Annotated in this window: 209 protein-coding genes, 1 tRNA gene, 5 pseudogenes and 3 riboswitches (2 of these 218 cut by a window edge); of the genes and pseudogenes, 119 read left to right on the top strand and 96 right to left on the bottom strand. The window is 75.1% G+C overall.

The genetic code is table 11. The features are described 5' to 3' along the window. Window positions 1–174, bottom strand: partial view of an ECF transporter S component gene (locus BJP59_RS07590; protein WP_194522610.1) — the start only. The gene continues 531 nt to the left of window position 1, outside the view; only the first 174 of its 705 coding nucleotides appear in the window; its start codon is at window positions 172–174; its stop codon lies off the left edge, out of view. Between the two features lie 105 nt (window positions 175–279). Beyond that, a riboswitch (TPP riboswitch) is annotated at window positions 280–399 on the bottom strand. Window positions 400–544: 145 nt separating this feature from the next. Here BJP59_RS07590 and BJP59_RS07595 point away from each other — a divergent pair. Both BJP59_RS07595 and BJP59_RS07600 read left to right on the top strand, forming a co-directional pair. After that, complete coding sequence (locus tag BJP59_RS07595) at window positions 545–982, top strand: hypothetical protein (RefSeq protein WP_021483697.1); 438 nt, start codon at window positions 545–547, stop codon at window positions 980–982. Window positions 983–1,025: 43 nt separating this feature from the next. Continuing rightward, a complete protein-coding gene (locus BJP59_RS07600; RefSeq protein WP_194522611.1) occupies window positions 1,026–2,681 on the top strand; it encodes an Rv2578c family radical SAM protein in 1,656 nt (551 codons plus the stop codon). A 6-nt stretch (window positions 2,682–2,687) separates the two neighbouring features. On the opposite strand, the gene BJP59_RS07605 is transcribed toward BJP59_RS07600, so the two are convergent. Then, window positions 2,688–3,155 carry a PPOX class F420-dependent oxidoreductase gene (locus BJP59_RS07605; RefSeq protein WP_043660852.1) on the bottom strand — a complete coding sequence of 156 codons (468 nt, stop codon included), beginning with the start codon at window positions 3,153–3,155 and terminating at the stop codon, window positions 2,688–2,690. Window positions 3,156–3,435: 280 nt separating this feature from the next. Between BJP59_RS07605 and aspS the strand changes: the two genes are divergently transcribed. The 3 genes from aspS (at window position 3,436) to BJP59_RS07620 (ending at window position 7,355) form a co-directional block, all read left to right on the top strand. Beyond that, window positions 3,436–5,259 carry an aspartate--tRNA ligase gene (gene aspS, locus BJP59_RS07610; protein WP_194522612.1) on the top strand — a complete coding sequence of 608 codons (1,824 nt, stop codon included), beginning with the start codon at window positions 3,436–3,438 and terminating at the stop codon, window positions 5,257–5,259. Between the two features lie 246 nt (window positions 5,260–5,505). Further along, window positions 5,506–6,966: a glycosyltransferase family 2 protein gene (locus BJP59_RS07615; RefSeq protein ID WP_076404905.1), complete on the top strand. Its 1,461-nt coding sequence runs from the start codon at window positions 5,506–5,508 to the stop codon at window positions 6,964–6,966. Beyond that, window positions 6,963–7,355, top strand: coding sequence for a hypothetical protein (locus tag BJP59_RS07620; protein ID WP_061267266.1), 393 nt, complete (start codon window positions 6,963–6,965; stop codon window positions 7,353–7,355). The genes BJP59_RS07615 and BJP59_RS07620 overlap by 4 nt, the downstream gene beginning before the upstream one ends. Here BJP59_RS07620 and BJP59_RS07625 read toward each other — a convergent pair. Continuing rightward, window positions 7,331–8,089 (bottom strand): response regulator transcription factor, encoded by a 759-nt coding sequence (locus BJP59_RS07625; RefSeq protein ID WP_061267267.1) that lies wholly within the window; start codon window positions 8,087–8,089, stop codon window positions 7,331–7,333. The genes BJP59_RS07620 and BJP59_RS07625 overlap by 25 nt on opposite strands. 90 nt (window positions 8,090–8,179) lie before the next feature. Continuing rightward, a complete protein-coding gene (locus BJP59_RS07630; RefSeq protein ID WP_336244616.1) occupies window positions 8,180–10,426 on the bottom strand; it encodes an MMPL family transporter in 2,247 nt (748 codons plus the stop codon). Window positions 10,427–10,547: 121 nt separating this feature from the next. Between BJP59_RS07630 and BJP59_RS07635 the strand changes: the two genes are divergently transcribed. The 9 genes from BJP59_RS07635 to BJP59_RS07675 all read left to right on the top strand — a co-directional run bounded on the left by BJP59_RS07635 (window position 10,548) and on the right by BJP59_RS07675 (window position 19,683). After that, window positions 10,548–12,041, top strand: coding sequence for a replication-associated recombination protein A (locus tag BJP59_RS07635; RefSeq protein WP_194522614.1), 1,494 nt, complete (start codon window positions 10,548–10,550; stop codon window positions 12,039–12,041). Window positions 12,042–12,238: 197 nt separating this feature from the next. After that, the gene (gene rpsD, locus BJP59_RS07640) at window positions 12,239–12,865 is read left to right on the top strand and encodes a 30S ribosomal protein S4 (protein ID WP_021483439.1); all 627 of its coding nucleotides are present in this window, start codon (window positions 12,239–12,241) and stop codon (window positions 12,863–12,865) included. 247 nt (window positions 12,866–13,112) lie between these two features. Next, on the top strand, window positions 13,113–13,511 hold the full coding sequence (locus BJP59_RS07645) for a DUF948 domain-containing protein (protein ID WP_034650677.1): 399 nt from the start codon (window positions 13,113–13,115) through the stop codon (window positions 13,509–13,511). Then, window positions 13,511–13,870 carry a hypothetical protein gene (locus tag BJP59_RS07650; protein ID WP_086150367.1) on the top strand — a complete coding sequence of 120 codons (360 nt, stop codon included), beginning with the start codon at window positions 13,511–13,513 and terminating at the stop codon, window positions 13,868–13,870. The genes BJP59_RS07645 and BJP59_RS07650 overlap by 1 nt, the downstream gene beginning before the upstream one ends. 66 nt (window positions 13,871–13,936) lie before the next feature. Further along, a complete protein-coding gene (gene alaS / locus BJP59_RS07655) occupies window positions 13,937–16,624 on the top strand; it encodes an alanine--tRNA ligase (protein WP_194522615.1) in 2,688 nt (895 codons plus the stop codon). Continuing rightward, the gene (gene ruvX, locus BJP59_RS07660; RefSeq protein WP_228485331.1) at window positions 16,621–17,157 is read left to right on the top strand and encodes a Holliday junction resolvase RuvX; all 537 of its coding nucleotides are present in this window, start codon (window positions 16,621–16,623) and stop codon (window positions 17,155–17,157) included. Before alaS ends, ruvX begins: the two co-directional genes overlap by 4 nt. After that, on the top strand, window positions 17,154–18,308 hold the full coding sequence (mltG, locus tag BJP59_RS07665) for an endolytic transglycosylase MltG (RefSeq protein WP_021483079.1): 1,155 nt from the start codon (window positions 17,154–17,156) through the stop codon (window positions 18,306–18,308). The genes ruvX and mltG overlap by 4 nt, the downstream gene beginning before the upstream one ends. Further along, a complete protein-coding gene (locus tag BJP59_RS07670) occupies window positions 18,305–19,183 on the top strand; it encodes a shikimate dehydrogenase (protein WP_194522616.1) in 879 nt (292 codons plus the stop codon). The genes mltG and BJP59_RS07670 overlap by 4 nt, the downstream gene beginning before the upstream one ends. 119 nt (window positions 19,184–19,302) lie before the next feature. Further along, window positions 19,303–19,683: a peptidoglycan-binding domain-containing protein gene (locus BJP59_RS07675; protein WP_228485411.1), complete on the top strand. Its 381-nt coding sequence runs from the start codon at window positions 19,303–19,305 to the stop codon at window positions 19,681–19,683. Between the two features lie 151 nt (window positions 19,684–19,834). Here the strand turns inward: BJP59_RS07675 and BJP59_RS07680 are convergent, their stop codons facing one another. Then, window positions 19,835–20,443, bottom strand: a complete 609-nt coding sequence (locus tag BJP59_RS07680) for a prepilin peptidase (RefSeq protein WP_194522618.1) — start codon at window positions 20,441–20,443, stop codon at window positions 19,835–19,837. A gap of 268 nt (window positions 20,444–20,711) precedes the next feature. On the opposite strand from BJP59_RS07680, the gene aroC reads away from it, so the two are divergent. From aroC to aroB, 3 genes are read left to right on the top strand one after another with little or no spacing between them, the layout of a single operon-like run. Then, window positions 20,712–21,929, top strand: a complete 1,218-nt coding sequence (gene aroC, locus BJP59_RS07685) for a chorismate synthase (protein ID WP_076405042.1) — start codon at window positions 20,712–20,714, stop codon at window positions 21,927–21,929. Beyond that, complete coding sequence (locus tag BJP59_RS07690) at window positions 21,929–22,555, top strand: shikimate kinase (RefSeq protein WP_061267277.1); 627 nt, start codon at window positions 21,929–21,931, stop codon at window positions 22,553–22,555. The genes aroC and BJP59_RS07690 overlap by 1 nt, the downstream gene beginning before the upstream one ends. Continuing rightward, the gene (gene aroB, locus BJP59_RS07695; protein ID WP_061267278.1) at window positions 22,552–23,727 is read left to right on the top strand and encodes a 3-dehydroquinate synthase; all 1,176 of its coding nucleotides are present in this window, start codon (window positions 22,552–22,554) and stop codon (window positions 23,725–23,727) included. The genes BJP59_RS07690 and aroB overlap by 4 nt, the downstream gene beginning before the upstream one ends. A 16-nt stretch (window positions 23,728–23,743) precedes the next feature. Here the strand turns inward: aroB and BJP59_RS07700 are convergent, their stop codons facing one another. Continuing rightward, entirely contained in the window at window positions 23,744–24,511 is a 768-nt protein-coding gene (locus tag BJP59_RS07700; protein ID WP_061267279.1) for a glycerophosphodiester phosphodiesterase family protein, read from the bottom strand. A 197-nt stretch (window positions 24,512–24,708) separates the two neighbouring features. Here BJP59_RS07700 and BJP59_RS07705 point away from each other — a divergent pair, with 197 nt between their 5' ends. From BJP59_RS07705 to BJP59_RS07825, 25 genes and pseudogenes are all read left to right on the top strand, one after another. After that, window positions 24,709–25,164, top strand: coding sequence for a type II 3-dehydroquinate dehydratase (locus BJP59_RS07705; RefSeq protein WP_061267280.1), 456 nt, complete (start codon window positions 24,709–24,711; stop codon window positions 25,162–25,164). Between the two features lie 60 nt (window positions 25,165–25,224). Then, on the top strand, window positions 25,225–25,863 hold the full coding sequence (locus tag BJP59_RS07710) for a hypothetical protein (RefSeq protein ID WP_061267281.1): 639 nt from the start codon (window positions 25,225–25,227) through the stop codon (window positions 25,861–25,863). A 184-nt stretch (window positions 25,864–26,047) separates the two neighbouring features. Then, window positions 26,048–26,341, top strand: coding sequence for a hypothetical protein (locus tag BJP59_RS19745; RefSeq protein ID WP_051028383.1), 294 nt, complete (start codon window positions 26,048–26,050; stop codon window positions 26,339–26,341). A gap of 107 nt (window positions 26,342–26,448) precedes the next feature. Continuing rightward, window positions 26,449–27,012 carry an elongation factor P gene (efp, locus tag BJP59_RS07720; protein WP_021482610.1) on the top strand — a complete coding sequence of 188 codons (564 nt, stop codon included), beginning with the start codon at window positions 26,449–26,451 and terminating at the stop codon, window positions 27,010–27,012. Between the two features lie 33 nt (window positions 27,013–27,045). After that, window positions 27,046–27,465 carry a transcription antitermination factor NusB gene (gene nusB, locus BJP59_RS07725; protein WP_021482611.1) on the top strand — a complete coding sequence of 140 codons (420 nt, stop codon included), beginning with the start codon at window positions 27,046–27,048 and terminating at the stop codon, window positions 27,463–27,465. A 180-nt stretch (window positions 27,466–27,645) separates the two neighbouring features. After that, on the top strand, window positions 27,646–28,329 hold the full coding sequence (gene pyrR / locus BJP59_RS07730; protein ID WP_061267282.1) for a bifunctional pyr operon transcriptional regulator/uracil phosphoribosyltransferase PyrR: 684 nt from the start codon (window positions 27,646–27,648) through the stop codon (window positions 28,327–28,329). After that, entirely contained in the window at window positions 28,326–29,417 is a 1,092-nt protein-coding gene (locus BJP59_RS07735; RefSeq protein WP_194522619.1) for an aspartate carbamoyltransferase catalytic subunit, read from the top strand. Before pyrR ends, BJP59_RS07735 begins: the two co-directional genes overlap by 4 nt. Then, a pseudogene (locus BJP59_RS07740) lies at window positions 29,414–30,754 on the top strand (dihydroorotase); the annotation flags it as partial. The gene BJP59_RS07735 and the pseudogene BJP59_RS07740, both read left to right, overlap by 4 nt. A 16-nt stretch (window positions 30,755–30,770) precedes the next feature. Further along, on the top strand, window positions 30,771–31,469 hold the full coding sequence (locus BJP59_RS07745) for a PH-like domain-containing protein (RefSeq protein ID WP_194523161.1): 699 nt from the start codon (window positions 30,771–30,773) through the stop codon (window positions 31,467–31,469). Between the two features lie 44 nt (window positions 31,470–31,513). Further along, window positions 31,514–32,752: a glutamine-hydrolyzing carbamoyl-phosphate synthase small subunit gene (gene carA, locus BJP59_RS07750; protein WP_228485412.1), complete on the top strand. Its 1,239-nt coding sequence runs from the start codon at window positions 31,514–31,516 to the stop codon at window positions 32,750–32,752. Between the two features lie 2 nt (window positions 32,753–32,754). Beyond that, a complete protein-coding gene (carB, locus tag BJP59_RS07755; RefSeq protein ID WP_194522620.1) occupies window positions 32,755–36,126 on the top strand; it encodes a carbamoyl-phosphate synthase large subunit in 3,372 nt (1,123 codons plus the stop codon). Then, complete coding sequence (pyrF, locus tag BJP59_RS07760; protein WP_085387981.1) at window positions 36,123–36,992, top strand: orotidine-5'-phosphate decarboxylase; 870 nt, start codon at window positions 36,123–36,125, stop codon at window positions 36,990–36,992. Before carB ends, pyrF begins: the two co-directional genes overlap by 4 nt. A gap of 89 nt (window positions 36,993–37,081) precedes the next feature. Further along, window positions 37,082–37,957, top strand: a complete 876-nt coding sequence (locus BJP59_RS07765; protein WP_194522621.1) for a tyrosine-protein phosphatase — start codon at window positions 37,082–37,084, stop codon at window positions 37,955–37,957. Window positions 37,958–38,223: 266 nt separating this feature from the next. After that, on the top strand, window positions 38,224–38,535 hold the full coding sequence (mihF, locus tag BJP59_RS07770) for an integration host factor, actinobacterial type (protein WP_194522622.1): 312 nt from the start codon (window positions 38,224–38,226) through the stop codon (window positions 38,533–38,535). 103 nt (window positions 38,536–38,638) lie between these two features. Beyond that, complete coding sequence (gmk, locus tag BJP59_RS07775; protein ID WP_198163233.1) at window positions 38,639–39,250, top strand: guanylate kinase; 612 nt, start codon at window positions 38,639–38,641, stop codon at window positions 39,248–39,250. 175 nt (window positions 39,251–39,425) lie between these two features. Continuing rightward, on the top strand, window positions 39,426–39,704 hold the full coding sequence (rpoZ, locus tag BJP59_RS07780; RefSeq protein WP_031316460.1) for a DNA-directed RNA polymerase subunit omega: 279 nt from the start codon (window positions 39,426–39,428) through the stop codon (window positions 39,702–39,704). 122 nt (window positions 39,705–39,826) lie between these two features. Beyond that, on the top strand, window positions 39,827–41,140 hold the full coding sequence (locus BJP59_RS07785; protein WP_194522623.1) for a bifunctional phosphopantothenoylcysteine decarboxylase/phosphopantothenate synthase: 1,314 nt from the start codon (window positions 39,827–39,829) through the stop codon (window positions 41,138–41,140). A 63-nt stretch (window positions 41,141–41,203) separates the two neighbouring features. Then, a complete protein-coding gene (metK, locus tag BJP59_RS07790; RefSeq protein ID WP_034653075.1) occupies window positions 41,204–42,400 on the top strand; it encodes a methionine adenosyltransferase in 1,197 nt (398 codons plus the stop codon). A gap of 145 nt (window positions 42,401–42,545) precedes the next feature. After that, window positions 42,546–44,909, top strand: coding sequence for a primosomal protein N' (locus BJP59_RS07795; protein ID WP_194522624.1), 2,364 nt, complete (start codon window positions 42,546–42,548; stop codon window positions 44,907–44,909). Next, window positions 44,906–45,640, top strand: a complete 735-nt coding sequence (locus BJP59_RS07800) for an HAD family hydrolase (RefSeq protein ID WP_336244617.1) — start codon at window positions 44,906–44,908, stop codon at window positions 45,638–45,640. Before BJP59_RS07795 ends, BJP59_RS07800 begins: the two co-directional genes overlap by 4 nt. 45 nt (window positions 45,641–45,685) lie before the next feature. After that, on the top strand, window positions 45,686–46,045 hold the full coding sequence (locus tag BJP59_RS07805) for a hypothetical protein (RefSeq protein WP_194522625.1): 360 nt from the start codon (window positions 45,686–45,688) through the stop codon (window positions 46,043–46,045). Window positions 46,046–46,147: 102 nt separating this feature from the next. Then, window positions 46,148–47,101 (top strand): methionyl-tRNA formyltransferase, encoded by a 954-nt coding sequence (fmt, locus tag BJP59_RS07810; RefSeq protein ID WP_194522626.1) that lies wholly within the window; start codon window positions 46,148–46,150, stop codon window positions 47,099–47,101. After that, complete coding sequence (locus BJP59_RS07815) at window positions 47,098–48,780, top strand: transcription antitermination factor NusB (protein ID WP_194522627.1); 1,683 nt, start codon at window positions 47,098–47,100, stop codon at window positions 48,778–48,780. The genes fmt and BJP59_RS07815 overlap by 4 nt, the downstream gene beginning before the upstream one ends. Before the next feature lie 131 nt (window positions 48,781–48,911). Continuing rightward, entirely contained in the window at window positions 48,912–49,139 is a 228-nt protein-coding gene (locus BJP59_RS07820; protein WP_031316417.1) for a helix-turn-helix domain-containing protein, read from the top strand. Continuing rightward, window positions 49,136–50,422 carry a type II toxin-antitoxin system HipA family toxin gene (locus tag BJP59_RS07825; RefSeq protein WP_194522628.1) on the top strand — a complete coding sequence of 429 codons (1,287 nt, stop codon included), beginning with the start codon at window positions 49,136–49,138 and terminating at the stop codon, window positions 50,420–50,422. The genes BJP59_RS07820 and BJP59_RS07825 overlap by 4 nt, the downstream gene beginning before the upstream one ends. Window positions 50,423–50,524: 102 nt before the next feature. Here the strand turns inward: BJP59_RS07825 and BJP59_RS07830 are convergent, their stop codons facing one another. Then, window positions 50,525–51,145 carry a GNAT family N-acetyltransferase gene (locus BJP59_RS07830; protein ID WP_228485333.1) on the bottom strand — a complete coding sequence of 207 codons (621 nt, stop codon included), beginning with the start codon at window positions 51,143–51,145 and terminating at the stop codon, window positions 50,525–50,527. Between the two features lie 51 nt (window positions 51,146–51,196). Here BJP59_RS07830 and rpe point away from each other — a divergent pair, with 51 nt between their 5' ends. From rpe to BJP59_RS07870, 8 genes are all read left to right on the top strand, one after another. Continuing rightward, window positions 51,197–51,865: a ribulose-phosphate 3-epimerase gene (rpe, locus tag BJP59_RS07835; RefSeq protein ID WP_009863278.1), complete on the top strand. Its 669-nt coding sequence runs from the start codon at window positions 51,197–51,199 to the stop codon at window positions 51,863–51,865. A gap of 284 nt (window positions 51,866–52,149) precedes the next feature. Then, a riboswitch (FMN riboswitch) is annotated at window positions 52,150–52,275 on the top strand. 158 nt (window positions 52,276–52,433) lie between these two features. After that, entirely contained in the window at window positions 52,434–53,579 is a 1,146-nt protein-coding gene (gene ribD, locus BJP59_RS07840) for a bifunctional diaminohydroxyphosphoribosylaminopyrimidine deaminase/5-amino-6-(5-phosphoribosylamino)uracil reductase RibD (protein ID WP_228485334.1), read from the top strand. Next, window positions 53,579–54,202 carry a riboflavin synthase gene (locus BJP59_RS07845; RefSeq protein WP_194522629.1) on the top strand — a complete coding sequence of 208 codons (624 nt, stop codon included), beginning with the start codon at window positions 53,579–53,581 and terminating at the stop codon, window positions 54,200–54,202. The genes ribD and BJP59_RS07845 overlap by 1 nt, the downstream gene beginning before the upstream one ends. Further along, a complete protein-coding gene (gene ribB / locus BJP59_RS07850; protein ID WP_228485335.1) occupies window positions 54,199–55,626 on the top strand; it encodes a 3,4-dihydroxy-2-butanone-4-phosphate synthase in 1,428 nt (475 codons plus the stop codon). The genes BJP59_RS07845 and ribB overlap by 4 nt, the downstream gene beginning before the upstream one ends. Further along, window positions 55,623–56,090, top strand: coding sequence for a 6,7-dimethyl-8-ribityllumazine synthase (gene ribH, locus BJP59_RS07855; protein ID WP_047234219.1), 468 nt, complete (start codon window positions 55,623–55,625; stop codon window positions 56,088–56,090). Before ribB ends, ribH begins: the two co-directional genes overlap by 4 nt. A gap of 73 nt (window positions 56,091–56,163) precedes the next feature. Further along, on the top strand, window positions 56,164–56,427 hold the full coding sequence (locus BJP59_RS07860; RefSeq protein ID WP_024839663.1) for a phosphoribosyl-ATP diphosphatase: 264 nt from the start codon (window positions 56,164–56,166) through the stop codon (window positions 56,425–56,427). A gap of 109 nt (window positions 56,428–56,536) precedes the next feature. Then, window positions 56,537–57,391 carry an ATP phosphoribosyltransferase gene (gene hisG, locus BJP59_RS07865; RefSeq protein WP_009865157.1) on the top strand — a complete coding sequence of 285 codons (855 nt, stop codon included), beginning with the start codon at window positions 56,537–56,539 and terminating at the stop codon, window positions 57,389–57,391. 46 nt (window positions 57,392–57,437) lie between these two features. After that, a complete protein-coding gene (locus tag BJP59_RS07870) occupies window positions 57,438–57,920 on the top strand; it encodes a PH domain-containing protein (protein WP_194522630.1) in 483 nt (160 codons plus the stop codon). A gap of 143 nt (window positions 57,921–58,063) precedes the next feature. Here the strand turns inward: BJP59_RS07870 and BJP59_RS07875 are convergent, their stop codons facing one another. Next, window positions 58,064–59,965 (bottom strand): DEAD/DEAH box helicase, encoded by a 1,902-nt coding sequence (locus BJP59_RS07875; RefSeq protein WP_194522631.1) that lies wholly within the window; start codon window positions 59,963–59,965, stop codon window positions 58,064–58,066. Window positions 59,966–60,374: 409 nt separating this feature from the next. Here BJP59_RS07875 and BJP59_RS07880 point away from each other — a divergent pair, with 409 nt between their 5' ends. From BJP59_RS07880 to BJP59_RS07925, 10 genes are all read left to right on the top strand, one after another. Continuing rightward, window positions 60,375–60,995 (top strand): CDP-alcohol phosphatidyltransferase family protein, encoded by a 621-nt coding sequence (locus tag BJP59_RS07880; protein ID WP_194522985.1) that lies wholly within the window; start codon window positions 60,375–60,377, stop codon window positions 60,993–60,995. After that, window positions 60,992–61,960 (top strand): DUF881 domain-containing protein, encoded by a 969-nt coding sequence (locus tag BJP59_RS07885; RefSeq protein ID WP_228485336.1) that lies wholly within the window; start codon window positions 60,992–60,994, stop codon window positions 61,958–61,960. The genes BJP59_RS07880 and BJP59_RS07885 overlap by 4 nt, the downstream gene beginning before the upstream one ends. Then, the gene (locus BJP59_RS07890; RefSeq protein ID WP_021483549.1) at window positions 61,957–62,289 is read left to right on the top strand and encodes a small basic family protein; all 333 of its coding nucleotides are present in this window, start codon (window positions 61,957–61,959) and stop codon (window positions 62,287–62,289) included. Before BJP59_RS07885 ends, BJP59_RS07890 begins: the two co-directional genes overlap by 4 nt. Before the next feature lie 2 nt (window positions 62,290–62,291). Next, entirely contained in the window at window positions 62,292–63,728 is a 1,437-nt protein-coding gene (locus tag BJP59_RS07895) for a DUF881 domain-containing protein (protein ID WP_194522632.1), read from the top strand. A gap of 176 nt (window positions 63,729–63,904) precedes the next feature. Then, a complete protein-coding gene (locus tag BJP59_RS07900; protein ID WP_021483194.1) occupies window positions 63,905–64,387 on the top strand; it encodes an FHA domain-containing protein in 483 nt (160 codons plus the stop codon). A 2-nt stretch (window positions 64,388–64,389) separates the two neighbouring features. Then, window positions 64,390–65,145: a transcriptional regulator FtsR gene (gene ftsR / locus BJP59_RS07905; RefSeq protein WP_194522987.1), complete on the top strand. Its 756-nt coding sequence runs from the start codon at window positions 64,390–64,392 to the stop codon at window positions 65,143–65,145. Window positions 65,146–65,269: 124 nt separating this feature from the next. Further along, window positions 65,270–65,743 carry a bifunctional nuclease family protein gene (locus BJP59_RS07910; RefSeq protein WP_024839673.1) on the top strand — a complete coding sequence of 158 codons (474 nt, stop codon included), beginning with the start codon at window positions 65,270–65,272 and terminating at the stop codon, window positions 65,741–65,743. Between the two features lie 212 nt (window positions 65,744–65,955). Then, window positions 65,956–66,546, top strand: a complete 591-nt coding sequence (locus BJP59_RS07915; RefSeq protein WP_021482353.1) for a MerR family transcriptional regulator — start codon at window positions 65,956–65,958, stop codon at window positions 66,544–66,546. A gap of 187 nt (window positions 66,547–66,733) precedes the next feature. Then, window positions 66,734–70,132 carry a pyruvate carboxylase gene (locus BJP59_RS07920; protein WP_194522633.1) on the top strand — a complete coding sequence of 1,133 codons (3,399 nt, stop codon included), beginning with the start codon at window positions 66,734–66,736 and terminating at the stop codon, window positions 70,130–70,132. A 51-nt stretch (window positions 70,133–70,183) separates the two neighbouring features. Next, window positions 70,184–71,026: an MBL fold metallo-hydrolase gene (locus BJP59_RS07925; protein ID WP_076404879.1), complete on the top strand. Its 843-nt coding sequence runs from the start codon at window positions 70,184–70,186 to the stop codon at window positions 71,024–71,026. 57 nt (window positions 71,027–71,083) lie between these two features. Here the strand turns inward: BJP59_RS07925 and BJP59_RS07930 are convergent, their stop codons facing one another. The 6 genes from BJP59_RS07930 to BJP59_RS07955 form a co-directional block, all read right to left on the bottom strand. Beyond that, the gene (locus BJP59_RS07930) at window positions 71,084–72,331 is read right to left on the bottom strand and encodes a phospholipase D-like domain-containing protein (protein WP_206154171.1); all 1,248 of its coding nucleotides are present in this window, start codon (window positions 72,329–72,331) and stop codon (window positions 71,084–71,086) included. 129 nt (window positions 72,332–72,460) lie between these two features. Beyond that, entirely contained in the window at window positions 72,461–72,730 is a 270-nt protein-coding gene (locus BJP59_RS07935; RefSeq protein ID WP_034656177.1) for a DUF7218 family protein, read from the bottom strand. Beyond that, on the bottom strand, window positions 72,717–74,345 hold the full coding sequence (locus BJP59_RS07940) for a PQQ-binding-like beta-propeller repeat protein (RefSeq protein ID WP_194522634.1): 1,629 nt from the start codon (window positions 74,343–74,345) through the stop codon (window positions 72,717–72,719). Before BJP59_RS07940 ends, BJP59_RS07935 begins: the two co-directional genes overlap by 14 nt. A 70-nt stretch (window positions 74,346–74,415) precedes the next feature. Then, a complete protein-coding gene (locus BJP59_RS07945) occupies window positions 74,416–75,477 on the bottom strand; it encodes a tyrosine-type recombinase/integrase (protein WP_194522635.1) in 1,062 nt (353 codons plus the stop codon). Between the two features lie 103 nt (window positions 75,478–75,580). Further along, window positions 75,581–76,288: a histidine phosphatase family protein gene (locus tag BJP59_RS07950; protein ID WP_228485337.1), complete on the bottom strand. Its 708-nt coding sequence runs from the start codon at window positions 76,286–76,288 to the stop codon at window positions 75,581–75,583. A 243-nt stretch (window positions 76,289–76,531) separates the two neighbouring features. Next, window positions 76,532–77,011 (bottom strand): hypothetical protein, encoded by a 480-nt coding sequence (locus BJP59_RS07955; protein ID WP_194522636.1) that lies wholly within the window; start codon window positions 77,009–77,011, stop codon window positions 76,532–76,534. A 174-nt stretch (window positions 77,012–77,185) separates the two neighbouring features. Between BJP59_RS07955 and BJP59_RS07960 the strand changes: the two genes are divergently transcribed. Further along, on the top strand, window positions 77,186–77,578 hold the full coding sequence (locus BJP59_RS07960; protein ID WP_194522637.1) for a DUF7660 family protein: 393 nt from the start codon (window positions 77,186–77,188) through the stop codon (window positions 77,576–77,578). 278 nt (window positions 77,579–77,856) lie between these two features. Continuing rightward, entirely contained in the window at window positions 77,857–78,279 is a 423-nt protein-coding gene (locus BJP59_RS07965) for a hypothetical protein (protein WP_194522638.1), read from the top strand. 46 nt (window positions 78,280–78,325) lie between these two features. On the opposite strand, the gene BJP59_RS07970 is transcribed toward BJP59_RS07965, so the two are convergent. After that, window positions 78,326–78,850, bottom strand: coding sequence for a putative immunity protein (locus tag BJP59_RS07970; protein ID WP_194522639.1), 525 nt, complete (start codon window positions 78,848–78,850; stop codon window positions 78,326–78,328). A 262-nt stretch (window positions 78,851–79,112) separates the two neighbouring features. Between BJP59_RS07970 and BJP59_RS07975 the strand changes: the two genes are divergently transcribed. After that, window positions 79,113–79,871 (top strand): DinB family protein, encoded by a 759-nt coding sequence (locus BJP59_RS07975; protein ID WP_194522640.1) that lies wholly within the window; start codon window positions 79,113–79,115, stop codon window positions 79,869–79,871. Between the two features lie 30 nt (window positions 79,872–79,901). On the opposite strand, the gene BJP59_RS07980 is transcribed toward BJP59_RS07975, so the two are convergent. Then, window positions 79,902–80,375, bottom strand: coding sequence for a hypothetical protein (locus tag BJP59_RS07980; protein WP_194522641.1), 474 nt, complete (start codon window positions 80,373–80,375; stop codon window positions 79,902–79,904). 58 nt (window positions 80,376–80,433) lie between these two features. Next, window positions 80,434–80,898, bottom strand: a pseudogene (locus BJP59_RS07985) (class I SAM-dependent DNA methyltransferase); the annotation flags it as partial. 110 nt (window positions 80,899–81,008) lie between these two features. Here BJP59_RS07985 and BJP59_RS07990 point away from each other — a divergent pair. After that, window positions 81,009–81,449 carry a pyridoxamine 5'-phosphate oxidase family protein gene (locus BJP59_RS07990; RefSeq protein WP_228485338.1) on the top strand — a complete coding sequence of 147 codons (441 nt, stop codon included), beginning with the start codon at window positions 81,009–81,011 and terminating at the stop codon, window positions 81,447–81,449. Between the two features lie 26 nt (window positions 81,450–81,475). Here the strand turns inward: BJP59_RS07990 and BJP59_RS07995 are convergent, their stop codons facing one another. The 3 genes from BJP59_RS07995 to BJP59_RS08005 form a co-directional block, all read right to left on the bottom strand. Continuing rightward, window positions 81,476–82,219, bottom strand: coding sequence for a hypothetical protein (locus tag BJP59_RS07995; RefSeq protein ID WP_194522643.1), 744 nt, complete (start codon window positions 82,217–82,219; stop codon window positions 81,476–81,478). 153 nt (window positions 82,220–82,372) lie between these two features. Continuing rightward, window positions 82,373–83,011, bottom strand: a complete 639-nt coding sequence (locus tag BJP59_RS08000) for an FMN reductase (RefSeq protein ID WP_043651674.1) — start codon at window positions 83,009–83,011, stop codon at window positions 82,373–82,375. A 150-nt stretch (window positions 83,012–83,161) separates the two neighbouring features. Further along, entirely contained in the window at window positions 83,162–84,349 is a 1,188-nt protein-coding gene (locus BJP59_RS08005; protein ID WP_034656123.1) for an LLM class flavin-dependent oxidoreductase, read from the bottom strand. Between the two features lie 365 nt (window positions 84,350–84,714). Here BJP59_RS08005 and BJP59_RS08010 point away from each other — a divergent pair, with 365 nt between their 5' ends. Continuing rightward, on the top strand, window positions 84,715–85,059 hold the full coding sequence (locus tag BJP59_RS08010) for an RNA polymerase-binding protein RbpA (protein ID WP_021483180.1): 345 nt from the start codon (window positions 84,715–84,717) through the stop codon (window positions 85,057–85,059). Between the two features lie 103 nt (window positions 85,060–85,162). On the opposite strand, the gene BJP59_RS08015 is transcribed toward BJP59_RS08010, so the two are convergent. The 10 genes from BJP59_RS08015 to BJP59_RS08060 form a co-directional block, all read right to left on the bottom strand. Then, window positions 85,163–85,978: a polyprenol monophosphomannose synthase gene (locus BJP59_RS08015; protein ID WP_194522644.1), complete on the bottom strand. Its 816-nt coding sequence runs from the start codon at window positions 85,976–85,978 to the stop codon at window positions 85,163–85,165. Next, window positions 85,975–87,747: an apolipoprotein N-acyltransferase gene (gene lnt / locus BJP59_RS08020; protein ID WP_336244618.1), complete on the bottom strand. Its 1,773-nt coding sequence runs from the start codon at window positions 87,745–87,747 to the stop codon at window positions 85,975–85,977. The genes BJP59_RS08015 and lnt overlap by 4 nt, the downstream gene beginning before the upstream one ends. Before the next feature lie 284 nt (window positions 87,748–88,031). Next, window positions 88,032–89,672 (bottom strand): amidohydrolase, encoded by a 1,641-nt coding sequence (locus BJP59_RS08025; RefSeq protein ID WP_194522645.1) that lies wholly within the window; start codon window positions 89,670–89,672, stop codon window positions 88,032–88,034. Window positions 89,673–89,849: 177 nt separating this feature from the next. Further along, window positions 89,850–92,822: a DEAD/DEAH box helicase gene (locus tag BJP59_RS08030; protein WP_194522646.1), complete on the bottom strand. Its 2,973-nt coding sequence runs from the start codon at window positions 92,820–92,822 to the stop codon at window positions 89,850–89,852. A gap of 50 nt (window positions 92,823–92,872) precedes the next feature. Beyond that, entirely contained in the window at window positions 92,873–93,937 is a 1,065-nt protein-coding gene (locus BJP59_RS08035) for a diacylglycerol/lipid kinase family protein (RefSeq protein ID WP_194522647.1), read from the bottom strand. A 43-nt stretch (window positions 93,938–93,980) separates the two neighbouring features. After that, window positions 93,981–94,724, bottom strand: a complete 744-nt coding sequence (tatC, locus tag BJP59_RS08040; RefSeq protein ID WP_074806442.1) for a twin-arginine translocase subunit TatC — start codon at window positions 94,722–94,724, stop codon at window positions 93,981–93,983. Window positions 94,725–94,760: 36 nt separating this feature from the next. After that, window positions 94,761–95,054 (bottom strand): Sec-independent protein translocase subunit TatA, encoded by a 294-nt coding sequence (gene tatA / locus BJP59_RS08045; protein ID WP_043660072.1) that lies wholly within the window; start codon window positions 95,052–95,054, stop codon window positions 94,761–94,763. Window positions 95,055–95,181: 127 nt separating this feature from the next. Next, a complete protein-coding gene (locus tag BJP59_RS08050; RefSeq protein ID WP_076405032.1) occupies window positions 95,182–95,508 on the bottom strand; it encodes a hypothetical protein in 327 nt (108 codons plus the stop codon). Window positions 95,509–95,518: 10 nt separating this feature from the next. Then, on the bottom strand, window positions 95,519–96,526 hold the full coding sequence (locus BJP59_RS08055) for a helix-turn-helix transcriptional regulator (protein ID WP_194522648.1): 1,008 nt from the start codon (window positions 96,524–96,526) through the stop codon (window positions 95,519–95,521). Further along, window positions 96,519–97,592 (bottom strand): helix-turn-helix transcriptional regulator, encoded by a 1,074-nt coding sequence (locus BJP59_RS08060; RefSeq protein ID WP_194522649.1) that lies wholly within the window; start codon window positions 97,590–97,592, stop codon window positions 96,519–96,521. The genes BJP59_RS08055 and BJP59_RS08060 overlap by 8 nt, the downstream gene beginning before the upstream one ends. 35 nt (window positions 97,593–97,627) lie before the next feature. Between BJP59_RS08060 and BJP59_RS08065 the strand changes: the two genes are divergently transcribed. The 10 genes from BJP59_RS08065 to BJP59_RS08115 all read left to right on the top strand — a co-directional run bounded on the left by BJP59_RS08065 (window position 97,628) and on the right by BJP59_RS08115 (window position 107,263). Beyond that, the gene (locus BJP59_RS08065) at window positions 97,628–98,797 is read left to right on the top strand and encodes a DUF3866 family protein (RefSeq protein ID WP_194522650.1); all 1,170 of its coding nucleotides are present in this window, start codon (window positions 97,628–97,630) and stop codon (window positions 98,795–98,797) included. Further along, window positions 98,794–99,561 (top strand): DUF4129 domain-containing protein, encoded by a 768-nt coding sequence (locus BJP59_RS08070; protein WP_194522651.1) that lies wholly within the window; start codon window positions 98,794–98,796, stop codon window positions 99,559–99,561. The genes BJP59_RS08065 and BJP59_RS08070 overlap by 4 nt, the downstream gene beginning before the upstream one ends. Beyond that, window positions 99,558–100,094 (top strand): hypothetical protein, encoded by a 537-nt coding sequence (locus tag BJP59_RS08075; protein ID WP_194522652.1) that lies wholly within the window; start codon window positions 99,558–99,560, stop codon window positions 100,092–100,094. The genes BJP59_RS08070 and BJP59_RS08075 overlap by 4 nt, the downstream gene beginning before the upstream one ends. Further along, window positions 100,091–101,089 carry an AAA family ATPase gene (locus BJP59_RS08080; RefSeq protein ID WP_194522653.1) on the top strand — a complete coding sequence of 333 codons (999 nt, stop codon included), beginning with the start codon at window positions 100,091–100,093 and terminating at the stop codon, window positions 101,087–101,089. Before BJP59_RS08075 ends, BJP59_RS08080 begins: the two co-directional genes overlap by 4 nt. Beyond that, on the top strand, window positions 101,086–102,435 hold the full coding sequence (locus tag BJP59_RS08085; RefSeq protein WP_194522654.1) for a DUF58 domain-containing protein: 1,350 nt from the start codon (window positions 101,086–101,088) through the stop codon (window positions 102,433–102,435). The genes BJP59_RS08080 and BJP59_RS08085 overlap by 4 nt, the downstream gene beginning before the upstream one ends. After that, complete coding sequence (locus BJP59_RS08090; RefSeq protein ID WP_194522655.1) at window positions 102,432–102,986, top strand: hypothetical protein; 555 nt, start codon at window positions 102,432–102,434, stop codon at window positions 102,984–102,986. The genes BJP59_RS08085 and BJP59_RS08090 overlap by 4 nt, the downstream gene beginning before the upstream one ends. 112 nt (window positions 102,987–103,098) lie before the next feature. Further along, complete coding sequence (locus BJP59_RS08095; RefSeq protein ID WP_021483850.1) at window positions 103,099–103,677, top strand: Dps family protein; 579 nt, start codon at window positions 103,099–103,101, stop codon at window positions 103,675–103,677. Between the two features lie 169 nt (window positions 103,678–103,846). Continuing rightward, window positions 103,847–104,335 (top strand): VOC family protein, encoded by a 489-nt coding sequence (locus BJP59_RS08100; RefSeq protein WP_194522656.1) that lies wholly within the window; start codon window positions 103,847–103,849, stop codon window positions 104,333–104,335. A gap of 754 nt (window positions 104,336–105,089) precedes the next feature. After that, complete coding sequence (gene argG / locus BJP59_RS08110; protein WP_085387943.1) at window positions 105,090–106,535, top strand: argininosuccinate synthase; 1,446 nt, start codon at window positions 105,090–105,092, stop codon at window positions 106,533–106,535. 71 nt (window positions 106,536–106,606) lie between these two features. After that, window positions 106,607–107,263, top strand: a complete 657-nt coding sequence (locus tag BJP59_RS08115) for a YigZ family protein (protein ID WP_076404856.1) — start codon at window positions 106,607–106,609, stop codon at window positions 107,261–107,263. A gap of 423 nt (window positions 107,264–107,686) precedes the next feature. Here the strand turns inward: BJP59_RS08115 and BJP59_RS08120 are convergent, their stop codons facing one another. Then, a complete protein-coding gene (locus tag BJP59_RS08120; protein ID WP_194522657.1) occupies window positions 107,687–109,108 on the bottom strand; it encodes a UTP--glucose-1-phosphate uridylyltransferase in 1,422 nt (473 codons plus the stop codon). A 92-nt stretch (window positions 109,109–109,200) separates the two neighbouring features. Here BJP59_RS08120 and BJP59_RS08125 point away from each other — a divergent pair, with 92 nt between their 5' ends. Continuing rightward, window positions 109,201–110,742: a lipase maturation factor family protein gene (locus BJP59_RS08125; RefSeq protein WP_194522658.1), complete on the top strand. Its 1,542-nt coding sequence runs from the start codon at window positions 109,201–109,203 to the stop codon at window positions 110,740–110,742. Window positions 110,743–110,799: 57 nt separating this feature from the next. Here the strand turns inward: BJP59_RS08125 and BJP59_RS08130 are convergent, their stop codons facing one another. After that, window positions 110,800–111,420, bottom strand: coding sequence for an L-threonylcarbamoyladenylate synthase (locus BJP59_RS08130; RefSeq protein WP_061268434.1), 621 nt, complete (start codon window positions 111,418–111,420; stop codon window positions 110,800–110,802). 73 nt (window positions 111,421–111,493) lie between these two features. After that, window positions 111,494–112,474, bottom strand: a complete 981-nt coding sequence (locus BJP59_RS08135; RefSeq protein WP_194522659.1) for a threonine ammonia-lyase — start codon at window positions 112,472–112,474, stop codon at window positions 111,494–111,496. 94 nt (window positions 112,475–112,568) lie between these two features. Between BJP59_RS08135 and BJP59_RS08140 the strand changes: the two genes are divergently transcribed. After that, entirely contained in the window at window positions 112,569–113,492 is a 924-nt protein-coding gene (locus tag BJP59_RS08140; protein WP_228485339.1) for a LysR family transcriptional regulator, read from the top strand. A gap of 6 nt (window positions 113,493–113,498) precedes the next feature. Here the strand turns inward: BJP59_RS08140 and BJP59_RS08145 are convergent, their stop codons facing one another. Then, the gene (locus BJP59_RS08145) at window positions 113,499–114,353 is read right to left on the bottom strand and encodes a UbiA family prenyltransferase (RefSeq protein WP_194522661.1); all 855 of its coding nucleotides are present in this window, start codon (window positions 114,351–114,353) and stop codon (window positions 113,499–113,501) included. A 108-nt stretch (window positions 114,354–114,461) separates the two neighbouring features. On the opposite strand from BJP59_RS08145, the gene BJP59_RS08150 reads away from it, so the two are divergent. The 5 genes from BJP59_RS08150 to BJP59_RS08170 all read left to right on the top strand — a co-directional run bounded on the left by BJP59_RS08150 (window position 114,462) and on the right by BJP59_RS08170 (window position 118,340). Beyond that, the gene (locus BJP59_RS08150; protein WP_194522662.1) at window positions 114,462–115,640 is read left to right on the top strand and encodes a type III polyketide synthase; all 1,179 of its coding nucleotides are present in this window, start codon (window positions 114,462–114,464) and stop codon (window positions 115,638–115,640) included. Then, window positions 115,637–116,188 carry an isoprenylcysteine carboxyl methyltransferase family protein gene (locus tag BJP59_RS08155; protein ID WP_061268437.1) on the top strand — a complete coding sequence of 184 codons (552 nt, stop codon included), beginning with the start codon at window positions 115,637–115,639 and terminating at the stop codon, window positions 116,186–116,188. The genes BJP59_RS08150 and BJP59_RS08155 overlap by 4 nt, the downstream gene beginning before the upstream one ends. Next, window positions 116,185–117,315: an NAD(P)/FAD-dependent oxidoreductase gene (locus BJP59_RS08160; protein WP_194522663.1), complete on the top strand. Its 1,131-nt coding sequence runs from the start codon at window positions 116,185–116,187 to the stop codon at window positions 117,313–117,315. The genes BJP59_RS08155 and BJP59_RS08160 overlap by 4 nt, the downstream gene beginning before the upstream one ends. Before the next feature lie 101 nt (window positions 117,316–117,416). After that, window positions 117,417–117,779 carry an ACT domain-containing protein gene (locus tag BJP59_RS08165; protein ID WP_034652603.1) on the top strand — a complete coding sequence of 121 codons (363 nt, stop codon included), beginning with the start codon at window positions 117,417–117,419 and terminating at the stop codon, window positions 117,777–117,779. 54 nt (window positions 117,780–117,833) lie between these two features. Then, window positions 117,834–118,340, top strand: a complete 507-nt coding sequence (locus BJP59_RS08170) for a hypothetical protein (RefSeq protein ID WP_194522664.1) — start codon at window positions 117,834–117,836, stop codon at window positions 118,338–118,340. A 66-nt stretch (window positions 118,341–118,406) separates the two neighbouring features. Here the strand turns inward: BJP59_RS08170 and BJP59_RS08175 are convergent, their stop codons facing one another. From BJP59_RS08175 to BJP59_RS08195, 5 genes are read right to left on the bottom strand one after another with little or no spacing between them, the layout of a single operon-like run. Beyond that, window positions 118,407–119,042 (bottom strand): GNAT family N-acetyltransferase, encoded by a 636-nt coding sequence (locus BJP59_RS08175; RefSeq protein ID WP_194522665.1) that lies wholly within the window; start codon window positions 119,040–119,042, stop codon window positions 118,407–118,409. Beyond that, complete coding sequence (locus tag BJP59_RS08180; protein WP_228485340.1) at window positions 119,039–121,255, bottom strand: penicillin acylase family protein; 2,217 nt, start codon at window positions 121,253–121,255, stop codon at window positions 119,039–119,041. Before BJP59_RS08180 ends, BJP59_RS08175 begins: the two co-directional genes overlap by 4 nt. A 1-nt stretch (window position 121,256) precedes the next feature. Then, window positions 121,257–123,806: a GNAT family N-acetyltransferase gene (locus BJP59_RS08185; protein WP_194522666.1), complete on the bottom strand. Its 2,550-nt coding sequence runs from the start codon at window positions 123,804–123,806 to the stop codon at window positions 121,257–121,259. Then, a complete protein-coding gene (locus BJP59_RS08190; RefSeq protein WP_194522667.1) occupies window positions 123,803–125,365 on the bottom strand; it encodes a lysine N(6)-hydroxylase/L-ornithine N(5)-oxygenase family protein in 1,563 nt (520 codons plus the stop codon). Before BJP59_RS08190 ends, BJP59_RS08185 begins: the two co-directional genes overlap by 4 nt. Next, on the bottom strand, window positions 125,362–126,927 hold the full coding sequence (locus tag BJP59_RS08195) for a pyridoxal phosphate-dependent decarboxylase family protein (protein WP_194522668.1): 1,566 nt from the start codon (window positions 126,925–126,927) through the stop codon (window positions 125,362–125,364). The genes BJP59_RS08190 and BJP59_RS08195 overlap by 4 nt, the downstream gene beginning before the upstream one ends. Before the next feature lie 183 nt (window positions 126,928–127,110). Here BJP59_RS08195 and BJP59_RS08200 point away from each other — a divergent pair, with 183 nt between their 5' ends. The 5 genes from BJP59_RS08200 to BJP59_RS08220 all read left to right on the top strand — a co-directional run bounded on the left by BJP59_RS08200 (window position 127,111) and on the right by BJP59_RS08220 (window position 133,864). Beyond that, complete coding sequence (locus tag BJP59_RS08200) at window positions 127,111–128,787, top strand: FAD-dependent oxidoreductase (RefSeq protein WP_228485341.1); 1,677 nt, start codon at window positions 127,111–127,113, stop codon at window positions 128,785–128,787. 83 nt (window positions 128,788–128,870) lie between these two features. Continuing rightward, window positions 128,871–130,457 carry an ATP-binding protein gene (locus BJP59_RS08205; protein WP_228485342.1) on the top strand — a complete coding sequence of 529 codons (1,587 nt, stop codon included), beginning with the start codon at window positions 128,871–128,873 and terminating at the stop codon, window positions 130,455–130,457. After that, window positions 130,454–131,782 carry a low temperature requirement protein A gene (locus BJP59_RS08210; protein ID WP_194522670.1) on the top strand — a complete coding sequence of 443 codons (1,329 nt, stop codon included), beginning with the start codon at window positions 130,454–130,456 and terminating at the stop codon, window positions 131,780–131,782. The genes BJP59_RS08205 and BJP59_RS08210 overlap by 4 nt, the downstream gene beginning before the upstream one ends. Window positions 131,783–132,055: 273 nt before the next feature. Further along, the gene (locus BJP59_RS08215) at window positions 132,056–132,529 is read left to right on the top strand and encodes an HNH endonuclease (protein WP_194522671.1); all 474 of its coding nucleotides are present in this window, start codon (window positions 132,056–132,058) and stop codon (window positions 132,527–132,529) included. Window positions 132,530–132,727: 198 nt separating this feature from the next. Then, on the top strand, window positions 132,728–133,864 hold the full coding sequence (locus BJP59_RS08220; protein WP_194522672.1) for an endonuclease/exonuclease/phosphatase family protein: 1,137 nt from the start codon (window positions 132,728–132,730) through the stop codon (window positions 133,862–133,864). A gap of 45 nt (window positions 133,865–133,909) precedes the next feature. Here BJP59_RS08220 and BJP59_RS08225 read toward each other — a convergent pair whose 3' ends face one another. After that, on the bottom strand, window positions 133,910–134,935 hold the full coding sequence (locus BJP59_RS08225; protein WP_194522673.1) for a hypothetical protein: 1,026 nt from the start codon (window positions 134,933–134,935) through the stop codon (window positions 133,910–133,912). A gap of 209 nt (window positions 134,936–135,144) precedes the next feature. On the opposite strand from BJP59_RS08225, the gene BJP59_RS08230 reads away from it, so the two are divergent. Next, window positions 135,145–135,702 carry a dihydrofolate reductase family protein gene (locus BJP59_RS08230; RefSeq protein WP_194522674.1) on the top strand — a complete coding sequence of 186 codons (558 nt, stop codon included), beginning with the start codon at window positions 135,145–135,147 and terminating at the stop codon, window positions 135,700–135,702. A 6-nt stretch (window positions 135,703–135,708) separates the two neighbouring features. On the opposite strand, the gene BJP59_RS08235 is transcribed toward BJP59_RS08230, so the two are convergent. Then, window positions 135,709–136,509, bottom strand: a complete 801-nt coding sequence (locus BJP59_RS08235) for a helix-turn-helix domain-containing protein (RefSeq protein WP_194522675.1) — start codon at window positions 136,507–136,509, stop codon at window positions 135,709–135,711. A 234-nt stretch (window positions 136,510–136,743) separates the two neighbouring features. Between BJP59_RS08235 and BJP59_RS08240 the strand changes: the two genes are divergently transcribed. Both BJP59_RS08240 and BJP59_RS08245 read left to right on the top strand, forming a co-directional pair. Continuing rightward, window positions 136,744–137,778 (top strand): ABC transporter substrate-binding protein, encoded by a 1,035-nt coding sequence (locus BJP59_RS08240; RefSeq protein ID WP_194522676.1) that lies wholly within the window; start codon window positions 136,744–136,746, stop codon window positions 137,776–137,778. After that, a complete protein-coding gene (locus BJP59_RS08245; protein WP_194522677.1) occupies window positions 137,778–139,622 on the top strand; it encodes a siderophore-interacting protein in 1,845 nt (614 codons plus the stop codon). The genes BJP59_RS08240 and BJP59_RS08245 overlap by 1 nt, the downstream gene beginning before the upstream one ends. A gap of 45 nt (window positions 139,623–139,667) precedes the next feature. On the opposite strand, the gene BJP59_RS08250 is transcribed toward BJP59_RS08245, so the two are convergent. After that, window positions 139,668–140,942, bottom strand: a complete 1,275-nt coding sequence (locus tag BJP59_RS08250; protein WP_194522678.1) for an MFS transporter — start codon at window positions 140,940–140,942, stop codon at window positions 139,668–139,670. A 95-nt stretch (window positions 140,943–141,037) separates the two neighbouring features. On the opposite strand from BJP59_RS08250, the gene BJP59_RS08255 reads away from it, so the two are divergent. From BJP59_RS08255 to BJP59_RS08265, 3 genes are all read left to right on the top strand, one after another. Beyond that, window positions 141,038–141,940, top strand: a complete 903-nt coding sequence (locus BJP59_RS08255; RefSeq protein ID WP_076404835.1) for a LysR family transcriptional regulator — start codon at window positions 141,038–141,040, stop codon at window positions 141,938–141,940. A 319-nt stretch (window positions 141,941–142,259) separates the two neighbouring features. Further along, the gene (locus tag BJP59_RS08260) at window positions 142,260–143,885 is read left to right on the top strand and encodes an ABC-F family ATP-binding cassette domain-containing protein (protein WP_194522679.1); all 1,626 of its coding nucleotides are present in this window, start codon (window positions 142,260–142,262) and stop codon (window positions 143,883–143,885) included. An 81-nt stretch (window positions 143,886–143,966) separates the two neighbouring features. Continuing rightward, window positions 143,967–144,776, top strand: a complete 810-nt coding sequence (locus BJP59_RS08265) for a hypothetical protein (RefSeq protein WP_194522680.1) — start codon at window positions 143,967–143,969, stop codon at window positions 144,774–144,776. Window positions 144,777–144,786: 10 nt separating this feature from the next. On the opposite strand, the gene BJP59_RS08270 is transcribed toward BJP59_RS08265, so the two are convergent. Then, window positions 144,787–145,326, bottom strand: coding sequence for a hypothetical protein (locus tag BJP59_RS08270; RefSeq protein WP_194522681.1), 540 nt, complete (start codon window positions 145,324–145,326; stop codon window positions 144,787–144,789). A gap of 131 nt (window positions 145,327–145,457) precedes the next feature. On the opposite strand from BJP59_RS08270, the gene BJP59_RS08275 reads away from it, so the two are divergent. The 5 genes from BJP59_RS08275 (at window position 145,458) to BJP59_RS08295 (ending at window position 148,965) form a co-directional block, all read left to right on the top strand. Beyond that, on the top strand, window positions 145,458–146,054 hold the full coding sequence (locus BJP59_RS08275; RefSeq protein ID WP_194522682.1) for a GNAT family N-acetyltransferase: 597 nt from the start codon (window positions 145,458–145,460) through the stop codon (window positions 146,052–146,054). Window positions 146,055–146,087: 33 nt separating this feature from the next. After that, the gene (locus BJP59_RS08280; protein ID WP_194522683.1) at window positions 146,088–146,594 is read left to right on the top strand and encodes a VOC family protein; all 507 of its coding nucleotides are present in this window, start codon (window positions 146,088–146,090) and stop codon (window positions 146,592–146,594) included. 32 nt (window positions 146,595–146,626) lie between these two features. After that, a complete protein-coding gene (locus tag BJP59_RS08285) occupies window positions 146,627–147,442 on the top strand; it encodes a MerR family transcriptional regulator (protein ID WP_194522684.1) in 816 nt (271 codons plus the stop codon). Window positions 147,443–147,625: 183 nt separating this feature from the next. Continuing rightward, window positions 147,626–148,231, top strand: coding sequence for a hypothetical protein (locus BJP59_RS08290; RefSeq protein WP_228485343.1), 606 nt, complete (start codon window positions 147,626–147,628; stop codon window positions 148,229–148,231). Next, a complete protein-coding gene (locus tag BJP59_RS08295) occupies window positions 148,228–148,965 on the top strand; it encodes a glycosyltransferase family 2 protein (protein WP_194522685.1) in 738 nt (245 codons plus the stop codon). The genes BJP59_RS08290 and BJP59_RS08295 overlap by 4 nt, the downstream gene beginning before the upstream one ends. Window positions 148,966–149,047: 82 nt before the next feature. Here the strand turns inward: BJP59_RS08295 and BJP59_RS08300 are convergent, their stop codons facing one another. The 3 genes from BJP59_RS08300 to BJP59_RS08310 form a co-directional block, all read right to left on the bottom strand. Beyond that, the gene (locus BJP59_RS08300) at window positions 149,048–150,049 is read right to left on the bottom strand and encodes an MvdC/MvdD family ATP grasp protein (RefSeq protein ID WP_061268456.1); all 1,002 of its coding nucleotides are present in this window, start codon (window positions 150,047–150,049) and stop codon (window positions 149,048–149,050) included. A gap of 40 nt (window positions 150,050–150,089) precedes the next feature. Continuing rightward, on the bottom strand, window positions 150,090–151,571 hold the full coding sequence (locus BJP59_RS08305) for a trypsin-like serine peptidase (RefSeq protein ID WP_194522686.1): 1,482 nt from the start codon (window positions 151,569–151,571) through the stop codon (window positions 150,090–150,092). Between the two features lie 172 nt (window positions 151,572–151,743). After that, window positions 151,744–152,160, bottom strand: coding sequence for a VOC family protein (locus tag BJP59_RS08310; RefSeq protein ID WP_194522687.1), 417 nt, complete (start codon window positions 152,158–152,160; stop codon window positions 151,744–151,746). A gap of 135 nt (window positions 152,161–152,295) precedes the next feature. On the opposite strand from BJP59_RS08310, the gene BJP59_RS08315 reads away from it, so the two are divergent. Then, window positions 152,296–153,414 carry a helix-turn-helix transcriptional regulator gene (locus BJP59_RS08315; protein WP_194522688.1) on the top strand — a complete coding sequence of 373 codons (1,119 nt, stop codon included), beginning with the start codon at window positions 152,296–152,298 and terminating at the stop codon, window positions 153,412–153,414. Window positions 153,415–153,417: 3 nt separating this feature from the next. Here the strand turns inward: BJP59_RS08315 and BJP59_RS08320 are convergent, their stop codons facing one another. Continuing rightward, complete coding sequence (locus BJP59_RS08320; protein WP_194522689.1) at window positions 153,418–154,227, bottom strand: SDR family NAD(P)-dependent oxidoreductase; 810 nt, start codon at window positions 154,225–154,227, stop codon at window positions 153,418–153,420. Between the two features lie 196 nt (window positions 154,228–154,423). On the opposite strand from BJP59_RS08320, the gene BJP59_RS08325 reads away from it, so the two are divergent. After that, window positions 154,424–155,617, top strand: a complete 1,194-nt coding sequence (locus BJP59_RS08325; RefSeq protein ID WP_194522690.1) for an NAD(P)/FAD-dependent oxidoreductase — start codon at window positions 154,424–154,426, stop codon at window positions 155,615–155,617. On the opposite strand, the gene BJP59_RS08330 is transcribed toward BJP59_RS08325, so the two are convergent. Beyond that, window positions 155,581–156,186 carry a DUF4334 domain-containing protein gene (locus BJP59_RS08330; RefSeq protein WP_194522691.1) on the bottom strand — a complete coding sequence of 202 codons (606 nt, stop codon included), beginning with the start codon at window positions 156,184–156,186 and terminating at the stop codon, window positions 155,581–155,583. The genes BJP59_RS08325 and BJP59_RS08330 overlap by 37 nt on opposite strands. 102 nt (window positions 156,187–156,288) lie before the next feature. Between BJP59_RS08330 and BJP59_RS08335 the strand changes: the two genes are divergently transcribed. Next, window positions 156,289–156,666 carry a hypothetical protein gene (locus tag BJP59_RS08335; protein ID WP_194522692.1) on the top strand — a complete coding sequence of 126 codons (378 nt, stop codon included), beginning with the start codon at window positions 156,289–156,291 and terminating at the stop codon, window positions 156,664–156,666. Between the two features lie 19 nt (window positions 156,667–156,685). Here BJP59_RS08335 and BJP59_RS08340 read toward each other — a convergent pair whose 3' ends face one another. After that, window positions 156,686–157,945, bottom strand: coding sequence for an AI-2E family transporter (locus tag BJP59_RS08340; protein WP_194522693.1), 1,260 nt, complete (start codon window positions 157,943–157,945; stop codon window positions 156,686–156,688). A 96-nt stretch (window positions 157,946–158,041) separates the two neighbouring features. On the opposite strand from BJP59_RS08340, the gene BJP59_RS08345 reads away from it, so the two are divergent. Further along, entirely contained in the window at window positions 158,042–158,419 is a 378-nt protein-coding gene (locus BJP59_RS08345) for a VOC family protein (RefSeq protein ID WP_194522694.1), read from the top strand. 4 nt (window positions 158,420–158,423) lie between these two features. Here BJP59_RS08345 and BJP59_RS08350 read toward each other — a convergent pair whose 3' ends face one another. After that, the gene (locus tag BJP59_RS08350) at window positions 158,424–159,287 is read right to left on the bottom strand and encodes a helix-turn-helix transcriptional regulator (RefSeq protein WP_194522695.1); all 864 of its coding nucleotides are present in this window, start codon (window positions 159,285–159,287) and stop codon (window positions 158,424–158,426) included. Between the two features lie 100 nt (window positions 159,288–159,387). On the opposite strand from BJP59_RS08350, the gene BJP59_RS08355 reads away from it, so the two are divergent. Beyond that, complete coding sequence (locus BJP59_RS08355; RefSeq protein ID WP_194522696.1) at window positions 159,388–160,152, top strand: SDR family oxidoreductase; 765 nt, start codon at window positions 159,388–159,390, stop codon at window positions 160,150–160,152. A gap of 85 nt (window positions 160,153–160,237) precedes the next feature. Here the strand turns inward: BJP59_RS08355 and BJP59_RS08360 are convergent, their stop codons facing one another. The 12 genes from BJP59_RS08360 to BJP59_RS08415 form a co-directional block, all read right to left on the bottom strand. Then, on the bottom strand, window positions 160,238–160,603 hold the full coding sequence (locus BJP59_RS08360; protein WP_194522697.1) for a nuclear transport factor 2 family protein: 366 nt from the start codon (window positions 160,601–160,603) through the stop codon (window positions 160,238–160,240). A 77-nt stretch (window positions 160,604–160,680) separates the two neighbouring features. Continuing rightward, complete coding sequence (locus tag BJP59_RS08365; RefSeq protein ID WP_194522698.1) at window positions 160,681–161,457, bottom strand: SCO1664 family protein; 777 nt, start codon at window positions 161,455–161,457, stop codon at window positions 160,681–160,683. Further along, a complete protein-coding gene (locus BJP59_RS08370) occupies window positions 161,454–162,002 on the bottom strand; it encodes a DUF3090 domain-containing protein (protein ID WP_163187561.1) in 549 nt (182 codons plus the stop codon). The genes BJP59_RS08365 and BJP59_RS08370 overlap by 4 nt, the downstream gene beginning before the upstream one ends. Before the next feature lie 64 nt (window positions 162,003–162,066). Continuing rightward, the gene (locus BJP59_RS08375; RefSeq protein ID WP_076404816.1) at window positions 162,067–162,771 is read right to left on the bottom strand and encodes a histidine phosphatase family protein; all 705 of its coding nucleotides are present in this window, start codon (window positions 162,769–162,771) and stop codon (window positions 162,067–162,069) included. 24 nt (window positions 162,772–162,795) lie between these two features. After that, complete coding sequence (locus tag BJP59_RS08380; protein ID WP_228485344.1) at window positions 162,796–163,239, bottom strand: hypothetical protein; 444 nt, start codon at window positions 163,237–163,239, stop codon at window positions 162,796–162,798. 199 nt (window positions 163,240–163,438) lie between these two features. Continuing rightward, window positions 163,439–164,239 (bottom strand): C40 family peptidase, encoded by an 801-nt coding sequence (locus BJP59_RS08385; protein ID WP_194522699.1) that lies wholly within the window; start codon window positions 164,237–164,239, stop codon window positions 163,439–163,441. Beyond that, a riboswitch (cyclic di-AMP (ydaO/yuaA leader) is annotated at window positions 164,239–164,397 on the bottom strand. (Overlaps the previous gene by 1 nt.) Before the next feature lie 74 nt (window positions 164,398–164,471). Next, window positions 164,472–165,413 (bottom strand): F510_1955 family glycosylhydrolase, encoded by a 942-nt coding sequence (locus BJP59_RS08390; protein WP_194522700.1) that lies wholly within the window; start codon window positions 165,411–165,413, stop codon window positions 164,472–164,474. An 82-nt stretch (window positions 165,414–165,495) separates the two neighbouring features. Then, a complete protein-coding gene (locus BJP59_RS08395; protein ID WP_194522701.1) occupies window positions 165,496–166,125 on the bottom strand; it encodes a DUF305 domain-containing protein in 630 nt (209 codons plus the stop codon). Between the two features lie 93 nt (window positions 166,126–166,218). Next, window positions 166,219–166,632, bottom strand: a complete 414-nt coding sequence (locus BJP59_RS08400; RefSeq protein ID WP_194522702.1) for a DUF6153 family protein — start codon at window positions 166,630–166,632, stop codon at window positions 166,219–166,221. A gap of 96 nt (window positions 166,633–166,728) precedes the next feature. Continuing rightward, window positions 166,729–166,802: transfer RNA gene (locus BJP59_RS08405), tRNA-Pro, on the bottom strand. A 57-nt stretch (window positions 166,803–166,859) separates the two neighbouring features. After that, window positions 166,860–168,212, bottom strand: a complete 1,353-nt coding sequence (locus BJP59_RS08410; protein ID WP_228485345.1) for an MFS transporter — start codon at window positions 168,210–168,212, stop codon at window positions 166,860–166,862. Beyond that, window positions 168,209–168,853: a GntR family transcriptional regulator gene (locus BJP59_RS08415; protein WP_086150464.1), complete on the bottom strand. Its 645-nt coding sequence runs from the start codon at window positions 168,851–168,853 to the stop codon at window positions 168,209–168,211. Before BJP59_RS08415 ends, BJP59_RS08410 begins: the two co-directional genes overlap by 4 nt. A gap of 151 nt (window positions 168,854–169,004) precedes the next feature. Here BJP59_RS08415 and BJP59_RS08420 point away from each other — a divergent pair, with 151 nt between their 5' ends. Beyond that, on the top strand, window positions 169,005–170,225 hold the full coding sequence (locus BJP59_RS08420) for a Fic family protein (RefSeq protein WP_194522703.1): 1,221 nt from the start codon (window positions 169,005–169,007) through the stop codon (window positions 170,223–170,225). 29 nt (window positions 170,226–170,254) lie between these two features. On the opposite strand, the gene BJP59_RS08425 is transcribed toward BJP59_RS08420, so the two are convergent. Both BJP59_RS08425 and BJP59_RS08430 read right to left on the bottom strand, forming a co-directional pair. Further along, window positions 170,255–170,839: a putative immunity protein gene (locus tag BJP59_RS08425; protein ID WP_194522704.1), complete on the bottom strand. Its 585-nt coding sequence runs from the start codon at window positions 170,837–170,839 to the stop codon at window positions 170,255–170,257. Between the two features lie 124 nt (window positions 170,840–170,963). Next, window positions 170,964–171,800 carry an alpha/beta fold hydrolase gene (locus BJP59_RS08430; RefSeq protein WP_194522705.1) on the bottom strand — a complete coding sequence of 279 codons (837 nt, stop codon included), beginning with the start codon at window positions 171,798–171,800 and terminating at the stop codon, window positions 170,964–170,966. Between the two features lie 196 nt (window positions 171,801–171,996). Here BJP59_RS08430 and BJP59_RS08435 point away from each other — a divergent pair, with 196 nt between their 5' ends. From BJP59_RS08435 to BJP59_RS08445, 3 genes are all read left to right on the top strand, one after another. Further along, on the top strand, window positions 171,997–173,514 hold the full coding sequence (locus BJP59_RS08435; protein ID WP_083711810.1) for an MFS transporter: 1,518 nt from the start codon (window positions 171,997–171,999) through the stop codon (window positions 173,512–173,514). 172 nt (window positions 173,515–173,686) lie between these two features. Further along, window positions 173,687–174,436 carry a cohesin domain-containing protein gene (locus BJP59_RS08440; RefSeq protein WP_194522706.1) on the top strand — a complete coding sequence of 250 codons (750 nt, stop codon included), beginning with the start codon at window positions 173,687–173,689 and terminating at the stop codon, window positions 174,434–174,436. A 68-nt stretch (window positions 174,437–174,504) separates the two neighbouring features. Beyond that, on the top strand, window positions 174,505–176,361 hold the full coding sequence (locus BJP59_RS08445) for an amidase family protein (protein ID WP_228485346.1): 1,857 nt from the start codon (window positions 174,505–174,507) through the stop codon (window positions 176,359–176,361). 93 nt (window positions 176,362–176,454) lie between these two features. On the opposite strand, the gene BJP59_RS08450 is transcribed toward BJP59_RS08445, so the two are convergent. The 13 genes and pseudogenes from BJP59_RS08450 to BJP59_RS08510 form a co-directional block, all read right to left on the bottom strand. Continuing rightward, complete coding sequence (locus BJP59_RS08450; protein WP_194522708.1) at window positions 176,455–177,522, bottom strand: hypothetical protein; 1,068 nt, start codon at window positions 177,520–177,522, stop codon at window positions 176,455–176,457. Further along, window positions 177,519–179,054, bottom strand: a complete 1,536-nt coding sequence (der, locus tag BJP59_RS08455) for a ribosome biogenesis GTPase Der (RefSeq protein WP_194522709.1) — start codon at window positions 179,052–179,054, stop codon at window positions 177,519–177,521. The genes BJP59_RS08450 and der overlap by 4 nt, the downstream gene beginning before the upstream one ends. Before the next feature lie 75 nt (window positions 179,055–179,129). Then, complete coding sequence (locus BJP59_RS08460) at window positions 179,130–179,501, bottom strand: iron chaperone (protein WP_043656988.1); 372 nt, start codon at window positions 179,499–179,501, stop codon at window positions 179,130–179,132. Between the two features lie 69 nt (window positions 179,502–179,570). Next, window positions 179,571–180,491 carry a DMT family transporter gene (locus BJP59_RS08465; protein WP_228485348.1) on the bottom strand — a complete coding sequence of 307 codons (921 nt, stop codon included), beginning with the start codon at window positions 180,489–180,491 and terminating at the stop codon, window positions 179,571–179,573. 14 nt (window positions 180,492–180,505) lie between these two features. Further along, window positions 180,506–181,204, bottom strand: a complete 699-nt coding sequence (locus tag BJP59_RS08470; RefSeq protein ID WP_194522710.1) for a lysophospholipid acyltransferase family protein — start codon at window positions 181,202–181,204, stop codon at window positions 180,506–180,508. Further along, window positions 181,201–181,965, bottom strand: coding sequence for a (d)CMP kinase (gene cmk / locus BJP59_RS08475; RefSeq protein WP_228485349.1), 765 nt, complete (start codon window positions 181,963–181,965; stop codon window positions 181,201–181,203). Before cmk ends, BJP59_RS08470 begins: the two co-directional genes overlap by 4 nt. After that, the gene (aroH, locus tag BJP59_RS08480) at window positions 181,962–182,324 is read right to left on the bottom strand and encodes a chorismate mutase (protein WP_043660429.1); all 363 of its coding nucleotides are present in this window, start codon (window positions 182,322–182,324) and stop codon (window positions 181,962–181,964) included. The genes cmk and aroH overlap by 4 nt, the downstream gene beginning before the upstream one ends. A 73-nt stretch (window positions 182,325–182,397) precedes the next feature. After that, window positions 182,398–183,516 (bottom strand): pseudouridine synthase, encoded by a 1,119-nt coding sequence (locus tag BJP59_RS08485; protein ID WP_194522711.1) that lies wholly within the window; start codon window positions 183,514–183,516, stop codon window positions 182,398–182,400. A 164-nt stretch (window positions 183,517–183,680) separates the two neighbouring features. Further along, window positions 183,681–184,289, bottom strand: a pseudogene (scpB, locus tag BJP59_RS08490) (SMC-Scp complex subunit ScpB); the annotation flags it as partial. After that, entirely contained in the window at window positions 184,286–185,215 is a 930-nt protein-coding gene (locus BJP59_RS08495; RefSeq protein ID WP_194522712.1) for a segregation and condensation protein A, read from the bottom strand. The gene BJP59_RS08495 and the pseudogene scpB, both read right to left, overlap by 4 nt. Continuing rightward, entirely contained in the window at window positions 185,199–186,014 is an 816-nt protein-coding gene (locus tag BJP59_RS08500; RefSeq protein ID WP_051028084.1) for a ParA family protein, read from the bottom strand. The genes BJP59_RS08495 and BJP59_RS08500 overlap by 17 nt, the downstream gene beginning before the upstream one ends. 351 nt (window positions 186,015–186,365) lie before the next feature. Further along, window positions 186,366–187,319, bottom strand: coding sequence for a site-specific tyrosine recombinase XerD (gene xerD / locus BJP59_RS08505; RefSeq protein ID WP_074806651.1), 954 nt, complete (start codon window positions 187,317–187,319; stop codon window positions 186,366–186,368). A 30-nt stretch (window positions 187,320–187,349) separates the two neighbouring features. Further along, on the bottom strand, window positions 187,350–188,378 hold the full coding sequence (locus tag BJP59_RS08510; RefSeq protein WP_228485351.1) for a heme o synthase: 1,029 nt from the start codon (window positions 188,376–188,378) through the stop codon (window positions 187,350–187,352). A gap of 353 nt (window positions 188,379–188,731) precedes the next feature. On the opposite strand from BJP59_RS08510, the gene tkt reads away from it, so the two are divergent. From tkt to BJP59_RS08540, 6 genes and pseudogenes are all read left to right on the top strand, one after another. Further along, window positions 188,732–190,894 (top strand): transketolase, encoded by a 2,163-nt coding sequence (gene tkt, locus BJP59_RS08515; RefSeq protein ID WP_194522713.1) that lies wholly within the window; start codon window positions 188,732–188,734, stop codon window positions 190,892–190,894. A gap of 121 nt (window positions 190,895–191,015) precedes the next feature. Then, window positions 191,016–192,155 carry a transaldolase gene (tal, locus tag BJP59_RS08520; protein ID WP_194522714.1) on the top strand — a complete coding sequence of 380 codons (1,140 nt, stop codon included), beginning with the start codon at window positions 191,016–191,018 and terminating at the stop codon, window positions 192,153–192,155. Between the two features lie 144 nt (window positions 192,156–192,299). After that, a pseudogene (gene zwf, locus BJP59_RS08525) lies at window positions 192,300–193,840 on the top strand (glucose-6-phosphate dehydrogenase). A gap of 103 nt (window positions 193,841–193,943) precedes the next feature. Next, entirely contained in the window at window positions 193,944–194,861 is a 918-nt protein-coding gene (opcA, locus tag BJP59_RS08530) for a glucose-6-phosphate dehydrogenase assembly protein OpcA (RefSeq protein ID WP_034655766.1), read from the top strand. An 86-nt stretch (window positions 194,862–194,947) separates the two neighbouring features. Continuing rightward, window positions 194,948–195,511 (top strand): annotated as a pseudogene (gene pgl, locus BJP59_RS08535) (6-phosphogluconolactonase); the annotation flags it as partial. Window positions 195,512–195,647: 136 nt separating this feature from the next. Further along, the gene (locus BJP59_RS08540) at window positions 195,648–196,340 is read left to right on the top strand and encodes an O-methyltransferase (RefSeq protein WP_194522715.1); all 693 of its coding nucleotides are present in this window, start codon (window positions 195,648–195,650) and stop codon (window positions 196,338–196,340) included. A gap of 28 nt (window positions 196,341–196,368) precedes the next feature. Here the strand turns inward: BJP59_RS08540 and BJP59_RS08545 are convergent, their stop codons facing one another. The 9 genes from BJP59_RS08545 to uvrC form a co-directional block, all read right to left on the bottom strand. Beyond that, a complete protein-coding gene (locus tag BJP59_RS08545; protein WP_021481809.1) occupies window positions 196,369–196,716 on the bottom strand; it encodes an RNA polymerase-binding protein RbpA in 348 nt (115 codons plus the stop codon). Window positions 196,717–196,846: 130 nt separating this feature from the next. Further along, window positions 196,847–197,089 carry a preprotein translocase subunit SecG gene (gene secG, locus BJP59_RS08550; RefSeq protein WP_021481808.1) on the bottom strand — a complete coding sequence of 81 codons (243 nt, stop codon included), beginning with the start codon at window positions 197,087–197,089 and terminating at the stop codon, window positions 196,847–196,849. Between the two features lie 208 nt (window positions 197,090–197,297). Beyond that, window positions 197,298–198,095: a triose-phosphate isomerase gene (tpiA, locus tag BJP59_RS08555; RefSeq protein ID WP_021481807.1), complete on the bottom strand. Its 798-nt coding sequence runs from the start codon at window positions 198,093–198,095 to the stop codon at window positions 197,298–197,300. 71 nt (window positions 198,096–198,166) lie between these two features. Continuing rightward, window positions 198,167–199,366 (bottom strand): phosphoglycerate kinase, encoded by a 1,200-nt coding sequence (locus BJP59_RS08560; RefSeq protein WP_194522716.1) that lies wholly within the window; start codon window positions 199,364–199,366, stop codon window positions 198,167–198,169. Window positions 199,367–199,523: 157 nt separating this feature from the next. Beyond that, window positions 199,524–200,528, bottom strand: coding sequence for a type I glyceraldehyde-3-phosphate dehydrogenase (gene gap / locus BJP59_RS08565; protein WP_021481805.1), 1,005 nt, complete (start codon window positions 200,526–200,528; stop codon window positions 199,524–199,526). A gap of 362 nt (window positions 200,529–200,890) precedes the next feature. Then, a complete protein-coding gene (gene whiA / locus BJP59_RS08570; protein WP_034655142.1) occupies window positions 200,891–201,871 on the bottom strand; it encodes a DNA-binding protein WhiA in 981 nt (326 codons plus the stop codon). A 139-nt stretch (window positions 201,872–202,010) separates the two neighbouring features. Continuing rightward, entirely contained in the window at window positions 202,011–202,976 is a 966-nt protein-coding gene (locus BJP59_RS08575) for a gluconeogenesis factor YvcK family protein (protein ID WP_228485352.1), read from the bottom strand. A gap of 8 nt (window positions 202,977–202,984) precedes the next feature. Then, on the bottom strand, window positions 202,985–203,971 hold the full coding sequence (gene rapZ, locus BJP59_RS08580) for an RNase adapter RapZ (RefSeq protein WP_194522718.1): 987 nt from the start codon (window positions 203,969–203,971) through the stop codon (window positions 202,985–202,987). Window positions 203,972–203,990: 19 nt separating this feature from the next. Next, window positions 203,991–206,105 carry an excinuclease ABC subunit UvrC gene (gene uvrC, locus BJP59_RS08585; RefSeq protein ID WP_194522719.1) on the bottom strand — a complete coding sequence of 705 codons (2,115 nt, stop codon included), beginning with the start codon at window positions 206,103–206,105 and terminating at the stop codon, window positions 203,991–203,993. 191 nt (window positions 206,106–206,296) lie between these two features. Here uvrC and BJP59_RS08590 point away from each other — a divergent pair, with 191 nt between their 5' ends. Then, the gene (locus BJP59_RS08590; protein ID WP_194522720.1) at window positions 206,297–206,782 is read left to right on the top strand and encodes an OsmC family protein; all 486 of its coding nucleotides are present in this window, start codon (window positions 206,297–206,299) and stop codon (window positions 206,780–206,782) included. Between the two features lie 96 nt (window positions 206,783–206,878). On the opposite strand, the gene uvrA is transcribed toward BJP59_RS08590, so the two are convergent. After that, window positions 206,879–209,875, bottom strand: a complete 2,997-nt coding sequence (uvrA, locus tag BJP59_RS08595; RefSeq protein WP_051027439.1) for an excinuclease ABC subunit UvrA — start codon at window positions 209,873–209,875, stop codon at window positions 206,879–206,881. A 175-nt stretch (window positions 209,876–210,050) separates the two neighbouring features. Here uvrA and BJP59_RS08600 point away from each other — a divergent pair, with 175 nt between their 5' ends. Beyond that, complete coding sequence (locus tag BJP59_RS08600; RefSeq protein WP_194522721.1) at window positions 210,051–210,758, top strand: MBL fold metallo-hydrolase; 708 nt, start codon at window positions 210,051–210,053, stop codon at window positions 210,756–210,758. 121 nt (window positions 210,759–210,879) lie between these two features. Next, window positions 210,880–211,179, top strand: coding sequence for a YciI family protein (locus BJP59_RS08605; RefSeq protein ID WP_194522722.1), 300 nt, complete (start codon window positions 210,880–210,882; stop codon window positions 211,177–211,179). A gap of 13 nt (window positions 211,180–211,192) precedes the next feature. Here the strand turns inward: BJP59_RS08605 and BJP59_RS08610 are convergent, their stop codons facing one another. The 3 genes from BJP59_RS08610 to uvrB form a co-directional block, all read right to left on the bottom strand. Then, the gene (locus BJP59_RS08610; protein WP_194522723.1) at window positions 211,193–212,329 is read right to left on the bottom strand and encodes a TerC family protein; all 1,137 of its coding nucleotides are present in this window, start codon (window positions 212,327–212,329) and stop codon (window positions 211,193–211,195) included. A 6-nt stretch (window positions 212,330–212,335) separates the two neighbouring features. Continuing rightward, window positions 212,336–213,334: a TerC family protein gene (locus BJP59_RS08615; RefSeq protein WP_021481347.1), complete on the bottom strand. Its 999-nt coding sequence runs from the start codon at window positions 213,332–213,334 to the stop codon at window positions 212,336–212,338. Between the two features lie 277 nt (window positions 213,335–213,611). Beyond that, window positions 213,612–215,720 (bottom strand): excinuclease ABC subunit UvrB, encoded by a 2,109-nt coding sequence (gene uvrB / locus BJP59_RS08620; RefSeq protein WP_031315536.1) that lies wholly within the window; start codon window positions 215,718–215,720, stop codon window positions 213,612–213,614. A gap of 241 nt (window positions 215,721–215,961) precedes the next feature. Here uvrB and BJP59_RS08625 point away from each other — a divergent pair, with 241 nt between their 5' ends. Further along, window positions 215,962–217,314 carry a choice-of-anchor A family protein gene (locus BJP59_RS08625; RefSeq protein WP_194522724.1) on the top strand — a complete coding sequence of 451 codons (1,353 nt, stop codon included), beginning with the start codon at window positions 215,962–215,964 and terminating at the stop codon, window positions 217,312–217,314. A gap of 52 nt (window positions 217,315–217,366) precedes the next feature. Here BJP59_RS08625 and BJP59_RS08630 read toward each other — a convergent pair whose 3' ends face one another. The 3 genes from BJP59_RS08630 to BJP59_RS08640 form a co-directional block, all read right to left on the bottom strand. Next, complete coding sequence (locus tag BJP59_RS08630) at window positions 217,367–217,984, bottom strand: pyroglutamyl-peptidase I (RefSeq protein ID WP_194522725.1); 618 nt, start codon at window positions 217,982–217,984, stop codon at window positions 217,367–217,369. Beyond that, window positions 217,981–218,622, bottom strand: a complete 642-nt coding sequence (coaE, locus tag BJP59_RS08635) for a dephospho-CoA kinase (protein WP_194522726.1) — start codon at window positions 218,620–218,622, stop codon at window positions 217,981–217,983. Before coaE ends, BJP59_RS08630 begins: the two co-directional genes overlap by 4 nt. A 69-nt stretch (window positions 218,623–218,691) precedes the next feature. Then, window positions 218,692–219,225 carry a MarR family winged helix-turn-helix transcriptional regulator gene (locus tag BJP59_RS08640; RefSeq protein WP_083711769.1) on the bottom strand — a complete coding sequence of 178 codons (534 nt, stop codon included), beginning with the start codon at window positions 219,223–219,225 and terminating at the stop codon, window positions 218,692–218,694. Between the two features lie 154 nt (window positions 219,226–219,379). Between BJP59_RS08640 and BJP59_RS08645 the strand changes: the two genes are divergently transcribed. Further along, a complete protein-coding gene (locus tag BJP59_RS08645; protein ID WP_194522727.1) occupies window positions 219,380–221,335 on the top strand; it encodes an ABC transporter ATP-binding protein in 1,956 nt (651 codons plus the stop codon). Between the two features lie 200 nt (window positions 221,336–221,535). On the opposite strand, the gene rpsA is transcribed toward BJP59_RS08645, so the two are convergent. After that, window positions 221,536–223,026, bottom strand: coding sequence for a 30S ribosomal protein S1 (gene rpsA / locus BJP59_RS08650; RefSeq protein WP_194522996.1), 1,491 nt, complete (start codon window positions 223,024–223,026; stop codon window positions 221,536–221,538). 207 nt (window positions 223,027–223,233) lie between these two features. After that, the gene (locus tag BJP59_RS08655; RefSeq protein WP_034651013.1) at window positions 223,234–224,259 is read right to left on the bottom strand and encodes a 6-phosphofructokinase; all 1,026 of its coding nucleotides are present in this window, start codon (window positions 224,257–224,259) and stop codon (window positions 223,234–223,236) included. A 205-nt stretch (window positions 224,260–224,464) separates the two neighbouring features. Here BJP59_RS08655 and BJP59_RS08660 point away from each other — a divergent pair, with 205 nt between their 5' ends. After that, entirely contained in the window at window positions 224,465–225,322 is an 858-nt protein-coding gene (locus tag BJP59_RS08660; RefSeq protein ID WP_194522728.1) for a class I SAM-dependent methyltransferase, read from the top strand. Between the two features lie 10 nt (window positions 225,323–225,332). Here BJP59_RS08660 and polA read toward each other — a convergent pair whose 3' ends face one another. Next, on the bottom strand, window positions 225,333–226,394 hold the 3' portion of the coding sequence (gene polA / locus BJP59_RS08665; protein WP_194522729.1) for a DNA polymerase I. It continues 1,644 nt past the right edge of the window; 1,062 of the gene's 2,706 nt are visible here — the last part of the coding sequence; its start codon lies off the right edge, out of view; it ends in the stop codon at window positions 225,333–225,335.

Consider the following 226,394-nt stretch of genomic DNA (forward strand, 5'->3'; position numbering starts at 1 on the left):
CACGGCGACGAGGACGGTCTCGTGGAGGGTGAGGCCGCGGCGTCGGGCACGGCTCGGGGGAGTGGCGACGGCGCGGTCCCGAGGGGCGGGCGTGGGACCCACGCCGTCGGGTCGGTCGTCGGGCGTGGCGGTGGGCGGGGTCGCCCGGGGCGGCGTGGTGCGGGGCTCGGTCATGCGCTTCCCTCCGTCGGGCCCCCGGGGCGAGGGGTGCACGACGGCGCGCCACCGCCGCCCCCGCGCGGACGGCACGCGCGGGGCACGGGCACGAGCGCGCAGGGGACGGTGACGTCCGCCCTGCTCCCTTCGCTGGTACGAACCAGATCAGGTTCCACGGGTCTGCAGGAGGGACGGGTGTCCGGCCTGCACTCTCAGCGCTCGTGCGCTCCCCGGGGGCGTTCGGCCCGACCCTAGGGCCTGGACGCCCGCCGGACAATCCCGGCGTCTCACCCACCGGGACGCCCGGCCGCCGTGAGAAGGTGACGGCGACGAGGCGCCCGCGCGGACCCGGGTACGGGCTCCGACTACGAGGAACGAGGCAGTGCGCATGACCCGAGACAACGACCCCGCCGCGGTCGCCGAGCTGGACCGCCTCGACGAGGCCGTGCGGAGCGCGCCCGCGGGCGACACGTCGGCCCAGATCGCGCTGTGGCGGCAGACGGTGCACCTCGGCACGTGGTTCTTCATCGCGCGGGGGTCCGAGGACCAGCCGCGTCCGTACGCCGTCGCTGCGGACCAGGGGCCCATGATCTGCCTCTACAGCAGCGCCGCGCGCGCGGACGAGGCGGCCCGGGCGCTCGGTCTGGCGGACGACGAGACAGGCGCCGTGCCGTTGCTCGGGGTACCCGTGCCGGCGGCGATCGACTACGTCGCGTCCTTCGGCGCGGCCGGGGTCGTCGGTGTCGCGCTGGACCATCCGCGCATCGGCCACCACATCCCCCTCGGGAACCTGGCGCTGCTCAAGGCGTGGTCCGCCGACGAATGACCCGCCCTTGACAGCTCGTTCGAACGTTTGTTCGAATAGCGCGATGCGGTGGGACGGACAGGCGCTCGGCGCGGACGACGGCGCGCTCCCCGGGCTGGAGCGGGTCGGCCTCGTCCGCAGCGTGCGCACGCCCGAGTTCGCGGGCATCACGTTCCACGAGGTCACCGCCAAGAGCGCGCTGTCCAAGGTGCCGGCGATGTCGCGCATGCCGTTCCGGTGGACCGTCAACCCCTACCGCGGGTGCAGCCACGCGTGCTCCTACTGCCTCGCGCCCGCCACCCCGGTGCTGCTGGCCGACGGCACGCAACGGCCGATCGGCGAGCTGCGTGTCGGCGACGAGATCGTCGGCACCGCCCCGCACGGCGCGTACCGGCGCTACGTGCGCACCCGGGTGCTCGACCGCTGGACCACCCGCAAGCGCGCCTACCGCGTGACCCTCGCCGACGGCACGCGCCTCGTGGCGAGCGGCGACCACCGGTTCCTCACCGAGCGCGGGTGGCGGCACGTCGTCGGCGGTGCCGGGCACCGTGCCCGCCTGGCGCTCGGCGACGTGCTCGTCGGGCCGGGCGCCGCGGCGCTCGCGGACGGGCGGCCCGTCCTCGACGGCCAGGACGTCACCGGCGGCGAGGCGCTGCGCGTCGACTCGCTGGAAGCACTCGACGGGCCGGGGGAGACGACGGAGCTGGTCGACATCACGACCGGCACGCGCGACTTCGTCGCCGCGGGGGTCGTGAGCCACAACTGCTTCGCCCGCCCCACGCACCAGTACCTCGACCTCGACGCGGGCGAGGACTTCGACCGGGAGGTCGTGGTCAAGGTCAACGTCGACGACGTGCTGCGGGCCGAGCTCGCCCGCCCGTCCTGGGCGCGCGAGGCCGTCGCGCTCGGCACCAACACCGACCCGTACCAGCGCGCCGAGGGGCGCTACCGCCTCATGCCCGGCATCATCGACGCGCTCGCAGGGTCGGGCACGCCGCTGTCCGTGCTGACCAAGGGCACGCTCCTGCGCCGCGACCTGCCCCTGCTCGTCGACGCGGCCTCGCGCGTCGAGGTCGGGATCGGCGTGTCCCTCGCGCTTCTGGACCCCGAGCTCCAGGCGAGCGTCGAGCCGGGTACACCCTCGCCGCGCGCGCGGCTCGACCTCGTCCGCACGGTCCGGGAGGCCGGTCTACCGTGCGGCGTCATGGTCGCCCCCGTGCTGCCGTGGCTCACCGACTCGACCCGCGCGCTCACCGAGCTGCTCGACGCCGTCAAGGACGCGGGCGCGACGGGCGTCACGGTGCTGCCGCTGCACCTCAAGCCCGGCACTCGCGAGTGGTACATGGGCTGGCTCGCGCGCGAGCACCCGCGCCTCGTCCCCGGGTACGAGCGCGTGTACGCCCGCGGCACGTACGCCTCGACGGCGTACCGGTCCTGGCTGTGGGACCGGGTGCGGCCGATGCTCGAGGCACGCGGGTTCGGGGTCGCGGGCCACCGCGGCCCCGCGGGCGTCGAGGGCCGGTTCCGCCGCGGCGAGCCCGGCGACCGGCACCGCCGGCCAGGGCCGCCGACGGACGGCGCCTACCCGGCCGGCAGCCTCGCCGTCGACCCGACGCCGCAGGACGCGCGCGACATCCACGGCGGGGCGCTCGCGGGCATGCCGGTGGACGGCGGCGGGCTCGACGTCGTCGGCGGGGGAGTGGAGCAGGTCCTGTTCTGACCTGTCTCAGGCGTCGGCGAGGCGCGCCGGGAAGCCGCCCGTCGCCACCGGTCCCCAGCGCGTGATCGTCAGCCGCACGAGCGACTTGCCCTGGGTGACCATCGCCGCGCGGTACTCGTCCCAGTCCGGGTGCTCGCCGCCGACGGCGCGGTAGTAGTCGACGAGCGGCTCGACCGACTCGGGCAGGTCGATCACCTCCGCCTCGCCATCGACCTGCACCCACGGGTCGGAGAACCGCTCGCCCAGGGACAGCAGCGACGCGCGCGGGTCGCGGCGCACGTTGACCGCCTTGGCGCGCTCCGGGTACGTCGACACGACGACCCGACCTGCGTCGTCGACCCCGTACGTGACCGGGCTGAGCTGGGGACGGCCGTCGGCGCGGGTGGTGACGAGGACGCCGTCGTGCCGGGAGCGCAGGAACTCCTCGAGCTCGTCGCGCTCGACGCGCCGGTTCGTCGCGATGGTGCGTGCCACGGGTGACCCTCCTTCGTGCGGGCGGCGGGCCGGACGGCCCTGCCGCGGCCGGTCGGCCCGTGCGCCCGCGGGCGCGGCGCCGGTCCCGGCGGTGCCGCCACGGGACGTCGCGGCGGCACCGCCACGGTATCCGGTCGCCCCGCCGGTCGAGAGCGGACCGTCGACCGCCTCCGGTCGGAGGTATCCGGTCGAGCCGCCCGCCCGCCCGCACTAGACTTCAGTGGACGCGCCCCCGCTCCGGGAGCGCGACCCCCCACCGCCCACCTGGAAGGAACCCTCCGTGCTGCGCACCCGAACGGCCGGCTCACTGCGGGCCGAGCACACCGGTCAGACCGTCACCCTCACGGGCTGGGTCGACCGTCGGCGCGATCACGGCGGCGTCGCCTTCATCGACCTGCGCGACGCCTCCGGCATCGCCCAGGTCGTCATCCGCGACGAGGCCGTCGCGCACCCGCTGCGCAACGAGTTCGTCCTCCAGGTCACGGGCGAGGTCTCGCGCCGCCCCGACGGGAACGAGAACCCGTCGCTGCCCACGGGCGAGATCGAGGTCGTCGCGACCGACGTCGTCGTGCTCAACACCTCCGAGGCCCTGCCGTTCCAGGTGTCGACGGCGCTCGCGGACACCGAGACGATCGGTGAGGAGGCGCGCCTCAAGCACCGCTACCTCGACCTGCGCCGGCCCGCCCCCGCGCACGCCCTGCGCCTGCGCGCCAAGGCGAACCAGGCCGCACGCCGCGTGCTCGACGCCGAGGAGTTCGTCGAGATCGAGACGCCGACGCTCACCCGCTCGACGCCCGAGGGTGCGCGCGACTTCCTCGTGCCCGCGCGCCTCGCGCCCGGCTCCTGGTACGCGCTGCCGCAGTCGCCCCAGCTGTTCAAGCAGCTCCTCATGGTCGCGGGCATGGAGCGCTACTACCAGATCGCGCGCTGCTACCGCGACGAGGACTTCCGTGCGGACCGCCAGCCGGAGTTCACGCAGCTCGACGTCGAGATGAGCTTCGTCGAGCAGGACGACGTCATCGCGCTCGCCGAGAAGATCCTCGTCGCGCTGTGGGAGCTCATCGGGTACACGATCCCGACGCCCATCCCGCGCATGACCTTCCACGACGCCATGCGGCTCTACGGGTCCGACAAGCCCGACCTGCGGTTCGGCAACCCCCTCGTGGAGCTCACGGACTACTTCCGGGACACCCCGTTCCGCGTGTTCCAGGCCGAGTACGTCGGCGCCGTCGTCATGGCGGGCGGGGCCTCGCAGCCGCGCCGCCAGTTCGACGCGTGGCAGGAGTGGGCCAAGCAGCGCGGCGCTCGCGGCCTCGCGTACGTGACGTTCGGCGAGGACGGCACGCTCGGCGGCCCCGTGGCCAAGAACCTGTCCGACGCCGAGCGCGAGGGCCTGCGCGACGCGACCGGCGCGCAGCCGGGGGACGCCGTGTTCTTCGCCGCGGGCAAGACGTCGGACTCGCGTGCCCTGCTCGGCGCCGCGCGCCAGGAGATCGCGAAGCGGACGGGTCAGATCGACGAGGACGCGTGGGAGTTCGTCTGGATCGTCGACGCGCCGCTGTTCAAGCCGACCGGCGAGGACGACGACGTCGACCTGGGCCACTCGGCCTGGACCGCCGTGCACCACGCGTTCACGTCGCCCACGCCCGACTGGGTCGACACGTTCGAGCAGAACCCGGGCGAGGCGCTCGCCTACGCCTACGACATCGTGTGCAACGGCAACGAGATCGGCGGCGGGTCCATCCGTATCCACCGTCGCGACGTGCAGGAGCGCGTCTTCGACGTCATGGGGATCGGGCCCGAGGAGGCACAGGAGAAGTTCGGCTTCCTGCTCGACGCCTTCAAGTTCGGCGCGCCCCCGCACGGCGGGATCGCGTTCGGCTGGGACCGCATCGTCGCGCTGCTGACGAAGTCGGACTCCATCCGCGACGTCATCGCGTTCCCCAAGTCGGGCGGCGGGTACGACCCGCTGACGCAGGCACCCGCCCCGATCACGCCCGAGCAGCGCAAGGAGGCGGGCGTCGACGCGAAGCCCGCCGCCCCGTCGCGCGACGGCGGCACCGAGGGCGGCGCGGACGGCGAGAGCGGGCGCACGGACGCCTGACCCCAGCACGCTCGACGCCGAGGGCGCGCCACCCCGCCGGGTGGCGCGCCCTCCGCGCGTCCGGGCCACGGGGACCGCTGCCGCGGTGCGGCACGAGGCCCGGACCCGGCGAGGACGAAGGCCTGAGCACGTCCCGCGCCCGGATCTTGAGCAGATCCTGAGGTTTCGCTGCGCCGACTCGGCGGGTGCCTCGCGCCGGGTCGCGCAGGATCGTGCTCGTTGAACCCCACGACGAACGAGGCACTCATGACCGCCCTGCTCACCGACCGCGACCCGGTCGACGTCGACGAGCCCGCGCCCTTCGGTACGGAGCTCGACCGCTACCAGTTCACGCCCGACGAGGTCGTGGTCCAGGAACCCGCCCGTCGTGCGACGATCGGCGCGATCATCCCTGCCTACAACGAGGGCTCGACGATCAAGTCCGTGCTCAAGGGCATCTTGCGGCAGACCCGCCTGCCGGACGTCGTGCACGTCGTGGTCAACAACACCAGCGACCGCACGTTCGCCAAGGCGTCCAAGCTCGCCGGCGAGCACACGACGCGCCGCCGCGGCGTCGAGCAGACCACGCGCGTGTACGTCCACGACCTGGGCGCCCTCGCGGACAAGAAGGTCGGCGCGCTCAACTACGGGTACCGCCTTGTGCGCGGCGCCGACTACCTCCTCGGCGTGGACGGCGACACCGTGCTGGCCAAGGACGCCGTGGAGCGGCTCGAGGCCGAGATGTCGTCCGACCCGCGCATCGGCGGGATCTCCGCGATCTACACGGTCGACAACGGCTCCCCGCGCGGACCCCTCGGCGGGTTCCTCCTCACCGGCCAGCGCGCCCAGTTCGCCGCGTTCAACATGCAGAACCTCCTGCGCGGGCGGAACATGGCCGTCCTCGGCGGCCAGGCCTCGCTGTTCCGGATGTCGGCGCTCGAGGCCGTCATGCTCGCGCACCACCAGCGCGACCCGTGGGTCTCCGACTCCGAGGTCGAGGACTCCCTCCTCAGCCTGCAGATCAAGTCGCTCGGCTACTCGACCAAGATCTCCGCGACCGCGCGCGCGACGGTCGGCGGCATGACGACGCTGCGTGCGCTCGACGGCCAGCAGGTCAAGTGGAACTACGGTGCGATCGACCTCATGTGGCCGGGTCAGCGTGGTGACACGCGAGGCCAGCCGTTCCACCCCAACCTACGGCTGCGCTGGATGGAGAACGTGAGCATGCTCGTCAACGCCGCCACGCGCATCCTGTTCGGGCTGCTCGTCGCCGGCGCGCTGAGCCTTCACGCGTTCCGCTTCTCGCCCGTCTGGCTCGTGCCGCCCGCCGTCGCGGTCGCGCTCAACCTCCGGACGGCGCTCTCCATCAAGAGCCGTACCTGGCGCGACGTGCTCTTCGCCGCGACCCTCGTCCCGGCCGAGGCCTACATGTGGATCCGCATCGGGCACTTCGTGCGCGCGTGGTCCAAGTTCCTCTCCCGCTCGCGCACCGACAACTGGGCTGCGCAGGCCAAGGCCGAGCGGGGCACCGGATGGGCCTACCTCAGCCCGCTCCTCGTCGCTCTGGTCGCTCTCGCCGCCGTGGTGTGGGCATGGACGACGATGACGCCGGGAGCCCAGTCCGCCGTCCTGTCCCTCGGGTGGCCGGTGCTCGGCGTGGTGACGATCCTCCAGACGTTCTTCATGCTGCGCCGGCTCGTGCGCCGCCACCACGGCCTCCGCGCGTGAGAGAGGACCTGCGCCGGGCGTGGACGGCGCTCGAGGACGACCTGGACGGTGACGTGCAGGCCGTCCGGCGCTTCTTCGTCGCGTACCGGGACCTCGTCGTCCCACGCGTCGACGCGGCGGCGGTCGCGCTCGCCCGGGGCGACGACGAGGAGGCGCGCAGCACGCTGCTCACCGTGCGGTCGACGTCGCTCATGGTCGGGGCCGCGGAGGTCGGGGACGCCGCCTCCGCGCTGCTCGACCGGCATTTCGCCTCGCACCGTACGACCGCGGACGAGGCGCGCGCGCTCGGGACGCTGCGGGCCGTCGCGCGCAGCGCGTGCGACGAGGTGGCGCTGCTGCTCGGCGACCCGCCGCCCGCCGCCGGTCAGCCCGTGGGGTCGAACCGGTAGCCGACGCCGCGCACGGTGCGGATCCACCGGGGCGACGACGGACCGTCGCCGAGCTTGCGGCGCAGGTTCGCGATGTGCACCTCCACGCTGCGCCGGTCCGCGTCCGTGACATACGTGCCGGCGTCGTACTCCTCGCCCCACAGGACGCGGACGAGCTCGTTGCGGCTGACGACGCGACCCGCTGCCTCGACGAGCGCTCCCAGGAGGTCGTACTCGCTGCGCGTGAGGTGGACGGCCTCGCCGTCGACCGTGGCGGTGCGGCGCGGGACGTCCAGCAGGAGCCCGTCCGACCCCACGAGGGTCGGCTCGTGGTCCGCCGGGGCGGGCCGGGCGGCGTCGGCGCCGTCCGACGGCAGGCCGCGTCGCGGGCGCCGCAGGAGAGCCTCGATGCGGGCGCGCAGCTCGCGCGGACGGAACGGCTTCGTCTGGTAGTCGTCGGCACCGGCGTCCAGGCCCATGAGGGTGTCGATCTCGTCGGTGCGCGCGGTGAGCATCACGATGTAGGTGTCGGAGATCTGACGGATGCGCCGGCACACCTCGAACCCGTCGATGTCGGGCAGGCTCACGTCGAGGGTCGTCACGACCGGGTCGGTCCGCCGGACGAGCTCCACGCCCTCGACGCCGGTCGCGGCCGCCTCGGTGACGAAGCCTGCCTGACCGAGCACCGTCTGCAGGAGATCACGGATCTCCGCGTCGTCCTCGACGATGACTGCGGTGCGTGTGTTGTCCGCCATCCGTCTCCCCCCGTGCGACTGAGTCTGCCGCCTACCGTAGCCGCCCGCGGGAGTGCCCGCGCACGAACCGTCCTCGCCGGCCGGAGCGTCTCAGTGGGTGATCGCGAGCCGACGGTGCACCCGGCGCAGCGGCCCGGGTGCCCACCAGTTGTACCGCCCGAGCAGCGTCATCGTCGCGGGGACCAGCAGGAGGCGCACGATCGTCGCGTCGATGAGGACGGCGACGGCGAGCGCGAACCCGACCTCCTTGATGACGAGCAGGTCGCCGAAGACGAAGCCCGCGAACACGACGACGATGATCGCCGCCGCCGACGTGATGATCCGCCCGGAGCGCTGCAGGCCGAGGCGGACCGCCTCGTCGTTGGAGAGCCCGGCGTCGTACAGCTCCTTGATGCGCGCGAGCAGGAACACCTCGTAGTCCATGGCGAGACCGAACGCGAACGCGACGACGAGCGCGACGACGTACGTCTCGATCCCGCCCACGGACGAGAAGTTCAGGAGCCCTTCGAGGTGGCCGTCCTGGAAGGCCCACACAAGGACCCCGAGCGAGGCGGCGAGCGACAGCGCGTTCGTCAGGAGCGCCTTCACCGGCACGACGACGGAGCCGGTCATGAGGAACAGCAGCACGAGCGTCGCGCCGACGACGATCCCCACGGCCCACCACACGCGCTCGCCGAGCGCATCGAGGAAGTCGACCTGTCCCGCCGCCTGACCGGTGACCCACACGTCGAAGCCCGGGTCCGTCGCACGGACCTCCCGCACGACCGACACGGCCTCCGGGCCACCGGCGTCGTCGGTGTCGACGTGCACGCCCACGACGGCGTACGACCCCAGCGGGGCCGCCGGGTCGACGCTCTCGACCCCGTCGAGCGCCGCCACGTCGTCGGCCCACGCCTGGGCGTCCTCGACGCTCGCGTCCAGGACGGCGACGACCTGGGCGCCCGCACTGGACGGGTACTGCGCGGCGAGCTCGTCCACGAACTCGCGCTGGGGAGAGCCCTGGGGGAGCAGCTCGATCCCGGAGTTCCGCAGCTGCAGCCCGAGCACCGGCAGCGCGAGGACCACGAGGAGCGCCGCGGTGGTGAGCAGCACCCACAGCGGGTGCCGCTGGACGCGCCCGGCGAGACGGGAGAACGCGCCCTCGTTCGACTGCACGTCCGCGGTCCGGGCGAGGACGCGGCGCAGGCCCGGGACCCGGCCGAGCAGCCCCGGGCGGGCGAGGCGGCGGCCCGAGTACGCGAGCAGCGCCGGGACGAGGGTGAGCGCCGTCGCGACGGCCACGAGCACGACGCCGAGCCCGGCCGCCCCGACCGCGCGCAGGATGTCCGGGCGGAACACCATGAGCCCCGCGATGGAGATCGCGACCGTCAGCGCCGAGAACGCGACCGTGCGGCCCGCGGTCTCCATGGTGCGCACGAGCGCCGCGTGCACCACGCCGTCGCCGCGCCGCCGGCGCAGCGACGGGTCGTCGCCCGCCTCGATCAGCCGGTGCAGCTCCTCCCGGAACCGCGACACCACGAGCAGCCCGTAGTCGATGGACAGGCCCAGGCCGAGCAGGGTGACGACGTTGACGATGGAGGCGTCGACGTCGAGCACGTACGTCAGGCCCAGCAGCACCCCGAGACCGGCACCGATCGACGCGACGGCCCCGGCCATCGGCATGGCCGCGGCGAGGAAGCCGCCGAAGACGAGCACCATGATGAGCAGCGCCACGGGGAGGGCGACGGCCTCTCCCGTCGTGAGGTCCTCCTTCACCTGGCTCGTGATCGCCTCGACGATGAGCCCGTTCGACCCCACGAGGCCTGTCGCGTCGCCCGCCGCCTCCGGGGCGGCGTCCGCGAGCACGCCCGGCACGGCCTCGAGCTGCTCGACGACGCGGTCCGCGACCGCGTCGGTGCGCTCGGCGTCGAGGTCGGTGCGCAGCGTCACGACCGAGAGGAAGCCGCGCCCGTCCTGCGCGACGAGCGACTGCGCCGCCGGGTCCTCCACGCCGCCCGGGATCACGTACGGGTCGATGACCGTGTCCACGCCCTCGACGGCGACGAGGTCGGCATCGACCCCCGTCATCGCCTCCACGACCTGCGGGTCCGCCGGGTCGACGCCGGACACCAGGAGCGTGATCTCCGTCCCGCCCTCGTCGTTCTCCGCGAGGACCTGCGACGCCCGCTCGCTGTCCGAGCCCGGGATCGTCGGCGCGCCCGTCGTCACACGGTCGAACACGCTCTCCCCGTGGACGCCGAACAGCGCCAGCGCGAAGCCGAGCGCTGTCAGCAGGACCCACACGACGACGGTGAGACGCGGGTGGCGGGCGACACGACGACCGAGGCTCGAGAACACGAGCGCCAGCATCCCACCCGCCCGCGCCGCGTGTCAGATCCCCCGCGCCCCGGGGCCGGACGTTCACCCGACCTCCTCGACCCGGCACCGCCGCGTGGGCGGCGGTGCGTAGGCTCGAGCCATGTCCACCGGTGATCTCTTCGGCGGCGACCTCTTCGGTGCCGCCACGTCCGGCGCGCAGGGCACGCCGCGACCCGGACCGGGGGCCCCGCTCGCCGTGCGCATGCGCCCCGCCACCCTCGACGAGGTCGCGGGCCAGTCCCACCTCCTCGTGCCCGGCTCGCCCCTGCGGCGGCTCATCCGGTCCGGCAGCGAGAGCGACGCGTCCGGCGGCCGCGCCGCGCCCGGCTCCGTCATCCTCTGGGGCCCGCCCGGCACCGGGAAGACGACGCTCGCCTACCTCATCGCGACCGCCTCCGGCCGCCGCTTCGTCGAGCTCTCCGCCGTCACCGCGGGCGTCAAGGACGTGCGCACCGTCGTCGAGGACGCCCGGCGCCGCCTCGCCACCGGCGGCGAGGAGACCGTCCTCTTCATCGACGAGGTGCACCGCTTCTCCAAGTCCCAGCAGGACGCGCTCCTGCCCAGCGTCGAGAACCGTTGGGTCACGCTCGTCGCGGCGACCACGGAGAACCCGAGCTTCTCCGTGAACTCACCCCTGCTCTCCCGCTCGCTCCTGCTCACGCTCCAGCCTCTCGGGGACGACGACGTCCGCGCCCTCGTGCGGCGCGCCGTCGCCGACGAGCGAGGGCTGGGCGGCCTCGTCGCGCTCACCGACGAGGCCGAGGACCACCTCGTGCGCCTCGCGGGCGGCGACGCGCGCAAGGCGCTTACCGTGCTCGAGGCCGCCGCGGGCGCCGCGCTGTCCGACGCCCCGGTGCCCGTGCCCGCGACGGCCGTCCCGGCCGGCGACGACGCCGCGCTCCCGGAGGGTGCGGGGAGCGGAACGCCCGACGCCGGCCTCCCGCCGGTGCCCGTCGACCTCGACGCGGTCGAGCGCGCCGTCGACGTCGCCGCCGTGCGGTACGACCGCGACGGCGACCAGCACTACGACGTCGTGTCCGCGTTCATCAAGTCGATGCGCGGCTCCGACGTCGACGCCTCGCTGCACTACCTCGCCCGCATGATCGCGGCAGGGGAGGACCCGCGCTTCATCGCCCGCCGCATCGTCATCGCCGCCGCGGAGGACGTCGGCATGGCCGACCCCTCGGCGCTCCAGACCGCCGTCGCCGCCGCCCAGGCCGTCCAGCTCATCGGCATGCCCGAGGGACGCATCGTCCTCGCCGAGGCCGTCGTGCACCTCGCGACCGCGCCCAAGTCGAACGCCGCCTACCTCGGGATCGACGCAGCGCTCGCGGACGTGCGGGCCGGTCGGGCGGGGTCCGTCCCGCCGCACCTGCGTGACGCGCACTACCCGGGCGCCAAGCAGCTGGGGCACGGCGCGGGCTACCGGTACGCGCACGACGCGCCGCACGGTGTCGCGGCGCAGCAGTACCTGCCGGATTCTCTCGTGGGGTCGCGGTACTACACGCCGACGGACCGCGGGTACGAGCGGCAGGTCACGGAGCGCCTCGGGCGCATCCGCGACATCCTCGACCAGGACGGCCCCGCGCGCTGACGGGGCGGGGACCACGGCGCCCCGCGTGCGGTAGACTGCTCAGGTTGCCTTCGCGGCGACCACCTGGGACCTCGGCCCCGACCCCTCGCTCCTCCTCGCGGTGGAGCGTGCGGTCCATCGGCTGGTCCCGCACCCGGACCCGGTTCTCGGGACCAGGTGTGACGTCAGAACCCGAACGACAGGAATGAGATACCGCTGTGACGTCTGTCAAGCGCTCGCGCCGCCAGGTCCGCCTGAGCCGCGCCCTGGGCATCGCCCTCACCCCGAAGGCCGTCAAGCACTTCGAGAAGCGCCCGTACCCCCCGGGTGAGCACGGCCGCGCCCGCCGCCGCACCGAGTCGGACTACGCGGTCCGTCTCCGCGAGAAGCAGCGTCTGCGCGCCCAGTACATGCTCCGCGAGAAGCAGCTCGCGCGTGCGTACGAGGACGCCCGCAAGGACAAGGGCCTGACCGGTGAGGCGCTCGTCGAGAACCTCGAGATGCGTCTCGACGCCCTCGTGCTCCGCGCCGGCTTCGCCCGCACCATCCTGCAGGCGCGCCAGGCGGTCACGCACCGCCACATCCTCGTCGACGGCAAGATCGTGGACCGCCCGTCGTTCCGCGTGAAGCCCGGCCAGACCCTCCAGGTCAAGCCGAAGAGCCAGGCGACGACGCCGTTCCAGGTCGCGGCCGCGGGTGCGCACCGCGACGTGCTGCCGGCCGTCCCGGGCTACCTGGACGTCCAGCTCGAGAAGCTCAGCGCGGTGCTCACGCGTCGCCCGAAGCGCGCCGAGGTCCCCGTGCAGTGCGAGGTCCAGCTCGTCGTCGAGTACTACGCTCGCTGATTTCTGCCCCGGACGCCTCGCTCACCGCTTCGTCGGCGAGCGGGGCGTTCGTGCGTCCGGGCCGGTGCGTCGGCCCGTCCCCGCGAGGGCGCCGTCGCGCCGTGCCCGACGACGGTCCCCGCCCTGGTGCGGGTAGTGTTTCGCGGAGCCGTGGGTACGTCCGCGAGGAGCCCGCGGCGACGACCGTCCCGCGCGCACGGCGCGCGGGTGCCGCGCCTGCGGCACCGTGACTGGCACTGGAGGAAGAATGTCCCTGGGAGATGTGGCCGGCCTCATCGCAGCCGTCGCGTTCGTGCTGCTCGTCGGCCTGCTCGCGGTGCCGCTCCTCAAGCTCGGCCGCGTGCTCGACGAGGCGCGCGCGAGCATCAAGGAGGTCACCGACCACTCGGTGCCGATCCTTGACGAGGCCGCGACGACCGTCGCCACGACGAACAGCCAGCTCGTCAAGGTCGACACCATCACCACGTCGGCCGCCCAGGTGAGCGAGAACGTCTCCGCGCTCACGGGCCTGTACGCCGCCACGTTCGGTGCGCCGCTGGTCAAGGTCGCGGCGTTCACGTACGGCGTGCGCCAGGCTGCCGCGCGCTCGTTCGGCGGCCGGCGGTCGTCGGGCAGCTCCGCGAGCCGCGCCGAGGGGTCGCGCTGATGCGCCGGGTCTTCTGGATCGGCGTCGGGGTCGCGATCACGGTCGTGGTCGTCGTGCGCGGCAAGAAGGTCCTCGCGCGTTACGCGCCGGCGTCGCTCGTGGACCAGGCGACGGAGCAGGTGAACGGCCTCGGCGAGAAGGTCGTCGAGATCGCCCGCGACTTCCGCACGGAGTTCGCGCTCGCGCGCGACGCGCGCGAGCAGGAGCTCATGGCGGCGCTGCTCGCCGAGGGCCAGGAGGACCCGGACGCCGTCCGCGCGCGTCGCGCGGCCGGACGCCACGCGCGCCCCGCCGGCGCCGACCGTGACGCCTTCGACGACGCGGACGACGTCGAGGACCTGCTCGGTTACTCCTTCTAGGACGCCGAGCCCGCGGCGCCCACCGCACCACCCCGCACGACCACCGACCTCTTTCCGAAGGACATCATGCGCACCGCCGAGATCCGCAAGCGCTGGCTCGACTACTTCGCCGACCGCGACCACACCGTCGTGCCGTCGGCGTCGCTCGTCTCCCCGGACCCGTCCACGCTGTTCACCATCGCGGGCATGGTCCCGTTCATCCCGTACATGACGGGGGAGCAGACCCCGCCGTGGGACCGCGCGACGAGCGTCCAGAAGTGCGTGCGCACCCTCGACATCGACGAGGTCGGCAAGACGACGCGCCACGGCACGTTCTTCCAGATGAACGGCAACTTCTCGTTCGGGGACTACTTCAAGGAAGGCGCGATCACCTACGCCTGGGACCTGGTCACGGGCTCGCGCGACGAGGGCAAGTACGGGTTCGACCCGGAGACCGTCTGGGTCACCGTCTACCACGACGACGACGAGGCGCGGCAGCTCTGGAAGCGCATCGCCGGCCTGCCGGACGAGCGCATCCAGGCCCGCGGCAAGAAGGACAACTACTGGTCCACGGGCCAGCCCGGCCCCGCGGGCCCGTGCTCGGAGATCTACATCGACCGCGGTCCGGAGTTCGGCCAGGAGGGTGGCCCCGTCGTCGACGAGGACCGCTACCTGGAGATCTGGAACCTCGTCTTCATGCAGTACGCGATCGACGACGTGAAGTCCAAGGAGGAGTTCCGGATCGTCTCGGAGCTCGCGCGCAAGAACATCGACACGGGCATGGGCCTGGAGCGCGTCGCCTACCTGCTCCAGGGCAAGGACAACCTCTACGAGATCGACGAGGTGTTCCCCGTCATCACCGCGGCCGAGGCGCTCTCGGGCAAGCGCTACGGCGCGAACCACGAGGACGACGTCCGCATGCGCGTCGTGGCCGACCACGTCCGTTCGGCCCTCATGATCATGAGCGACGGCGTGCGCCCGTCCAACGAGGGCCGCGGCTACGTGCTGCGCCGTCTGCTGCGCCGCTCGGTGCGCGCGATGCGCCTGCTCGGCGTCGAGGACCGCGCCATGCCCGCGCTGCTCCCGGTGAGCCGCGACGCGATGGCGCCGTCGTACCCGGAGGTCGCGACGGACTTCGCGCGCATCTCCGACGTCGCGTACACCGAGGAGGACGCGTTCCGTCGCACGCTCACGGCCGGCACGACGATCCTCGACACCGCCGTGTCGCGGGCGAAGGCCGCGGCCGGCTCGGGCGGGACGCCGCTGCTCGGCGGCGACCAGGCGTTCGCGCTGCACGACACGTACGGCTTCCCGATCGACCTCACGCTCGAGATGGCCGCCGAGCAGGGCGTCCAGGTCGACGAGAAGGCGTTCCGCGCGCTCATGACCGAGCAGCGCCAGCGCGCGCGCGCCGACGCGCTCGCGAAGCGCTCCGGCGGCGTCGACACGGCCGCGTACGAGTCGCTCGCGTCCGAGCTCGCGGCACCCGTGGAGTTCCTCGGGTACACCGAGTCGTCCGCGGCGGTGCGCGTCGCCGGCCTGCTGGTCGACGGCGTCCCCGCCCCGGCCGCGACGGCCCCGGCGGACGTCGAGGTCGTGCTCGACCGCACCCCGTTCTACGCGGAGGCCGGTGGCCAGCTCGCCGACCACGGCACGATCGTGCTCGACGGCGGCGCGACCATCGAGGTCGACGACGTGCAGCGCCCGATCAAGGGCCTGTCGGTGCACCGCGGCCGCCTGGTCGAGGGCACCGCGGCGCTCGGCGACCCGGGCACCGCGACGATCGACCGCGACCGCCGCAAGGCGATCAGCCGTGCCCACTCGGCGACGCACATGATCCACAAGGCGCTCCAGGAGTCGCTCGGCAAGGACGCGACGCAGGCCGGGTCGGAGAACGCGCCCAGCCGCATCCGCTTCGACTTCCGCCGCTCGTCCGCCGTGCCCTCGGGCGCGCTCTCGGAGATCGAGGAGCGGGTCAACACGCAGCTCCAGGAGAACCTCGAGGTCACGGACCAGCTCATGCCGATCACCGAGGCGCGCGCCCTGGGGGCGATGGCGCTGTTCGGCGAGAAGTACGGCGACACCGTGCGCGTCGTCTCCATCGGCGGCGACTGGTCGCGCGAGCTCTGCGCCGGGACGCACGTGCAGCGCACGGGCCAGCTCGGTCTCGTCACGCTGCTCGGCGAGTCGTCGATCGGCTCGGGCGTGCGGCGCGTCGACGCGCTCGTCGGGAACGGCGCGTACGGGTTCCAGGCGAAGGAGCACGCGCTCGTGGGCCAGCTCACGGGTCTGCTCAACGTGCGCACGGAGGAGCTGCCCGACCGGGTGAGCACGCTCGTGTCGCGCCTGCGCGACGCCGAGAAGGAGCTCGCCCAGCTTCGGCAGGCGCAGCTCCTCGCGGCGGCCGGCACGCTCGCCGCCGGGGCGGAGCTCGTGGGCGGCACGCGCGTCGTCGTGCACGACGCCGGCGAGGTCGCGTCGGCGGACGACCTGCGCGCGCTGGCGCTCGACGTGCGCGGCCGGATCGGCGAGGCGGAGCCTGCGGTCGTCGCCGTCGGCGGCGTCTCCAAGGGCCGCCCGCAGGTCGTCGTCGTGACGAACGCCTCCGCGCGCGCGGCCGGGCTGCGCGCCGGCGTGCTCGCCAAGGCCGCGGCCCAGACGCTCGGTGGCGGTGGTGGCGGCAAGGACGACATGGCCCAGGGCGGCGGCACGGACGTGTCCGCCCTGCCCGCCGCCCTCCGGGGCGTGCGCGACGGCGCCGCGGCGGGCGCGTGACCGGCCTGCCCGTGCAGCCCGCCGACGACGGGCGCGCCCCCCTCCCGCGGGGGGCGCGCCTCGGCGTCGACGTGGGCAGCGTCCGCGTCGGCCTGGCTGCGAGCGACCCCGACGGGCTCGTCGCGACCCCCGTCGAGACCCTCGCGCGCGACACCCGCGGCGGCGCGGCGGTCCCCGCCGACGTCGCCCGCATCGCGGCCGAGGTCGAGGAGCGCAACGCCCAGGTCGTGTACGTGGGCCTGCCGCGTCACCTCTCGGGCGGGGAGGGCGCCGCCGCCCAGGGCGCGCGGGCGTACGCTGGTGCGGTGGCTCGCGTCGTCGCACCGGTGCCGGTGCACCTCGTCGACGAGCGGATGACGACCGTCAGCGCCCACCAGGCGCTGCACGCGTCGGGACGCGCCGGTCGCAAGCACCGGAGCGTCGTCGACCAGGCCGCCGCCGTTATCATTCTGCAATCCGCTCTCGAGGCCGAGCGGGGCGCGGGGGTGCGCGCCGGAGAACCTGTAGACCCGACAGGAGACCACCGACCGTGACCGACCTGTTCGAACGGCCCGCAGTCCAGGGCGAGCAGCAGCCCGCGCGCTCCTCGCGCGCCGAGCAGCGCGCGCGCCGGGCCGCGAAGAAGCGACGCCAGCGCCGCCGCCGCCGGGCCCTCGTGGTCCTGCTCGTCTCGCTCCTCGTGGTGGGCGGAGCGGGCTATCTCCTGCTCAACAACGCCTCCGACCTGTTCGGGTTCGCGAACCCGCTCGAGGCGAAGGACTTCGACGGCCCGGGGACCGAGCCCGTCGACGTCGTGATCGAGCCGGGGTCCACGGGCCGCGACATGGGGGCCGTGCTCACCGAGGCGGGCGTCGTCGCGAGCTCAGCGGCGTTCGCGAACGCGTTCGAGGAGAACCCGAACGCCGGCAAGATCCAGCCGGGCACGCACACGCTGCTGCTCGGCATGTCGGCGAAGGACGCCGTCGCGCGTCTCGTGGCGAACGACTCGCGAGTCGAGACGAAGATCACGATCCCCGAGGGCTACACCGTCAAGCAGATCCTCGAGCGGTCGTCCTCCGTCACCGGGATCCCTGTCGCGGAGTTCGAGGCGGCCATGGCCGACACCGCCGCCACGGGCCTGCCCGCTGAGGCGAACGGCAACTACGAGGGCTGGCTCTACCCGACGACGTACGTCCTCGAGCCGGGTGACGTGAGCCCGCAGTCAGTGATCCAGCAGATGGTCTCGCAGACCGTGATGAAGCTGGACGAGCTGGGGGTTGCCCCTGAGGATCGGGAGACCGTCCTGAACAAGGCCTCTCTGATCGAGCGGGAGGCGAAGTACGCCCCCGACCGACCAAAGATGGCCCGCGCGATCGAGAACCGCCTGGCCATCAACATGGCGCTCGAGATCGACGCGGCGGTCGCCTACGGCCTCGACAAGCCGGGTACCGAGCTCACGCGCGAGGACACCCGGAACCCCGACAACCCGTTCAACACCTACGCCCACAAGGGTCTGCCCCCGACTCCGATCGCGAGCCCAGGCGCCGACTCGCTGGCGGCCGTGGTGAGTCCGGAACCAGGCGACTGGATCTTCTGGACCGCGGTCAACCTGGAGACTGGCGAGACCAAGTTCGCGGTGACGTGGGACGAGCACCAGAAGAACGTGGCCGAGCTGCGTCGGTGGCAGGCGGAGAACGGCGGGTGAGCACCAAGCGCCCGCCGCGACGTGCGGCCGTCCTCGGCCACCCCGTCGCGCACTCGCTGTCCCCGGTGCTGCACCGTGCCGCGTACGACGCGCTCGGGCTGGACGGGTGGTCGTACGAGGCGATCGACACCACCGAGGAGGAGCTCCCGGCCTTCGTCAACGGCCTCGACGCCTCGTGGGCGGGTCTGAGCCTCACCATGCCGCTCAAGCACGCGGTGATCTCTCTGCTGGACCATGTCGACCCGCTCGCGAACGTCGTCGGGGCGGTCAACACGCTCGTGGTGCAGCCCACGGGCGGGACGCGACCGACGTTCGTCGGGACGAACACCGACGTGCACGGCCTCGTGGCGGCGCTTCGCGAAGGGCTGGGGGAGCGGGAGGTGCGCTCCGCCGTCGTGCTGGGCGCCGGGGCGACCGCCGCCTCGACGCTCGCCGCGCTCGCGCAGCTGGGCTGCGCGGCGCCGACCGTCCTCGTGCGCTCGCTCGGGCGCACGGGCAGCCTCCAGCGCGCCGCGCACCGGATGGGCGTCGAGCCGCGGTTCGAGGTGCTGGACCCGGCGTCGCCCGCGCTCGTCGACCGCCTCGCGCGCACGGACGCCGTCGTGGCCACCCTGCCGTCGCGTGCCGCCGACCCGGTGGCGGACGCGCTGTCCCGGGCCGGGGCGACGCCCGGCGGGGTCCTCCTCGACGTCGTCTACGACCCCCGGCCCACCGCGCTGTCCGTCGCCTGGACCGCGGGCGGCGGCACCGTCGTCGGCGGCGAGCGCATGCTCCTGCACCAGGCGGCCGAGCAGGTGCGGCTCATGACGGGCAAGGCAGCCCCGCTCCCCGCGATGGATCAGGCGCTGGCGTCCGCGCTGGGTGTCCCCGCCTGACGCGTCCTCGTTGCCTGCATAGTTGCGCGGCGATGGGCCCTGGTCTATGTTCGCCCGCGACACTGTTGTCTGTTTAGGGGGGATTTATGAGAATCGTACGACGACTGCTCGCTGTGACGATGACTGCCGGACTGCTCGTCAGTGGCGGCGTCCTCACCGCCACGTCTGCCGCTGCCGCTTACCCGACGTGCAACACGATCGGCATTCGCAACGGCATCGCCACTCCCTACGCCTCAGCCGCGGGGACCTATACGTGCAACCTGCGGTATCTCAACACTGGTGCCGGGGTGCGTGCGCTTCAGGACTCGCTGAACGAATGCCACGGCTTCAATCTTGTCCTCGATGGCTCTTACGGTCGGGCTACGCAGGCCGCGGTTCTGAAGTTCCAGAAAGACCGCGGTCTGGAGGCCGATGCCGTCTACGGGCCTCAGACGCGCAACGCGATCAAGTGGGTGTTCTGGAGCAACGGAACGCCCCGGCCGTCCTGCCACTCGTACTGACCGTCCTGCCACTCGTACTGACCAGCAACGCCGGCGCGGCGTGGCCCGAGTCCGCTCGAGTCACGCCGCGTTGCCCCGTGGTGTCGAGGAAGACGTGCCAACCCTGAGGTAGCGGTGCGGAACTCGTCGCATGCTGACGGAAATGGTCTCTCTACCCACCGATCCGCGTCACATCGGTGCACGCCAATACCGCGCCGAGCACCATGAACGGGCCGAAGGCTATCGCGGTGCCACGGCGTGCTCGCCGTGAGACCACCAGGCCGAGCGCCCACGCCCCGCCGAGCAGGAACGGCAGGAGGAGCCCGGCGACGAGCTCTCCCCACCCCAGCCACGCGAGCGGGGTGCCGAGCGTGCCGGCGAGCTTCACGTCGCCGAACCCCAGCCCGGGCGGGTGCACGAGCCGCAGCGCGGCGTAGGAGCAGAAGCCCGCGGCGCCCCCGGCGAGCGCGCGGGCGAGCAACTCCCCGTCGCCCGCCGCGAGCGACGCGAGCACGAGCAGCACGACGACCGCGACCCCCGTCGGGAGCACGATCACGTCCGGCAGGCGGTGGGTGCGCGCGTCGACCACGGCGAGCAGCGCACCGGCCGCGGCGACGACCACGACGGCGGGCGTCGCCCACGACGGGCCCGACCACCACGCCGCGGCCAGCGCCGCGAGCAGCGCGAGCGCCCCACCCGCCCGGCCCGCGACCCGGAGCTCCCGGGCGAGGTCGGCGCCACGGCGTCGTCCCCACGACCTCGGCGCGCCCGCGGTGACCACGGCCCTCCGTGCCTCGTCCGGTTCGTCGTCACCCGACCCGCGGAGCGATGCTGCGGCGTGCCTCGTCCCGTCCCCCTGCTGGACCATGCGCGGCACCGTAGCGCGCCCGCGGTGGCGTGGGACGTCGTCGTCCACAGACCGCCACGTCGGCGGGCACGGCGCGGCCCGCGGCGTCCCCTCAGGACCCCTCGACCCGTCGTCGCGCGCCGTCGGTCCGTACTGCGGGCGCCCACCGGGACGGGCGCGCCGACGTGGGAGGATGGCGATCATGCTGCGTTGGTTGACATCGGGTGAGTCGCACGGCGAGGCGCTGGTCGGGATCCTCGACGGGCTGCCCGCGGGCGTCGAGCTCACGACGGACGACGTGCGCGCCGCGCTCGCGCGCCGCCGCCTCGGGTACGGCCGCGGTTCGCGGCAGAAGTTCGAGCAGGACGAGCTGCGCGTCCTCGGCGGCCTGCGCCACGGGGTGACCCAGGGCGGGCCGCTGGCCATCGAGATCGCGAACTCCGAGTGGCCCAAGTGGGTCGACGTCATGTCGTCGGACCCGGTGCCGCCCGAGGCCCTGCTCGTCGACGCCGGGACGGGCGACGTCCGGGAGATCGCGCGCAACCGCCCGCTCACCCGGCCCCGCCCGGGGCACGCCGACCTCGTCGGCATGCGAAAGTACGGCTTCGAGGACGCGCGCCCCGTGCTCGAGCGCGCCTCGGCACGCGAGACGGCGACGCGCGTCGCGCTCGGCACGGCCGCGGCGAAGTTCCTCGAGCAGGCGCTCGGCGTCCGGCTCGTGTCGCACGTCGTCGCCATCGGGCCGGTCGAGGTCCCCGAGGACGCGCCGGTGCCCGGCCCCGACGACGTCACGGCGCTCGACGCGGACCCGGTGCGCTGCTTCGACCCGGACGCCTCCGCGGCCATGGTCGCGGAGATCGACGAGTGCCAGAAGGCGGGCGACACCCTCGGCGGCGTCGTCGAGGTGCTCGCGTACGGGGTCCCCTCCGGCCTGGGCACCTACGCGCAGAGCGACCGTCGCCTCGACGCGCGCCTCGCCGCCGTCCTGATGGGGATCCAGGCGATCAAGGGCGTCGAGGTCGGCGACGGCTTCCGCACCGCGCGCCGCCGCGGGTCCGCCGCGCACGACGAGATCGAGCGCGGCGCCGACGGCCGCATCCACCGTCGCAGCAACCGCGCCGGCGGCGTCGAGGGCGGCATGTCGAACGGCGAGGTGGTGCGCGTGCGCGCCGCCATGAAGCCGATCTCGACGGTGCCGCGCGCGCTCGCGACGGTCGACGTCGTCACCGGCGACGTCGCCAAGGCCCAGCACCAGCGCTCCGACGTGTGCGCGGTCCCGCCCGCGGCGGTCGTCGCCGAGGCGATGGTCGCGCTCGTGCTCGCCGAGCAGGCGCTCGAGAAGTTCGGCGGCGACTCCGTCGCGGAGGTCCGCCGGAACGCCGAGGCGTACCTCGCCGCGATCCCCGAGCTGCAGCGCTGATGACGCCCGTCGCCCCGGGGACCCGCCCGGTCGTCGTGCTGGTCGGCCCGCCCGGCAGCGGGAAGTCGACCGTCGCGCGCCACCTGGCCGAGCTGCTCGGCCTCGCGCAGCGCGACACGGACGTCGACGTCGAGACCACGGCCGGGAAGCCGGTCGCGGACATCTTCGTCGACCACGGCGAGCCGCACTTCCGCGAGCTCGAGCGCGAGGCGGTGACGACCGCGCTCGCCACGCACGACGGCGTCCTCGCCCTGGGCGGCGGCGCGGTGCTCGACGAGCACACGCAGACCGCGCTCGCGGCGTACGTCGCCGCGGGCGGGACGGTCGTGTTCCTCGACGTGAGCCTCGCGCACGCCGCGCCGCGCGTCGGCCTCAACCAGGCGCGCCCGCTCCTGCTCGGCAACCCGCGGGCGCGCTGGGCCGCCCTCATGGAGGCGCGTCGCCCCGTCTACGAGCGGGTCTCGACGCTGCACGTCGTCACCGACGCGCGCACGCCCGCCCAGGTCGCGCGCGAGATCCGCGGGCACCTCGCGGGCGACGTCGCGCCCGGCACCCCGGGGCGCACGACGCCCGCACCCGCGCCGGCCGACCCCGCCGGCACCCCGGTCGAACAGGAGAACGCGTGACCCCCGACGCCACCACCCCCGCCCAGGACCCGGCCGCCGCCGCGCCGACGCGCGTGCGGGTCGCGGGCGAGCAGCCGTACGACGTCGTCGTGGGGCGCCACCTGCTCGGCGAGCTGCCCGCGATGCTCGGCGGCTCGGTGCGCCGGGTGCTCGTCGTGCACCCCGCGGCCCTCGCCGCGACGGCCGAGGTCGTCCACGAGGACCTCAAGGCGTCGGGCTACGAGGCGTACGTCGCGGAGGTGCCGGACGCCGAGGAGGCCAAGACCGCTCAGGTCGCCGCATTCCTGTGGGGCGTGCTCGGGCAGCTGGACTTCACGCGCACGGACGCGGTCGTCACGGTCGGCGGCGGCGCGACGACGGACCTCGGCGGCTTCGTCGCCGCGACCTGGCTGCGCGGCATCCGCGTGGTGCACGTGCCGACGACGCTCCTCGCGATGGTCGACGCTGCGGTCGGGGGCAAGACCGGCATCAACACCGCCGAGGGCAAGAACCTCGTCGGCGCGTTCCACCCGCCGGCCGGCGTCCTGTGCGACCTCGCGGCCCTGGAGTCGCTCGGGCGCTGGGACTTCGTCGCGGGGCTCGCGGAGGTCGTCAAGACGGGGTTCATCGCGGACGAGCGCATCCTCGAGCTCGTCGAGGCGCACGCCGACGCGCTCGCCGCGTGGGGCACCCGGCCGACGACGGACGAGACCTGGGCCGTCGTCGCCGAGCTCGTCGAGCGCTCGGTCGCGGTCAAGGCGCGCGTCGTGGGGGAGGACCTCAAGGAGGCCGGGCTGCGCGAGATCCTCAACTACGGCCACACGCTGGGCCACGCCGTCGAGCTCACCGAGCGCTACCAGTGGCGCCACGGAGCGGCCGTCTCCGTCGGCATGGTGTTCGCCGCCGAGCTCTCGCGCCTCGCCGGGAAGCTGGACGACGCCGTCGTCGACCGCCACCGCGCGATCCTCGGCTCGCTCGGGCTGCCCCTCACCTACCGGGGCGACCGGTGGGAGCAGCTGCTGTCCGCCATGCGCCGCGACAAGAAGTCGCGCGGCGACCTCCTGCGCTTCGTGGTGCTCGACGACGTCGCCCGCCCGACGCGCCTCGAGGGCCCGGACCCGACGCTCCTCGCCGCGGCCTACGCCGAGATCGCGGCGGACGCCCCGGTGGGCCGCGGGCCGATCGCCCTCTGACGGATCCCCGGCAGGGTCAGGCCCAGAGCCCTCGTCCGCGGAGCACGTCGCGCAGCACGTCCGAGCGGTCGGTGACGATGCCGTCGACCCCGAGGTCGAGCAGCCGGTGCATCGTCGGCGCGTCGTTGACCGTCCAGGCGTGCACCGCGACGCCGGCCCGGTGCGCGGCCCGCACGAACGCCGAGTCCACGACCCGGACCCAGCCCTCGCGCACCGGGACCTGGAGGCAGTCGACCGAGCGGGCCGCGAGGCGGGCGAGCGCGTCCGCCCGCGCCCGCCCCGCGAGCAGCATGCCCACCACCGCGCCTCGCGCGCCGGACACGGTCACGGGGCGCGAGAGCCGCGCCACGGTCGCCTCCCGCCGCGACGCGGCGAACGACGCGACGCACACGCGGTCGTGCGCGCGCGTGCGCTCGATCGCGCGCGCGACGGGCTCGGCCGCCGCGGCCGACTTGACGTCGACGTTCACGCGGAGGTCCGGCCACGTCCCGAGGACGTCCTCCAGCGACGGCACCGGCTCCCGGCCGCCGATCCGGGCGGTGCGCACCGTGCGCCACGGGAGGTCGGCCACCAGGCCGCGCGCGTCGGTCGTCCGGTCCAGCGAGGCGTCGTGGAGCGCCACGGCGACGCCGTCCGACGTCGCGTGGGCGTCCGTCTCGACGTACCGGAGCCCCAGCTCGCGGGCCGCCGCGAACGCCGCCATCGAGTTCTCGAGACCGTCGCGCGAGAAGCCGCGGTGCGCGAGCGCCGCGAACGGGGCGTCGAGGTAGCGCGTCGCGCTCATGCTGCTGTCCGCGGACGCGCGCCGGACGATGCGGGGACGGGCGCGGAGCGCAGGTGCGGGTGCCGTGCCGGAGGTCGGGGACGGGCAGCGCTGAGGGTCACCCCGCCAGCCTGCCCGAGGCCGTGGTCCGTCGCCCGTCGGGAGCGGCCCCGGACGTGTCGCCGTCGCTCGCTCCGGCACGGCTAGGCTCGGGCGCCATGGAACGCGTGCTCGTCCTCAACGGACCCAACCTCGGCCGGCTCGGCGTGCGCGAGCCGGAGATCTACGGCTCGGCCTCGATGGCGGACCTCCGCGAGTCGGCGACGACGTGGGGGAGCGCGCTCGACCTCGCGGTCGACGTGCGGCAGACCGACGACGAGTCCGAGCTCGTCGGCTGGCTGCACGAGGCCGTCGACGCGCGGGCCCACGTGGTGCTCAACCCGGCCGCGTTCACGCACTACTCCTACGCGGTGCGCGACGCCGCCGCGCAGGTCACGACGTCCGGCCTGCTGCTGGTCGAGGTCCACCTCAGCAACCCGGCGGCGCGCGAGGCGTTCCGCAGCCACTCCGTCGTGGGGGCGGTCGCGACCGGCACGGTCGCGGGCTTCGGCTTCGACTCCTACCGGCTCGCGCTCGAGGCCGTCGCCGCGCGCCTGCGCGGGACCCGGGCTTGATCTGCCCTGATCAAGCCTGAGGGATTGATGGTCGACAAACAAGGGTCTAGCCTTGATGTCATGTACGTGCTGACCGTCGACCAGCGGGGGAGCACCGGTCGTCCCGACCGCGTCCCCGAGGTGCTCGCGCGGCTCGACGAGATGCTGGCGGGCCGCGGCGGCGTCGTCGTCCCGTTCGCCCGAACGGTCGGCGACGAGGTCCAGGGCGTCCTCGACGACCCGGAGGCCGTCGTCGAGGTCGTGCTCGACCTCCTGCGCGACGGCGGCTGGAGCGTCGGCCTCGGCGTCGGGCCGGTCGACGAGCCGCTGCCCGCGGTCTCGCGCGAGGCGTCGGGCACGGCGTTCGTGCGCGCCCGCGAGGCGGTCGAGCAGGCGAAGTCGCGCGCGGCGACCGCGCCCGTGGCCGTCCGTGGGGAGCCCGCGGCGCGCGCCGCGGAGGTCGAGGCGCTCCTGCGCCTCCTCGCGGCGGTCGTGGACCGGCGCACCGCGCCCGGGTGGGAGGCCGTCGACGCGCTGGCGCGTGTGGGAGGTACCCAGAAGGATGTGGCTCGCGCGCTCGGCGTGTCCGAGCAGGCGGTCAGCCAGCGGCTGCGCACCGCGCTGTGGCCCGAGGAGGCGGCGGCGCGGCCCGTGGTCGCGAGGCTGCTGGGCGAGCTCCACGAGGGGCCGCCGGTGGATCGGCAGGAGGAGAAGGCGTGACGGACCCGGTGACGGTCGTGCTCGTGGTGCTCGTCTGGGTGGTCGCGCTCGCCGCGAGCGTCCTCGGCGGCGGCCCCGTGACCCAGGGGTCCTGCGCGCGGCGGCGCGCGCGGGCGGCTCCGCCGCCCCGGGTCGCGCCGGCCGGCCGCGGCGCGGTGCCCCGGCGGACCCGGCGGCCGTCCCGGTGCCCCCGCCGCCCCCTCCGACGACGGGGCCGATCGGGACGGAGGCCGTCAAGGCCCTGCGCGGCGGGACGTGGATCGGGATCCTCGAGCGGTTCGCGATCACGGGCTGCCTCCTCGCGGGCGAGCCGGGCGGCATCGCCTTCGTCGTCGCGATCAAGGGCCTCGGCCGCTACCCCGAGCTGCGCGAGCACCCCGTCGCGTCGGAGCGCTTCGTCATCGGGACGCTCGCCTCGATGTGCTGGGCGGCGACCCTGGGCGTCGTGGCGAACGCGGTCCTCGCCGCGCTCCGGTAAGATCGTCAAGGCCCATTTCCGCATCCCGCTCTCGTGGCCCCGTCGTGCCGTCCCGGCACGCGGCAGCGCGTCGACGGGACCGCTGACCCTCCGACAGGAAGACGAACGTGGCGACCACCAACGACATCAAGAACGGCACCGTGCTGCGACTCGACGGCCAGCTGTGGACCGTGATCGAGTTCCAGCACGTCAAGCCCGGCAAGGGTGGCGCGTTCGTCCGCACCAAGATCAAGAACGTCATGACGGGCAAGACGATCGACAAGACGTTCAACGCCGGCCTCAAGATCGAGACCGCCAACGTCGACCGCCGTGACTTCCAGTACCTGTACCAGGACGGCGCGGACTACGTGTTCATGGACACCTCGACGTACGACCAGATCACGGTAGGTGCCGAGATCGTGGGCGACGCCAAGGACTACATGCTCGAGAACCAGAACGTGCTCATCGCGTCGAACGACGGCCAGCCGCTCTACATCGAGCTGCCCGCCTCGGTCGTCCTCGAGATCACGTACACCGAGCCGGGCCTGCAGGGCGACCGCTCGACGGGCGGCACCAAGCCCGCGACGCTCGAGACGGGCGCGCAGATCCAGGTCCCGCTCTTCCTCGAGCAGGGCACCAAGGTCAAGGTCGACACGCGTGACGGGTCGTACCTCGGCCGCGTGAACGACTGACCGCCGGCACCGACGGACAGACGACGGACTGACATGGCCGCACGCACCAAGGCGCGCAAGCGCGCGCTCGACGTCCTCTTCGAGGCGGAGCAGCGTCACGTGGACCCGACGACCCTCCTCGCGGAGCGCGTCGCCGACCCCGGGACGGCGCAGACCGCGCTGCCGCAGTACGCGGTCGACATCGTCGAGGGTGTGCTCGCCCACCGCGAGCGCATCGACGAGCTGCTCGAGACGTACTCCCACGGGTGGACGCTCGAGCGCATGCCCGCCGTCGACCGGGCGCTGCTGCGCATCGGCGGCTGGGAGATCCTCTTCAACGACGACGTCCCCGACGTCGTCGCGATCGACGAGGCCGTCGACCTCGCGCGCTCCCTGTCGACCGACGACTCGCCGTCGTTCGTCAACGGGCTGCTCGCGCGCATCGTCGAGATGAAGCCGACGATCACGGCCTGACCGCGGCGCCCGGCCCCGGCCGGGACGACGCCTCGCGCGGCGTCGGTCACGGGTGTGACCGACGCCGCGTCCCACCGGGCGGGACGCGCACCCGGCCGCCGGACCACCGGCGGTAGGGTGGGTGACCGTCAGACATCCTTTAAGGCCCGTCCTGTGAGGCGGGGAAGGAGGTCGCCGGACATGAGCTCTGGCGCTGCTGTGCCCACACCATCCGTACCTCGGCCGGGGTCCGACCCCGAGACGGGGCCGACCGCCGGGACCGTCGTCCTCACGGCGGCGGACATCTCCCGCGCGCTGACGCGCATCGCCCACGAGATCGTGGAGCGCAACAAGGGAGCCCACGACCTCGTCCTCCTCGGCATCCCGACGCGCGGCGTCCCGCTCGCGGCCCGGCTCGCCGAGCGCCTCGCCGCGATCGAGGCAGACGGCGCGCCCGACCCGCACGCGATCGTCGGCGAGCTCGACGTGACGATGTACCGCGACGACCTGCACCGCCACCCGACGCGCACGATCGGCGCGACGCGCCTTCCCGCGTCGGGGATCGACGGCAAGGTCGTGGTCCTCGTCGACGACGTCCTGTACTCCGGCCGCACGATCCGGGCCGCGCTCGACGCGATCAGCGACCTCGGCCGCCCGCGCGCGGTGCAGCTCGCGGCGCTCGTCGACCGCGGCCACCGGGAGCTGCCGATCCGCCCCGACTTCGTGGGCAAGAACCTGCCCACGTCGACGTCCGAGCGCGTGAGCGTGCGCCTCGCCGAGATCGACGGCGCTCCCGCGGCGGGCGACGCGTCCGCCGACGCGGTGGTCATCCGGCCCGCTGCTGCACAGCCGGGCTCCTCCGAGGACGGGGAGGCCCGCGCATGAGGCACCTGCTCTCGACCCAGGACCTCGGGCGTGCCGACGCGATCCGCATCCTCGACACGTCCGCCCAGATGGCCGCGACGCAGTCCCGCGAGATCAAGAAGCTCCCGACGCTGCGCGGTCGCACGGTCGTCAACCTCTTCTACGAGGACTCCACCCGCACGCGCATCTCCTTCGAGACCGCCGCGAAGCGGCTGTCCGCGGACGTCATCAACTTCTCGGCCAAGGGGTCGAGCGTGTCCAAGGGCGAGTCGCTCAAGGACACCGCGCTGACGCTCCAGGCGATGGGCGCGGACGCGGTCGTCGTGCGGCACCAGGCGTCGGGCGCCCCGCACCTGCTCGCGCACGCGGGCTGGCTCGACGCGGCCGTGGTCAACGCGGGCGACGGCATGCACCAGCACCCGACGCAGGCGCTCCTCGACGCGTACACGCTGCGCCGCCACCTCACCGGGACGGGACTGACGTCGCCGGGGGCGAGCGGTCCCGACGACGCCGCGGCGCGCGGCGCGGGCCTCGACGGGCGCCACGTCGCGATCGTCGGCGACGTGCTGCACTCGCGGGTCGCGCGCTCGAACGTCCACCTGCTGCACACGCTCGGGGCCCGCGTGACGCTCGTCGCGCCGCCCACGCTCCTGCCGGTCGGCGTCCAGACGTGGCCGTGCGAGGTCTCCTACGACCTGGACGCGGCCCTCGCTGGAGACACGGCGCACGGCGGCCCCGACGCCGTGATGATGCTGCGCGTGCAGCGCGAGCGCATGAGCGGCGCCGGCGCGGGGGGCGGGGCCTTCTTCCCGAACCCGCTCGAGTACAGCCGCAAGTACGGGCTCGACGCCCGGCGCCTCGGGCTCCTCGCCGAGCACGCCGTCGTCCTGCACCCCGGCCCCATGAACCGCGGCCTCGAGATCTCCGCGCAGGCGGCGGACTCGCCGCGCGCGGTGATCGTCGAGCAGGTCGCGAACGGCGTCGCCGTGCGCATGGCCGTGCTCTACCTCCTCCTCGCGGGCAGCGACGAGGCCGACGCCGCGGCGTCGGCCGCGGCCCTGCCCTCCGCCCAGCCCGTCCCCGCCGTCGAAAGGGTCTCCGCCTCGTGAGCAGCGCCGCAACCACCACGTACGTCCTGCGCGGCGCGCGCCCGCTGGGCGGCGACCCCGTCGACCTCGTCCTCGCGGACGGCGTGGTCGCCGAGCTCGCCCCGGTCGGCGCCGCGCGCGCCGCGGACGACGACGGCACCGTCGTCGTCGACGCGACGGGCCTCGTCGCCCTGCCCGGGCTGGTCGACCTGCACACCCACCTGCGCGAGCCGGGGCGCGAGGACGCCGAGACGATCGCGTCCGGCACCCGCGCCGCGGCGGCGGGCGGCTTCACGGCCGTGCACGCGATGGCGAACACGACCCCGGTCGCGGACACCGCGGGCGTCGTCGAGCAGGTGTGGCGTCTCGGGCGCGACGCGGGCTGGGTCGACGTGCACCCCGTGGGCGCCGTCTCCGTCGGGCTCGCGGGCGAGCAGCTCGCCGAGCTCGGCGCGATGGCCGACTCCGCGGCCCGCGTGCGGGTGTTCTCGGACGACGGGAAGTGCGTCGACGACCCGATCCTCATGCGCCGCGCCCTCGAGTACGTCAAGGCGTTCGACGGCGTCGTCGCCCAGCACGCGCAGGAGCCTCGCCTCACCGAGGGCGCCCAGATGAACGAGGGCGTCGTGTCGGCGGAGCTCGGCCTGGCGGGCTGGCCCGCGGTCGCCGAGGAGGCGATCATCGCGCGCGACGTGCTCCTCGCGGAGCACGTGGGCTCGCGCCTGCACGTGTGCCACCTCTCGACCGCCGGCTCGGTCGAGATCGTCCGCTGGGCCAAGGGCCGCGGGATCGACGTCACGGCCGAGGTCACGCCGCACCACCTCGTGCTCACCGACGACCTGGCGCGCGGCTACGACCCGACGTTCAAGGTCAACCCGCCGCTGCGCACGGCCGCGGACGTCGAGGCGGTGCGCGAGGGCCTCGCCGACGGCACGATCGACATCGTCGCGACCGACCACGCGCCGCACGCGCGCGAGGACAAGGACTGCGAGTGGGCCGCGGCCGCGTTCGGCATGACGGGCCTCGAGACGGCGCTGAGCGTCGTGCAGCAGACCATGGTCGACACGGGTCGCATGACGTGGGCCGACGTCGCGCGCGTGCTGTCGAGCGCGCCCGCGCGCATCGGCCGCATCGACTCGGGGGAGCGCGCCCAGGGCCGCCCGCTCGAGGTCGGCGAGCCCGCGAACGTCACGCTCGTCGACCCGGCCGCGCGGCGCGTGGTCGACGGCGCAGGGCAGGCCACCGCGAGCACCAACACGCCCTTCCAGGGCCGCGAGCTGCCCGGTGCGGTCGTCGCGACGTTCCTGCGGGGCCGGGCCACCGTGCTCGACGGCGCGCCCGTCGAGGCGGTCGCGGCCGGTCGGGGGTGGGGGCGTGAACCTGCCGCAGCCCGTCGCGGCCGGGATCTGGATCGTGCTCGGCGTCGTCCTGCTGACGCTCGTGCTCGTCGGCCGTCGCCGGCTCGTGCGCCGCTCCGCGGGCTTCGTCCCGACGCCGCCCGTCGTGCCGGCGGAGGCCGCGCGCGGCGGCGTCGTGCTCGGCCCGCTCGACGCGCTGTACGTGTCGAGCACGCTCGCGGGCGACTGGCTCGCGCGCGTCGGCGCCCACGGCCTCGGCGACCGGGCGCAGGCCCAGGTCACCGTGTACGACGCCGGCCTGCACGTCGCGCGCCGCGGCGCCGACGACGTGTGGGTCCCCGCGGCGGCCGTCGAGGACGTCGCCCTCACCCCGGGCATGGCGGGGAAGTTCGTCGGGAAGGAAGCCATCGTCGTCGTGACGTGGTCCGTCCCGGCCGAGCCGGTCCCCGCCGACGCCCCCGAGGTCCCGGCGCACCCCGAGGTCCGGCTGGACACCGGCCTCATGCCGCGCCACGACCACGACGTCCCGCGTCTCCTGGAGGCCGTGCGCGACCTCGCCGGCCGCCCCCGGGACGCGGGCGCCGACGGCACCCGCGAACGACGAACCGGGGCGCCGAGCAGCGCCACCGACGCACCCACCGACCAGGACGGCCCGGCGCCGACGCGCGAGAGCGCGGCACCCGGCACCGACGAGAACGACGAGGAAGCACCTTGACCGCCTCAGCGAACGCAGTGAGCTCACCGACCGCAGTCACCTCGGTGACCGGCGCACCCGCCCCCGACCGGGCCCTGATCGTCCTCGAGGACGGCACGGTGCAGCCCGGCCGCGCGTACGGCGCGCGCGGCACGACCGTCGGCGAGATCGTCTTCAACACCGGCATGACCGGCTACCAGGAGACCCTCACCGACCCCTCCTACCACCGGCAGATCGTCGTCATGACGGCCCCCCACATCGGGAACACGGGCGTCAACGACGAGGACCCGGAGTCCGGCAAGATCTGGGTCGCCGGGTACGTCGTGCGCGACGCGGCCCGTCGCGCGTCGAGCTGGCGCGCGCAGCGCACCCTCGACGAGGAGCTCGCGGCCCAGGGCGTCGTCGGCATCAGCGACGTCGACACGCGCGCCCTCACGCGCCACCTGCGCGAGCTCGGCGTGATGCGCGCGGGCATCTTCTCCGGCGACGCGCTCGTGCGCGACGGCTACCCGCGCACCGTGGAGGACCTCGTGGCCGAGGTGAAGGCGGCGCCCGCGATGGCCGGCGCCGACCTCGCCCGCGAGGTGAGCACGGACACGGCGTACGTCGTCGAGCCCTTCGAGGGCACGACGCCGGACGGCGAGCCCGTCGCCACCGTCGTCGCCGTGGACCTCGGCATCAAGTCGATGACGCCCCAGCGCCTCGCCCAGCGCGGCGTGCGCGTGCACGTGGTGCCCGCGGCCTCGACGATCGCGGACATCGAGGCGTACTCGCCCGACGGCGTGTTCTTCTCGAACGGCCCGGGCGACCCGAGCGCCGCGACCCACGAGGTCGAGCTGCTGCGCGGCGTCCTCGACCGCGGCACGCCGTTCTTCGGCATCTGCTTCGGCAACCAGATCCTCGGGCGCGCGCTCGGCTACGGCACGTACAAGCTCGCGTACGGCCACCGCGGCATCAACCAGCCCGTCATGGACCGCCGCACCGGCAAGGTGGAGGTCACGGCGCACAACCACGGGTTCGCGGTCGACGCGCCGCTCGACGGCGAGTCCGTCGCCCCGCACGACCGCGGCCGCTACGGGCGTGTCGTCGTGTCCCACGTCGGGCTCAACGACCAGGTGGTCGAGGGGCTCGAGTGCCTCGACCTGCCCGCCTTCTCCGTCCAGTACCACCCCGAGGCCGCGGCCGGCCCCCACGACGCCGCGTACCTCTTCGACCGCTTCGTCGAGCTCATGACGTCGCGTCGCGCCGCCGGCGCGGCGGGCGCGGGCTCCGACGCCGTCGAGCAGACCACCAAGGAGAGCTGACCGTGCCTCGCAGAACCGACATCTCCAGCGTCCTGGTCATCGGGTCCGGCCCGATCGTCATCGGCCAGGCGTGCGAGTTCGACTACTCCGGCACCCAGGCGTGCCGCGTGCTCAAGGAGGAGGGCCTGCGGGTCGTCCTCGTGAACTCGAACCCGGCGACGATCATGACCGACCCCGAGTTCGCCGACGCGACCTACGTCGAGCCGATCACGACCGAGGTCCTCACGTCGATCATCGCCAAGGAGCGCCCCGACGCGCTGCTGCCGACGCTCGGCGGTCAGACGGCGCTCAACGCGGCGATCGCGCTCGACGAGGCGGGCGTCCTCGCCGAGTACGGCGTCGAGCTCATCGGCGCGAACATCGCGGCGATCCAGAAGGGCGAGGACCGTCAGCAGTTCAAGGACGTCGTCGAGACGTGCGGCGGCAAGTCCGCGCGCTCCGTCATCGTCCACACGGTCGACGAGGCGATCGCGGCCGCGGGCGACCTCGGCTACCCGATGGTCGTGCGCCCGTCGTTCACGATGGGCGGCCTCGGCTCGGGCTTCGCGTACGACGAGGACGAGCTGCGCCGCATCGTCGGCCAGGGCCTGCACTACTCCCCGGTGACGGAGGTGCTCCTCGAGGAGTCGATCCTCGGCTGGAAGGAGTACGAGCTCGAGCTCATGCGCGACAAGAACGACAACGTCGTGGTCGTGTGCTCGATCGAGAACGTCGACCCCGTCGGCGTGCACACGGGCGACTCGATCACGGTCGCGCCCGCGCTCACGCTCACCGACCGCGAGTACCAGAAGCTGCGCGACATCGGCATCGCCGTCATCCGCGAGGTCGGCGTCGACACGGGCGGCTGCAACATCCAGTTCGCCGTCGACCCGGACACGGGCCGCGTCATCGTCATCGAGATGAACCCGCGCGTCTCGCGGTCGTCCGCGCTCGCGTCCAAGGCGACCGGGTTCCCCATCGCGAAGATCGCGGCGAAGCTCGCCGTCGGCTACACGCTCGACGAGATCCCCAACGACATCACGCAGGTCACGCCGGCCTCGTTCGAGCCGACGCTCGACTACGTGGTCGTCAAGGTGCCGCGGTTCGCGTTCGAGAAGTTCCCGGCCGCGGACCCGACGCTCACGACGACCATGAAGTCGGTCGGCGAGGCGATGGCGCTCGGGCGCAACTTCACCGAGGCGCTCGGCAAGGCGCTGCGCTCGATCGACAAGGGCGGCTCGGTCTTCCACTGGGACGGCGAGCCCGTCTCCGGCGCGGAGCTCGACGAGCTGCTCGTGCGCATCGCGCGCCCCACGGAGAACCGGATCATCGGCGTCCAGCAGGCGCTGCGCGCCGGGGCGAGCGTGGAGCAGGTGTTCGAGGCCACGAAGATCGACCCGTGGTACCTCGACCAGATCCAGCTGGTCAACGAGGTCGCGGCGGCCGTCGCCGACGCGCCCGCGCTCACGGAGGACGTGCTGCGCGAGGCGAAGAAGCACGGCCTGTCCGACGCGCAGGTCGCGCGCCTGCGCGGCATGGGCCCGGCGGGCGAGGCGACCGTGCGCGAGGTCCGCTACGCGCTCGGCGTCCGGCCCGTCTACAAGACGGTCGACACGTGCGCGGCCGAGTTCGCCGCCCGCACGCCGTACCACTACTCGTCGTACGACCTCGAGACCGAGGTCGCCCCGCGCGAGCGCGAGGCCGTGATCATCCTCGGCTCGGGCCCGAACCGCATCGGCCAGGGCATCGAGTTCGACTACTCGTGCGTGCACGCGGCCCTCACGCTGCGCGAGCGCTACGAGACGGTCATGGTCAACTGCAACCCGGAGACGGTCTCGACCGACTACGACACGTCCGACCGCCTCTACTTCGAGCCGCTGACGTTCGAGGACGTGCTCGAGGTCTACCAGGCGGAGCTCGCCGCGGGACCGGTCAAGGGCATCATCGTCCAGCTCGGCGGCCAGACCCCGCTCGCGCTCGCGCAGCGCCTCGCCGACGCGGGCCTGCCGATCCTCGGCACGAGCCCCGAGGCGATCGACGCCGCGGAGGACCGCGGCGAGTTCGGCCGCGTGCTCGTCGAGGCGGGCCTGCCCGCCCCGGCGTTCGGCACGGCGCGCTCGCTGGACGAGGCGAAGGACGTCGCGGCCGGCATCGGGTACCCGGTGCTCGTGCGCCCGTCCTACGTGCTCGGCGGGCGCGGCATGGAGATCGTGTACTCGGCCGAGCAGCTCACGGGCTACGTCGAGCGCGCCCTCGTGGCGGCCGCGGCGGAGGACCGCACGGCCGGGACGCTGCCCGCGCCGCTGCTCATCGACCGGTTCCTGGACGACGCCATGGAGATCGACGTCGACGCGCTCTACGACGGCACCGAGCTCTTCCTCGGCGGCGTGATGGAGCACATCGAGGAGGCGGGCATCCACTCGGGCGACTCGGCGTGCGTCCTGCCGCCCGTGTCGCTCTCGGAGCAGGAGATCGAGCGCATCCGCCGCTCGACCGAGGCCATCGCGAAGGGCGTCGGCGTGCGCGGCCTGCTCAACGTGCAGTACGCGCTCGTCTCCGACGTGCTCTACGTCCTGGAGGCCAACCCCCGCGCGTCGCGCACGGTGCCGTTCGTCTCGAAGGCGACGGGCACGTCGCTCGCGAAGGCCGCGGCGCGCGTCATGGCGGGCGAGTCGATCGCGGAGCTGCGCGCCGCGGGCGTGCTGCCCGCCGAGGGCGACGGCGGCACGCTCCCGCTCGACGCGCCGATCGCGGTCAAGGAGGCGGTCCTGCCGTTCAAGCGCTTCCGCACCGCGGACGGCGTCGTGGTCGACACGGTGCTCGGCCCCGAGATGCGCTCGACGGGCGAGGTCATGGGCTTCGACCGCGACTTCCCGCACGCGTTCGCCAAGTCGCAGGCCGCCGCGTTCGGCGGGCTGCCGACGTCGGGCCGCGTGTTCGTCTCGGTCGCGGACCGCGACAAGCGCTCGATCGTCTTCCCGGTCAAGCGCCTCGCGGAGCTCGGCTTCGAGATCCTCGCGACGGACGGCACGTCGAGCGTGCTGCGCCGCAACGGCATCGCGTCGCGCGTGGTGCGCAAGTTCTCCGCGGGCCGCGGGGCGGACGGCGAGCCGACGATCGTCGACCTCATCACGGCCGGCGAGGTGGACATGGTCATCAACACGCCGTCCGGGCAGGGCGCGCGGGCCGACGGCTACGAGATCCGCGCGGCCACGACGGCGGCCGACAAGCCGATCGCGACGACGGTCGACCAGCTCGCCGCCGCGGTGCAGGGCATCGAGGCCGTCCTCGCCGGGCCGTTCGCGGTCGCGAGCCTCCAGGAGCACATGGCGGGCGAGGGCCTGACCGACGGCGTCGAGCTGCCCGCTCCCGCCGCGGAGCGGGTGGGCGCGTGAGCGCGGGCTTCGGCGCGCGCCTCGCGGCGGCGACGGCGGACCACGGGCCGCTGTGCGTGGGCATCGACCCGCACCCGGGCCTGCTCGCGGACTGGGGCCTGCCCGACGACGCCTCCGGGCTGCGCGAGTTCGGCCTGCGGGTCGTCGAGGCGGTCGGGGGCCGCGTCGCCGCGGTCAAGCCGCAGTCGGCGTTCTTCGAGCGCCACGGGTCGCGCGGCGTCGCAGCGCTGGAGGAGGTCCTCGCGGCGGCCCGCGCCGCCGGGACGCTGACGATCATGGACGCCAAGCGCGGCGACATCGGCTCGACCATGGCCGCGTACGCCGACGCGTACCTGCGCGACGGGTCGCCGCTCGCGGCGGACGCGCTGACCGTGTCCCCGTACCTGGGGTTCGGGTCGCTGCAGCCCGCGGTGGACGCGGCGCTGGAGACGGGGCGCGGCCTGTTCGTGCTGTGTCTGACGTCGAACCCCGAGGGCGCCGAGGTGCAGCACGCGCGCCGGGGCGCCGGGGCGGGCGTGGAGTCCGTCGCGGCGCACGTCGCGCGCGAGGCGGCGCAGGTGAACGCCCCGGTCGTCGCCGCGGGCGACGCGCTCGGGCCGGTCGGGCTCGTGGTGGGCGCGACGATCGCGGACGCCGCGGCGCGCACGGGGACCGACCTCGCGGCCGTGCGCGGGCCGCTCCTCGCGCCCGGCGTGGGCGCGCAGGGCGCGGGCGCGGCCGAGCTCGCCGCCGTCTTCGGCGACGCGCGGCGCCAGGTGCTCGCGTCGTCGTCGCGCGGGGTGCTGCGCGCCGGGCCGGACGCGGACGCGCTGCGCGCGGCGGCCCGCGCCGCCACGGACGAGGCGGCGCAGGCCCTGCGCGGTTGAGACCCCCACCTCGCGGGACCGGGCCGGCACCCTCGCGGGTGCTGGCCCGGTCGCCGTCGTGCCCCGCGGTCCCGTGCCAGACTGCGCCCATGACCTCCCGCGACGAGACGACCGACCCCGCCCCGACCGCTGCCGGTACGCCTCCGGAGCTGCCCCCGCCGGGCGCCGTGCCGGGCGCCCTGGACGTGCCGGGCACGTGGAACGCGCGCGACGTGGGCGGTCGGGCGGTGCCGGCCGGTCACGACGAGCCGCTGCGGACGGGCGTGCTGCTGCGCACGGCGAGCCTGTCCCGGCTCACCCCCGCGGGCCAGGCCGCGCTCGTCGACCTGGACGTCCGGACGGTCGTCGACCTGCGCGGCGGGGACGAGCTCGCGCGCGACGGCGCGGACGCCGTCCCGGGCGGCGTGCGCGTGCTGCGCCGGGGCATGGACCCGACGCCGGGCCTGGTCGACGGGGGAGCGGGCGCGGGCGCCTCGGCGGACCCGGCGGAGCTCGTCGCGGGCCTGCTCGCGGCCGACGACCCGGCCGCGGTCGCGCGGCGCCTCATGCACGGCGTGTACGCGACGTTCGTCACGGACCCGGGCATCCGGGAGACGGTCGGCCGTGTCCTGGCGGACGTCGCCGCGGCCGACGGCGCGAGCGTCGTGCACTGCTCGGCGGGCAAGGACCGCACGGGCTGGGTCGTGGCGCTCGTGCAGTACGTCGCGGGGGTCCCGGAGGAGGAGCGCATGGCCGAGTACCTCGCGAGCGCGGCCGTGGCCGAGGGGCTCGCCGCGCTCGTGCCCCCGCTGCCGGGGCTGTCGCCCGAGGCGCTGGCGCCGGTCCTCACCGTCGAGCCCGCGTACCTGGAGGGCGCGTGGGAGCTGGCGGTGCGCGAGCACGGGAGCATCGACGACTACCTCGTGGCGTGCGGCGTGACGACGGCGGTGCGCGACGCGCTCGTGGCGCGCCTCGTGGCGTCCTGAGCCGCCCCCGATCCGCGTCCCGCCCTCGTTTCCGCCGTCGTTCCCGGCCCGCTGCCGGGGCCGTGACGGAGACCGACCCGGTACGGCCGCGGACGACGCGCCATGCCCAGTCGTTGCCCGATCGCCCGAGGCTCGCTACTTTCGAGGGGTCGGCTCCGTGCGTCGGCGCAGGTCGCCCGGGTGATCCACCCGGGCGGGGCTCCACCTGCGGGCACGCCGGGACGACTGAGTGGGCCCATCCGCCTGACGACGAGTAGGTGACTTGCGTGGCACTTCCACCCCTGACCCCAGAACAGCGCGCGGCGGCGCTCGAGAAGGCCGCGGAGGCACGACGCGTGCGCGCCGAGGTGAAGAACCGGCTCAAGTACTCCCAGGGCTCCCTGAAGGAGGTCATCGAGCGCGGCCAGACGGACGACATGATCGGCAAGCTCAAGGTCGTCTCGTTGCTGGAGTCCCTGCCCGGCGTGGGTAAGGTGAAGGCTCGGGCGATCATGGACGAGATCGGGATCGCCGAGACACGTCGTGTCCGCGGCCTCGGCCCCCACCAGTCCGCGGCCCTCATCGAGAGGTTTGGCTGACATTTCCGCGCACCCGTCCGAGCCGACGCCGTCCGTCCCCGCCGGGGAGACCACGGAGTCGGCGTCGCCGCCCGTCGTCCCCGGCCCCGCCCGCCTGACCGTCCTGGCCGGCCCGACCGCCGTCGGGAAGGGCACGGTGTCGGCCGACATCCGGGCCCGCTACCCAGAGGTGTGGCTGTCCGTGTCGGCGACGACGCGCGACCCGCGGCCGGGCGAGGTGGACGGCGTGCACTACCTGTTCGTCGGCCCGGACGAGTTCGCGCGCATGGTCGCGGACCGTGAGCTGCTGGAGTGGGCCGTCGTGCACGGGCGCAACAGCTACGGCACGCCCCGGCGCGCGGTCGAGGAGAAGCTCGCCGCGGGCGTGCCGGCGCTCCTGGAGATCGACCTCCAGGGTGCGCGGCAGGTCCGGGCGTCGATGCCCGAGGCCCGGTTCGTGTTCCTGGCGCCGCCGAGCTGGGACGAGCTCGTGCGTCGCCTGGTCGGCCGCGGCACGGAGGACGCGGAGGAGCGGGAGCGCCGGCTGACGACGGCCCGGGTCGAGCTCGCGGCGGAGTCGGAGTTCGACCACGTCATCGTCAACGACGAGGTGCACCGCGCGACGGACGAGCTGGTGCGCGTCATGGGGCTCGAGCCCCGTCCCGTCCCGGCGGAGGGCTCGTCCCCGGCGTCGTCCCCCGTGCCGTCCGGGCACGGCGAGGGGCACAGCGAGTAGACTGTCCTGCGGTGCCCGTGCGCGGGCGTTCCCCCGTGGGCCCGAGGCCCGGTCGGCGGCCCGTCCTGCGACGTGGTGCCGCGGCCGCCCGGTCCCGGACGGGGGCGCCGTGCGCGCCGCCGCCATCGACCAGCTGCAGCGCCCGCTGCAGACCCTTGAACCCACGGAGCGAACTGTGTCCGGAACCGTCGCCGCCCCCGAGGGCATCACCGACCCGCCCATCGACGACCTGCTCGAGCACGTCGACTCGAAGTACGCGCTGGTCATCTACTCGGCCAAGCGCGCGCGCCAGATCAACGCGTACTACTCGCAGCTCAGCGAGGGCCTGCTGGAGAACGTCGGGCCGCTGCTCGAGACGCGCAACCAGGAGAAGCCGCTCTCGATCGCGATGCGCGAGATCAACGCGGGCCTGCTGACGATCGAGGCCGAGCCCGACGAGGCCCCCGAGGCCTGAGCCCGCACGCCGCGCACCTCCACCGGAGGGCGCGGCGTTCGTGCGTCCGCGCCCGGGTGCGCGGGCCCCCTGTCCCGCCGCGTTCGGCGACGGGTCTGAGCCGGACCTCCAGGAGGAACGACATGCGGATCGTGCTCGGCGTGAGCGGCGGGGTCGCGGCGTACAAGGCCGTGCTGCTGCTGCGGCTGCTGCGGGAGCAGGGCCATCGGGTGCGGGTGGTGCCGACGGCGTCCGCCCTGCGCTTCGTGGGCGCGCCCACGTGGGAGGCGCTGTCGGGCGAGCCGGCCACGGACCAGGTGTTCGAGGACGTCGAGCACGTGCCGCACGTCGCCCTGGGGCAGGGCGCCGACCTCGTGGTCGTGGCGCCCGCCACGGCGGACCTGCTCGCGCGCGCGGCGGCCGGGCGCGCGGACGACCTGCTGACCTCGACGCTGCTCACCGCGCGCTGCCCGGTGGTCATGGCGCCCGCGATGCACACGGAGATGTGGGAGCACCCGGCGACGGTCGCGAACGTGGCGACGCTGCGGGCGCGGGGCGTGCACGTGATCGAGCCGGCGTCCGGCCGCCTCACGGGGGCGGACACCGGGCCGGGGCGCCTGCCCGAGCCGGACGAGATCGCGCGCGTCGCGCTCGCCGTCGTGGAGGACGCGTCCCGCGCGAACGCCGCCGACGCGGGCGCGGAGCCCGGCCACGGGCCCGGCAGCGGGCCCGCGCAGGATCTCGCGGGCCGGCGCGTCGTGGTGTCGGCGGGCGGCACGCGCGAGCCCATCGACCCGGTGCGGTTCATCGGCAACCGGTCGAGCGGGCGTCAGGGCGTCGAGCTCGCGCGTGCGGCGGCGGCGCGCGGCGCGCACGTCACGCTCGTGGCGGCGAACCTCTCCCCGGACGTGGCGGCGCTCGTGCGCGTGCCCGGGGGCGTGCCCGACGCCGTGGTGGAGGTCGAGACGACGGCGCAGCTGCGCGACGCGGTGCGGTCGGCGGCGGCCGGGGCGGACGTCGTGGTCATGGCGGCGGCCGTCGCGGACTTCCGCCCGGCCCATGCGCCCGACGCGAAGATCAAGAAGGTGCCGGGCCAGGGGCCCGAGCCGATCGCGCTCGTGGAGAACCCGGACGTGCTCGCCGAGCTCGCCCGCGACCGGCTGCGCCCGGGCCAGGTGGTGGTCGGCTTCGCGGCGGAGACCGGTGACGCGCACGGGTCCGTGCTCGACCACGGCCGGGCCAAGGCGCGGCGCAAGGGCGCGGACCTGCTCGTGGTCAACGCCGTGGGCGAGGGTCGCGGGTTCGCGGTCGACGCGAACGACGTGACCGTGGTCGACGGCGCGGGGGACGTCGTCGCGACGGCGAGCGGGTCGAAGGGCGAGGTCGCGGACGCGGTGTGGGACGTCGTCGTGCCGCGCGTGGCGCCGTCGGACGAGCGGGCCGGGGCCGACGAGTGACCCGCGTCTCGTCTCGCCTGCCGGATATGCTCGCCCACCTTTCGGGACAGTAGGCTGTGCGCCATGGCTGAGCTGCGTCTCTTCACGTCCGAGTCCGTCACCGAGGGGCACCCGGACAAGGTCTGCGACCAGATCTCCGACGCGATCCTCGACGCGCTCCTCGCGCAGGACCCGACGTCCCGCGTGGCGGTGGAGACGATGGTCACCACGGGCCTGGTGCACGTCGCCGGCGAGGTGACGACCGACGCGTACGTCGAGATCCCGCAGATCGTGCGCGACGTCGTGCGCCGGATCGGGTACACGTCGTCGGTGATCGGCTTCGACGCGGACTCGTGCGGCATCTCGGTGTCGATCGGCCAGCAGTCGCCGGACATCGCGCAGGGCGTCGACAAGAGCCTCGAGGAGCGCGACGACCAGGGCGACCACGACCCCCTCGACGCGCAGGGCGCGGGCGACCAGGGCCTGATGTTCGGGTACGCGAGCGACGACACGCCGAGCCTCATGCCCCTGCCGGTGTGGCTCGCGCACCGTCTCGCCGAGCGCCTGGCGGCGGTGCGCCGGGACGGCACGGTGCCGGGCCTGCGCCCGGACGGCAAGACGCAGGTCACCGTCGGGTACGACGGCGACCGCGCGGTCAGCCTCGACACGGTGGTCCTCTCGACGCAGCACGACCCGGACGTCCGTCAGGACGAGCTGCACCGGCAGGTCGCGGCGCAGGTCGTGGCCCCCGTGCTGGACGCCGCGGGCCTCGACCTCGACGTGCGCGCGACGCGCCTGTTCGTCAACCCCACCGGCACGTTCGTCGTGGGCGGCCCGCAGGGCGACGCGGGCCTGACGGGCCGCAAGATCATCGTCGACACGTACGGCGGCATGGCCCGCCACGGCGGGGGCGCGTTCTCCGGCAAGGACCCGTCGAAGGTGGACCGCTCGGCCGCGTACGCGACGCGCTGGGTCGCGAAGAACGTCGTCGCCGCGGGTCTGGCGCGGCGCTGCGAGGTGCAGGTCGCGTACGCGATCGGCAAGGCGCACCCCGTCGGCCTGTACGTGGAGACGTTCGGCACGGAGAAGGTCCCGGTCGAGCGCATCACGGCCGCGATCCGCGAGGTGTTCGACCTGCGCCCGGCGGCGATCATCCGCGACCTGGACCTGCTGCGTCCCATCTACGCCCCGACGGCGGCCTACGGGCACTTCGGGCGCGAGCTCGAGCAGTTCACGTGGGAGCGCACGGACCGCGTCGCGGACCTGCAGTCCCAGGTGTGAGGAGCGTCGTCGCGCCGGTCGCGGGCGACGGCCGCGTACCCGGGCGGCACGGCACCGCGGGTGCCGGGCGCACTGCCCGGCGCACCGTCGTGAGCGAGGTCGTGAGCGCGCCGGTCGTGACGGCGGCGCGTGGTTCGATGGCGTCGTGAGCGAGCCGGAGGACACGTCGCGGGCGGTGCAGGACACCCTGCTCACCGTCGCGCCCGCCGCGCCGCGCCGGGGGCCCGCGCCGCCGGCGTCGCACCAGATCGCCGCGCACCTGCCGGTGGCGCGCCTCGCGCTCGACCTCGCGCCCCCGCACCTGGACCGCCCCTTCGACTACCTCGTGCCCGCCACGATGTCCGACGACGCGCGCCCGGGGGTGCGGGTCAAGGTGCGGTTCGCGGGCCGGGACGTCGACGGGTACGTGCTGGAGCGCGTCGACCGCTCGGACCACGACGGGCGCCTGCTGCCGCTGCGGCGCGTCGTGTCGGCCGAGCCCGTGCTCGCACCCGCCGTCGCCCGGCTCGCGCGCACGGTCGCCGACCACTACGCGGGCACGCTCTCGGACGTGCTGCGCCTCGCCGTGCCGCCGCGGCACGCGCGCGCCGAGCAGTCCTTCGCGGCACGGTCCGCCCCCGGCGCGGTGCCCGCGCCGGGATCGTCCCCGGCCGGGGACGCCCCGGTCGCCTCGAGCGAGGGCGCCGTCGCCGCCGAGGCGGCTCCTGCGGGTCCTCCCGTCGACGAGCCCGTTCCCGCGCCTGCCGAGCCCGTTCCCGGGTCGCTGCCCGCCCCGGCGCGGGCGCCGCACCAGGAGTCCGTGTGGGCCCCGTACCGGGCCGGCGCCGCGTTCCTCGCGCACGTCGCGGGCGGCGGGGCGCCCCGGGCCGTGTGGACCGCGCTCCCCGGTCTCGCGCCCCCGGCACCCGAGACGGTCCCCGAGGGTCGGCGCGGCGCGGGCCGCTCCCGCAAGGAGCCCGACGCGCTGCCCGTCACGCACTGGGCGGCCGCGGTCGCCGAGGCGGTGCGCGCGGCCCGCTCGGGCGGGCGGGGCGCGCTCGTCGTCGTGCCGGACGCGCGCGACGTCGACCAGGTGTGCGCCGCGCTCGCGGCCGCCGGGCTGCCCGCGTGGGACGCGGCGACCGGGGGCGAGGTGGTGCGGCTGACGGCCGACGAGGGGCCCGCGCCGCGCTACCGCGCGTTCCTCGCCGTCCTGCACGGTGACGCGCGCGTCGTCGTGGGGACCCGTGCGGCGGCGTTCGCACCCGTGGTCGACCTCGGGCTGGTGGTCTGCTGGAACGACGGCGAGGACACGCTCGCGGAACCGCGCGCCCCGTACCCGCACGCGCGCGAGGTGCTCGCGCTGCGCAGCGACCAGGAGGGCGCGGCGTTCCTGCTGGGGTCGCACGGGCGCACGGTCGCGGCGCACGCGCTCGTCGTACGGGGCTGGGCGCACGAGCTCGCGGCGCCGCGCGACGTCGTGCGGGCCCGGGCGCCGCGCGTGCGGGCGCTGACCTCGGTCGAGCTGGCGGCGGAGGGACCGGGCGCCGCGGCGCGCATCCCGACGGCCGCGTGGCGCACGGCGCGCGCGGCGCTGGAGCAAGGGCCGGTGCTGGTGCAGGTGCCGCGGTCGGGGTACGTGCCGGTCGTGGCGTGCGGCCGGTGCCGCACGCCCGCGCGCTGCACGGTGTGCCACGGGCCGCTCGCGCTGTCCGGCCCCCAGGCGACGCCCCAGTGCGCGTGGTGCGGGGCGCTCGCGGGCGGGTGGTCGTGCGCGGAGTGCCACTGGACGGGGCTGCGGTCGGTGCGCGTGGGGTCCCAGCGCACCGCGGAGGAGCTGGGCCGTGCGTTCGCGGGGGTCCCGGTGCAGGTGTCGGGTGCCGCGGCGGCGGGCGGGGTGCTGGGGGCGGTGTCCGCGCGTCCTGCGCTCGTGGTCGCGACGCCGGGCGCCGAGCCGGTCGCCGAGGGCGGGTACGCGGCGGCGCTGCTGCTGGACGCGGCGGTGAGCACGGCGCACGTCGGGCTGGACGTGGCGCAGGACGCGCTGGCGCGCTGGCTCGCCGCGGCGGCGCTCGTGCGGCCCGCGACGGCGGGCGGGCAGGTGCTGCTCGTGGGCGACGCCGCGCCCGCGCCGACGAACGCCCTCGTGCGCTGGGACCCGGCGCTCCTCGCGGACCGGGAGCTGGACGAGCGGGTGGAGCTGTCGCTGCCGCCGGCGGTCCGGGTGGCGGCGGTGACGGGCGACCGTCCCGCGGTGGCGGCGGTGCTGGGCCGGGTGGCGCTCGCGGGCCCGGAGACGGTGCTGGGTCCGGTGGAGGTGGCGGCGTCGCCGCGCGGGCGGGGTGCCGACGGGGCGGACGGCGCGGCGCCCGGGCTGGTGGACGCCCCGCCCGTGCGGGCGGTGGTGCGGGTCCCGGTGCGCGACGGCCGCCGGCTGGCGCGCGAGCTCGGTGCGTCCGTCGCGGTCCGGTCCGCGCGGCGGGAGCCGGGTAGCGTGCGGGTGGAGCTCGACCCGAAGGAGATCCTGTGACGCACCGCCCTGTGACGCACCGCCCCGTGCCCGCCGTCCCGACCGTCGCCCCCGTCACCGAGGCGTCCGCCGACGAGACCCCCGACCGCGACCTGGCACCCGCCGCCCGCGAGATCGACGCCGTGCTGTACGACTTCGGCAACGTCCTGGTGGGCTGGGACCCGTACGGTGCGTACGACGGCGTCGACCGGCGGGACGTGGACGCGTTCTTCGCCGACGTGGACTTCCGGGTGCTCAACCACGAGCGGGACGCCGGTGCGACGTGGCAGGACGCGCGCGACCGCGTGGCGGCGACCCACCCGCACCACGTCGCGCTCCTGGACCGGTACGTCGAGCGGTTCCCCGCGACGCTCACCGGCCCGGTCGAGGGCTCCGAGGAGCTCGTGCGCGAGCTGCGGGACCTGGGCCTGCGGCTGTACGGGCTGACGAACTGGTCCGCGGAGCTCTTCGCGCACGCCGCGCCGGCCGCTCCGGCCACGGCCCTCATGGAGGACGTGCTGGTCTCCGGTCGCGAGGGCCTGGCCAAGCCCGACCCGGCGATCTTCGCGCTCGCGGTCGAGCGGTTCGGTCTCGACCCGGCCCGGACGCTGTTCACCGACGACAGCCCCGCCAACGTCGACGCCGCGAGACGCCTCGGGCTGCGCACCCACCTGTTCGAGGGCACGGCGGGCCTGCGCGCGGCGCTGCGCGACCTGGGCGTGCCGGTCGGCCCCGAGGGCGCCGGGTCGTGATGGGCGCTGGGTCGTGACGGGCGCCGCGTCGTGACGGGTGCCGGGGTGCCGCGCGCGCTCACGGCCCTCGAGCGCGACGTGCTCGTCTGGATGCTCCGCCACGGGTGCCGCGGCGAGGCGGTCGCGCCCGACCGGGACGCGGCCGACCGTCGGCGCTGGCTCGCCCAGGTCGACGCGGTGCGCGTGCGCGGCGGGTGCGCGTGCGGGTCCTGCCCGACGATCGACCTGGGCGGCGACGACGGTCCCGTCCCCGCGCAGGGCCCGCGCGTCGTGCTGGAGGCGGGCACGGACCGCTTCCTCCTGCTGCTGTTCGTCGACGACGACCGGCTGAGCTGCCTCGAGCTCGCTCCCGTGGACGACGAGGCGTTCCCCGCCTTCCCGCCGGTCGCCACGCTGGCGACCTGACCTCCGGGCCCGTACCGGGCGCCTGCGCATACCGGGCGACCGACCCGTGCACGGGGACGCTCCCGGGTCTGCCGCCCTGCCCGGCCACCTAGAATCGGGCCCATGCGCCTGCTGTTCGCGGGGACCCCGGATACCGCGGTCCCGTCCCTCGACGCCCTCCTCGACTCCCGCCACGAGGTGGTCGCCGTGCTCACGCGCGCCGACGCGCCGTCGGGCCGCGGACGGCGCCTGACCCCCAGCCCCGTCCGCGTGCGTGCCGAGGAGGCGGGGATCCCCGTCCTCACGGACCGGCCCCGTGGCGAGGAGTTCCTCGCGCGCCTCGCCGCGCTCGACGTCGACGCGGCGCCCGTCGTCGCGTACGGGGAGATCCTGCGCCCCGACGTGCTCGCCGTGCCGCGGCACGGGTGGGTCAACCTGCACTTCTCCGTCCTGCCCGCCTGGCGCGGCGCGGCGCCCGTGCAGCGCGCGATCATCGCGGGCGACGAGGTGACCGGGGCGACGACGTTCCTCATCGAGGAAGGGCTGGACTCGGGGCCCACGCTCGGCACCGCGACGGAGACGATCCGGCCCCGGGACACCGCGGGCGACCTCCTCGGCCGTCTCGCCGTCTCCGGTGCGGGCCTCCTCGTCGCCACCCTCGACGCCCTCGAGGACGGCACCCTGCGCCCGCAGCCCCAGCCCGCCGACGGCGTCTCGCACGCCGCCAAGCTCACGACCGCCGACGCGGAGGTCCGCTGGGACCACCCGGCGCTCGCGGTCGACCGTCTCGTGCGTGGCTGCACCCCGGCACCCGGGGCGTGGACGACCCTGCCCGGCGCCGACGGCACGCCCACGCGCCTGGGGCTCGGCCCGGTCACCCTGCGACCCGACGTCGTCGACCTCGCCCCCGGGCGCGTGCGCGCCGGGAAGAAGGAGGTGCTCGTCGGGACCGCGACCCACGCCGTCCAGCTGGGGGAGGTGGCGCCCGTGGGCAAGAAGCACATGGCCGCCGCGGACTGGGCGCGCGGCGCCCGGCTCGACGACGCCACGGTCCTCGGTGCGGAGACCGCCCGATGAGCGCCGAGCGCCGCGACCGCGACGGTTCGAACGCACGTTCGAACAGGAGCGGGCGACCGCAGCGCCGGGAGGGCGCCGCGTCGAACAGGCATTCGAGCGATGGCGCCCCGGGTGGGGCCGACAACTCGAACGCACGTTCGAATGTTGGTGCCGCGCCGGCCGGCGGGGGAGACGAGCGCCGCGACGCCCGAGGGCGCCAGCGCGGCGCCGCCCGCTCCCGCGGAGAGGTGCACCGCGGCTCCGCAGCACCCTCCCAGCGCCGCAAGGGCACCGACCCCGCACGGGCCGTCGCGTACGACGTCCTGCGCCAGGTCGACGGCTCCGACGCCTACGCCAACCTCGTCCTGCCGCCCCTGCTGCGCGAGCGCGGCATCCGCGGACGCGACGCCGGCTTCGCGACCGAGCTCGCCTACGGCACCCTGCGCCTGCGCGGCCGCTACGACGCGATCCTCGCGCACTGCCTCGACCGCCCCCTCGACCGCCTCGACCCGCCCGTGCTCGACGTCCTGCGCCTCGGCACCCACCAGCTCCTCGCCATGCGCGTCCCGCAGCACGCCGCCGTCTCCGAGACCGTCGGCCTCGCCCGCGAGCGCACCGGCGCCGGCAGCGCCCAGCTCGTCAACGCCGTCCTGCGCCGCGTCGCCCGCACCCCCCTCGACGACTGGCTCACGACCCTCGCCGACGACGCCCCCGACCCCCTCGCGGCGCTCGCGGCCACCCAGAGCCACCCCGTCTGGATCGCCCGCGCCCTGCGCGACGCCCTCGCCGGCAACGGACGCCCCGTCGACGAGCTCGACGCCCTCCTCGCCGCCGACAACGACGCCCCCCGCGTCACGCTCGTCGCGCGCCCCGGCCTCGCCGACCCCCACGAGCTCGCCGACGGCGACGGCCGCGTCACCCCCGCCCGCTGGGCACCCACCGCGCTCACCCTCGACGGCGGCGACCCCGCCGCGTTCGGCGCCGTGCGCGACGGCCGCGCCGGCGTCCAGGACGAGGGCAGCCAGCTCGTCGCCCTCGCGCTCGCCGCCGCACCGCTCACCGGACCGCAGCCCGGCTCCACCGGCGACGACGCGCGCTGGCTCGACCTGTGCGCCGGACCCGGCGGCAAGGCCGCGCTCCTCGCGGCGCTCGCGGCCGAGCGCGGGGCGCGCCTCGTCGCCAACGAGGTCCAGCCGCACCGCGCACGCCTCGTGGAGAAGGCGCTCGCCGCCGTGCCCGCGGACGCCGTGGAGGCCGTGCGCACGGGTTGCGGGCGCGCCGTCGGGCAGGACGAGCCGGGCGCGTACGACCGCGTGCTCCTCGACGCCCCCTGCACGGGCCTCGGGGCCCTGCGCCGTCGGCCCGAGTCGCGGTGGCGCCGCACCCCGGCGGACCTCGCGACCCTCACCGGGCTCCAGCGCGAGCTCCTCGACTCCGCGCTCGACGCCGTCCGGCCCGGGGGAGTGGTCGGGTACGTCACGTGCTCGCCCCACCTCGCCGAGACCCAGGTCGTCGTCGCCGACGTGCTGCGCCGTCGCGACGACGTCGAGGTCCTCGACGCCCCGGCCGTCGTGCGCGACGTCGTGCGCCCCGAGGTGCGCGACACCGTCGAGCTCGGGGACCGTCAGGACGTCCAGCTCTGGCCGCACGTCCACGGCACCGACGCCATGCACCTCACGCTCTTGCGCCGCACGGTGTGAGCGCCGCGCCCCGCGTCGCGATGTCGTCATATCTCGACAACGCGGGGGTGTCAGAGTAACCTGACACCGTGTCGTGTCAGGGAATCCCGACGCGGCAGCACGTCAGGGCACCCCACGGCAGGAGAGCGAGCATGGCCGACACCTGGACCACCCCCCGCAGCCCCCGCGACCTCGGCGCCTACCTCAGCCGCGTCCGCCGAACCCGCGGACTCACCCAGGCCCAGGTCGCCGACGAGCTCGGCATCACCCGCCAGTACCTCTCCGAGCTCGAGAACGGCGTCGAGAACCTCTGGGTCCAACGACTCTTCGAGCTCCTCGACACCCTCGACGTCGACCTGCGACTCCAGGAACGCCGATGACCACCCTCACCGCCTGGCTCTACGGCACCCCCGTCGCCACCCTCGCACCCACCGGCCTGCGCACCACCGACGGCACACCCCGCGTCACCCTCACCTGGACCACCGACGCCCTCGACCGCTGGGGGCACGACGCCCGCGTCCTGTCCCACCTGCTCCCCATCACCCCACCCGACGAACCCCCGCCCCACCCCGCGCGCGTCGCCGCCTGGCTCGACGGACTCCTCCCCGAGGGCCGCACCCGCGACGCCATGGCCATCGACGCCGGCATCGACCCCGACGACGCCCTCGCCTTCCTTGTCCACTACGGCCACGACACCGCCGGCGCCGTCCTCCTCGCACCCGAAGGACGACCCCTCCCCACCCCCCGCACCCCCGAACGCCTCGACGACGCCGCCGTCGCACGACTCCTGCGCGCCGCCGTCGCACGCAGCGGGGGAGAAGGCCGCGCCGACCACCTCACCAGCTCCCTGCCCGGCATGGAACCCAAGATCACCCTCCTCCACGACGAGCACGGCTGGGCCCGACCCCACGGCACCGCACCGACCACCCACATCCTCAAGGTCGCCCGCCCCTCCGACTCACCCACCGCCGACCTCGTCAACACCGAGGCCGCCGCCCTCGACCTCGCCCGCCGCATCGGCCTCACCACCGTCGACGCCCACGTCACCGAGCTCGACGGCGAACGCGCCATCGTCGTCACCCGCTACGACCGCGTCCCCGACCCCACCGACCCCACCGGCACCGCACGCCTCCACCAGGAGGACGCCGCCCAGGCCCTCGGCATCAACACCCGCGACCCCGAACGCAAGTTCCAGCACGGCCGCCGCTTCCCCTCCCTCGCCGCCATCGCCCGCACCCTGCGCGACGACGGCACCCGCCCCGACCCCCTCCTCGCCCTCACCACCCTCAACCTCGCCCTCGGCAACACCGACGCCCACGCCAAGAACATCTCCGTCCTGCGCCACGCCGACGGCACCGTCCGCCTCGCCCCCGCCTACGACATCGCCATGCACCTCCACCACGACCACGCCTCCCGCGTCTTCGCCATGGACGTCGCCGGCGAACGCGACATGGACCGCCTCACCGCCGACCACCTCGTCACCGAGGGCACCACCTGGGGACTGCCCCGCCGACGCGCCCAGCGCGCCGTCGCCCAGACCCTCGACGGACTCCTCGCGGCGCTCGCGGACATCGACCGCGACGCCCACCCCGGCGTGAGCCGTCACGCCTGGCGCACGGTCGAGCGCCGTACCACCGACCTCCGCCGCGGCCTGGTCGTCTAACGGTCCCCTTCTCACGCCGAGCAGGTGGTCGTGGCGGGTCCGGGCGCCCTCAACCACCGGGGCCGCCTGCTCGCCCCGCCGGGTCGGGGCGCCCCAGGGTGCTCAGAGGGTGCGCTGGAGCAGGATCGTGTCGACCCAGCGGCCGTGCTTGAACCCGACGGCGGTGAGGCGGCCGGCCTCGACGAAGCCGAAGCGGCGGTGCAGCGGGAGCGACCCGGCGGCCTCGGGGACGTCGGCGACGACGGAGACGACCTGGCGGACCCCCGCGGCGGCGAGCGCCTCCAGGAGCGCGGCGAGCAGCGCGGTGCCCACCCCGCGCCCGGCGTGCTCCGGGTCGAGGTAGATCGTGTCCTCGGCGGTGTGCCGGTAGGCGGGCTTGGGGCGCCAGGCCGACGCGTACGCGTAGCCCGCGACGACGGCGCCGGTCGGGGAGCCCGGCCCGCCCGGGGCGTCGACCTCGGCGACGAGGAACGGCAGGCCGCGCGCGGTGACGTCGTCGAGCTTGCGGTGCCACGCCGGGACGTCCCAGACCTCCTCCTCGAACGTCACGCACGTGTCGCGCACGAACGGGGCGGCGATCTCCGCGACCCGCGGCAGGTCGTGCACCGTGGCCGGGCGCACCGTCACGGCGGGCGCGGAGGCGTGCGGGTGCCCGGGGCGGTGCGGCGTGCCGCAAACGGAGGAAGGGGGCGAGCCGGGGGAGGGGGAGGAGAGGTCGCTCACGCGACGAGGGTACGAGCACCGGGCTCCGGCACGCGCCCCTAGGCTGGGCCCATGGCAGCCCTCATCGCACCGAGCATCCTGTCCGCCGACTTCGCGAACCTCGAGCGCGACCTGAACGCGATCGCCACGGCGGACTACGCGCACGTCGACGTCATGGACAACCACTTCGTGCCGAACCTCACGCTCGGGCTGCCGGTGTTCGAGCGCCTGGCGCAGGTGTCGCCCGTCCCGATCGACGCCCACCTCATGATCGAGGACCCTGACCGCTGGGCGCCGGCCTACGCGGAGGCGGGCGCGGCGTCGGTCACGTTCCACGCCGAGGCCGCTGCTGCCCCTGTGCGGCTCGCTCGCGAGCTCCGCCGCCTGGGAGCCCGCGCAGGCGTCGCGCTGCGCCCTGCGACGCCGGTGGAGCCCTTCCTGGACCTGCTGACCGAGGTGGACATGATCCTCGTCATGACGGTCGAGCCGGGCTTCGGCGGGCAGTCCTTCATCGAGGGGACGCTGCCGAAGATCCGGCGGGCGCGCGAAGCCGTGAGCGAGTCGGGCCTCGACGTGTGGATCCAGGTCGACGGGGGAGTGTCCCGCTCGACGATCGAGCGAGCCGCGGACGCGGGGGCGAACGTCTTCGTCGCCGGGTCGGCGGTCTACGGGGCGGAGAACGTGCCCGAGGAGATCCAGGCGCTGCGCGAGCTGGCGGAGGCGTCGGCGCACGCCCACTGACGTCAGGGCGGGAAGGGGCCCTCTTCGGGCCCCTTCTTCGTTTCACATAAAATAGTGTGCCAAGCGCACATCTTTCCTCGACGGGACCGCGAGAACCTCACCACCAAGCACGGAGAAGGGGGTCGGGGCCAGCCGTCGGACGGCGAAGCTCGACGCCTCGGGGGGAGGCGGTGCTCCCGAGCGGCGACCTCGACGGGAGCGGGCGAGGTCGCGCCGGACCGCCGGTCGCACCCGCGCGGGGCGCACCCGGAGTAACATCGGCGGTTGCAGTACGCAGTACGCACGAACGTGCTCCGGGGTCGGTGCAATTCCGAGCCGGCGGTGACAGTCCGCGACCCGCGCCCACGCGCGGTTGACCTGGTGGAACTCCAGGACCGACGGTGAAAGTCCGGATGGGAGGAAGCACGTGCGGCGTGGCCACGCCTCCGCGCGTGGTGCTCCGGCGACCCGCCGGCGCACCCGTCCGGGACGGTGACGGTCTCGCCGTGGTGAGCGACGCCGTCGAGCCCTCGTGGCTCGACCCGCCGCCCGCCCTCACCCCGGAGCGCCCGTGCCCGGGAGGAGGACGATGGGCGAGCACCCCCGCACCCTGACGGTCGACGCCGCGATGACGCGCGCGCTCGAGCTGGCGGCCCGAGGGCCGGCACACGGGCCGAACCCGCGCGTCGGGTGCGTCCTGCTGGGCCCTCCGCCCGGCGCGACCCTGCCCGACGGCGCCGCGCCCGGCTCGCTCGACCCGCACCCGCGGCCCGTGCTCGCCGAGGGGTGGCACCGTGGCGCGGGGACGCCGCACGCCGAGGCGGCGGCCCTCGCGGACGCCCGGGCGCGCGGCGTCGACGTCGCCGGAGCGACGGCGGTCGTGACGCTCGAGCCGTGCGCCCACACCGGTCGCACCGGCCCGTGCGCCGACGCCCTCGTCGCCGCGGGCGTGGCGGAGGTCGTGCTCGCCGTCGACGACCCGAACCCCGTCGCCACGGGCGGCGCGCACCGGCTGCGGGCCGCGGGGGTCCGCGTCGTGCGCGGCCTGCGCGCCGCCGAGGGCGAGGAGCTCCTGCGGGTGTGGCTCGCGGCCGTCCGGCGCGGCACGCCGTACGTGACGCTCAAGACGGCCACGACGCTCGACGGCTACGTCGCCGCGGAGGACGGGACGAGCCGGTGGATCACCGGGCCGGCGGCGCGCGAGCACGCGCACCGCGTGCGGGCGGAGGTGGACGCGATCGTCGTCGGCACGGGCACGCTCCTGGCCGACGACCCCGAGCTCACCGCGCGGGTGCGCGGTCACGGCCCCTCCCACGTCGCTGCGCACGACGCCGCGAGCGCCGCGCGTCTGGCGGAGCACCAGCCGTTGCGGGTGGTCGTGGGGTTGCGGGGTGTCCCGCCGACGGCGCGGGTCCACGGGGAGGGTGGCGAGCTGGTGCACGTGCTGACGCGGGACGTCGGTGAGGTGCTGGAGCGGCTCGCGGAGCGCGAGGTGCGGCACGTGCTGGTGGAGGGCGGTCCGACGCTGGCGACGGCGTTCCTGGCCGCGGGCGCGGTGGACGAGCTGCACGCGTACGTGGCCCCGGTGCTGCTGGGGGGCGGGCGGCGAGCGGTGGACGGGTTGGGTGTGGCGACGATCGCCGACGCGCACCGGTTTCGCACGGTGGAGGTGAGGCGTGTCGGGGACGACGCGCTGGTGGTGTCCAGGAAGAGCACGGAAGGACGGGTGGGTTGATGTTCACGGGGATCGTGGAGGAGATCGGCAGGGTCCGGGGGATCGGGTTCCCGGGGGGCGCGGGGGAGGACGCGGTGCTCACGGTCGAGGGGCCGCTCGCGGCGTCGGACGCGGCGCTCGGTGACTCGATCGCGGTGAACGGGGTGTGCCTGACGGTCACGAGCCTCGGGGGCGACGGGTCGTTCACGGCGGACGTGATGCCGGAGTCGTTGCGTCGGACTGCGCTGGGTGACCTCGTGGCGGGGTCGCCGGTGAACCTGGAGCGGGCCGTCCGGGCGGACGCGCGGCTGGGCGGTCATGTGGTGCAGGGCCACGTGGACGGTGTGGGCGTTCTCGTGAGCCGCGCGCCGGGGGAGCGGTGGGACGACCTGGTGCTCTCCGCGCCTGGGGGTCTGACGCGGTACGTGGCGGAGAAGGGCTCGATCGCGGTGAGCGGGGTGTCGTTGACGGTGACGCACGTGGACGACGAGACGTTCGGCGTCTCGCTGATCCCGACGACGCTCGAGGCGACGATCCTCGGGCGACTGGTGCCGGGCGACCGGGTGAACCTCGAGGTGGACGTGCTCGCGAAGTACGTCGAACGCCTGCTGGTGTCCGGCGTGGTCCCCGGGAGCGCGTCGTGACGGGCGCGGGGTCCGCGAGCGCCGCGGTGCCGGAGGGGTCGGGGGGCGTGCGGCTGGGGTCGGTCGAGGAGGCGTTGGCGGCGATCCGGGCGGGGCGTCCGGTGCTGGTGGCGGACTCGCCGGACCGGGAGAACGAGGCGGACGTGGTGTTCGCGGCGCAGGGGGTGTCGGCGGAGTGGGTGGCGTGGACGATCCGGCACTCGTCGGGGTACCTGTGCGCGCCGATGCCGGCGGCGCGGGCGGACGCGTTGGAGCTGCCGTTGATGGTGCCGCACAGTCAGGATCCGCGGCGGACGGCGTACACGGTGACGGTGGACGCGGCGACGGGGGTGTCGACGGGGATCTCGGCGGGGGACCGGGCGCGGACGTTGCGGGTGCTGGCGGACCCGGCGTCGGGTGCGGGAGATCTGATCCGGCCGGGTCATGTGCTGCCGTTGCGGGCGGTGCCGGGGGGTGTGCTGCATCGTGCGGGGCACACGGAGGCTGCGGTGGACCTGGTGCGTCTGGCGGGGAGGGGTGAGGTCGGGGGTATCGCGGAGCTGGTGCACGACGACGGGACGATGATGCGTCTGGGGGACGCGGCGGCGTTGGCGGAGCGTGACGGGCTGGTGCTGATCACGATCGCGGACCTGGTGGCGTGGCGGCGGGTGCACGACCCGGCGCCCGCGGTGGCCGCCGAGGTGCCGGATCGGGAGGCGGTGGCGCGGCGGGTGCACCGCACGTCGTCGGCGGAGCTCCCGACGGCGCACGGCCGGTTCCGGGTGGTGGGATACCGGGACCTGCGTACGGGGGCGGAGCACGTGGCCCTGGTCCCTGCGGTCGCCCCTGCTGGTGCCTCGGGTCGGGGTGAGGCTGGTGCGGAGGCCGCGAGCGCCGTCGGGACGGAGGTGGTGCCGGTGGTGCGGGTGCACTCGGAGTGCTTGACGGGGGACGCGTTCGGGTCGTTGCGGTGCGACTGCGGTCCGCAGCTGCAGGCGGCGTTGGGGCGGGTCGCGGCGGAGGGGGGTGCGGTGGTGTACCTGCGGGGGCACGAGGGTCGCGGCATCGGGCTGCTGGCGAAGATCGGGGCGTACGAGCTGCAGGACGCTGGTCTGGACACGGTGCAGGCGAACCTGGAGCTGGGGTGGCCGGTGGACCGTCGGGAGTACGGGGCGGCGGCGGCGATCCTGGCGGACCTCGGGTTGTCGCGGGTGCGGTTGCTGACGAACAACCCGGCGAAGGTGACGGGTCTGGTGGCGTCGGGCATCGACGTGGTGGGGGCGGAGCGGATCGAGGTGGGTCACGGTGAGCACAACCGGGCGTACCTGGTGACGAAGAAGGTGGCGATGGGTCATCTGCTGGACACGGTGGCGGTCCCGGACGGGGCTGTCCTGGTGGAGCCGGGCGACGAGCCGGGTACGGAGACGAAGGAGGACGAGGGATGAGCGGGGCAGGTGCGCCGACGGTGAGCGTGGACGGGTCGGGGCTGCGGGTGACGGTGGTCGCGGCGAGCTGGCACACGGAGGTGATGGACGGGTTGCTGGCGGGCGCGCGGCGGGCGTTGGCGGCGGCGAACGTGTCGCACGTGAGCGTGGTGCGGGTGCCGGGGTCGTTCGAGCTGCCGGTGGCGGCGGCACGCGCGGTGGAGCACGGCGCGGACGCGGTGGTGGCGCTGGGGGTGGTGATCCGTGGGGGGACGCCGCACTTCGAGTACGTGTGCCAGGCGGCGACGTCGGGTCTGACGGACGTGAGCGTGCGCACGGGGGTGCCGGTGGGGTTCGGTGTGCTGACGTGCGACGACGAGCAGCAGGCCCTGGACCGGGCGGGCCTGGAGGGGTCGCGGGAGGACAAGGGTGCGGAGGCCGCGGAGGCGGCGGTCGCGACGGTCGTGGCGCTGCGCGACCTGTGACGGGGGCGGTCGGGGCGTGCCCGCTGGGCGGACACGCCCCGGCCGGGTCCGGGTGGCGGATACCCTGGAGCCCGTGAAGACGTTCGAGTCCCTGTTCGCGGAGCTGTCCGAGAAGGCCACGACGCGACCTGCCGGTTCCGGCACGGTCGCGGAGCTGGACGCCGGCGTGCACGCGATCGGGAAGAAGGTGGTCGAGGAGGCCGCCGAGGTGTGGATGGCCGCCGAGTACGAGGGCGACGTGAAGACGGCGGAGGAGATCTCCCAGCTCCTCTACCACCTGCAGGTCCTCATGCTGGCGAAGGGTCTGAGCCTGCAGGACGTGTACGAGCATCTGTGAGCGGCCGCGCCGGTGAGCGTCCCCGCTCCCGGCCGCGAGCGCCGCTCGCCCCTCGCTCGTCCCTGCTGTTCCCCTCTTCCTGCCCGATCCCCTGAACGAAGGTCCTGTCATGCTGCGTATCGCCGTCCCCAACAAGGGGTCCCTGTCCGAGCCCGCCGTCGAGATGCTGCGCGAGGCGGGGTACCGCCAGCGCCGTGACCCGCGCGAGCTGGTGCTGGCGGACCCGGACAACGATGCCGAGTTCTTCTTCCTGCGCCCGCGCGACATCGCGGTGTACGTGGGGTCGGGCACGGTCGACGTCGGGGTGACGGGTCGGGACCTGCTGCTGGACTCGGGCGCGGACGCGGTGGAGCACATGCAGCTCGGGTTCGGGGGGTCGACGTTCCGGTACGCGGCGCCGGCGGGGACGATCACGTCGTTGGAGCAGGTGCAGGGGCTGCGGGTCGCGACGTCGTACGAGGTCCTCGTGGAGGGGCACCTGCGGGCGCACGGGGTGGACGCGACGGTGGTGCACCTGGACGGTGCGGTCGAGTCGGCGGTGCAGCTCGGGGTGGCGGACGTGGTCGCGGACGTGGTCTCGACGGGCACGACGCTGCGGGGCGCCGGCCTGGAGGTGTTCGGCGACCCGATCCTGGTGTCGGAGGCGGTGCTGATCCGGCCGCGCAAGGTTGCGGAGGCGGACGTCCCGGCGGGGGTGGAGGTGCTGTCCCGTCGCCTGCAGGGGGTGCTGACGGCGCACGAGTACGTCCTCATGGACTACGACGTGCCGGTGTCGCTCGTGGACCGTGCGGTCGCGATCACGCCGGGCCTGGAGTCGCCCACGGTGTCCCCGCTGCACGACCGGGACTGGGCGGCGGTGCGGGCGATGGTGCGCCGCGACCGCACGAACCAGGTCATGGACGCCCTGTACGACGTGGGTGCGCGCGCGATCCTCGTGACCCGGATCCACGCCTCGCGCCTCTGACCTCGTGCCGCCGGTGGGTGGTCGGCGGGTGTGAGACGGTGGCGGCATGAGCACCGACCCGTTCCCCGATCCCGGCCTGCCGGGCGACCGCGACGACGACCCGTACCGCACGTTCCGGCCCCGGTTCGGCCTGGTGTCGGCCTGGGCGACGGGCGTGGTCGTCGTCGGCGGGTGCGTCGTGGTGGGGCTGTCCGCGACGGGGCCGCTCGGCACGTCGTGGGTGAACCGGCTGTCCATCGCGGCGTTCGCGCTGTTCGCGGCGTGGCTGCTGTGGCGCCTGGGCGGCGTGCACGCCGTCCCGACGCGCGAGGGCCTGCGGGTGCGCAACGTCATCTACACGCGCCGCCTCGCCTGGCCCCAGATCGTGTCGGTCCGCTTCGGCTCCGGAGACGCGTGGGTGCGTCTCGACCTCGCGGACGGGTCCACCCTCGCCGTCATGGGCATCCAACGGGCCGACGGCGCCCGGGGCGAGGCGGAGGCGCGTCGCCTCGCCGCCCTGGTGAAGGCGCACGGCGAGGCCGACGAGTAAGAACCGCAGGCTGGCGGCCCCCGTGCCCGCGCCCCCGTCACCCCGTACTGACGACGACGGCCCCCGGATCGAGAAGATCCGGGGGCCGTCGTCGTGCGCCGGCGGGGGCTGCCGCCGACGGAGCGGTCAGAACGCGGCGCGGGTCAGAACGCGGCGCGGTGGCGCGGCTTGCGCTCGCCCCGGTCGTCGGCACGGTCGAACCGGTCACGACGCTCGTCACGACGACCCGACGGGCCGTGCCCGGCACGCGGGCCCCGGGACGCGGGCGCGCCCTCGTCGAGACGGATGCGCAGCGCCTTGCCCGCGACCCGCGCCCGCGAGATGCGGTCCATCGTGTCCGCGTCGAGCGGGGCGGTGATGTCCACGAGCGAGAACGACGGGAAGATGTCGATCTTGCCGACGTCCGACCCGGCCAGACCCGCCTCGTTCGTCAGCGCGCCCACGATCCCGCCCGGCATCACGCCGTCCTTGTGCCCCACCGACAGGCGGTAGCGCGTCCCGACGGCGTCGCGGCGGATACCGCGCGTCCCGTCGCCCTCGCGCCGGCCCGACGCACGGTCACCGCGCGACGGACGCTCGGCCGCGCGCTCCGTACGACGCGCCTTCGACTGCTCGCGCGCCGCGGCCCGCTCCGCCTCGAACCGCTCCTGCTCCTCACGGGCACGCGGACCGTCGTCACCGACCGCGAGCGCCGCCATGGCCGCGGCGAGGTCGACCGGGTCGACGTCGTGCTCGGCGAGGAAGGTGCGCACCATGTCGGCGTACATCGACAGACGGCCCGCCTCCTGGCGGGCGGGGACCTGCCCGAGCAGCGCCCGCACCTTGTGCGCGGACACGTCCGCGGGGGAGGGGATCTCGATCTCCTGCAGCGGGGTGCGGGTCGTGCGCTCGATCGCGCGCAGGCGCCCGCGCTCGTGCGGGGTGACGAAGCTCAGAGCCTCGCCGGTGCGGCCCGCGCGCCCGGTGCGGCCGATGCGGTGCACGTACGCCTCGGGCTCGCCCGGCAGGTCGAAGTTCACGACGAGACCGATGCGGTCCACGTCGAGGCCGCGCGCGGCGACGTCGGTCGCGACGAGGACGTCGAGCGCCCCGGAGCGCAGGCGCTCCACGATCCGCTCGCGCTCCTTCTGCGCGACGTCGCCCGAGATGGTCGCGGCCGAGATGCCGCGCTCGACGAGCGCGGACCCGACCTCCTCCGCGGCGCCGCGCGTGCGGGTGAACACGATCGCGGCCTCGGCGTCGGACGTGGCCAGGACGCGCACGAGGGAGCCGGTCTTGTGGCGGAACGGCACGACGGCGTACGTCTGGCGCACGCTCGTCACCGTGGAGGACTGGCGGGCGACGGCGATCTCGACCGGGTCGGTGAGGTGCTCGTTCGCGACGCGGCGGATCGGGGCGGGCATCGTCGCGGAGAACAGCGCGACCTGACGCTCGCGCGGCGCGCGGGAGAAGATCGTGTCGACGTCCTCCGCGAAGCCCATGCGCAGCATCTCGTCGGCCTCGTCGAGCACGAGGAAGCGCACGTCGTCGAGCACGAGGGTGCCGCGCTCGATGTGGTCGATGACGCGCCCCGGCGTGCCGACGACGACCTGCGCCCCGGCCGCGAGCGCCCGCTGCTGCGGCTGGTAGGGGGAGCCGCCGTACACGGCGACGACGTCGACCTTGGGCAGGTGCGCCGCGAACGACTCGACGGCGTCGGCGACCTGCATCGCGAGCTCGCGCGTCGGGGTGAGGACGACGGCCTGCACGCGCCGCAGCGTGGGGTCGATCGCGGCGAGCAGCGGGAGGCCGAACGCGGCGGTCTTGCCGGTGCCGGTCTGCGCGACGCCGGTGATGTCGCGGCCCGCGAGGAGCGCGGGGATGGCCTCGGCCTGGATCGCGGACGGGGTGACGAACCCGAGGTCGGCGACGGCGCGCTCGAGGGGCGCGGGCAGGCCGAGGTCGGAGAACACGGGGCCGGTGGGAGCGGTCTGCTCCGCGACGGCGGGGGAGGTGTCGGTGGAGTGGTCGAGGGCGTGCGAGGGCGCGACGACGTCAGCAGTCATGAAAGGGTGAGGACCGTTCGTTTCGGGGTGTGGAGTGGCGTGCGGTCACCGGGTCGGTTCTCGCAGGTCGCACTCCCGAACACACCAGGCCGGCCACCGCCACGATCGGGGAGATCAGGGGGGTCGGCCACTCTCACGGACACACGCGGGACGAGCGACGAACTCCAAAGGTCCACCCATCGTACCGGAGGGCGCGGGCGGGCCGCGGGGCCGGGCCCGGTGACGTCCCTCACCCGCACCCGCCCCGCCGGTGCCCGGCCCGCCCCGGACACCGGGCGAAGCGGGTGATTTCGGGCCCTGCGGGGCGCCGCGCCGCGAAATGAGGGCCCAGGTCACCGGGGCCGGTACGTAGGATGGTCGCGCGCGGCAGGTCGCCGCGACGGCGCGACGCGAGCACGGGGCGGTGGGTGTGACGGCAGGGCAGCAGGTCAGCTCGCGCGTCCTGACCGTCCCGAACGTCATCAGCCTCCTGCGGCTGCTCCTCGTGCCCGTGTTCGCGGTCCTCATCGTGCGCGGCGACGACGTGTGGGCCCTGGTCGTCCTCGCGGTGTCCGGGGCGTCGGACTGGCTCGACGGCGTGCTCGCACGCCGCCTGGACCAGGTGAGCCGCCTCGGGCAGATGCTCGACCCCGCCGCCGACCGCCTCTTCATCCTCGTCACCCTCCTCGGGCTCGCGTGGCGCGACGTCGTGCCCGTGTGGCTCGTCGTCGCGATCGTCGCGCGCGACGTCCTGCTCGCGGGACTGCTGCCGCTGCTCGCCCGCCACGGCTACGGGCCGCTGCCCGTGAGCTTCTCGGGCAAGGCCGGCACGTTCGCCCTGCTGTACGCGTTCCCGCTGCTGCTCCTCGCGGAGATGCCGGGCTGGCTCGGCGACGTCGCCGCCGTCACCGGGTGGGCGTTCACCTGGTGGGGCGTGGGCCTGTACTGGCTCGCGGGCGCGCAGTACGTGCTGCAGACCCGGGCGCTCGTCCTGCGCGACCGCGCCGCCCGCACCGACCGGCCCGGGACCGCGACGAAGGAGACGCCGTGACCGACACGCGACCGGACCAGCCCGCCGCCGCGCGCCGCGCACCCGTGGACGCGTCCATGACCCTCCTCAACGAGGTCATGCACCGCCCCCTCGACCCCGGGTACGCCGCCGCGGCCGCGCGCCGCGCCGCCGGCCAGACCCCGCACCGCGGGCGCACCGGCACCGTCGCGCTCGTCACCCTCGCCGTCGTCCTCGGCGTCGTCACCACCGCCGCCGCCGTGCAGCTGCGCGCCCCCCAGCCCGGCGTCATCGCCGCACGCGAGACCCTCGAGCAGGAGATCCTCGAACGCCAAACCACCGCCGAGGAGCTCTCCGCGCGCGGCGCAGAGCTGTCCGGCGAGATCGAGCAGCTCCAGGGCGCGGCCCTGAGCGGCGCGAGCGCCGACGTGCTCGACAGCCTCCAGGAGGAGGGCGCGCTCACCGGGACGCAGCCCGTCGAGGGCCAGGGCGTCGTCGTCACCCTCGACGACACCGGCGGAGGCCTGTCCTCCGGGGCCACCGACGCGAGCTCGCTCGTGCACGACTCCGACCTGCAGCGCGTCGTCAACGCCCTGTGGGCCGGCGGCGCCGAGGCCGTCGCGATCAACGACCAGCGCCTGACCGGCCTGTCCGCGATCCGCAGCGCCGGCGACGCCGTGCTCGTCGACCTGCAGCCCCTCGTCGGCCCCTACCGCGTCGAGGCGATCGGCGACCCCGACGCGATGCGCACCTCGCTCCTGCGGTCCGGCACGTCCGACTTCCTCCAGCTCCTCGGCACCCAGTACGGCATCCGCTCCGGCGTGACGACGCAGAGCCGCCTCGACCTGCCCGGCCGGTCCGCGCCCACGCTGTTCTTCGCGCACGCCCCGGAGACGACCGTAGACTCCGACGCACCCGCCGAGGAGACCGGCCCCGCGCCGGGCACGACCGACGGGTCCGGGACCCCATCCGCACCGCACGAGACAGGGCAGGAGATCGTCGAATGATCGCAGTCGTCGGACTGGTGGTGGGCATCGTCGCGGGCCTCGTCCTGCAACCCACCGTGCCCGTGTCGCTGCAGCCCTACCTGCCCATCGCCGTCGTCGCCGCCCTCGACGCCCTGTTCGGCGGCCTGCGCGCCCGGCTCGACGGCCTGTTCGACGACAAGGTCTTCCTCGTGTCGTTCCTGTCGAACGTCGTCGTCGCCGCCCTCATCGTGTTCCTCGGCGACCAGCTCGGGGTCGGCAGCCAGCTCTCGACCGCCGTCGTCGTCGTCCTCGGCATCCGCATCTTCTCCAACGCCGCCGCGATCCGGCGCCACATCTTCAAGGCGTGAGCATGAGCCGCGACCCCCGCGACCAGGCTCCGGGCGACCGGCCCGAGCACCCCACCACGCCCGCGGACGGTGACGACGCCGCCGTCGGCACCCCCGCCGTCCCCGGCACCGAGCCCGGGACCGACGACGACGCGCGCGACACGGAGCACGTCCCGCCCCGCACCGACGACTCCGACGAGGACGCCACCACCCCCGTCGAGACCGGCCCGGGCCCGGGTGCGCCGTCCGGCGCGCCCCACGACGACCCGGACGACCCCGCAGCGGTCCCCGGCGACCCCACGACGCCGAGCGACGCGCCGGCCGCCGGCGACGAGACCACGGTCACCACCGGCCACCCCGAGGACGACGGCACCACCGCGGCCCGCACGACCCCGACCGGTGCCGCACCGACCGACACGCCCGCGCCGAGCGACCCGGACACCAGCGCCCCGAGCACGACCGAGCCGAGCGACCCCGTCGTCCCGGGCGACGCCGCAGCAGCGGGGGAGCGCCCCGCACCCGACGACCGCACCGACCAGCCCGGCGACGCGCGTCCCGCCCCCACTGCGCCGGACCTCCCGACGCCGGGCGCGACGACCGACGCGACGTCGGACGCGACGACCACCCCGGAAGCCGCGGCGCGCGAGCAGGACGCCGAGACCGCGCTCACCGCCGAGCCGGACCCGGTCACCGGGGCGACGGCCGCCGTCGGGCGCCACGGCACCCCCACCCAGCCCGAGCCGCGCGGGCTGCGCGGCCTCGGTCGGGCGATGCGCCCGCGCGCGTCGCGCTCCCAGGTCATGGTCGGCGTCCTGTGCGCGCTGCTCGGCTTCGCGCTCGTCGTCCAGGTGAGCCAGACGCAGGAGGACCAGCTGTCCTCCCTGCGCCAGAGCGACCTCGTGCGCCTGCTCGACGACGTCACCCAGCGCTCCGGCGAGCTCGAGGAGCAGGTGTCCTCGCTCGAGGCCACCCGCGACGAGCTGCAGTCCGGCTCCGGCCGCGAGCGCGCCGCGCTCGAGCTCGCCGAGCAGCAGGCCGAGACGCTCGGCATCCTCTCGGGCCGGCTCCCCGCCGAGGGCCCGGGCGTCGAGATCGAGGTCGTCGAGGGTGCCGAACCGCTCAAGGCGTTCGGGCTGTTCAACGTGCTGGAGGAGCTGCGCAACGCGGGCGCCGAGGCCATGGAGGTCAACGGCGTCCGACTCGTCGCGAGCAGCTACTTCGAGGACACCTCCGACGGCGTCGTCGTCGACGGGCAGGTGATCTCGTCCCCGTACCGGTGGACCGCGATCGGCGACCCGTCGACGCTCGAGACCGCGCTCGAGATCCCGGGCGGCGCCATGGCGTCGCTGCGGGCCGACGGCGCGCGCACCACCGTCACCCAGCAGGACCGGGCCGAGGTCACCGCGACCGTCGAGCCCCGCGCACCCCGGTACGCGACCCCCGTCCCCGCCGACGAGTGAACCGGCTTCCCGCAGGCCCACGGGCCGGGGTAGGTTGGGACGACCGAGGGTCGCACGCACCGCGTGACCTGCAGGTGTAGTAGTTTTCGAGCACCAGTTTCCCGCACCCCGGGGGCTCGTCCCTCGGTGCGGTTTCCGAGCTCGAGCACGACGTGCGTGAGCCCCGAGGAGGCGTGATGAGTGTCCCAGGCGGTCCTGAGGTGCCGAACCGGGCGACCAGCGACACGACGGTCAGCTTCGGCCGGATCGAGGCCCCGATCGAGGAGGGCGTGCAGCCCGGGGGCCTGAGCCCCGAGGAGCACGCCGCCGTCGCCGCCCTGCCCCGCCACTCGGCCCTGCTCATCATGCAGCGCGGCCCCGGCCAGGGCTCGCGCTTCCTCCTCGACGCCGAACGCACCGTCGCCGGGCGCTCCGAGCACGCCGACATCTTCCTCGACGACGTCACCGTGTCGCGCAAGCACGCCGAGTTCGTGCGCGAGGGCGAGCACTTCGTCGTGCGCGACGTCGGGTCCCTCAACGGCACCTACGTGAACCGCAGCCGGATCGACGCGGTCGCGCTCGGCACGGGCGACGAGGTCCAGATCGGCAAGTACCGGCTCACGTTCCACGCCAGCCCGCACGCGGCGGCGTCGGCGGGCGGCGCGGCCTCCCCGTCGTGAACATGCCGACCGGCGCCGCGCACGCCACGGCCCCGGAGCCCACGGAGGGACCCGAACCGTGGCCCCAGGGGATCTCGCGCCGCGCGACCATGCGCATCTCCGACGTGCTGCGCGCGCTGCGGGCCGAGTTCCCCCACGTCAGCCACTCCAAGCTGCGCTTCCTTGAGGAGCAGGGCCTCATCGAGCCGGTGCGGACCGCGTCGGGCTACCGCCAGTACAGCCCCGCCGACGTCGAGCGCCTGCGCTTCGTGCTCGTCGAGCAGCGGGACCGCTACCTGCCGCTGAAGGTCATCAAGGACCGCCTCGCCGCGCTCGACGCCGGGACCGACGCCGAGACGCTCGCCCCCCGCCTCGCGACCACCGACGGCGAGCCCGGGTCGGCCGCCGTCCGCCAGCGCTACACCGTCGACGCGCTCGTCTCCGCCGCCGGGGTCGAGCGCGAGCTCGTCGAGGGCCTCATCGAGGCCGGCGTGCTCCGCCAGGCGCCGGGCGGGCAGCTCGACGCGCGCTCGCTCGACGTCGTCGTGCTCGCCGCCGGCCTCGCGGACTACGGCATCGAGCCCCGCCACCTGCGCTCCCTGCGCACCGCCGCCGACCGCCACGTGAGCCTCGTGCAGCAGGTCGTCTCGCCGTGGCGCGGCCAGCAGAGCCCGTCCGCGCGCGCCCACGCCGGCACCGTCGCGTCCGAGGTCGGCGAGCTGTGCGCGCAGCTGCACACCGTGTTCGTGCGCCAGGGCGTCGACGACCTCACGCGCTGACGCCCGCACCCATCCCGCCGCACCTCCCGCGACGCCCTCCGCGTGTCGCGCCCACGCCCGGTGCGCACCCCCTGCCGGATGCCGGGCGGAGTCGTACGGTGGTGGAGTGAGCGACGACGTCCCGATGGTCCCGGTGGAGGTGCTGGGGGTCCGTCAGCAGCAGCGCGACCAGGAGATCGTGGTGCTGCTGCTCGACGACGCGTCCGAGCTCGTGGTGCCGATCGTCATCGGCCCGCGGGAGGCGAGCGCGATCGCCATGGCGCAGGCAGGGCTGCCCACGCCGCGGCCCATGACGCACGACCTGCTGCGGGACCTGCTCGACGCGGTGGGCGTGCGGCTCGAGCGGGCGGAGATCGTCGCCCTCGACGGCGGCATCTTCTTCGCCGAGCTCGTGCTCAGCAACGGCGTGCGGCTCGACTCGCGCGCGTCGGACGCGATCGCCGTCGCGGTGCGCACCGGGAGCCCGGTGCTGTGCTCGGCGGAGGTCGTGGCGACGGCGGGCGTCGAGGTCGTCGACGTCGCGCAGCAGGAGGAGGTCGAGAAGTTCCGCGACTTCCTCGACCACGTCCAGCCCGAGGACTTCTCGGTGGACGAGTAGGAGCGGTCCCGGTGCGTGGCGGCCCGACCCTCGGGTCGCGGTCGAAGCTTCTGGACACACCGGACAAGACAGACCTTCGACCTCAGGTCGAGGGTTCAGCGGTCGACGCGACGACGTGGCGGGCGCGACACGCCCGCACGCCGAGGCGTCGGTCGTTGACGGCCCCCGACGACGCCCATAGTTTGGTCGTGACATCACCCCAGGAGGCGACAGTGAACAGCAGCGGTGAGGCGAGCGTCGGTGTCGGCGCGGCAGTTCCGCAGGGCGCGCAGGGCCTCCTCTTCGGGGAGGACATCACCGAGCAGGACACCACGACCGGCTACCGCGGCCCGACGGCGTGCCGCGCGGCAGGCATCACGTACCGCCAGCTCGACTACTGGGCCCGCACCGGTCTCGTCGAGCCCACCGTCCGCCCGGCGTCCGGGTCGGGCTCGCACCGCCTGTACAGCTTCCGCGACATCCTCGTGCTCAAGGTCGTCAAGCGCCTGCTCGACACCGGGGTGTCGCTCCAGCAGATCCGCACGGCCGTCGAGCACCTGCGCGAGCGCGGCGTGGACGACCTGGCGCAGATCACCCTCATGAGCGACGGCGCGAGCGTCTACGAGTGCACCTCGCCCGACGAGGTCGTGGACCTCGTCCAGGGCGGCCAGGGCGTGTTCGGGATCGCCGTCGGGCGCGTGTGGCGCGAGGTCGAGGGCACGCTCGCCGAGCTGCCGACCGAGTCCCTCGAGGACGAGGACGGCACCGCGACGAGCCCGCAGGACGAGCTCGCCCAGCGCCGTCAGGCCCGCACAGCGGGCTGACCCCACGCCCGGGCGGACCGCGGGCGGACCGTCCGCGAGCGCCGGCGCACCCCCGCGAGGCGTGTGGACCTCGTCACAGCGGGTGCGGTGACCCGTCCGGCGACGCCGTGGGAGGATCGCCCGGTACGCGGTGCGTGGCGCCCTCCCCGGCCCGACGACGCCGCCACGCTCGACGGATGGAGTGCCGGTGTTCTCGAAGGTCCTGGTCGCCAACCGCGCGGAGATCGCCGTCAGGGCGTTCCGCGCCGCCTACGAGCTGGGGGCCCGCACCGTCGCGGTGTTCCCGCAGGAGGACCGCAACTCCGAGCACCGGCTCAAGGCCGACGAGGCGTACCTCATCGGGGAGCCCGGCCACCCGGTGCGGGCGTACCTGGACATCGAGGAGATCGTGCGCGTCGCCCGGGAGGCGGGCGCGGACGCCGTCTACCCGGGGTACGGGTTTCTCTCGGAGAACCCCGACCTGGCGCGGGCGTGCGCGGAGGCGGGGCTGACGTTCGTCGGGCCGCCGCCGGAGGTGCTCGAGCTCGCGGGCAACAAGGTGCGGGCGCTCAAGGCGGCGCGTGAGGCGGGCCTGCCGGTGCTCGCGTCGAGCGAGCCGTCGGCGGACGTCGACGAGCTCGTCGCGGCCGCGGACGAGATCGGGTTCCCGGTGTTCGTCAAGGCCGTCGCGGGCGGTGGCGGTCGCGGGATGCGGCGCGTCGACGTGCGCGAGGACCTGCCCGAGGCGCTGGCGGCGGCGATGCGCGAGGCGGACGGCGCGTTCGGGGACCCGACGGTGTTCCTGGAGCAGGCGGTGCTGCGGCCGCGGCACATCGAGGTGCAGATCCTGGCGGACGGCGCGGGGAACGTCGTGCACCTGTACGAGCGGGACTGCTCGTTGCAGCGTCGTCACCAGAAGGTCATCGAGATCGCGCCGGCGCCGAACCTCGACCCGGCGGTCCGGGACGCGCTGTGCGCGGACGCGGTGCGGTTCGCGCGGCACATCGGCTACCAGAACGCGGGTACGGTCGAGTTCCTCGTCGACACGGTGGGCGAGCGTGCGGGGCAGCACGTGTTCATCGAGATGAACCCGCGCATCCAGGTGGAGCACACGGTGACCGAGGAGGTCACGGACGTCGACCTCGTGTCCGCGCAGATGCGGATCGCGGCGGGCGAGACGCTGGACGACCTGGGCATCCGGCAGGAGGACGTGCGCGTCAACGGCGCGGCCCTGCAGACCCGGATCACGACGGAGGACCCGGCGAACGGGTTCCGTCCCGACACGGGCCGGATCATCGCCTATCGGTCCCCGGGCGGGGCGGGCGTCCGGCTCGACGGGGCGACGGCGACGGCGGGGTCGGTCGTGTCGGGCCACTTCGACTCGATGCTGGTGAAGCTCACGTGCCGGGGGCGGGACTTCCCGACGGCGGTGCGGCGCGCGCGTCGTGCGCTGGCGGAGTTCCGCATCCGCGGGATCCGGACGAACATCCCGTTCCTGCAGGCGGTGCTCGCCGACCCGGAGTTCGTCGCGGGCAACGTGGCGACGTCGTTCATCGACGAGCGGCCCGAGCTGCTCGCCGCGCGCGAGAGCGCGGACCGGGGCACGCGCCTGCTCGCGTACGTGGGGGACACCACCGTCAACCGGCCGCACGGGGAGCCGCGGGTCACGAGCGACCCGGCGGCGAAGCTGCCGCCGTTCGACCTGACGGTCGCGCCCCCGCCCGGGTCGCGCCAGCAGCTCCTCGAGCTCGGCCCGGAGGGCTTCGCGCGGGCGCTGCGGGGCGAGCAGCGGCTGCGTGTCACGGACACGACGTTCCGCGACGCGCACCAGTCGCTGCTCGCGACGCGCGTGCGCACGCACGACCTGGCGGCCGTCGCGCCGTACGTGGCGCGGGCGACGCCGCAGCTGTGGTCGGTCGAGGCGTGGGGCGGGGCGACGTACGACGTCGCGCTGCGCTTCCTCGGGGAGGACCCGTGGGAGCGGCTCGCGACCCTGCGTGCCGCGATGCCGAACCTCGCGATCCAGATGCTGCTGCGCGGGCGCAACACGGTCGGGTACACGCCGTACCCGACGCGCGTCACCGAGGCGTTCGTCGAGGAGGCCGCGGCGACGGGCATCGACGTGTTCCGCATCTTCGACGCGCTCAACGACGTCGACCAGATGCGTCCCGCGATCGAGGCCGTGCGCGCGACCGGCACGACGGTCGCGGAGGTCGCGCTGTGCTACACGGGCAACCTGCTCGACCCGGCCGAGGACCTGTACACGCTCGACTACTACCTGCGCCTCGCGGACCGCATCGTCGACGCCGGTGCGCACGTCCTCGCGATCAAGGACATGGCCGGGCTGCTGCGCCCCGCCGCCGCGAGCCGGCTCGTGACCGCGCTGCGCGAACGGTTCGACCTGCCGGTGCACCTGCACACCCACGACACGTCCGGCGGGCAGATGGCCACGCTGCTCGCCGCCGCCGCGGCGGGCGTCGACGCGGTCGACGCCGCGAGCGCCGCGATGGCGGGGACGACGAGCCAGCCGCCGCTGTCGGCGCTGGTCGCCGCGCTGGAGCATACCGAGCGCGACACCGGGCTGTCGCTGGCGGCGGTCGCGGACCTCGAGCCGTACTGGGAGGCGGTGCGCCGCGTGTACGCGCCGTTCGAGTCGGGCCTGCCCGGGCCGACGGGGCGCGTGTACGAGCACGAGATCCCGGGCGGTCAGCTGTCGAACCTGCGTCAGCAGGCGATCGCGCTGGGCCTGGGGGACCGGTTCGAGCAGATCGAGGCGATGTACGCGGCCGCGGACCGGATCCTGGGGCGGCTGGTGAAGGTGACGCCGTCGTCGAAGGTCGTGGGCGACCTCGCGCTGCACCTCGTGGCGGCGGGCGCGGACCCGGCGGAGTTCGCGGCGGACCCGCAGTCGTTCGACATCCCGGACTCCGTGGTCGGGTTCCTGGGCGGCGAGCTGGGCGACCCGCCCGGTGGCTGGCCGGAGCCGTTCCGGTCGCGCGCGCTCGCCGGCCGTGCGGCGCGCGCCGGGGTCACGCCGCTCTCGGCCGAGGACGAGGCGGAGCTCGCGCAGGAGGGCGAGGTGCGCCGTCGTCGGCTCAACCACCTGCTCTTCGCGGGGCCGACGAGGGAGTTCGAGCAGGTGCGGCAGGCGTACGGGGACGTGTCGGTGCTCGACACCCCCACGTACCTGTACGGGCTGGAGCCGGGCCAGGAGGTCGCGGTCGCGCTCGGCAAGGGCGTGCGCCTGCTCGTGGGCCTCGAGGCGATCGGCACGCCCGACGAGCGCGGGATGCGCACGGTGATGTTCACCCTCAACGGCCAGCTGCGCCCGATCCAGGTGCGCGACCGCGCGGTGGACGTGGACGCGCGCACCGCCGAGAAGGCGGACCCGACCCAGCCCGGCCAGGTCGCGGCGCCGTTCGCGGGTGCCGTGACGCCGGTCGTCGTCGTGGGCGACGTCGTCGAGGCAGGGCAGACGGTCGCGACCGTCGAGGCGATGAAGATGGAGGCGGCGATCACGACGCCCGTCGCGGGCACGGTCCAGCGGGTCGCGATCGGCGCGGTGCAGCAGCTGGAGGGCGGCGACCTCGTCCTCGTGGTGGGCTGAGGGGCCGGTCCCGCACGGGCGGGGCGGGCAAGGACGACTCGAGGAGGTTCCATGCAGGTCACGTTCCACGGGCACGCGTGCGTCACGGTGCGCCACGGCGGTCAGGTCGTCGCCATCGACCCCGGCACGTTCAGCGACGCCGCGGCCGCGCTGGCGGACGCCGGCACGGTGCTCCTCACCCACCAGCACCCCGACCACGTGGACACCGGCGCCCTCGGTGACGCCCTCGCGGCCCGGCCGGAGCTCACGGTGTGGGCGCCCGAGGAGGTGGCCGCCGCGGTGCGTCCCGCGCTGCCCGACGGCGCGGCGTCGCGCGTGCACGTCGTCGCGCCGGGGGACGGCCTGGACCTGGGCGGTCTCGAGGTCGTGGTGGGCGGCGGCCGGCACGCGGTGATCCACCCGGACGTCCCGCGGATCGCGAACGTCACGTACCTCGTGCGCGGGGACGGAGCGACGCTCCTGCACCCGGGCGACTCGTTCGACGCCCCGGACGCGGGCGTGCTGGGCGGACGGCGGCTCGACGTGCTGCTCGCGCCCGTCTCGGCGCCGTGGCTCAAGCTCGCCGAGACGATCGACTTCGTGCGCGCGCTCGACCCGCGGGTCGTGGTCCCGGTGCACGACGCGCTGCTGTCGGACGTCGGGCACGGCCTCGTGAACCGGCTCCTGGGCGAGCAGCGCACCGGCGGGACGTACGAGTACCGGCCGTTGACGACCGGGGAGTCGATCGACGTCGCCGCGGGCGCCCTGGACGGCGCGGCGGACGCCGTCGCGCGCGAGCTGCGCGACGAGCACCCCGAGTTCGGGGAGGTCGCGCTGCTCGAGACCGACGAGACCGTGCCGCCGCGACCGGAGGAGGAGGCGGCCGACGTGCTGCGCTCCGACCCGGCCCGCTGAGCCGCGGACCCGCCCGCCGTCGTCGTCGCCCGAAGGACGGCGACGACGGCGGCGCTGCTACAGCAGCGGGCGCAGGGGAGTGAGGACGACCTCGCTGAGCTTCGCCGCCACCGAGCGCGAGTCCCACTCGTCGAGCGTCAGCTCGCGCGAGTTCGACAGGTCGACCTCGAAGACCTTCTCCATCTGCTCGGCCACCCCCGGGTCCGTGATCTCGAGGTTCACCTCGTAGTTCCCCGTGAGGGAAAGCCGGTCGATGTTCGCCGTGCCGATCGTGGTCCACGCGCCGTCGATGGTCGCGGTCTTCGCGTGCACCATGGCGTTGCGGTACAGGTGGATGCGGACCCCGCCCTTGAGCAGAGCCGTGTACAGACCGCGCGACAGCCAGTCCGCGAGCACGTGGTTCGAGCGCTCGGGCACGAGGACCCGCACGTCGACGCCGCGCGCCGCGGCCGCGAGCAGCGCGGCCAGGATCTCCCGGTCGGGGATGAAGTACGCCTGCGTGATGTAGACGTGCGAGCTCGCGCGGTCGATCGCGTCGAGGTAGATCCCGCGGATCGGGAACACCAGGTGCGCCGGCGCGTTGCGGGCCGCGCGCAGCCGCGGCTCCCAGTGCACCGATCCCGGGTCGGCGAGCAGCGGCTGGTCCGAAGCGCGGTTCGCGTTCCAGAAGTCGACGAACGCGTTGCGCAGCTCCCACGCGCTCGGCCCCACGAGGCGCACGTGCGTGTCGCGCCACTGCGTCGCGTACAGGGCGCCGATGTTGTACCCGCCGACGAACGCGATCTCGTCGTCGACGACGAGGATCTTGCGGTGGTCGCGGCCGGACTTGCGCACGTTGAGCATGAGCACGCCCGGGCGGAACACCGGGTACCGGATGACGTGGATCGGCTCGGGCAGGTCGAAGAACGCCTGGGGGACGACGAGGTTCGCGAAGCCGTCGTACACGACGAACACCTCGACGCCGCGCTCGCTCGCCTCGACGAGCGCCTGCTTGAACTCCTCGCCGAGCGCGTCGGCCTTCCAGATGTACGTCTCGAGCAGGATGCGGCGCCGTGCGCCGCGGATCGCGCCGAGCATCTCCCGGTACACGTCCTCGCCGTACGTGAAGACGGTCGTCGTGGTGCCCGCGACCTCGACGTCGGCGGGGGCCGAGCGCGGGAACGAGGCCTCGGTGGCGTTGCGGCGCTTGCGGATCGCGTCCGCGGTGACGAGCACGCCCGCGACCGTCACGGGTGCCGCGACGGCGACCACGAGCGCACGGGAGAGCAGACGGCGGGCGGTGCGCAGGGCGGAGTCGGCGGACAGGTGCACGCACTCACCGTAGCGGGCGGCACCCCGGGCGCGACCGGAAGACGGTCGCGCCGCGGGTGAGATCCCGCACGGGCCCGTCCCCGGCGCGTCCCGGCCCGTCCTCGGCCCGTCCTCGGCGCGTCCTCAGTGCGAGCGCAGCGCGCGGACCAGCTCCGCCTTGCGCATGGAGGACCGGCCCTCGATGCCGATCTCGGCGGCGCGCTTGCGCAGCTTCTCGACGGTCCAGTCCTCGTAGTCGCCGGCCTTGCCGCCCTTGCGGCCCACGCTCGAGCGCGACGAGCCCGCCGCGGCGTTCGCGATGCGGGCCGCCTTCTCCTTCGAGTCGCCCTCGTCCCGCAGCTTCTCGTACAGGTCGGGGTCCTTCACGCTCGGACCCGGGTCACGCTTCGGCACGACGGCCTCCTTCACCTCGGTCCGGCGGCCCGGACGGCAGCGCCGGTCTCCCGACAGGCTCTCGCCGCCGGCACGGTCTCGCACGCGGACGAGTCCTCCCGCGCGGACGACGCTCCAGCACGACGACGCGCGACGACCCTGCGTCCACGTGCCCCACGTACCCCGCCAGGGCGGTGAACCCCGACGGGTCGCCGTCGCCGACGACGTCCCAGCGCACGTCCCCGTCCTCGAGCGAGAGGGCGACCGTCCGCGAGCGCCGTGACGAGCCGTCGGGGACGACCAGGGCGAGCGTGGCGCCGTCGGTGAACGCGGCCGCGACGCCACGGGTGAGATCGACCCGGGCGCCCGTGGTGCCCGGGCCGTCGTCCGCCGTCGTGGCGGTGCCCGCGGGCGCCGTGCCGACGCCCGGCGCGGCAGGGCGACCGGCGGGGGAGCTGCGCGGCCACGACCACACGGGCTCGCCCGAGCGCGCGTCCAGGGCGACGACGCGCTCACCGGTGACGACGACGGCGCGGTCGGCGGCGAGCGCGACGACCTGGGCGACGGGCTGCGCGAGCCGCCACCGCTCGCGCAGCCCGTCGCCGGAGCCGTCCGCGGCCGCGAGGGCGCGCACACCGTCGGCGGTGGCGACCAGCCAGGGGGCAGCGTCGTCCTCGGGGCCGACGAGCGGCCGCAGGAGCCGACCGTCGACGGCGGCGAGCACCGCCGCGTCCGGGGCGACGAGCTCGGTCGTCGCCTCGCGCCCGGGCGGCAGCACGCGGGTGCGCAGGAACGTCCCGTCGGGCAGCGGGACGACGTCGGTCGTGACGGCCGGGCCGGGGGCGTCGATGCGGGTACCCGCGGCGGTGAGGACGGCGCTGACGCGACATCCCCGCACGACGAGCAGGCCGTCCTCGACGGTGGCGGCGGCCTGCCCGGCGACCTGGGGCCGGCACATCGGGGTGCGTTCCGCGTCGTCGGGCGGTACGTCGTGCCGCCAGCGCACGCGCGCCGTGCGGGCGTCCTGGAGCGCGAGGTGCACGACCCCTCCGGTGCGGGCCCACCGCAGCACGGTCCCGTCGGGCGCGGGGACCGCGCGGCCGAGCGTGTCGCCCAGCGGCACCGGGCCGGTCACTGGGCCGTCCGGGCCGACGACGTGCGCGACCGGGGCGAGCGCGGGTCCCGTCACGCACACGAGCGCCTCGGTCACCGGTCCCGCCGACTCGTCGGGGGTCGGTCCGCACGTGGCGGTGGCGTCGAGAGCGAGCCAGCGCCGGGCGCCCGAGGCGGCGTCGCGCCCCTCGACCCCGGCGGCGGTGACCGTGACGACCACGTCGTCGACGACGGCGACGCGCGGGGCGGCGGCGTCCGCGGACCAGGCGGGGGTCGGGGGCACGGCGAGCGAGCGGACGGCGCCGGGGTGGGAGAGGCGGGCCTGCTCCGCCGTCGAGGCGCGCCACGAGCCGATGGCGCCGAGCGCGACGGCGAGCGCGAGCAGGGGCGCTCCGACGCGCGCGAGGAGGGTGCGTCGTCGGGCAGGGGCCGCGCGCCCGGGTGCCCCCTCCGCGGGTGTGCCGCGCCCGCCCGGCGCGGGCTCGTCGTCGGGGACGAGCTCCACCCGGTGGAGCGGGGCCATGCCTGCGACGCTACGCCCCGCCCGGCCGGGTGTCAGCGCCCCCGAGGTCGCCGCCTGCGTGGTGGGCCGGTCAGGCCTCGCTGGGTTCGAGCGCCGCGGAGAGCGGGTGGGCCCGGATCGCGGCCGCCAGCTCGCCCTCGATGCGGTCGAGGTAGACGCCGGTGGTCGCGATGGACGCGTGGCCGAGGAGCTCCGCGACGACCTTGACGTCCCAGCCCTCCGCGGCGAGCAGCGTCGCGGTCGTGTGGCGCAGCGCGTGCGGGGTCGCCTCGCGACGGTACTGCGCGGGCATGCGTTCGACGCAGCGCCGCAGCAGCCCGCGCACGGCCTGGGCGTCGATCCGGCGGCCCCGCCACGACAGCAGGAGCGCGCGCTGGGCGTCCGGGTCGTCGGGCCGGCGGGCGAGGAGCGTCGGGCGCAGGCGCGCGAGGTACTCCTCGAGCGCGTCCGCGAGCGGGGGAGACAGCGTGACGGTGCGGACGTGGCCACCCTTGCCCTGGATGCGCCATCGCGTCTGGTCCGGTTCGCGGGAGAAGTCGTCGAGGTTCGCGCGCTCGAGCTCGGACACGCGCGGGCCGAGGACGAGGAGGAGCGCGACGACGAGGCGGTCACGGAGCTGGAGGTCCTGGTCGCGGCGCGAGACGGCGGGCTCCCCGGGTGCGCGGGCGGCGGACACCTCGAGCAGCGACGCCGCCGAGCCCGCGGACAGCGCGGTGCGCGCGACGCGCAGCCCGTCGCGCAGGCGGGCCGGGGGAGCGGCCCACTGCATCGGGTCGGCCTGCACCCAGCCCTCGCGCGTGGCATGCGCGAAGAAGCGCGTCACCGACTGCCGGAACCGGTTCACCGTCGCTGCCGAGCGGCCCGTGCTGCCCGGCTTGCGCGACGCGTCGGCGTACCGGCCGTCGGGCGTGGTCTGGTAACGCAGCAGCACGTCGTCGACGTCCTCGCCCGTGACGTCGTCCAGGACGCGCGCGGGTCCCGCGAGGCGCGCGAACTCCGCGACGTCCCGCTCGTAGCTGCGGCGCGTCGTGGGGGACAGGATGCCGCGCAGGGTCTGCGCGGCGACGGACGCGAGGTAGCGGTCGGCTGCCTCGGCGACGGTGATCCGCTCGAGGCGGGGCGGGGCGACCATGGTGCGGGCCTCCTGGGGGACGGGTCGCCGTCAGCCTAGGACGCGCCACCCACAGCACTGCCCGCTCGCGGCGCTCTGACCTGCGCGGACGTGCTCGTCGTCGTCAGCCGCGCGCCCCGGTGCCCGGGGCGAGGTGCGCGACGTCGCCCAGGGCGACGACGGCGCGGTTGTGGAAGTAGCCGTCCTCGCGCAGCGTCGTGATGCTGCCCGAGGGCACCGGGAAGGCGACGTGCCCCGCGGCGTCGACGGGCATGCCGATCCAGGCCGCGACGACGAACGTGGCGGCGAACCCGTGCGTCACGACGACCTGGTGGTCCACGTCCCGCCGCAGGAGGTCCGTCGTCGCCGCGTACACGCGCAGCGCGACGTCGAGGCGGGTCTCGGCGCCGGCGACACCGACGTCGTGCCGCAGGCGGTCGCCCGTGGCGGGCGGCGGGACGAACCGTGCGTCGAGCCACGCCTGGGGGCGACCGCCGGCCTCGCCGTAGGACGCCTCGCGCAGCCGCGGGTCGAGGCGCACCGCCGCGCCGAGCGCGTCGGCGACCGCGGTCGCGGTGCGGCGCGTGCGCAGGAGGTCGGACGTGACGACGTCCGTGCTCCCACCGGCCGGGACACGCGCGCGCAGCGCCGCCGCGACGAGGTGCGCCTGCCGTTGCCCGGCGGGCGTGAGGTCGGAGTCGTGCTGGCCGCCGACGAGTCCGTCGACGTGGTGCGTCGCCTCCGGGTGCGTCACGACGTGCACGGTGCGTTCGCGCACACCGACGAGGTCGGGCAGCGGGGGAGCGAGGAGCGGTCGGGGAGCGTCGGGCACCGGGACAGGGTGGCACACACGGCCGGCAGGACGGCGGTGGCGAGGGGAGCGTCGTGGTGGACGGTGTGCACCGCGGCGCACGGGGAGCCTCGCCTGGAGCGGGGGACCAATGGCTCCCGGCGCACCCGACAGCCGGAGAGCGACCCGGGAAGCGGCGGACGACCTGATGCGCGGTCACCGCGGGCACTTGTGCGTCACCATGGTGTTGACCTAAACACAATGGTTTGGGGTCTATGTCCGATTCTAGGCATCGTAGCCGATGGTGCGGTCCCGAACCACCCGGCGGCTGCCCGGCGCTGCGACGGGTTGTGGCGAGCTCGCGGACGACGGCCGGTCGGCACGCTGGTCGGCATCGTTCGTGGGCCGGGCCTGCACGGGGGACACCGTGCGCCAGGTCCACACGCCGGCCGCCGCGAGGCCGCCGATGGCGCCGACCAGCAGGAACGCCAGGACGGTCAGCACGAGCACCGGCAGCCAGGCGAGCGTCGCGCACGTCGTCAGGACGCGTCCAGACCGACGGGCGTCCGGTGCGGCGGCCGTGAACACCGAGGTCGGCGCGCCCGAAGATGCCGCGACGGATTTCGGGGGCGCCGGTGCGACGGACGCGCCGATACCGGACCGCGACGCACGATGCAGGGATCGCACGGCGCGGCGAGCCGCTCGGCGGTCGGCGTTGTGGGCGGCCGGGGCGAGAAGCTGCGGTGCGTACGTCGTCGTGCTCATGACGAAGGGGAGCCCACCAGGGCGCCTCGTGATGCGCTGGAGGACGCTTCCTTCCCGTGAAATGACATAATGTACATTATCGGCGCCGTGATGGTGAGTGTTATCCATGGATCGACAGGCTCCTGCCAGCACGGTCCGGAGCCTGTCGACGGTTTCCTCTGACATCATCGCCGCATGGAGTTCGTGTGCCGCCGGTGCCATCGAAGCGTGCGCGTCGGCGCGGCCGAGTACGAGACGTTCGAGCGGATGCACTACGTCTGCTTCCACTACGAGTTCGAGCACCAGGACTTTGACGTCGACGAAAGCTGCGGACTGGCTGGCTGCCCCTCTGAGGCGAACGGCTCCGGCCGGCGGACGGTCATCGCGACGGCCCGAGCCTTGGCGACCGCCGCAGCTGCCGACGAGCCTTGGAGCAACCGTTCCCTCCACGAGTACCTCGAGGCGCTCGCGCGCTGGCTCGAGAGCTCAGACGCGTACTACCGCAACGATGCCGACCGCAGGACCACACCTCCCAACGGGTGGGCGGTCGTCGACGATGCCCTGCGCGCTGCTGCGACGCACGAATGAAGACACGTTGCCTCACGCGCGCGCCCGGACATCCGTTTAGCCCATCGCGTTGCCGGGCGGTTCCAGGACCTCACGAACGACTTTCCCTGGCCTTGGCACGCTGCTGACCTAGACGAGCAGGTCGCCGAGGGTCGTTCCACGGGACGCAACAGGCACGTGAGGCGCGACGGTGCCAACTACTCCCCCGGCGCCCTCGTCGAGCAGAGGTGCGGCCGAGAGCCCCGAGCACCGCGACCTTTCGACGGCGTCCTGCGGGTTTTCGGGTGTGTACTGGCCCCATGGGATCCGCCGGCCTCGAACCGTCCACCCGCTGCGCGATCGACGCGGTCACCGCGCTGCGTCTCGTGCTCGACGACGTGACCCTCGGGACGCGCCGCCCGCTCGTCGGGCCGTCCGTCCTGCGCAGCCACGCGCTCTCGATGCTGTACCAGGACGTGCGCCGCGGCGCCCTCGACGAGAAGACGGCGCGCGAGCGTCTCGAGGGTGTCGCCTCCCTGCGGATCCGCCTGCTCGGTGACCGCGTCTCGCGCGCGACGGCGTTCCGCCTCGCGCGCGAGCTCGACGCCGACGACACGGCCGTCGCCGAGTACGTCGCCGTCGCGACGCTCCAGGCCGACGTCCTCGTGGCCGGTGACGAGCAGGTCGCCGCCGCGGCGGATGGTCGCATCCCCCTCGTCGCGTACGAGGACCTCCTGGGCTGAGGCGCCCGGGCGCTCGTTGGTCGCCCCGTCCGAGCCGGGCCCGGGGTCAGTCGTCGAACACGTGCCAGCAGATCGCGCTGCGACGCCGCTGGTCGTCGAGCACGAGCTCGCGCAGCCCGGCCGGGATGCGATCGCGCTGCCGATCCCGTTCCGCGAGGCGCGCCGCCTCGGCGTCCTCCCCCCGTGCTGCGGCGTCCGCGGCGGCCGCGCGGATCGCGTACGCCGCCGCGCCCAGCCCGTGGGCGGCGACGTGCGCCACGGCGACGGCCTGGCCGGCCGCGAGCGCCGCGTACTTGACGGGTGCGGCCTGGTCGCGGCCGGCGGCGTTGGCGATGAAGGCGGTGGTGTGGGCGGTCTTCATGGGGACGTCGCCGCGGATCCAGGCGCGGGCGACGTCGAGGGCGTCCCGGGGTCGGGTGTCGTCGGGTCGTGCGCGTTCGAAGATCGGCAGGACGTGCTCGGCGCAGTCGACGGCCCACCGGGCGATCTGGTGGTGGTGCTCGTCGGTGAGGGTGCCTCCGCGTCGGATCGTGACGAGGCGGGGGTCTCGTTCGGTGGGCAGGATCGGCATGGTGCGATGCTCCCCCGGCCCGGTGTCGGGGCACCAGCCCTGGGGGCGCGTGGGCCAGGTCGTGGGGCCGGTGGCCGGAGTCGCTCTGGTGGGCCGCGGGTCGGGCGGCGTACGGTGCGAACGTCCCCGTTCGTCGTCCGTCCGGGAGGTGCTGGCGCCTCTCCCCCGGGCCGGGACCCTCGTGCCGTGTCGTCGGCGCGACGGGTCCTCTCCCCCGGGTCTGGCGGGTCGTGGCGGGCGGGCCGTTCGCGAGGAGGCGCTCATGGTCCGGTTCACCCGTTCTGACGATCTGCGGGGTGCGACGTTCGAGGGTGTGGACCTGCGGGGTGCGCGGTTCGTGGAGCCGGACCTGTCCGGGGTCGTGGTGCGGGGTGCGCAGGTGGAGGGTCTGGACGTCGACGCGCCGTGGTTGTCGGACGGCGATGCTCCGGTGCTGGTGAACGGGGTGGACGTGCGGGGGTTCGTGGAGGCGGAGCTGGACCGGCGCTTCCCGGGCCGGGAGCTGCGGCGGGCGGCGGATCCGGAGGGTCTGCGGGTGGCGTGGGCGGCGCTGGAGTCCACGTGGGCGACGACGCTGGAGCGGGTGGCGGCGTTGCCCGCGAGCGCCGTGGACGTGTCGGTGGACGGTGAGTGGTCGTTCGCGCAGACGGTGCGGCACCTGGTGCTGGCGACGGACGCGTGGCTGGGGCGCGCGGTGCTGGGGGTGGAGCAGCCGTTCCATCCTCTGGGGCAGCCGGGCCCGCAGGCGGCGGAGGACGGGTTGGACCTGTCGCTGTTCGCTGTGGGGACGCCGTCGTTCGGCGACGTGCTGGAGGCGCGGGCGGGCCGGGTGGCGATGGTGCGGGACTTCCTGGCGGGGGTGACGCCGGAGTCGTTGGGGGTGGTGCGTCGCAACCCGTGGTCGCCGGAGTATCCGGAGACGACGTTGTCGTGCGTGCACGTGATCCTGGAGGAGGAGTGGGAGCACCACCGGTTCGCGGTGCGGGACCTGGCTGTGGTCGAGGCGTCGTTGGCGGGGTGAGCGCGGGCGTTCCGGCTGTGGTGCGTGGGGTCAGGTGGTGCGTGTCACCTGGGCGGCGAGGTTGGGGGTGAGCCGGGTGAGGTCGGGGTCGGTGGAGAGCCCGTCGGGGACGAGGGTGGCGGTGACGAGGGTCTGGGCGTCGCCGTACTCCAGGCGGAGGTGGCCGTCGTCGAGGTCGGTGACGAGGCCGCAGGTGGAGGCTCCGGCGTCGTCGTCCGGGGTGTCGCCGTGGACGAGGGTGACGAGGCAGACGACGTCCTGCCCGTCGCGGGTGCCCGACCCGGCGTAGAAGGTGGCGCCGTCGAGCTCGCCGAGGCGTCGCGCGGAGGTGGGGTCCATCTCGTCGGGCGTCATCGTGTCGACGAGGGCGTCGTCGGGGGTGGCTGGGTCGGCGAGGCGGGTGACGAGGTCCTGGGGTGTCACGGGCCCGGAGCAGGCGGCGAGGGCCAGGAGCGCGGCGCCGACGAGGAGCACGGGTCGGGTCCGGCGGCGGGACAGGTCCATCGAGGATGGATATCACGTCGCGAGGGCTGGTCGGGGTGGGCGCCGGTACACGGACACGTACCCAGAGCTCGACGACGAACCGACCTCCTGGGGCGAGATGACGTGCGGCGTTGCGGAAGCACTCGACCTGGGCGTCCTGGGTGAGCAGGTTGGAGATCGTGTTGTCCACGAGGTAGACGAGCGTGTGCTCCCCCGGCACCCTCGCGGTGGCCATGTCGCCGACGACGACGGGGAGGGTCGTCTCGTCGGCCTTCTCGCGCAGCCGGGCGACCATGTGCCGGGAGATCTCGATGCCGGTCACGGGCACGCCGCGCGCGGCGAGCGGGATCGCGACCCGGCCCGTGCCGACCGCGAGCTCGACCGCGCTCCCCTGGCCCGCGAGCGCCGCGAGCCGGTCCACGGCGGGGTCGAGGGTGTCGGGGGCGAACATGCCCTCGCCGGGGGTGTCGTACCGCGCGGCGGCGTCGGCGTCCCAGAGGCGTTCCTGGTCGGTGCCGGCGTGGTCGGTGCGGGAGTCCGTCATCGTGCGACGGTGTCAGGCGCTGTGCCCGGCGGTCCAGCGATTTCGGGTCGTGGGGTCTTCGGTGTCCTCGGTGTCTCTGCTCGGGCGATACCGGGCGCTACGGTGTCGGCATGGATCGTGCGGCGTTCGTCGGCTTCGTCCGTTCTCAGGGGTGGGGGGTCGTGGCGTCCCTCGGTCACGACGGTGGCCCGCAGGCGGCGTTCCTCGCGGTGGCGGCGACGGACGCGGGTGAGCTGGTGTTCGACGCGCGCGCGTCGTCCCGCAAGGTGGCGAACGTGGCCCGGGACCCGCGCGTCGCCGTGACGGTCGGCGGGACGGACGGGACGACCGTGCAGTGCGAGGGCGTCGCGGACGTCCCGTCCGGTGCGGACCGGCGGCGCTGCGCCGCGGCGTACGCGGCGGCGTACCCGCAGTTCGCGGGGTCGTTGCTGGACGACGGCATCGTGCTGCTGCGGGTGACCCTGGCCTGGGCGCGGTACGGAGACTTCCGTGACGGCCGGTCGGTGATGACGGAGGTCGACGTGTCCGGGTGGGGCCTGGCCGGGGACTGACGTAGTCCCCCGTCGGGTCGGGCCGGTCAGTCGAGAAGGGCCTGCTTGGCGCGGGCGTACTCGGTGTCGGTGAGGTCTCCGGCGCGGTGGAGGGCGGCGAGGCGTTCGAGCCGGGTGACGAGGTCCGCTCCCCTGCCGGTGGGTGCCGGGTCGGTAGTGGCGCGCCCGACGACGCGCCACAGGGCGCGGGTGAACACGCCGGGTCGGCGGGTGGTCCCGGCGTGGTCGGGGCGCAGGTGCGGGACGCGGGCGGAGGGCACGGTGCGGTCGTCGAGCTCGATGGCGCCGGGGCGGGTGGCGGCGAGCGAGCGGGCGAAGCGCGCGAACCGTGCGGAGGAGCCCTCGAGGAGGACGGCGCGCGTGGCGCGGGCGGTGGGGTGCTGGTCGTCGCGCCAGGTGACGGCCACGGTGGGGCCGTCGCCGGTGACGGTGACGACGGGCCGCCCGGCGGGTTGCAGGACGGTGTCGTCGCCGCGCACGAGGCGCAGGCGGGTGCCGTCCCACACGAGGCGACCCCCGGCGACGTGGAACATGGCGGGGTACCGGGGTGCGGCGGTGAACCGGGCGGCGTCGGGGGTGGGCTGCGGTGCCCGGACGATGCCGACGGGGCGGCGCCGGGGTGGGGCCGCGACGTCCTGGTCGGGGCGGGGCGCGTGGTCGGCGAGGGCCTCGACGACGGGGACGGCGAGGGTCTGCGGGGCGGCGGGGCGCGTGGCCGGTTCCGGGACGCCGGGTCGCGCGGCCTGGTCCTCGGTGGTGCTGCGGCTCATGGTGCTCCCCCGTCGTCGTCGGTCCCCCGATCCTGCCGCGACGGGCCTGCCGGGGGCAAGGCGGGTCGCGGTGCGGGCGGGGTGTCGTCGCAGGTCGGGCAGGGGTGCGCGCCCCGGCCGGAGCACCGGTGGCCGGGGCGCGCGGTCAGGAGGTCACAGGCCGCCGAGCAGGGCCGTGAAGTCGGGCGTCCCGGCGAACGGGTCGGCGGGGCCGGTGTTCTTGCGCAGCGCGACCTTCTCCGCGAGCTCGCGGCCCGCGCGGGCGATGCGAGCGGGCAGGCCGCCCCCGGAGTCGCCCTCGGCGGCCGCCCAGTCGTCGGTGGCGGCGAACACGGACGTCGTGGCGACGTCGGCCCGCAGGTAGGTGAACAGGGGGCGCAGCGAGTACTCGAGCGCGAGCGAGTGGCGGGCGGTGCCGCCGGTCGCGCCGAGCAGGACGGGCGTGCCGGTGAGCGAGTCCTTGTCGAGGACGTCGACGAACGACTTGAGCAGCCCGGAGTACGTGGTGGTGAACAGCGGGGTGGTCACGACGATCCCGTCGGCGGCGGTGAGGCGCTCGAGCACGCCCGCGAGGTCGCCGGTCGGGAAGCCGGTGAGCATGGCGTCGACGACGGCGTGCGCGTGGTCGCGCAGCTCGACGGTCTCGATCTCGGCGCTCACGCCGAGGCCCTGCAGCTCGCGCACCGTGGCCTCGCCGAGCCGGTCGGCGAGCAGGCGCGTGGAGGACGGCTTGGACAGCCCGGCGGACACCACGACGAGGCGGCGGTCCGGGGCGGGGGTGCTGGCGGTCATGCGGTGCTCCTGGGGTGCTGACGTGCGGTGCGGGGTGCGGCCCGTCGCGGGCCGGGTGCTGCCGTGCCCGACGGCGGCCGGTCGCGGGTGCGGGGCACTCCTCGACCGTACGCCGTCGGGCGGGTGGTCACGGCGCGGGTGTCGCCGGTGTCACAGGCCGAACGCGGCACCGGCGGTGGCGGTGCGGGTGTCGTCCTCGGCGGTGCGCCCGGTCCACAGGTCCTCGGTGCCGCCGACGTGCGCGGCGCCCTCGGTCCCGGCCGCGCGGGCGGCCGCGACGCGCTCGGCGTGGCTCGGCGGGTTCGCCGGCACGTGCGCGGGGCGGACGGCCTCCATCTCCTTGCGCAGCACGGGCACGACCTCGCCCGCGAGGAGGTCGATCTGCTCGAGCACGGTCTTGAGCGGCAGGCCCGCGTGGTCGACGAGGAACAGCTGGCGCTGGTAGTCGCCCACGTGGTCGCGCATCGCGGCGTACCGGTCGATGACCTGCTGCGGCGAGCCGACGGTGAGCGGCGTCTCGCGCGTGAAGTCCTCCATCGAGGGCCCGTGCCCGTAGACGGGCGCGTTGTCGAAGTAGGGGCGGAACTCGTCCCACGCCTTCTGGGAGTCCTTGCGCATGAACACCTGGCCGCCGAGCCCGACGATCGCGGTGTCCGCGGGCCCGTGGCCGTGGTGCTCCCAGCGCTGACGGTAGAACTGCACCATCTGCTTGGTGTGGCTCATGGGCCAGAAGATGTTGTTGTGGAAGAACCCGTCACCGTAGTACGCGGCCTGCTCGGCGATCTCGGGGCTGCGGATCGACCCGTGCCACACGAACGGCGGGACGCCGTCCAGCGGCCGCGGCGTCGAGGTGAAGCCCTGGAGCGGGGTGCGGAACTTGCCCTCCCAGTCCACGACGTCCTCGGTCCACAGCCGGCGCAGCAGCGCGTAGTTCTCGATCGCGAGCGGGATGCCCTGCCGGATGTCCTGCCCGAACCACGGGTACACCGGGCCGGTGTTGCCGCGGCCCATCATGAGGTCCATGCGGCCGTCGGAGATGACCTGGAGCATCGCGTACTCCTCCGCGAGGCGCACCGGGTCGTTCGTCGTGATGAGCGTGGTCGAGGTCGACAGGACGATGTTCTTCGTCACGCCCGTCAGGTAGCCGAGCATGGTCGTCGGCGAGGACGGGACGAACGGCGGGTTGTGGTGCTCCCCCGTGGCGAAGACGTCCAGCCCCGCCTCGTCCGCGTGCTTCGCGATCGTCAGCATGGACCGCACGCGCTCGGTGTCGTCGGGGGTCCGGCCCGTCGTGGGGTCCGTCGTGACGTCGCCGACGGTGAAGATGCCGAACTGCATGGTGTGCTCCCGTGAGTCCTAGGTCGATGCGTTTGCATGTACATGCCGCTCAACCCGGCTCCCCCCGGGTTTGTTCCCGCACCCCGGGCCGCGAGGTGTGAGCGTGCACACGTCCGGGGCCGGGCGGGGGCCGCGGAGTTGCGCGGGGCATCGAAACCCGGGAGCCTGGGACGGCGCGCCGAGGCGGGCCGGCACGACGCACCGCGGGGGCCACCAGGTCGTGAGGCCCCGCGACGTTCACCGGACCTTCACGGCGTGTCGGAACACCGACCGCACGTGAGGCGTTGCCTCTCGTAGACCGGGCCGCTGCCCGCACCCCCACCGGGCGCGCCCACCCACCCCCGAAGACCCCTCAGGAGGACACCATGGCCGACCGTTCGCTGCGCGGGATGAGCATCGGTGCGAAGAGCATGGAGTCGGACGAGGGCGTCGACTTCGCCCCCCGCTTCCAGGCGCACTACGACTGCCCCAACGGGCACACCATCATCCTGCCGTTCTCGACCGACGCCGAGGTCCCCCCGGTCTGGGAGTGCCGCTGCGGCGCCGAGGCGCTGCTGCGCGACGCGGAGCGCCCCGAGCCCAAGGCCGGCAAGCCTGCCCGCACCCACTGGGACATGCTGCTCGAGCGCCGCACCATCTCCGAGCTCGAGGAGCTCCTCGACGAGCGCCTCGGCCTGCTGCGCGCCGGCAAGCTGCGCCGCAGCGCCTGACGCCTCGCCGCACCCGTCACGAGAGGCCCGGACCCCCGCGAGGGGGTCCGGGCCTCTCTGCGTCGCGGGGATCACCGCGGGGACGTCTCACCGCGGGGACGTCTCAGCGCGTGCCGCTCCGCCCCGCGACCGACCGCGCGAGGCTCGCGAGCTGGGCCGCGCGCCGTCGGGCACCCCAGACCGTGACCTTCCACAGCGCCTCGGTGACGATCGCGCGGCTCATCTTCGACCGCCCCGCCGTGCGCTCGACGAACGTGATCGGCACCTCCGTCGCGCGGCCACCCGTCCGCACGACCCGCCACGCCATGTCGACCTGGAAGCAGTACCCGTGCGACTCCACGCTCGCGAGGTCGACGGCGCGCAGCGCGGACGCGCGGTAGGCGCGGTAGCCCGCCGTCGCGTCGCCCAGGTGCAACCCCAGCGCGAGGCGCACGTACGCGTTGCCCGCGCGCGAGAGCACCTCGCGGTGCCGCGGCCAGTTCTCCACGCGCCCGCCCGGTACCCAGCGCGACCCGATGACGAGGTCCGCGCCGTCGTGCGCGCCGTCCGCCGTGGCCGGGCCGAGGGCGGCGAGCAGGGACGGCAGCTGCTCCGGCTGGTGGGAGCCGTCGGCGTCCATCTCCACGAGCACGTCGTACCCGGCGCCCAGGCCCCACCCGAACCCCGCGACGTACGCGGCGCCCAGGCCCTCCTTCCCGGCCCGGTGCAGCACGTGCACGCCCGGGTCGACGGCGGCCGCGGCGTCGGCGAGGTCGCCCGTCCCGTCCGGGCTCGCGTCGTCCACGACGAGCACGTCAGCGTCCGGGACCGCGGCGCGCAGGCGCGCGAGCGTGCTCGGCAGTGTCAGCGCCTCGTCGTACGTGGGCACGACGACGAGCACGCGCCCGCCCGGGACGCCCTCCCCCGCGCGCCCGCTCACGGCGCCTCGTCCCCGGCCGGGACCGGGGCGGTTCGGGTGCGGCGCTCGCGGACGACGGTGACGACCCCCGCGGCGAGGAGCCCGAGGGCGAGGAGCTCGACGACGCGGCCCGGCCAGTCCCCGGCCCGCACGGCGGGCGTGAGGCTCGTGCGCAGGGGCAGGTCGGCGACCATCTGGTCGGCGGTGAACAGGCCCGTGCTCTGCAGGAGCGTGCCGTCGGGGGCGATGACGCCGCTCACGCCGACGGTCGAGACCTGCACGGTCGCGCGGCCCGTCGACACGGCGCGCAGCCGCGACATCGCGAGCTGCTGCGTCGACTCGGCGGTGTACCCGAACGAGGCGTTGTTGGTCGGCACGACGAGCAGCTCGGCGCCCGCGTCGACCGCGTCGTTGACGAGGCCGTCGTAGGCGACCTCGAAGCAGATGACGACGCCGAGCGGCACCGTGCGCCCCAGGCGGGGCGCGTCGAGGTCGACGACGCCGGTCTCGGTGCCCGCGATCATGTCGATGCTCACGCGGTCGACCTGGTCGGAGAACACGCGCAGCAGGGAGCGCAGCGGGATGTACTCGCCGAACGGCGCCGGGTGCTGCTTGGCGTAGCGGTCGACGACGCCGGTGCCCGGCTCCCACAGGAGCGACACGTTGTACCGGCCGCCGGTCTCGGGGTACTCCTGCGCGCCGACGAGGATCGGCGCGCCGACCTCCTGCGCGACGTCGTCGATGGCGCGCGCCACCTCGGGCGTGGTCTGCGGGTCGAGGTCGGACCCGTTCTCGGGCCACAGCACGACGTCGAGGTCGCCCGGCTCGACGTCGTCGAGGAGGGCGAGCGTGCCCTGCAGGTGGTTGTTCAGCACCTCGGCCCGGTTCGCGAACGACCCGAGGCCGGGCTCGCCCACGTTGCCCTGCACGGCCCCGACGGCGAGCGTGCCCGCCTCGGCGCGCGTGTCGAGCGGCACGAGCAGCGGTGCGACCACGAGCGCGGCCGCGACGGCCACGGGGACGACGGCGCCGGTCACGACGTCGCTGGTCGCGATGTCACGACGGCGCACCACGGCGAGCACGGCGACCGCGAGCAGCGACCCGGCGAGCGCGACGAGCAGCGACACGAGGACCTCTCCCCCGAGCCACGCCGCGCGACCCAGCGGGGAGTCCGCCTGGGAGAACGCGAGCCGGCCCCAGGGGAACCCGCCGAACGGCACCTCGGTGCGTGCCTGCTCGGCCCCGACGAACAGCACCGCGAACGCGACGGCCTGTCGCCCGGGGTGCCCCGTGAGCCACGACCAGCGGCGCGCCCAGACCCACGCGGCACCGAGCAGCCCGACGAAGCACGCCTCCATGACGGACAGCGCGAGCCACGGCACGGTCTCGGTCGCGTAGTTCGCCCACCACAGGTGCGGCAGGAAGAACGCCAGGCCCCACACCAGGCCCACGAGGAAGCCCCAGCGCGCGCCGTCGCGGCGCAGCGCCCAGAACAGGGCGGCCACGCCGACGAACGCGAGCGGCCACCACCCGCGGCCGGGGAACGCGGTGTCGGTGAGCAGGCCGCCCGCGAGGGCGAGCAGGAGCGTCAGGGGCCGCGACGGGACGGCGGTCGACGAACCCGCGGGGACCTCGCGCTCGGGTCGGCCGTCGGGCCGTGCGTCCCGCCCGGCGTCCGGTCCAGCGTCGGGCTGCCGGTCGTGAGGCGTGCCGGTCTCGGGCGCACGGGCGGCCGTGCCTGCGGGGCGGGATCGCCCGGCGGGAGCGGCCGGGGGCTCGGGGGCGTGCACGGGTGCACCCTACGCCACGGACCTGCACGAAGACCTGGCGGGCCGCCGCCGTCCGCGGAAGGTCGGCGGGGGTGGGAAGGGAGTGTGTGCGGGCTCGCGCGCCCTTCGGCCCGTACGACGCCGCCACCGGCGGAGCACGTTTTCTACTGAGCGCGCGAGCCCGGCCAGGTACCCGGCGCGGCACGCCGAGGGGTCGTCGTCGGTGGCTGATCCCCCTGCGGCCACGGGGGCCGGAACACCCTGTCGAAACTACTCCGGCTCACCGCCCTGTCAAGCGGGAGCGATCAGACGAAGGTGTCGAACAGGGGCACTCCGGCCCGCACGGTCTGCAGGCACCGCGGTCGCGGCACGTCCGGCCCGAGCTCGGGCAACAGCGGCTGCCCCGCGCGCGCGTCCGTGCTCCACGACGACGTCGTGCGGCCCAGCGCGCCCTGCACCACGAGGTGCTCGCCGCGCCACACCGCGAGGTGCGCGGGCGCCCCCACGCGCAGCTGCCCGGCGCCGGTGTGGTCGAGCCCGGCGATGCGCCACCCGCCGCGCGTGTGCGCACGGAACGCGGCACGGGCCGAGATCTGCTGGTCCGGGTCGACGTGCGACATCGCGGCGAGCACGCCCGCCCACGGGTCGATCCGCGTCACCGGCGCGTCCGACCCGAACGCCAGCGGCACGCCCGCACCCGCGAGGTCGGCGAAGGGGCTCAGGCCCTGCGCCCGCATCGCCCCCACGCGCGCGGCGTACATGCCGTCGGGGCCGCCCCACGCGGCGTCGAACGCGGGCTGGATGCTCAGGCTCACCCCGTACAGCAGGAGCGTGGCGAGCGCGGTCGCGTCGACGAACAGCGCGTGCTCGACCCGGTGCCGCGCCGCACGCACCGCGCTCTGCCCGTGCGCCTCGGCCGCGAGGCCGAGCCCGCGCACGAGCTCGTCCATCGCACGGTCCCCGATGACGTGGAACCCGCCCTGCGTGCCGGCCGCCGCGACCGCGGACAGGTGGTCCGCGATCTGCTCCGCCGTGAGGTACAGGTTCCCGCGGTCGCCACGGTCCGGCCCGTCCTGGTAGGGCAGCCGCATCGCCGCGGTGCGGGACCCGATCGACCCGTCGACGTTGAGGTCGCCCGCGATGCCCGCGAGGCTGGGCACGTCCGCGAGGAGCGCGCGGGCGTCGTCGGCCGTGGCGCACAGCTCGCCCCGGTACCCCACGACGTGCGGCAGGCCCGACGACGCGTCCGCCGTGAGGGCGAGGATCTCCCGCAGCCCGGCGCGCGTGTCGATGTGCGGGGCGCTCATCTCGTGCACCGACACCACGCCCTGCTCGGCCGCGGCCCGCAGCGCCGTGCGGTACAGGTCCGTGCGCCGCGCCGGGGACACCGCCCGGGCGACGTCGCGCGCGACGTGGTGCGCCTCCCCCGCGACCCAGCCCGACTCGTCCCACCCGGGCCGCGTCTCGAGCGCGCAGCGGCGCGCGAGCGTCGTGGACACCACTGCGGAGTGCACGTCGACCCGCGCCGCGTACACCGCACGGCCGCCCGCCGCGGAGTCGAGCTCCTCGCGCGTCGGGGGCCGCCCCTCGGGCCAGGACCGCTCGTCCCACCCGAACGCGAGCACGACGTCGTCCTCGTGCGCGCCGGCCGCGGCCTTCGCGACGGCGTCGAGCGCTGCCGCGAGCGACGTCACGCCGGCGCTCGCGGACAGGTCGACGCCCGCGAGGGCGAGTCCGACCTCGAACAGGTGGACGTGGGCGTCGACGAACCCGGGGGCGACGAGCGCCCCGTCGAGGTCGATGACGCGGTCGGCGCGGGCGGCGAGCCCGTCGGCCGTGTCGTCGGCGCCGATCCAGGCGATGACGCCGTCGTCGACGAGGAGCGCTTCCGCGAACGGGTCGGCCGGGGAGTGGATCACGCCGCCGCGGTACAGGGTTGAGGCCACAGTCCTTCACGATACCGCCACAACCCGTTGTGCTTCACCGCCCGGTGGCGGCGTCGGCGCAGGTCGGGGCGCGTGTCGTGCACGTCACGCCGGCCGGTCCCTGCGCCGACTCTCTGAGCCAGCCTCTGAGCCGACCCCGCGCCCCGGCGGACGGGGGTGCCGCCGGGGCGGGGGCGCTCAGACGCTGGAGTAGGCGACGACGCCGCGGCGCAGGCGGTCGATCGCCTGGCGTGCGGTGCGGCGGACCTCGGGGGTGGGGGCGGCGCCCGCGACCTGGTCGAGGACGTCGATGACCTGCTTGCACCAGCGCACGAAGTCGCCGGCCGCGATCTCGGAGCCGCGCAGCACGGCGTCGAGGCTGCGCCCGACGGCCCAGCGGTGCACGGCGGTGACGAGGCCCTCGTCGAGCGGGCCGGTCGCGTCGATGTCGTGCTCGTCCTCGAGGTCGTCGACCTCGGACCACACGCGTGTGGTGGCCTCGAGCGCGCGCGCCAGCCTGCCCTGGGGGCCGCCGGGGACGTCGGGCTCGCCGTGGTCCTCGCGGCGCCCGGCGTAGACGCATGTGGACACGACGGCGGCCAGGGCGGGGGCGTCGAGGTCCTCCCACACGCCGCGGCGCAGGCACTCGGCCAGGAGCAGGTCGTTCTCGGCGTAGAGGCGGCGCAGCCACTGCCCGTCGGGCGTGACCTGCAGCCCGGTGCGCGCGGCCTCGCGGGCGGCGCGACCGGTGGGCGGGCCGCCGGGGGTCTCCTCCTCGTCGAGGGCGTCCTCGAGCGGTGCGGCCGGGTCCTGCGCGGGCTCGGTGGGCGCGAGGTAGCCGAGCGTGACGAGGACGTCGCAGATGCGGTCGAAGACGCGCGCGATGGAGCCGGTGCGGCCCTCGACGCGCCGTACGAGCTGGTCGTGCTCCTTCTTCAGCCGCGCCCACCGCTCGGCCCAGCGGGCGTGGTCCTCCCGGTCGGGGCAGTCGTGGCACGGGTGGGCGCGCAGCTGGGCGCGCAGGCGCGCGAGCTGGGCGTCGTCGGTCGCGCCGGACCGGGTGCGGGTGGTGCGGCCGGGGCGCGTGCCCGGCTCGTCGAGCGCGCCGAGTGCGTTGCGCAGGGTGGACGCGAGGTCGCGCCGCTGGGCGGGCACGCGCGCGTTGAACGTCTTGGGGATGCGCACGCGCGCGACGGTGCGGATCCCGCCGGGTGCGTCGGCGACGGTGAGCTTCTTGACCTGGCGGTCCTGCGTCAGGACGGTGGGGCGCGGGCCGTCGAACCCGGCGCCCTCCCCCGGGTCGAGCACGACGACGTAGCCCGCGCGCCGCCCGGACGGCACCTCGACGACGTCCCCGGGCCGCAGGCGCTCGAACGCGGCGACGACCTCGGCGCGGCGCGACCGGCTCGCGGCGCGCGACAGGTCGCCCTCGCGCGCGGTGATGCGCCGCCTCAGCGCCGCGTACTCGGCGAAGTCGCCGCGGTCGCACGTCATCGCCTGCGCGTACCCGTCGAGGGCCTCGGCGTGCGCCTGCGCCTGCTTGGCCAGGCCGACGACGCCCCGGTCGGCCTGGAACTGCGCGAACGACGTCTCCAGGACCTCGCGCGCCCGGTCGCGCCCGACCTGCGCGACGAGGTTGACCGCCATGTTGTACGTGGGCCGGAAGCTCGAGCGCAGCGGGTACAGGCGCTTGGACGCCAGGCCCGCGAGGTGCACCGGGTCCAGGCCCGCGTGGTCGACGACGACGGCGTGCCCTTCGACGTCGATGCCGCGCCGCCCGGCGCGCCCGGTGAGCTGGGTGTACTCCCCCGGGGTGACGTCGACGTGCGCGGTGCCGTCCCACTTGACGAGCTTCTCCAGCGCGACGGACCGGGCGGGCATGTTGATGCCGAGCGCGAGGGTCTCGGTGGCGAACACGACCTTGATGAGGCCGCGGCTGAACAGCTCCTCGACCGTCTCCTTGAACACGGGCAGCAGGCCCGCGTGGTGGGCCGCGATGCCGCGCGCGAGGGACTCCGTCCACGTCCAGTACCCGAGGACCTCCAGGTCCTCGGTGGGGATGGTCGCGGTGCGTTCCTCCGCGACGCGCCGGATCTCGGCCTCCTCCGCGGGTGACGTCAGGCGCAGGCCGGCGGTGAGGCACTGCTGCACGGCGCCCTCGCACCCGGCGCGGGAGAAGATGAAGTAGATCGCGGGCAGCAGCCCGTCCGCGTCGAGCGCGTCCACGACGGCGAACCGGGCGGGGGTGCGTCGCCCGACGACGGACCGGTCCGGGCCCGGGCGACGCCCGCCGCGGCCGCGGTACCCGCGGTCGCCGGACCCTCGCCGTCCGCCCGGCCCGGGCCCGCCGGTGCGGGGCGCGGTGCGGAACGCGGCGAGCAGGTCGGGGTTGATGGGCGGGTTCACGCCCGGGTCGGTGGGGTCCACCGTCCCGGCGTACAGGTCGAGCAGGTCCGCGCCGGGCGCGCGCCCGCCGCCCGCGTGCGCGACCCCGGCCGTGGGGTTCGCGGACGCGACGAGGACGTGCTGCCACAGCGGCACGGGTCGGCGCTCGCTGACGACGACGGTCGTGTCGCCGCGCACCATCTCCAGCCAGTCGCCGAACTCCTCCGCGTTGGACACGGTCGCGGACAGGGACACGAGCTGCACGTCGTCGGGCAGGTGGATGATCACTTCTTCCCACACGGGCCCGCGGAACCGGTCGGCGAGGTAGTGCACCTCGTCCATGACGACGTACGCGAGCCCGTCCAGGGTGCGCGACCCCGCGTAGAGCATGTTGCGCAGCACCTCGGTCGTCATGACGACGACGGGCGCCTCCCCGTTGATCGTCGTGTCACCGGTGAGCAGGCCCACGGCGTCGGCGCCGTGGCGGCGCACGAGGTCGGCGTACTTCTGGTTGGACAGCGCCTTGATGGGGGTGGTGTAGAACGCCTTGCGCCCGCTCGCGAGGGCGAGGTGGACCGCGAACTCGCCCACGACCGTCTTCCCGGCGCCCGTGGGTGCGGCGACGAGCACGCCGCGGCCCTCCTCGAGCGCCTCGCACGCGCGCACCTGGAAGTCGTCGAGGGGGAAGTCGAGCACCTGCCGGAAGTCCGCGAGCCGCGTGCGGGACGCCGCCTGGCGGGCCCGGGACGCGGCGTAGCGGGCGGCGGGCGATTCGTCGGCCGTCATGCCGTCAGCCTACGGTCCGCCGCCCACCTCGCCGGTCGAGAGCCCCCTGCTCAGCGGGCGGCGTCGTCGAGCACGCGCAGCGCGCCGGGGACGACGTCGACGCGCAGCGGCAGCGGGCCGAGGTGCTCCCCGTCGGCGAACGCGTGCGGCGGCACGGCGCCTGCTGTGGTCGGCTCGACCGTGACCGACGTCGCGCGCACGGTCCCGACCGCGCGGTGGGCGAGGTGGCGCCCCGCGTACATGCCGGGGAAGACGCGCGCGGCGCCCCACCGCCCGAGCGGGCCCGCGACGACGACGTCCAGCAGGCCGTCGTCGGGCGTGGCGTCGGGCGCGACGCGGACACCGCCGCCGAAGCGGGGGCTGTTCGCGACGGCGACGAGCGCGCCCGGCGACTCCCACACGAACGCCCGCCCGTCCGGGCCGTCGGCCGCGTCGGGGTGCTGCGCGGCGTCGGGCGCGGGCAGCAGGGGCGCCCCGGCGAGGACGTCCGGCACGTCGTCGCCCGCGGGCACGCCGCGCACCGTGACGCGGTACCCGTAGGGCCGGTAGCGGGTGATCTCGGTCAGGGCGGAGCGCGCGTACCGGGACCGTCCGCGCGGCCAGGTCGCCGCGTTGGCGTGCGCGTTCACCGCGGCGTCGATCCCGGCGGACAGCACGCCCGCGTACCAGCGCGCGACGGGCACGTGCTCGCCCGCGACCCGGGCGGCGTCGACCACGCGCACGCGCGCCCCGGCGCTCGCGGCGGGCCCGAGCGCGCCCAGGAGGGCGTCGACGCAGCGGTCGGGGCGGCCGGTGGGCAGGTCGAGGGCGTGGGCGAAGTCGTTGCCGGTCCCCACGGCGACGATGCCGAGCGGCACGCCGGTGCCCGCGGTGGCGTTGACGCCGAGGTGCACCATGCCGTCGCCGCCGACGACGACGAGCGCGTCCACGCCCGGTGTCGCGCCGGTGCCGCGGACGGCGGCGTCGGCGGACTCCTGCGCGAGGGGCAGGCTGGGGGCGCTGAGGTCGAGGACGTCGCGCCCGGCCGCGGTGAGCGCCTCGGCGGTGCGTGCGCCTGCGGTGCGGCCCCGCCCGCGCCCGGCCGTCGGGTTGACGACGAGCGCGACCGTGCTCACGCGCGGCCCCCGCGCCCGGTGGGGCGCGGCCGGGGCGTGGTGCTCACAGGGCGAGCCGTGCGGCGTCGCGCTGGTCGACGCGCCGGTCGTGCAGGACGGAGATCCCGTAGGCGAGGAAGTACAGGGCGCAGATGGGCAGCGCGACGCAGAACATGGTCAGCACGTCGGGCGTGGGCGTCATGATCGCGGCGAACAGGAACGAGATCAGCACGGCCCAGCGCCACCCCGCGAGCCACGTCGCGGCGCGCACCACGCCCATCGTGTTAAGCGCGACCATGATCACGGGCACGAGGAAAGCGATGCCGAACGCGAGCATGAGGCGCATGACGAACCCGAGGTACATCTGGGCGTTGATGAGGTTCGCGCTGCCGTCGGGCACGAACTCGTTAAGGAGCGCGACCGCGCGCGGCAGCATCACCCACGCGAGCGCGACGCCGGCGAGGAACAGCGGGACGGCGGCGCCGATGAACCCGAACGCGTACCGCTTCTCCTTGGACGTCAGGCCGGGCGTGATGAACGCGAAGAGCTGGTACAGCCACCACGGGCTCGACAGCAGGACGCCGAGGAACAGGGAGACCTTGACCTTCATGTCGATGGCCGTGGCGACGCCCTCGAAGTTCAGTCCCGTCAGGACGTCGCGGCGCTCGGCTGCGTCGACGAGCGGCTGCTGCAGGGCCTGCAGCACCGGCTCGTACACGATCCACCCGACGACGGCACCCAGGACGATGCCGATCGCGGCGAGGAAGAGGCGCTTGCGGATCTCGACGAGATGCTCGCGCAGGGGCATGCGCCCCTCGGGGTCGCGGGGAGTGCGGGACACCGACTACGCCTTGGGGGTGTCGTCCTGCGTGGACGACGCCGTGCCCCCCGTCACGCTCGTCGCACCCGTGCCCGTCGCGCCGGTGGTGGTGCCGGTGCTCGTCGTCGCGGTGGTGCCCGACGGCGTCGTGGTCGTCGTCGTGTCGTCGTCCTCGCGCAGGTCCTTGACCTCCTTCTTGAAGATCTTCAGCGACTGGCCGACGGAGCGCGCCATGTCGGGGAGCCGCTTCGACCCGAAGAGCAGCAGGACCAGGAGGATGAGGACGACGATCGTCGCGGGGTGACGAAGGATGTTCACGGCGGGAACCTACTACCTACTCGTGGGCGGCCAGGGGCGACGTTGCTCTTCGCGCCATCATAGGTCACGGTCCCTGCGCCCCGAGGCGTCGTCCGACCGCGCCGCGCACGGTCGCGACGGGTGCGCGTCAGGCGTTGAACCGCCGCCAGCGGGACCACACCTGCTCGTCGCGGCGGCGGCGCTGCACGCGCCGCTCCTCGCGGTCCGCGCGCAGCACGTCCACCCGGGCGCGCAGCTCGACCGGGTCGTCGAACAGCGTCGGCGCGGTCGAGGGCTGCGCCTCCTGCTGGGCGCGCGCCAGCTCGTCCGCCCGCGCACCGAGGTCCGCCGCGACCTGCGACGCGCGCGACAGCTCGCGCCCCAGGCCCTTGACGGAGCGCCACAGGCGCCGCGCGAGAAAGAACGCGCCCACGAGCGTGCCCACGACGAGCAGCGTCCAGACCCAGAACCACATGCCGCCCACCCTAACCAGCAGCGCGGTCGTGGCCCGACGGGTCGCCACCCGGGACGTCGGCGGGCAGGTGGGCGTACGCGGCCAGGGCGGCGCTCGCGGCCTCGCGCACGTCCTGCGCGACGGCGGCCGGCTCGACGGCCAGGACGTGACGGGCACGCTCGGTGAGGAGCTGGCGCAGCCACACCGGGTTGGTGACGCGCAGCCGCACCTCGAACGCGCCGCCCGGCAGGTTGCGCACCGACTCCACAGGGACCTGCTCGGCCACGGCGCGCGCGGGGCTGGCGAACGTGATGGTCGCGAGGGGCGCGTCGCCGGTGGGCGTGAAGTCCACGTCGGGGTCGACGTCGTGCCCCTCGACGGCCTGGTCGAGCTCGGTCGCGGTGAGGATGCGGTCGACGCGGAACGTGCGCCGCCCCTGGGCGCGGTGGCACCACGCGAGCAGGTACGCGTGCTCGTCCTGCGTGTGCAGGGACACGGGGTCGACCTCGCGCTCGGACTCCTCGTCCGCGGCCGTGACGTACCGGATGCGCAGCCGGTGGCCCGCGACGAGCGCGCTCGTGATCGCCGCGACCACGCGCGGGTCGCCCTCGGGTGCGAGCTGCACGTCGAGCGCCGCCGCGGCCTCGCCCGTCGCGTCGGTCAGCTTGCGCAGCACCGACTCCACGACGCCTGCACGCTCCGGGTCGGCCTGCACCGCCGCCGTCTCGCGCATCGCGCGCAGCGCCGCGATGAGCGCGACCGCCTCGCGTGTGCCGAGCCGCAGCGGACGGGTCATGCCGCGGGCCTCGGTGAGGCGCACCACGCCGCGCTCGATCGAGTCCGCGTCGAAGTCGATGAGGTCGTCGGGCCAGTACCCGGGCGTGCCCGACACCCACAGGGCGTCGACGTCGTCCAGGACCTGGCGCTCGCTGACGCCGAAGTGCCTTGCGAGCTCGCCCACCGGCACCGGGCCCGCCCCGTCGAGGTACGCCACGATGCCCAGCAGGCGCACCAGCCGGTCGTCCGCGCGCTCAGCCACGCTCCACCTCCGCCTGTCCGCCGCCGTCGGCGGGGCCCGTCGCCAGTCCCGCCGCGTCGCGCAGCCGCCGCACGACCGCCTCGCGCAGGTCCGGCGGGCCCAGCACCAGCACCGCGTCCCCGTACCCCACGACCTCGTCCGCCATCGCGTACCGCACGTCGTACGCCACCTCGATCACGTCGCGGCCCGCGCCGTCGCCCGCGCGCGCGTCGGGCACCGAGCCCACGACCGTGCCGCGCGCCCGCAGCGCCCCCGCACGCTCGGGCACCACCGCGAGGCGCGCCAGCCCGCCCGCGTCGCGCGTGCCGAGCGCCGCGTCCACGTCCACGTGCGCCGGCACCTCGAACGCGTCGCGCGGCCCCGACGCCCGCACCCGACCCTCCACCCGGCTCAGCCGGTACGACCGCGGCGCGCCCCGGTCCAGGTCCAGGCCCACCAGGTACCAGCCGCCGCGCCGCGCCGCGATGCGCCACGGCTGCACCCGGCGCGGCCGCACCTCGCCCGTGCTCGCCGCCCGGTACGTGAACGACACCACGCGCCGCGCCGAGATCGCGTCCATGAGCGTCGCGTACGCGTCCCCCACCGCCCGCACCCGCGGCGCCAGACCCGCCACGACGTCCATCGCGGTCTCCCCCGCCCCGGCCGCCCGCAGCTTCGTCAGCGCCCGGGAGATGTCCGTCCGCAGCGTCTTGTCCTGCCAGAACTGCGCCGCCAGCGCCAGCACACCCAGCTCCGCCGGCGTCAGGTCCACCGCAGGCAGCGCGTACGCGTCCTGGTCGATCCGGTACCCCACCTCGTCCGCGTGCCCGCCCGCGTCCACCGTGACGATCGGGATACCGAGGTCGCGCAACGTGTCCTTGTCCCGCTCGAACATCCGTTCGAACGCGTCGGGCGAGGGGGCGTCCCCGTACCCCGCCACGCTCGACCGGATCTGCTGCTTCGTCATCGACGCGTTCGTGTTCACCAACGCGATCACCAGGTTCAGCAGACGCGCCGCAGGGTTCGTCGACGAACCCCCCGACGACGACGCGACGGAGGGCGCGGAGGCAGCAGTGGGCTCGGACATCGGCACCACGCTAGTCGGTCGATAGGGTGTGCCGCGTGATCACGTGGCGGACCGCGACCGTGGTGTCGCACGCGAAGGCCTGGACCGGAGCCCAAGAGCTCAACGTCAAGCTCCACACACCCCTGCCCGGACGGCCCGACGACCCCCACGCCACCGTGCGCGCCCTCGCCTACACCCAGCTCGTCGGCACCCCCCACCCCGGCGACCACGTCCTCCTCAACGTCTCCGCCCTCGCCCGCGGCCTCGGCACCGGCGGCTACGCCCTCGTCGTCGGCCCCGCCCAGCCCGCCACCCCCCTCCCGCCCGACCCCACACCCGGCCCCGGCCACCTCGTCAAGGCCCGCTACACCTCCCTGCAAGCCCTCGTCCTCGGCGTCGACGAGCAGGAGTCCCCCCACCACGACACCCTGCGCGACGCCGACGACCTCGCCGACACCCCCGTCGTCGTCGCCGACCTCCACTCCGCCCTGCCCGCCGTCGTCGCCGGCGCCCGCCACGCCGCGGCGCTCGCAGGCCGCCCCACCCCCCGCATCGCCTACGTCATGACCGACGGCGGCGCCCTGCCCGCCGCGTTCTCCCGCACCATCGCCACCCTGCGCGACACCGGCTGGATCGACACCTGCATCACCGTCGGCCAAGCCTTCGGCGGCGACCTCGAAGCCGTCACCGTCCACACCGGCCTCCTCGCCGCCCACCACGTCACCGGCGCCGACCTCGTCGTCGTCGCCCAAGGACCCGGCAACCTCGGCACCGGCACCCGCTGGGGCTTCTCCGGCGTCGCCGCCGGAGAAGCCCTCAACGCCGTCGCCACCCTCCGCGGCCGACCCGTCGCCTCCCTGCGCGTCTCCGGCGCCGACCCCCGAGACCGCCACCTCGGCATCTCCCACCACTCCCTCACCGCCTACGGCCGCGTCGCCCTCGCCCCCAGCGACCTCCCCCTGCCCGTCCCCACCCCCGACATCGAGAACCTCCCCGGCTGGGGCCCCGACCTCACCGCCCGCATCACCCACCAGGCCCACGCGCTCGCCGCCCCCACCGGCCGCCACCACCCCGTCCACGTCCCCGCCGGACCCGACCTCCTCCACGCCCTGCACGACACCCCCGTCCGCCTGTCCACCATGGGCCGCGGACTCGACACCGACCCCGCCGCCTTCCTCACCGCCGCCGTCGCCGGCGCCCACGCCGAGTCCCTCAGACCCGCATGACCACCACGCAGGGGGACCACGACCACCGCCGGCCCGGCCCGGCCCGCTTCACCGCCGTCACCGCCCTGGCGCTCGCGGCCGTCCTCGCCGCCGCGACCAGCGCCCCCTGGAGCTGGGACGCACCCACCTGGCTCAGCGACCTCGCCCGCGACCCCACCGGCCCGCCGCCCGAGAACGTGCCCCAGGAAGCACCCACCGCACCGCAAGAGCTCGAGATCCCCCTCGACGCGACCGGCATGTCCTTCGACACCTACCTCCTGTGGCTCCTCGGCGCCGTCGTCCTCGTGGTCCTCGCCGTCCTCGCACGCCGCCACCTCCCACGGCTCCTCGTCCGACGACGCCACCGCGACCTCCTCCTCGCCCCACCCGGCGACACCGCGCTCCTCGCGCAGGACCAGGGCGTCCCCGAGCTCCGCGACGCCGTCGACCGCGTCCGCGCCCACCTGCGAACCCCCGACGCCGACCCCCACGACGCCGTCGTCGCCGCCTGGGTCGCCCTCGAGCACGCCGCCGCCCGCGCCGGCACCCGACGCGACCCCGCCCAGACCCCCACCGAGTTCACCACCGCCGTCCTCACCAGCACACCCGCCGACCCCCACGCCGTCGCCACCCTGCGCCGCCTCTACCACCGCGCACGCTTCGGCGAGAACCCCCTCGGCACCACCGACCTCGACGCCGCCCGCCACGCCCTCACCCGCATCGCGACCGACCTCGGCGCCCCACCCGACACCGCCGCCCCCACCGACCACCGAGCACGACCGTGAACCCCCGCGCACACCGGACCCGCCTCCGCCCCACCGACCGGACCACCCTGCGCACCGCCGCCACCGTCGTCGGGCTCGGCATCCTCCTCACCACCCTCGGCGCCTCCCCCGCCCACACCCTCACCCTCACCGCCCTCGGCATCGCCGCCACCCTGCTCCGGCACCGCACCGGCTACGCCGGCGACACCGTCTGGCCCCACCTCCCCACCCTCCGACGCGACGGCAACCGACGCGACGTCTCCGACCTCGGCTGGTCCGTCCTCGGACGCGACGGACGCGTCACCCCCTCCGCAGCACGCCGCATGCGCCACCTCACCGACCAGACCCTCGACCGACACGGCACCGGACCCCTCCACGACCCCACGGCAGCACCCGACATCGCCCGCCTCCTCGGCCCCCGCGTCGCCCGCACCACCCACGACCTCACCACCACCGGACGCCTCCCCACCCCCGCCGAGCTGCGCGCCTGGCTCACCGCCCTCGACCGCCTGCCCACCACCGCGGACCGCCCCGACGAAGGGACACCCCGATGACCAGCCACCCCGGCACCACGCCGCCCGCGACCCTCGACGTCCCCACCGTCGCCGCGCACGGCCACGCCGTCCTCGACGAGGTCGCCACCGCCGTCGTCGGAGCCCGCGAACCCCTCACCCTGGCGCTCGCGGCCGTCCTCGCCGGGGGCCACGTCCTGTTCGAGGACGTGCCGGGGCTCGGCAAGACCCTCGCCGCACGCAGCCTCGCGCGCGCCCTCGGTCTCGACTTCACGCGCCTGCAGTGCACGCCCGACCTGCTGCCCTCGGACGTCACCGGCTCCTCCATGTACGACCCCGCGACCCGGACCTTCGAGTTCCGGCCCGGGCCCGTGTTCACCGGGCTCCTGCTCGCCGACGAGATCAACCGCACCGCGCCCAAGACCCAGTCCGCGCTGCTCGAGTCCATGGCCGAGCATCAGGTCACCGTCGAGGGCACCACCTACCCGCTGCCCCGGCCCTTCCACGTCGTCGCGACGTCGAACCCCGTCGAGCACGAGGGCACCTACCCGCTCCCGGAGGCCCAGCTCGACCGCTTCATGGTCCGGCTGTCCGTCGGGTACCCGGGCCGCGACGAGGAGCGCGAGGTCCTCGCTCGCCGCATCGCACGCCGGCACGACGACCCCGTCGTGCGCCAGGTGGTCGACCGCGACACCGTCCTCGCCATGCAGGCCGCCGTCGAGCAGGTCGACGTCCACCCCGACGTCCTCGCCTACTGCGTCGACCTCGCCGCCGCGACCCGCACCCACCGCGACCTCGAGGTCGGCGCGTCGCCCCGCGGTTCCCAGAACCTCGCGCTCCTCGCGCGCGGCGTCGCCGTGCTCGACGGGCGCGACGTCGTGCTCCCCGAGGACGTCAAGCGCGTCGCCGTCCCCGTCCTCGCGCACCGCCTCACCCTCACGCCCGGCGCCTGGGCCGCCGACCTGCGCCCCGAGGCGCTCGTCGACGACCTCCTGCGCACCGTCCCCGGACCCGCCACCGTCGGCCGGGCCGCATGACCGGCCCCGGGACGCCGGACCCCGACGCGCCTCCGCCGTGGCGCACCACCGTCCACCTCGGTGCCGGCCTCCTCCTGGGCACCACGCTCCTCGCGCTCGGCGTCCTCACGCGCCGACCCGACGTGGCGCTCCTCGGCGTCGCGCCCCTCCTCGCCGCGGTCTGGGGCTGGACCCACCGGCCGCGAGGGCCGGTCACGCTCCGCGTCGCCCTCGACCCCGCCGCGGTTCCCGGCACCGTCACCGCGCGCACGCACGCCCACGTCCCTCCGGGCGTCGAGCTGCTGCGCCTGCGCGGCGTCGCCCCCGGCGGCCTCGTCACCGAACGCCTCGTCGACGTCACGCGCGGCTCGCGCGACCTCGCCTGGCACGCCCCGTCGGTCCGCACCGGCCCGACCGACACCCTGCGCGTCGACCTCGCCGCCTACGGGCCCGACGGCGTCGAGGAGCAGCCTCCGCACGTCGCCGCCGGACCGCGGCGCCTCGTCCTGCCCCGCGCCACGCCGCTCGGCCGCACGCCCCTGTCCTCCCGCCTGCGCGGGCTCTCCGGCCCCCGCACCTCCCGCCGGCCCGGAGACGGCACCGAGCTCCGCGACGTCGACGCGTACCGCCCCGGCGACCGCCTGCGCCGCATCGACTGGCGCGCCACGGCCCGTCGCGCACCCGACCTCGACACCCTGTACGTCCGCCGCACCTACGGCACCGCCGAGGCCACCGTCGTCCTCGTCGTCGACTCCCGGGACGACGTCGCCCCCGACCTCGCCACCTGGAACGGCGTCGGCGAGCAGCGCCCCGACGAGCCCACGTCCCTCGACCTCGCACGGCACGCCGCCGCGTCCGTCGCGCACGCCGTCCTCGCCGACGGCGACCGAGTCGCCCTGGACGACCTCGGTCGCCTCGCCCGACCCGTCCGCGCCGGCGGCGGACGACGCCACCTGCGCCGCATCCTCCACGGGCTCGCCCTCGCCCGGCCCGTCGGCGACCCCACCGCGCGCCACCGGCCGCCCCAGGTCGCGGCCGGCGCCGCCGTCTACCTCTTCTCCACCCTCCTCGACGACGAAGCGCCCCGGCTCGCCCACCAGTGGCACGACACGGGCCACGTGGTCGTCGTCGTCGACGTCCTCCCGCCCGTGAACGCCGCCGACGTCGACGAGCACGTCGCCGTCGCCTGGCGCATCACCCGCCACGAGCGCGACGCCCGCATCCACGAGCTGCGCAGGAGGGGCGTCACCGTCGTCCGCTGGTACGACGGCACCCCCGACGCCGACGGCGCCCGCAGCGCGCTCGAGCTCGCCGCACGACGCCTCGACCGGCACCCCGCGGGCGCGACCCCGGGCGGTCGACCATGAGGATGCCCGCACGCCGCGAGACCGTCACCGCCGGGCCGCCGCCCGGGCTCGTCGTCGAGACGGGCCCCACGTTCCCCGCGTGGACGGCGCGCGCCGCCCTGCTCCTCCTCGCGACCGGGTTCGCGGCCGCCGCCCTCCAGACGACCGGGCTCGCCCCGTCCTTGGTGTGGGGCGTCGCCGTCGGCCTCGGCATCCTCACCGCGTACCTTCCCGCCCCGCCCGTGCCCCACCTCCTCGTCCTCGTCGGCGGCGTCGTGCTCCTCGTGGACGGCACCGGGCCCTTCGACCCCGCCGTCCTCGCCCTCCTCCCGCTCGGGCACCTCGTGCTCCGCGCCGCATGGTGGAGCGATCACGTACCGCCCGGAGCGCGCGCCGAGCTGCGCGCCCTCGCGCCCGACCTGCGCCGCGTCGTCGTGCTCCAGGCCGCGCTGCTCGTCGTCGCGCTCGCCGTGCGGTCGGTCGCGCTGGCCGACGTCTCGTCCGCGGTCGCGGCGGCGCTCGGCGGCCTCGCCGTGCTCGGCGTCGTCCTGCTCGTGCGACCGCGGGACTGAGCACTCGTCCTGCGAGGACCGCGCCCCGGCACCACGATGGACGCAGACGGCACCCGCGCCGTCGACCCGCCGCCCGTCCCGGCGCGCGTCACCGACCCCGAGGAGGCAACCCATGGCTGCTCGTTCCGACCTGCCGAAGTACACGGTCCCGTCGCTCACCCCTGAGGAAGGGGCCCAGGTCGCCGGGATCCTCCAGGAGCGGCTGCACGCGCTCAACGACCTGCAGCTCACGCTCAAGCACATCCACTGGAACGTCGTCGGCCCGCACTTCATCGCGGTCCACGAGATGATCGACCCGCAGGTCGACGCCGTCCGCGCGATGGTCGACGCGACCGCCGAGCGCATCGCGACCCTCGGCGTCTCCCCGCAGGGCACGCCCGGCGCGCTCGTCGCCGCCCGCACCTGGGAGGACTACTCCCTGGGCCGCGCCTCGACGATCGCGCACCTCGGCGCCCTCGACGAGGTGTACGTCGGCGTCATCACGGCCCACCGCGAGGCGGCGGCCGCGACCGAGGAGCTCGACGACGTCACGAACGACCTGCTCATCGGGCACCTGCACGACCTCGAGCTCTTCCACTGGTTCGTCCGCGCGCACCTCGAGTCGACGGGCGGCGACCTCTCCACCGAGGGCGCGCGCACCGAGGCCGGCGCCGCGCGCAAGGCCGAGGAGGCAGCGGCCGGTCAGCCCTGACTCCGCTCCCCTCCACCGCCGTCGTCCCGACGGCGACCGGGCCCCGCCACGCGAGTCGTGGCGGGGCCCTTGCTTTTCGGGGCCGGTTGGTGAGGTTTCCGCTCGGGGTGTGGATGGTATGCGTGCGCTTGGCACACTATTTATTTCGAGAGGAGCGTAGGGTCTCGGCATGACCGATCCGCACGCCGCACCGCCGCCCGTCCGCCAGCTCCGGCTCGTCGTCGAGGCGGAGGACTACGACGCCGCCCTCGCGTTCTACCGCGACGTCCTGGGCCTCCCCCAGCAGATCGCCTACGCGGACGGCGAGGACGACCGGGTGGCGATCCTCGACGTCGGGCGCGCGACGCTCGAGATCGCCTCCCCCGGGCACGTGCGGGCGATCGACGACCTGGAGGTCGGGCGTCGCGTCGCGGGGCACCTCCGCGTCGCGCTCGAGGTGGACGACGCCGAGGGCGCGACCGACCGGGCCGTCGGCGCCGGGGCGTCGCTCGTCGCCCCGCCGACGCTCACGCCCTGGGGCTCGCTCAACTCACGCCTCGACGCCCCCGCCGGCCTCCACCTCACGCTGTTCCAGGAGCTCGGCGGCGAGGAGGGCGTCCCGCCCGGCGTCGTCGCCGAGACCGGGCCCGGCGACGATCCCGCTCCCCGCCGGGGCTGACGCCTCGACCCACGCCCGCCGGACCTGCTCGAAGCGCGTCGGGAGCGGCGCCCGCACGGCCCCGTAGCGCGCGTTCGTGCGGTGCACGAACCGCCGCCACGACAGCACGAGGCCCTGCTTCGTGATGGGCAGGCCGCTGGACACCGTGACGCCGTTGTCGTGCGTGTGGTGGACCGTGAGCAGCAGCGCACGCGGCACCGACCCCTCGAGGTCCGCCGCGAGCACCTCCCGCACCGCCATCCAGCGACGCAGCACGACGACGACGCTCGCGCTCAGCACGTGCTCGCGCACCGTGCGGTGCTTGCCGTGCGTGAGCACGACCCTCCCCTCCCCCGCGCGCTCCGTCGCCGGGCCGAGGTCGATCGCGTCGACGGTGCAGCGCAGCAGGTCGCCGTAGCGCGCGCCCGTGGCGCGCGTGAGGCCGGCGATCACCGCGAGGCGCACGGTCTCCGGCTTCGCGGCCTCGACCATCGCCTCCGTCGCCAGCAGGCGCCACACCCACTCGGCCTCGTCGAGCGTGACGGTGGGGCGCGGGTATCGGGACGCGGCGCCGGTGCCGGTGCTGGCGTCGGCGGTCGCGCGGCCCGCCGTGTCCGGGCTGGTGGGTGACGTGGCGTCGTCGGGCATGGGTGGACCCTACCGCTTGGCACACTTTTTGCGTCGAGAGCGACTGGCGGGCGTGTCGCCGCCAGGCCTGCCGGGCTCCCTGACCACCGAATTGAATACGTATGCAGAATGCTGCATACTCGTGCCCATGTCCAAGGTTCTCACCTCCCTGCCCGTGGGAGAGCGCGTCGGGATCGCGTTCTCCGGGGGCCTCGACACGTCTGTCGCCGTCGCGTGGATGCGCGACAAGGGCGCGGTGCCGTGCACCTACACCGCCGACATCGGCCAGTACGACGAGCCCGACATCGGCTCCGTGCCCGGTCGCGCGACCGCCTACGGCGCCGAGATCGCGCGCCTCGTGGACTGCCGCGCCGCGCTCGTCGAGGAGGGTCTGGCCGCGCTCGCGTGCGGCGCGTTCCACATCCGCTCCGGCGGACGCGCGTACTTCAACACCACTCCCCTGGGCCGCGCGGTCACGGGCACGCTCCTCGTCCGCGCGATGCAGGAGGACGACGTCCAGATCTGGGGCGACGGGTCGACCTTCAAGGGCAACGACATCGAGCGGTTCTACCGCTACGGGCTGCTCGCCAACCCGCACCTGCGCATCTACAAGCCGTGGCTCGACGCGGACTTCGTCGCGGAGCTCGGCGGGCGCAAGGAGATGTCCGAGTGGCTGCTGGCCCACGACCTGCCGTACCGGGACAGCACCGAGAAGGCGTACTCCACGGACGCGAACATCTGGGGCGCGACGCACGAGGCGAAGACGCTCGAGCACCTCGACACCGGCATCGAGACCGTCGACCCGATCATGGGCGTGCGGTTCTGGGACCCGGCGGTCGAGATCGCGACCGAGGACGTGACGATCGGCTTCGTCCAGGGCCGTCCGGTGACGATCAACGGGGAGGAGTTCGAGTCGGCCGTCGCGCTGGTCCAGGAGGCCAACGCGATCGGCGGCCGTCACGGGCTCGGCATGTCCGACCAGATCGAGAACCGCATCATCGAGGCCAAGAGCCGCGGCATCTACGAGGCCCCCGGCATGGCGCTCCTGCACGCCGCGTACGAGCGCCTGGTCAACGCGATCCACAACGAGGACACCCTCGCGCAGTACCACACGGAGGGCCGCCGCCTCGGCCGCCTCATGTACGAGGGCCGGTGGCTCGACCCGCAGGCGCTCATGATCCGCGAGTCGCTCCAGCGCTGGGTCAGCACGGCCGTCACCGGCGAGGTCACGCTGCGCCTGCGCCGCGGCGAGGACTACTCGATCCTCGACACCACCGGGCCTGCTTTCAGCTACCACCCGGACAAGCTGTCGATGGAGCGCACCGAGGACTCCGCGTTCGGCCCGATGGACCGGATCGGCCAGCTCACCATGCGCAACCTCGACATCGCCGACTCGCGGGCCAAGCTCGAGCAGTACGCCGGCATCGGGATCGTCGGCACCACGCACGCCGCGCTCATCGGCGCCGTGCAGGCCTCCACCGAGCTCATCGGCGCGATGCCCGAGGGCGGCGCCGAGGTCATCGCGTCGCGCGGCATGGCCGAGGGCGACGACGCGCTCCTCGACCGCGCCGCGATGGAGTCCGGCACGGACTGACCGCAACGACGCCCGTCGACGGCGCCCGGGTCGACGACCGACCCGGGCGCCGTCGCGGCTAGGCTCGCAGGGTGAGCGCGGGCACCGGGGAGCTGTGGGGGACGATCGCCGGACCCGTCGACCACGAGCTGGTCGTCAAGAAGTCCCGCTTCCTCGCGCACCTCTCCCCCGTCCCGTCCGTCGCCGCAGCCGACGCCGTCGTCGCGCGCGTGCGCAAGGAGCACTGGGACGCGCGCCACCACTGCGTCGCGCTCGTCGTCGGCCCGCACGCCGACCAGCAGCGCTCCACCGACGACGGCGAGCCCTCCGGCACCGCGGGCATCCCCATGCTCGAGGTGCTGCGGCACCGGCACGTGACCGACGTCGTCGCCGTCGTCACGCGGTACTTCGGCGGCGTCCTGCTCGGCGCGGGCGGCCTCGTGCGCGCCTACTCGAGCGCGGTGAGCGAGGCGCTCGACCTCGCGCGACCCGTGCGCCGCGCCGTGCTCACCGCGGTGCACGTCGACGTCCCCCACGCCGACGCCGGGCGGCTCCACGGCGTCCTGCGCGACTGGTGCGACCACCACGACGGCACGCTCGAGGGCGTCGACTACGGCACGACGGCCGCGTTCACCGTCCTCGTCCCCCCGGCCGAGCTCGACCGGTTCGACGCCGACCTCGCCGCCGCGTCGTCCGGCGCCCTCGTCGCGCGCCGGGGCGACAGCCGCGTCGTCGACGTCCCCGCCTGACCGCGCCCGCACAGGAACCCCGCACACCGCGAGGTAGAGCCGTAGTCGCGCGAGGTAGAGCCGTGGTCGCACGAAGTAGAGGCCCGGACACGCGAAGGAGAGCCGTCGTCGCGTGACGCAGAGCTGCTCGCAGGTCGATGCTTGCTCGCTCGACCCGTCGGTGCAGGCGACCACGACAAGCCGGGCCGCCACCGCCGTCGGGCCGAGAGGCGAGGCGAGGGCAGCGCACCCGCCCGGCGCCTGCAGTGCCCGGCCGACCACGCCTCTGCCCCGGCGGACCAGGCCTCTACCTCGGCCGACTACGCCTCTACCCCGCCGGACCAGGCCTCTACTTCGGCCGACTACGCCTCTGCCCCGGCGGACCACGCCTCTACCTCGGCCGACCCGGGCTCTCCCTCGGCCGACCCGGGCTCTGCCTCCGCGTCAGGCGCTGACGCCGTCCGGGCCGACGACGGCGCCGTCGGGAACGCGGGCGGAGCCGCCCGGGTCGGCGAGCTCGGCCTCGCCGGTGACCGTGACGCCGGAGCCGAAGGTCCAGTCCCCGCGCACCGTGAGCGAGCGGGCCGCGCGCAGGGACGGGGTGCCGTCGTCGAACCGGGCGTCGAACGCGGCGATGGTCTTGTAGCGGGCCGGGTCGAGGTCCACGAACGGCGCGTCGGTGCGCGCGACGAACCGGTAGGCGTCGTCGAGGTCGTAGACGTCGGAGCGGAGCACGAGGAGGTCGTTCGTCGTCTTCACCGGCAGGAACCGGTCGCGGCCGACCTCGATCGCGACGGCGCCGTCGAACACCTCGACCGCGGCTCCCATGGCGGACTCGATCTGCACGACCTCGGGCGACGACGGGTCGGTCGGGTCGACGGTCTTGGTGTTCTTGATGAGCGGGAGCTCGAGCACCCCGCCGGTGCGGTCGAGCTCGGCCGACAGCGCCTCGAGGTCGAACCACAGGTTGTTGGTGTTGAAGTACCGGTGCCGGCCGATGTCGGCGGCGGCGTCCTGGTCGTCGGCCGGGGTCTGCGCCGTCTCGCGCAGGACGAGGCGCCCGTCGCTGCGGCGCACGACGAGGTGGCCGCCCTTGCGGTCCGCGGGAGTGCGGCGTGCGACCTCGGCGGCGAACGGCGCCCCGCTCGCGGCGAACCACCCGGCCATCGCGGCGTCGGGCGCGGCGCCGAGGTTGTCGGAGTTCGAGACGCTCGCGTAGCGGTACCCGGCGTCGAGCAGCGCGCGCAGCGCGCCGGACGCGTAGAGGGCGGTGTACAGGTCGCCGTGGCCGGGCGGGCACCACTCCAGCTCCGGGTCGGCGGGCCAGTCGACGGGCGTGAGGTCGCTCGCGAGGAGCTTGGGCTCGCGGTTCTGCAGGAAGTCGAGCGGGAGGTCGCCGACGGCGAGGTCGTCGTGCGGGGCGAGCGCGGCGAGCGTGTCGGCCTGTGTGCGGAACGAGTTCATGAGCAGCAGCGGCAGCGGCGCCCCGGTCGCGCGCCGCGCGGCGCGCACCTGCGCGACGATGACGTCGAGGAAGGTCAGCGGCCCGCCGTCGGGGTGCTGGGGGTCGGCGTCGCGCACGGTGAGGAGCGACTTGGCGCGGTCCATGCCCATCGACGTCCCGAGGCCGCCGTTGAGCTTGATGACCGCCGTGCGGCGCAGCGCCTCGCGGGCGGCGTCCTCAGGCACCTCGAGCTCGTCGCGGTGCGTGACGTCGGTGAGCGGCTCGACGTCGGCCTCGGGGATCATGCCGGTCGCGCCGGACTCGAGGAGCCGGTAGAACCGGGCGAAGACGTCGATGGCGGCGGGCGCGACGCCCGCGTCGCGCATGCGGTCGGTGGACTGGCTCAGGCCCTGGCTGCTCATGCCCCGATGGTAGGGGCGCGACGCGGTCGTGGCCCGGCGCGGGGACGGCCGGACCACGGGTGAGACAGGGCTCACAGCCCTACCGTGGGCACATGGCGGACGTCCTGCCCGACGACGTGGCGACCTGGCTCGGGTCGTGGTTCTGGGCGCCCGGCTACGACGTCGCGCGCGAGGTGCTGCAGCGCGGCACGGCGGCGGTCCTCGTCGTCGCGTTCCTCGTCGTCGTGCGGCAGTGGCGCCCGCTGCTGGGCGAGCGTGGGCTGCTGCCCGCCGCGACGTTCGTGGCGCGCACGACGTGGCGCGACGCCCCGAGCGTGCTCCGGTGGCGGTGCTCGGACCGGTTCGTGATCGCGCTCGCGTGGGGCGGGGCGGGGCTGGCGGCGCTCCTCGTCGTGGGGGTCCCGCAGCGCGGGCCGTGGTGGCTGACGACGCTCGCCTTCCTCGTGCTGTGGGCCGTCTACCTGTCGGTGGTGAACGTCGGGCAGCGGTTCTACGGGTTCGGCTGGGAGTCGCTCCTGTGCGAGCTGACGTTCCTCGTGGGGTGGCTGGGCTCGTCCGGCGAGGGCGCCCCTCCCCCGCTGCTCGTCCTGCTCCTCGCCCGCTGGTGCCTGTTCCGGGTCGAGCTCGGCGCGGGACTCATCAAGCTCCGCGGGGACCGCGCGTGGCGCGACCTCACGGCCCTGGAATACCACCACGAGACGCAGCCCCTCCCCGGCCCGTTCTCGTGGCACGCGCACCACCTGCCGCGGTGGTGGCACCGCGTCGAGGTGGCGGGCAACCACGTGACGCAGCTCGTCGTGCCGTTCGCGCTCTTCGCGCCGCAGCCGGTCGCGAGCGTCGCGGGCGGGGTCGTGGTGCTCACGCAGGCGTGGCTGCTCGTGACGGGGAACTTCGCGTGGCTGAACTGGCTGACGATCGTGCTCGGGCTCGGCGTCGTGAGCGACGGCGCGTGGGCCGCCGTCGGGTCGTGGCTCGTGCCCGCGCTCGGCCGCGGCGAGGATCCGGTGCCCGACGGCGCCGCCGCCCTGGGCGGCCCGGTCACCCTCGTCGTGGCCGTGCTCGCGGTGTCGGCGCTCCTGCTCGACCTCGGCGTGCGCCCGGCGCGGAACCTCGTCGCGCGCCGGCAGCTCATGAACGCGAGCTTCGAGCCGTTCCGCCTCGTCAACGCGTACGGCGCGTTCGGCTCGGTCTCGCGGCGCCGCGACGAGGTCGTCGTGGAGGGGACGACGGCCCGCTCCCCCGGTCCCGACGACTGGGTCGAGTACGCGTTCCGCGGCAAGCCGGGCGACGTGGCCCGCCGTCCGCCGCAGGTCGCGCCCTACCACCTGCGGCTGGACTGGCAGATGTGGTTCCTCGCGCTCGGGTCGCCCGGCACGCGGTGGTTCGAGGTGCTGCTGCTCCGGCTCCTGGAGGCCGACCGCCCGACCCTGCGCCTGCTCGCGGCGGACCCGTTCGCCGACGATCCCGACGGCCCCGCCCCGCGCTGGGTGCGGGCCCGCGTCTTCCGTTACCGGTACACGACGCGCGCCGAGCGGCGACGCACCGGCGACTGGTGGGTGCGCGAGGAGCGCGGGGCGCTCGTCGACCCGGTCGACCGCGAGCGGCTGCGGCTGCTCCTGGGCCCGCGGGCGTGAGCAACTGGTGGCGCGGCCGGACCCCGCGCGCGTCGCCCGTGGACGCCCGGCAGGGTCCTACTCGAAGCGGGACGGGTCGCCCGCGCCGACGCGCACGACCTCGGGGGCGCCGTCGGAGAAGTCGACGACCGTCGTCGGCGCGCTGCCCCGCTCGCCGCCGTCCACGACCGCGTCGACGACGTGGTCGAGCTCCTCCTTGATGGCCCAGCCGTCGGTGAGCGCCTCGGTCGAGCCCGGGAGGATGAGCGAGCTCGACAGGATCGGCTCCCCGAGCGCGGCGACGATGGCCTGGGCGACGGTGTCCTCGGGGATGCGGACGCCCACGGTCTTCTTCTTCGGGTGCGCGAGGCGGCGCGGGACCTCGGACGTCGCGCGCAGGATGAACGTGTACGGGCCCGGGGTGGCGGCCTTGATCGACCGGAACGCCGCGTTGTCGACCATGACGAAGTGGCCGAGCTGGGCGAAGTCGGCGCACACGAGCGTGAAGTGGTGCCGGTCGTCGAGGTGGCGGATGCGGCGGATGCGGTCGGCGCCCTCGCGGTCGTCCATGCGGCAGCCGAGCGCGTAGCCGGAGTCGGTCGGGTAGGCCACGAGGCCGCCGTCCTCGAGGAGGGCGACGACCTGCGCGATCGCGCGCGGCTGCGGGTTGTCGGGGTGCACGTCGAGGTAGCGGGCCATGGGGCGAGCCTAGGCCCGGGGCCGCGGTCCGGCCGCCGGGACCGCCGTCGTCGCACGCCCCGGCCCGAGGCGGCTACCGGGGCAGGTGCGCGAAGACGCGGCGCAGCTCCGCCGGGCTCGCGTTCCCGCCCGAGCAGACGACGCCGACGCGGCGCCCGGCGAACCGGGCGGGGTCGGCGAGGACGGCGGCGAGGGCGGCCGCGCCCGCGCCCTCGGCGACGCTCCGCGCCGCGGTGAGGTAGAGCGCGGCGGCGCGGTCGATCGTGTCGTCGTCGACGAGGACGAAGTCGTCGAGGTGCTCGCGCAGGACGGCCTGGGTGAGCGCGAAGCCGGTGCCGGTGGCGAGGCCCTCGGCGCGCGAGGTGTTGGGCCGGGCGACGAGGTCGCGCGCGCGCCACGAGTCGTGCGCGGCGGGCGACGCGGCGGACTGCACGGCGACCACCTCGAGCCCGGGGGCGAGCGCCTGGGCGACGAGGCAGGCCGCGGCCGCGCCGCTCCCCCCGCCCACGGGGACGACGAGCACGTCGAGGTCCGGCGCGTCGGCGAGGAGCTCGAGGTACGCCGTCGCGACCCCCGCGATGAGGAGCGGCTCGTTCGCCGCGCTGACGAGCCGGGACCCGTCCTCGGCCGCGAGCGCCGTGGCGTGCTCGCGGGCGTCGTCGAAGGTGGTGCCGGTGAGGACGAGGCGGGCGCCGAGGTCGCGGACGGCGTCGGCCTTGGTGGGGTTGGGGTGGGTGGGCATGACGATGGTGCAGGGGGTGGCGGTGGTGCGGGCTGCGTGGGCGACGGCCTGGGCGTGGTTGCCGGTGGAGAAGGCGGTGACGCCGTGGGTGCGTTCGTCGGGGGTGAGGCGCAGGAGGAGGTTGAGGGCGCCGCGGACCTTGAAGGCTCCGGTGGGCTGGTGGTTCTCGTGCTTGACGACGACGTGGGTGCCGGTGGCGCGGTCGAGCGCGGGGTAGCTGCGGGTGGGGGTGGGCTGGAGGTGGGTGGCGAGGAGGCGGCGGGCGTCGAGGACGTCGCGCATCGTGGGCGGGGCGAGGTCTGCGGGGGGCATGGGTCCACGGTGCCGCGAGGCGTCTCATCGGTCCAATGCCTGTTCTGTGGCGACCGATCGACGGGATCTATGCTTCGCGCAGGAGGGTGTGGACGTGGACCTGACGCGGTTGCGAGTGCTGGCGGCGGTGGCGCGCGAGGGCTCGGTGACGGGGGCGGCGCGTGCGCTGCACTATGCGCAGCCGTCGGTGAGCCATCATCTGGCGCGCCTGGAGGCGGAGGTGGGGGTGCCGCTGACGGAGCGGCACGGCCGGGGCGTGCGGCTGACGGCGGCGGGTCGGCTGCTCGCGGCGCGGGCGGAGGAGATCCTGGGGCGCGTGGGCGCGGCGCGCGAGGAGCTGGACGCCCTGGTGTCGTTGTCGGCGGGTCGGGTGCGTCTGGCGGCGTTCCCGTCGGCGTTGGCGACGCTGGTGCCCGACGTCGTGGGTCGCCTGGCGCGCGAGCACCCGGGTCTGGGCGTGGGGCTCGTGGAGGCGGAGCCGCCGGAGGCTCTGGACGCGGTGCGGCGCGGTGCGGTGGACGTGGCGCTGGTGTTCGAGCACGACCGGTCGCCGCTGGACGTGGAGGGGCTGCGCGTGGTGCCGGTGCTCGCGGAGGAGCTGTTCCTCGTGCGGGCGGGGTCCGGTCCGCAGCCGCGCACGGACCCCGGGAGGGACTCCGCCACGGACGAGGCCGCGGCGTCGTCAGGGGAGGTGGACCTCGCGCCGCTCGCGGACGCGGCGTGGATCGCGGGCTGCGAGCGGTGCCGGGCGGACCTGGTGGGGCGGTGCGAGCGGGCGGGGTTCACGCCGCGCGTCGCGTTCGAGACGGACGACTACGTCGCGGTGCAGGCGCTCGTGGCGTCGGGCGTGGGGGTGTCGCTGCTGCCTGCGCTGGCGCTGCGGGCGCACCGGGACCCCCGGGTGACGGTGCGGGCGCTGCCGGGGGCGGCGCGGCGCGTGCTCGCGGTCACGTACGGGGAGCGTCCGTCCCCGGGTGCGGCGGCGGTGGTGGAGGGTCTGGTGCGCGCGGCGGACTGACGCCGGTCAGCCGGGCACGACGACGGCGGGCGCCGCGAGGACGAGCAGCACGACGCACACGCCCGCGACGGCCATGGAGAGCGCGAACGGGGCGCGGCTGCGCGGGCGCACGACCCCGACGGCGCCGGCCGCGAGGGCGAGCACGAGCGCGACTGCGCCGAGGGCCCACGTCACCGGGCCGGGGGGTGTCGGGGGTGCGACCAGGACGAGCAGGGACGCCGCGGCGAGCAGCACGGGGGCGAGCACGGAGCTCGCGCGGCGCCCGAGCCGGTGCGGCAGGCCGCGCACGCCCGTGGCTGCGTCGTCCTCGAGGTCGGGCAGCGTGTTCGCGACGTGCGCGCCGACGCCGAGCAGCGCGGCGGCCGCGACGGCGCACAGGGCGGGGCGGCCCTCCCCGGGGACGGCGAGCACGACGAACACGGCGAGCAGCCCGAAGGAGACGGCGTACGGGGCCCAGGACCACCACGTCGCCTTGAGCAGCGCGTTGTACGACCACGCGACCCCGACGGCGACGACGTGCACCACCCCGGGCAGCGGCCCGGTCGCGAGGGACAGCACGACGCACGCGCCGAACGCCACGAGCGCCGCGGCACGCAGGGTGGCCGCCGTGACGAGGCCCGTCACCACGGGCTTGTCGGAGCGGCCGACGGCGACGTCGCGGCGCGCGTCGAGCCAGTCGTTGGACCAGCCGACGGAGAGCTGGCCGGTGAGGACGGCGAGCGCGACGAGCGTCGTGGTGCGGGCGCCGGCGCCGATGCCCGCGGAGAGCGCGAGGGCGAACGCGGTGACCATCACGGTGGGCGGGAAGTGACTCGCGACCACGAGGCCGCGCACGAGCCCTCGCGAGCGACCGGTCACCATGGCGGCAACCTAGCCCGCCGCCGGGCCGCGCGCCCGGCGCCCGGGCCGGTCGCCGCGGCGCACCCCTCCCCCCGCGCGGGCGGACCGGGCCGGTGGGACGATGCGGGCATGTCGCGCGTCGTCGCCGTCGGGACCTCGCTTCCCGCGCATGCGTACCGCCAGGACGAGATCTCCCGGGTCACGAGCGAGCTGCTCACCGACGACCCGGTGCGCCGCGCGCTCACGCGCCGGCTGCACGCCCACGCGGGCGTCGAGACCCGTCATCTCGCGCTGCCCCTGGAGGACTACGGCGGGCTGTCGTTCGGCTCGGCCAACGACGCCTTCCTCGCGCTCGGGACCGACCTCGCGGAGCAGGCGTGCCGCGCGGCGCTCGACGACGCGGGTCTGCGCCCGGACGAGGTCGACCACGTGGTCCTCACCACCGTCACGGGCGTGGGCGCGCCGACGCTCGACGTGCTCGTCGCGGCCCGGCTCGGCCTGCGACCGGACGTGCGCCGCACGCCGTCGTTCGGGTGGGGCTGCGCCGGGGGCGCGGCGGGCCTCGCGCGGGCGGACGACCTGCTGCGAGGGCGCCCGCGGGACGTCGCGCTCCTCGTCGCCGTCGAGCTGTGCTCCCTGACGCTGCAGCGCACCGACCCGTCGACGGCGAACATCGTGGCGTCGGGCCTGTTCGGCGACGGCGCGGGGGCGGCCGTCCTCGTCGGGGACGAGCACCGCCTCGCCCGACGCCCGGGCCCGTACGGGCGGGCGGGCGCGGGCGTGCGCGCCCGGGGCGTGCGCGTCGTCGACTCGCGCTCGCACCTGCACGCGGGCACGACGGGCGACCTGGGGTGGCGCGTCGGCGACACGGGGTTCGAGATCGTGCTGTCGGCACGCCTGCCCGAGCTCATCGGGGCGCACCTGCTGGGCGACGTCAAGGCCCTGCTCGCCGAGCACGACCTCGAGCCGGGCGACGTCGGGGCGTGGGTCGTGCACGCGGGCGGCCCCCGCGTCCTGGACGCCGTGCGCGACACCCTGGGACTCGCCGAGGAGGAGCTCGCGCTCAGCCGGGCGTCCCTGCGCGACGTGGGGAACCTGTCGTCGGCGTCGGTGCTGCACGTGCTCGGCGCGACCCTGGCCCGCACGGACGTGCCGCCCGGCGCACCGGCCGTCCTCATGGCGTTCGGGCCCGGGATGAGCACCGAGCTCGTCCTGCTGCGGCTCGACGGCCGCGGCCCCCGCCGGGCGCACGGGCCCGGTCACGCGGGCGAGCACGCGGTCGCGCGAGCCGAGGGGGTCCAGGGATGAGCCTCGCCTGGTACGTGGTGCTCGTCGGCGCCACCGCCGTCGAGCGGCTCGCCGAGCTCGTCGTCTCGGCCCGCAACGCCCGCTGGTCGTTCGCCCGGGGCGGCGTCGAGTCGGGCCGCGGCCACTTCCCCGCGATGGTCGCCCTGCACACGGGTCTGCTGCTCGCGTGCGTGGCCGAGGCGTGGCTCGCCGACCGCCCGTTCCTGCCGTGGCTCGGCTGGCCCATGCTCGTCCTCGTGCTCGCGAGCCAGGGCCTCCGCTGGTGGTGCATCGCGACCCTCGGGCCGCGGTGGAACACGCGCGTCATCGTCGTGCCGGGCCTGCCGCTCGTCGCACGCGGCCCCTACCGGTGGCTGCGCCACCCCAACTACGTCGCCGTCGTGGTCGAGGGCGTCGCGCTGCCGCTCGTGCACTCGTGCTGGATCACGGCCGTCGCGTTCACGCTGCTCAACGCCGTGCTGCTCGCCCGCTTCCGCATCCCTGCCGAGGAGCGCGCCCTCGCCCGCGCGACCGCGGGCGGCGCCGCCGCGCACCCGGCCGTGCCGTGACCCCTCCCCGGTCGACCGACCGCCGCACGACCGACCGCGACGTCGACGTGCTGGTCGTCGGCGGCGGGCCCGTCGGGCTCGCCGCCGCCCTGCACGCCCGCCGCGCCGGGCACGACGTCCTCGTGGTCGACCGCCGCCCGGGCGTCATCGACAAGGCGTGCGGCGAGGGGCTGCTCCCCGGCGCGCTCGCCGCGGTCCTCGCCCTCGGCGTCGACCCGCCGGGCCACCCGCTCGCCGGCATCAGCTACCGCGACGCCACCCGCCACGCCGACCACCCGTTCGCCGCCGGCCCGGGCCGCGGCGTGCGGCGCACCGCGCTGCACGCCGCCCTGCGCGAGCGCGCGCTCGCCGAGGGCGTCACGATCGAGCACGCCACGCTCCGGGCGCTGCGCCAGGACGCCCGCGGGGTCGACGTCGTGCTCGGCGCGGCGCGAGCGCCCGCCGGGGAGGCACCCGGGCCGGACGGCGGCGCGGACGAGGTCGTGCGGGCCGCCCGCGTGCTCGGCTGCGACGGGCTGCACTCCACCGTGCGCCGTCTGACCGGGCTCGAAGCCCCGCCGCACGGGCGCGCCCGGTTCGGCCTGCGCACCCACTACCGGCTCGCCCCGTGGAGCGACCTCGTCGAGGTGCACTGGGCACCGCACGCCGAGGCGTACGTCACCCCGGTCGCGCCCGACGTCGTCGGCGTCGCCGTCCTCACCCACCGCGACGGCGCCCGCGGCACGCCCCAGGCCGGGCACCACGGGCTCGACGCGTTCGGCGAGCTCGCGGACCGCGTGCGCGACGCCCCCGTGCTCGGGCGCGTCCGCGGCGCGGGACCGCTGCGCCAGCGGGCCCGACGCCGCACCGCCGGGCACGTGCGCCTCGTGGGCGACGCGTCCGGGTACGTCGACGCGCTCACCGGCGAGGGCGTGCGCGTCGGGCTCGCCCAGGCCGAGGCCGCCGTGCGCCACCTCGACGACCCGGCCGCGTACGAGCGCGCCTGGTCCCGCGCCACGCGCGACTACCGCGTCCTCACCTCCGGCCTGCTCGCCTGGGCGGGCAGCCCCGCCCGCCGCGCGATCGTGCCCGCCGCGAGCGCCGCGCCGTGGCTGTACGGGGCGGTCGTGGAGCGCCTGGCCCGCTGACGGGCGGCTCCGTGCCGGTCGCGGTACCCGCCCGCTGCCCTCGTCCGGCGAGCGGCCCGTCTCCACGCCCCGGTGTGGGCGCCCACCGCTACCGTGCGGCCATGACCTCGCTCGACCTGCACGTCGTCCCCGACCGCTTCCTGCTCGGCCACGTGCCGGGCGCCACGTTCCCCGAGGACGACGAGTGGGTCGCGCTCGTGCGTGCCCCCGAAGGGCTGACGGTCGTGCGGCACGCGTCCCCGTTCGACGACGCCGAGCGGTGGGCGGGCTTCTACGGCTCGGCCCACGGGCTGGAGACGTCGGGCGTGCTCGCGTCCGTCGTCGGGCCGCTGGGCGAGGCGGGCGTGCCGGTGTTCGTCGCGTCCACGTTCCACGCGGACCTCGTGCTGGTCCCGGAGGTGCGGCTCGAGCAGGCCACCCGGGTGCTGCGCGACGCCGGTCACGCGGTCGCCGCGCCTCGGTGACCCCGGGTCGCCGCCCGTCGTCGTACGCGGTCCCTGCACCGGTAGCATGCGCGGATGCGAGCGCGAGGGTGGGTGGCGGCAGCAGCCGTGGTGCTGAGCACGGCGGTCCTGGTCGGGTGCGGGTCCGGCGGTGGGGGCCCGGCGGACGGGACCGAGGAACCGGAGGCGGCGAGCAGCGCTGCGCCGTCGCCCGCCACGGATGCCCCGGCGCAGGACGGCGCCCCGGACGACGCCGCGACCTGCGTCGCCTACAGCGACGTCATGACGATCGTGGAGAACGCCGACCTCGGCCTCGCCGACGGCCGCATGGCGGAGCAGGAGCGGGACGGCTGGTACAGGCTCGCCACCCGCGTGCTCGGCCGCCTGCCGTCCGGCGGGGACAGCGCCGTGCAGACGGCGGTCGGCGACCTCCAGGCGGCCGCGCCGGCCGTCGCGGTCGGGACGTTCGCCGAGTCGACCGGCGTGGGCTCCCCGGAGTGGGCGCAGGCCCAGGCAGACCTCGGCGACGCGTGCGAGGCGCTCGGTGCTCCGCTGACGATCGCCCCGTTCACCGGCGGCTGACCCGACGCCCGGCCCCCGCGCCACCGCGCTCGGGGCCCGCGCCACCGCGCTCGGCGGCGCAGCCGGTCACCCCCGCGCCGCCGCCTTCTCCGCCCGGTCGAGCAGGTCGCGCGCGCGGTCGCGCGGCAGGAACGCGAGGAGCGCGTCCTTGTCCCCCACGCGCACCCGCTCCGCCACCTCGAAGCCGAGGGCCCGCATCCGGGCGTGCGCCCGCTCGTTCGCCGCGTCCGGCTCGACGACGATCCGGTCCACCCGCGGGTCGGCGAGGCAGAACGCGACGACCAGCGGACCGACGGCGGCCCACAGGTCCGCCCCGCGCGGACCGCGCCCGCCGAGCAGGAAGTGCAGCCCGACGTCGCCCGGCGCCACCGCGTACGCCTCGCCGACCGGGTCGTGCTCCGGCTCGTAGGTCTGCAGGAGCGCGACCGGGGCGTCGTCCCACCGCACGAGGAAGGCGTGGTGCGTCGGCAGCGAGCCGACGTAGGCGTACATGTCGCGCAGCTCCGTCCGGGACAGGTCTCCGAGTCCCCAGAACCGTGCCCATGGCCGGGTCACCCAGGCGTGCAGGACGTCGAGGTCCGCGTCCGGGTCGAGGACGCGCAGCGTCAGGCGGCCGCCGCCCGGCGCGCGGTGCGCGAGGAGCAGCTCCCCGGGAGCGCCGGTGCGCAGGCGGCCGGGGGCGGGCAGGTCGGTCGTGGTCATCGGGTCTCCTCGTGGCGCAGCAGGGCCCAGTCGGTCACGACGGGCACGGTCTCGGCGTCGGCCCACGCGGCGAGCCGGTCGGCGAAGTGGGGCGAGCGCGGGTCGCCGCTCGCGCCGAACGGCACGCCCCAGCGGCTCGCGCCCCGGTCGGCGAGGTCCCACACCCAGCGCGCGACCGACCCGCGCACGCACACGTCGCTGACCCCCGGCACGCTCGCGGTGCAGCGCACGGTGTCCGTGTCGCCCCCGAGCGGCAGGTCCGGCACACGCGGGACCGGAGCGCCCGGCACGTCGAGGAGCACGTGCAGCCCGAGCACGCGGTGGGTGTCGCCCCACACCGGCGCCGGGCCCGGCTCGTCGTCCCGCGCCCGCACGACGTCGGCGAGCGCGGCCCACGCGAGCGCGGCGCCGTCGATCCCGAGCCACGCGGCCCCGAGCAGCGCGGGCAGCGCGTCGGCGACGCGCGCGGGGACCGACAGCCACGGCGCGAAGACCGGGTCGAGGCCGTGGGGCGCGTGCAGCGGCGCGAGCGCGGGGTGCGCCGCGACCCGGCCGACCAGCGCACCGCGCCAGGCCGCGAAGAGCGCCGCGTCGGCGCTGTCCGCGTCCATGCGGCGGTCCCACGCGCGCAGCCGCGCCGCCGCGCGGACCGTCGCGGGGTCGGGACGCGCGGCCGTGCTGCCCTCGGCCCCGGCCGCGCCCGGGGCGCGACCGTCGCGGTCGAGCCACCCGAGCAGGTCGTCCGCGCCGCCGAGCAGCGTGTCCGCGTGGACGCGCGACTGGTCCGCCGCGGTCGCGTCGTCGCCCGCGGCCGCGAGGAGCGCCCGGATCCGGCGAGCGCGGTGCGGCGGGGCATACGTGCGGCCCAGGTCGAGGTCGGGCCGCGCGGGCCGCTCGTTCGCGTCGACCGCGACGTCGTCGACGACCACGGGCGGGGGCGGCACGACCCACGGGCGGACGCGCCCGGCGTCGGCCCACCCCGGCACGGGCAGCGTGCGCTCGGTCGGGTCGCGGCGGGGCACGCGCCCCGCCGTCACCGACAGCACGCTCGCACGGTCCGCCGCCAGGACGCGGTCGACCGGGTCGACCCAGGTCGCGAACGCGTCCGTGACGTCGCGCGCCGACCCGGCCCGCAGGAGCCGTCGCCACGCGGCGACCCCGAGGTCGGCGTCCACGCGTGCGGGCAGGCGCACCGCGAACGTCCGGCCCGGGTCGTCGGGCCCACCGGAGACGACGACGCCGCGCGCCGTCTCGATCGTCTCCACGCGGTGCTCGACCGGTCCGCCCGGCGCGCGCACGCGGACCGTGGCGACGACGACGTCCGCCGGCTCCGGACCGTCGGGGCCCTCCGCGACGACACCGCCGTCCGCGGTGCGGTGCAGCCGCTCCGCGACGACGTCGACGTGGTGCGCCATCGCGTTCGTCACGCCCCACGCCGCCGCGCCCGCGTGCCCGAAGTGCGGGACCCCCGGGACGCCCGGGAACGCGAGGCCGACGACGTCGTACGCGTCGCACGCCAGGCGCACCTGCTGGTAGACGCCCGGCAGCTCCAGGAGGCGGTGCGGGTCGCCCGCGAGCAGCGGCGCCCCGCCGCGCGTGCGGGCGCCCGCGAGCGCCCACGCGTTCGACCCCGAGCCGGGGCCGCCGTCGACGGCGAGCAGGTCGAGCACCGCGGTGAGGGGAACGTCGGGCCGGGAGCGCGCGACGGCGGCCCCGAGCGTGCGCGCGACGTGGTCGCGCCACAGCACGTGCGGGAAGCCGGAGAACAGGACGTGGGCGACGAGGAACACGCCGAGCGGCGCCCACGCGGGCCACGGCTCGTGCGGCGGCAGGTCGCCCCCGCCGGGCCAGGCCGGGTCGGCGAGGGCGTGCATCTCGGGCACGTCGCGCCCGCGCTCGAGACCGTCGTTCACGCCCGCGGTGTACGCGTCGACCCAGGCGCGGTCGTCGTCCGCGAGCGCCGCGTAGGCGCGACGGGCGGTGTCGGCGAGGCGGACGCGGTGGGCGAACCGGTCCCACGCGAGGCCCGGCTCGCCCAGGCGCTCGGCGAGCCGCCCCTCGGCGCGCCACCGGTCGACCTCGATCTGCCAGCCGCGGTCGAGCGCGGTGACGTAGCCCTGGCCGCGCGCGAGCGCGAGCTCGTCCGTGGCGCGCACGTGCGGGACGCCCCACGCGTCGCGGTGCACGGAGAACCCGCCGGGGCTCGCCGTCACGTCAGCCCTCCCGCGCGACGGGGTTGGCGAGGGTGCCCGCGTACAGCAGGGACGCGGACTGGTCGGCGAGGTCGACCATCTGGAGCGTGTTGCGCAGCTGGAGGCGGTTGAGGCACGAGTGCGCGAACCGCGGCGCGCGCAGGTCGACGCCGCCGCGCAGGTCGGGGTGGTCGGCGCGGTGGGCGTCGAGGCACTCGGCGACGAGGCGCCAGAACCGGTCCTCGGGCAGCACGCCGTCGCCGGCGAGGATCGCGGCGAGGTGGCGCAGGACGCCGTCGAACACGTCGGTGAAGATCGCGAGCGCCTTCTCCTCGTCGTCGACGACGGCGCGCACACGCTCGACGCCGGGCGGGAGCGGCGCGTCGCCGAGGACGGCGATCTCCTCGCCCACGTCCTTCATGACCGCACGGACCACGACGTGGTCGCGGAGCACGAGGATGAGGTTCTCGCCGTGCGGCATGAACGCGAGGTCGTGCGCGAGGAGCGCGTGGGCGAGCGGGCGCAGGTAGGCGTCGAGGTAGGCGCGCACCCAGTCGGCGGGGTCGAGCCCGGAGGCGCGCACGAGCGCGGTCGCGTGCGCGGCGCCGTCGGGGTCGCGGTGCAGGAGCGCGGCCATGGTGGCGAGGCGCTCCCCGGGCGCGGTGCGCGGCACGGGACTCTCGCGCCACAGGGCGGCGAGCATCTTGCGGTGCGGGGACGGCGTGGCGGTGCGGTGGTAGACGTCGCCGGTGTACCCGATCGAGGCGAGCTCGCGCAGCACGGTGAACCCGCGGCCGCCGAGCTCCGGGTCGGCGGCGACGAGGTCCGCGACCCAGTCGTTGATCGCGGGCGTGTCGCGCATGTAGGCGGGCGACAGCCCGCGCAGGAACCCCATGTTCTGGATCGCGAGCGCCACCTTGACGTAGTGGCGGCCGGGCCGGGTGAGGTTGGACAGGGTGCGGATCGACTGCTGCGGCTGGTACTCGTCGGCGCCCGGCCCGAGCGGGACGAGCTCGCCGCGCGCGACGTCGGCCGCGAACGTGATGGGCACGCGGTGCTCCCACTGCCACGGGTGCACGGGCAGGTAGAGGTAGTCGGCCGGGTCGAGGCCGCGCGCGGCGAGCCGCTCGGCGAACGCGGCGCGCTCGTCGGGCGTGAGCTCGGCCCCGTAGTGCGTCTCCTCGTCGAGCCCGGCGCCGAGCGCGAGGTGGGTGTGCTCGCGCCGCGCGGCGAGCCACAGCAGCCGCACGCGGCCCCCGTTCTCGGGCGCGTACGCGCGGTACTCCGCGAGGCCGAACCCGATGCGCCCGTTGTTCGCGACGAACCCCGGGTGCCCCTCCGTCATGGCCGCCTCGACCTCCTGGAAGGACGCGCCGAGGAGGTCGGTGGCGCTCGGCCCGCCGGTGCGCTCGTACCGCTCGAGCTTGGCCGTCGCGCTCGCGAGCGTGGACGACACCTCCTCGAGGTAGGTGGCGAGCAGGTCGTCGGGGATGCGCAGGTCGGGCTGGAGCTCGACGACGAGGTCGAGCGCGTCGACCGACAGCTCACGCCGCGCGTCCGTGCCGTCCGCACCCGCGGGGTCGCCCGCGTCGCCCGCCCGGCCCGCCGTGCCGTGCCCGGCCGTCGTGGTGCGCCGGATCGACGCCTCGTCGAGCACCCAGTGCTCGAGCGCGTACCGCCGCGCGACGAACCGGTACTCCACCGAGCCGTCCGCGACGGGCAGCACGTACTCGCCCGGCCCGTCGGCCTCGACCGGCCAGGCCTCCGCGCGCGGCGCGAGCAGCCGCTCGTGGGTGAGCTCGGCGATCGTCTTCGCGACGAGGTGGCGGTGCGCGCGCTCGGCGAGGTCGGGGCGCAGGTGCGGGGCGTGGTCGACGCCGTCGCCCAGCGGGCTCGCGTCGAGGTCGGCGCGCGTCGCGACGGCGAGGTGCGCCGTCTTGCCGGGGAGCTCCACCTCGCGCAGCACGCGGAACCCGGCCGCGGCGTTCTTCGCCGCGATCGCGGCGTTGCGCACGTCCGGCTCGACGACGATGCGACGGGCGCCCCGGCCCGCGGGGTCGAGGCAGAACCGCACGACGGCGCCCATCACCGCCGAGGTGAACCCGCCGCGTGCGGGCCCGGTCGGGGGCGCGACGAGCAGGTGCATCCCGACGTCGCCGGGCTCCAGCAGGGCGACGGCCGCGGGGACGTCGGCGAGCGTGATGCGCGCCGGGTCGTACGTCTCCACGAGGAACGCCGGCACGCCGTCGACCCGGCCGAGCCACGCGTCCTGGTGCGGGTCGGCGCGAACCCCGGCGAGGTAGTCCCGCACGCCGTCGACGTCGAGGTGGCCCAGTTGCCAGAACGCCGAGCGGGGGTGCGCGAGCCAGCCCTGCACGAGCGCGGCGTCGCGCACCGGGTCGGCGGGCTCGAACGAGAGGTCCGCGCGGCCGTCGCCGAGCCGGACCCGCACCGCGAAGGCGGCGCCCGGGCTCGCGCTCGACGCCGCGTCGTCCGACGCCGCAGCGACTGACGCCGTCGGGCCCGGCGACGGCACGGCCGACGCCGTCGTCGCCGTGGTGGTGGCGCTCATCGAGCCTCACCTCCCGTGCGCTCGCCCGCCGCGACGCGCGCCGCGGCGTCCGACGTGGCGGGGGTCGTCGCGGGAGTGGTGGCCGGGGACGGGGAACCCGAAGGAGCCTCGTCGTCGGGCAGGCCGAACGTCTGGAACGCGATGCGCTCCTCCACCGGGTACACCTCGCGGCCCGTGACCGTGCGCAGCACGACGGCGTTGCGCCACGCGGCGAACCCGAGGTCCGGCGCGGTGATGCCGTGCGTGTGCTCCTCGCCGTTGAGCACGTGGACGCGGCGCGCGTCGTCGACCGTGTAGTCGCGCGCGACGTCGAACCGCCCGAGCTCGTCGAACCGGAGCAGGTGGCGCACCGGGTCGAGGAACGCCGGGACCGAGGCGGCGTAGCCCGTCGCGACGACGAGCGCGCGCGTGCGGCGCTCGACCTCCCGCCCGAGCTGCGCGTGCCGCAGCCGCAGCACGTACTCCCCGGCCGACCCCGCCGCGTCGGGCTGCCCGGCAGCGTTCGCCCCGTCACCCCCGCGGGCGGCCGGCTCGTACCGCGCGGCGACGACCTCGGTGTCGGTGAGCAGCGTCGTCGGCACCGGACGGTCGAGGCTCAGGCGGTACAGCGCGTCGTAGATCTCGTCCACGAGGTCGCCGCTGATCCCCTTGTACAGGCTCCGCTGCTCGCGGCCGAGGAGCTGGCGCAGCTCGAGCGGCAGCGCGTGGAAGTGGTCGGTGTACTCCGGCGACGTCATCTCGAGCGTGAGCTTCGTGTACTCCATGGGGAAGAAGCGCGGCGAGCGCGTCACCCAGTCGAGCCGATAGCCGGGGCGCCGCGCGTCGCCGTGCACGCCGTCGAGCAGGTCGCGGTAGACCTCGGCGGCCGACTGGCCGCTGCCCACGACCGTGACCGAGCCCGCGGCCGCGAGCGCGTCGCGGTGCGGCAGGTACTGCGCGCTGTGCACGAGCGGCCCGGCACCCGGGTGCTCGCCGCGCGCGACCTCGTCCGCGAGCGCCCGCAGCGCGGGCGGCAGCACCGGCGAGGTGCCGACGCCGAGCACCAGGTGGCGACCCCGGTGCTCCTCGGTGCCGGTGACGCTCCCGTCGGGCGCGAGCGTCTCGGCGCGCACGACGAACGCGTCGGCGGCCGGGTCGTGCTCGACGGCGACGACGCGCCGCGACCAGCGCAGCGAGCCCAGTCGGGCCGCGACCCAGCGGCAGTACGCGTCGTACTCGGCGCGCAGCGGGTAGAACGACTCCCGGATGTAGAACGGGTAGAGCCGACCCGTGGCCTTGAGGAACGCGAGGAACGAGTACGGCGACGTCGGGTCCGCCATCGTGACGAGGTCGGCGAGGAACGGGACCTGGATCGTGGCGCCCTCGATCATCATGCCGGGGTGCCAGCGGAACTCGGGGGCGGCGTCGAGGAACACGGCGTCGACGTCGTCGAGGGGCGCGGACAGCGCCGCGAGGCCGAGGTTGAACGGCCCGATCCCCACGCCGACGACGTCGCGCACGCGCGCCGGGTCGTGGGGCGCTCGGGCGGGGCCGCTCGCCGTGGGGGCAGTCGTGGTCATCGGGTCACCGCCCCGGCGGTCGCGAGGGACGCCACGAGGTCCGCGGCGTGCGTCGCGACGTCGTCGTCGTGCAGCAGCTCGTCGCGCTCGACGAGCGCCTGGGCGGTCGTGCGCACGAGGTCGAGCACGTGGCGCACGTCCGCGAGCGTCACGGTCGGGTTGAGCAGCGTGAGCTTGAGGCACGGGACGCCGTCGAGCACGGTCTTGGCGACCACCGCGCGACCGGACTCGAACAGCACGCGCCGCACGAGCGGCACGAGGCGGTCCGCGTGCGCCGCGGACAGCTCCGGCGGCTCGTAGCGGAACAGGACCGTGGACAGGTCCGTGCGGCCGAGCACGCGCAGCTCGGGGTCGTCCGCGAGGTCGGCGTGCACCTGCGCGGCGAGGTCGCACACGGCGTCGACCATCGCGCCGACCCCGCCGGGGCCGAGCGCGCGCAGCGTCGTCCAGAGCTTGAGCGCGTCGAAACGGCGCGTCGTCTGGAGCGACACGTCGACCTGGTTCGGCTCGGCGTTCTCGCGCGGGTTGAGGTAGTCCGCGTGGTGCGCGACGCGCTCCAGGTCGGCGCGCTCGCGCACGAGCAGCGCGCTCGCGGACACCGGCTGGAAGAACGCCTTGTGGTAGTCGACGGTCACCGACCGCGAGCGCTCGATGCCGTCGAGCAGGTGCCGGCGCGTCGCGGACACGAGGAGGCCGCACCCGTAGGCGGCGTCGACGTGCAGCCACACGTCGGCCGCGTCGCACACGTCCGCGACCGCGGCGAGCGGGTCGACGCAGCCGCGGTCGGTCGTGCCGGCGGTCGCGACGACCGCCATGACGACCTCGCCCGCGGCGTGCACCGCGGCGACGGCGGCCGCGAGCGCCGCGGGCACGACCCGGCCGTCGGCGTCGGCCTCGACCCGCACGACCGCGTCGTCGGCGAGGCCGAGCAGCAGGGCCGAGCGCGCGACGCTGAAGTGGCTGGACCCTGCGGCCAGGACGCGCAGGCGCGGCAGGACGGCCGAGCGTCCGAGCCCGTCGCGGGCCGCGCGCTCGACGGCGCGCTCCCGGGCGAGGAAGAGCGCGTGGAGGTTGGACTGGGTGCCGCCCGACGTGAGGACGCCGTCGCCTGCGGCGTAGCCGACGCGGCCCGCGGTCCAGGCGACGAGGCGGCGCTCCATGAGGGTCGCGACGGTCGACTGGTCGTAGGTGTCGACGGACGTGTTGATCGCGGCGAGCAGCGCCTCCGCGCCGACGGCGGGCAGCGCGACCGGGCAGTTGAGGTGCGCGGCGTAGGCGGGGTGGTGGAACCACACGGCGTGGGTCGCGTAGAGGTCGGCGGCCTCGCGCAGCGCGGCGTCGGTCCCGACGCCGGGGCCGTCGAGGTCGGCGGCGTCGACGAGCGCGGCCAGGTGCGTGCGGCTCGCGCCGGACCAGGGCTGGTCGACGGCGGCCATGCGCGCGGCGACGTCGTCCACCACGGCGTGCAGGGTGCTCGCGTAGGCGCCCGCGGTCGCGCCGGTGAGCAGCGCGGGGGCGGTCGGGGTACCGTGCGCGGGCGCGCTGGATCGTGCTGAGAGCATGCGAGGCTCCAGGACGGGGAGAGGACCGCCACGGACCGCGGCGGGGCAACCTGAGGTTTGCCTTGCCTAACCTAGCGCAGCGCGGTCTCGCGTCAAGAGTGACCTGCGCCACGTCCGCCGTGGACGCGCGGCCACGGCGGGGAGAGGATGGCAGTCGCCCGTCCTGGTGCCCGAGGAGGCCGTGTGGAACCCACCGTCGCGACGACCCGCCCCGCCCTCGTCACCGTGGACGACGACCCCGGGGTCTCGCGCGCGGTCGCGCGCGACCTGCGCCGCCGCTACGGCGACCGGTACCGGATCGTGCGCGCCGAGTCCGGTGCGGAGACGCTCGCCGCGCTGCGCGAGCTCGCGCTGCGGGGCGAGGACGTGGCCGTCGTCCTCGCCGACCACCGCATGCCCGGTATGACGGGCGTCGAGCTCCTCGAGCAGGCGATGGACCTCTTCCCCGCGGCGCGCCGCGTCCTGCTCACCGCCTACGCGGACACGGAGGCAGCGATCGAGGCGATCAACGTCGTCGACCTCGACTACTACCTGCTCAAGCCGTGGGACCCGCCCGAGGAGAAGCTCTACCCCGTCGTGGACGCCCAGCTCGAGGCGTGGTCCGCGACCGACCGCCGCCGGCCCGCCGAGACCGTCGTCGTCGGGCACCGGTGGTCGGCACGCTCGTCGCAGGTGCGCGAGTTCCTCGCGCGCAACCGCGTCCCCTACCGGTGGTACCCGTCCGAGTCCGCCGAGGGAGCGCGCCTGCTCACCGCCGCGCAGGCCGACGGCGAGACCCTCCCCCTCGTCGTCATGCCCGAGGGCGAGCCCCTCGTCGCGCCCGACGACGCGACGCTCGCCGAGCGGGTCGGGCTCGCCACGCGCCCCGCGGCCGACTTCTACGACCTCGTCGTCGTGGGCGGCGGACCCGCGGGGCTCAGCGCGGCACTGTACGGGGCGTCGGAGGGGCTGCGCACGGTGCTCGTCGAGCGCACCGCGACCGGCGGCCAGGCCGGCCAGAGCTCGCGCATCGACAACTACCTCGGCTTCCCCGACGGGATCTCGGGCGCCCAGCTCGCCGAGCGCGCGCGCCGCCAGGCCGTGCGGTTCGGTGCCGAGATCGTCACGACGCGCGACGCCGTCGAGCTCGACGTCGACGGCCCGGCCCGCTCGGTGCGGTTCCCCGACGGCACGTCGATCGACGCGCACACCGTCATCCTCGCCTCAGGCGTCTCCTACCGGCTGCTCGACGGCCCGGGCCTCGCCGACCTCGTGGGCCGCGGCGTCTTCTACGGCTCGGCGCTCACCGAGGCGTCCGCGTGCCAGGACCAGGAGGTGTACGTCGTCGGGGGCGCGAACTCCGCCGGGCAGGCGGCTCTCTACCTCGCGCGCGAGGCCAAGCAGGTGACGCTCGTCGTCCGCGGCGACTCGCTCGCCCGGTCCATGTCGTCCTACCTCGTCGAGCAGGTCGAGGCCCACCCGCGCGTGCGGGTCCTCACCCGCACGGAGGTGGTCGCGGCGTCGGGCGACGACCACCTGGAGCACCTCGAGCTGCGCGACCTCGACGCCGGCGCGACGTCGCGCGTCGAGTGCGGGTGGGCGTTCGTGTTCATCGGCGCCGCGCCCCGCACCGACTGGCTCGACGGCGTCGTCGCGCGCGACCCCCGCGGGTTCGTGCTCGCGGGACCCGACCTCCTGCGCGACGGCGCCCCGCCCGCCGGGTGGACGCTCGACCGCCCGCCCTACCACCTGGAGACGTCCGTGCCCGGCGTGTTCGCCGCCGGGGACGTGCGCGCGGAGTCGGCCAAGCGCGTCGCGTCCGCCGTCGGGGAGGGGGCCATGGCCGTCATGCTCGTCCACCGCTACCTCGAACAGCTCTGACCCCGTCCCACCACGCTCCCGCCGACTCAGCACCGACGACACAGCCCCGACGACACAGCCCCGACCGACCCGGAGGCGACACCGTGACCAGCACCGAGGACCCCACCACGACCCCGCCCGTGGGCGGCGCAAGCACCGCGCCCGGCACCACCGCGCCCACCACCGCCGCGGCCGCCGCCGCGCGCGGCTGGCTGCCGTGCGACGTCGACGAGCTGCGCGCCACGTTCCTGTTCGAGCACCTCACCGACGACCAGCTCGCCTGGCTGTGCGCGACCGGCCACGTCGAGCGGCACGACGCGGGCTGGCTGCTGCACGAGGGCGCGTCCGCCGAGGCGTTCTACGTCCTGCTCGACGGCGGCGTCGCGCTCTACCGGCGCGTCGGCGAGGACGAGGTCGAGGTCTCGCGCACCCGCCAGGTCGGGGTCTACCTCGGCGCCTGGAACGCCTACCTCGGCGACCGGCTGCCCCAGACCTACCTGCACTCGGCGCGCGCGCTCGAGCCCTCGCGCTTCTTCGTGCTCGCGGCACCCGACTTCGCCAAGCTCATGACCGAGTGGTTCCCCATGGCGGTGCACCTGCTCGAGGGCGTGTTCTGGGGCACGCGCGACGCGCAGCAGCTCGTCGGGCAGCGCGAGCGGCTGCTCGCGCTCGGGTCCCTGTCCGCGGGCCTCACCCACGAGCTCAACAACCCCGCCGCGGCCGCCGTGCGCGCCACCGGGACCCTGCGCGAGCGCGTCGCGGCCATGCGGCACAAGCTCGCGCTCATCGCCGACGGCCCCTACGACCGCGCCACGCTCGCCGAGCTGATCCGGCTCCAGGAGGAGGCGCTCGAGCGGTACGCGGACACGCGCACCGCGGACGCCGTCGGCGCCCTGGAGACCTCCGACCTCGAGGACCGCCTCACGGACTGGCTGGACGACCACGGCCTGCCCGAGGGGTGGCGGGTCTCCCCCGCGCTCGTCCAGGCCGGCATCGACGAGCCGTGGCTCGACCGCGTCGCCGGACGGGTCGACGCCGGCGCGCTCACCGGCGCGGTGAGCTGGCTCGCGTACACCATCGAGACCGAGCAGCTCATGGCCGAGATCGAGGACGCCACCGTGCGCATCTCCTCCCTCGTCGGCGCCGCCCGCCAGTACTCCCAGCTCGACCGGGCGCCGTTCCGGCCCGTGGACCTGCGCGAGCTGCTCGACTCCACCCTGACGATGCTCGACCACACCCTCGACGGCGTCGACGTCGTGCGCCGCTACGACCCCGACCTGCCCCCCGTGCCCGTGTACGCCGCCGAGCTCAACCAGGTGTGGACCAACCTCGTCGAGAACGCCGCCCAGGCCATGGCCGGCACCGGCACCCTCACCGTCACCACCCGGCGCGTCGACGACCACGCCGAGGTCGAGGTCGCCGACACCGGCCCCGGGATCCCCGACGACGTGCGCCCGCGCATCTTCGAGCCGTTCTTCACGACGAAGCCCGTCGGCCAGGGCACCGGGCTCGGCCTCGACATCTCGTGGCGCATCGTCGTCAACAAGCACCACGGCGACCTCGCCGTGACGTCCGTGCCGGGCGACACGCGGTTCGTCGTGCGGCTCCCGCTCGAACCCGCGCCCGTCCCCACCTCGCCCACCTCACCCAGCTCGACCGACGCGCCCGACGCGCCCGACGGCCGCCCGTGACAGCCGCCCCCGCGGCGGGGACCTCGCCCGTCGGCGAGGAGCGCCACGCCTCCTGGCTCGAGCTGTTCTTCGACCTCGTCGTCGTCGCGGGCATCGGCATGCTCGCCCACCTCCTCCAGGAGGACCACGACGGCGGCGGGCTCGCGCTGTACGTCGTGGCGTACACGGCCTTCTGGCTCGTGTGGGCGTGCTTCACGACGTACGGCAACGTCGCGGGAGAGGGCGCGCGGTCCCTGCCGATCCTCGCCGGGATGGCCGCGCTCGCCGTGATGATCGCCGCCGTCCCCGGCATCCACGACGAGCACGCCCGGGCGTTCGCCGTCGCCTACGTCGTGGGCCGCCTCGTGGCCGCACGCCCGTGGCGGCGCACGACCGTCGTCGTGGACCTGCCCGTCGTGCAGGCGCTCGCCGGCGTCGTGCCGTGGGTCGTGTCGTGGTGGGCCGACGGCCAGACCCGCTACGTGCTGTGGGGCGTCGGCCTCGCGATCGACCTGGTGCTGCTCCTCACGCTCTCGGGCGAGCGGCTCGTGCGGCGCGCGCAGGAACGCCTCGACGAGGTCCGCGAGCGCCGGGGCCGGGGTCGTGCGCTCGGCGGTCGTCGTGCACGACCGGGCGCGCCGGACCGCGGGCGACGGCGCGACCTGGAGGTCCCGACGACGGTCGACGCCGCCGCGAGCGACGTGCCCCACCTCGGCGAGCGGCTCGGGCTGTTCGTCATCATCGTGCTCGGCGAGGGCCTCATCCAGGCGATCGACGCCGCGAGCGAGGCCGAGTGGGACCGCACCCTGCTCGTGGCGGGCGCGGGGGCGTTCACCCTGCTGGTCGGGCTGTGGGCGCTCACGGTGCGCTCCGGGTACGCGGGCGTGGCGCTCCTGCGCCCGGCCGGCGTGCCGCCCCGGGTCGCGTGGTTCCTGCACCTCGTGACGACGGGGGCCCTCGCCACGCTCGCGGGCGCGCTCGGCGGCGTGCTGGACCGCCCGGCGCGCGCCCTCGAGCCGGCCGAGCTCGCGCTGCTCGTCGGGGCGTTCGCCGTCCACGGCCTGGTGTCCGCGGGCGTGCACGCCGTGCTGCGCGACGTCCGGACCGCGCTGGTCCTCGCCGTGCCCGTCGTGGCCGCGGGAGCGGTCGCCGCGTTCGCGGGCGGGTCGGTCTCGGCCGCCGGGCTCGTGTGGGTCCTGTCGGGCGCGCTGCTCGTCCAGCTCTCCGGTGCCGGCCGCGCGCACCGGCCGACGTCGGGCGACGCGGCGGGCACGCACCTCGGCACGGGGCCGGGCGCCGAGCCGGGCGCGGCGGCGTCGGACACGGGCGCGCGGGACGACACCTGACGCCGCCCGGGCGCAAAACCGTGGACGTCGCGCGCTCGCGGGCATAGCCTCATGGCGTCCGGTCGAGACCCGCCCGGACGCTCGACCATGACGACCGGTGAAGGGCAGGTGGACCCGCGTGACGCACGAGCGGTCCGTCGACCCGTCCCGAAGGGCGCTCCTCAGGTAGACGACGTGCGTCGTCCACCTGCAGAGCCGTCCTGGGGCACCGTCCTGGGGCGGCTCTCGTCGTCCCGGGGCACGGCACGCGAACGCACGACAGGAGGAGCGACGATGAGCGAGGTGGTCATCTACAACCTCGGCGGCAGCCAGGTGCTCGGCCGCGTGTCGTTGGGCCACGCGATCCGCATGCTGCACCGGCAGGTCGCCGAGGTGCTGGAGGCCGTCGAGGGCGAGACGTTCGGGCCCTACCAGCGGCCCCGGTCGGTCGCGCTCGTGCGGTACGTGCACGCGCGCTGGGTGTACGAGCGCCAGGGCCGCGTGCCGTACTCGCGCGCCGCGCTCCTGCGCCGCGACCGCTACCGCTGCGCGTACTGCGGCGGGACCGCGACGACGATGGACCACGTCGTCCCGCGGTGCCAGGGCGGCACGACGACGTGGCTCAACGCCGTCGCCGCGTGCGAGCCGTGCAACGCGGCCAAGGGCGGGCGCACCCCCGAGCAGGCGGGTCTGTCGCTCCTGTCCGAACCGTTCGAGCCCGCGTTCCGCGACATCTACCCGTCGGCGCCCGCCCCGCGCAGACGCTGACGGGTCACCGGCCGGCGCGCCCGGCCGGTCACGGGCGGCCCGGCCGGTGGCGGTGACACCGGCCGGGCCGGCCGCGTCGTGCGGTCCTGCGACAGCGCGGGGCGAGGTCCGGGACACCGGCCGCGCCCCTCCCTCCAGGTGGAGCCGGTCCGCGCCGCGCACCCACCTCGGGTCCCGGGCCGCGCGAGGGAGCCCACGATGGCGACGGTCCGGATCGGGACGTTCAACGTCGAGAACCTGTTCGAGCGGCCGCGCGCGATGGCGGGCCCGCTGACCGCGGGGAACGCGGTCCTGGCGGCGCACGCCCGGGTCAACGCCCTGATCGCCGAGGAGCGGTACGGCCCCGACGTCCGCGCCGAGATCCTGGAGCACCTGGAGACGCTCGGCCTGCTGCGCGCCGACGCCGCCGCGCTCGCGGTGCTGCGCCAGGTGCGCGGGCGGCTCGTGCGTCGCACCGGCTCGCAGGCCGCCGGGACGGCCCGCACCGAGGTGGTCGCGACCGGGCGGGGCGACTGGGTCGGCTGGGTCGACCTCGTCAAGGACCGGGTCGACGAGCTCGCGATGGCCCACACGGCGCGCGTCGTGGCCGACGTCGGTGCCGACGTCCTCGCCGTCGTCGAGGCGGAGAGCCGCGTCGCGCTCAAGCGGTTCACCGACGCGGGCGTCACCCGCTCCGGGCGCGCGCTCTACCCGCACGTCATGGTCATCGACGGCAACGACGACCGCGGGATCGACGTCGGGCTGCTCACGCGGCGGCCCTACGAGATCGGGACGGTGCGCTCCCACGTCGACGACCGGGACTCGCGCGGACGCCTCGTCTTCGGTCGTGACTGCCCCGAGTACGTCGTCGCGCTGCAGGGCGGCGGCACGCTCACCGTGCTCGTCAACCACTTCAAGTCCAAGGGGTACGGGACGCAGGCCGAGTCGGACGCGACCCGGCGCCGCCAGGCGACCCGCACCGCGGCGATCTACGCGGGTCTGCGCGCCCGCGGCGAGGAGCACGTCGTGGTCGTCGGCGACCTCAACGACACACCGGGGTCGGTGCCGCTGCGCCCGCTCCTCGAGGGGACCGACCTGCGCGACGTGAGCGTGCACCCGGACTTCCGGGGCGACGGGCGTCCCGGGACGTACGGCAACGGGACCGCGAGCCAGAAGATCGACTACGTCCTGCTCTCCCCCGCGCTGTTCGAGCGCACCGTCGGCGGGTCGGTCTTCCGCCGGGGCGTGTGGGGCGGGAAGGACGGGACCCTGTTCCCGCACTACGACACGATGACGTCGCCCGTGCACGCGGCGTCCGACCACGCCGCCCTGTGGGCCGACGTCGACCTCGCGTGACGGGCCCGGCCGGGCGCCCGGGGCGGTGGGCGCCCGGCCGGGGCGTCAGTCCGCGCGGGCGAGGGCGATCGTCGTGGAGCCGCGCTGGCCGGCCTCGTAGAACATGTGCAGGCGGCCGTCGACCTCCACGAACGACGGCGCCGCGGCGCGCCCGTGGTCCGGTGCGGCGGACCCCGAGTCGTACAGGACCCCGAGGTGGTCCTCGCGGTCGAAGCCCGTCCCCACGCGCGCGACGTGGATGTTGCCCGAGCCCGCGTGGTAGACGACGTGGCCCCCGCCGTTGCGCGACCAGTAGTGCGCCCCGGAGACCTGCCCGCCCTCCCCGGCCGCAGGCGTGATGAGCGGCTCCGGCTTGACCTGCCAGCCGGACGTCAGCGACTGCGACCAGCCGACGTAGATCTTCCGCGTCCCGCCGTGGTTGCCCATCAGCAGCATGACGTAGACCCCCGACTGCGTCGGGTGCGGGAAGACGCGCGCGTACGACGTCTCGCTCACGCCCGGGAGCATGTACGTGCCCACGACCCGGTTGTGGTACGTGAAGCTGCGGCCGTCGGCGGAGCTCGCGACCCGGGTCGTGTGGTTCTCGCCGTGGAAGAACAGGTAGATCCGGCGGTCCGCCGGGTTCCAGAACGCGTCGGGGCTCGACACGTGGCTCACGTCGAAGCCCGCCCACGTGCGCGGGATGATCGGGTTGGCGGGGTGCTCGCGCCACGGGCCGGTGACGGAGTCCGCGTAGGCCAGGCAGATGCCGCCCGGGGCGTCGTGCGGGGCGTAGTACATGTACCAGCGGCCGAGCGGGTTCTCGACGCGCCCGGCGACGTACCGGACCGAGGGGAAGATCAGCTCGTTCGTCGGGTTGTACCGCAACGTGCTCCGGTCGAGCGGCTGCCCGAGGTAGCGGAACGTCGGGAAGCCGGGCACCGCCGCGTGCGCGGGCGCCGGGGCGGCGATGCCGCCCACGGTGCTGGCGAGCGTGCCGGTCGCGGTCGCCGCGCCGAGCACGACGGCACCGCGCAGGAGCGCGCGACGGGTCAGGGGACGAGGGACGGGTGGGCGAGGGTCGTCCGGCATGCTGCCTCCACGGTGAGAGAGCGGGTGGGACGGCAGCCACTCTCACGACGGCCCGTGACCAGGGTCAACACGATAATGAGAACTGCCGAACGGCCCGACGGCGGGCGCCGTCCGGGAGCGGGCCGACCCGGAGGCCGCCCGCCGACCGATGAGTCCGCGCACCGCCCCGGGTCTCCCCCTCGACCGCGCAACAGGGACGAGGAGGATCCATGGCCAAGGTGATCGCCGGGGCGACGGTGTCGCTCGACGGGTTCGTGCAGGACGCCGCCGGGAGCAGCGCCGCGCTCTACGCGGACTTCGACACGCTCGTGGGCAGCGACTACATGCGCCGGCTCCAGGACGAGACCGGCGCCGTGCTCATGGGGCGACGCACGTTCGACGGCGCCGAGGACCCCGACAGCTACGCGGAGGACTACGAGTTCCAGGCACCGATCTTCGTCGTGACGCACCACCCGCTGCCCGTCGCGCCGCGCCGCAACGAGCGGCTCTGGATCGAGTTCGTCACCGACGGTGTCGAGGAGGCGGTGCGCCGCGCCGTCGAGGCCGCTGGCGACCGTGACGTGACGTTCGTGGGCGGCGCGGACCTCTTCTGCCAGCTCCTGGCGGCGGACCTCGTCGACGAGCTCGCCGTCGACGTCATGCCGGTGCTGCTCGGCGGCGGCGTCCGGCTGTTCGACGGCGGCGTCCCCGCCACCCTGGAGAAGGTGAGCGTCGACGAGGTGGGCGTTCGCACCGCGCTGCGCTACCGGGTCGTGCGCGACCGCTGATCCGGCTCAGGCGCTCAGCCGCTCGGCGGGGCGAGCCGCCCGGGTCCCGCGTCCCGCGTCCCGCGGCGCGCGGTCGAGGACCGCCAGGGGATCCCGCGCGAGGTCGGCGACCGGCTGCCCGGTCTCCCGGCTGAGGGCGCGCAGCAGGCCGGCCCGCGTGGCGTAGCCGGCGGCGCGCGCCGCCGCGTCCAGCTGCGAGCCGCCGCGCAGCCGCGCGATCGCGACGTTGAGGTGGGCGCGCGTTCGCCAGCGCCCGAACGGGAGCCCCGTCTCCTCGACGAAGAGCCGCTGGACGTGGCGCGCGCTCGCGTGCCGTCGGTCGGCGAGCTCCTCGAGCGTCGCACCCCCGCGTCGGGCGTCCTCGGCCACGGCGCGCGCGACCGGGTGCGACGGGAGCGTCAGCACGAAGTGGTCGCCCGCGACCCCGCGGAGCACCTCCTCGAGGGCCGCGCGGAACGGCGCGACCTGCTCCGGGGTCGCCGGTCCCGCGCAGAGCACGGCGGTCAGGACGTCCGTGACGGCCGGCACGACGCCGAGCCGGTGCACCCGGACGGGGGGCTCGACGCCCGGCGAGAGCACCGGTCCGAGGGCCATCGCCCCGCCCGGCAGACGCACGGAGTGCGGCACGCCGGGGGCGAGCCACACGCTCTCGTGCGTGCGCAGGGTCAGGGGCGCGCCGTCGGCCACGAGCTCCGCGGTGCCCGCGACGACGTGGACCAGGTGCGGCTCGTCGTGCGCGTGGGTGTCGTGGCCGAGGAAGCGGACGGCGTTCTCGGGGACGACGGCGCCCAGCGCGGTCGGGGTCATGCGGCGCTCCTCTCCTCGGCCGGACCCTCCGGTCCGGCCGTCCTGCGGGACGACCTCGGACGTATCCCGCGGCGCACCGTGCGGACGTCGCGCGCCCGGTCGTGTCGCGTCCGGGAGCGTCCGTGTCATGTCCGGGCACGGCACGGCGCGTAGGTGTGGTTAGCCTAACCTCGCGAGGTGCGCCCCGGTGACGCCGTGCGGCCCCCGCGTCCCTGCTCCCGAGTGCGAGGTCCCATGCTGCCGTCCCGCCGTCCCACCCGCCGCCCCCTCACCGCGCTGGCCGCGCTCGTCGCCGCCGCGACGCTCGCGCTCTCCGCGTGCTCCGGCGGCACCACCACGTCCGACGCCGGGGCCGAGGGCTCCGGAGAGCCCACCGGCTCGCCCGCGGCGGAGCGCGTCGTCGCCACGGACCAGGGCGACGTCACCGTCCCGACGGACCCGCAGCGCGTCGTCGTGCTCAACCACGCGCTCGCCGGGTACCTCTACGCGCTCGACGTCCCGGTCCTCGCCACCGTGCCCGAGGTGACCGACGACCCCGAGCCGGCCTTCTCCCCGCTCTGGGCGCAGGAGGCCGAGGCCGACGGCACGGAGCTCCTGGAGTGGAGCGCCGACGGCTTCAACCTCGAGGCGATCCTCGCGCTCGAGCCCGACCTCATCGTCGGTGGCGGGTGGGGCTTCCCGCTCAAGCAGGCGACGGACGTCTACGACGGACTGAGCCAGATCGCCCCGACCGTCCTCGTGAGCGGCACGTACACGACCTGGCAGGAGCAGCTCGCGTTCCTCGCGGAGGACGTGTTCGACGACGCGGCGACGTACGAGGAGCTCGCCGCCGGGTACGAGGACCGGCTCGCGGAGGTGCGCGACGCGATCACCGTGCCCGCGGGCGAGACGGCGTTCCTCGCCCGCACGGCGGAGGGCACCACGTACGCCCTCCAGGAGGGCGAGGGGCTGCCCGCGATCTTCGAGCGGCTCGGGTTCGCGGTCCAGCCGATCCAGGAGCAGACCGGCGCCGAGCCGTACACGCCGGGCGGTGACATGTTCGAGGTGTCGGCCGAGCAGGTGACGTCGGTGGTCACCGCGCCGAACGTGTTCGTCATCGGCTTCAACGGCGCGGAGGTCGACCTCGACGCGCTCGCCGCCGACCCGGTGTTCGCCGCGCTGCCGTCGTTCGCCGCCGGGACCGCGCACGAGCTGCCCACGTGGACGATCCGCAGCGACTACCACGAGGCGATGGCCCTGCTCGACGTCGTCGAGGAGCAGTTCTCCTGATGGCCCAGCACCGCCTGCGCACCCACCCCCTCGTCCTGCGGCGCGTCGAGGTCGCGCGCGTCGTCGACGTCACGCCCCGCATGCGCCGCGTGACGCTCGTCGGGCCGGAGCTCGGCGCGTTCGAGCGCGACGGCCTGCCGATGCCGGCGTTCGACGCCCCGGGGTTCGACGACCACGTGAAGCTCGTCCTCGCGTCCGACGGCGACGTCGCGTCCGCGCTGCCCGTGCAGCGCGCGCACGGCATCGACTGGCCGCCCGCGCCGAACCGGCAGGGTCGGGACTACACGCCGCGCCGCTGGGACCCGGTGGCGGGCGAGCTCGACCTCGACCTCGTGCTGCACGGCGACGGGCCCGCCGCCGCGTGGGCCGGGGCGGCGCGCCCCGGTGACGCCCTGTGGTTCGTCGGCCCCAAGGCCTCCACCGTGTGGCCCGACGACGTCGACTGGGCCCTGCTCGCGGGCGACGAGACCGCGCTGCCCGCGATCGGCCGCTTCCTCGACGAGCGCCCCGTCGACGTGCCCGTGCAGGTCGTCGTGACGGTCGGCGACGCGTCCGCGCGCCAGGACCTCGCGCTGCGCGACGGCGACACCGTCCGCTGGGTCGTCGCGCCCGAGGGCGATCGCGTCGCGCTCGGCGAGGCGGTGCGCGCGATCACGTGGTGGCCCGGGCGCGTCTACGCGTGGGCCGCGAGCGAGAGCCGCGCCCTGCTGCCGGTGCGCCGCCTCCTCACGCGCGAGCGCGGCGTGCCCCGCACGCACGTCGACGTCACCGGGTACTGGCACGCGCGGCCGGCGCCCTCGGGCGCGAGGCCGGGCGACACCGCGGGCAGCACCGTCGGCGACACCTCGGGCGGCGCCCCGGGCAGCACCGCGAGCGACGTGCCCGGCAGCACCGCGACCGGCACCGTCCCCACGGCACAGCCCGCGGGCGTGCCGTCCCCCGTGCCGTGGTTCGCGACGCGCGCCGCGCTGCAGCTCGGGCTGCTCGACGCGCTCGGCGACGGCCCGCGCGACGTCGCGGCGCTCGCCGACGCGGCCCGCGTCGCGCCCGCGGCGGTCCGGGTCCTCGTGGACGTCCTCGCGGCGTCGGGGGTGGTGACCCCCGACGGTGACAAGGTGGGCCTGGCCGACGCCGGCGAGGATCTCCTCGACGACGAGCACGCGCGCGAGGAGTACGAGGGCCTGGAGGCCGACGCGGTCCTCGCGCTCGCCGCGCTCGCCCCGGCGCTGCGCGAGGACGCCCCGGCGTGGGCGCGCTCGCGCGGCCGGACCCTGCGCGCAGAGGTCGAGGCCGACGCCGACCTCGCCGCGGAGGTCGTCGAGGGCGCCGACGTCCTGCCCTACGTGCTCACCGGCCTCCCGACGTGGTCCGTGTGGTCGGGCGCGCGGTCGGTGGCCGTCGGAGGGCCGGGGGCGCTCGTCGTGGCCGACCTGCTCGCGGACGTGCCCGGTGACCGCACGACGACGCTCGTCGAGGACGCCGTGCCGCTCGCCGTCCTGCGCGAGCAGGCCGGCACGGGCTCGCCCCACGCCACGTCCGGCTCCTGGCCCGGCGCCGACCTCGCGGTGTGCGCGCTCGGGACCGGGCACCGCACCGACGACGAGGTGGTCGCGCTCCTCGCCGCGATGGGGGCGTCCGCGCGTCGGGCCGTGCTCGTCGAGGACCTCACGCCGGACGGCCTGAGCCCGCACGCGCACGAGCACGCGCTGCTGTCCCTCGCGACGACGGGGTCCGGACCGCGCACGCCCGACGACGTGGCGCGGCTCGCGGCGCGCGCCGGGTGGCGCGTCGTCGGGCACGACGCCCTCGGCTGGGGCGTCGCGCGGGTCGAGCTCGCCCGTTGACCCGCGGCACGGCGGGGCGGACCGCGCCGCGGTCCGCCCCACCGCTCAGGACCGGCGTGCCAGGCTCGGCGCGGCCGCCGCGACGAGCAGCGCGGTGGCCGCCGCGAACACGACGACCATGAGGCGCAGCGGCTCGACCGTGAGCGAGACCCCCAGGAGCAGCACGGGGACGGCGAGCCCCAGGTACGCGACGAGGAAGACCCCCGCAAGGACCTCGCCCCGGCGGCCGGGCTCCGCCAGGGCCCCCGCCGTCGCGAGCGCGCCCCGGAAGAGGATGCCCACGCCCGCGCCCGCGACGACGGCGCTCGCCACGAACCCGGGCAGGCTCGCGGTGCCGACGGAGACGGCGAGCACGGCGAGCCCGGTGAGCGTCAGCGTGACGGCGAGCGCGACCTGGCGCCGGCGGGCGAGCCGGCCCGTGGCGAGCTGCGCGACGGCGGCCGCGGCGAAGACCGCGGCCGAGACGAGCCCGGCGACGAGGCGCGACTCCTCGTGCATCACGGTCGCGAGCACGCTCGGGGTGAGGGACGTGAAGAGGCCGAAGACCGCGAAGCCCGCGAACGCGGCGGCCGCCGCGGCGACGAAGGTGCCGCGCCCGCCGCGCGGCACGGCGACGCGCTGCGGGCGGTAGCGGTACGGGGCGGCGGCAGGCGGCACGGTCTCGGGCACGAGCGCGGCGGCGAGGACCGCCGCGGCGAGCAGGACGGCGAAGGCGACGTACGGCGTCGTGAGCGGCGCGGGCGCGGCCTGGGCGAGCAGCCCGCCGACGAGCGGTCCGAGCGCGAGGCCGCCGATGTTCGCCAGGCCCGCGACGGCGTTCGTGTCCGTCGGGCCGCCGGGCCGGGCTGCCGCGCGGAGCTCGGCGAGGTGCGCGGTCGCCGTCGCGGTGACGGCCCCGATCCCCACGCCCGAGACGAGCCTCGCGACGACGAGGCCGCCCAGACCGTCCAGCAGCAGGAACAGCACGGCCGCGACGAGCTCGGCGACGAGGCCGAGGACCAGGACGCGGCGGCGCCCGAACCGGTCGCTGAGGTGCCCGACGAGGTACAGGCTCGCGGCGACCCCGACGGCGTACGCGGCGAAGACGACGGTCACGGCGACGGTCGGCAGGCCGTCGCGCGCCTGGTACAGCGGGTAGAGCGGCGTCGGGACCGTCGAGAACGCCATGGCCGTCGCGAACGCGAGCGCCACCACGAGGAACCCGGACCGGTGCGAGACGAGCGGCCGCGTGCGCCGCGCACGCGGCGGCCGGGAGGACCGCTGCGCGTCGTCCGGTCGCGCGGGTGCGGGGCGGGTCGGAGGTGCCGAGGTCGTCGCCATGCGTCCACCGTGCGCCTGTGCTCCTGATCGTGTCCAACGACTTGTACCGATCCTCTTGATCGATGTCAGCGATAGGACGTCGTAGGGTGAGCGGCATGGAGACGCGCCAGCTCGAGTACTTCGTCGCCGTGGCCGAGGAGCTGAGCTTCACGCGCGCCGCCGCGCGCGTCTTCGCCGTGCAGTCGAGCGTCTCGGCGGGCGTGCGCGCCCTGGAGGCCGAGCTCGGCGCCCGCCTGTTCGAGCGCACGCGGCGCTCGGTCGCGCTGACCTCGCAGGGCGAGGCGCTGCTCCCCCGGGCCCGGGCGGTGCTCGACGCCGTCGACCAGGCCCGTGCCGCCGTCGCGCCCGGGCCGCACCACGTGCGCGGCACGGTGCGGCTCGGGGTGTTCACGAACCTCGGGTACCTCGGCCTGCCGCGCACCCTCGCCGCGTTCCGGGACCGCCACCCCGGCGTGGTGCTGCGCCTCACCCCGTCGCCCGCCGGGTCGACGGGCCTCGGGGAGGACGTGCGGCGCGGTGTCGTGGACGTCGCGTTCACCGGGCTCGGGCCCGAGGACCACCCCGGTCTGCGGTACACGCGCCTCACGTCGTCGACGTTCGTCGCGGTGCTGCCCGCGGGCCACCCGCTCGCCGGGGCGCGGTCGGTGGCGCCCGGCGACCTGGCCGACGAGCACGTCGTGACGACGCCGCGCGGGTTCGGCAACCGGGTGGTCGCCGAGCGCGCGTTCGCGCACGCGGGCGTCGCGCCGCGCGCGGACACGGAGGTGGCCGACGTCGGCGACCTGCCCGCGTTCGTCGCCGCCGGGTTCGGCGTCGCGGTGGTCCCCGCGGACATGTACGAGCCCGCGCCGGGCGCGGTCGCGGTGCCGCTCGACGCGCCGGAGGCGTGGTCCCTCGGGCTCGTGACGCGGCCGCACCCGGGCGCGGCCGCCGCGGCGCTCGTCGCCTCGCTCGTCGCCTCGCTCGCCACGGGTCGGGAGCAGGCTCCGGCGGGGTGACGGGCCCCCGCGCCCGCGGACCCTGCGCCCGCAGACCCCGCCGGGCCGCGCTGCTAGCATCGGCGCGTGCTCATCGAGGTCGACAGACTCTAGCCGCCGAGCCGTCGGCGGCCCGTCCCAGCGCACCCCTCGCCCCGCTCCGCCCCGTCGGAGCCCTCGTCGGCGACCCCTGCCCGGCTCGTGCCGCGGCCTCGGCGTGCCTGGACGACGCCCCACCGCTCCCGCCACCGGCGGCCCGTCCGCGCGCCCGCGCGACGACAGCCGCCCGACCTTCCCGGCACGACCACGCCCGCGGCACCGCGGGCCGAGGAGCACCCCCATGTCCACCCTGCACCGGTCCGCGGTGACGCTGACCGACCTCACGTTCGAGTGGCCCGACGGCACCGTCGCGCTCTCCCACCTCTCCGGCACGTTCGGCACCGGCCGCACGGGCCTCGTCGGCGACAACGGCGCCGGCAAGTCGACGCTCCTGCGCCTCGTCGCCGGCCTGCTCACGCCCACCTCCGGGCGCGTGACGACCACCGGCGACGTCGCCTACCTCCCCCAGACGCTCACGCTCGGCCGCGACGCGAGCGTCGCGCGCCTGCTCGGCATCGACGCGACGCTCGACGCCCTGCGCGCGATCGAGTCCGGCGACGTCGACGAGCGGCACTTCGACGCCGTCGGCGACGACTGGGACGTCGAGGCGCGCGCCGCCCAGGCGCTCGCCGAGATCGGGCTCGACGGCGTCGGCCTCGACCGGCGCGTCGGCGAGCTGTCCGGCGGCGAGGCGATGCTCGTCGCGATCAGCGGCCTGCGCGTGCGGCGCGGCGCGATCACGCTGCTCGACGAGCCGACGAACAACCTCGACCGTGCCACCCGGGCCCGGCTCGCCGTGCTCGTCGACGACTGGCCCGGGGCTCTCGTCGTCGTGAGCCACGACCTGGAGCTGCTCGAGCACGTCGACGAGACCGCCGAGCTGCACGCGGGCGCGCTGACCACGTTCGGCGGCCCGTACAGCGCGTGGCGCGCGCAGCTGGAGGTCGACCAGGCCGCGGCGGCGCAGGCCGCGCGGAGCGCCGAGCAGACCCTGCGCGCCGAGAAGCGCCAGCGCGTCGAGGCCGAGACGAAGCTCGCGCGCCGCGAGCGGACGGCGCGGACCGCCCAGGCGAACCGCACCGGGTCACGCATCTCCATGGGGCTGCGCGCGTCCGCGGCCCAGGTCTCGGCGGGCTCGATGCGCCAGGGCCTGGACGCCAAGGTCCAGGCCGCCCAGCAGGCGCTCGACGCGGCGGCGGCCCGGGTGCGCGACGACGAGCACGTGCACCTCGTGCTGCCGGACCCGGACGTCCCGCGCGGGCGTCGGCTCGCCGAGCTGCACGGGACGAACCGCACGGTCGTCGTCCAGGGGCCCGAGCGCGTCGCGCTCGTCGGGGCCAACGGCACCGGCAAGACGACGCTCCTGGAGAACCTGCTCGCCGGGCGCGCGCCCGAGCCGGGACGCGCCGGCGGGACGCTCCTCACCGACCGCGTCGGCTACCTCCCGCAGCGGCGCGACGGCCTCGACGACGCACGCAGCGCGCTCGACACCGTCCGCGACGGCGCCCCGGGCGTGGCGCCGGGCACGGTCCGCAACCACCTCGCGCGCCTGCTCTTGCGCGGGTCGGCCGTCGACCGCCCGGTGGGCACCCTGTCGGGCGGCGAGCGGTTCCGCGTCGCGCTCGCGCGGCTCCTGCTCGCCGACCCGCCCGCGCAGCTCCTCGTGCTCGACGAGCCGACGAACGACCTCGACGTGCGCAGCGTCGAACGGCTCGTCGAGGCGCTGTCGGGCTACGCGGGCGCGCTGCTCGTGGTGAGCCACGACGACGGGTTCCTCGCCCGCCTCGGGGTCGACGTGCGGCTCGAGCTCGACCGGGACGGCGGGCTCCACGAGGTGGCGCCGGGCGCGGAGCAACCCGCCCGCTGAGCGCCGGTCCGGGGCGGCCCGCTCGACGGGTCGCCCCGGACCTCGGACGATGGACCCAGGACCACCGGCCGGGAGGGGACCGTGGGCTGGTACACCGAGCACGTCGTCGACACGGGCCGCGCCCCGGCGCTGTTCGCGCTCGTCGGGTTCGTCGTGACGTTCGTCGTCGTGCGGTCGATCACGCGCCGCATCCGCGCCCGCACCGAGGCCGCCGCGGCGACGACCACGCGGGCGCCAGGGCACGAGCCCGCGGACGACGGCCGGCCGCCGTCGCGGCGGTCCCTCCTCGGGGACGTGTCGATCGGGGGCGTCCACGTGCACCACCAGGTGTGGGGCATCCTGCTCGTGCTGCTGACCGGCATGCTCGAGTTCCGCTACTCTCCCGGGCACCCGTGGTCGGAGGTGCTCGCGCTGCTGTTCGGCGCGGGCGCCGCGCTCGCGCTCGACGAGTTCGCGCTGTGGCTCTACGTCGACGACGTCTACTGGGCCGAGGAGGGCCAGCGCTCGATCGACGCGATCCTCGTCGGCGGGGCCCTCGGCGCGGCGCTGCTCCTGTCCGCGTCACCCATCGGTGTCACGTCCGACGACGCGTCCGGCGGCTGGCTCGCCTACACCGTGACGGTCGTCGTGCACCTCGCGCTCGCGTTCGTGTGCGTCCTCAAGGGCAAGCTCGCGACGGGCCTGGTCGGCGTGGTGGTCCCGGTCGTCGCGCTCGTGGGCGCGGTGCGGGTGGCAAAGCCGTCGTCGTTCTGGGCCCGACGTCGGTACGGTCGCCGGCCGCGCCGGCTCGCCCGCGCGCAGGAGCGCTTCGGGGCGCGCTACCGGGCGCGCAGGGAGCGCGTGCGGAACCTCGTCGGCGGCCGCGCCGACGACGACCCGCCGTCGGCGTAGGCCGGGGTCGTCAGGGCAGGTCCGGCGCGGCCCGCACGACGGCGACCATCGCGGCGGTCGCCGCGGCGTCGGCGTCGGCGTGCCGCCAGCCCGGGCTCACGGCCCGCGCGTGGTCGTTGAGGGCGGCGAGCACGTCGAGCACCGCGACGCCCAGGGCCCGCGCGTGAGGCGTGAGCCCGCCGCGGATCTTCAGCTGGCCGAGCACGATCGCGATCTGCGCGCGGGCTTCCGCCGCGAGCGCCGCCTCGTCGACGTCGCCGCCCCGGAGCCGGTCCGCGGCGCCCTGCCGCCCGGACGCCCAGACGTCCTCGGGGACGCCGAGGTCCCACGCCGCCAGGAGGCCGTCGACGAAGGCGGGCAGCGCGTCGTCGCGCCCGTCGGCGGCGTACCACTCCTCGAGGTCGCGCAGCGCGTCGTGCCCGGAGTCGTTGCCGAACGGGGCGAAGTCCGCGCCCTCGTCGTAGAACGGCTCCGGCGCGAGGGACACGAAGGCGGGGTGGCTCGTCGCGGGCGACAGACCCTCGTCGGGGTCGTCGAGGAACAGCGTCATGGGGGCGACCCTAGACCGGCGCGGGGCGTGCCGTCGCACGCGCCCGTCGTCGGGGCGGAGGCGCGCGACGGCGGTGCCGCGCCGCGGGAATCCCCTCGATACGCAGGCCCCGGACGTGCCAGGGTGGGCGCATGACCGACGCCACCGACGAGCGCCCCGACACCCTGGAGCGGGTCGCGTGGCCCGTGCGGACCGCTCGCCTGACGCTGCGGCGCGCCCGGCCGGACGACGCGGACGCGCTGTTCGCCTACCGCGGCCTGCCCGAGGTGGACCGGTGGCTCACGCAGCGGTTCACGGCGGTCGAGGAGTGGCGCGAGCACCACGTCGAGCCGGGCCGGCTCGCGACGACGCTCGTCGTGGAGCGCGAAGGTGCCGTGGTCGGGGACCTCTACCTCGCGGTGCGCGACGGCTGGGCGCAGCGCGACGTCGTCGACCGCTCGCACGACGACGAGGCTGAGATCGGCTGGGTGCTCGACCCGGCGCACCAGGGGCTGGGCTACGCGACCGAGGCTGTGCGCGCACTGCTGCGGGTGTGCTTCGAGGATCTGGGGCTGCGGCGCGTCGTGGCGAGCGCGTTCCTCGCGAACGAGCCGTCGTGGCGGCTCATGGAGCGCGTGGGGATGCGGCGCGAGGGCGTGGGGGTGCGCGACTCCTTGCACCGGGACCTGGGCTGGGTCGACGGCGTCGTGTACGCGCTGCTGGCCGACGAGGCGCGCGCGGGCGCTTGACCCTGACGCGACGTCAGGGCGCAGGCTGCCCGCATGACCGACACGTTCCCCGCCTTCGACCTCTCCCCCGTCCCCGCCCCGGGGCCTGACGCCGTCGCCCCGGAGCCGTTCCGCGGCATCTACGGGATGCCGCAGTTCGTGACCGTCCCGACGGACGACCTCGCGGCGTCCGTCGAGCTCTGGACGCACGGGCTCGGGTTCTTCGACCTGTTCTCCGTGCCGGGCGGCATGGTGCACCTGCGGCGATGGGCGTTCCAGCACGTGCTCCTCGTCCCGGGCACCCCCGCGCCCGACCTGCCGGCCCTGACGGTGAGCTTCTCGTGCGTGCTGTCGCAGGTCGACGCGATCGTCGCCGCGTGCGAGGCCGTGACGCCCGGCTGCACGACGGGCCCGCGCGAGATGCCGTGGGGGTCCGTCGAGGTCGAGGTCCGCACGCCGGAGAACGCGCGCGTCGTCATGACGGCGGCGCGCCCGTTCGTCGCCGGGAGCGACCCCGCCCGGTTCCTGGAGGGCATCGGGATCGAGGCGCCCGCCCCGTGAGCACCGCGGCTCCGCGGTGGACACTGGGTCACGTGACCACCGACCCGACGCCCGGCCGCGGCGCCGACCCGCTGACGGTCGGCGACGCGGCCGCGGCGGCGGGCGTCACCGTCCGCACCCTGCACCACTGGGACGCGGTCGGGCTCGTGCGCCCCTCGGCACGGACGCCGGCGGGCTACCGGCTCTACGCGGCGGCCGACGTCGCACGGCTGCGGCGGGTGGTGGCGTACCGGGAGCTGGGCGTGGCGGTCGAGGACGTCGCGGCGCTCCTCGATGCGACCGGCGACCAGGCGGTGGACGCGCTGCGCAGGCACCGGGCGCTGCTCGGCGAGCGGATCGCCCGGATGGAGCGCACCGCCCGCGCGCTGGACCGCCTCGTCACGGCGCGCGAGCGCGGGCTCCTGCTCACGCCCACCGAGCAGGTCGCGCTGTTCGGCGAGGGCTGGGACCCGGCGTGGCCCGGGCAGGCGCGCGAGCTCTGGGGCGACACCGCGCAGTGGGCGCAGTACGCCGAGCGGTCGGCGGAGCGCACGCCCGAGGACTGGCAGCGCCTGGCCGACGACGTCGCAGCCCTGGAGACCGACCTCGCGGCGGCGTGCCGCGCGGGCGTCGACCCCGCGTCGCCGCGGGCGGCCGCCCTCGCCGAGCGGCACCGTGCCTCGATGGGCGCGCACTTCGACTGCCCGCCGGCGCGGCACGTGTGCCTCGCGCGGCGGTTCGTCGACGACGCCGGGTTCCGTGCCCACTACGACGGCCTCGCCCCGGGCCTGGCCGCGTGGCTGTGCGCCGCGGCCGAGGCGAACGCGCGCTCGCACGGCGTGGACCCGGCGACCGCGACCTGGGACTGACCCCCTGCGCCGTGCCGCAGGGGCACGGCGGACGGACGCGCGCGACGGCCACGTCGGGGGGCGCGACGACGAGCGCGGCGGGAGGCGCGACCACGAGCGCTCCCGGCGGACGGGCGTGCGAGCGCGACACCAGGGTGTGAGGCTGTGATCCCCGCCGCCGCACCACCCTCCCAGGAGCACCACATGCCCGCCACCCCCGCCCCCATGGCGGGCCCCTCCCTCGCCGCCCCGGCACGCGGCGCGATCCTCGCGGGCGACGCGGTCCGGGCCGGTGCCGCGCTCAGCGTCGTCGTAGCCGGCGCGACGCTCGACGGCGTCGGCGTCGCGCTGTTCCTGCTCGTGCTCGGCGGGACGATGGTGCCGCGCGCCCTCGGGGTCACCGGCGTGCTCGACGTCGGCTACGGGGCCGCGCTGCTCGCCTCCGCGTGGGCCGCCCAGCTCGAGTGGTACCGCGCGGTGCCCTGGCTCGACCTACCCGTGCACGCCGTGTGCACCGGTCTGATCGCGGCGCTCGCGACGGTGACGCTCGTCCGCGTCGGGGCGCTGCCCTCCCCGCACGCCGACGACCGACCGTGGCGCACGGGCGTCGTCGTGATGACCACGGGCCTCGGGGCGGTCCTCGCGATCCTGTGGGAGCTGGGCGAGTGGGCCGGGCACACGTTCCTCGACGACCGGATCGGCGTCGGCTACGGCGACACCGTCACCGACCTCGCGACCGGGCTGCTCGGCTCCGTGGTCGCCGGGGCCCTCCTCGCGCGCGGCACCGCGGTCCGCCAGGACCGGCCGTGACGCCCCGCACCGCCCCGACCGTGTCGGTGGTCGTCCCGGTCCGCGACGACGCCGCCGCGCTCGACCGCTGCCTGGCGCGCATCGCGCGGCAGACCGTCGCACCGCTCGAGGTCGTGGTCGTCGACAACGCGTCGCGCGACGACTCCGCGCTCGTCGCGCGCCGCTGGGGCGCCGTCGTGGTGCGCGAGGAGCGCGTCGGCATCCCGGCGGCCGCCGCGACCGGGTACGACGCCGCGCGCGGCGACGTCATCGCGCGGCTCGACGCCGACTCGCTCCCCGACCCGGGGTGGGTGCAGCGCGTCGTCGACCGCATGGCCGCCGACCCGACGCTCGACGCGATGACCGGCACGGGCACGTTCGACGACCTGCCGCGCGGGGCGCGCGCCGCCGTGGCGATCGCCTACCTCGGCGCGTACTACGTGCTGTGCCACCTCGCGCTCGGCCACACCGCGCTCTGGGGCTCGTGCATGGCCCTGCGCCGCTCGGCGTGGACCGCCGTGCGCGACGCCGTCGCGCGCGACGACCCGGAGGTGCACGACGACCTCGACCTGTCGTTCCGCCTCGGCCCGGGCCGGCGCACGGTGCTCGACCGGTCGTGGCGCGTCGGGGTGTCGGCGCGCTCGCTGCGCGGCCGGCGCCAGCGACGTCGCCGTATGGACCGCGCGTGGCGCACGCTCCGCGTCAACTGGGCGGTCGCACCACCGTGGGAGCGGTGGCGCGACCGCTGGCGCTGACGCGCACGGACACCGCCCCGCCTGTGCCAGGCGGCGACGGCCCGGCGACGGGCCGACGACGAGCCGGCGACAGGCCGAGCGCTCAGTCCGCGCTGCCGCGCCAGGTGCGCCGCCGCGTCGCGCCCGGTGCCTCCTCGCGGTCGAGACGGGCCAGCAGCGCCGCGAGCGCCGCGGCGATCGGCTGCCCGGTCGCGTACTCGACGAACAGCCACTGCCCGGCCGGGTTGATCTCGAGGAACACGTAGTCGCCCTCGGGCGTGCGGCGCAGGTCGACCGCGCCGTACCAGAGACCGAGCACCTCCATGAGCCGCAGGAGCGCGGTGGCGACGTGCTCGGGGAGGTCGTGCACGGACGTCGGGCAGTGGTGGGTGTCGACGCGGAAGTCGTACGCGTACGCCGACTCCTCGGTGCGCAGCTCGGCCGCGAACAGCTGCGTGCCGACGATCGTCACGCGCACGTCCGACCCCGCGACGGCCTCCTGGAAGATGACCGGCGCGTACCGCACGCTCTCGATGAGCGCGAGGTCCGAGTCCCGCACGGGGCGGGTCTCGCGCCACGTCGCGGGCGTGCCGCTGAACGGCTTGAAGATCACGCGACCCGGTTCCCGGTGCAGGAACTCCCGGGCGCGGGCCGGGTCGTTCGTCATGCACGTGCGCGGCACGCGCAGCCCGAGACGCGCGGCGACCTGGAGCTGCCACATCTTGCGGGAGCCAGCCTCGTCGCGGTCCGGGTCGTTGACCCAGGTGGCGGGCAGGCACGACCACAGCCCGGAGACCGCCGCGGCGACCTCCCCGTGGGCGAAGCCGCGGTCCTGGGCGGAGCGCAGGTCGTCGTGCAGCGCGAACGGCTGCGGTCGGCGCCACCACACGGCGCGCAGCGTGGTGGTGTCCACCGCGCTCACGCCCTCGGCGCTCGTGTCGACCCAGTCGGCGCGCCACCCGGCGGCGTCCTGGGTCGAGGTCAGCGCCACGTCGCGGGGCGCGTGCCCCGTGTCGAGGAGCGCGTGGGGCGCGCCGAGCGCGTCCAGGTGGCGGACGACCTCCGTGGTGTGGAGGTCGTCCGCGTGCGACACGATGCCGATCATCGCGGGCTCCCGGTCCGGTCCGTGGGCGAGGTCGCCCGGGTCACTGCCCGGCCTGGAGGGTGGCGAGCGTCGCTTCGACGGCCTCGAGGGTCGCGCGCGCCTCGGCGACGGCCTCGACGAGGGCGCCGACGACGTCGTCCGCCTCGCCCGGACCGTCCTCGTCCACGAGCGACTCCGCGCCCTGGACGAACGGCCGCGCCCCGGCGAGCACGCCGGCCTGCACGAGCCGCCCGATCGCGGGGTTGACCACGGGGTCGAAGACGTCGCCGGGGTCGAAGATCCCCTCCTGGAGCGTGTCGCCGGGTCCGGAGCCGACGTCGCCCGCGATCCCGGTGCCGACGGGGTTGTCCGCGGCGAAGCGGGTGTCGCCCTGGAAGACCGAGTCGAGGGCGCGCGGCGTCCCGCCGTGGTCCCGGAGGAACGACGTCCCGATCTGGTCGGCGACCGTGTGCGAGTCGGCCTGCCGGATCGTCAGCACGTCGACGGCGCGCGCGGTGTCGGCGCCCAGGAGCGTGCCGACCTGGTCGGCGGCCTTGACGGTCGCGATGACGTCCTGCGCGAGGGACGTGAAACCGTCGTCGGCGGTCGCGGTGCGTGCCCCGTGGGGCAGGGCCTGGAGCGTCGGCGACACGGCACGGATGCCCGCGATCGCCGTGCCGAAGTTCGACCCGGTCCCGGCCGCGTTGCAGCCGCCGTTCGTGTGGACGCCGACGAGTTCGCCCGCGGGTCCGAGGATCCCGGACCCGGAGTTGCCGCCGAGCGTGTCGATGTCGTCGTACCGGATCTGGTTCGTCGTGACGACCGTCGCCGGGCCCGCTTCGACGCGCTTGGGCATCCCGGCGGGGTGGCCGATGATCGCCAGCATGTCGCCCACCGTCGGGTTGGCCGTGGCCACGGCCGTGAACCCGTAGGTGTTCCCCGGGGTGCCGCCCACACGCACGACGGCCATGTCGAGGCCGCCGAGCCGGTACTCCACGAGCGCGACGATCGGGAAGCTCTGCTCGGTGCGCAGGACGCCGGACGGGTCCACCTGGAAGAGCACGTTGATGTGCATGCTCGTCGCGATCTGCTGCGGCGTGAGGACCTGCATCGACCCGTTCTGCCGGGGCAGGACCCAGCCGTCGGCGCTCTGGTCGAACAGGTGGCCGCACGTGAGGACGAGGTCGGGCGCGATCAGGGTCCCGCTCCCCCAGCGCACGCCGTCGACGTTGCCGGGGTTGGTGAAGACGCCGCCGAGCCCCGCGTTCCACTGGACCTGCACGGCCTGCTTCTGGTGGGCGTCCACGTACGCGCGCGTGACGCCGAGCGTGCCGTCGTACTGCTCGACGGGCTGGGAGTCGTCGGTCGCGCCGCAGATGGACTCGAGCATCTCCGCGTACGTGGGCTCGTCGCCCGCGATGGACTCGAGCGTCAACGGGATGCGTTCGGGCAGCGGCGGGTAGAGCGCGTCGACGGTGTCGGGCGTCTGCGGCACCTCGCGCCGGCTCGGCTTCCGCGGTGCCGACTTCTTGCTTCCGGGCATGGGTTCCCCCTCGGTTCGGTCCCCCTGCACCTGGAGGGAGGCCCCTGCGCCCCGGCACGTACACCGTGCCTTTCTCGCGCCCGAGCACGGGACCGGCGACCGGATCCGGGGAGATCCGGTCGCCCGTCCCGTGCTCGCCGGTAGGTACTTCGGCGGTGCAGGAGGTGTCAGGTCAGCGGGGCGCTGCGACGTCCAGGACCCAGGTCACGCCGAAGCGGTCGGTGAGCATGCCGTACGCGGGCGCCCAGTCGGACGACGCGAGCGGCGCGACGACGGTCGAGCCGTCGACGAGCGCGTCCCAGTAGCCGCGGACCTCCTCGACGTCGTCGCCGCGCACGGACACGAAGAACGGCGCCTCGCCCGGGCTCCACGGCCGGTCGGCGGGGACGTCGTAGGCCATGACGCGGAACCCGCTCGGCGCGCTGACCTGGCCCCAGACGACGAGGTCGGCGGCCGCCGGGTCGGCCGTCTGGCCGAGGTCGCCGTACGTCGTGACGACGAGCTCGCCCCCGAACACGGACCGGTAGAGCTCGAGCGCGGCACGGGCGTCGCCGCGGAAGTTGAGGTGCGGGGTGGTCTGGACGGACATGGGCTCTCCTCGGGAGGCTCGTGGCCCGCGACGGTCGCCGGGGGCCGTGCGCCGGGCCGACGACCCGTGCGCACCCCACGACTCTCGCGCTCCATCAGGACGGATGGTGTCCGCATTCTTCGGGAGCATGGAGCCATGACCGAGACGTCGCGCCGCACCCTCCTGCTGCTCGCGCTGCTCCAGGCGCGCCCGGACCGCACGGGGCCCGAGCTCGCCGCGCGCCTCGGCGTCGACGCCCGCACGGTGCGGCGCGACGTCGACCGGCTGCGCGAGATGGGCTACCACGTCGTCGCGACGCGGGGACGCGTGGGCGGCTACCGTCTCGACGCGGGCGCCGAGCTCCCGCCGTTGCTGCTCGACGACGAGCAGGTCGTGGCCCTCACGGTCGCGCTGCGCACGATCACCGCGAGCGGCGTCGGCGACGACCTCGCGGAGGCCGCCGTCCGCGCGCTCACGACCGTGCGGCAGGTGCTCCCCGCGCGGCTGCGGCACCGCGTCGACGCGGTGGACGTCACGACCGTCGCCGCGGCACCCGGGCACCCCGCCGCGCAGGTCGACCTCGACGTCCTGCTCGCCGTGAGCGCGGCGGCCCGCCGCCGGGAGGTGCTGCGCTTCGACTACGCGCCCGCGGCGCCGGGAACGCCGCCCGACGCCCCACCCGGCACCGCGCTCCCCGACGACCCGCGCACCGCCCTGCCGCCGCGCCGCGCGGAGGTGCACCACGTCGTCGTGCGGGGCGGCTGCTGGTACGCGGTCGCGTGGGACCTCGACCGCGACGACTGGCGGACCTTCCGGCTCGATCGGATGACGCCGCGCACCCCGACGGGACCGCGGTTCGCGGCACGCGAGGTGCCGGGCGGGGACGTCGCCGCGTTCGTCGCCGCGCGCTTCGTCGGCGCTCTCCCGAGCACCGACCCGGGCGCAGGTCCGCAGACCCTCCGGGACGCCGGTAGCGCGGCGCCCCGCGGCTCGGGGGCGGCGCGGGCCCCGGGGACCCCGGCTCCGGGGTGGCCGTGCGAGGGCTGGGTCGAGCTCGCCGCCCCGGCGCGCGTGGTCGCACCGTTCGTCGAGGACGACGCGGTCGAGGCCGCGGGCCCGGAGCGCTGCCGGGTCCGGCTCGGGTCGTGGTCGTGGGTGGCGCTCGCGGCGCGCGTCGCGGCCTTCGACGCCGACGTGCTCGCCGCGGGCCCGGCCGAGCTCGTCGCCGCGTGCGGCGCCGTCGCCCGGCGCCTCGGCGCGGTCGCCGCGTCGTGACGGTCAGTCGGGCACGGCGCCACCGGTGAGGTTGACGATAGTCCCCGTCATCGCCGCGGCGCGGTCGGACGCGAGAAAGGCGGCGGCGTCGGCCACCTCCTGGACGGTCGGGAGCCGTCCCCGCAGCGTCCCCGCGGCGAGGGGGCCGTCGTCGAGCAGCTCCTGGACGGTCTGCCCGGCCGCGGCCGCGGCGGGCGCGAACAGCTCGCGCGTGTACGAGCCGTGGGCCGGCCCGTCGACGACCGCGTGGGGCCGCAGCCCGACGACGCGCACGCCGGCCGGGGCGAGCTCCGCCGCGAGGAGCCGGGTGAGCGTCTCCTTGCCCGCGGCGCTCACGCCGTGCCCGAGGATGCCCGGTACGACGAGCCGCGCGCCCGGCTCGGACAGGGTGAGGAGCACGCCGGGCCGGTCGCGCGCGAGGTAGGGGGCCACGGCCCGGCTCGTGAGGAACAGGCCGCGCAGGAAACCCTCGACCGGGCGCCAGAACTCCTCGAACGAGAGGTCCCCGAGCAGGGTGCCCTGGTCGTGGGGGACGCTCACCGCGTCGAGCACGACGTCGATCCCGCCCGCGGCCGCGGCGACGGCCGCGGCGTGGGCCTCGACCGCCCGCTCGTCGAGCACGTCGAGCCGCGCCGTCTCAGCACGACCGCCCGCCGCGGCGATGTCGCGCGCGACGGCATCGAGGTGGTCCTGCGTGCGGCCCGCGAGGAAGACGCGCGCGCCCTCCCGCGCGAAGGTCCGGGCCACGGCCCCGCCGATCGCGCCTCCGCCGCCGTAGACCACGGCGACCCTGTCCTCCAGCAGTCTGGTCATGTCGCCCTCCCGGTGCGTCCCGTCGAACGGGTCTCGACCCCGCCGGCGCGACCCGCGACCGGCGCTCATGATGCAACCTCAGGGTTGCACTTCGCCGAGGTTCAGCGCAACCCCCTGGTTGCATCCGGCTGACAGGGCGTGCGGGCGGCCCCCGCCGTAGCGTGGAGCGACCCGCCCCCGGCAGATCGGACCCGCCATGACCGCACCGGCACGCCACGACGTGCTCGTCCTCGGCGGCGGCAACGCCGGGCTCTCGCTCGCCGGGCGCCTGCGCCGCGACGGCTGCCCCGACGTCGCCGTTGTCGACCCGCGGACCACGCACCAGTACCGGCCGCTGCTCTCCTACGTCGCGTCGGGCATGGCGACCCTCGACGACCTCACCAGGCCGCAGGAGGACGTCGTGCCCGACGGCGTGCGCGTCTACCCCGACCGCGTCGTCGGCGTCGACCCCGAGCGCTCGCTCGTGCACCTCGCGGGCGGGCGCACCCTCGGCTACGGGGACCTCGCGGTCTGCCCGGGGTCGGAGGTCGACTGGGACGCGGTGCCCGGCGCCGAGCAGGCGATGGGCACGCCGTCCGCCGCGACGAGCTACCTGCCCGACCTCGCGCCGAAGACGTGGGAGCTGCTGTCGTCGCTCACCTCCGGCACGGTGGTGTTCGCGATCTCGGCGCGGCACGTGCCGTGCTTCCCCGTGGGCCTCAAGCCGCTGTTCGTCGCCGCCGACCACTGGCGCCGCACCGGCGTCCTCGACGCGATCCGGATCGAGCTCGCGGTCGAGTCGCCGCGCCTCGTCGACGACCCGCGCGCGGAGCCCGCGCTGCGCGCCGCCGCCCGGCGCTACGGCGTGCGGGTGCGCACCGCGACGTCGCTCGTGTCCGTCGACGCGACCCACCGCACCGTCCGGCTCCGCGGGCCGCACGGGACCGACGAGGTCTCCTACGACGCGCTCTACGTCGCACCGCCGCACCGCGCTCCGGCGTGGGTCGCCGCGAGCGGGCTCGCGACCTCGGAGAGCGACGGATTCGTCGCGGTGGACCCCGAGACGCTCCAGCACGTCGCGCACCCGCGCGTCTGGGGGCTCGGCGACGTCGCGGCGGTCGACGCGATGCCGTCGGGCGGCGCCCTGCGCCGGCAGGTGCCCGTCGTGGCGCGCAACATCCAGGCCCGACGGCGCGGCACCCCGATGCAGCGCTACGACGGCTACTCGGTCGCGCCCGTCACGACGTCGCGCGACCGGCTCCTCCTCGCGGAGTTCGACCGGGACCGGCGGCCCGACCCGGGCTTCGGCGTCGTCGACCTCGCGCGCCCGCGCCGCAGCCTGCTGCTGTTCGACCGCTACCTGCAGCCCACGATCTACTGGCGGCGGCTGCTCCAGGGCAAGGTGTCCTGACCCGCGGCACGCCGCAGCACGAAGAAGAACGGGCGGCCCATGCCGCGCGCCTCCATGCACCCGACGAGCGTGTCGTCGTCGACGGCGCGCAGCGCGTCCTCGACCGGGAGCGCGTCGTAGGTCATCGCCGCGGTCACCACGCCCCGGTGCACGACGGCGCGCACCCGCGCCCGGGGCGCACGCGTCCGGGTGAGCGGCAGGAGCGCCCGGAGCAGCCGGGCGACCGGCGGGCGGCGCAGCGCCGGGGCCGCCCGCAGCACGAGCGGGAGCGGCAGAAACGCGGGGTTGACGTCCACGAGGCCGCCGCCCGCGCCGTCGAACAGGAGGGGGTGCGCGTCGCCGCCGGGCTCGAACCGCTTGCCCGCCCAGCCCAGCGCCTCGAGCGCGCCGTCGAGCATGTGCCCCGTCGGCAGCCCCGACCCCCACCAGAGCCCCGGGAGCGACTCGCCGTCGACGGGCGCGAGGCCGTCGAAGAACGCGAGCGCCCCGGCCGTCGTCGTGCCGCGCGCGAGGTCGTCGAGCGTGCCGGACGGCGCGCGCACCTGCTGCGGGGCGTCAGGGTCGGCCATGCGTCGCTCCTCGGTCGTCCGGGCGGGACCGTCGTCCCGATCCTCGCGCGCGGCGCGGGACGACGCCCGTCGTACCGCCCCCGCGGTGACACACTGGTCCCCGTGCAGCGCGGCGACATCGAGACCGACCAGGACGCCGCGGCGCACGCGCTCGCCCGGAGCGTCGCGACGCTCCGTCGCGCGGCCGACCACGCGGACCGCTGGTGGTACCTCGCGAGCGGGCGCGAGCTCGACGGGCGGGCCTATGCGTGGGCGTGCGTGCCGCTCGCGGGCGAGGTGGTCGCCGTCCGACAGGTCGTGGGACTGGAGGACGGGTCCTGGCGCCGGTACGCGTACGACGAGGTCGTCGAGGACGACGCGGGGTTCCTCACGGACCAGCCGTTCGGCGACGACGACCTCGCCGGGACCGGCGACGTCCACCCGATCGACGCGGCGGAGTTCGCCGCCCTCTGGGCGCGCGCGGGGACCGCCAGGGCGTGAGCCCGCCCAGCGCCCGCCGTCAGGACGACGACGCCGGCGCGCCGTCCACGGTCTCGTGCCGCTTCTGTCGCGCGAACCGCGCGGGCAGGTCGGGGCCGTCCCAGACCTGGATCGCGCGCCAGATGGACGCCGCGATGGGCACGGCGAGCACGGCGCCCGTGAGGCCCGCGAGCACGGTGCCCGCGGTGAGGGCGACGAGGATGACGAGCGGGTGGAGGCGCAGCGTGCGGCCCATGACGACGGGCTGGAGCAGGTCGCCCTCGAGCTGGTTCACCGCGATGACGATCGCGACCACGATGAGCGCCTCGACCGGCCCGACGGCGACGAGCGCGACGAGCGCGCACAGGACGCCCGCGAGCGTGGCCCCCACGAGCGGGATGAACGCGAGCAGGAACACGAGCACGGACAGCGGGAGGACGAGCGGCACCCCGACGATCGCGAGGCCGATGCCGATCGCGACGGCGTCGACCGCGGCGACGATCGCCGTCCCGCGCACGTAGCCACCGAGCGTGCGGACCGTCGTCTCGCCGATGCGCTGCCCGCGCGCGTACCGGGCGCCCTCGAACGGCCGCAGCAGGAACTCCCAGATCGCCGGGCCGTCCTTGAGGAAGAAGAACAGCACGACGATCATCACGAAGAACCCGGCGACGAAGTCGACCGTCTGGGAGGCGCCCGCGAGCGCCCCGGCGCCGACCGCGTCGGACTGGAGCAGGCCGACGAGCGAGTCGCGCACCGACGCGATCTGCTCCTCGGTGATGTCGAACGGCAGGTTCTGCACGTAGGTCTGGAGCTCGTCGAAGCCCTCGACGGCCTGGTCGCGCAGCTCCGGCCACTGCTTGACGACCGCCGCCGCGACGAGCCACACCACCACGCCGAGCACGACGACGAGCGCGAGCAGCGCGACGACCGTCGCGAGGAACGACGGCACGCCCTTGCGCCGGAGCAGCCCGACGAGAGGCGAGATCGCCGCGGCGAGCACGAGCGCGATGAGGACCGGGATGACGATGAGCGTCAGCCGCGTCACCGCGAACACCGCGACGGCGACGAGGGCGACCAGGGCGAGCACCTGCACCGAGCGCGTGCCCGCGCGACCGAGTCCGTCCGACCAGAGCGCGGACGCTCCCGCCGGGCGCGCGGGCTCGACGACGTCGGCCCGGTTCGCGGCGGTGTCCGTCTCCCCGGCAGGGGTACGCTCCGCGACGGCGACCCGCTCCGCGGCGGGAGCCTCCTCGGCGCGCTCGTCCGCCCGCTTGCCCGACCGCCGTCTGCCCAGACCCATCCCGCTCCCTCTCTCGCCGCACGTGTGACGGCCAGGGTGCCACGATCGGGCGTCACCCGCCGGGTGCCGGGACCGGGCGCCCCGTAGGGTGCAGGCATGGCGTCCCGCATCAGCGAGCTGGTCCTCGACTGCACCGACCCGGAGCTGCTCGCCCGGTTCTGGTGCGACGTCCTCGGCTACGTCGAGCTCGACCGCGAGGACGGGTCGATCGAGATCGGCCCTGCTGACGTCGGGTTCGGCGGCCCGCAGCCGACCCTCATCCTCAGCCCGAGCACCGACCCACGCTCCGGCAAGCTCCCGCTGCACCTCGACGTCAACCCCACCGACCGCGACCAGGACGCCGAGCTCGAGCGGCTCCTCGCCCTCGGCGCGCGGCCCGCCGACGTCGGCCAGACGGGCGACGAGCCGTGGCACGTCCTCGCCGACCCCGAGGGGAACGTGTTCTGCCTGCTGCGCCGGCGCCTCGAACCCTGAGCCGTCAGGAGGGCTGCGGGGGTGACGGCACGGCGAGGTCCTGCGTGCCCACGACCCCGAGCAGCCGGATCCGGTCCGCCGCCTCCGTGCCCGGCGCCGCCGTGAGCACGAGGAGCACCTGGAGCTGGTCCTCCGTGGTGAGCGCCTGGCAGTCCACCTCGATCTCCCCCACCACCGGGTGCACGAGCGTCTTGTGGTCCACGAAGCGGCGCGCCACCTCCTGCCGGTCCCACAGCGCGACGAACTCCGGGCTCGTGCGCGACAGCACCCGCACGAGCTCGCCCGCGCGCGACGACGCGCCCAGCACCGCCACGGCCGAGCGCAGGCTCGCGACGAGCGCGCGGCCCTGCCGGTCCCGGTCGTCCGCCGGGTAGATCGCCCGCGCCGTCGCCGGGTGGGCGAACCACCGGTAGATCTCGCTGCGGTCCCACCCCGCGTACGCCGACGCGTCGCCGTAGAGCGCGCGCGCCAGGTCGTTCTGCGCGAGCGTCTGCGCGAGCGGGTCGAGGATCAGCGCCGGGGTGTCGTCCAGGCGGTCGAGCACCCGCTGCAGCGCGGGAGCCACGCGCCCGGGATCGGTCGCCCGGTCGGGCACCCCGTGCCCGGCGACCCGGTAGAGGTAGTCGCGCTCGTCGTCGGACAGGCGCAGGGCTCGCGCGATCGACGCGAGCATCTGCGTGCTCGGCTGCGGCCCGCGCTGCTGCTCGAGGCGCGTGTAGTAGTCCGTCGACATGAGCGCGAGCTGCGCCACCTCCTCGCGGCGCAGGCCCGGTGCCCGACGGCGCAGCCCGGCCGGGAGCCCCACGTCGCCCGGCTGCAGCGCCTCCCGGCGACGGCGGAGGAAGTCGGCGAGCGCGGCGCGGTCCATGCGCCCATGGTCCGGGGTGCGCGGCGCCCGTGCCAGGGATCGCCGGTCCCCCGTCCAGCGGACTCTGCCGCGCCGCGCGCACGGCGCCCAGGATCGAGGCATGGACATCACGAGCAGCACCGTCTTCATCCCCGGCGCGACGAGCGGCATCGGGCTGGCGCTCGCGGTCGCGCTGCACGAGCAGGGCAGCACCGTCGTCGTCGGCGGGCGCCGCACCGACCTCCTGGAGCGGATCGCCGTCGAGCACCCCGGCCTCGACACCGTACGCATCGACACCACGGACCCCGAGAGCATCGCCACGGCCGCGAAGGAGGTCCTCGACCGCCACCCCGACCTCGACACGCTCGTCACCATGGCCGGGATCATGCGCACCGAGGACTGGCACCACCCCGAGGGCTTCCTCGACATCGCGGAGCAGATCGTCACGACCAACGTGCTCGGCCCGATCCGGCTCGTCGGCGCGTTCGTCGAGCACCTGCAGACCCGGCCGCGCGCGACGATCGTCACCGTGTCGTCCGGGCTGGCGTTCGCGCCGCTCGCGGCCACGCCGACGTACGACGCCTCGAAGGCCGCGATCCACATGCTCAGCGAGGCGCTGCGGCTCCAGCTCGCCGACACGAGCGTCGACGTCGTCGAGCTCGTCCCGCCGTCCGTGGCGACGGATCTCATGCCGGGTCAGCGCGAGAGCGCGATCGCCATGCCGCTGGACGAGTTCGTCACCGAGGTCGTCGACCTGCTGCGCGCGCAGCCCGACGCGCACGAGATCCTCGTGGAGCGCGTGAAATTCCTCCGGTACGGCGAGGCGCGCGGCGACTACGACGACGTCGTGCGCACCCTCAACGCGTCCGACCCGCACGGTCGCTGAGCCGGCCGGGCCGGTGCGGCCGCCGCGGTCGGGCGGGCTCGGCACAGGGGGCTTCGGTCGGGCGGGGTCGGCGCAGGGGGCTCGGTCAGGCAGGCTCGGGGGCCGGGGCGAGGGTCGCGGCCAGGACCTGCCACGCGCCGTCCGCACGCACCCACAGACGCGTGTAGACCAGGCGCGCGGACAGCGCGGCCCCGTCCTGGACCGCGTCCACGGCGGCGACGAGCCGGGTCGTCCCGCTCGGGCCGTCCTCCTGGACGACGAGCGACTCCTCCTCGAGCCGCGTGATCCGCAGCGCGCCCGAGCGGTGGCTCGCGAGGTCGTCCTCCTTGGAGAAGACCGACCCGTCCGGACCGGCGCCGACGCACCGCGGGTGCAGCAGGGCGTGGAGCGCGGCGACGTCGCCCGCGCGCTGGGCGGCCTGGAGAGCGTGCTCGGCGGCAAGAAGGCTCATCGCGCGAGTCTATGCACGGGGTCGGCACGGGCGGCCGTCGGGCGCGGCGCCGTCGACGGGTCAGCGGCGGCGACGCGTCAGAAGAGCGGCCACGGGACGGCGGGCATGTCGCCCTCCGGTGCGGGGAACCGTGCCGTGCGCAGCAGCCGGTCGCAGCGCTCCGCGAGGGCGGCCACCTCGTCGGGCGCGAGGAGACCGCGCAGGCGGTGGGCGAGGTCGCCGTCGAGGCCCGCGCGCACGCGCTCGACGCCCGCGAGCTCGTCGTCGGCGAGGGGCTCGCCGAGCCAGCCCCAGAGCACGGTGCGGAGCTTGGGCTCGACGTGGAAGGTGACGCCGTGGTCGACGCCGAGGCGCCGCCCGTCCGCCAGCGGCAGCACGTGCCCGCCCTTGCGGTCGGCGTTGTTGACGACGGCGTCGAGCACCGCAATGCGCCGCAGCGCCGGCGAGTCCTCGTGCACGACGCTCACCGGGCGGTCGTCCTCGTCGACGCCCTCCAGCACCGTCCGCACGCCGTCACGCGGCACCTCGTCGGTGGGCACGACGTCGACCGGCGACTGCGCCGCGTCGACGTTCTGCCAGAGCTGCACCATGCCCGGGCCGAGCGGCCCGTCGCGGAGCCACGTGCGCGGCACGACTCCCCCGCCGAACACCTCCGAGACGAGGTACGCGGCGACCTCGCGGCCCGCGAGCGTGCCGTCCGGGAAGTCCCACAGCGGCTTCTCGCCCGCGACCGGCTTGTACACGACCGAGACGTCGCCCAGCCGCGCGAGGAACGTCGCGTTCGACGCGACACGGATCCGCCCGACGACGTCGAGCGGCGCCTCGGTGAAGGCGTCGTCGTGCGGGGTCGTCACGCCTCGCCGGGCAGCGCGCACTCGTGCCCGTCGGGGTCGACCGGCCGGCCGCACAGCGGGCACGGGGGGCGGCCCGCGCTCACGACGGCGCGCGTGCGCTGCGCGAACGCGCGGGCCGTCCCCACGGGCATCTTGACGAGGAGCGACTCGGCGGGCTCCGGCTCGTCCGCCTCGGGATCGAGGTCGTCGTCGTCCACGAGCGGGAACGCCTCGACGATGACCTGCGCCGTGCGCGGGTCCCAGGTCAGGCGCATCGCGCCCGTGCGGAACTCCTCCTCGACCGGGAGGTCCAGGGGGTCGTCGTCGACGAGCTCGGCCGGGACGTCGGCGGGGACGCTGTACCGGTTGTCGGGCTCCTCCATGAGCTCGTCCAGCAGGCGCTGGATCGTGTCCGCCAGGACCGCGGACTGCTCCTTCTCGAGCGCCACGCTCGTCGTCCGCGTGCCTTCGCGCGCCTGCAGGTAGAACGTGCGGGAGCCGGGCGACCCGACGGTCCCCACGACGACGCGGTCCGGCCAGTCGTACTCGTGGACGAGAGTGGGCATGACCTCACTCTACGAGCGCACGGCCCGTCCGCACGGGACGGCCACGGGTCGGACGTCGGCCCGGCTACCGCGCGGCGTCGGCCTGGCCCGGCCCGGCGCCCCCGCCCACCGGCGCGTCACCGGCAGGCGCGGCGCTGCGCAGCCAGGAGAGGTCGCCCGCGTCGGTGTTCATGGCGACGACCTCCGGGCGGTGCGGCCCGTACCGGACGACGGAGATCGACGCCGGGCCGACGACGATGCGCTGGAAGAGGTCCAGGTGCACCCCGAGCGCGTCGGCGAGCACGGACTTGATGACGTCGCCGTGCGAGACCGCCGCCCACACCGCGTCCGCACCGTGGCGGGCGGCGACCTCAGCGTCGTGCCGCCGGACCGCCTCGACGCCCCGGGCCTGCATCGCGGCCATCGACTCGCCGCCCGGGAAGACGGCCGCCGACGGCTGCGCCTGCACGACCGACCACAGCGGCTCCTGGGCGAGGTCCTTCAGCGCACGCCCCTGCCACTGCCCGTAGTCGCACTCGGTGATCCCGTGCTCGGTCAACGACTCCGGGTCGTCCGCCTGGTGATCGAGCAGGGCTCGCGCGGTCTGCCGGCACCGCTCCAGCGGGCTGGTGACGACCCGCGCGAGCGGCACGCCCGCGACGCGCTCGGCCGCCCGGGCCGCCTGGTCGCGCCCGACGGCGTCCAGCGCGACGCCGTCGGCCCGCCCGGCGAGGATGCCGCTCGCGTTCGCGGTGGTGCGGCCATGACGGACGAGCAGGACGGTCGGCATGCCCCGAGCGTAGGTGACCGACGCTCAGCCCGCGGCGGCGACGTCCGGGGGCGGTGGTACCTCGGCCTGGGTCGAGATCACCCGCGGGGCCAGCTGGTCGGGCAGGGGCGCCAGGCCCGGCCCGCCCGCGCGGATCCACGAGTGCAGGGCGGCGGTGAGCTCGTCGCCCGCCAGCTGCTCGAACCAGGCGGGGCCGGCGGCACGCGCGGCGGGCACCGGCCGCACCACGACGACGTCCCCGCGCTCGCACGCGTCGAGGCAGTCCACGACCGTCAGGCGCGCGTCCCCGCTCTCGGCGATCCGGCGCAGACGCTCGAGCTGCCCGCCCGGACGGGTGTCGGTCGCGGCCAGCGTCTCCCCCGCGCACAGCCCGCACGCCGTGATGCCGGGCACCGTGCGCCCTGGGCGGGGACGACGTCCCCGCTCGTCGGTGGGGGTCGTCTCGTCGGTCGAGGTCGTCGCCGTCACGCGTCGATGCCCTGGTGCCGCACCTGGTGGCGGGCCTGGTGGCGGACCGCCGTCGGTCCGTGCTCGCCGCGATGTCCCCGGGACGCCATGCCTGTCCTTCTTCCTGTCGTGCCGACGGGACCGACGCCCGCGAGCCATACCCCACAAGGGTATATCGGCCGAGGGAGGGCCCCACCCGCCGGGTGGGGCCCTCCTGCGGTCAGCCCACCCGGATGAAGGTGGGGTTGGACTGCCAGATCTCCCCGTACCGGACGGTCTTGCCCGGCGACGGAGCCTCGATCTGCTGGTTGTCCCCGACGTAGATGCCGATGTGCCCCGGGCTCCAGATCAGGTCACCGGGTTGCGCATGGTCTCGGGAGATCACCGTCCCCGCGTACCGCTGCTGCGACGAGGTCCGGGGCAGGTCGATGCCGACCTGGGCGTAGACGTAGGACGTGAAGCCGGAGCAGTCGAACCCGTCCGGGGTCGTCCCGCCCCAGAGGTACGGCACGCCGAGGTAGCGCGCCGCGATGCTGACCACGGCCGAGCCCGCCGCCGACGACGGCACCGCGACGGGAGCCGAGGCCTCCTCCGTGGCACCCTGCTCCGCCGAGGTGCTCGTCCGTTCCTCGCTGCGGGACGGATGCTCCTGGCGTTCCGGCTCCGGCTCGGGTTCCGGCTCCGGCTCCGGCTCCGGTGCGGGGGTGACTGTCACCGGTGCCTGCTCGATCGCGAACGACGCGTCGGCCGAGACGGTCACCGCCGGTGCGGCGCTGAGCGCCTGGCGGGCCTGCTCGGTCAGCGCGCTGAGATCGACCCCGGACACGGCCTGGGGCTCCGTGCTCGGCGCGGCGCTGGCAGGTGCCGCGAACCCCGAGACCAGCAGCCCCGACCCGGCGGCCAGGAGGACACCCTTACGGGCGGCGTTCGCCGTCCCCTCCTGCGCCGTGCGGGCTATCGAGGTCAGCGGCGTGATCGGTCGGTGGGACGCACGGTGGCGTCCCGGGTTTCTTGCGTTCATGGTGGTCTCCTTCGTGCCTACGGGGTGAGCTGTCGGGTTCGGGTCGGAGAGTGACCCGGTCGGACCGGTGGTTGCGGCCCGGCTTCACCCCAGAGCACCGCGGTGCTCGCGTGAGGTTCCCCCGCCGCTGTCGTGGTGGTCGATGGCGTGCTCCCGGAGCTGACAGGGCTCGGCACCCTCCGGGATCCCTCGCGGACCGTTCCGCGAGGAGCATGAGGCTGCGGGCGACGTCTCACCCGCGGTCGGCGCCGAGCGCCGCGTCCCAGCTCGCACCGAGGTCGCGGCTGGTGAACAGGCCGGTCTCCGTGGCGACGAGGATCCACGGCTGGTTGCCAGGGCTGTCGTCGGGCACGTAGGTCATGGCCTGCACGCCCTCGGGCGCGGTGCCGTGGCTGTCCCAGCTCTCGGTACCGGGCGTGCCGGTCCAGACGACCCCCCTGGCATCGAGCCCGATCAGCGCTCCGCCCCGCTCGTCGTCGACGAGCACGAGGGCGGGCGCCGCCCGGTCGGGGGCGAAGCTCCGGCCGCCGTCGCGGCTGAGCTGCAGACCGGTGGGCGTGGTCGCGACGACCGTGTCCGGGTCCGCGTCCAGGAGGTGCAGGTCGCGGGCCTCCACGGTCGCGCCCCGCGACCACGTCTCGCCCGAGTCGTCGCTGACCAGCACGGTCGAGGTCCCCGAGTCCAGCCCGACGACGCGGACGGTGCCGTCGCCGGTGCTCGCGGTGCTCAGGGCGTGGAAGTCGACCTCCCCGGTGAGGGAGACGGGATCCCACGTCGCGGCGCCGTCGGTGCTGCGGATCAGCCCGAGGTTGGGCTTCTCGAGCTCCGGCTGCTCCCCGGGCGCAGGGTGGCCCGAGGCGTACACGGTGCCGTCGACGGCGAGGGTCATGCCCATCGTGTCCTGGCGGCCCGTGCCGACCCGCTCGACCGGCCCGGGGTCGTCCTCGAACGGGTCGCCGAGGGTCCAGACCCCGGTGTGGGTGGCGATGAGGACGGAGTGGTCGTCGCCCACGACCTGGACGTCGTGCACGTGCCCGAAGTCGGGCAGGCCCTGGGACGCGAGCGTCGTCGCGTCGGGTGTCGGTGGTGGAGTCGGGGTGCAGGCGGCCAGCAGCAGCACGGATCCCGCTGCGGCCCACCCGGTCACCCGCCTCGTGAGGGCAGGGTTGAGCACGGTGTGAGGTCCTTCGGCCTGGGCCCGCGGGGCGCGCGCACGTCAGACGCGTGCGACAGCGCGCACGCCCCGCGGGGCGGGATCAGCTCGACGCGAGCAGGTCTTCCATGGTGGAGATCTCGGTCTGCTGGGTCTCGACGATCTCCTGCGCCATCGCGACCGCGTCCGCGTTCTCGCCCTCGTCGACCTGGGTCTGCGCCATCTCGACGGCACCCTCGTGGTGGACGATCATCTGCTCGAGGAACAGCTGCCCCGCCTCCGCGCCCTGCGCGGCGTCCAGGGCCTGCATGTCCTCCTCGCTCATCATCCCGTCCATGGACCCGTGGCCCATCGCCTCGTGGTCCATCGCGCCGGACTCCTCCATCGGGGAGCCCCACTCCTCGAGCCACGTGGTCAGCTGCTCGATCTCCGGACCCTGGGCGTCCTTGATCTGGTTCGCCAGGTCCGTGACCTCAGGGTCGACGCCCTCCTTGGCCAGGATGACGTCGGACATCTCGATCGCCTGCTCGTGGTGCGGGATCATCATCTGGGCGAACATCACGTCCTGGTCGTTGAACGTGCCGCCCTCCGCCGTGCCGTCCTGCTCCTCGGCCCCGGTCGTGACGGACGACGGCGCCGCCCCGCTCCCGGGCTCGTCGTCGGTCGAGCACGCCGCCAGGCTCGCGACGGTCACCAGCGCGATCGCCGGCACCAGCACACTCTTGAACTTCATGGGACAGACCTCTCGTCTCGGTACTCAGGAACCACACGCGCCCCGGTGCGGGGCGTATCGGTCGACGCAGGGCGCGTCGACGGCGTGCGGCTCCTACGTCCGAGAGATGCCGAGAAGGTGCAGCGACGGCGCGAGGCCGACGAAGGGCTGAGCGCGCCCCGGTTCGACGAGGCGGGACCAGACGGGGGTGAGGCGTGCCAGGAGGCCGCGCCCGGGGCGCACGAGGGCGAGCAGCACGACCAGCACCATGAGGCACATGGCCGACGCCATCTCGTGCCCGCCGCAGTCGAGGCAGCCGCCCTGCTCGTGGTGCCCGGGGCCGTCGTCGGCCACCGGAGTGTTCGTAGGGTGGCTCGTCTCGGCGATGACCGCCGCAGGCCCGACGTGGGCCGTCGACGACCCGCTCATCGCGTGCATCGTCACGACGCCCAGGAGCAGCGCAGCGATCAGCAGGGCACCCGAAAGCCCTCGCCGGCGCCCGGCGAGCAGCGAACGGAGTGCGGCCATGAGGTGCATGTCGCCGCCACCATAGCAAGCGGCCATCGCGTCCGGTCACGGCACGACGAGAAGAGGGACCGGCAGGTGCCGGTCCCTCTTCGTGTGTCGGGCTGACAGGATTTGAACCTGCGACCCCTTGACCCCCAGTCAAGTGCGCTACCAAGCTGCGCCACAGCCCGTGGCTGGATCACCGAGCCAGATCCGACCGGATCGGACCCCGTGAAGCCTCGGATACTCTACCCCATCCGTGACGCCTCCAGCGCACCGTTTGCCCCGGTCGGGGCTGTGCGGTCGGTCTCGCCGGAGGTCGCTGCGGCGTCCCGCTCCCCCGTCGGCAGGTGCGCGCGCCACGCGCTCGCCACGATCACCAGGCAGACCGCGGCGATGACCAGGCCGCCGAGGAACATCTGCGCGTACGTCCACCGCACGGACAGCGCGGCGAGCGCCACGGGTACGCAGAAACCGATGTACGTGAGCGAGTAGTAGACGGCCGTCAGGCCGGCGAGGTCGTCGGGCGTCGCGATGCGCTGGATCTCGCTGAGCCCGGCGACGAGTGCGAGCCCGTAGCCGGCCCCGAGGACCATGGCGGCGACGAGCGCCGTCGGGAGGTCGAGCCGCGCTGAGGCGTAGGCGCCGAAGCCCATGCCGACGACGACGATGGACATCGCCACGACGGACGCCCGCGCGCTGTGCCGGGTGTCGATGAGGCGGCCGAGCACCTGGATGCCGACCCCGCAGCCGAGGCCGAGCACGGTCATGAGCCCGGAGAACGCGATGGGCGCGCTGCCCGCGCTGGCGGACACGAGGCCGGGCAGCACGGCGTAGGCGCTGCCGGCGCACCCGAACACCCAGGGCGCCACGGGCACGACGACGCGCAGGAACCGCCGGTGCGCGACCGCCGGCACGCGCAGGTCGTCGCGCAGCCGGCCCCTGGTCCCGCCGTCGGGCACGACGCGCGTCTCCGGGACGCCCAGCAGCCAGACGCCGGTCGCGACGGCGAGCGCCGCGTGCAGCAGGTAGGCGGTGTGCGTGGGCCACGGCGCCCACTGCGCGAGCACCGCCGCGACGCCGGCCCCGACGAGGAAGCCCAGCGTGAGGGCGAGGCCGGCGCGGCGGGCGCCGGAGCCGCCGTCGGGCACGCCGGACGCACGGGCGGTCGCGTCGCTGAGCTCCTTGACCCAGGTGGTGCCGACGGCCATGACGAGGCCCAGCGCGACGCCGCACAGGACGCGCCCTGTCGCGAGCAGCGCGGCGGACGACTCCCCCGCCGCGAGCACGAGCGACCCGGCCAGCGCGATCGGCGCCGCGGGCAGGAGCAGCGGGCGGCGCCCGTACCGGTCGGAGAGCGGCCCGCCGAGCAGGAGCGCGGGGACGATCCCGAGCACGTAGGCGGCGAGCAGCGCGTCGACGGTCACCGCGGAGAAGTGCCCGACCTCCCGGTACATGACGAGCAGGGGCGTGAACTCGTTGCCGCCCCACGCGACGGCGAACATCACCGCCGCGACGGCGAGCCACGCCCGCGGTCCGACGGCGGCGCTCGCCCCCGGCGCGGAGGCCTCGCTCGTGGGGTCCGAGGCAGCCGCGCTCACAGGCCGGCCCTCGCGTCCTCGAGGTGGCGCTGGACGCGGCGCTTGTAGGTGCGGGTGTCGCGCACCTCGAGCGCGTCGACGAGCGCACGGTGCCCGGCGACGAACGTCGTCGCACGGCCCGGGTCCCACCGGACGCTGTGCGCGACCATCCGTTGCTGACGCTCGCGCAGGCTCACGAAGAACGTGGTGAGCAGCGCGTTGCCCCCGGCCGCGACGATCTCCTGGTGGAACCGCGCGTCGAGCGTCGCGTACTCCGCGACGTCCCCGTCAGCGACGGCGGCCTCCTGAGCCGTGACGAGGTCGCGCAGGAGCGCGACGAGGGTGGCGAGCTCGGTGTCGGGCAGGCGGACGACGGACTGGGCGGCGTGCGTCTCGACGAGCAGGCGGGCGTCGAGGACGTCGTCGGCCTCGCCGGGCGCGACCGGCACGACGAGCGCGCCGCGCTTCGGGTAGAGCCGGAGCAGGCCCTCGGCCTCCAGGCGCAGGAACGCCTCCCGGACCGGCGTGCGGCTCACGCCGAGCTGTTCGGCGATCTCGCCCTCGCTCGTCATGGACCCGCCGGGCAGCCTCCCGTCGAGGACGATGGACTTCACGTGCCGGTACGCCTGTTCCGTGGCAGAAGCGCTGGTGGTGCGTGGCATAGATACATGATGCATCTATCGTGTGCACGACATCGACCGCAACCGCTCTCCGGGGCCGTGCGGTTCGACACACCGAGCGCGGAACCCTCAAGTGATAGTTGACGCCGCCCGTTACTTACAGTTTCGGCGAAACTGTAAGTAAGGTGACGTCATGGAAGCAGTTCAGGCGCTCGCTGTCCCAGCGGTAGCTCACGTGAGCCACTACTGGACAGCAGAGAACGACGGCCTCTCGACGCGTGCGCAGGTGGCGGCTGGCTCGGGACCCTACGAGTCCACCATCCCGACCGCCATCGCGGACTACTCCCCCGTACTGACGCCGCAGCAGTCCGCCGACGCCGAGGAAGCAGCCGCCGCTCTCGCACGCTTCGACTCGTACGCCAGCGCGACGCTCGGGCCGGACAACCCCACCCTGGGTCCGATGTCCTCGATCCTGCTGCGCACCGAGTCCGCTTCCTCGTCGCAGATCGAGAACCTCACGGTCGGCGCCAAGCAGCTCGCGCTCGCCGAGATCGACCAGACGACGAGCACCAACGCACGCACCGTCGTCGCGAACGTCCGGGCCATGCAAGCCGCCATCAACCTCGCCGACCGGCTCGACGAGGCCTCGATCCTCACGATGCACCGCGAGCTCCTCGCCGGGCAGCCCGGATGGGAGGAGCACGCGGGGCGCTACCGAGGCACTCTGGTCTGGGTCGGCTCGTCGAGCATCAGCCCGAGAGGCGCGACCCACGTCGGGCCCCAGCCCGAGCTCGTCCCTGGAGCGATGGCGGACCTGATGGCCTTCGTCCGCCGGGAGGACCTTCCCGTCCTCGTCCAGACCGCCGTCGCGCACGCGCAGCTCGAGACGATCCACCCGTTCACGGACGGCAACGGTCGCACCGGCCGGGCCCTCGTGCACGCCATGCTGCGCTCGAAGGGCCTCACGCGGAACACCATCGCCCCGGTCTCCGCGGGCCTCCTCATCGACACCGAGGCCTACTTCGACGCGCTCACCGCGTTCCGCGCCGGTGACGCCTGGCCGATCGTCGAGCAGCTCTCCCGCGCGAGCCGGTTCGCCGCGACGGCCGGAGCGCGGCTCGTCGACGACCTCGCAGGACAGGTCGCCACAGCGCGGGAACAGCTTTCCGGGCTGCGGCCCCAGGCCTCCGCCTGGAGCGTCGTGCCGCACCTCGTGGCCCATCCGGTGATCAACGCGGCGTTCCTCCGCGACCACCTCGGGTTCAGTGACGTCACCGCCCAGCGAGCGCTGAGCCAGCTCGCCGATGCGGGTGTCCTCCGCGAGCGCAGCGGCCTCCGTCGCAACCGGGTCTGGCAGCACGAGGGGATCCTCGCCGTCCTCGACCTGTTCGCCCAGCGGATCCGGCGCAGCTGACGACGCCTGGAGGTCCCGGCGGGTGCCGACTACGTCAGCTCGTCCGTCCCGAGGCCCTCCGACGGCCCCGTGCCGTCCCGCAGCGCCGCGTCGAGCCGTCGGACCAGCTCGCCGACGCGACCGCCGCCGCCCGGCGCGGGCGGGTAGCGACGCAGCACGGCGATGACCTCGGGCGTCGCGAGCGCCCGCGCGGTGTCGAGCCACCTGCTCTCGACGCTCTCGTCGGACCCGTCCCCGCCCGCGGCGAGCGCGGCGGCGTGCGCCGCGTGGGCGGCGGAGCCGAGGACGTGCTTGACCTGGTGGGCGTCGGCGATCGGGTGCAGGTACGCGGCGCCGGCCGCCGCCATCGCGGCCCGGGCGGCCTCGGCGGCGGCGGGGTCGCCCGCCTCCTTCGCCGCGCGCAGGGCCGCCCAGGCGGTGTCGCGCAGCGCCTTGCCGCGCGCGCCGCCGTCGGCGAACGCGCGGGCCGCGTCGACCGCCTCGCGGGGGCGTGCGTCGTCGGGCCGGACCGCCTCGACGAGCTCCAGCGCCGGCTCCGCGCACCGGGCCGCGTACCCGGTGACCGCCCGCAGGTCCTCGATGCTCAGCTCGACCGCAGCCGCCGTCGTCGTCACCGCTCGCTCCTCGCTCTCGCGCTCTCCGTCCGCGCCGGGACGCGGAACGCCCCACCGAGCACCGTACCGAGCCGGGCACCCTCACGTCCCGACCCACGACCCGGCCCGCGGTTCACACGACGGCTCACACGACCGGCCCGGCGCCGCGCGCGACCTGGAACACCCGCGCGACGCCGGGCTCGTCGGGGTCGTCGGTGATGTCGCGCCCGTCGAGCCAGCACCCGACGACGTGCGCGAGCTCGCCGGGGTGGCTGAAGTTCATGGCGTGCGGAGCGCCCTCGATCGCCGCGACGGTCACGTGCGGGGGCGCGAGCGCACCCACCTCCCGCACGCGCCACGGCGGCGGCATGAGCGGGTCGCGGGTGCCGAGGACGGCGAGCGTCGGCACGGGGACGCGCAGCACGCGTTCGAGCGAGGGGAACCGGGCGAGCTCGGCGAAGAGCTGGAGCGCGTTGACCGGCCCGAACCGCACGTAGTCGGGTACGGCGACGCGCGCCATGCGCGGGCTCTCGCGCACGGCGTCGCGCGCGAGCTGGGTGAGGGCGCGCCCGAACGGCTGGTTGTGCACGCCCCCGGCCGGCGAGGCGAGCACCACGCCGGCGACCCGGTCCGGTGCGGCGTGCGCGACCTCGAGGCTGACGGGCCCGCCCATGGAGTTGCCCAGCAGGACGACCCGGTCGAGCCCGAGGGCGTCGAGCGTCGACAGGAGCGCCCACGCGAGGGCGGGGATACCGAGCGGGTGGCCCCACTCCTCGCTGCGCCCGTACCCGGGCAGGTCCGGCACGACGGCGGTCGCGCGGTGGGCGAGACGCTCGGCCGTCGGGAGGAGATACGTGCCGGAGATGGCGAAGCCGTGCACGTGCACGATCGGCACGGCGCCCGCGACCTCGGGGCCGGAGCGCACGAAGACCTCGCGGCCCTCGACGGTGACGTGGCGCGACGTCCACCCCTCTGCGGCCATACCGCGATCCTCCCAGTCCCCCGCGCCGACCTCGGCGGCGCGGGCGGCGGAGCACCCGCGACGGGTGAGGCGCCGGGACGACCCGGGCGGCGAGCATGGACGCCGGACGGGGGTCGACGTGGAGCAGAGCACGGGTCGCACCGCGGGTCGGCCGACGGCGGCCGACCGGCGCCTCGCGCTGCTCCTGGCCGCCGCGATGTTCGTGCTCGTGGTCGACACGTCGTTCATGAACGTGTCGATCTCGGCCGTCGTGCGCGACCTGGGCACGACCGTGAGCGGCGTCCAGACGGCGATCGCGCTCGAGGCGCTCGTGTCGGCGTCGTTCATCCTCGTGGGCAGCAAGGTCGGCGACCTCGTGGGCCGGCGGCGCGCGTACGTCGTCGGGCTGCTCGCGTACGGGGCGGGCGCGGTGGCGATGACGCTCGCGCAGAGCCTCGTGGCGGTCGTGGTCTTCTGGTCGGTCATCGGCGGGCTCGGGGCCGCGCTGCTGCTGCCGGCGATGCAGTCGCTCGTGCACGGCAACTTCGAGGGCACCGCGCGCAAGGCGGCGTACGCGCTCGTGGGCGCGGCGGCGTCGATCGCGGCGGCGGTCGGGCCGCTGCTCGGCGGCGTCATCACGACGACGCTGTCGTGGCGCGTGGCGTTCGGGCTCGAGGCCGTGGTGATCGTCGTCGTCCTCGTGGGCGTGCGCCTCGTGCGCGACGTCCCGTACACGGGCGACCGCGCGGTGGACGTCGTCGGGACGGTCCTGTCCGTCGTCGGCATGGGCGGGGTCGTGCTGGGCGTGCTCGTGTGGCAGGAGGGCGGCGAGGCGGTCGGGGCGCTCGTCCTCGTCGGAGCGCTGGGCCTGGTGGGCCTCGCGTGGTGGCTCGTGCGCCGCGCGCGGGCCGGGCGGACGACGCTCGTCGACCCCGGGCTGTTCCGCTCGCCCGCGTTCCGGATCGGGGTGTCGCAGCAGCTCCTGCAGCAGGTCGCGCTGGGCGGCGCGATGATCGCGCTGCCGATCTTCCTGCAGATGGCGCTCGGGTACGACGCGCTGCTCGCGGGCCTCTCGCTCGCCCCGCTGTCGCTGACGATGTTCGCCGCCGCGCTCGTCGCGGGCAAGCGCCCGGGCCGACGGCGGCCGGCCTCCCGCGTGCTCGCGGGCTTCCTCCTGCTCGTCGTGGGCGTGGTGGCGCTCGTCGCGGTGGTGCCGAGGGCGTCGTCGGGCTGGTGGCTCGCGCTGCCGCTCGTCGTGGCGGGCGCCGGGCTGGGGCTCCTGGTCTCCCAGCTCAACGCGTACACGCTCTCCCCCGTGCCGGAGGAGCGCGCGAGCGAGGCCGCGGGCGTGAGCTCGGCTGCCGGGTCGTTCGGCCTCTCGCTCGGCCTCGCCGTCGCGGGCGCGGTCATGCTGGCGTCGCTCGCGGCGGGGTTCACGGCGCGGGCGGAGGCGAGCGACGTGCTGCCCCCGGACGACAAGGAGCAGGTCGCCCGGGTGCTCGAGGACGACGCCGAGATCATGAGCGACGCCCAGCTCGTCGAGCTCCTCGCCGACGAGCCACCTGCGGTGCGGGCGGAGGTCGTGGCCATCAACGACGACGTGCGGGCGCGGGCGCTGCAGGTCGCGCTCCTCGTGCCGCTCGTCGCGGGGCTCCTCGGCGTCGTCGCGGCGCTGCGCATGCGCCGCCTGCCGGACCCCGAGGTGCGCGAGGGCGAGCCGCCGGTCCTCGGCTGACCCGCGTCGTCGGGATCGTGACCGGACCGAGACCCTGTTCGTTGCTCGTGCTAACCGTCGCGAAACGCCCGGGAAACAGCGACTTGTGAGCATCGCTGACGGCAGGGGGCCCCACCACACGACCGCCGGTCGCGCCGTACCTCCGCGCGCCCGGAGGAAGGACCGCTCGCCCATGACCCGTCCCGTCCCCCGCAGACGGCTCCGCGTCCGCGCCGCCCTCGTCGGCGGTCTCGCGTGCGCCGCGGCGGCCCTCGCCGCCCCCGCGCACGCCGCACCGTCCGTCGCCCAGGTCTCCCTCTCGGCGCCCGCGTCGGTCGAGGTCGGCGCGGAGATCACCGTCACGGTCGCCGCGTCCGGTGCCGTCGACCTCTACGCCTACGACCTCGCCGTCGCCTACGACCCCGACCTCGTCGAGCTCGTGGACGACTCCGTCGTGACCCCGGACGGCGGGTTCGCCGACGCGACCGACGACGCAGCCGGGACGGTCGTCGTCACGCACACGCGGCTCGGCACCTCGCCCGGCCTCGAGGGCGACGTCACCCTCGCGACCCTGACGTTCACCGCCGTGTCCGACGGCGCGGCGGCCTTCGCCGTCCCGACCGCCACGCTCGTGGGCGCCGACGCCGGGACGGCGACGCTCACCGACGCCGCGAGCGCCACGACGACCGTCACCGCGGCCGACGTCCCGCCCACGGCGGAGCCGACGGACGGGACCGCCACGCCGCCCGTCGACGACGGCGGCACCACACCCCCCGGGGACGACGGCGCGTCCGACTCGTCGTCGTCCCCGTCCGGGTCCGCCTCCGGCGGCGCGCTGGCGTCGACCGGGGCGAGCGTCGCGTGGTTCGTCGGCGCCGCGCTCCTCGCGGTCGCCGTCGGCACGGGCATCCTGCTCGCGCGGCGTCGGGCGGCCACGCGATGACCGGCCCGCTGCCCCGCCCCGACCTCTCGCCCGCGCGCCGCGCGCCCGTCCCCTCGAAGGAGCCGTCCGTGACCACGACCCACCGGCGCGCCGCCACCGGCGGGCTCGCCGCCCTGACGATCGGCGGCCTCGTCCTCGGCGTCACGACGGCGCCCGCCGCGACCGGTGCGCCCGGCGCGGAGCCCGCGCCGCTCCTCGCCCCCTACTGGACCGCGCTCGACCTCACGGGCGACCAGCAGGTCACGACGGACGACCTCGCGGTCGTCGCCGCGGCCCTCGGCGCGACGTCGGCGGACGCGGTGTGGGACGACGTCGCGCCCGCCGACACGGACGGGGACGGCACGATCACGGTGACCGACCTCGCCGCCGTCTCGCAGCGCATCGTGTACGACGACGGCCCGTTCGAGATCGTCGAGGCGTCCGTGCTCGACATGCAGGCCGCGATGAACGCGGGCACGACGACGTCGGTCGCGATCACCCAGGAGTACCTCGACCGGATCGACGCGTACGACACGACGCTCGTCGACACGGGCGCGGGCGGGCGGCCGCTGCGCTCGATCATCAGCACGAGCGACGTCGCGCTGGAGGCCGCCGCGCGCGCCGACGCGGTCCGCGCGACGGACGGCATGACGAGCCTGCTGCTCGGCGTGCCCGTCGCGGTCAAGGACAACTACGACACGAAGGACATGCCCACCACGGGCGGCTGCGGCTGCTGGGACGACAACCGGACGACGACCGACGCGACGATGGTCGAGGGCCTGCGCGCCGACGGCGCGGTGATCCTCGCGAAGGCCAGCCTGGACGAGTTCGCGTTCGGGTTCGCGTCGGAGTTCTCGTCCTTCCAGGACGCCGGGACGAGCACGCTCGTCGCGAGCCCGTACGTCACGAGCCGCACGGCAGGCGGGTCCAGCGGCGGCACGGGGGCGGCCGTCGCGGCGAACCTCGCCGGGCTCGGCCTCGGCACGGACACAGGCGGGTCGATCCGCGTCCCGTCGTCGTACAACCAGCTCGTCGGCGTGCGCCCGACGGTCGGCCTCGCGAGCCGCGACGGCATCATCCCGCTCGCGCTGAGCCAGGACACGGGCGGGCCGATGGCGCGCACCGTCCTCGACGCGGCCGTCGCGCTCGACGCCGTCGCGGGGGTCGACGCCGCCGACCCGGTGACGTCGCGCCAGGAGGGCGAGGTCCCGGCGTCGTACACGCAGTACCTGGACGAGGGGGCGCTCGACGGCGCCCGCATCGGCTACGTGCCGTCCATGCTCGGCAGCAACGCGGCGACGCTCCGCCTGTGGGCGCAGACCCGCGCGACGCTCGAGTCGCTCGGCGCGACCGTCGTCGAGGTCACGCCGCCGACCACGTGGTCGCCGGTCCTGCCGAACGGCTTCGCGAGCGTCCTCTCCGAGGGGTCGGGCTCGACCAACGAGTTCAAGCACGACCTCGACGCGTACGTCGCGACCCACCTCGCCCCGCAGGTCGAGGCCCGCACGCTCCAGGAGATCGTGGACTCGGGCCGCTACGTGCCGTCCCGCCGCAGCACGTACGTCTCGCGCGACGCGGTCACCGAGGAGACGTACCAGGCGTGGGCGGGCCCCGAGGGGTCGCACACCAAGGTCCTCGCCGAGGGCAAGGTCCTCGTCACCGCGATGCTCGACGACGCCGACCTCGACGCGCTCGTCTACCCGAGCGCCAACCCGTACGGGACGATCGGCACCAACCTGCGGCTCAGCCCGAACACCGGGCTGCCCGCGGTGACCGTCCCGGTCGGGCAGGCGGTCGCGACCGACGGCACCGTCACCGGCGGCGGCGTCAACCTCGAGCTGCTCGGCCGCGACTTCGACGAGGGCCCGCTGCTCGGCCTCGCGTACGCGCTCGAGCAGGCCACGCAGGCCCGCACCTCCCCCGCGCTGTACGGCCCGCTCGGCTGAGCGGCCCACCACCAGCGCCGACGGCGGCCGTCCCCTCCCGGAGGCGGCCGCCGTCGTCGGTCAGGAGAGGTTGCCCACCGCGGCGACGACGCGTCAGCGGCGCGGTGTCCGACGGCGCTCGTCGTCGCCGCCGAGCGCGGCACCGAGCGCCGCGAGCACGAGCAGGTCCACCACGAGACCCGCGACGCCGACCCACTGCAGCGCGCGGAACACGAGGAGCTGGGTGAGCAGGAGCGAGACGAGCACGCCGCGCCGGACCCACACGGCGCCGGCCCGGCGGTCCTCGGGCCGCCCGCGGCGGGACACCACGACGCCCACGACGACGCACGCGGCCGTCGCGGCGACGCCCGCGGCGATGCCGGCCCCGACCCAGGTGGGCACGTCGACGTCGCCGACCAGCACGCGCAGCCCCGCGAGCAGCGAGCCCAGCGCCGTCCCGAGCACGAGCACGACCACGACGACGGCGGCCCAGCGTCGCTGGAGCGTCTGCGCGAACCAGGCCGACGAGCGCCGCACGAGGGCGCGCACCGGGTCGGGCACGTCCACGTCGTCGCGCGGAACGGCCTCGACGAGCGCCGCGACCTCGTCGGCCGTCGGCTCGCCGCGGCCCAGCGCGACGAGCGCGCGGGCCTCCTCGCGCGCGTCGTCGGTGAACCCGCCGGCGACGCCCGCGACGGCGCGGTCGGTGGCGACGGCCAGGTACTCGGCCGGGTGGTGGCGCCGCCACCCGTGCAGCGCCTCGACGACGAGGACGAGCACGACGACCGTCGCGTAGATGAGCGCCGCCGTCGGCTCGTAGAAGTAGTCGTTGTCCGCGGTGACGAACTTGCCGATCTCGTCGACGAACAGCCCGAAGCCGATCCCGCCCACGAACGCGCCGAGCGAGCGCAACGCGGGGCCCACGAAGGACAGCAGCAGCACGAGGGCGAGCGCCATGCCGAGCCCGCCCCACAGCACGTGCGCGACGTGCAGGTCTCCCCCGCCGACCTGCGGGTACCCCGACGCCGCGAGGAAGAACCGCGTCACGAGCACCGTCGCGACCGCGACCACGAGGAACGTCACGACGTGCCGCACGGCCGCGGTGTCCCGGGCTGCGCCGAGGCGCAGGGCGCGGCTCCGCCGGGAGGTCCCGGCGGAGGCGCGCCCCGTGCCCGTGCTCACCGCTTGCGCTTCTCCCGCACGCGGACGCTGATCTCGATGGGCGATCCCTCGAACCCGAACGTCTCGCGCAGGCGGCGCTCGATGAACCGGCGGTAGCCCGCCTCGAGGAACCCGGTCGCGAACACCACGAACCGCGGCGGGCGCGTCGAAGCCTGCGTCGCGAAGAGGATGCGGGGCTGCTTGCCGCCGCGCAGCGGGTGCGGGTGGGCGGCCACGAGCTCGCCGAGGAACGCGTTGAGGCGGCCCGTCGGGATGCGCGTGTCCCAGGAGTCGAGCGCGCGCTCCATCGCCGGGGCGAGGCGGTCGGTGTGCCAGCCGGTGCGGGCCGACACGTTGACGCGCGGCGCCCACTGCACCTGGACGAGGTCCTTCTCGATCTCGCGCTCGAGGTACGGGCGACGGTCGTCGTCCATGAGGTCCCACTTGTTGTACGCGATGACGAGCGCGCGGCCCGCGTCCACGACCTGGGAGATGACGCGCGTGTCCTGCTCGGTGAGCGGCACGGACGCGTCCACGAGCACGACGGCGAGCTCCGCCTTCTCGATCGCGGCCTGCGTGCGCAGGGACGCGTAGAAGTCGGCGCCCTTCGTCTGGTGCACCCGGCGCCGGATGCCGGCGGTGTCGACGAGGACGTACGGGACGTCCTTGATCGTCACGAGCTCGTCGACCGGGTCGCGCGTCGTGCCAGCGATCTCGTCGACGACGACGCGGTCGGCGCCCGCGAGCTTGTTCAGCAGCGAGGACTTGCCGACGTTCGGGCGCCCGACGAGCGCGACGCGCCGCGGCCCGGTCGGCCGCACCTGGCCGTGCTCGGACTCCGTGGGCAGCGCCGCCATCGCGGCGTCGAGCAGGTCGCCCGTCCCGCGGCCGTGCAGCGCGGACACGGGGTGCGGCTCGCCGAGGCCGAGGCTCCACAGGTACGCGGCGTCCGCCTCGCCCGACTGCCCGTCGACCTTGTTGGCGCACAGCACGACGGGCTTGCCCGACTCGCGCAGGAGGCGCACGACGCGCTCGTCCGTCGCGGTCGCGCCGACGGTCGCGTCGACGACGAAGAGCACCGCGTCGGCGAGGGAGATCGCGACCTCGGCCTGCTCGGCGACCTTGGACTCGATGCCCGCGACGTCGACCTCCCAGCCGCCGGTGTCCACGAGCGTGAAGCGGCGCCCGGCCCAGTCGGCCGGGTAGCTCACGCGGTCGCGCGTGACGCCCGGCTTGTCCTCGACGACGGCCTCGCGGCGGCCGAGGATGCGGTTGACGAGCGTCGACTTGCCGACGTTCGGGCGCCCGACCACGGCGAGCACGGGCAGGGGCGCCTCGGGCGCCGCGCCGTCGAGCGCGTCCTCGTCGGCGTCGAGCAGCGCGAGGTCGGCGTCCTCGAGCTCGTAGTCGTCGAGTCCGGCGCGCAGCGCGCGCTCGCGCGCCTCGTCGTCCGCGGCGTCCGCGGGCGCCAGGGGCTCCTCGGCCTGACCGACGGCGTCGGTCCGTCCGGGCGTGCCGGGCTGGGCGGGGTCGGGTGTGGTCATGGGGTCCATTCTCCCAGGCCGCGGGCCAGGCTCCGAACCGGGCCGTGGGCGCGTCGTGCGGGTGCCCGTCCGGCGCGCCCGGCGTCAGCCCGCGGCACCGTCCCGGCGGGCGGCGAGCCGCGCGACGACGGCCCGCACGACGTCGTCGGGCACGGGCTCCGCCAGCGGGAACCGCAGCGTGCCCTTGCCGTCCTGGTAGCGCGCGATGCGGCGCGCGAGCGCGTCGTCGACCTCGGGCACGGGGTAGAGCGAGACGTGGTGGGCCCAGCCCGCGAGGTAGACGACGTACCGGCCGTCGCGCGTGAAGGTCGGGATGCCGTAGCTGATGCGCTCGCCCAGGCCGGGCACCGTGTCGTGCACCACGGCGCGCAGGTGCGCGACGACCTCGCGCGCGTCCGGGGCGAGCGTCGCGAGGTACTCGTCGACGGTCGTGGGCTTGCCGGGCGGCTCGGCCATGCGTGCTCCCTCCCCCGCGGGCGGCGCCTGCCCGGCCCTGCGACGGGGCGTCGGCGCCTGAGCGCGAACCTACCGCGCGGCGGGCGTGCCCGCGAGGCGCACGAGCACGACCCCGGCGACGACGAGCACGCAGCCCGCGGCCTGCACGAGGCTCGGCACCTCGCCGAGCAGGAGCCACGCGATGGCGACGGCGAACAGCACCTCGGACAGCCCGACGAACGACGCGAGGCGCTCGCCCATGCGCACGGTCGCGGCGACGCCGGACACGTACGCGAAGGCCGTCGCGACGAGCACGACGACCGCGAGCGGGACGTACCAGGGCGCGGGCGAACCGAGGAGCGTGACGTCGACGAGCGGGGCGGCGAAGGGCAGCACGCCCGCGAGCGCCGCCGCGCCGAGCGCGAGCGCCCCGACGCCGAGCCCGCTCGCGGCGAGCGCGACGGGCGGCAGGCGCGTCGGGCGCGCGGACAGCACGAAGTAGGCGCCCAGCCCTACCGCCGCGCCGAGCGCGAGGAGGACGCCGAGGAGGTCGGGGCGGGCGCCGCCCGGGTCGACGACGAGCACGAGCCCGAGGACCGCGACGGCGCAGCCCGCGAGCGTGAGCCGGGGCGGCACGTGGCGCGTGCGGGCCCAGGCGAGGCCGACGAGGAGCACGGGCGCGAGGTACTCGACGAGCAGCGCGATGCCGACGGGCATGCGCGCGACGGCCGCGAAGTAGCACAGCTGGGTCCCCGCGACGGCGACGAGGCCGAACCCGAGGACGAGCCGCCACTCCTCGCGCAGGAGGCGGTGGCTGCCGCGCAGGGCGACGGCCGCGACCGGGGCGAGGACGAGCGCCGAGCACAGGGCGCGCGCGAAGACGGCGGCGCCCGGCGTCCAGCCCGCCTCGAGGAGCGGCTTGACGAACGGGCCGCTCGCGCCGAACGCGAGGGCCGACGCGAGCCCGACGAACAGCCCCGTGCCCGGGCGGTCGCCCACCACGTGCGCCACCGGGCGGTCCGCCCTCACGGCGTCGGCCGGTCCCCGCGCGGGTCGTCCAGCGGCAGCGCCACGCCGGTCAGAGCGACCGTGTCGGCGACCAGCTCGGCGAGCGCGGTGCGGATGCGCTCGTTCGCGTCCTCGAGCGCCTGCTTGCCACTCACCCCGGGCGCGCGCTCGACGGTGAGCGGCTCCCCGAAGCGGACGACGAGCCGACGGCGCAGCCCGGGGATCCGGTTGACGCCCTCGCCCGCGCGGCGCGTGCCGAGGACGGCGACGGGCACCACCTGCGCGTGGCCGTTGAGCGCGAGCCACGCGGCCCCGGCACGCGCGGAGGTGGCGTCGCCGCGCCCGCGGGCGCCCTCGGGGAAGACGCCGACCGCGCCGCCGCGCCGCAGCACGCCGAGCCCGGCCGCGAGCGCGGGGCGCCCGCCGGTGCGGTCGACGGGGATCTGCCCGGCCGCGCGCAGCACCCAGCCGACCGGCCCGGTGAACATCTCCTCCTTGACGAGGACGTGCAGCGGGCGCGGCGCGACCCCGAGGACGAGCGGCCCGTCGACGACGCCGGTGTGGTTCGCGGCGAGCACGACGGGGCCGTCGGCCGGGACGTGCTCCGCGCCGACGACCTCGGTCGCCCACACGACGCGCGCGAGGAAGCGACCCACCCAGCGCGACCACGCCGGCCCGGCGGGCGACGGGACGCCGTCTCCCGTGCCGCGGCTCACGAGCCCTGGCGCGGGCCGACCACCCGCCCGGTGACCTGCTCGACCACGGAGAGCACCGCGTCGATCGTCTGCTCCAGGTCGAGGTCCGACGAGTCGACGGTCACGACGCCGTCGGCCGCGACCTGGAACTGCGAGACCGTCGCGTCGTCGCGGTCGCGCCGCAGCACCTGGTCCTTCGTCGCCTCGACGGCGGCCGCGTCGGCCGTCCCGTGCACGTCGAGCGAGCGGCGCGCGAGGCGGGCCTCCTCGCTCGCGGTGAGGAGCACGCGCACGTCGGCGTCGGGGGCGACGACCGTCGTGATGTCCCGGCCCTCCGCCACGACGCCGCGGCCGCTGGCGAAACCCGCGGGCGTGCGCTCGGCCTCGATGACCGCGCGCTGGAGACGCCGCAGCTCCGCGCGCACCGCGAGGTTGGTCGCGACGGCGCTCACGGCCGTCGAGATCTCGGTCGAGCGGATCGCCTCGCCGACGTCCGTCCCGTCCACGTGGACGGTCGGACCGGACGGGTCGAGGCCCATGACGAGCGGCATGACGCGCACGGCGTGCGCGACGGCGTCCTGGTCGGCGAGGTCCTCGCCGCGGTGCAGGCACCACCAGGTGGCGGCGCGGTACATCGCGCCCGTGTCGAGGTAGGCGAGGCCGAGGCGGCGCGCGACGCCCTTGGACACGCTCGACTTGCCGGAACCTGACGGCCCGTCGATCGCGACCGTCAGCGCGCCGTCGGCGCGACCCTCCCCCGCGCCCGGCGTCCCCGCGCTCACTGGGCCAGGTCCTTGCGCAGCGCCGTCGCCCCGTGCAGGTACACGTGCTGGACCGCCGCGCGGTCGACGTCGAGCTCGGCGTGCGCCATGAGGCGCACCACGCGCGGCAGCGCGCCGGGCACCGCGATCTCCGTCGCGCACATGAGCGGCACGTCGCCGAGGCCCATCTCGCGCGCCGCGGCGGCCGGGAAGTCGGCCACCAGGTCGGGGGTGCACGTGAAGAGGATCGAGATGAGCGCGCCGGTGTCGACGGCGTTCGCGTCGAGCACCTCCTGGACGAGCTCGCGCGTGCGCGCGAACAGGTGCTCGCGCTCGTCGGCGTCGAGCTGGGTCGCGCCCCGGATCGCCCGGACCGGCATGGATGGTGCTCCTTCGTGCGGGACGGCCCGCCTCGCGGCGGTCCGTCGGGGTGGTGGTGCGGGACGCGCGGACCTAGAGCCCGACGCCCGCCATGAGCGTGCCGAGCTCGGTGCGCCCGAGGACGCGCGTCGTGCCGGGGCGCAGGTTGCCGAGCGCGATCGGCCCGATGCGCGTGCGCACGAGGCGCGTCACGGGGTAGCCGACCTCCTCGAACATGCGCCGCACGACCCGGTTGCGGCCCGAGTGCAGCACGACCTCGATCATCGTCTGGTCGGCGACCTGGTCGACGACGCGGTACGCGTCCGCCCGCACGACCCCGTCCTCGAGCTCGATCCCGTGCAGGAACTTGTTCGCGACGTTGCCCGCGACCTTGCCGCGCACCGTGACGAGGTAGGTCTTGGCGACCTCGTGCGAGGGGTGCGCGAGGTGGTTCGCGAGCTCGCCGTCGTTCGTGAGCAGCAGCAGGCCCTCGCTGTCCGCGTCGAGGCGGCCCACGTGGAACAGGCGCTCGGGCCGGTCGGCGACGAGCTCGGCGATGGACGGGCGACCGTCCGGGTCGTGCATCGTCGACACGACGCCGCGCGGCTTGTTGAGGGCGAGCGTCACGCGCGAGGAGTCGAGCTGCAGGCGCATCCCGTCCACGTGCACGACGGCGCGCGCCGGGTCGACCCGCACGCCCAGCTCGGTGACCCGCACGCCGTCCACCTCGACGCGGCCCTGCGCGATGAGGTCCTCGCACGCGCGGCGCGACCCGAGCCCGGCCGACGCGAGCACCTTCTGCAGGCGCACGCCGTCCTCGACGTGGACGTCGCGCTGGGGCTCGCTGGGCTGCCCGCGCACGGGACGGCGCGGCCGGGCCGCCGCCTGGCCGGCGCGGGGTGCCGACGTGCCGCGACCCGCGGCAGGGCGACCCCGCCCGGCGGCCGCGCCGCGGCCCGCGCCGGTCGCCCGACCGGCCTGGCCACGACCGGCGCCCTGCTCCCGGCCGTCGCCCGCGCCGCGGCCCGCGGACGAGCCCTGCGCGGGCGAGCCGCCGCGCCGGGGCGCGCCGCCCGCGCGTGCGCTGTCGCCGCCCCGCGGGCCGCCACGACGCGCGTCGCCGTTCCCGCCGCGGCGTGCGTCGCCCGCCCCGTCGCGGGGCGTGCGCCCGCGCCCTCCGTCGCCGGAGCGGCGTCCGTCCTTCGAGCTCATGCGTGTCCTTCGTCCGTCGGTCCGTGCGTGACGTCGTGCGTCACGCCGGGTGTCGTGGCGGTCGGCGCCGGTGCGCCGTCCGTGTCGTCAGCCGCGACGTCGGGAGCGTCCGTCGGCGCCGCGACGCCCGTCGGACGCGCGGGAGCGCGCAGGTCGGCGAGCCCGTCGAGGCCCTCGAGGTCGTCCATGTCCGGCAGGTGCGGCGCGAGCGGGGGGAGCTCGTCGAGCGACGTGAAGCCCATGCGCTCGAGGAAGTACCCCGTGGTGCCGAAGAGGCCGGCGCCGGTGTGCGGGTCCTGGCCGACCTCGGCCACGAGCCCGCGCGCCACGAGCGTGCGCACCACGCCGTCCACGTTGACCCCTCGCACCGCCGACACCTGGCCGCGGCTGACCGGTTGACGGTACGCGATCACGGCCAGAGTCTCCAACGCCGCCTGCGTGAGCCGGGCCGTCTGCCCGCCCTGCACGAACCGGCCCACGACCTCGGCGTGCGCGGGCGCGGAGTACACACGCCACCCGCCGCCCGCCGCGCGCAGCTCGAACCCGCGGGGCCGACCACCGTCGTCGCCGCGGTACTCGGCCGCGAGCTCGTGCAGCGCGTCCAGCACCTCGTCGACCGGGACCGCGAGCGCCGCCGCGAGCTCGACCGGCGGGATCGGCTCGTCCGCGACCATGAGCACGGCCTCGAGCGCGGACGGCAGACCGCCCGGGAGGTCGTGCACGGCCGGCGGGCGGGTGTCGTCGGGGGCCGGGCCGTCGTCGGGCTGCGTCACGCGGGGACCTCCTGGTCGGTGGCGGCGAGGGCGGCCGCCGGGTCGGGCTCGTCGCTCTCGTCGAACTCGCTGCCGACGTCGGCGAGCGGCGGCTCGGCCCCGTCGTCGTCGCCCGACCACCGCACGGTGAGCTCGCCGAGCGGCGTCACCTGGTCGAACGCGACGAGCGCCTGGCGGAACAGCTCGAGGAGCGCGAGGAACCGCGCCACGACCACGGCGGTCTCCCCCGCGTCGGCGACGAGGGCGCGGAACGTCGTCGTGCCGTGGCTGCGCACGCGGTCGACGACGATCCCTGCCTGCTCGCGCACGCTGACGGCGGGGGCGTGCAGGTGGTCGAGCGAGACGCCGGGCGGAGGCGCCTTGGGGGCGAGCGCGCGGGCCGCGAGCACGGCGAGCTGGTCCGGCCCCATGGTCCACACGAGCTCGGGCAGCAGGGCGGCGAGGTGCGGCTCGAGCTGCACGACGCGCGGGAACCGGCGCCCGGCGCTCTCGAACCGCTCGGCGAGCAGGCCCGACACGTCCTTGTACGCGCGGTACTGCAGCAGCCGGGCGAAGAGCAGGTCGCGGGCCTCCAGCAGCGCCAGGTCCTCGTCGTCCTCGACGCTGCCCGTCGGCAGCAGCCGGGCCGCCTTGAGGTCGAGCAGCGTCGCGGCGACGACGAGGAACTCGCTCGCGGTGCCGAGGTCCCAGCCGGGGTGGTCCTCCCCCGCGGCCCGCGCGACGGCGGCGGCGCGCTCGGCCGCGCGGATGTACGCGATGAAGTCGTCCGTCACGCGCGCGAGCGCGACCTCGGTGATGTCGAGCTTGTGCTTCGTGATGAGCGACAGCAGCAGGTCGAAGGGCCCGCTGAAGTTGTCGAGCCGGACCTCGAACCCGGCCCGCGCGGGCGGCTCCGTCGGTGGTGGCGGCTCAGGCGGCGTCGCCACGGGCGACCAGCTCCCGGGCGAGCTGCCGGTACGCGACGGCGCCCGGGTGGTTCGGCGCGTACACGGTGATGGGCTCGGCCGCGACGGACGCGTCCGGGAACTTCACGGTGCGCCCGATCACGGTGTGGAGCAGCTTGTCGCCGAACGCCTCGTGCACGCGCGCCACGACCTCGCGCGAGTGCAGCGTCCGCGAGTCGAACATCGTGGCGAGGATGCCGTCGACGTCGAGGCGCGGGTTGAGCCGGTCGCGCACCTTCTCGATCGTCTCGACGAGCAGCGCGACGCCGCGCAGCGCGAAGAACTCGCACTCGAGCGGGATGAGCACGCCGTGCGCGGCGGTGAGCGCGTTCACGGTGAGCAGGCCGAGCGAGGGCTGGCAGTCGACGAGGATCACGTCGTAGTCGTCCACGACCGGGCGCAGGACGCGCGACAGGACGGACTCGCGGGCGACCTCCCCCACGAGCTGCACCTCGGCGGCCGAGAGGTCGATGTTCGCGGGCAGCAGGTCGAGGTTCTCGACGTCGGTGCTCACGAGCACGTCGTGGATGTCCGCGCCGCGCTCCATGAGCAGGTTGTAGACCGTGCGGTCGAGCTCGTGCGGGTTGACGCCGAGGCCGACGGACGCGGCGCCCTGCGGGTCGAAGTCGACGAGCAGGACCTTGCGCCCGTACTCGGCGAGCGCAGCGCCCAGGTTGATGGTGGTCGTCGTCTTGCCGACGCCGCCCTTCTGGTTGCACATGGCGATGATGCGGCCCGGGCCGTGCGCGGCGAGCGAGGCCGGGACGGGGAACTCCGGCAGGGTGCGGCCGACGACGTCGACGCGCGGCTCGGCGGCGGCACGGTCCGCGGGCTGCTCGACGGGGCGGTCGGCGGGCTGCTCGACGGGGCGGTCGGCGGGAGGCGCCGCGTCCCCCTCGGCGGAGGTCTGCGGGACGACCGGACGGACGGCGTCGCCGTGCGAGCCGTGCGCGCCGCGCGTCTCGGGCTGGGTCTCGGCCTGGCTGCTCACGTCCGCCACGGTATCGCAGGACCTCGCCCGGTCCCGTGCGTACGCGCCCGCGCGCCGCGTTCCGGGACGACGCGGCGCGGCGGTACTGGCGGCGGTGCTGCGGCGGTGCCGGGGGGCGCTATGGCCCGTCGCGGCGCGGGATCAGCCCAGCGCGCGGGGGTGCGCCGCCGCGTAGACCTCGCGCAGCGTGTCGGGCGTCACGAGCGTGTAGATCTGGGTCGTGGTGACCGACGCGTGGCCCAGCAGCTCCTGCACGACGCGCACGTCCGCGCCGCCGGCGAGCAGGTGGGTCGCGAACGAGTGCCGCAGCGTGTGCGGCGAGATGCGTTCGGGGTGCTCGATCCCGGCGCGCTCGGCCGCGGTGCGCAGCACGGCCCACGCGCTCTGCCGGGACAGGCGCGCGCCGCGCGTGTTGAGGAACACCGCGGGCGTCCCCCGCCCGTTCGCGGCGAGCGCGGCGCGCCCGCGCACGAGGTAGGCGTCGAGGGCGCGGCGCGCGAACGACCCGACGGGCACCACGCGCTCCTTGCCGCCCTTGCCCAGGAGGCGCACGGCGCCGCTGTCGAGGTCCAGGTCGTCGACGTCGAGGCTCACCGCCTCGGTGATGCGCGCGCCGGTCGAGTACACGAGCTCCAGGAGCGCGCGGTCGCGCAGGGGGCCGGGCCCGTCCCCGGCGCCGGACGCCTCGAGGATGCGTGCGACCTCGTCGGTCGAGATGGCCTTCGGCAGCCGCCTGCCCTGGGCGGGCGGGCGGACGTCGGCCGACGCGTCGGCGTCGGCCAGGCCCTCGGCCGCGCAGAAGCGGTGCCAGCCGCGCACGGCCGCGACCGACCGGGCGGTCGACGACGGCGACAGGGGCGCGCCGCCGTCGGCCCCGGTGCGCAGCGCGGTGACGTAGTCGGCGACGTCGTCCGCCTCGACGTCGCGCACGGCGTGGTTCCCGCGCGACGCGAGGAACGCGACGTAGCGCGCGAGGTCGCGGCGGTAGGCCGCGACCGTGTTGGCGGACAGCCCGCGCTCGACGGCGAGGTGCGCCAGGTACTCGCGCGCGGCGCGGTCCAGCGCCTCGGGCACGTGGGCCTCGCCGGGGCTCATGGCGTCACTGCCCGCCCGGGACGACCGGGCTCACAGCGGCAGGAAGACGTCGACCGCCACCGCGACGAAGAGCAGGGTCAGGTACGTGATGGACGCGTGGAAGACCTTCATCTCCCCCACCTTGCCGCCCTTGCCGTCGGCCTTGTCGCGCGCCCGGCGCAGCATCGTCACGCACGACGACAGGAACCACGCGCCCAGGGCCGTGGCGACGACGCCGTAGACCCAGGTCATGCCGGCGAGCGGCCACAGCGCGAGCGACGAGGCGACCATCGCGACGCCGTAGAGGATCATCTCGCGCGCGACCCGGCTGTCGTCCGCGACGACGGGGAGCATCGGGACGCCCGCGTTCGCGTAGTCGCGCTTGAACTTCATCGACAGCGGCCAGTAGTGCGGCGGGGTCCAGAAGAAGATGACGAGGAACAGCGCGAGCGCCGCCCAGCTCAGCGAGCCCGTGACCGCCGACCAGCCGATGAGCACCGGCATGCAGCCCGCGATGCCGCCCCACACGATGTTCTGCGGGGTGCGGCGCTTGAGGATCATCGTGTAGCCGACGACGTAGATCGCGATCGCCGCGAACGTCAGCCACGCGGAGACGACGTTGACCAGCAGCGCGAACCAGACCAGCGACACCACGCCGAGGACGGTCGCGAACACGAGCGCCGCGCGCGGGGTGATCTCGCCCGTGACGAGCGGGCGCCGCTTGGTGCGGTTCATGACCTCGTCGATGTCGCGGTCGAGGTAGCAGTTGTAGACGTTCGCGGAGGCCGCGGCGAGCGTGCCGCCGACGAGCGTCGCGAGGATGAGGCCCAGCCCGGGCAGCCCGCCCTGCGCCAGGAACATCGTCGGGACCGTCGTGACGAGGAGGAGCTCGATGATGCGCGGCTTGGTGAGGGCGACGTAGGCGCCGACCCGCTCGCGCAGCGCGCGGGTCGCGCTGGCGACCTCGGCCGTCGGGGCGACGGGGGTCGCGGGGGCCGTCGGAGAGGACGGCTGCTGGGTCGACGCGGCGCTCGACGGGCTTCCGGTCCCGTCGATCGGTGCCTGGCTCGTGGTGTGCACGCGCTTCGGTGTTCCGTTCTGAGGTGGGGGGCGAGCTGGGACGGACCGCCGGTCGTCCTCGCTCATCGTACGTCCCCGCCTGCGCGGGGGCCGACCGGACGGGCCGGGCGATTGTGTGACATCCGACCGAAATCCAGCACGTGGGCACCGCCCGGCCGGGAACGGCGCGCGCGTATAGGCTGGTGCCCGCGACCGTCCCGCGTCGGACCGCCCGCCACGGACGTGGCCTCCGGGCCGCGCGACGGGCACCGGGCCGCCCCGCCCCCTGAGGCGCGAGGCCGGGAAATGTTCAACGGTTGCTTCGAGTTGTCGCGAGGATCCGGGGCGCGCGCTCCGGACGGGAATGAGGTTCGGTGAACGCGTTGTCCCCTGCTCACACGCCCCTGGACTGGACGGACCTGGACGACCGGGCCGTCAAGACGATCAAGGCGCTCGCCGCCGACGCCGTGGAGAAGGTGGGCAACGGCCACCCGGGCACCGCGATCTCGCTGGCCCCCGCCGCGTACCTGCTGTTCCAGAAGGTCATGCGCCACGACCCGTCCGACGACCACTGGGACGGTCGCGACCGGTTCGTGCTCTCCGCGGGCCACTCGTCGCTGACGATCTACCTCCAGCTCTTCCTCGCCGGGTACGGCCTGGAGATGGAGGACATCGAGGCGCTGCGCACGTGGGGCTCCAAGACCCCCGGCCACCCCGAGTACAAGCACACCCGCGGTGTCGAGATCACGACCGGCCCGCTCGGCCAGGGCCTCGCGTCGTCGGTCGGCATGGCGTTCGCGGCGCGCCGCGAGCGCGGCCTGCTCGACCCGTCGACCACGCCGGGCGAGTCGCCGTTCGACCACCACGTCTACGTCATCGCCTCCGACGGCGACCTGCAGGAGGGCGTGACGAGCGAGGCCTCCTCGCTCGCGGGCCACCAGCAGCTCGGCAACCTCGTCGTGATCTGGGACGACAACAAGATCTCGATCGAGGACGACACGGACATCGCGTTCACCGAGGACGTCCTCGCGCGCTACGCCGCGTACGGCTGGCACACCCAGCGCGTCGACTGGACCAACGGGGGCACCGGTTACGCGGAGGACGTCGACGCGCTGCACGCCGCGATCGAGGCCGCCAAGGCCGAGACGGGCAAGCCGTCGATCATCGCGCTGCGCACGATCATCGGGTACCCGTCGCCGACGAAGCAGAACACCGGCGGCATCCACGGGTCCGCCATGGGCGCCGACGAGATCAAGGGCCTCAAGGTCGAGCTCGGCCTCGACCCCGAGGCGAGCTTCGCGATCGACGACGAGGTGCTCGCGTACACGCGCGCCGTCGGCGAGCGCCAGGCCGACGCCCGCGCCGCCTGGGACCGGGCGTTCGAGGCGTGGAAGACGGCGAACCCGTCCGGCGCGGAGCTGCTCGACCGCCTCTCGCGCCGCGAGCTCCCGGCCGGCTGGGAGGACGCGCTGCCCACGTTCGAGGCGGGCAAGGCCGTCGCGACGCGCTCCGCGTCCGGCAAGGTCCTCACCGCGCTCAAGGACGTGCTGCCCGAGCTCTGGGGCGGCTCCGCCGACCTCGCGGGCTCGAACAACACGACGATGGACGGCGAGCCGTCGTTCGTGCCGGCCGAGCACGCGACGAAGAAGTTCCCGGGCCACGAGTACGGCCGCACGCTGCACTTCGGCATCCGCGAGCACGCCATGGGCGCGATCCTCAACGGCATCGTCCTGCACGGCGGCACGCGCGCCTACGGCGGCACGTTCCTCCAGTTCAGCGACTACATGCGTCCCGCCGTGCGGCTCGCCGCCCTCATGGAGATCCCGACGACGTTCGTGTGGACGCACGACTCGATCGGCCTCGGCGAGGACGGCCCGACGCACCAGCCCGTCGAGCACCTCGCGGCGCTGCGCGCGATCCCGGGCCTCGACGTCGTGCGCCCGGCCGACGCGAACGAGACCGCGTGGGCGTGGCGCACCGTGCTCGAGAACACCGAGCGGCCGGCAGGCCTCATCCTCACGCGCCAGAACGTGCCGACGTTCCCGCGCGGGACCGACGGCTACGCCGACGCGTCCGGCACGGCGCGCGGCGGCTACGTGCTGCTCGACACCGAGGGCACGCCGGACGTCATCCTCATCGGCACCGGCTCCGAGGTGCAGCTCGCCGTCGAGGCGCGCGAGATCCTCGCGGCCGAGGGCGTGCAGGCGCGCGTCGTGTCCCTGCCGAGCCGCGAGTGGTTCGACGGCCAGGACGACGCCTACCGCGAGTCGGTCCTGCCGTCCGCCGTCCGCGCGCGCGTCTCGGTCGAGGCGGGCGTCGCGCAGGGCTGGCGCGAGCTCGTCGGCGACGCCGGCCGCTCCGTGAGCCTCGAGCACTACGGCGCGTCCGCGGACTACCAGGTGCTGTACCGCGAGTTCGGTATCACGTCCGAGGCCGTCGCGACGGCGGCGCGCGAGTCGATCGCCGCGGCGCGCGGCGGCGACGCCCCGGGCGCCGAGCCCACCCCCTCGGAGGGCGGCACTGGCGACCTGCGCTGACCCTTCGTAGATTCCGAGGTGGGGCCGTGCACGCGGCCCCACCTCGGGACGCCCCGGACGACCGTCACGAGCGGCGACCCGGGCGCACGCCCGCAGCGAGAGCACCACGAGAGGAAGTCCGATGACGCAGCCCACCACCGTCCCCGGCCCCATCGAGCAGCTCACGGGAGCGGGCGTGTCGATCTGGCTCGACGACCTCTCCCGAGAACGGCTGCGCACCGGAAACCTCGCCGACCTGGTGGCGACGCGCGGCGTCGTCGGCGTGACCACGAACCCCACGATCTTCGCGTCGGCGCTCGCGAAGGGCGACGCCTACGACGCCCAGCTCGCCGACCTCGCGGCCGCGGGCACCGACGACGCTGCCGTGGAGGCCGCCGTCGAGCGCATCACGACGGACGACGTGCGCGCCGCCGCCGACCTCCTGCGCCCCGTCTACGACGCCACCGACGGCGTCGACGGGCGCGTCTCGATCGAGGTCGACCCGCGCCTCGCCCACGACGCCGACGCGACGGTCGTCACGGCGGAGCGCCTGTGGCGCACGATCGACCGACCGAACGGCTACATCAAGATCCCGGCGACGGTCGCGGGCCTCGACGCGATCACGCGCACGCTCGCGCAGGGCATCAGCGTCAACGTGACCCTCATCTTCTCCCTCGCGCGCTACCGCGCCGTCATGGAGGCGTTCGCGATCGGGCTGGAGCAGGCGCGCGCCGACGGCGTGGACCTCGCGCCCGTGGGCTCCGTCGCCTCGTTCTTCGTCTCGCGCGTCGACACCGCGGTGGACGCCGCGCTCGAGAAGGTCGGGACGCCCGAGGCGCTCGACCTGCGCGGGCAGACCGCCGTCGCGAACGCGCGCCTCGCGTTCGAGGCCTACGAGGAGTTCCGCCAGACGGACCGCTGGCGCTCGCTCGTCGCGTCCGGCGCGCAGCCCCAGCGCCCCCTGTGGGCCTCGACGGGCGTGAAGAACCCCGAGTACCGCGACACGATGTACGTCGACGAGCTCGTCACGGACGGCGTCGTGAACACCATGCCCGAGGCGACGCTCCAGGCGTTCGCGGACCACGGCGTCGTGACGGGCGACACGGTCACCGGCACGGCGACCGCGTCGCGGCGCACGATCGAGACCGTCGAGTCGTTCGGCGTCTCCCTCGTCGAGGTCACCGACCGCCTCGAGGCCGAGGGCGTGCGCAAGTTCGAGGACAGCTGGACCGAGCTCCTCGCCACGACGCGCGACAACCTCCGCCGCCTCGCCTCCTCCTGACCTCCGGCGCGCGGCCGGCGTCCCGGCCGCGCGTCCGACCTGCGGGAACGGCGGCGCACCCCGTCGCGACGCCCCTATGATCCGCAGACGCCCCAGTCCTTCTGCAGTCCTCCGACCCCTCCCCGAACGGAACGGTGCCACCAGGTGAGACCGGCCAAGATCACGCCAGAGCACAACCCTCTGCGCGACCCCCTCGACCTGCGCCTGCCCCGGATCGCGGGCCCGTGCGGGCTCGTCATCTTCGGCGTCACGGGCGACCTCGCCCGCAAGAAGCTCATGCCCGCGGTCTACGACCTCGCCAACCGCGGTCTGCTCCCCCGGGCTTCGCGCTCACGGGCTTCGCGCGCCGCGACTGGGAGGACCAGGACTTCGCGCAGGTCGTGCACGACGCCGTCAAGGAGCACGCGCGCACGCCGTTCCGCGAGGCGACGTGGCGCCAGCTCTCCGAGGGCATCCGGTTCGTCCAGGGCTCGTTCGACGACGACGAGGCGTTCGAGCGCCTGCGCGAGACGGTCGAGACGCTCGACGCCGAGCGCGGCACGGGCGGCAACCACGCGTTCTACCTGTCGGTCCCGCCGAGCGCGTTCCCCGTCGTGTGCCGCCAGCTCGCCGAGTCGGGGCTGTCCCGCTCGGCGGAGGACGCGTGGCGCCGCGTGGTCATCGAGAAGCCGTTCGGCCACGACCTCGCGAGCGCGCGCGAGCTCGACGCCGTCGTGTCGGAGGTCTTCCCGCCCGACTCGGTCTTCCGCATCGACCACTACCTCGGCAAGGAGACGGTCCAGAACCTCCTCGCCCTGCGCTTCGCCAACCAGATGTTCGAGCCCATCTGGAACGCGAACTACGTCGACCACGTGCAGATCACGATGGCCGAGGACATCGGCATCGGGGGCCGCGCCGGCTACTACGACGGCATCGGCGCCGCGCGCGACGTCATCCAGAACCACCTGCTCCAGCTCCTCGCGCTCGTCGCGATGGAGGAGCCGGTGTCGTTCGACGCGCCCTCCCTGCGGGCCGAGAAGATCAAGGCGCTCTCCGCCGTGCGCCTGCCGCGCGAGCTGTCCCGGCACACCGCCCGCGGGCAGTACGCCGCCGGCTGGCAGGGCGGCGAGGAGGTCATCGGCTTCCTCGAGGAGGACGGCATCCCCGACACCTCCACCACGGAGACGTACGCGGCGGTCCGCGTCGACATCGACAACCGCCGCTGGGCGGGCGTCCCGTTCTACCTGCGCACGGGCAAGCGCCTCGGGCGTCGCGTGACCGAGGTCGCCGTCGTGTTCAAGAAGGCGCCGCACCTGCCGTTCGAGAGCTCGCAGGCGTCGGACCTCGGGAACAACGCGCTCGTGATCCGCGTCCAGCCGGACGAGGGCGTGACGATGCGCTTCGGCGCCAAGGTCCCGGGCACCGCGATGGAGGTCCGCGACGTGACGATGGACTTCGGCTACGGGCACGCGTTCACGGAGTCGTCGCCGGAGGCGTACGAGCGCCTCATCCTCGACGTCCTGCTCGGCGACCCGCCGCTGTTCCCCACGCGCGAGGAGGTCGAGCTCTCGTGGAAGATCCTCGACCCGATCACCGCGCACTGGGCCGCGAAGGGCAAGCCCGAGCCGTACCGGTCGGGCACGTGGGGGCCGGAGTCCGCCGACGCGATGCTCGCGCGCGACGGCCGCGCCTGGCGGCGCCCGTGACCGCCCCGGCGCCCGCCGAGCGGGCCGCGCGCACCCGAGAGACCCCCCGACCCCGTCGTGCGCCGGTACGCGGCACGACCCTCCGACCGGCGAGGACCCCGCGATGATCATCGACCTGCCCGACACGACGACGAACGCGGTGAACAAGCGCCTCGTGCGCCTGCGCGACGAGGGCGGCGCGATCGCGCTGGGCCGCGTCCTCACGCTCGTCGTCATCGCGCGCGAGTCCGACGTCGAGACGTCGATCGAGGCCGCGAACGACGCGAGCCGCGAGCACCCGTGCCGCGTCATCGTCGTCGCGCCGTCTGGGCGCAGCGCGACGCCGCACCTCGACGCGCAGATCCGCGTCGGCGGCGACGCGGGCGCGTCCGAGGTGGTCGTGCTCCGCACCGCCGGTCCGCTGCTCGAGCACGCGGACACGCTCGTCATGCCGCTCCTCCTGCCCGACGCGCCCATCGTCGTGTGGTGGCCGGGCCAGCCGCCCGCGTCCCCCGACGACGACCCGGTCGGCGCCATGGCGCAGCGGCGCATCACCGACTCGATCACAGCGAAGGATCCCGAGGCCACGCTCGCGCAGCTCGCGCAGACGTACGGCCCGGGCGACTCCGACCTCGCGTGGGCCCGCGTGACGCTGTGGCGCGGCCTCATCGCCGCGGCGCTCGACCAGCCGCCCTACGAGCCGGTGACGAGCGTCGTCGTCGAGGGCCAGGCGAAGCACACGTCGCTCGACCTGCTCGCCGCGTGGCTGGGCTCGCGGCTACGCTGCCCGGCGCAGGTGGTGCGACGGCGCGGTGCCGAGGCGATCACGCGCGTGACCCTCGAGCGCAAGAGCGGGCCGATCGTCCTCGACCGCCCCGACGGCCGCACGGTGACGATCAGCCAGCCGGGCAAGCCCGACCGCCGCGTCGCGCTGCCCATCCGGACGCTCAGCGAGGCCCTCATCGAGGAGCTGCGCCGTCTGGACCCCGACGAGATCTACGGCGAGGTGCTCACCAAGGGCCTGCAGAAGGTGGGCGCGTGACCGCCGCGGGGCCGGGCACCCCGGCGCGCCTCGTCGTCGTGCACCCCGACGCCGGCGTGCTCGCCGAGGCGGTGGCGTCGCGGCTCGTGACCCGCCTGCTCGACGTGCAGTCGGTCCGCCGGCCCGTGCACGTCGTGCTGACGGGTGGGACCGTCGGGATCGCGAGCCTGGCCGCGCTCGCGCGCCACCCCGCGCGCGACGCCGTCGACTGGTCGGGCGTGCACGTGTGGTGGGGCGACGAGCGCTTCCTCGCGTCCGGCGACGGCGAGCGCAACGAGACGCAGGCGCGCGAGGCGCTGCTCGACCACCTGCCGCACCTCCCGCCCGAGAACGTGCACCCGATGCCGGCCGCGGACGCGGCCGCGACCCCCGAGGAGTCGGCGACCGCGTATGCGGCGACGCTCGCGGAGCACGCGCCGGACGGCGAGCAGGTCCCGGCCTTCGACGTCCTGCTGCTCGGCATGGGCCCCGACGGCCACGTCGCGTCGCTCTTCCCCGACCACCCCGGGCTCGACGTCACGGGCGCCCCGACGGTAGGCGTCCACGGCTCCCCCAAACCGCCGCCCGAGCGCGTCACGCTGACGTTCGAGGCGATCGCGCGGGCCCGTCAGGTGTGGGTCGTCGCGGCAGGCGCCGAGAAGGCCCCCGCGGTCGCGTCGGCGCTCGCCGGCGCGCCGCCGCGCGAGACCCCGGCCGCCGCGGTCGCGGGACGGAGGCCACGCTGTGGCTCGTCGACGTCGCCGCGGCCGGCACCGGGACCCCGACCGAGACGGACGAGGGGCGCGCGTGACGACCGGCGGCGAGCACCCGGCGGACCCCGCGGCCACGTGGGACGCCGTCGACGCGTACTTCGCGCCCCTGGTGGCCGAGGACGACGTGCTCGCCGCCGCGTCGGCGCGCGCCCGGGACGCCGGGCTCCCGGAGATCCAGGTCTCCCCCGCCCAGGGCCGGCTGCTGCAGCTCCTCGCGCTCGCGTCGGGCGCGCGGCGGATCCTCGAGGTCGGCACCCTGGGCGGCTACTCGACGATCTGGCTCGCCCGGGCCCTGCCCGCCGACGGCACGCTCGTCACGTGCGAGATCGACCCGGCCCACGCCGCCGTCGCGCGCGAATCGCTGGCCTCGGCCGGGCTCTCCGGGACGGTCGACGTCGTCGTCGGCCCGGCCGCGGACACGCTGCGAGGGCTCGTCGCGGACGGCGCCGAGCCGTTCGACCTCGTGTTCGTCGACGCGGACAAGCCCTCGAACCCGGTCTACCTCGACCTCGCGCTGCGGCTCTCGCGCCCCGGGACGCTCCTCGTCGTGGACAACACCGTCCGCGGCGGGGCCGTCGCGGACGCGGCGAGCACCGACCCGAACGTGCTCGGCGTGCGGGAGATGACGGACCGCGTCGTCGCGGACCCGCGCCTCGACGCCACGGCCGTGCAGACCGTCGGGTCCAAGGGCTACGACGGCTTCGTGCTCGCGCGCGTGCGCGGCTGAGCTGCTACCCGGACCGCCCGGGCCGGGTTCAGCGGCCGCGGCGGGCGCGCAGCGCGGCGAGCGCCTCGTCGAGGATGGCGACGCCGTCCTCGTCGCTGCGCCGCTCCTTCACGTACGCGAGGTGCGTCTTGTAGGGCTCGTTGCGCGACGGCGTCGGCGGGTGCTCCTGGTCCTGACCGGCCGGGAACCCGCACCGCGGGCAGTCCCAGGTCTCCGGCGCCTCGATGCCCGCCTCCGACGAGAAGCTGGGTCGCGTCTCGTGGCCGTTGGCGCACCAGTACGACACCCAGAAGCGCGGCGCGATCTCGCCGCGCTCGGACTCCCCGAGCGGTCCCGCCCCGACGCGCGACCCTCGGATCGCGTTACCACCTGCCACGTGCTCTCTCCCCCGTCCGTGCCGCCGTCGGCACTCGTTCCTGCCCGGACCGCGCGACCGTGCGCGGCTTGCCCCCTGCCGACTGCGGACTCTCCTGCCGTCCCGACGACGCCCCGGTGGGCGCGTGCGGTCAGACGACCTTCTGGAGGAGACCCAGGAGCACGATGACGACGGCCCAGACGAGGGCGAACGCCACGGTGATGCGGTTGAGGTTGCGCTCGGCGACGCCGGAGCTGCCCACGGAGCTCGAGATCCCGCCGCCGAACATGTCGGAGAGGCCGCCGCCCTTCCCCTTGTGCATGAGCACGAGCAGGGTGAGGAAGGCGCTGGTCAGCACCAGCAGGATCTGGAGGATGATGCGCAGCACGTCCACGAGTACGTCCTTGAGGCTCAGGGCCGGCCCGACCGATGTCGGGACCGACCGCACGGTTGTCGTGCACGGGCGTGACCCGCGGCACAGGGGACAAGAGTAGGCGACGCGAGGCCGCCGCGGCCAACCCCGTCCGCCGTCGTCCCCGGACGGCGGCCGACGGCCCCGGGACGCGGTCCCGGGGCCGTCGGTGCGGGGTGCGAGGCGGAGGTCAGGCGCCGGTCGCGTGCGACTGGTAGCGCGCGATCTTCGCGAACTCCTCGGGGTCGAGGCTCGCGCCGCCGACGAGCGCACCGTCGACGTCGGGCTGCGCCATGATCGCGGCCACGTTCGACGACTTCACCGAGCCGCCGTACAGGACGCGCGTCGCGTTCGCGAGGTCCGCGTCGTACAGGTCGCCGAGGGCGCCGCGGATCGCACCGCAGACCTCCTGGGCGTCCTCGGGCGTCGCGACCTCGCCCGTGCCGATGGCCCACACGGGCTCGTACGCGATGACGAGCGTCGCGAGCTGGGGGGCGGGGATGCCCGCGAGGGCGCCCTCGACCTGGGCGAGCGTGTAGGCGATCTGCTCGCCGGCCTTGCGCACGTCCAGGCCCTCGCCCACGCACAGGATCGGGGCGATGCCCTGACCCACGGCGGCGACGATCTTCTCGTTCACCAGCGCGTCGGTCTCGCCGTGGTACTGGCGGCGCTCCGAGTGCCCGATGGCGACGTAGCTCACGCCGAGCTTGGCCAGCATCGACGCCGAGATCTCGCCCGTGTACGCGCCCTCGGCGTGCGCCGAGACGTCCTGCGCGCCGTACTTGAGCTCGAGCTTGTCCGCGTCCACGAGCGTCTGCACCGACCGGAGGTCGGTGAACGGCGGCAGCACGGCGACCTCGACGGCCGCGTAGTCGTGCTTCGCGTCCTTCAGGGTCCACGCGAGCTTCTGCACGGTGTGGGTCGCCTGGTGGTGGTCCAGGTTCATCTTCCAGTTGCCCGCCATGAGCGGGGTGCGGGTGTTCGCCACGGGTCCTTCTTCTCTCTGTGGGGGCCCGCGCCGCCCGCGGGAGCGGGCGGCGCGGAGGGGTACGGGGGCGGTCAGCCCTCGAGGACGGAGATCCCCGGCAGGTCCTTGCCCTCGAGGAACTCGAGGCTCGCGCCGCCACCGGTCGAGATGTGGCTGAAGCCCGCCTCGTCGAAGCCGAGGATGCGGACCGCGGCGGCCGAGTCGCCACCGCCGACGATGGTGAACGCGCCGTTCGCCGTCGCGTCGACCAGGGCCTGGGCCACGGCGCGCGTCCCGCCCGAGAACGCCTCGAACTCGAACACGCCGGCGGGGCCGTTCCAGACGACGGTCCTCGCGTCGACGATCTTGCTCGCGAAGAGCTTGGCCGACTCGGGGCCGATGTCGAGGCCGATCTTGTCGGCCGGGATCGCGTCCGCGGCGACGACCTCGTGCGGCGAGTCCGCGGCGAACGCGTCGGCCACCACGATGTCCGTCGGCAGGACGATCTCGACGCCGTTCTTCTCCGCGTCCGCGAGGTAGCCCTTGACCGTGTCGATCTGGTCCTCCTCGAGGAGGGACTTCCCGACGCCGTAGCCCTTCGCCGCGAGGAACGTGAACACCATGCCGCCGCCGATGAGCAGGCGGTCCGCCTTGGTGAGCAGGTTCGCGATGACGCCCAGCTTGTCGGAGACCTTCGAGCCGCCGAGCACGACCGCGTAGGGGCGCTGCGGGTCCTCCGTCGCCTTGCGCAGCGAGTCGACCTCCTTGAGGACGAGCTCGCCCACCGCGGACGGGAGCACCTGCGCGACGTCGTAGACCGACGCCTGCTTGCGGTGCACGACGCCGAAGCCGTCGGAGACGAAGACGTCCGCGAGCTGCGCGAGGTCGCGGGCGAGCGCCTGGCGCTCCGCGTCGTCCTTCGACGTCTCGCGCGGGTCGAACCGGATGTTCTCCAGCAGCGCGACCTCGCCGTCGCCGAGCGCGGCGACCGTCTCGCGCGCCGAGTCGCCGACGACGTCCTGCGCCAGGTGCACCGGCACGCCGAGCAGCTCGCCCAGGCGGGCCGCGACGGGCGCGAGGGAGTACTTCGGGTCCGGCTCGCCCTTGGGGCGGCCGAGGTGCGCGGTGACGATCACCTTCGCGCCCGCGTCCGTCAGCTTCTTCAGCGTCGGGAGCGCGGCGCGGATGCGCCCGTCGTCCGTGATGGTCGTCCCGTCGAGCGGGACGTTGAAGTCGGAGCGGACGAGGACGCGCTTGCCGCGCAGGTCGCCCAGGGAGTCGATGGTCTTCATGCGGTCTCCTACGGTTCTGTCGCCGTCGTGCGGGACGCCTGCCGGCAGCCGGCTCGGCCCGCACATGAGGACGTCCGCGTGCGCGTCACCGGGCGGTGCCGGGACGCGCACGCGGACGCATGGTGCTACGCAGGGATGTGCTGCGTCAGCAGGTGGCTCAGAGCTTCTCGCCGACCAGGGCGGTCAGCGCGACGAGGCTGTTCGAGTAGCCCCACTCGTTGTCGTACCAGGAGACGACCTTGACCTGGTCGCCGATCACCTTCGTGAGCTTCGAGTCGAAGATGCTCTGGTGCGGGTTGGTGACGATGTCGCTCGACACGATCTCGTCGTCGACGTACTCGAGGATGCCCTTGAGCGGGCCCTCGGCCGCCGCCTTGAGCGCGGCGTTGACCTCGTCCACCGTGACCTCGCGCGAGGCGGTGAAGGTGAGGTCCGTCGCCGAGCCCGTGATGACCGGGACGCGCAGCGCGTAGCCGTCCAGCTTGCCCTTGAGCTCAGGCAGGACGAGCGACACGGCCTTGGCCGCACCCGTCGAGGTCGGGACGATGTTCTGCGCGGCGGCGCGGGCGCGACGCAGGTCGCGGTGCGGGCCGTCCTGGAGGTTCTGGTCACCCGTGTAGGCGTGGATCGTGGTCATGAGACCACGCTCGATGCCGATCGAGTCGTTGAGCGCCTTCGCCAGCGGGGCGAGGCAGTTCGTGGTGCACGACGCGTTCGAGATGATGTGGTGCGCGGCCGGGTCGTACTGGTCCGAGTTCACGCCCATGACGAACGTGGCGTCCTCGTTCTTGGCCGGGGCCGAGATGATGACCTTCTTGGCGCCGGCGTCGATGTGCGCCTTCGCCTTGGTCGCGTCGGTGAAGAAGCCGGTCGACTCGATGACGATGTCGGCGCCGAGCTCGCCCCAGGGGAGGTTCGCCGGGTCGCGCTCCGCGAGCGCACGGATCTTCTTGCCGTCGACGATGATGTTGTCGTCGTCGAAGTCGACGCTCAGCGGGAAACGGCCGAGGACCGTGTCGTACTTGAGCAGGTGCGCGAGCGTCTTGTTGTCCGTGAGGTCGTTCACGCCGACGATCTCGATGTCGGCGCCCGACTCGACGATGGCGCGGTAGAAGTTCCGTCCGATACGACCGAAGCCGTTGATACCGACGCGGATGGTCACAATGCCCTCCTCAGGGCGCGCCGGTTGTCCCGACGCACACGGTTGATGCCGAACGATCACGTACGCCGTCGTACGCAGGTGGTGATCGCGCCCGTGCCCCGCTGCCCGGATCCCGGCACAGCACCCTCCGTGCTCGTGGACCGTCACGGCGACAGCCGGGACCACCCACGCCCACGAGGGGTGTCAGCGAAGGAGCACGTCGTTGTCACCTGACACTGACGAGCCTATACCAACACCACTCCGTCATGTGACCTGAATCCCATGCTTCGGGACCATCGTCCCGCCGGTGCGTGACGTCCAGGGGACGGGCGCCACGGCGGCGGCCGGACGGCGCGACGGTCGCGGGCGGAGGGCCGCGCTCCTCAGAGGTCGAGCAACTCCGGGCTCAGCCCCGCCTCGGTGTCCGGGATGCCGAGCTCGGCGGCGCGCTTGTCCGCCGTCGAGAGCAGGCGCCGGATGCGCCCCGCGACGGCGTCCTTGGTGAGCGGCGGGTCCGCGAGCTGACCGAGCTCCTCCAGCGACGCCTGCTTGTGCGCGAGGCGCAGCTCGCCCGCCTCGCGGAGGTGCTCCGGCAGGTCGGGGCCCAGGATCTCGAACGCCCGCTCGACCCGGGCGCCCGCCGCGACGGCGGCGCGCGCCGAGCGGCGCAGGTTGGCGTCGTCGAAGTTGGCGAGCCGGTTCGCCGTGCCGCGCACCTCACGACGCGCGCGACGCTCCTCCCAGACGAGGACCGCCTCGTGCGCGCCGAGGCGCGTGAGCAGCGCGCTGATCGCGTCGCCGTCGCGGATCACCACGCGGTCGATCCCGCGGACCTCGCGCGACTTGGCGGACACCCCGAGGCGCCGGGCCGCGCCGACGAGCGCGAGGGCCGCCTCCGGGCCGGGGCACGTGATCTCGAGGGCCGACGAGCGCCCGGGCTCCGTGAGGGACCCGTGGGCGAGGAAGGCGCCGCGCCACGCGGCCTCGGCCTCCTCCACCCCGCCGGAGACGACCTGCGGGGGCAGCCCGCGCACGGGCCGGCCGCGCTGGTCGAGGAGGCCCGTCTGGCGGGCCAAGGACTCGCCGTCGCGCACGACCCGCACGACGTACCGGCTGCTCTTGCGCAGCCCCCCGGCAGACACCACGATCAGCTCGCTCGTGTGGCCGTAGACGTCGGCGATGGTCTCGCGCAGGCGCCGCGCGGCGATGGCCGTGTCGAGCTCGGCCTCGATGACCACACGACCCGAGATGAGGTGCAGGCCGCCCGAGAAGCGGAGCATCGCGGACACCTCCGCCTTGCGGCACGAGGTCTTGTCCACCCGCAGTCGTGCCAGCTCGTCCTTCACCTGTGCCGTGAGCGCCATGCGGGACATCCTGCCACCGATGGGAGCGTGTCGCGGCGGCGTCCCGGAGCGCGGGGGCGGCCGTCGCGGTGTCCGGCGCGCACCCGGGCCCGGCCCCCTCGCGCGCCTGTCCACGACGGGCGCTGGAGGCGGCGAGGGCTCAGCGGGCGGGCGAGCCGACGTCCCCGAGGACGTCGTCGAAGACGTCGCGGTAGGCGGCCGCGAGCCGCAGCGCGTCGTGCCGCGGCGTGCCGTCGCCCCGGCGGACCTGGCGCAGCAGGAGCCGGGCGCCCATGCGCGCCGCGGCCTCCGCGAGCTGCTCGGTGTCCTCGACGGCGGACGGGTCGGCCACGACGGCGTCGATCCGCAGCTCCGGAGCGTGCTTGTGCAGCACCTCCAGGTGCTCCGTCGCGGTGAGCCCGAACGTCTCCCCCGTCTCGCTCGACAGGTTGAGCGTGACGCACCGGCGCGCCGAGGTCTCGTGCAGCGCGCGTGCGAGCTCGGGGACGAGCAGGTGCGGCATCACCGACGAGAACCACGACCCGGGACCGAGCACGACCCAGTCCGCCTCCTCCACGGCACGCACCGCCTCCGGGCACGCGGGCGGGTCGGCGGGTACGAGCCGGAGCTGCTCGATGCGGTCGTAGGTGACCGCGACGCGGCTCTGCCCGACGACCGTCTCGAGCCGGCCCTGCGCCCAGACGTCCGCCTCGATCCGCAGCGGCACGGCCGCCATGGGGAGCACGCGGCCCCGCGCCCCGAGGAGCTTGCCCACCCAGTCGAGACCGGCCACCGGGTCGTCGAGCAGCTCCCACAGCGCGACGATGAGCAGGTTGCCCACCGCGTGGTTGTCGAGGTCGCCCTGCGACGTGAACCGGTGCTGCAGGAGCGCGCTCCACGTGCGGCCCCACTCGGAGTCGTCGCACAGGGCCGCGAGCGCCATGCGCAGGTCTCCCGGCGGCAGGACGCCGAGCTCCTCGCGCAGGCGTCCCGAGGAGCCGCCGTCGTCGGCGACGGTGACGACCGCCGTGAGGCGGTCGGACATGAGCCTCAGCGCCGACAGGCTCGCGGAGAGCCCGTGGCCGCCGCCCAGGGCGACGACGGCGGGGTTGCGCAGGCTGACCACGGCGCCGGTCACTCCTTGCCGAGGTCGCGGGCCGTGACGATGACGCGCTGCCCCTGGGCGCGCAGGCGTGCGGCGATCGCCTCGCTGATCGCGACGGACCGGTGCTTGCCGCCCGTGCAGCCGACGGCGATCGTCACGTACCGCTTCTCCTCCCCCAGGTACCCGGCCAGCACCGGCTCGAGCGCGGTCACGTACCGGTCGACGAACTCGAGCGCGCCGGGGCGCCCGAGCACGTAGTCGCGAACGGGCGTGTCCCGGCCGGTGAGGTGGCGCAGCTCGGTGATCCAGTAGGGGTTGGCGAGGAACCGCACGTCGACCACGTGGTCCGCGTCGAGCGGCAGCCCGTACTTGAACCCGAACGAGACGACGTTGATGCGCAGCGTCTCGGGGGTGCCGTCGGCGACGGCGGCGCGCACCTCGCGCGCGAGGTCGTGCACGGTGAGCTCGGAGGTGTCGATGACGACGTCGGACCGCTCCTCCAGGCTCGCGAGCAGACGGCGCTCCTCGGCGAGACCGTCGAGGATGCGCCCCTCCCCCTGCAGCGGGTGCGGGCGCCGGACCTGCTCGTAGCGCCGCACGAGCACCTCGTCGGACGCGTCGAGGAACAGGATGCGGTAGAACACGCCGCTCTGGCGCAGGTGGTCGAGCACCTCGACGAGGTCGGTGAAGAACTCGCGCCCGCGCACGTCGACGACGGCCGCGATGCGCTCGAGCGTCGAGCCGGACCGCGTCATGAGGTCCACGAGCGGGACGATCATGCGCGGCGGCAGGTTGTCGACGACGTACCAGTCGAGGTCCTCCAGCACGGCGGCGGCCCGGGTGCGGCCGGCACCCGACATGCCCGTGATGATGAGCACCTCGGCCTCGCTCGGCTCGGGGGCGTGGGTCGCGGCCTCGATCGCGGGGATGCCGCTGGGGACGGTGGTCGGGGAGGGCTCCGGCACGCGGGCAGGCTGGCCCTGCGGGCTGAGGTCCGGGGTCGGCTCCGAGGTCATGCCCCCAGCATGCCAGCCGTCACGCGCGGGCCGCGGCCTCGTCCTGCGCCGGAGTGTCCTGCGAGGTCCGGTCGTCCGTGGTCCCGCCGCCGAGCGCCGCGACGACGGCCTGCGCCGTCCGCTCGCCCATGCCGCGGACGCTCGCGATCTCCTCGACGCTCGCGGCGCGCAGCCGCTTGAGAGAGCCGAAGTGCTTGAGGAGCGCGGTGCGCCGCGCCGGGCCGAGGCCGGGGACGTCGTCGAGCGCCGAGGCCGTCATGCCCTTGCTGCGCTGCCTGCGGTGCTGGGCGATCGCGAAGCGGTGCGCCTCGTCGCGGACGCGTTGGAGCAGGTACAGGCCCTCGGAGGAACGCTGGAGGATGACGGGGTACTCCTCCCCCGGCAGCCAGACCTCCTCGAGCCGCTTGGCGAGGCCGCACAGCGCGACGTCGTCGATGCCGAGGTCGGCCAGGGCGCGCGCCGCGGCGGCGACCTGCGGCGGGCCGCCGTCGACGACGACGAGGTTCGGCGGGTACGCGAAGCGCGCGCGCCGGTCCACGGGGGCGTCGGGGTCGACCTCGCCGCTGCGCGGCACGTAGCCCGCCGCCTCCGCGGCACGCTCCGCCCGGCGCGCTGCGGCGTCGGACCCGTCGGCGACGTCGTCGGCCTCGAGGTCCAGCTCGACCTCGCCCGAGCGCGAGCGGTCGGACAGGTAGCGCTTGAAGCGGCGCGAGATCACCTCGTACATCGCCGCCGTGTCGTCGGCCGCGCCGTCTCCGTCCGGGCCGCGGACCGTGAAGTGCCGGTACTCGCTCTTGCGCGCGAGCCCGTCCTCGAAGACCACCATCGAGGCGACCTGGTACGTGCCCTGGTTGTGCGAGACGTCGTAGCACTCGATGCGCAGCGGCGCCGTCTCGAGCTCGAGCGCCTCCTGGATCTCGCGCAGCGCCTGGCTGCGGGTCGTGAGGTCGCCCGCGCGCCGCGTGCGGTGCAGCGCGAGCGCGTGCTCCGCGTTGGCGCGGACCGTCGCGGCGAGCTCCTTCTTGTCGCCGCGCTGCGGCACCCGGACGTCGACCCGTGCGCCCCGCAGCCCCGAGAGCCACGTGGTGACCTGGTCGGTGTCCGGCGGCAGGACGGGCACGAGGACCTCGCGCGGCACGGCGTCGCGCGCGAGGTCGCGCCCGGCGCGCGTCCCGGCGTCCGCCGCCACGGCCTCCTCCGCCGCGCCGTACACCTGCTGGAGCAGGTGCTCGACGAGCTCGGCGTCCGTGACGTCCTCGACCTTCTCGACGATCCAGCCGCGCTGACCCCGGATGCGACCGCCGCGCACGTGGAACACCTGGACGGCCGCCTCGAGCTCGTCGCCCACGAGCGCGAACACGTCCGCGTCGGTGCCGTCGCCGAGGACGACCGCGTTCTTCTCCGTCGCGCGCTGGAGCGCGGCGATGTCGTCGCGCAGCCGTGCCGCGGCCTCGTACTCCATCGCGGCGGCGGCCTCGTTCATCTTGCGCTCGAGCCGGCGCACGAACCGCTGCGTGTCGCCCGCCATGAAGTCGCAGAAGTCCTCCGCGAGCGCCTTGTGGTCCTCGGGCGTGATGCGCCCGACGCACGGCGCCGAGCACTTGTCGATGTAGCCGAGCAGGCACGGCCGACCCGTCTGGTGGGCGCGCTTGAAGACCCCCGCCGAGCACGTGCGCACGGGGAACACCCGCAGCAGGAGGTCGAGCGTCTCGCGGATCGCCCACGCGTGGCCGTAGGGCCCGAAGTACCGCGTGCCGGGCCGCTTCGCGCCGCGCATCACCTGGGCGCGCGGGAACTCCTCGCCCATGGTCACCGCGAGGTACGGGTACGACTTGTCGTCGCGGTACTTGACGTTGAACCGCGGGTCGAACTCCTTGATCCACGTGTACTCGAGCGCGAGCGCCTCGACCTCGGTGCCGACGACCGTCCACTCGACCGACGCGGCCGTCGTGACCATCGTCTGGGTGCGGTGGTGCAGGTTCGCGACGTCCTGGAAGTAGTTCGACAGGCGCGCGCGCAGGTTCTTGGCCTTGCCGACGTAGATCACACGGCCGTGCTCGTCGCGGAACCGGTAGACGCCCGGCGAGGTGGGGATCTCCCCCGGCGCAGGGCGGTACGTCGCGGGATCTGCCATGTTCTCCAGCCTAGGTCAGGCCACCGACGCCGGTGGCTCGGGTGCGGGGCGACGCGGGGACGCGGGGAAGACGGGACGCGTGGACGCGGCGACGCGGCGACGCGGCGACGCGGCGACGCGGCGACGCGGCGACGCGGCGACGCGGCGACGACACCGTGTGACGCGCGTCACCGGCCGTTAGGGTGGCGGCCATGAGCGCACAGCACGGCTACGCCGCGACGACCCGCTGGACCGGCGCGGGCGACCGCGGCACCGCGTCCTACACCGCCTACAGCCGCGACCACGAGGTGCTCCTCGACGGGAGGGCGCCGCTGCCCGGCTCCGCGGACCCGGCGTTCCGCGGCGACCCGAACCGGTACAGCCCCGAGGAGCTGTTCCTCGCGAGCCTGTCGCAGTGCCACATGCTGTGGTTCCTCCACCTCGCGGCCGCGGCGGGCGTCGTCGTGCGCGAGTACGTCGACGACGCGACCGGCACCATGCGCGTCGAGTCCGGGGGCGAGGGCCAGTTCACGGACGTCACGCTGCACCCGCGCGTGGTGGTCGACGACGGACCCGGCACGGACGAGGCGGCGCTGGCGACCCTCCACCAGCGCGCGCACGACCACTGCTTCATCGCGCGCTCGGTGAACTTCCGCGTGCTCGTCGAGCCGGCGCCCGCCCGGCGCGCCGCCGCCTGACGCCGGGCGCGGCGAGCACCCGGGCCCGACGCGGCGAGCACCGAGCACGCCGCGCGGGCGCGGGCCTGGTCGACCCGCGCCCACGCCGTACCGTGGCTAGGCCGCGGACGCCTTCCGGCGCCCCGTCTTCGGCTTCTCGTCGGTCGCCCGGCGGGCCGCCGCAGACCGGCCCTTCGTCGACTTGCCGGCCTTCGCCGCAGGCGCCGACGCCCCGGAGGACGCCGACGGCGCGGGCCCGACGGGCACGGGGTCGTGCCCCTCGAGGATCTCCGCGAGGAAGCGCCCGGTGTGGCTCGCCTCTACGCGCGCGACCTGCTCGGGCGTCCCCTGCGCGACGACCTTGCCGCCGCCGGAGCCGCCCTCGGGGCCCATGTCGACGACCCAGTCCGCGCTCTTGATGACGTCGAGGTTGTGCTCGATGACGAGGACGCTGTTGCCCTTGTCGACCAGCGACTGGAGCACGCCGAGCAGCTTGCGGATGTCCTCGAAGTGCAGGCCCGTCGTCGGCTCGTCGAGCACGTAGATCGTGCGGCCCGTCGAGCGCTTCTGCAGCTCGCTCGCGAGCTTGACGCGCTGCGCCTCGCCGCCCGAGAGCGTCGGGGCCGGCTGCCCGAGCCGGACGTAGCCCAGCCCGACCTCGACGAGCGTCTTGAGGTGCCGCGAGATCGCGGGCACGGCCGCGAAGAACTCGGACGCCTCCTCGATCGGCATGTCGAGCACGTCCGCGACGGTCTTGCCCTTGAAGTGCACCTCGAGCGTCTCGCGGTTGTAGCGCGCGCCGTGGCACACCTCGCACGGCACGTAGACGTCCGGGAGGAAGTTCATCTCGATCTTCAGCGTGCCGTCGCCCGAGCACGCCTCGCAGCGGCCGCCCTTGACGTTGAACGAGAACCGGCCCGGCGTGTACCCGCGCACCTTGGCCTCGGTCGTCTCCGCGAACAGCTTGCGCACGTGGTCCCACACGCCGGTGTACGTCGCGGGGTTCGACCGCGGCGTGCGCCCGATCGGGCCCTGGTCCACGTGCACGACCTTGTCGAGGTGCTCGAGACCGGTGACGCGCGTGTGGCGGCCCGCGACCTGCCGGGCCCCGTTGAGCTCGTTGGCGAGCACGGTGTACAGGATCGAGTTCACGAGGGTCGACTTGCCGGAGCCGGAGACGCCCGTGACCGCGGTGAACGTGCCGAGCGGGAAGCTCACGTCGATGCCCGTGAGGTTGTGCTCGCGGGCGCCGACGACCTTGATCTGACGGCCCGGGTCCGTCGGTCGCCGCTGCGCCGGCAGCGGGATGCTGCGCCGCCCCGACAGGTACGCGCCCGTGACGGACTCCGGCGCCTCGAGCAGGCCCGCGTAGTCGCCCGAGTGCACGACCCGCCCCCCGTGCTCCCCCGCGCCCGGGCCGATGTCGACGACCCAGTCCGCGGTGCGGATGGTGTCCTCGTCGTGCTCGACGACGATGAGCGTGTTCCCGAGGTCGCGCAGGCGCGTGAGCGTCTCGATGAGCCGGCGGTTGTCTCGCTGGTGCAGGCCGATGCTCGGCTCGTCCAGCACGTAGAGCACGCCGACCAGGCCCGAGCCGATCTGCGTCGCGAGCCGGATGCGCTGCGCCTCGCCGCCGGAGAGCGTCGCGGCCGGTCGCTCGAGCGAGAGGTAGTCGAGGCCGACGTCGAGCAGGAACCCGAGGCGCGCGTCGATCTCCTTGAGGACCTCGGTCGCGATGGCGCGCTCGCGCGCGCCGAGCTCGAGCGAGCCGAGGAACGCCGCGGCCTCGCGCAGGGGCAGGCGGCACACGTCCCAGATGGACCTGCCGCCGACCTTGACCGCGAGCACCTCCGGCTTGAGGCGGGCCCCCTGGCACACGGGGCACGGGACCTCGCGCATGAAGGCCTCGTACTTCTCCTTCGACCAGTCCGACTCGGTCTCGGTGTGCCGGCGCTCGAGGAAGGTGATGACGCCCTCGAACCCGGTCGAGTACTGCCGCTCACGGCCCCAGCGGTTCTTGTACCGCACGTGGACCTGGTGGTTCTGGCCGTGGAGCACGGCCTTCTTCGCGCGCTCGGGCAGCGCGCGCCACGGCGTGTCCATGGAGAAGCCCAGGTCGTCCGCGAGCGCCGTGAGGACGCGCTCGAAGTACTCCGACGAGATCTGCGCCCACGGCGCGACCGCGCCCTCGCGCAGCGACTTCTCGTCGTCCGGAACCACGAGGTCCGGGTCCACCTCGAGTCGGAACCCGATGCCCGTGCACTCCGGGCACGCGCCGTACGGGGCGTTGAAGGAGAACGTGCGCGGCTCGATCTCGTCGAGCGCGAGCTCGTGGTCGTTCGGGCACGCGCGCTTCTCCGAGAAACGGCGCTCCCGGGCCGGGTCGTCCGCGTCCGCGTCGACGAGCTCGACGACGACGAGCCCGCCCGCGAGCCCGAGGGCCGTCTCGACGGAGTCGGTGAGCCGGCGCTGGACGCCCTCGCGCGCGACGAGGCGGTCGACGACCACCTCGATGTCGTGCTTGAGCTTCTTCTCGAGCGCCGGGACGTCCGTGAGGGTGCGCACCTCGCCGTCGACGCGGGCGCGGGCGAAGCCCTTGGTCTGGAGCTCCTTGAAGAGCTCGGAGTACTCCCCCTTGCGGCCGCGCACGACCGGGGCGAGGACCTGGTAGCGCGTGCCCTCGGGGAGCTCGAGGAGGCGGTCGACGATCTGCTGCGGGGTCTGCGCGGTGACGCGCTCGCCGCACACCGGGCAGTGCTGCGTCCCGGCGCGCGAGAACAGCAGGCGCAGGTAGTCGTAGACCTCGGTGATGGTGCCGACGGTCGAGCGCGGGTTGCGGTTCGTGGACTTCTGGTCGATCGAGACCGCGGGCGACAGGCCCTCGATGAAGTCGACGTCCGGCTTGTCCATCTGGCCGAGGAACTGGCGCGCGTACGCGGACAGCGACTCGACGTACCGGCGCTGCCCCTCCGCGAAGATGGTGTCGAAGGCGAGCGACGACTTGCCCGAGCCGGAGAGCCCCGTGAAGACGATGAGCTTGTCGCGCGGGAGGTCGAGGTCGACGTTGCGCAGGTTGTGCTCGCGGGCACCGGAGATGACGAGGCGATTGCTCACCGCAGCATCGTACGGCGGACCACCCACACTCGCACAGGTGTTCGACGTCACCTCCGCACGGCACCCGGCGAACGCACACGAGCGCCCCACGTCCGGGCTCTCCGCCGTGACCCGGGTCACCGCGGCCCGGGGTCGCGGCGCGCTGCCCGCCGCGAGCGGACGGCACACTGGGCTCATGACGTACACCGGACAGGTCGCCGTGGGCGGCCCGCACGACCTGCGACGCCTCGACGAGGTCGAGATCCGCAAGCTCGCCGTCGGGCCGCTCGCGAACGACGTCTACCTCCTCACGTGCCGGCGCACCGGTGCCCAGCTCCTCGTCGACGCCGCCGACGCGCCCGACGACGTGCTCAGCCTCGTGCGGGCGGGCTCGCCGTCAGGACGGCTCGACGGCGTCGTCACGACGCACCGGCACGCCGACCATCTTCGGGCGCTCGCGCCGGTCGTCGCCGCGACGGGCGCGTCGTCGGCTGCCGGCGAGCCCGACGCGGACGCGGTCGCCGCGGCGTCCGGCGTGCCCGTCGCCCGCCGCCTGCAGCACGGGGACGTGCTGCGGGTGGGCGCGATCGACCTCGAGGTCGTGGCGCTGCGCGGGCACACGCCGGGCTCCGTCGCGCTCGCCTACCGCGAGCCGGACGACGTCGCCGAGCCCGAGACCGTGCCTGGCCGGGTGCACCTGTTCACCGGGGACTCGCTCTTCCCCGGCGGGGTCGGGAACACCGACCGCGACCCGGCGCGGTTCGCGAGCCTGCTGTCCGACGTCGTCGAGCGGGTCTTCGACCGGTTCGACGACGCCACGTGGGTCTATCCCGGTCACGGCGCCGACACGACGCTCGGTGCCGAGCGGCCGCACCTCGCCGAGTGGCGCGAGCGGGGCTGGTAGCGCGGGTCTGGTAGCGGGCGGCCGGTGGCGTGCGGCCGGTAGGGGGCGGCAGGGAGCACGGGGCGCGGCCGAGGCGCGGACCGGACCGCACGCCGTCGGGACGGCCTGGTTCACTGGCTCCATGCCGATCCACGCCGTCACCTACGTCTACGCCGACCGCAGCGCCGAGCTCGACGCCCTGCGACCCGAGCACCGCGCGTTCCTCGCCGACCTCCACACCCGAGGCACGCTGCTCGCCTCCGGTCCGCTCCCCGCCCACGACGGCGCGCCCGCCGGAGCGCTGCTCGTCCTCGACGGGGAGACGCCCGACGCCGTCGCCGCGGTCCTCGACGAGGACCCCTTCGCGCGCGCCGGGCTGGTCGCACAGCGCGCGGTCCGCCCGTGGTCGCCGGTGATCGGCGACTGGGCGGACCGCGTCTGAGCCGGGCGGCGCACTAGCGCACGGCACCACCGCGAGGGACCCCGCCGCCCTGCGGCGGGGTCTCCCCCGCGGCGGGCGCCTCGTCGGTCACGGTCTCCGTGGCGTCCTCCGTGGCGTCCTCCGTGGACGACGACGCGGCGGGCCCGGGCTCCTCGCCGTCCGCCGGCTCGCTCCGTGCGTGCAGCGCGCGGGTGCGCAGCAGGCTCGCGACGGTCGTGACCGCGAGCGCCCCGACGATCACCACGAGCGAGAGCCAGATGGGGACCGTCGGCACCGCCTCGAGGTGCTCGCCCCCGTTGATGAACGGCAGCGTGTTCTCGTGCAGCGCCTCGAGGATGAGCTTGACGCCGATGAACCCGAGGATGACGGCCAGGCCGATCGGCAGGTAGACCAGCCGCTCGAGCAGACCGCCCAGCAGGAAGTAGAGCTGGCGCAGCCCCATGAGGGCGAAGACGTTCGTCGTGAAGACGATGAACGGGTCCTGCGTGAGCCCGAAGATGGCCGGGATGGAGTCGAACGCGAACAGCAGGTCGGTGCTGCCGATCGCGAGGAACACGACGACGAGCGGCGTGAAGACCCGCTTGCCGTCCTCGACCGTGCGCAGCCGGCCGCCGTCGTAGCGGGTGCCGAGCGGCAGGACCCGGCGCAGCGCCCGGACGGCGCGGTTCTCGTGGTACTCCTCGGGCTCGTCGCCGCCCGCCACGAGCTTGATCGCCGTGTACACGAGGAACGCGCCGAACAGGTAGAACACCCAGACGAACTGCGAGATGATCGCCGCGCCCGCCAGGATGAACGCTCCTCGCAGGACGAGCGCGACGATGATCCCGACCATGAGGACGCGCTGCTGCTGCTCCCGCGGGACCGCGAAGCGCGCCATGATGATGACGAACACGAACAGGTTGTCCACCGAGAGGCTGTACTCGGTGAGCCACCCGGCGTAGAACTCCCCGGCCGGTGCCGCGCCCCCCACCGCTCCGACGACCGCCCCGAAGACGAGCGCGAGCGCGACGTAGAACCCGACCCACAGCGCGCTCTCGCGCATGGACGGGACGTGCGGCCGGCGCCCGACGACGAACAGGTCGACGAGGAGCAGGACGGCGAGCGCCGAGAGCGACGCCCACTCGAACCAGACGGGAAGTTCGTGAACCATCGGTGGCTAGCCCTCCGAGATCTCGGCCTCGCGTCGACGGTCGGCGCGGTCCTTGGCGAGGCTCGCGACCGTGGTGATCGTGAGCACGACGACGATGAACCCGAGGGACAGGGCGGTCGGGATCTCCGGGATGACGGTGATGTGCTCACCGCCGTTGATGAACGGCACCTCATTCTTGTGCAGCGCGTGGATGAGCAGCTTCACGCCGATGAAGCCGAGGATCGCGGCGAGGCCGTAGGCGAGGTAGACGAGGCGGTCCAGCAGGCCGTCGATGAGGAAGTAGAGCTGGCGCAGGCCGAGCAGCGAGAACGCGTTCGCCGCGAACACGAGGTACGTCTCCTGCGTGAGGCCGAAGATCGCGGGGATCGAGTCGACGGCGAACAGCAGGTCGGCGCTGCCGATCGCGATCATCACGATGAGCATCGGGGTGATGAAGCGCTTCCCGTCGATCTTGGTCGTCATCTTGTCCTCGACGTACGTCTCCGTCGTCGGGAACAGGCGGCGGGTCAGCCTGAGCGCGCCGTTCTCGTGGAACTCCTCGTCGTGACCGGAGCCCGCCTTCACCTGCGTCCACGCGGTGTACAGCAGGAACGCGCCGAAGACGTAGAAGATCCAGCTGAAGTTCTCGATGAGCGCGGCGCCCAGGAGGATGAAGATCGTCCGCAGGACGAGCGCGATCGTGATGCCGATCAGCAGGACCTTCTGCTGGTACAGCCGCGGGACGCGGAAGCTCGTCATGATGAGCACGAAGACGAAGAGGTTGTCGACCGACAGGCTCTTCTCGGTGATGTAGCCGGCGAAGTACTCGCCGCCGTACGTCGAGCCCCAGACGGCCCAGACGATGCCTCCGAACAGCACCGCGACGGCGACGTAGCCCGCGGACCACCAGCTGGCCTCGCGCAGGCTCGGGGCGTGCGGCGTGCGCACGTGGCCGACGTAGTCGACGGCGAGCATCGCGAGGATCACGCCGATGGTGACGAGCCAGGCCCAGACGGGGACGTCCATGCAGAAACCTCCGGTACGTAGCACTGAGTACCGAAGGTCTCTTCCGCCACGCACCGCCATACGCGCGTGTCCGAGACGCGGGCTGGTGGTTGCGGGACCGGTGACACCGGGCCGACGACTGCGCCGACCGTGATGACGACATCACCGCGGAGGAATACTCCCCTTCAACGAGGAGCCAGCATAGGCCATCGCTCCTGCTCGCGTGACAACACCACGCCACCGTGGACTGTTCCGCGGGCACGCCCGCGGCGACGCCCGGCCGGTCCCCCAGGACCGGTCAGGCTGTCGCGGCGTGCATCTGGCGCAGCTCCTTCTTGAGCCCCGAGATCTCGTCGCGCAGCCGGGCCGCGAGCTCGAACTGGAGCTCGCCCGCGGCCGCGTGCATCTGGTCGCTCAGCTCCTGGATGAGCTCCGCGAGGTCGCTCGCCGCCGCGCCCGCGAGCCGGTTCCCCGACGACGCACCCTCCTTCGGACCGCCCGGCACCGGGGCCTTGCCCTTCGCGCCCTTGCCCGGCTGGCGGTAGCCACCGGCCAGGAGCTCGGCGGTGTCCACGTCCTCGCGCGCGAGCATGTCGGTCACGTCGGAGATGCGCTTGCGCAGCGGCGTCGGGTCGACGCCGTGCTCGGTGTTGTACGCGATCTGCTTCTCGCGGCGACGCTCGGTCTCCTCGATCGCCGCGGCCATCGCCGGCGTGATCCGGTCCGCGTACATGTGCACCTGGCCGGACACGTTGCGGGCCGCGCGCCCGATCGTCTGGATGAGCGACTTGGGCGAGCGCAGGAAGCCCTCCTTGTCGGCGTCGAGGATCGCGACGAGCGAGACCTCGGGCAGGTCGAGGCCCTCGCGCAGCAGGTTGATGCCGACGAGGACGTCGTACTCGCCGAGGCGCAGCTCGCGCAGCAGCTCGACGCGGCGCAGCGTGTCGACCTCGGAGTGGAGGTAGCGGACCCGCACGTCCTTCTCGAGCAGGTAGTCCGTGAGGTCCTCGGCCATCTTCTTGGTGAGCGTCGTGACCAGCACGCGCTCGTCGCGGTCGACCCGCTCGCGGATCTCGTGCAGGAGGTCGTCGATCTGGCCGGTGGTCGGCTTGACGATCACCTCGGGGTCCACGAGGCCCGTGGGGCGGATGATCTGCTCGACCACGCCGTCCGCCATCGAGAGCTCGTAGTCGCCCGGCGTGGCCGACAGGTACACGGTCTGGCCGATGCGCTCGACGAACTCCTCCCACCGCAGCGGGCGGTTGTCCATCGCGCTCGGCAGGCGGAACCCGTGGTCCACCAGGCTGCGCTTGCGCGACATGTCACCCTCGAACATCGCGCCGATCTGCGGCACGGTCACGTGCGACTCGTCGATGACGAGGAGGAAGTCCTCCGGGAAGTAGTCGAGCAGGGTGTTCGGGGGCGACCCCGCCTCGCGGCCGTCGATGTGCCGGGAGTAGTTCTCGATCCCGGAGCACGTGCCGATCTGGCGCATCATCTCGATGTCGTAGGTGGTGCGCATGCGCAGGCGCTGCGCCTCGAGCAGCTTGTTCTGCCGCTCGAGCTCGTCGAGCCGCTCCGTGAGCTCGGCCTCGATCGAGGAGATCGCGCGCTCCATGCGCTCCGGCCCGGCGACGTAGTGCGTCGCGGGGAACACGTGGATGCTCGGCTCGGAGCGGATGACCTCGCCCGTGAGCGGGTGCAGCGTCTGGATGCTCTCGATCTCGTCGCCGAAGAACTCGATGCGGACCGCGAGCTCCTCGTAGACCGGGATGATCTCGACCGTGTCGCCGCGCACGCGGAACGTGCCGCGCGTGAACGCCATGTCGTTGCGCGTGTACTGCATCGTGACGAACTGCCGCAGCAGATCGTCGCGCTCCACCTGCATCCCGACGTCGAGGCGCACCATCCGGTCGACGTACTCCTGCGGGGTGCCGAGGCCGTAGATGCACGACACGGACGCCACGACGACGACGTCCCGGCGCGTGAGCAGCGAGCTCGTCGCGGAGTGGCGCAGCCGCTCCACCTCGTCGTTGATGGACGAGTCCTTCTCGATGTAGGTGTCCGTCTGCGCGATGTACGCCTCGGGCTGGTAGTAGTCGTAGTACGAGACGAAGTACTCGACCGCGTTGTTCGGCAGCAGCTCGCGGAACTCCGTGGCGAGCTGCGCGGCGAGCGTCTTGTTGGGGGCCATGACGAGCGTCGGGCGCTGCAGCTCCTCGATCAGCCAGGCCGTCGTCGCGGACTTCCCGGTACCGGTGGCACCGAGCAGCACGACGTCCTTCTCGCCCGCGCGGACGCGCTGCGAGAGGTCCGCGATGGCCGTGGGCTGGTCGCCCGACGGCTGGTACTCGGAGATGACCTCGAACGGAGCGGTGGCACGCTGGAGATCGGTCACGGGACGCATGTGTCCACGGTACGTCCAGCCACCCACATCGTTCGCGGGAGCACCTCGACGGGCCGCGCGCCCCATACACCCGACTTCACCCGCGCGCAATTTGGAAGGCGTGGTGCCGAACCCCTAGGGTTCCCTCGTCCTGCCCGCTCCCCGACGCCCGTGGAGCTCCGGCGACCGGCCGGCCACGGGCGTGGAGGCCCGCGCGCAGCTCTCGTCAGCACGGCCAACGACCCCTCGACCTGGAGCCCTCATGCGCCTGCACCCCGCGCGCCCCCGCGGAATCCCCCTGATCGCCCTCACCACCCTGGCCCTGTCGGCCGGCTTCGTCGCGCCGGCGAGCGCGACGCCCGCCGTCGGCGCCGACGACGTCTGCTCCGCGGACGCCACGACCCGTCCCGTCGGCGTCTACGAGCTCACCGCGGTGGAGGACGCGGGCGTCGGCATCTGGGCCGGCGGCGGGCTCACCGTCACGACCGCGACCGAGCTCGAGGGCCGCGTCGTGGTCGGCGGGGACGCCGACCTCGCGGGAGCCGGCTCCCTCAACGTCGGGACCGCGGGCGGCGGCGGGTCAGGGATCACCCCTGCGGGCGGGACCGACATGCTCGTCGTCGGCGGCGACCTCGCCACCGCCCGGAACACGCAGGTCGGGTTCCACGCGTCGCGCGGCGGCAACGTCGTCGTCGGAGGCACGATCACGGGCCCGGCCCCGAGGACCGAGAGCGCGAACGCGCTCGGCACGCACGGGTCCGTGCGCCAGGGCGTCGGCCGGGACGCGGCGCTCGCGCCCTACGACGAGCTCCCCGCGCTCGTCGCCGCCATCGCCGCCGACGCGACCGACGGCGCCGAGCAGGTCGCCCCCGAGAACGGTGTCCTGACCGTCGAGGCGGGCGCGCGGTACGCGCTCACGGCGGAGGGTGCCGCGTCGCTCCGCGAGCTGCACGTCACCGGCACCGGACCGGTGCTGCTCAGCGTCAGCGGGTCCACGGTGCGCATCCCGTCCCTTCAGTACGTCGCGTACGACGGAGTGCGCCTCTACCAGGCGACGCAGTACCTGTCGTCCCACTTCCTCTGGGCGTTCCCGGACGCGACGCAGGTCGCGCTCGGCACGAACGACCAGTTCCCCGGCACGATCGTCGTCCCGCGCGCCGACGCGACGCTCACGGTGTCCACGTCGACGAACGGGCGCGTCCTGGCGAACGGCGCGGTCGCGTACACCGGCGGGGCCGGCATCGAGCACCACAACTACCCGTTCGCGGGCCCGTGCGAGCCGGTCCCGGTCGTCACGGAGCCCGAGCCGGAGCCGTCACCCGAGGCCCCGACCCCGGGCGGCACCGAGACGACCACGCCCCCGACGACCACCGAGACCCCCGGCGCCGAGGTGCCGGGCGAGCCCGCCGCGGAGAGCACGCCCGCTCCGGAGACGACGCCCGTCGCGAGCACGGACCCGACGCCGTCGGCGGCTCCCAGCAGCGAGTCCACGCCGGAGGGCGGGCTGGCCTCGACCGGTTCCTCGGTCGTCGTGCTCGCCGTGGTGGCGGCGCTCCTGCTCGCCGGAGGCGCGACGCTGCTCGTGGTCGTCGCCCGCCGGCGCGCGGCGAGCTGACGGTCTGCGGCGCCGGGGCCGGCGGGGCGACCTGCCGGCCCCCGGCGCCCGCTCAGCTCTCGCTGCCCGCGGCGACCCGTGGCTCGGGGGCGCCACGGAGCGCCTCCCGCACGACGGCCGCGACGGCGGTCACCTGGTCCTCGACGGGCACCGCGCCGGCGTCGGGCACGTGCACGAAGCCCGCACGGCGGCCCGGCACGGAGCCCCAGTGGTGCATGAGGGCGTAGAACACGTCGTTGCACACGTACGTGCCGGCCGTCCCGGACACCTCCACGGGGACACCGGCCTCCCGGACGGCGACGAGCGACGCCTTGAGCGGGAGCGTGGACCAGTGGCCGACGGGCGCCCCCGGCACGACGGGCACGTCGACCGGCTGCGCCCCGGCGTTGTCGGGGATCCGGGCGTCGCGCACGTTGACGGCCACGCGCTCGAGGCGCACGCGCTCGGCGCCGCCCGCGAGCCCCAGCGCCACGACGACCTCCGGGTCGTGCTCCCGGACGACGGCGTCGAGCGCGGGCCACGCCCCGGCGAACGTCACGGGGAGCCGGACGGCGACCACGCGGTCCCCCACGAGCTCCTCGGCGCGCTCCGCGAGGAGCTGGGCGGTCTCCCACGAGGGGTTCGTCGCGTCGCCGCCGAAGGGCTCGAAGCCGCTCACCACGACCGTCACGCCTCGCGCTCCTCGAGCTCCGCGAGCGCCTCCGCGTCGACCTCCGCGCGCACGCGCGCCCAGAGCGCGTCGACCTGCGCGCGCAGCGCGTCGGGCTCGCCCGAGCCGTCGAGGGTGACGTCCGCCGCCGCGAGGCGCGCCGCGTCGTCGGCCTGCGCGGCGAGCCGCGCGCGCGCCTCGTCCTCGCTCAGCCCCCGCGACGTCACGAGGCGGTCCACCCGGACGTCCTCGGGCGTGTGCACGACCACGACGCAGTGGAACCGCGCCGGGTCGCCCGTCTCGACGAGGAGCGGGATGTCGTGCACGACGACGGCCCGCGGGTCGGCCGCACCGGCCGCGGCCTCGCGCTCTGCGGCGAGCCGGCGCACCTCGGGGTGGACGATCGCGTTGAGCCGCTCGCGCGCGACGTCGTCCCCGAACACCACGCGTCCGAGCGCGGGCCGGTCGAGCGCGCCGTCCTCCCCGAGCACCCCGGGGCCGAAGGCCTCGACGACCTCGTCGAGGCCGACGGTGCCGGGCGCGACGGCGTCGCGCGCGAGGGCGTCGTAGTCGACGACCACCGCGCCCAGCTCGGCGAAGCGGGCGAGCGCGACGGACTTCCCCGCCGCTATTCCTCCGGTCAGGCCGATGCGAAACATGCGTCCCATCCTGCCAGTCGGCGCACCGCCCCGCGTCGGGGCGCGGGGCGCCCCTCGACCAGCCGGCGCTCAGCGGGAGGAGATCGCCCCCGGGGAGCCCTCGGCCGCTTCGCCGTCGTCGGGCCGCTCGCCCGCGACCGCGCGCAGCAGCCGGAGCAGCTCGGCGCGCTCGCGCGCGTCCAGGCGGGCCAGCAGGGTGCCCGCGCTCGACGACCTCTCCGCCCCGACCTGCTCGACGACCTCGCGCCCGCGCGGCGTCAGCTCGACGAGCGTGGCGCGACGGTCCTGCGGATCGGGAGTGCGGCGCACGAGACCGGCCTGCTCGGCGTCGTCGACCTTCGAGGTGACCGAGCGCGGCGCGACGTCGAGCGCCGACGCCACCGCGCCGAGCCGGCACGGGCCGTCGCAGCGGGAGAGGAAGCGCAGCATCCGGAACTGGCCGGGCGTCGTGCCCGCGGGCTCGAGCCGCTCGCTCGCCTCGCGGCGCACGCTGCGCAGCGCGGCGTGCAGGAGCGCGAGGAACTCCCCCGCCTCGTCGGTGGAGGTGGCTCGGCCACCCGGGGCTGCGCCCGGCGTGGCAGGCTGGCTCGCGTCGGTCGTCACGAGGCCGAGCGTACCGGGACCGGGCCCACTTGTGGTATCGGCTCATTGTGAGTTAGACTCACTATCGTTGTCGCGCGAGCGATCCTCGGACCGCGCCCGCCGGACGGCCACCGCCGCCGCGGACGACGCGCCCCTCCCCCACCCAGGAGGCCCCATGTCCTTCCCCTCATCCCTCCCCGGCGCCGGCGGCGGGCGCGGCATGCGCTCGTTCCGCCAGGACGCCTCCGTCACCTCCCGACGGCTGCACCGCGGCACGATCCGCCGGGTGCTCACGTTCGCCCGGCCCTACCGGCGCCAGCTCGCCGCGTTCCTCGTGCTCATCTCCGTCGACGCCGCCGCCGGTGCCGTCACCCCGCTCCTCTTCCAGCGCATCATCGACGACGGCATCACCGCCGGCGACGTCGGCCTCGTCGTCGCGCTCTCGGCGGTCGCCGCCGGCCTCGCCGTGCTCTCCGGCGCGCTCGGCGTCGCGCAGCGCTGGTTCTCCTCCCGCATCGGCGAGGGGCTCATCGTCGACCTGCGCACCGCGGTCTTCGACCACGTCCAGCGCATGCCGCTCGCCTTCTTCAGCCGGACGCGCACCGGTGCGCTCGTCCAGCGCCTCAACGGCGACGTCCTCGGCGCCCAGCAGGCGTTCACGTCGACCCTGTCGAACGTGTTCTCCAACCTGCTCACCGTCGTGTTCGTGCTCGCCGCGATGCTCTCGATGTCGTGGCAGCTCACGCTCCTCGCGCTCACCCTCCTGCCCGCGTTCGTCCTGCCCGCCCGCTGGGTCGGCAAGCGCCTCGCTGCGATCACGCGGGAGAGCTACGAGCTCAACGCCGAGGCGGCGCAGACGATGAACGAGCGCTTCAACGTGGCGGGCGCCCACCTCGTCAAGGTGTTCGGCGACCCGGACCGCGAGTCGTCGCGGTTCGCCGCCCAGGCGCGCCGCGTCCGCGACATCGGGGTCCGCCAGGCCATGTACGGGACAGTGTTCCGCGTCGGGCTCACGGTCGTCGCGTCCGTCGCCGTCGCGATCGTCTACGGCCTCGGTGGCGTCATGGCCATCTCGGGCTCGCTGACCGTCGGCACGGTCGTCGCGCTCACCGCCTACCTGGGCCGTCTCTACGGCCCGCTGACGGCGATGTCGAACGTCCAGGTCGACGTCATGACGGCCCTCGTCAGCTTCGAGCGCGTGCTCGAGGTGCTCGACCTCGAGCCCACCGTCACGGACGCCCCCGACGCCGACGACCTCGCCGCGGACGTCGCGCGCGAGGGCGCGAGCCTCGAGCTCGACGGCGTGACCTTCCGCTACCCGAGCGCGGCCGAGGTCTCCCTCGCGTCGCTCGAGTCCGTGGCCGTCGAGGGCACCGACCCGACCACCGACACGCTCCACGACGTCTCGTTCTCCGTGCCCGCGGGCGCGATGGTCGCGCTCGTCGGGTCGTCCGGCGCGGGCAAGACCACCGTGTCGCAGCTCGTGACGCGCATGTACGACCCGAGCGCCGGCCACGTCCGGATCGCCGGTCGCGACCTGCGCGACGTCACGCAGGAGAGCCTGCACGACGCCGTCGGCGTGGTCACGCAGGAGGCGCACCTGTTCCACGACTCGATCGCGGAGAACCTGCGGTACGCCAAGCCGGAGGCGACCGACGCCGAGCTCGAGTCCGCGCTGCGGCGCGCGCACGTGTGGGACGTCGTGGCTGCCCTGCCGTCCGGCATGGACACCGTCGTGGGCGACCGCGGCTACCGGATGTCCGGCGGCGAGCGGCAGCGCCTCGCGATCGCCCGGGTGTTCCTCAAGGCCCCTCAGCTCGTCGTCCTCGACGAGGCGACGGCGCACCTCGACTCGGACTCCGAGGCGGCGGTCCAGGCCGCGCTCGCCGAGGCGCTGCGCGGGCGGACGTCGCTCGTCATCGCGCACCGGCTCTCCACCGTCCGCGAGGCCGACCTCATCGTCGTGCTCGACGCCGGCCGCGTCGTCGAGACGGGCACGCACACCGAGCTCCTGGCACGTGGCGGGCGCTACGCCACGCTCTACCGGACGCAGTTCGCCGACTCGCCCGCGTCGTCGGGCACCGACCCGGCCGCTGCCACTGCCCCCGAGCCGACGCCCGCGACCGCCTGACGGCCCGACCGCCGAGCGGGCGGCCCCGAGACGTCGACCAGGCGGTTCCGGCTCGTCCGCGGCCGCTGACGGACCAGGACCACCTGGTCGGCGCCGTGAGTGCCCCGGCACGTGCCGGACATGGCGAAGGCCCGCCATCCCGAGGGGTGGCGGGCCTTCGTCTGCTCAGCGTGGCGTCCCGCGCGGGGCCGCCGGCCGGCTCAGTTGCCCGTGAGCTTCTCGCGGAGCGCGGCGAGCGCCTCGTCCGACGCGAGCGTGCCCGTCGCCTCGGCGGCCGGGGCCGACGAGTAGGACGTGCTGGAGGACGACGAGCTCGAAGAGCTCGTGGTCTCGCCCGACGCGGCGTCGTAGTCGGCCTTGACCGCCTCGGCGACCTGCTTGCGGTGCGCCTCCCAGCGCTCGTGCGCCTTGGCGTACTCCGCCTCCCACGCCTCGCGCTGCGCCTCGAAGCCCTCGAGCCACTCGTTGGTCTCCGGGTCGAAGCCCTCGGGGTACTTGTAGTTCCCCTGCTCGTCGTACTCGGCGGCCATGCCGTAGAGCGCGGGGTCGAAGTCGTCCGACTCCGGGTCCACGCCCTCGTTGGCCTGCTTGAGCGACAGCGAGATGCGGCGGCGCTCGAGGTCGATGTCGATGACCTTGACGAAGACCTCGTCACCGACGTTGACAACCTGCTCCGGCAGCTCGACGTGGCGCACGGCCAGCTCCGAGATGTGCACGAGACCCTCGATGCCGTCCTCGACGCGCACGAACGCACCGAACGGGACGAGCTTGGTGACCTTGCCCGGGACGACCTGACCGATCGCGTGGGTCCGGGCGAACGTCTGCCACGGGTCCTCCTGCGTCGCCTTCAGCGACAGCGAGACGCGCTCGCGGTCGAAGTCGACGTCCAGGACCTCGACCGTGACCTCCTGGCCGACCTCGACGACCTCGGACGGGTGGTCGATGTGCTTCCAGGACAGCTCGGAGACGTGCACGAGGCCGTCGACGCCGCCGAGGTCCACGAACGCACCGAAGTTGACGATCGAGGAGACGACACCGGGGCGCACCTGGCCCTTCTGCAGGGTCTGCAGGAAGGTGGAGCGGACCTCGGACTGCGTCTGCTCGAGCCAGGCACGGCGCGAGAGGACGACGTTGTTGCGGTTCTTGTCGAGCTCGATGATCTTCGCCTCGATCTCCTTGCCGACGTACGGCTGGAGGTCGCGGACGCGACGCATCTCCACCAGGGAGGCCGGGAGGAAGCCACGGAGGCCGATGTCGAGGATGAGACCACCCTTGACGACCTCGATGACGGTGCCGGTGACGACGCCGTCCTCCTCCTTGATCTTCTCGATCGTGCCCCAGGCGCGCTCGTACTGGGCGCGCTTCTTGGACAGGATCAGACGGCCTTCCTTGTCCTCCTTCTGGAGGACGAGGGCCTCGACCGCGTCGCCGACGTTGACGACCTCACCGGGGTCCACGTCGTGCTTGATGGACAGCTCGCGGGAGGGGATGACGCCCTCGGTCTTGTAGCCGATGTCGAGGAGGACCTCGTCGCGGTCCACCTTGACGATCGTGCCTTCGACGATGTCGCCGTCGTTGAAGTACTTGATGGTCGCGTCAACGGCGGCGAGGAAGTCCTCCTCGGTGCCGATGTCGTTGACGGCAACCTGGGGTGCGGACTTCGCGGGGTAGAGATGGTCATTGAGTTCGATGCTCCGATGCGGACAGGTGTAGTCGAGCGGGTAGGGTTTTCGGCGCGTCTCCCGCCGACGCCCCCGGACGCTCCGGCGTCGTGGTCGACGTCGTGGCTCGGGATGAAGGCAGGCGCAGCGCACCGCCGTCCACCTTATCCGGGTGTCACCCCGGCGGTCAACGCGTCTCGCGCGCCCCGCCGGGGCGGCCCGACTACCGGATCCGCGTCACGCGAGCACGCGGGCGACCCGCAGCAGCTCCTCCGGGACCCGCTTCGGCCGGCCCGCGACCTCCGCGAGCGGCACGAGCTCGACCCGCTCGCCCCGCAGCGCCGTCATGACGCCCGACGTCCCCGCGCTCACGGCGTCCACGGCCGCGACGCCGAAGCGGCTGCCGAGGATCCGGTCGGTCGGCGTGGGCTCGCCCCCGCGCTGCACGTGGCCGAGCACCGTGAGCCGGGTGTCGAACCCGGTGCGCTCCGCGATCTCGGCGCTCACGCGCTCCCCGATCGAGCCGGCGACGATCTCGCCGAACCGACCGAGCTGCTGCGTGAACTCCATCGACGACCCCTCGCGCGGCACGGCGCCCTCGGCCACGACGACGATCGAGAAGTTCGCGTGCGCGCGGTGCCGGTGGCGGAGGAACTTCACGACCTGGTCGATGTCGAACGGCTGCTCCGGCGCGAGCACGACCTCGGCGCCGCCGGCGATGCCCGCGTTGACCGCGATCCAGCCGGCGTGGCGGCCCATCACCTCGACCACCATGACGCGGTTGTGGCTCTCCGCCGTCGTGTGCACGCGGTCGAGCGCCTCCGTCGCGATGTTCACGGCGGTGTGGAACCCGATCGACAGGTCCGTTCCCTCGACGTCGTTGTCGATCGTCTTGGGGATCGCGACGATCTTCACGCCCGCCTCCGCGACGCGGCTCGCCGCGTGCAGCGTGCCGTCGCCGCCGATGCAGATCAGCGCGTCGAGGTGCTCGGCCTCGACGGTCGCGAGCACGGCGTCCATGCTGCCGTCCTCCTCGCGCGGGTGGAACCGCGCCGTGCCGAGCAGCGTGCCGCCCACGGGCAGGACGTTCCGGATGTCCTGACGGCCGAGCGGGTGCACGTCGCCGTCGACGACGCCGCGCCAGCCGTTGCGGAAGCCGATGATGGTGTGCCCGTACTCCCCCGTCCCCTGCTTGACCACGGCCCGGATCGCCGCGTTCAGCCCGGGGCAGTCGCCCCCGCCGGTGAGAAGTCCGATGCGCACCTGTTCCTCCGTCTCGTCGTCGCGTCGCGCGGCCTCGCGCGCATGCCGGGCGTCGACGGAGGTGCCGACCTCCGCGGCACCGCGTCGCCCTCAACCCTAGCCACCCCTGCGCGACGGGTCACCGCCCGTCCCGGTCCGCGGGCACGCCGACGACCAAGGTCCCGACCGGACGGGCCGTGCGGCGGGGACCGGGAGAATGGGAGGCATGAGCGTGCCCTCCTCGCCCGAGCCGCCCGTCGTCGCGCCCTCCGGCGCGGCCCCCGGTCCGACCGCCGACGCCGGCTACCGCGACGTGCCCGCCACCGAGGGCGGCCGCGCCGGCCGCGGCTGGTGGGACGCCAACGCGCAGGAGTACCTCCACGAGCACGGGACCTTCCTCGGCGCGGCGGACTTCTGCTGGTGCCCGGAGGGACTGCGCGAGCGGGACGCGCGGCTGCTCGGCGACGTCGCGGGACGCCGGGTGCTCGAGGTCGGCGCGGGCGCGGCGCAGTGCTCGCGCTGGCTCGTGACGCAGGGGGCGGAGGTCGTCGCGACGGACGTGTCCGGCGGCATGCTCGCCGCCGGGGCGGCGCTGGACCGGGCGACGGGCGTGCGCGTCCCGGCCGTCCAGGCCGACGCGCGCCGGCTCCCGTTCGCCGACGCCACGTTCGACGTCGCGTTCACCTCGTTCGGCGCGATCCCGTTCGTGCCCGACGCGGCGGCCGTCCACCGCGAGGTCGCGCGCGTGCTGCGGCCCGGCGGCACGTGGACGTTCTCGGTCACGCACCCGACCCGGTGGGCGTTCCCCGACGACCCGAGCGAGCACGGGCTGACCGCGAACCGGTCCTACTTCGACCGCCGGCCCTACGTCGAGACCGACGCCGCCGGCCGTGTCGTCTACGCCGAGTACCACCGCACCCTGGGCGACCACGTGCGCGAGGTGGTCGCCGCCGGGCTGGAGCTGCGCGACGTCGTCGAGCCCGAGTGGCCCGCCGACAACACCGAGATGTGGGGCGGCTGGGGACCGGTGCGCGGCGCCTACCTGCCCGGGACGGCGATCTTCCGCACGCGCCTCCCGGGCTGACGCGCCTGGGTCAGTGACCCGCCTCGTGCCACGTGGCACCGACGCCGACCGAGACGTCGAGCGGCACGTCGAGGTCCGCCGCCGCACCCATCTGCGTGCGCAGCACCTCCTCGACGGCGTCGCGCTCGCCCGGGGCCACCTCGACCACGAGCTCGTCGTGCACCTGGAGGAGCAGCCGTGAGCGCAGCCCGCGCTCGTCGATCGCGCGCTGCACGTTGAGCATCGCGACCTTGATGATGTCGGCCGCGCTGCCCTGGATCGGCGCGTTGAGGGCCATGCGCTCCGCCATCTGGCGGCGCTGCCGGTTGTCGCTCGTGAGGTCGGGCAGGTACCGGCGGCGCCCGAGGATGGTCGCCGTGTAGCCCGTGGCCCGCGCCTCGTCGACGACGCCCGTGAGGTAGTCGCGCACGCCGCCGAAGCGCTCGAAGTAGTCGTCCATGAGCTTCTGGGCCTCGCCCACCTCGATGGTGAGCTGCTGCGAGAGCCCGAACGCCGACAGCCCGTACGCGAGGCCGTACGACATCGCCTTGATCTTCGAGCGCATCGCGGGCGTGACCTCGGCCGCCGGGACCTCGAACACGCGCGACCCGACGTAGGAGTGCAGGTCCTCCCCGGACCGGAACGCCTCGATGAGGCCCTCGTCACCCGAGAGGTGCGCCATGATGCGCATCTCGATCTGGCTGTAGTCGGCCGTCATGAGCGTCTCGTAGCCCTCGCCGACGACGAACGCGCGCCGGATGCGTCGGCCCGCCTCGGTGCGGATCGGGATGTTCTGGAGGTTCGGGTCGGTCGAGCTGAGCCGGCCCGTCGCCGCGATCGTCTGCTGGAACGTCGTGTGGATGCGGCCGTCGTCGGCGACGGACTTCAGCAGCCCCTCGACCGTCTGGCGCAGCCGCGACGCGTCGCGGTGGGCGAGCAGGTGCTCGAGGAACGGGTGCTGCGTCTTGACGAAGAGGTCCGCGAGCGCCGACGCGTCGGTCGTGTAGCCCGTCTTGATCTTCTTCGTCTTGGGCATCCCGAGCTGGTCGAACAGCACCTCCTGGAGCTGCTTCGGGGAGCCGAGGTTCACCTC

This window comes from Cellulosimicrobium sp. JZ28 (genome assembly GCF_015327065.1).
Lineage (GTDB): Bacteria > Actinomycetota > Actinomycetes > Actinomycetales > Cellulomonadaceae > Cellulosimicrobium > Cellulosimicrobium funkei.

Excerpts from the sequence above, each read along its gene's own strand:
- BJP59_RS08625 (WP_194522724.1), top strand. The coding sequence starts at position 215,962 with ATGCGCCTGCACCCCGCGCGCCCCCGCGGAATCCCCCTGATCGCCCTC.
- BJP59_RS08460 (WP_043656988.1), bottom strand. The coding sequence starts at position 179,501 with ATGGCCGAGCCGCCCGGCAAGCCCACGACCGTCGACGAGTACCTCGCG.
- BJP59_RS07820 (WP_031316417.1), top strand. The coding sequence starts at position 48,912 with ATGGCCGACACCTGGACCACCCCCCGCAGCCCCCGCGACCTCGGCGCC.
- BJP59_RS07625 (WP_061267267.1), bottom strand. The coding sequence starts at position 8,089 with ATGGCGGACAACACACGCACCGCAGTCATCGTCGAGGACGACGCGGAG.
- BJP59_RS08165 (WP_034652603.1), top strand. The coding sequence starts at position 117,417 with ATGACCTCGCTCGACCTGCACGTCGTCCCCGACCGCTTCCTGCTCGGC.
- BJP59_RS08310 (WP_194522687.1), bottom strand. The coding sequence starts at position 152,160 with ATGTCCGTCCAGACCACCCCGCACCTCAACTTCCGCGGCGACGCCCGT.
- BJP59_RS08610 (WP_194522723.1), bottom strand. The coding sequence starts at position 212,329 with ATGGTTCACGAACTTCCCGTCTGGTTCGAGTGGGCGTCGCTCTCGGCG.
- BJP59_RS07900 (WP_021483194.1), top strand. The coding sequence starts at position 63,905 with ATGAGTGTCCCAGGCGGTCCTGAGGTGCCGAACCGGGCGACCAGCGAC.
- BJP59_RS08645 (WP_194522727.1), top strand. The coding sequence starts at position 219,380 with ATGTCCTTCCCCTCATCCCTCCCCGGCGCCGGCGGCGGGCGCGGCATG.
- BJP59_RS08260 (WP_194522679.1), top strand. The coding sequence starts at position 142,260 with ATGTCCACCCTGCACCGGTCCGCGGTGACGCTGACCGACCTCACGTTC.
- BJP59_RS08400 (WP_194522702.1), bottom strand. The coding sequence starts at position 166,632 with ATGGCCGCACTCCGTTCGCTGCTCGCCGGGCGCCGGCGAGGGCTTTCG.
- BJP59_RS08145 (WP_194522661.1), bottom strand. The coding sequence starts at position 114,353 with ATGGTGACCGGTCGCTCGCGAGGGCTCGTGCGCGGCCTCGTGGTCGCG.
- BJP59_RS08350 (WP_194522695.1), bottom strand. The coding sequence starts at position 159,287 with ATGGACCGCGCCGCGCTCGCCGACTTCCTCCGCCGTCGCCGGGAGGCG.
- BJP59_RS08290 (WP_228485343.1), top strand. The coding sequence starts at position 147,626 with ATGCCCGCCACCCCCGCCCCCATGGCGGGCCCCTCCCTCGCCGCCCCG.
- BJP59_RS07615 (WP_076404905.1), top strand. The coding sequence starts at position 5,506 with ATGACCGCCCTGCTCACCGACCGCGACCCGGTCGACGTCGACGAGCCC.
- BJP59_RS08270 (WP_194522681.1), bottom strand. The coding sequence starts at position 145,326 with ATGACGCTGTTCCTCGACGACCCCGACGAGGGTCTGTCGCCCGCGACG.
- tatC (WP_074806442.1), bottom strand. The coding sequence starts at position 94,724 with ATGCCCCTGCGCGAGCATCTCGTCGAGATCCGCAAGCGCCTCTTCCTC.
- pyrR (WP_061267282.1), top strand. The coding sequence starts at position 27,646 with ATGAGCTCTGGCGCTGCTGTGCCCACACCATCCGTACCTCGGCCGGGG.
- BJP59_RS08155 (WP_061268437.1), top strand. The coding sequence starts at position 115,637 with ATGAGCCTCGCCTGGTACGTGGTGCTCGTCGGCGCCACCGCCGTCGAG.
- BJP59_RS07675 (WP_228485411.1), top strand. The coding sequence starts at position 19,303 with ATGACTGCCGGACTGCTCGTCAGTGGCGGCGTCCTCACCGCCACGTCT.
- BJP59_RS07735 (WP_194522619.1), top strand. The coding sequence starts at position 28,326 with ATGAGGCACCTGCTCTCGACCCAGGACCTCGGGCGTGCCGACGCGATC.
- BJP59_RS08305 (WP_194522686.1), bottom strand. The coding sequence starts at position 151,571 with ATGCCCGGAAGCAAGAAGTCGGCACCGCGGAAGCCGAGCCGGCGCGAG.
- BJP59_RS07975 (WP_194522640.1), top strand. The coding sequence starts at position 79,113 with ATGGTCCGGTTCACCCGTTCTGACGATCTGCGGGGTGCGACGTTCGAG.
- BJP59_RS08355 (WP_194522696.1), top strand. The coding sequence starts at position 159,388 with ATGGACATCACGAGCAGCACCGTCTTCATCCCCGGCGCGACGAGCGGC.
- BJP59_RS08135 (WP_194522659.1), bottom strand. The coding sequence starts at position 112,474 with ATGCCCCCCGCAGACCTCGCCCCGCCCACGATGCGCGACGTCCTCGAC.
- BJP59_RS07940 (WP_194522634.1), bottom strand. The coding sequence starts at position 74,345 with ATGGCCCCGCTCCACCGGGTGGAGCTCGTCCCCGACGACGAGCCCGCG.
- BJP59_RS08120 (WP_194522657.1), bottom strand. The coding sequence starts at position 109,108 with ATGAGCAGCCAGGGCCTGAGCCAGTCCACCGACCGCATGCGCGACGCG.
- BJP59_RS08030 (WP_194522646.1), bottom strand. The coding sequence starts at position 92,822 with ATGACGGCCGACGAATCGCCCGCCGCCCGCTACGCCGCGTCCCGGGCC.
- BJP59_RS08215 (WP_194522671.1), top strand. The coding sequence starts at position 132,056 with ATGAGCGAGGTGGTCATCTACAACCTCGGCGGCAGCCAGGTGCTCGGC.
- BJP59_RS07710 (WP_061267281.1), top strand. The coding sequence starts at position 25,225 with ATGTACGTGCTGACCGTCGACCAGCGGGGGAGCACCGGTCGTCCCGAC.
- BJP59_RS08360 (WP_194522697.1), bottom strand. The coding sequence starts at position 160,603 with ATGAGCCTTCTTGCCGCCGAGCACGCTCTCCAGGCCGCCCAGCGCGCG.
- fmt (WP_194522626.1), top strand. The coding sequence starts at position 46,148 with ATGCGCCTGCTGTTCGCGGGGACCCCGGATACCGCGGTCCCGTCCCTC.
- BJP59_RS08070 (WP_194522651.1), top strand. The coding sequence starts at position 98,794 with ATGACCACCACGCAGGGGGACCACGACCACCGCCGGCCCGGCCCGGCC.
- BJP59_RS08420 (WP_194522703.1), top strand. The coding sequence starts at position 169,005 with ATGGAAGCAGTTCAGGCGCTCGCTGTCCCAGCGGTAGCTCACGTGAGC.
- BJP59_RS07990 (WP_228485338.1), top strand. The coding sequence starts at position 81,009 with ATGGATCGTGCGGCGTTCGTCGGCTTCGTCCGTTCTCAGGGGTGGGGG.
- BJP59_RS08560 (WP_194522716.1), bottom strand. The coding sequence starts at position 199,366 with ATGAAGACCATCGACTCCCTGGGCGACCTGCGCGGCAAGCGCGTCCTC.
- opcA (WP_034655766.1), top strand. The coding sequence starts at position 193,944 with ATGATCATCGACCTGCCCGACACGACGACGAACGCGGTGAACAAGCGC.
- BJP59_RS08395 (WP_194522701.1), bottom strand. The coding sequence starts at position 166,125 with ATGAAGTTCAAGAGTGTGCTGGTGCCGGCGATCGCGCTGGTGACCGTC.
- BJP59_RS08320 (WP_194522689.1), bottom strand. The coding sequence starts at position 154,227 with ATGACCAGACTGCTGGAGGACAGGGTCGCCGTGGTCTACGGCGGCGGA.
- BJP59_RS07925 (WP_076404879.1), top strand. The coding sequence starts at position 70,184 with ATGCAGGTCACGTTCCACGGGCACGCGTGCGTCACGGTGCGCCACGGC.
- BJP59_RS08330 (WP_194522691.1), bottom strand. The coding sequence starts at position 156,186 with ATGGCCGACCCTGACGCCCCGCAGCAGGTGCGCGCGCCGTCCGGCACG.
- ribH (WP_047234219.1), top strand. The coding sequence starts at position 55,623 with ATGAGCGGGGCAGGTGCGCCGACGGTGAGCGTGGACGGGTCGGGGCTG.
- BJP59_RS08415 (WP_086150464.1), bottom strand. The coding sequence starts at position 168,853 with ATGCCACGCACCACCAGCGCTTCTGCCACGGAACAGGCGTACCGGCAC.
- BJP59_RS08280 (WP_194522683.1), top strand. The coding sequence starts at position 146,088 with ATGACCGACACGTTCCCCGCCTTCGACCTCTCCCCCGTCCCCGCCCCG.
- BJP59_RS07960 (WP_194522637.1), top strand. The coding sequence starts at position 77,186 with ATGGAGTTCGTGTGCCGCCGGTGCCATCGAAGCGTGCGCGTCGGCGCG.
- BJP59_RS07910 (WP_024839673.1), top strand. The coding sequence starts at position 65,270 with ATGGTCCCGGTGGAGGTGCTGGGGGTCCGTCAGCAGCAGCGCGACCAG.
- der (WP_194522709.1), bottom strand. The coding sequence starts at position 179,054 with ATGGACCCCATGACCACACCCGACCCCGCCCAGCCCGGCACGCCCGGA.
- BJP59_RS08150 (WP_194522662.1), top strand. The coding sequence starts at position 114,462 with ATGTCGCGCGTCGTCGCCGTCGGGACCTCGCTTCCCGCGCATGCGTAC.
- BJP59_RS08085 (WP_194522654.1), top strand. The coding sequence starts at position 101,086 with ATGACCGGCCCCGGGACGCCGGACCCCGACGCGCCTCCGCCGTGGCGC.
- rapZ (WP_194522718.1), bottom strand. The coding sequence starts at position 203,971 with ATGACCTCGGAGCCGACCCCGGACCTCAGCCCGCAGGGCCAGCCTGCC.
- rpe (WP_009863278.1), top strand. The coding sequence starts at position 51,197 with ATGGCAGCCCTCATCGCACCGAGCATCCTGTCCGCCGACTTCGCGAAC.
- BJP59_RS08430 (WP_194522705.1), bottom strand. The coding sequence starts at position 171,800 with ATGGCCGCAGAGGGGTGGACGTCGCGCCACGTCACCGTCGAGGGCCGC.
- BJP59_RS08300 (WP_061268456.1), bottom strand. The coding sequence starts at position 150,049 with ATGATCGGCATCGTGTCGCACGCGGACGACCTCCACACCACGGAGGTC.
- argG (WP_085387943.1), top strand. The coding sequence starts at position 105,090 with ATGTCCAAGGTTCTCACCTCCCTGCCCGTGGGAGAGCGCGTCGGGATC.
- BJP59_RS07765 (WP_194522621.1), top strand. The coding sequence starts at position 37,082 with ATGACCTCCCGCGACGAGACGACCGACCCCGCCCCGACCGCTGCCGGT.
- BJP59_RS08375 (WP_076404816.1), bottom strand. The coding sequence starts at position 162,771 with ATGCCGACCGTCCTGCTCGTCCGTCATGGCCGCACCACCGCGAACGCG.
- BJP59_RS08440 (WP_194522706.1), top strand. The coding sequence starts at position 173,687 with ATGACCCGTCCCGTCCCCCGCAGACGGCTCCGCGTCCGCGCCGCCCTC.
- coaE (WP_194522726.1), bottom strand. The coding sequence starts at position 218,622 with ATGTTTCGCATCGGCCTGACCGGAGGAATAGCGGCGGGGAAGTCCGTC.
- BJP59_RS08325 (WP_194522690.1), top strand. The coding sequence starts at position 154,424 with ATGACCGCACCGGCACGCCACGACGTGCTCGTCCTCGGCGGCGGCAAC.
- BJP59_RS07845 (WP_194522629.1), top strand. The coding sequence starts at position 53,579 with ATGTTCACGGGGATCGTGGAGGAGATCGGCAGGGTCCGGGGGATCGGG.
- BJP59_RS08245 (WP_194522677.1), top strand. The coding sequence starts at position 137,778 with ATGGCCCAGCACCGCCTGCGCACCCACCCCCTCGTCCTGCGGCGCGTC.
- BJP59_RS08080 (WP_194522653.1), top strand. The coding sequence starts at position 100,091 with ATGACCAGCCACCCCGGCACCACGCCGCCCGCGACCCTCGACGTCCCC.
- BJP59_RS07825 (WP_194522628.1), top strand. The coding sequence starts at position 49,136 with ATGACCACCCTCACCGCCTGGCTCTACGGCACCCCCGTCGCCACCCTC.
- BJP59_RS08010 (WP_021483180.1), top strand. The coding sequence starts at position 84,715 with ATGGCCGACCGTTCGCTGCGCGGGATGAGCATCGGTGCGAAGAGCATG.
- BJP59_RS07635 (WP_194522614.1), top strand. The coding sequence starts at position 10,548 with ATGTCCACCGGTGATCTCTTCGGCGGCGACCTCTTCGGTGCCGCCACG.
- uvrC (WP_194522719.1), bottom strand. The coding sequence starts at position 206,105 with ATGGCAGATCCCGCGACGTACCGCCCTGCGCCGGGGGAGATCCCCACC.
- BJP59_RS08000 (WP_043651674.1), bottom strand. The coding sequence starts at position 83,011 with ATGACCGCCAGCACCCCCGCCCCGGACCGCCGCCTCGTCGTGGTGTCC.
- BJP59_RS08605 (WP_194522722.1), top strand. The coding sequence starts at position 210,880 with ATGCCGATCCACGCCGTCACCTACGTCTACGCCGACCGCAGCGCCGAG.
- BJP59_RS08125 (WP_194522658.1), top strand. The coding sequence starts at position 109,201 with ATGGCGGACGTCCTGCCCGACGACGTGGCGACCTGGCTCGGGTCGTGG.
- BJP59_RS08340 (WP_194522693.1), bottom strand. The coding sequence starts at position 157,945 with ATGGGTCTGGGCAGACGGCGGTCGGGCAAGCGGGCGGACGAGCGCGCC.
- BJP59_RS08600 (WP_194522721.1), top strand. The coding sequence starts at position 210,051 with ATGACGTACACCGGACAGGTCGCCGTGGGCGGCCCGCACGACCTGCGA.
- BJP59_RS08100 (WP_194522656.1), top strand. The coding sequence starts at position 103,847 with ATGACCGATCCGCACGCCGCACCGCCGCCCGTCCGCCAGCTCCGGCTC.
- BJP59_RS08345 (WP_194522694.1), top strand. The coding sequence starts at position 158,042 with ATGGCGTCCCGCATCAGCGAGCTGGTCCTCGACTGCACCGACCCGGAG.
- BJP59_RS08435 (WP_083711810.1), top strand. The coding sequence starts at position 171,997 with ATGTTCGTGCTCGTGGTCGACACGTCGTTCATGAACGTGTCGATCTCG.
- BJP59_RS07650 (WP_086150367.1), top strand. The coding sequence starts at position 13,511 with ATGCGCCGGGTCTTCTGGATCGGCGTCGGGGTCGCGATCACGGTCGTG.
- tal (WP_194522714.1), top strand. The coding sequence starts at position 191,016 with ATGACGCAGCCCACCACCGTCCCCGGCCCCATCGAGCAGCTCACGGGA.
- BJP59_RS08050 (WP_076405032.1), bottom strand. The coding sequence starts at position 95,508 with ATGTGGTTCTGGGTCTGGACGCTGCTCGTCGTGGGCACGCTCGTGGGC.
- BJP59_RS08240 (WP_194522676.1), top strand. The coding sequence starts at position 136,744 with ATGCTGCCGTCCCGCCGTCCCACCCGCCGCCCCCTCACCGCGCTGGCC.
- BJP59_RS07995 (WP_194522643.1), bottom strand. The coding sequence starts at position 82,219 with ATGAGCCGCAGCACCACCGAGGACCAGGCCGCGCGACCCGGCGTCCCG.
- aroH (WP_043660429.1), bottom strand. The coding sequence starts at position 182,324 with ATGCCGGTCCGGGCGATCCGGGGCGCGACCCAGCTCGACGCCGACGAG.
- BJP59_RS07955 (WP_194522636.1), bottom strand. The coding sequence starts at position 77,011 with ATGAGCACGACGACGTACGCACCGCAGCTTCTCGCCCCGGCCGCCCAC.
- BJP59_RS07595 (WP_021483697.1), top strand. The coding sequence starts at position 545 with ATGACCCGAGACAACGACCCCGCCGCGGTCGCCGAGCTGGACCGCCTC.
- BJP59_RS08660 (WP_194522728.1), top strand. The coding sequence starts at position 224,465 with ATGAGCGTGCCCTCCTCGCCCGAGCCGCCCGTCGTCGCGCCCTCCGGC.
- hisG (WP_009865157.1), top strand. The coding sequence starts at position 56,537 with ATGCTGCGTATCGCCGTCCCCAACAAGGGGTCCCTGTCCGAGCCCGCC.
- BJP59_RS08255 (WP_076404835.1), top strand. The coding sequence starts at position 141,038 with ATGGAGACGCGCCAGCTCGAGTACTTCGTCGCCGTGGCCGAGGAGCTG.
- BJP59_RS08090 (WP_194522655.1), top strand. The coding sequence starts at position 102,432 with ATGAGGATGCCCGCACGCCGCGAGACCGTCACCGCCGGGCCGCCGCCC.
- BJP59_RS08195 (WP_194522668.1), bottom strand. The coding sequence starts at position 126,927 with ATGCTCTCAGCACGATCCAGCGCGCCCGCGCACGGTACCCCGACCGCC.
- BJP59_RS08615 (WP_021481347.1), bottom strand. The coding sequence starts at position 213,334 with ATGGACGTCCCCGTCTGGGCCTGGCTCGTCACCATCGGCGTGATCCTC.
- BJP59_RS08060 (WP_194522649.1), bottom strand. The coding sequence starts at position 97,592 with ATGTCCGAGCCCACTGCTGCCTCCGCGCCCTCCGTCGCGTCGTCGTCG.
- BJP59_RS08220 (WP_194522672.1), top strand. The coding sequence starts at position 132,728 with ATGGCGACGGTCCGGATCGGGACGTTCAACGTCGAGAACCTGTTCGAG.
- BJP59_RS07895 (WP_194522632.1), top strand. The coding sequence starts at position 62,292 with ATGAGCCGCGACCCCCGCGACCAGGCTCCGGGCGACCGGCCCGAGCAC.
- BJP59_RS08590 (WP_194522720.1), top strand. The coding sequence starts at position 206,297 with ATGAGCGCACAGCACGGCTACGCCGCGACGACCCGCTGGACCGGCGCG.
- BJP59_RS08095 (WP_021483850.1), top strand. The coding sequence starts at position 103,099 with ATGGCTGCTCGTTCCGACCTGCCGAAGTACACGGTCCCGTCGCTCACC.
- BJP59_RS08385 (WP_194522699.1), bottom strand. The coding sequence starts at position 164,239 with ATGAACGCAAGAAACCCGGGACGCCACCGTGCGTCCCACCGACCGATC.
- metK (WP_034653075.1), top strand. The coding sequence starts at position 41,204 with ATGGCTGAGCTGCGTCTCTTCACGTCCGAGTCCGTCACCGAGGGGCAC.
- BJP59_RS07890 (WP_021483549.1), top strand. The coding sequence starts at position 61,957 with ATGATCGCAGTCGTCGGACTGGTGGTGGGCATCGTCGCGGGCCTCGTC.
- BJP59_RS07705 (WP_061267280.1), top strand. The coding sequence starts at position 24,709 with ATGGAACGCGTGCTCGTCCTCAACGGACCCAACCTCGGCCGGCTCGGC.
- BJP59_RS07875 (WP_194522631.1), bottom strand. The coding sequence starts at position 59,965 with ATGACTGCTGACGTCGTCGCGCCCTCGCACGCCCTCGACCACTCCACC.
- BJP59_RS08250 (WP_194522678.1), bottom strand. The coding sequence starts at position 140,942 with ATGGCGACGACCTCGGCACCTCCGACCCGCCCCGCACCCGCGCGACCG.
- BJP59_RS08235 (WP_194522675.1), bottom strand. The coding sequence starts at position 136,509 with ATGACCCCGACCGCGCTGGGCGCCGTCGTCCCCGAGAACGCCGTCCGC.
- BJP59_RS07600 (WP_194522611.1), top strand. The coding sequence starts at position 1,026 with ATGCGGTGGGACGGACAGGCGCTCGGCGCGGACGACGGCGCGCTCCCC.
- nusB (WP_021482611.1), top strand. The coding sequence starts at position 27,046 with ATGGCCGCACGCACCAAGGCGCGCAAGCGCGCGCTCGACGTCCTCTTC.
- uvrB (WP_031315536.1), bottom strand. The coding sequence starts at position 215,720 with ATGCGTCCCGTGACCGATCTCCAGCGTGCCACCGCTCCGTTCGAGGTC.
- BJP59_RS08370 (WP_163187561.1), bottom strand. The coding sequence starts at position 162,002 with ATGCCCACTCTCGTCCACGAGTACGACTGGCCGGACCGCGTCGTCGTG.
- BJP59_RS07980 (WP_194522641.1), bottom strand. The coding sequence starts at position 80,375 with ATGGACCTGTCCCGCCGCCGGACCCGACCCGTGCTCCTCGTCGGCGCC.
- BJP59_RS08190 (WP_194522667.1), bottom strand. The coding sequence starts at position 125,365 with ATGACCACGACTGCCCCCACGGCGAGCGGCCCCGCCCGAGCGCCCCAC.
- BJP59_RS07645 (WP_034650677.1), top strand. The coding sequence starts at position 13,113 with ATGTCCCTGGGAGATGTGGCCGGCCTCATCGCAGCCGTCGCGTTCGTG.
- xerD (WP_074806651.1), bottom strand. The coding sequence starts at position 187,319 with ATGAGCCCCGGCGAGGCCCACGTGCCCGAGGCGCTGGACCGCGCCGCG.
- BJP59_RS07965 (WP_194522638.1), top strand. The coding sequence starts at position 77,857 with ATGGGATCCGCCGGCCTCGAACCGTCCACCCGCTGCGCGATCGACGCG.
- BJP59_RS08130 (WP_061268434.1), bottom strand. The coding sequence starts at position 111,420 with ATGGCCCGCTACCTCGACGTGCACCCCGACAACCCGCAGCCGCGCGCG.
- BJP59_RS08170 (WP_194522664.1), top strand. The coding sequence starts at position 117,834 with ATGCGAGCGCGAGGGTGGGTGGCGGCAGCAGCCGTGGTGCTGAGCACG.
- BJP59_RS08225 (WP_194522673.1), bottom strand. The coding sequence starts at position 134,935 with ATGCCGGACGACCCTCGCCCACCCGTCCCTCGTCCCCTGACCCGTCGC.
- BJP59_RS08175 (WP_194522665.1), bottom strand. The coding sequence starts at position 119,042 with ATGACCACGACCGACCTGCCCGCCCCCGGCCGCCTGCGCACCGGCGCT.
- BJP59_RS07700 (WP_061267279.1), bottom strand. The coding sequence starts at position 24,511 with ATGAGCGCGACGCGCTACCTCGACGCCCCGTTCGCGGCGCTCGCGCAC.
- alaS (WP_194522615.1), top strand. The coding sequence starts at position 13,937 with ATGCGCACCGCCGAGATCCGCAAGCGCTGGCTCGACTACTTCGCCGAC.
- aroC (WP_076405042.1), top strand. The coding sequence starts at position 20,712 with ATGCTGCGTTGGTTGACATCGGGTGAGTCGCACGGCGAGGCGCTGGTC.
- BJP59_RS07690 (WP_061267277.1), top strand. The coding sequence starts at position 21,929 with ATGACGCCCGTCGCCCCGGGGACCCGCCCGGTCGTCGTGCTGGTCGGC.
- whiA (WP_034655142.1), bottom strand. The coding sequence starts at position 201,871 with ATGGCGCTCACGGCACAGGTGAAGGACGAGCTGGCACGACTGCGGGTG.
- BJP59_RS07970 (WP_194522639.1), bottom strand. The coding sequence starts at position 78,850 with ATGCCGATCCTGCCCACCGAACGAGACCCCCGCCTCGTCACGATCCGA.
- BJP59_RS08005 (WP_034656123.1), bottom strand. The coding sequence starts at position 84,349 with ATGCAGTTCGGCATCTTCACCGTCGGCGACGTCACGACGGACCCCACG.
- BJP59_RS08275 (WP_194522682.1), top strand. The coding sequence starts at position 145,458 with ATGACCGACGCCACCGACGAGCGCCCCGACACCCTGGAGCGGGTCGCG.
- BJP59_RS08485 (WP_194522711.1), bottom strand. The coding sequence starts at position 183,516 with ATGAGCTCGAAGGACGGACGCCGCTCCGGCGACGGAGGGCGCGGGCGC.
- BJP59_RS08315 (WP_194522688.1), top strand. The coding sequence starts at position 152,296 with ATGACCGAGACGTCGCGCCGCACCCTCCTGCTGCTCGCGCTGCTCCAG.
- BJP59_RS08185 (WP_194522666.1), bottom strand. The coding sequence starts at position 123,806 with ATGAGCGCCACCACCACGGCGACGACGGCGTCGGCCGTGCCGTCGCCG.
- ribD (WP_228485334.1), top strand. The coding sequence starts at position 52,434 with ATGGGCGAGCACCCCCGCACCCTGACGGTCGACGCCGCGATGACGCGC.
- BJP59_RS08230 (WP_194522674.1), top strand. The coding sequence starts at position 135,145 with ATGGCCAAGGTGATCGCCGGGGCGACGGTGTCGCTCGACGGGTTCGTG.
- BJP59_RS07870 (WP_194522630.1), top strand. The coding sequence starts at position 57,438 with ATGAGCACCGACCCGTTCCCCGATCCCGGCCTGCCGGGCGACCGCGAC.
- BJP59_RS07785 (WP_194522623.1), top strand. The coding sequence starts at position 39,827 with ATGCGGATCGTGCTCGGCGTGAGCGGCGGGGTCGCGGCGTACAAGGCC.
- BJP59_RS07945 (WP_194522635.1), bottom strand. The coding sequence starts at position 75,477 with ATGGTCGCCCCGCCCCGCCTCGAGCGGATCACCGTCGCCGAGGCAGCC.
- BJP59_RS07815 (WP_194522627.1), top strand. The coding sequence starts at position 47,098 with ATGAGCGCCGAGCGCCGCGACCGCGACGGTTCGAACGCACGTTCGAAC.
- ftsR (WP_194522987.1), top strand. The coding sequence starts at position 64,390 with ATGCCGACCGGCGCCGCGCACGCCACGGCCCCGGAGCCCACGGAGGGA.